We start from the raw sequence: 215,102 nt of genomic DNA, 5'->3' as shown, positions 1-215,102 counted from the left end.
AACGCAACTAAATGTTTTTGTTTCGGGGTGCAAATATAAAACCCTTTTCTTATCCCACAACACCTTTTTTACTTTTATTTTAATCTTTTTTGTAATACACTTTAAAACAGGTAGATAAAATATGCTTTTTCGATAATCTTAAATTAATCTACTATTAATAAAACTATACTACATGATAATATATACAGTTTTTAAAAATCTTAATCTAATAACTGCAGTAAAAACTATCGCTTTTGAGTTGTAATGACACCTACTCTATCAGTATATTATATGGAACATCCAGATTATTCAAATACATATTGGTGATTTGGTAAAGGAATTAGAGAAAGTCAACTTAAAGAAAGAAATCCCAGACTAAACCAAAACGAATAATAAAGTCTCTATATGGCTGGTTCGGTGCCGAGAAATAATCGTAACCTGTAAATGAAGAGTTGAAGTGTTCTGCCTTTAAGAAAATACGAGTTTGTCTTACTTTAGCATTAATAAAGAAATCTAATCTAGGAAAATTACCTAATTCAGTTTCATTTTGTGTATAAAATTCTGCCAACAAGGAATCATAACCATTCATATTATATTTTGAAAAGTAGTTTAACGTTACTCCTGTTTGTAACCTCATAGATCTTTTAAATACATAATTTGTATAATATAGCGTATTACGAGTAATGAATTCAGGAACATTAATAACTGCATCATCACCAACGACATTTTGATACATAATTGTATTGTCTAAAGCAAAATTACCAAATTTGAATTCCTTTTGAATCTTTAGCCTTAAGTATTGAAGTGGTTTACTATATTGTTTAGGCTTAATAATATTAACTTCATCTATAGTTTCCTCTAAATTAAAATAAGTATAATTATCAATATTTGATATATCAAGATATGCGTTAACAAACTTTTGAGATTGTATACTGAACTTTAATTGTTGTGTGTTTATATTTTTGAAATTATCAAAATTGTACCAATTATAATTAATATAATCACTTTGATATAATAAGTAATTATAATTCGCAAGTCTAGAATTAATTGATACACCACCTGATAGTGATATATCTTTATTTAGCTTAAGATTAATTGATCCATCTAGAAAACTTCCAACAAATGTGTCCGATAGATTTATACTACCTTTACCAGAAATATTAAAAACCTTATATGTCTTTGAATAGAATCCCTCTAAGCCAAAGAAGTTGGATTTAATTCTATTTGGTATACTCTGCTGATTTTGAAATAACACTACACTATTATAACCATAATTTAAATCGGTATAGTTTAAAGCTAATCCTATTTGTCCTAATAATTTATTCGAATAATTGACACCAAAGGACGTCTTAAAATTTTCTAATGTTACTTTATCTTTAATACTATTAGTAAAGGCATCACCAAAAAAATCAGTTGAATTCGATTGTTGGTCATATTGATAATACTTATCTTCGAATGAAATCTTATTGACTATTGCCAGTTTATTATTTGATGAATCCTTTTCAGTAGTTATTCTGTAAGAATGCTCAAAATAAAATCGCTTACCTTCTAATATATTCTCAGCATCTTCAAAATTTGGATCAAAAACAGACCTATCTAAAAATTCTTTATTCCCAGATGTGAAATTTTCTATATCTTCAGTTGTAATTCCACCGTTTTCCTGGTTTAATAAATCTTGCATTACAATATATCCCTTAGCACTATAACGTTTATCTTTTGTATGATAATTAGAACTGAAGCGAAAATTACCAGAACTCGTTAATGCATTTTGATACTTCCCTAATGAACGAAGTCCTTTATATGCTATAGAGAAATTAAATTGTTTAGATAAATTAACTGTAAAAAAAGCATCTAATAATTGTCCTTGATCAAATGCTGTTTTATAAGTTAAGCGCGTCCATGGTGTTGGAACTTCATAAAAATTAATATCCTCATGCTCCAAATAATTAAAATGACGCGCTCTTGCTCCAAATTGAGGAACGGATAGATTATCTGACGCATTAAAACTTAATGTATTATATGTTTGTCCAATATTAGCAAATGGCATTAAACCAAAATTGTCTTTTTGAAGATAATTAAATTTTAAATCTTTATTTAAGGATAAGGTTGTATCAACTGATATGGAATCTAATTCGCTATTAAATTGTTTATACATATCTATTGTAGCAATATTCTTAAACCCTTTTGAACGATTTGTCGGTAAAGAATCGTTTGATATAGATTGTTGTCTATTTGTTAGTGACTTGCTAGTAAGTTTTGCTTGAGCAAAGAGACTTATTGAAAAAGACAAAAAGATAAATATGAGAAAATATTTTATGTACATTTAAGACTATATGATTATCGAACAAAGAAAACTATAAAATATTGTTTATGTATATAAAATTACAATTTACTTAACATAAAAAAGACCAACAGTTAATAATGTTGGTCTTTTTTATTCTAATAACTGAATAAGCGTTTTACTTTATTCAATGATTATTTTATGAGATGTAGTATTAGTACCCTGAGTTATATTTGCAATATAAACACCTGAAGCTACTCCATTTAATTCTATAGTTGTATTAAATTGAACAGCATCATTAGCATAACTATTTTTAAATACTAGTCTTCCGCTAACATCATAAATATCTATTTTAACGTCGTTATTATTATCTATGTTAGAATCGAAACGAATATTAAACTCTCCATTATTAGGATTTGGCCATATCGCAAAATTATCTTGTTTAAACTCTGCATTATTTAAAACCAAATCCGCTCCTGTTAAAATTAAAGAGAATGGTTGTACTCCATTTATTAAAAATGGTTGCTTATGAGTTACTGTTAATGTAAAACTACCAGCAGAACCGGTACTTATATTGATTCTTTCAACATTATCAACAACGTTATCTCCTTTAGTCGCAGACTGAGTAACATTTGCACTGTTTAATTTCCATGGCATGTAGATATTAGTACCATCTGTAATTCTAATATCTAAATCGTTAACTAAAACAGGAGTTGCATCATTTACTATACCTGATCTATCGGTACCTGCTGGATCCGTCCAGCATATAGTAGCTATTATTGGGCTTGAACCTGTTGAGTTAAACGTATAAGAAAACGTACCACCACTATTTAAATTTTCTTCTGTAACTATAGCTGTACCATTGCTAGCACCAATAATTGCTTCTGCCATTTTTTTTATATTCAACAATCCCCATCCATAGATAGGATCTGGTCCAATATTAATAAAATCATCATCAGCAGTATGGCAAGCTAAACCTTTTAATGTAGCAGATTTCATAAAGCTAGAATTTAACTGATTATAATACTCTTGCATTAAAAGCAAACTACCAGCAACAGTAGGCGAAGACATAGACGTTCCCGAAAGCTGTCCGTAAGCACTATCATCAGCACTATAAGTTGAAAAAACCTGAGTACCATCTGCAGTAATATCTGGTTTAATTCTACCATCATCAGAAGGTCCTTGACTACTACCCGAATTAATGTTTATACTCACTAAATTTCCATTACCGTCAGTACTAATAATTGGGTTATTAGCATTAGCAACTATAAGATTGTTTTTACTGTTTTTTTCTCCAACCAGCTTATCATAACCATTAGCTGTTCCACCAGTATAACTTTCTAAACCATCATTACCTGCAGATACTACTTGTAAATAATACGGTGCACTAAAAGCAATTTGATCCCATAATCTTGCATTACCGTCATAAGTACCCATTGTAGATGCAGGCTGACCATCTACAGGAATACCGTAAGAATGGTTTGATATTAACAAACCATTAGATGTAATTTCATTAATTACTTCACCATTATCACCATTCCAATCATAAGAAACAATATCTGATTTTGGGCTCATACCTAAAGCACTTGGATTTACACCAGATGCACCAATAGTACCAGTAACGTGCGTCGCATGATTATTAATACCTAAAGATGAATTAATATCTGGTGCCACAATTCTAGATCCACCTCCAAAAACCCTAAATTCCGTATGAGTAGTTCTAGCTGAACCACCATCCCAAACACCAATATACATAGATTCACCAGTTAAATTTAATCCGAGGTCACCTCCTGGCTTTACAAAATTTGTTCTACTGGTTCTAGCACCACCTATATTGTCCGTAGATATATAAACAGCCTTATTATCAACAATTTTTCTAATTTGCATAACCTTATTACCATCTTTAATTATCCTTGGTATATTGTTGGCCTTAACAAATACATCTATAATACTGTCGTTAATTTTTTGTTGCTCTGCCGCGTACTGACTGATTTTAGTTAATTCACTTATATTAGTTTCTCTTAGAATTTTTTCAACTTCTAACTTATTCTGAGAATAAGTATTAAAAGATAATAAGCAAACAACTATAAAATAGATTTTCTTCATAATATAAATTTTTCTTTAATAGCAAGCATTTTTACATTTTTGAATAAATGCAACTAAAACAATCTTCTTTTTTTAGTAAAGGTAATAAAAAGTTAGGATAAATAAATAATAAAAAAATAGAGTTTACTCATAAAAACCAAGGACCATCATATATTAGATTTTAAAAGTATAGAACAAAAAAAACCTCACTTTATAAAAGTGAGGTTTTAAAAAATATTATAAGTGACTATTGCAACACTACCGTTATACTTTCACCAAATAAACTTTCATCTAATAAATCTAAACTAATAACATCTTCACAAATATCATAAGTTCCTGATCCAGAAATAACATAAGCTATATCTATAAGATATCCTTGACCTGCTGGTTCACCACCAGAAAGAACAGTAATATCATAAGTTACAGGATCAATAGAAAATCTTAATGGTCCAGGGAAATCACCAGGATTAACACAACCACCACAAACAATTCCTATTAATTCATCACCCCAACTAACGTCAAGATCATAAGTATTATCCATTCCTGCAACAGGTGTTGCGTTAACAGCATAACCTTCTTGACTGGCTCCATTAGGAACAAAAACAGAAGTACCTACATAACTAGATGATAAATTTAAAGCAAATTCTGGAGTTGAATAGTTGTACTCACTCACTTTTGCAGATCTTACACCATCATTATTTAGAGTTATAAAATAAGCTTTATAATCTGTTGAAGGATTCAAATTTCCAGATGTAATACTAGCAGCACCATTTACAGGTACAACTGCAGTACCATCATCAAATATTGTTTGAGAATCAGGTGCGTCAGCGTCTGCACTCAAAAACATATAGTAAATAGTATTAGTAAATTCTGAAGAAGAGATACTAATATCAGTTCTACAAGCCGACTCACTAGATACAACAAAGCTAACATCGTTAATTAAAGCTGTAGCCTCTTGAGGTGGTACATCATATGTAAAAGCATCATCAGTATTACAAGCTGTAGTGAACACTAATAGGATCACAGCAAGTATATTCAAATAACTTTTAGATAATTTTATATAATTCTTCATATTATTATTTTATAGTTTAGTTATTGTAAATCTAAAAGGACCAAAATTTTGGAAATCACCAGTACATGTAATACTCTTAGTATCATCACTATAAGAAGATGCAGAATATTCAAATACATTCCACTCAGCTAATAATGGGAAACCATCATCAAATATCACCTCTTTAGTACAAGTAATAAATGTTACAACTGTACCATCATTAAAATAAGTATTAAAACCAGGTGAATTATTAAACATAAGTTTAGTACCAGTTACATCACCAGCAACTAATGATGCCTCCATTTGGTAAGATTCACCAAAAGCACCTGCTAAAGTAAGTCCTTCATTTGTTCCAGATGTAAAAACATCATCAACAGAATATGTACCAACAAAATCATCAATAGCAATAGGACAATCATCTTCAATGATAGTAAAATCTGAAGTTATATTATAAATACCTTGACCTGCAATACCTAAAGGTGCAGCAGTATTTCCTTCTATCGAGAAAGTAATAATAATATCATCTGACGCAATTGAGTCATCTTCTGGTATTACAGTAATATAACCAACAAACTCACCTGCAGGAATATTAACAATACCATTAGCTGGCAATACAGTAAAACCACTTGGCACTGTAGCAGTATAAGTAAAGCTCACATCTACACCATCCGTATTCTTATTAGATGAATAAAGAATTGGCACTTGCATTGACGCCTCACCCTCAGACATGTTGTCAGCACTGTTTTCAAATTGTAACCAAGCACTATTTAGCCCTAAATCTGACGTTTCAATATCCTCACAAGAAGATAATAAAACAGTTATAAGTAATAAAAATAAATATTTCGTTTTCATAATTGTGTGTGTTTTAATATACAGGATTTTGAGTGATATCAGGATTTACAAATCTTTCATCTTGAGGAATAGGTAATGTAAATAGATAACTACTATTTTGAAGAGTACAAGCATCTGCATTAAGTATTGAACAATCGTTATTTTCTCTAACTAAATCAGTACCAGTTCTCTTTAAATCTAAAAATCTATGTCCTTCAAAAGCAAGCTCTCTATAACGTTCATCTAAGATACTAGACATTGCAACAACCACATTAGAGAAACTCTCTGGCGTGTATCCTGAGATTCTATTCATTCTTAATTCATTATAATCATCAGCAGCCAAAACAAGTTGTGTAGATCTTGCATAAGCTTCTGCTCTGATTAAATATTGCTCAGAAATACGGAATTCTTTAATATGATTTAAACCAACTGCCGCTACATTACCAGGATATTTATTAATCACTCTAGTTGTATTATCAATAAGATTTAATCGAATATCATTAGCATCATAAGAGTTAAATAATTTCTCTGAAGCTAACCAGTATGTAAGTGCAGAATTCGCATTGTAAATTTGACCAATAGCATCATCGCCAACAACTCTAGCTAATTTAAAAATGTTTTCTGCATCTTCATTATCCGTCCAAATTGAAGGAAAACTTGCTGTATCAGTCAAATTGTACTTATCTATCAATATAGTAGATTTAGCAATTGCTGTAGGAAAATCTTCGCGATATAATGCCATTCTAGCTTCTAAAGCTGTAATTGCATCCAAAGAAAGGAATGTATTATCATTAAAAGTAGCAGGAATTAAATCCTTTGCTAAAGTTAAATCATTTTCAATTCCTTGAAAAACTTCACCAACCGTGTTTCTTAGAGGCTTTTCTAAAACCACAACATAATCAAGATAAGGAACCGCTAAAGCATCATCATTTGTATAAGATGTACTAAAATAAGTTAATGATTTAAAATGAGCCCATGCTCTTATTGCATAAAGTTCACCTTTTAATCTATTAAATTCAGCTTCATCTTCAGCATCTACAGTAAAATTACCTGCAGCTTCTAAAATACGGTTAGCTTTATTAATTACTGAAAAGTAGCTATTATATAGCGACAATACAGTTGCATCAGAAGTCGTGATAGACCAAGTATGCACTTGCACCCCTTGTCCGTTATTAGATGAAGGTAATTGTAACTCATCAGTAAACCATGAGTTCCAAGAAATAGCACTGTTAGCAGGCATAAAAGCATACACCCCTATTACACCATCTCTAAAATCTGTTAAGCTTGTAATTGCATTACTTTCAGTTATTTCATCATCTGGACCAATATTGTAAGCATCCTCACAACTAGTAAAAAGAGATAGAGATAACATTAGTAAAACTAAACTTGAACCTAGTTTTTTACTAAAACCTAGTATGTTATTTTTTATTTTCATTTTCATTTATTTTAAAAGTTTAAATCTACACCAAACGTAATAGTTCTAGGCGTTGGATACTCATATCCTGCAATATTGTTATCATCTTCAGGATCAAAACCTCCGAAGTTCGTCCATGTGTAAAGGTTCTGACCTTGAACATATACTCTAATTCCTGAGAACAAATTGATATTTTCTAAAACTTCAGGATCTACAGTATAACCAATTGTAACATTAGTTAATCTCATATACGAAGCATCTTCAATATCAGCAGAACTAAATTCTCTATTATTTCCAAAACCAGCTATATCAGTAATCTGACCAGGTGTTCTCCATATATCTAACATTGCCGTAGATAAATTAAAGTTAGAAAAATTTGGATTTTCTTGGAAGAATGTTTGGTTATTATATCTGTAATAATCATTTACCCATGTAAATTGAGCAGAAACATTGAATCCTTTATAGTTAATTTGAGTTCCGAAACCACCAGTCCAAGTTGGTTCATAACTTCCCCATTTAGCTAATGCATTCTCATCACTAAATACGTCAGTTATATTACCATCACCATCTAAATACAATGCTTGTCCGTTAGCAGGATTAACTCCAGCCCAACCTACAGCATAATGAGATCCGAAAGCTAAACCTTCTCGAACAATAGATGTACCCAATTCATATTCATCAACTTGACCTAAATCAGTAATTTCATTTTTATTGTAATTGAAATTAAAATTTAAACTCCAAGAAAAATCTTTTTTCTGTAATACAGTACCTGTAATTTGTCCATCGACACCTTTATTTTGCATCTTACCAACATTAGAATCAATAGATGTAAAACCAGATGTACCAGAAAGACGTTGATCAATAAATAAATCCGAAATACTTTCAATATAGTAATCAAGACTACCTCTTAATCTATTCTTAAACAATCCATAATCAACACCAACGTTAAATTTCTCAGACTCTTCCCATTTCAATTGGTTATTCCCAATAGAAGCTACAGAAATACCTGCAATTCCGTTGTAAGAAGCCGTACCATAAGTACCCTCATCTTGAAAATCAGCAATACCTAACTGATTACCAGTAGTACCAATACTTGCTCTTAATTTAAGATTATCTATCCAATCTGCTGTTAAGAAATCTTCATTATGTAAAGCCCATCCAGCTGCAACTGCATAGAACGTACCCCATTTATTAGCTTCAGAAAATCTTGAAGATGCATCTCTACGTATTGTAAATTCAGCAAAATATTTACTATCGTAATTATATTTAGCATTAGCAAAAATACCTAAAAGACCTCTCTGTGTAACTCCACCACCAACTTCTGGAATAAAACCATTAGTATCTGTACCAGCAGTTATACCTGAAGCATAACCAAGTCTCTTTGGATCAATTCCAAATCCAGAAAAAGTACCACTCTTAGCATGATATTTATAATATTCAACGTGTGCCGCAACATCTACGTTATGAACATCACTAAAAACATTGCTATACATTAAACTTGTAAGTGCATTAATGTTAGCAATATAAGAATTCGTAAAACTATATCCACCTTGATCACCAGTAAAACCAGCATTTTGACCAAAATATGTATCAGGAGAAGCACCAGTTTCTGATTTTCTATCTCTATAATCAACACCAAGACTTACTCTTGCCGTTACATTCTTTACAATCTCTAAACTTGCGTTACCGCTAATGTTTAATTTTAAATCAGCACGCTTACTAACGTTAGTTTCTAAATTCTCTAAAGCATTACCTCCAATTAAAACACCTCCTGTATTATAAGAGCCATCTTCATTATAAGGTAAATCATAAGGATTTGATAAGTAAACAGCAGCAAAAGGGTTATTTAAGTTAATTCCATTTTCACTACTAATAAAGTTAGATTTAGAATAACCAATCGATGTACTAACACCAACTTTAAATCTATCAGAAACTTTGTGATCTAAATTTAATCTCGCAGTAAATCTCTGAAGATCTGATCTAAGACCAATACCTTCTTGATCATATATACCTACAGAAGTAAAAAATTGAGTTTTATCATTCCCTCCGGTAACAGAAAAATCATGAGTTTGTGTAATACCAGTTCTGAAAAATATATCACTCCAATCAGTATTAGGAGCAGTTGCGATATCCTCATCAGTCCATTTCCCTGGTGTTTGCCAGTTTTCAAAAATCATTTTCTCACTACCTGTCATCATCTCGAAACGTAGTTGTCCGATTTCAGATATACCATATTGTGTAGAATACTTTACTCTAGATTTTCCAGAAGTACCTCTTTTAGATGTAATTAAAATTACACCACTACTACCTCTAGATCCATAAATAGAAGTAGAAGCTGCATCTTTTAATACAGTAATATTCTCAAAATCATTTGCGTTTAATGTCGCAAAATCATTCGCAGTAATTGGCACACCATCTAAAATATATAAAGGATCTGAACCTCCATTAATTGAGTGTGTACCTCTAATTCTTACCTTAGCACTAGTACCAGGTTGTCCTGAACCAGAAGATATATGTAAACCTGGTGATTGACCTTTAAGAATTTGATCAAAAGAACCGATAGGCACTTGCTCAATATCTTTAGCTCCAACTGTAGAAACAGCACCAAGTACAGATTCTTTCTTCTGCTCACCGTATGCAACAATAACTACCTCATCAAGAGTGTTACCATCTTCCAATGCTACATTATAAGTGTTTGAAGCACCTATTTTAATTTCAGCAGGTGACATACCTACATAAGAAATTACTAAAACATCACCAACATTAACCTGAATGGAATATTTACCATCAAAATCTGTTTGTTGACCTTTAGAAGTTCCTTTTACAATTACACTAGCTCCCGGAAGAGGTAATTCATCCGAAGCGGTTGTAACTGTACCTGTGACAGTTTTTTTCTCTTGTGCAAAAGAAAACTGCATCACGAACGCCATAAAAAGCGTTAATAACCATGTTAATTTTAATTTCATAAAACAATTATTTGAGTTAGTCTATTTGCAAACATCTTAATTAAATATTAAATAACCAAGCGTTTTTGCCAAAAATATGTTAATGCTTTTGCGGATTTGTCAACAAACCGTTCAATTCATTTTATATAATGTTTTAGGCATGTAACTCATTATTAAGATGCAAAAACTGCAAAAGGGTTGCGTTAAAATTTTAACTTTGTTCAAAATTTAACATTTTGGCTCTAAAAATTCAGTTTTCTTCCTTCAATTTAGAATGTGGTACCGACGAAGCTGGCAGAGGTTGCCTAGCTGGCCCTGTTACAGCTGCGGCAGTTATTTTACCACTAAATTTTAAAAACATTTTTTTAAATGACTCTAAGCAACTTTCTGAGAAAAAGAGGTTTTTACTAAAACCCATTATAGAAGAAGAATGCATATCTTTTGGTGTACAACATATATTTGAATCTGAAATAGACACCATTAACATCTTAAACGCTTCCATAAAAGCCATGCATGGCTCAATTTCTCAATTAAACCCTATACCTAATTATATTATAGTAGATGGTAATCGGTTTAAGCCTTACCAATCAATACCGCACTCCACTATTGTAAAAGGAGATAGTAAATATTTAAGTATAGCGGCTGCTTCTGTATTAGCAAAGACGTATAGAGACGAATTCATGGAAATCATCCACGAAGAATTCCCAATGTACAATTGGAAACAAAACAAAGGCTACCCAACCAAAGAACACCGAGCAGCAATTAAAAAATACGGAATTACTAAATATCACAGAAAATCATTTAGATTATTGCCTGAGCAATACCAATTGGATATATAACTTTTTATATTTGTATTCTAAAATATTCAATTAATGAAGCGACTTGGTTTTTTTACAATTTTATTCACCCTTCTATCGGCTTGCCAAAAAGATTACAATAAAACCAAACAGCCTTATAAATTTATTCCACAGGAATCAAGTGCTATTATTCAGATAAATGAGTTGAATGATTTTATAAGTAGCATAGATAATAATGAAATTCTATCCAGCTTATATCAAAAAGAGTTAAAAAATGCATCTCAAGTCTTAAACCAACTTCATACTACTGAAGAAATCTACATCAGTTTTTCAGATTCTACTCAAACCGATTATTTAATTCTCACAGAAAACGATAGCACCTTATTTGTAATTGATGCTGTTCCTAATCATATTTCAGAAACTTTAAAGGATTCTAAAATTAACAAAACTCAAATTAACGATTATACCTTTTATCACACTGTTTTAGGAAACACTTTTTGCGGATCTAACAATCTAGAACTCTTAAAAAACTTAGATCCAGAAAATGAAAACGAAGAACTCAGTAAGTTAATTGAAACGACAGATAGAAAATCTGTAGCCTCTATTATTTTTAAGTCTAACACCACCAATTATTCAAAATTACTATTTACAAGTATTGGAAATAAAACCCACTCAAACTTTACGACTTTAGATTTAGACTACACCGATAAAGGTTTAAATTACAATGGTATTTTAACATCTAAAGATTCAAGTGCCAATTACCTTGACACTTTTAAAAACACAATTCCCCAGAAAATAAACACTCCTTCAATAGCTCCGCTAGGCACAAGTTCTCTAATTAGTATTACTTACGATGACTTTTCGGTATTTAGTAGAAATAGCGCTGTATTAGTAGACAGCACAGCAACAAGCAATAAAACATTTCTAAACTTAACTAACGAAATTGCTTTTATAGACAACGCTTTACTGCTTCATTCGTTAGACACAAATTTAATTTTAGAATCAATTGAAGATAAATCTCATGCAGAATCATTTAGAGACATTGATATTTATGAATTTAATACACCTGACTTTTTTGAGTCTAACCTAAAGCCTTTTATCAGTTTTAAAAATGCTCATTACTTTTCAATTTTTGAAGACTTCATTGTCTTCACATCATCTTTAGACGACTTAAAGTCAATCTTAACCAATGCATTAAACAATAATACTTTGGCAAATTCTGATGCTTTTCAAAGTATTAATGACGATTTAAGTGATGAAGCGTCATTGTTTATATTTAAAGATTCTAAAGGATTATCTCAAGTTTTAGGTAAAACCATGAATGGCTACAATGCCAATGCAGTCCAATTTGTAACAGAAGATAATTACACACACATTAATGGAGTCATTCAAAAATTTAAAAAGAGAGCAGCTTCTAATTCAGTAACAGAAACCTTTACATCTCCACTTGAAGCGATGATTTTAACCGCACCGCAAACAGTTAAAAACCATGTTTCAAAATCTCATGATGTTATAGTACAAGATGTCAACAATGTGGTTTATCTTATTTCTAGCTCAGGGAATATCCTATGGAAAAAAGAACTAAATGGTAAAATTTTGGGCCAAATAGAGCAGATAGACATGTATAAAAATGGCAGATTACAATTAGCATTTGCCACACCAAATAGATTATATGTTTTAGATAGAAATGGCAATGACGTATCCCCCTTTCCTTTAAAATTTAAAGATCCGATAACGCAACCGCTTTCAGTTTTTGATTACGATAAACGTAAAGATTACAGACTACTTGTTACTCAAGGCAATAATCTTATTATGTATAATGCTAAAGGAAAAACCGTTAGTGGTTTCAACTATAAAAACAAAGATTCTGATATAACTTCTCAACCCAAACATTTCAGAATTGGTACAAAGGATTATATCGTTTTTAGCGCTGGAGAACATCTTGAAGTTTTAAACCGACAAGGATCTAACCGAATAAACGTAAAAGACAAAATTCAATTTTCTAATAACAACATCTATTTATACCAAAATAAGTTTACAACGACCAATACACTTGGACAACTTATTCAAGTAGATACACAAGGAAAATTAAGCACTAAAAACCTGAATCTTTCAGACAAACATAAAATTACTACAACTAGTAAAACATTAGTCTCTTTAAACGAAAATAGATTAATTATTAAATCTAGAACCATAGATTTAGACTATGGAGACTATACAGAACCTAGAATTTTCTATCTGAATGACAAAATTTACGTAACCACCACAGATTTACAATCAAAGAAGGTATATCTATTTGATAGCCAAGCAAAATCCATCCCAAACTTTCCAGTTTTTGGCACCTCTAGTGCTACTTTAGAAAAACTAGATAATGACAAAGGATTAGAACTTATAACGCAGAGCGACGATAAAACAATTGTAGTTTACAAACTGCATTAAAAACGCATTACATTTAAACACTATTTTAACTTTAAATAGATCCTATGTTTTGTAGTATTGCATAATATAATTTAGACTTTAATTTCATCATGATTAAAAGACAAAAAGCTTCAATAAAGAGCTGTATAATTCACAAAGTTGGTAATAAATTTAATGGCACAAAAAATGCCTTTTCAGATGCTATTGTAGATTTTGATGAAGCCACATACAACCTAATGCTACCTTATCTTCTAAAGCCATTTGTAAGCGTTGCAGAAAGTTACCGTTTTCATCACCATAGTGACGTTGGACTCAATGAAATCAACACTTACAGTGATCAATTATTTAAAGAAGAAGCCGATTTTGTTGACCTTTCTAAACATATAGTTACTCACTTATTTGAACAAAGTAATTCTGCTCAAATTAAAACGGGAGATGTACTAATTTGTCATTTTGAAAATGTGCAATACGAAGACTATTTTACAGACGCTATTGGCATCTTTAAAATTGAAAATAAAACAGAGTTTTTTCAGACCTATTTAGAAGATAATAACTACGATATTTTAGTACAAAAAGGGATTCAAGCAAAAAAAGTTGATAAAGGCTGCTTAATCTTAAATACCTCTGATATGGAAGGTAAAATTGTGTTTAGTGTAGATAACAATACTTACGACACACAATATTGGATAAAAAGCTTCTTAAACATAAGATACCCAGACGATAGCAATCAGCATACTAAAAACTGTATTGAATTGTGTAGAGAGTTTTCTAAAGAAGTACTTCAACCCAATTTTGGAGGCCAAGAGCAAAGCAACTTTTTAGCTAAAACTGTCGACTTTTTTAAAGAAAATGAAATCGTAAATATTGACACCTTTAAGGAGGAAGTATTTGACGAAGAAGATAAAATTCAACTTTTTGAAGACTACAAAAAAAATTACGAAACCGACCATAAAGTCCTCATTAGAAACCAATTTGATGTTTCTGAAATTGCTTTAAAGAAACAGAAACAAAAGATTAAAACCGAAATTAAACTCGATACTAATATTCAAATAAAACTCGATGTGGATGCACCAGACGCTTCTGCAGAATATTTAGAACGCGGTTACGATGAAGAGAAAAAAATGCACTTTTATAAAGTGTTTTTTAATGACGAAACTTAATATTATTAACGGGTTAAAAACTCCAATAAAATAGGTTTCAGGAATCGTAAAGCGTATAAATAGCGAGTAATTTGATACATTAAATGCAAACAAAATGTTTAGACATCAAGGTAAGAGCAGAACATTAAAACACAATCTGCGCATTGCTACCATTTTGTCCTTTGTAGCTGGTATTGTAAACGTTACAGGTTTTTTAGCTTTTAGCCAATTAACAACTAATGTCACTGGTCATTTTGCTCTTTTTATAAGTGATGTTGCTAATTTTGAATTTTGGAAAGGCACTGTTTATTTTCTTTATATCTTTTCCTTTCTGTTTGGTTCATTTTTTTCAAGTTTTCTCATTGAAAAATTCAGGGAAAATAAAAAACTCAATGTATTTGTCTTCCCAACAATAATTGAATGTCTCATTTTAACATCAATTGCCATCTTAGGTAATACGGTTGAAATAAAACAGCCAGACTTCATTATTTGTGCTCTTTTATTTGCAATGGGACTTCAAAATTCTCTCGTTACAAAAATCTCAGATGCGGTGGTTAGAACTACGCATCTAACAGGATTGTTTACCGATTTAGGTATTGAATTATCACAACTATTCTTCCCTAAGCATCATCCAAACAGACAACACATAAAATCAACTATTAAACTGAGAGTTTTTATTATTTGTTTCTTCTTTCTTGGAGGATTAATTGGAGGGTTTCTTTATTCTAGAATTAACTTAAAATTAAACACGCTACTCTTAGGTGCGCTCATTCTAATAATAAGTCTGTTTTATGACGATATGAGATATAGCTTAATCCGATCTAAAAGAAAATATACACAGAGAAAAAAAAGCAAATAATCACTCCGTAAAAAGACAACTTGCTAAATCATTAGAACTAAAAATTAAGTATAGCTACTTCACAAATTGAGCCTCAAACAAAGCTGAAAAATGCTTTAAAATTATCTTTTTAACTTCAGCTTCATCAACCACATCTACACCAAGTTCATTATTTAAAGTCGTCACTGCTTTGCCACGAATACCACAAGGAATAATATGGTCAAAATAACCCAAATCTGCATTTACATTTAACGCAAAACCATGCATGGTTACCCAACGACTCGCTCGTACTCCCATAGCACAAATTTTACGCGCAAATGGAGTACCAACATCTAACCAAACACCTGTTTCACCAGGACTACGCTCTGTTTTTAAACCATATTCTGCTAAAGTGAGAATAATCACTTCTTCTAAAAAACGTAAATATTTATGTATGTCGGTAAAGAAATTATCTAAATCTAAAATAGGATAGCCAACAATTTGTCCAGGACCATGATAAGTAATATCACCACCTCTATTTATTTTATAAAATTTGGCTCCTTTCTCAACCAATTGTGTTTCCGAAAGCAATAGATTAGACAGATCTCCACTTTTACCTAAAGTGTAAACATGTGGATGCTCTACAAACAGAAAATGATTATCGGTTTCTAAACCTGCATCCTCTCTTCTATTCTTAATTTTAGTATCTAAAATAGCCTTGAAAAGTATCTCTTGGTAATCCCAAGTATCTTTAAAATCTTTACTCCCTAGATCTTGTAGTTGTATGGTTTTATTCATTTACAAACTCAACATTCACATCCAATAACTTTGGATTTTTAAGATATTCTATCCAATTTGTTTTATACGTTACTGTTTTTCTATCCTTAGAAAATTCAGCACCCTCAACAGAAACAGATTTAATCGTTTTAGGAAAAGTTAGTTTTACGGTATAAAAAGCATTTTCAAAATATTCAATAAACTCTTGATTACTTTCACTAGTTTCATCAAACAATTCTACGACTGCATCCTCTTCATCAGCTTCCGGAGCATCTATTTTAGTCACTCTAGAGAAACTATTTTCAGTAAGAATATAACCTGTTTTATTATCATCACTACCAAAGAAATTACCTAGTGGTGAGTTTTCTTTCATTGAACCAACTTGGTCTCCTTGCGAATTTAAACTTTGTGCTTTTTTTATTTTTTCATTAATGTTTTTTAAATCATCAATAGAATTGAAATTAAGCCCTATTCCCATATTCATAACACCCTCATCCTCGTTCATTTTCATATTCATAAACATGTCTTTCACAGCTTCCATAGCTAAGCGCTTTTCCTCAGGTAAAGCCGCAATACTATCCTTATAAGTCTCCATTATATCAGCAAAAACCATAGTAGTATCCATAACCTCTCCTCCTTTTTTCTTTTCAGAATCAGAGTCCTCTCCTCCCATAGCAGCCGTCATGGCTTTCATTGCTTCACCCATTTCATAAGTGACTAAAAACTGTCCAGAACCATTTTCATCAAAAACAATAGATTCAGTAACATTACAACTGGTAAAAGAACAAACGATTGCGAATAATAGAATAATTTTTTTCATATATAATGTGTTAATTAGGTAGGCAAAGATAAGAATTTATCGTTCAGGATTGTTCAATATAATCAATGCAGCGATAACACCTGGTACCCAACCACAAAGCCACAATAAAAAAGTAATGAGAATAGAGCCACAACCTTTATCTAAAACAGCTAAAGGAGGACAAATTATAGAAAGAATTACACGCCAGAAGTTCATATTTTGTTTAATAATTAAATAAATCTTTAAAATTGATTTGATCTATTTATAGGACGTGATTTGATATAAAATGTTACATTTTTTATGAATTCAACGCATTGAAATCAAAATAAAATTATGTAGTTTCGTTTTATGCGAATAAAAATTCTTTTCGTCTTTTTAGTTATTTCTTCGGTTTGTAAAGCTCAATATTCATTTTCAGGTTATACAAACCCAGAAGAAGGAAATAGAGCCGTATATCTTTCTATAGTCGAAGATTACCGAAAAATGACTGGTGTTTACTCTGAACAAATTATTGCAAAAACAAGTGCTGATGCTACAGGTTACTTTGAGTTTAAAGGCAATATGCTAGATACTGAAAACCGTATTTATCGCATTCATATTGATAGCTGCTCAGACATTCAACAAGATGTTAATCACTTTAATGGGTATTGTGCAGATAGTGAAGCACTTTTGTTTATCGCTAAAAATACAGATACATTAAAATTGCCTTTTTCTTTTGGAAACCAAGTGTTTTGCCGAGTAGAATCTAATAACCCTAAAGCTAATGCATTTGTAAAAATAGACTCATTAAAAAATGATATGCGTTTTGCATATGGTGAATTTAGAAGTGAAGCAAATCGCAAACTAAACAATAAAAAGTGGTTTAAAACCCTTCAATATTTTGGCGAAGCTTTAGATGAACCTTTAGCGGAACTTTATATCTATACTTATTTATCTGACAGAAGCAGTGATTTACATAGCTATTATGTTGAAGACCTAAAGAAAAATGACTACTACAATAATTTAAAAACACGTTTAGAAGGCAGCTATCCAAACGCTCCTTATACCAAACAATATGCTAACGAATTAAATGCGGATCGTTATATGTTGGCCGCATCAAATGGAGAAACAGCATCCAATTGGAATATTCTCCTCTATTCTATCTTAGGATTTTCAGTTTTACTGAATCTAGTTTTTCTTTATCAGTTCTGGATGAGAAACACTTCTAAAATTGAAGATTTAAAAGCTAAACTATCCAAACAAGAACAAGTTGTTTTAGAGCATTTACTCGAGGATAAAACCAATAAAGACATTGCAGAAGCTCTTTTTTTAAGTGTAAGCACAGTAAAATCTCACACAAATAACATTTACAAGAAGTTAAATGTGCAATCTAGAGACGACGCAAAATCTCTATTTATCAAATAGTTACAAAATTCAACCTAGGTACTAGTACCGATTTCCAACCTCCATTTTTAAAAATTTACATCTTAATACTTGATGTTTGCTTTCATATTAATCATTTAAAATATTTATTATGAAACGAACATTAAACATTGCAATCCTTTTAGTTTTAACTCTAAGTTTTTTTAGTGCAGCACCAACTGAATTTGGAAAATACGACACCAAAGTTGCTGTGATGAAATTTAAAACTGAAGTTATAGACTACGGAATCATTTCACAAAACTCCGAAGGCAAACGACTATTCACCTTTACCAATACTGGTGATGCTCCTTTATTAATCACTGATGTAAAAACGACTTGTGGCTGTACAGTTCCTAGTTATTCAAAAGCGCCAATTTTACCAGGAAGTATAGGAGAATTAGAAATTAAATACGACACCAAAAGATTAGGTGCTTTTACAAAAACGGTTACCGTTATGTCTAATGCCGAAGGTGGTAATAAAGTTTTGAAAATTAAAGGACATATTGTTGCTTCAAAATAACATAAGTTGTCATTCTAGAATCTTGTAAAAGGGATTTGAAATGACATCCTTTTTTCATCAATTAATCAATTCATCAAAATGAAAACGAACATTTTTATCATCATAATTACCATATTTTTTGCATCTCAAATCAATGCACAGCAACTCAATCAAGAAATTATAGAAGAAGGCGAAACACCTTTTTTACTCGGAAAAATCGATAAAAACGGTTTATTAAGTGAGAATTACAAATCTTGGTTTACTAAAAATCATGAAGACTATCAACCCAACAATAATCTTATAAATTCTATATCTTCAGAATTAAAAAATTATACAATAACACTATTTATGGGTACTTGGTGTGGAGACAGTAAACAAGAAGTACCAAAACTATATAAGGTTTTAGAAGCTTGCGAATTCCCAATGAATCAATTAACGGTTGTTGCGTTAAGCAGAAAACCTAACATGTACAAACAAAGCCCTCAACATGAAGAAGCCGGATTAAACATTCACAGAGTACCAACTGTTATCTTTTATAAAGATGGCAAAGAGGTGAACCGTATTGTTGAACATCCTATTGGTACTTTCGAAGAAGATATTCAGAATGTAATTACGAAAAATGATTACAAATCTAATTATCAAATTGTAACTGCTGCTGACAATATTCTAAAGAAAAAAGGAGCAAAAGGCTTAAAGCGCAAACAAAAAAAACTATTAAAAACGTTTAAAAATGAAGTTCCAAGCATGTATGGGTTAAATACATATGGTCGTATTTTATATGGAACTAACAGAATAGATGAGGCCATTGCCGTATTTACTTTGAATACTAAATTATTCCCAGAGCAACCAAGAACATTCATGAGTTTAGCCAATACACTTGGTATTTCGGGTTATAAAACGGAAGCCATAAAAGTACTAGAAGACGCTCTAAAAATACACTCCGACAATGAGGATTTAAAAGAAAATTTAGAGCTTATAAAATCAAACTAAAAAGGTGTTCTCTAATTTTTGTAAAAAGTGTAATTTTGCGTCTGCTTATTTAAAAAACAAATAAGCCAATAAAAATAAATAAGAATGCAACTTTCAGAACAAGAATTGGTAAGACGCCAAAAGTTAGAAAAGCTTAGAGCTTTAGGGATTAACCCTTATCCAGCGGATTTATTTCCCGTTAATCATACTTCTAAACAGATAAAATCTGACTTTGAAGAAGGTAAACAGGTGATTATTGCTGGTCGTTTAATGGCAATTAACATTCAAGGAAAAGCATCTTTTGCTCAATTGCAAGATAGCGAAGGTCGTATTCAAGTCTATTTTAATAGAGACGAAATATGTACAGGAGAAGACAAATCACTATACAATGATGTCTTCAAAAAATTACTCGATTTAGGTGATTTTGTTGGTATAGAAGGTACGCTTTTCACTACTCAGGTTGGAGAAAAGACCGTAATGGTAAAAGACTTTAAATTATTAAGTAAAGCTTTAAAGCCCTTACCAATACCTAAGCAAAAGGATGGTAAAACGTATGATGCGTTTACAGATCCAGAAATGCGTTACAGACAACGTTATGCAGATTTAGTTGTAAATCCACATGTAAAAGAAGTATTTGTAAAACGTACTAAACTTTTTAATGCGATGCGTCAGTTTTTTAATAATGCTGGTTATTTTGAAGTAGAAACACCTGTTTTACAACCTATTCCTGGTGGAGCTGCTGCACGTCCATTTACAACTCACCACAACAGTTTAGACATTCCATTGTATATGAGAATTGCTAACGAGTTATATTTAAAACGATTAATCGTTGGTGGTTTTGATGGTGTTTATGAGTTTTCTAAAAACTTCAGAAATGAAGGTATGGACAGAACCCACAATCCTGAATTTACAGCCATGGAAATCTATGTATCATACAAAGATTACAACTGGATGATGGATTTCTGTGAGAAATTATTAGAACACTGTGCTATTGCTGTAAACGGAACGTCTGAAGCAACATTTGGAGAACATAAAATAAACTTTAAAGCACCATATAAGCGTATTACCATGCGCGATTCTATTTTAGAATTCACAGGTTTTGATATTTATAATAAGTCTGAAGACGAAATAAGAGCTGCTGCAAAAGGCATGCATATTGAAGTCGATGACACCATGGGTAAAGGAAAGCTAATTGATGAGATTTTTGGTGAAAAATGTGAAGGGAATTATATTCAACCAACATTCATTACCGACTATCCAAAGGAAATGAGTCCGTTATGTAAAGAACATAGAGAAAACCCTGAATTAACAGAGCGTTTTGAACTCATGGTTTGTGGTAAAGAAGTTGCGAATGCATATTCAGAATTAAATGACCCAATTGACCAACGCGAGCGTTTTGAACACCAATTAAAATTAGCTCAAAAAGGGGATGACGAAGCAACCGAATTTATAGATCACGATTTTTTACGTGCTTTAGAATACGGCATGCCTCCAACATCTGGTATGGGCATTGGTATGGACCGCTTAATTATGTTTTTAACTAACAATCAAAGTATTCAAGAAGTATTATTCTTCCCTCAAATGCGACCAGAGAAGAAAAAGGTAGATCTTAGTGACAATGAAAAAGCGATTTTAGAAGTTCTTAAAGTTGAAAAACGAATGGATTTAACCGTTTTAAAATCGAAATCTGGTTTAAGTAACAAAGGCTGGGACAAAGGCATAAAAGGCTTGAGCAAACATGGATTGACTAAGGTTGAAAAAACTGATGACGGATTGTTTGTAGAGTTAGTTTAAGCACTACAACATATAATTAATTTAAACTAAGGAATTATCGAGAGATAGTTCCTTTTTTTATGCAAATCAAAATCCAAAAAAAGTAAAAACTAAATAATTGCTACATTTTTAGTATTTTCACAACTGCTATGTTTAAAGAAACACACCATTTATTATGAAAAAGTTATTTATCTTATGTTTAACTGTATTAACCGTTTTTTCTTGCTCTGATGACTCAGATGATCTTATCGCTGTTTGTGATAGTACCACTAACATATCCTCAAATACAATTACCAGTAATTCTGCCGTAATCACATGGAATGCCGTTGATGCTTCTGTAGAATACACAATAGAATATGGAATTTCAGGATTTGCATTAGGTAGCGGAACAACAATTTCTGAATCAGACACAGATGCTGAACTCACTAATTTAATGGCTAACACAACTTACGATGTCTATATTCAAACAAGCTGTGGACCCAATAATTTAAGTTTATATTCTAATGTGTATAGTTTTACAACTTCAGTACCAAATGTAGCTGCCGAGTTTAAAACCAACTTATCTGAGTTGAATTTGTTTTCAGGTAATTTGAATGAATTAATTATTACATCAAAAGCATTTGAGTACGACCTTAATACTAGATTGTTTTCAGACTATGCTCACAAACAACGTCTTATTGCCTTACCAGAAGGAACTAGTATGGCATATGACGGAGATGGATTACCTATATTTCCTGACAATACTGTCATTGCCAAAACCTTTTATTTTAACATTGATGACCGTGATTTATCTTTAGGAAAAACAATTATTGAAACCCGAGTTTTAATTAAACTCAATGGCCTATGGGAAACTGGTGATTACAAATGGAACAGCGAACAGACAGATGCTGTTTTAGATCTAGAAGGAAGTACATTGCCTGTAACATGGATTGACATCGAAGGCAACAGTAACTCTTCAACTTTTCAAATTCCTTCTAACACAGATTGTTTTACTTGCCATAGTAATAATGGTAATATTATACCAATAGGTCCTAAATTAAGATCTATGAATTTTGAAATTAATGGTGTTAATCAATTAGAGCAATTTATAGCCAATCAAACTTTAACAGGCTTATCAAATAGTGCTTCTGTAAGAAGTCTAGCGAATTGGCAAGACACATCTCTTCCATTAGAAACTAGAGTAAGAGCATATATGGATATTAACTGTGCGCATTGTCATATTCCTGGCGGATCGTGTGCTGATCAATCTACCTTAAATCTCGCACTCGAGACTCCTTTAGAAGAAAGTAACATCCCAGAACAAAGCGTATTAATTGATTATAGAGTTTCTTTTTATTTAGATGGAATAAGTATGCCTTATATTGGCACAACCATGAGACATGTAGAGGGATTAGACCTCATCCAAGAGTACATGAATACCTTTTAATAATCACGTTAAAAAAATACTAAATTCGGTTTTAAATTTATCAGATTATTACTATAATCCGTATTTTCAACAAAATTTAATAAAAACCGACTAATTTGAAACACGTACCCCTTAAACTACTCCTAGTAGTTTCCGCATTTCTAGCATTTTCTTGCTCTACTGCAAAAAAAGCTGGAAAATCAAAAGATGCCACAGCAATGGCCAAACCTCCAGCAAAAAAGCCTGGAAAAAATGATCCACAACCTTATAACAAAGTCATCACTAAAGATGCCAAAAGTGACGAAGGGTTATTTACAGTGCATACAGTAGATGACAAATTTTATTACGAAATACCAGATTCTCTTTTTAATAGAGAAATGCTTATGGTAACTCGTATAGCTAAAACTGCATCAGGTCTTGGATTTGGTGGAGGAAAATTAAGCGAACAAGTATTACGTTGGGAAAAGAAAGACAAAAAAGTATTGTTACGTATGGTATCGTACGAAGTTGTTGCCGCAGATTCTTTACCTGTACATGAAGCTGTAAAAAACTCTAACTTTGAACCTGTAATTGCTTCTTTTCCAATTAGAGCATTCAGTAAAGATTCTTCAAACACAGTTATTGATGTTACAGATTTGTTTGCAAAAGATGTTAAGCCATTAGGTTTTCCACAACGTGCAAGACAGCAATATAAAATTTCACGTTTAGATGCTCAGTTATCATATATTGAAACGATCAAGTCTTATCCAACAAATATTGAATCGCGTACTGTAAAAACGTATGCTTCAGGACAACCACCATCAAATTCTAATACAGGTGCCATATCTATTGAGATCAACAATTCTATGATTTTATTACCAGAAGTACCTATGAAGCGTCGTTATTTTGATGAGCGTGTAGGCTGGTTTACAAGTAATCAAACGGATTATGGTTTAGAAGAACAAAAAAGTAAATCATTAGAATTTTTAGACCGTTGGAGACTAGAAGTTAAGGATGAAGATATTGAGAAATTTAAGCGAGGTGAATTAGTAGTGCCTAAAAAGCAAATCGTTTATTACATAGATAGAGCTACACCTGAAAAATGGAGAAAATACCTTAAGCAAGGTATAGAAGATTGGCAAATAGCTTTTGAAGCTGCAGGCTTCAAAGATGCTATTATAGCTAAAGATCCACCAACAGTTGAAGAAGATCCAGAATGGAGCCCAGAAGATGCACGTTATTCAGTAGTACGTTATTTAGCATCTCCTATTCCTAATGCAAATGGTCCACACGTAAGTGACCCAAGAACAGGTGAAATTTTAGAAAGCGATATCAACTGGTACCATAATGTAATGTCATTGCTACGTGGATGGTTCTTTGTACAAACAGCAGCTATTAATCCAGATGCTCAAAGCCCACAGTTTAAAGATGAAGTTATGGGACGTTTAATTCGTTTTGTATCATCTCATGAAGTTGGTCACACATTAGGTTTACCTCACAACATGGGAAGTAGTGTTGCTTATCCTGTTGAGAAATTACGTGATGCAGAATTCACTAAAAAATATGGTACTGCTCCATCTATTATGGATTATGCACGTTTTAATTACATAGCACAACCAGGAGACGAAGGTGTTGCCTTAATGCCAGACATTGGAACTTACGATAAGTATGCTATTGCTTGGGGTTACAGACCTATTTTAGATAAAACTGCAGAAGAAGAAAAGCCAATTCTTAATCAATGGATTATGGAACATGCTGGTGATCCTATGTATCGTTTTGGACATCAACAAGCTGGTGATGTTGTAGATCCTAGTTCTCAAACTGAAGATTTAGGAGATGATGCTATGTTAGCTAGTGAATATGGTATTAAGAATTTAAAACGAATTGTACCAAACCTAATTGAATGGACCACTGAAGCTGGTGAAGGTTATGATGATTTAGAAGAAATGTATGGTCATGTAATTTCTCAATTTAACCGTTATATGGGACACGTTTCTAATAACATTGGTGGAGTTTACGAGTATTACAAAACTTCTGATCAAGAAGGTGCTGTTTATACAGCGGTTCCTAAAGCACACCAAAAAGAAGCTATGAAATTTATTCAAGAGAATTTATTTGATACTCCAGAATGGTTAATTGATAAAAACATTTTTGACCGTATCGAATTCGCTGGTTCTGTAGAGCGTGTAAGAGGTTTACAAGCGAGAACTCTTAATAACATTATGAGCTTAGGTAAAATGCAACGTTTAACGGAAGCATATACTTATGATAATAAAGCTTATGCGTTACCAGATATGATGAGCGATTTACGCAAAGGTATTTGGAGTGAACTACGTACTGGAAAGAAAATTGATACTTACAGACGTAATTTACAACGTGCACATATTGATAGACTAGAGTATTTAATGACAGCTAAAGATCAAAGCGGAAGATCTAGAAGTCCTTACGTTAAAATGACAGCTGTAAACACTAGCCAATCTGATATTAGAGCAGTTGTTAGAGCTGAGCTAAAAACGTTACGTAGCCAATTACGATCGGCTCGTGGTGCAGACACTATGAGTAGAATACATATTGCAGATGCTATTGAGCGTATTAATCTTATTTTAGATCCTAAGTAATCTAAATTTAATACCAAATATAAAGAAGGCTTCAATTCATTTTGAAGCCTTCTTTTTTATTTATTGGTTTATTTGATTTTATGATAAACGAATGAATCATTTCTCCTCATTTTCAATATAATAATGAATAGATTTATCATTGATATATACATCTTTTAAAACAGCATCTCCATTTTTAACAGCTACCAAAGCATACGTTTGATTATTTGTATCGTTTCTTCTACTGAATTTTCTATATATATCTTCTGCTGGTTTTGCCTTTGATTCTTCCATATAATAACGATCAAATGGTAAATTAAAATGCACTCTATTTGCATTGATATTATAGTAATCTACTTCAACTTCTATAAAATCAGTTCCCATTTTAAGATCTGTTTTACTCACGCTTTTCACCTTAGCAAACCCTAAACTATCTTTTTCAAGATAAAGTAACACTCTATCCCTATTTTGAATGGTAGAATCAAAGCTTTCAGCAGTAGTTAATTCATAACCTAACGTTACATACTTCCCTCTAAATGGATCATTAGGATCGATGGGTTGTGTTTTAAATTTGTAAACAGTTCCTGTTATTAAAACAGATTCTTTGTCATAAATCATTTTTGCTGGCACCAATAACTGAAGTAACGCAACAGCAATAAATATGATAAATATATGTATGGTTTTCATAAGTTTAATTTTAAAGGTTGTTGTTTTTTTCTTTCTGTTTTTTAAGCATAATATAATTTGCAGAGAAAAATCCAAGTCCTACGAGCACAAACAAAATTCCTCTTAGAACAAAACTCATATCTACATCGAAAAAGCGACATATAATAGTTGAAGAAATAATTAAAAGTCCATAATTAAGCACACTAAATCTTGAAGTGTCAGCTCCTATTTTAATAGCAAAAACACCTAAAATTAACAAGATAATATTTGTAAAAACGGTTGCTAGTTGTGCATTTTCACTACCTACTATAAACACAATTAAAAATATAATAAACACATATTGAAACATATTGAATTCCGATTGCCTTTTACCTATTTTAGTATATACCAACAGTGCCAAAGCAATTACCATTAGCACTAATGACATCATCATTTCTTGACTATTAAATACTATTAACTTTTGGTGAATTTCTTCCCAAACAACATTAAATGAAAGTATCAATAGTAAAATCACGGTTCCTAAAGAACCTAAAACAGTAAAACTATTACGTCTTAATTGTTGATTTTTAAAGATTGGTAATTTCCCCATATTATAGAAAAAACCAAATAACATGGCATACATTAAAAACCCTAATGACCAATTAGAATCAATAAAAGCCCCTAATACTACAATCAAACTTATGGTGTATAACCAATTTAAAATTCCGGTAGTATTCGCTTTAGGTCTATTTTTAAGCGCTGTAATATAAAACGGAATCGTACCTAAAATGAGTACAAAATATAGCCAAGGAGATGTATTTCCGTAACCAAAACTATAACCATATTCACAGGCATAATACGTAGAAAACCCAATAACTAACATAGCTACAGCTTTAGAATTAAGCACATAAATTAAAGGCAGACCTAGTACAATCCATGTCAATAAAAAACGACTTAAATCACCTGGTATATTATAAACCTGACTAACTAAAGCAATAGAAGCTCCTATAGCAAAAAAGAGAAAAGTTCCTGAAGATTCTTTCCATGCTTGACTTTTCTTTTTAAGAATAGCGTAACCTGCAACGCATTGCCCAAAAATTAAAGGCAAAAATGCAAACATCGTTTTTGTAGCCCTTGAAAAATCATCCCAATTATGAGCCAATATTAAAATAATACCTAAACCCACTAGTGCCGATCCTAATATCCCAAAAATGGTAAATAATGGATTAGATTTCTGAGTCTCTTTAGCATCATAATAAGCTAAAATCTGGTGCGCTACAGTATCAGAAATAACTTTATTTTCTAGCAATTCTGTTACATCATTATGCAGTTTTGATTTCATAATTAAAAAATTTAGTTCAACTAATAAGTATTTAAAACCTCGCAATACCATTACGGATTGCGAGGTTTTGGGTTACTAGCTAACCCTTCATCAAAACTAATCTTCGTCTTCTTCTAATATTAGTTCGTTATTAATATAAGCAACATCTCTTGTGTTTTTCTGCACTGCAATTGCAGAAAACAAACTTAAGGTAAAAGACATAGCATAGAATCCTTTTTCACTTAATTCTAAATCGGCATTCCAAAGCCCTATAGACAACAAAACAATGGCTGCTACAGAAGTGAACCAACTAATTCCATAATACATATCTGTGACCTGAATATTTTCAAGTTTATCTCTAACTGCTTTTTGCACAGAGATTACAGAGAACAATCCAAATAATAGAATGGTAAAATAATAGCCTTTTTCGTTGAGCTCCATAGTTGCATTCCAAAGTCCTACACAATAAGCAACCATACCTATAAGTAAAGCAGACCATGATGCACCAATAAATGCAGGAGTTGGCTTGTGGTTATATACCTTCTTTTCTTTCTTTCTTGATTTTACGTTTTCTTCGTCTTTTAAAGACACTGTGGTTTGATAATTCATAATTCTTTGTTTTAATGATTATGACGCAAATCTCGGACACAAGAGCTGGTTAAAAAAATCAGATTTTCAATAAAACTGACGATATAATTAATACCTAAAGCTTATAAATAACTATATTTAGTGATTATAATAAAAATATACTGACGAATTAATGATAGAAATAAAATCAATTATAAACACCTTAAGTACCGAAGACCATAATAAATTCGTCAATTACCTTCAGCAAAAGAATAAAAGAAAAGATACCAAAAACATTCAGTTGTTTAAATCGCTTGCCAATTCTAATGAAGATTCTAAAGTAATTTGCAAACGCTTATATGGAGTAGAAAAAAGCAACGCTTATCACGCACTTAGAAAACGGCTATTTCAGTCCTTGATAGATTTTACAGCCAATAAAAACCTTGAAGATGAGAACTCTTTAGACATGCAGATTGTTAAATACATTTTAGCATCTCGCACATTTTTACTTCAAAATAAATTTAGCATTGCTTACAAAATTTTAGACAAAGCAGAACGCTTGGCAGATGAGCACTTCCTGTTCCCTATTCTAAATGAAATTTACCATACCAAAATTCAATACGCTTCCAACCATTCAAAAATTGACCTAGATGCATTAATTTTAAAACAAAAAGAAAATCAGAAAAAACACCAATTAGAAGATCGACTTAATATAGTATACGCAAAATTAAAAGCGATGTTAAATGAAGTGAGCTACCAAGGAAACGTTATCGATTTTGAATCTGAGTTAGGACGCCTACTAAAAGCACATCATATTGAAATTAATTCGTCACTTTCATTTAAATCTTTATATCAGATTTTAGCTATCGCCAATATTTCTGCTTTAGTAACCAAAAAATACTACACCATTGAAAGCTTTGTAATGAATAGTTACGACCTTCTTAAACAGAAAAAAGAAACCGACAAACAACTCTTTTACCAAATTGAAATTGTCTACATCATTGCCAATACCCTTTTTAGAAACAAAAAATTTGAAGCTTCTCTACATTATATAAAGGAAATGGAGCAACTCATGTTGTTAAAGAAGAGTGCCTATCACAAAGCCTTTAAATTAAAGAAAACACTGGTTGAAGCACTAAACTTAAACTACAGCAATAACCAAGATAAAGCAATCACTTTAATAGAAAGTGTAATAGCAACAAAGCATAACGACTCAGAAACATTATTAGACCTGCGTTTATCTTGTTTTATGTTTTATTTTCAGAAAGAAAACTTTGTAAAAGCTAAATCAATTTCAGCAAAACTTCACCATACAGACCAGTGGTATATAGAAAAAGCAGGAATCGATTGGGTGATAAAAAAGAATGTTGCAGAACTGCTCTTATACATTGAACTTCAAGAAGACGAGTTATTCAATTCACGATTAAAAGGCTTTAGACGTCGCTATACCAAATACCTTAAAGACATTGGCCAAACCAGAATTCTCACCTTTCTAAAATTTGCAGAACTGTATTATTTAAAACCAGAACGAATGTCTAAAGAGGCTTTTAAAAACCAATTAGAAACCGCTTTTGAATGGGTTACAATTAGAGAAGAAGATATTTTTGTTATTAGCTTCTACGCTTGGCTAAAAAACAAGACAGAACACGGCAACCTTTACCAAACCACACTTCAACTCATTGAAAGCTAATGTTAAATTTCATGTTAAAAATAGATTTACTATTAAACGTTTTAAAACATCTCTTGTCTAAGATAGTATAATGTTAAAACAACAGACACATGAAAAAATTAGTAATTATCGCCCTAGCTCTTGTAACCTTAAATGGTTTTGCACAGAAAAAGGAACACAGAAAGATGGACAGAAATAATACTTCTGAATTAAGACAGGACATGAATCCTAATGACATAGCAGATTTAAAATCTAAAAAGTTAACACTTAAATTAGATCTTACAGATGCTCAACAAAAAAAGGTACATAAGTTAATTTTAGATCAGGCGGAAACTAGACAAGCAGCTAGAAAAGCAAACAAACCTGCAGATGGTGAAAAAAGAGAAAGACCATCTAAAGAGGACATGTTACAAAGACAAAACCTAAGATTAGACGCGCAAATTGAAATGAAGCGTGAAATGAAAACCATTTTAACGGCAGAACAATATGCTAAGTTTGAAAAAATGAAGCCTAGAGAACATAAAAAAAGAGGAAAACGTGGTGAAAACCAAGAAAGAAAACATAATAAAAGAGATTAATTTAATTTTTTTTACAATAAAAAGTATCGCTTAGTCGATACTTTTTTATTTTATTGAATAAAATTGTTACTTTAGTAACCAATAAATAATTAAATAGTCCATAATGAAAAAGGTAATTACGCTATGTTTGTTTGCATTTGCATTGTTTTTAGGTAGCCAATCTGTGGTTGCACAAAGCAGTAAATTAGAAATTCAGAAAGAAATAAACGCAGAAGCTTCTACAAAAACAGAAGCATTAAGAAAACAATTAAAGTTTGGAGATGATCAACGCGATGAAATCTATAACGCATTAAAAACTTATGGACAAGGCAAAGTTGCATTAGCAGCAAGTGCTACCACCAACAAAGAAGATGAGCTTAAACTTGAAAAGCAATTAGACGATAAAGTTAAAAGTGTTTTAACAGACGAACAATACGCACAATACAAATTAATTGTAGCAGAAAACTAAATAAAAAAAGCCTCGCAATTAGCGAGGCTTTTTTTTATTACAATGTTTTAGCAATCTGTTCTACAGCTGCAATAGTTTCATTTAAATCTTGATAGGTTAAAGCATCAGTAATAAACCAAGTCTCAAAAGCACTTGGGGCAATATAAATACCTTCATTTAACATACCATGAAAGAATTTCTTAAAGGTATCGTTATTTCCTTTCGCAGCAGATTCAAAATCCACAACTGCTTCTTCCGCAAAATGCACAGATATCATAGAACCTATTCTATTTATAGTATGTGTTACATTATTTTTAGCTAATGCATCGGTAATACCTTGATGAAGGTATTTAGTCTTCTCCTCTAGCCTATTCATTAAACCACTATCTGTATGCACTGCTTTTAGCATTGCTAAACCTGCAGCCATCGCTAAAGGATTTCCACTTAAAGTTCCGGCTTGATACACAGGACCCAATGGAGCTAAATAATTCATTATTTCATTTCTCGCAGCAAAGGCACCAACTGGCAATCCTCCTCCAACAACTTTACCAAAACAAACAATATCTGCATCTACTCCTTTAAGTTCTTGTACTCCACCTTTTGCCAGTCTAAAACCCGTCATCACCTCATCAAAAATCAGTAAGATATCGTTGGCATCACATATCGTTCTTAAACTTTCTAAAAAACCATCCACAGGAGGAATACAACCCATATTACCTGCAACTGGCTCAATAATAATGGCTGCAATTGCACCTTTATTAGCGTCAACCAATTCCTTTACATTAGCAATATCGTTATAGCGTGCCAACAAAGTATCCTTTGCAGTTCCTTCCGTAACTCCAGGACTGTTTGGTGTACCAAAAGTGATAGCTCCACTACCTGCTGCAATTAAAAACGAATCGCTATGACCATGATAACAACCAGCAAACTTTATTATTTTATCTCTTTTAGTAAATCCTCTTGCTAAACGGATAGCACTCATACAAGCTTCCGTTCCGCTATTTACAAAACGAATCTTATCAATATTTGGCACCATAGAAACTGCTAATTCTGCAATTTCTGTTTCAATAGCTGTTGGCATCCCAAAAGATGTGCCTTGCTTTGCCTTTTCAATAACAGCATCTACAACTGGAGGAAACGCATGACCTAATAACATTGGTCCCCAAGAATTAATATAATCTATAAATCGGTTACCATCTTCATCATACACATAAGCACCTTTTGCAGATTTAGCAAAAATAGGTGTGCCACCAACAGCACTGAAGGCTCTTACTGGTGAGTTTACACCTCCCGGAATTACAGCTTGCGCATCTTTAAACAATGCACTACTTCTTTGATATAACATAAATTAATTTGGAATAATAAGTTGCTGACCTATAGTTAAGCCATTTGATTTTAAATTGTTTTCAGCTTTAATTGCATCAACTGTTGTTTTGTATAATCTAGACAGTGAGTATAACGTATCTCCTTCTGCTACAATATGCTTTTTTGAAGTAGACTTCTTCCTACCTTCTATAATTGTAGTAGATTTTCTAACTGTATTTGTTGTGCCATTAATAACTTCTTCATCATACTTATACAGTTGGTAACGTTCAATTAAACTAATTAATTTTTGCGGATATTTTCTATCGGTTGCATAACCAGCTGCTCTTAACCCTTTTGCCCAACCTTTATAATCATTAGGTCTTAAATCAAATAAACTAGCATAACGACTTCTACCTGTTAAAAACTTTGAGTGATCTTCATAAGACATTTCAGCCTTATTATATTTTCTAAAACACTCTTGTGAGCGATCATCATCGTGGTAAATTTTAGCACCTTTCCAACCATGGCATTTTATCCCAAAATGATTATTAGCCTTAACCGCTAAGCGACCACGACCAACACCAGATTCTAACACACCTTGAGCAAGTGTAATACTTGCCGGTATTTTATGATGACGCATATTATTTTTAGCAATCTCAGCATATACATTAACATACTCCTCAACAGCATCTTGTGAACCGTTGGTTTTTACTACGGGTTTTTCACTAACATCCTGAGTCTTCTCTTCCGTTTTGTTAGTAACGACAACCTTTTTTTCGGTGTTTGTTCTTTCCGTTTTTGTCGTCCCTCGCTTTGTTACAATCCCTTTTTTAGGACCACAACTCCATGCAGACAATACTATTAAAACTATTATAAATCGAAATTTCATGTATCTATATCTGTTTATTTTTTTAAATATCAATTAGAGGCATTTTTTTTCGCTGCAGTATCTCATTGGCTCCTGCAATACCTTGTAAGCCTCCTGTATGAATTGCAAGTATTTTTGTGTCTTTAGGAAAAAACCCTTTATCTATTAAATCAAATATCCCAAAGAGCATCTTACCTGTGTAAATAGGATCTAATGGAATATTATAATCGGCTTTAAACCTATTAACAAACGCAATTAATTCTGGCTTTATTTTACCATAACCACCAAAATGATAATCTGTAATTAACTTCCAGTTTTCTTGATTTGCAAATTTACGAATATCTTGTTGTAAAAAATCACCTTTTAAAGCAGGAAAACCCAAAACTTCTTGAGACGCTTTAGAGGCATTTATCAAACCTGCAATAGTACCTCCGGTACCTACTGCACAGCAGATATAGTTGTAGTTTTCATCCTTTGGCTGTAAAATCTCTTCACAACCTTTAACCGCTAATGCATTAGTACCACCTTCGGGTAACAAATAAAAACCACCAAAATTCTGCCTTAAGCGATCTACAAAGTCAACCTCTGTTTTCTTCCTATAATCTTCCCTAGACACAAATTCTAAATGCATCCCATGCTCTTTAGCAAAACGCAAGGTTGGGTTTAAATCTTCTTTTAACCCAAGTTCTTCTCCCCTTATTACACCAATAGTATCTATACCATAAGCTTTTCCGGCATAAGCAACAGCTGCAATATGATTAGAATAAGCTCCTCCATACGTAAGTAAAGCGTTCGCATTTGTTGCTTTAGCCTCCTCTATATTATACTTTAACTTACGAAACTTATTTCCTGATATAAAAGGATGAATTAAATCTTCACGTTTAATGGTAATTAAAGTAGACTTATATTTTATGTCTTGATTAAGAATAGGATATTGATACAAACGCTTTTTTTTTACAAAAATAATCAACTCAATTTAATTGCTCTAACTATAAATTCTGTGAGAAAAAACAGTAAACCTGTAGATAATCGATGTTTTTAATCGTTTTATCGGTAAAAAATTATTTTTTTTCCAATATTTTCACTACACTTGACCCAATATTTAAAACAATTAGTCCAAATTAACCCATAGATTAAGCTAATTATCAATGTCTATTAATGATATTTTTAGTTAAAAAACCCTACTTATTATGAAGAATATTTTACGTTCTCTTTTATGTAATCGATTTAATTTTTTCGCAAAATTCAATACAAATTTATTTGTTTCATTACTATTTTTTGGATTTCTATTAAGCAGTAATAGCGTACACGCTCAATTACCTATATTTGATAGTTTCGAAGGAAATTTTGGCACCTGGAATGACGGAGGAGGTGACGCAGATCGTGTAAGTAGCACACTACTAAACGGTATTAGAAACATCCAACTTAGAGATAACTCTGGTGAAGATTCTTCTATTTATACAGATGATATCAACTTAGCTTCTTACTCTTCAGTAACCATTGATTTCTTGTTCTATGCTAATAGCATGGAAAATGGGGAAGACTTTTTTGTAGAGTTTGACAATGGTAGCGGTTATGTTGAAATAGGGAATTATGTAATCGGTGCTGGTTATAATAACAATGTAATTTACAATCCATCTATAACAATAGCATCTGCAGATTATGCTTTTAGCACCAGCTCAAGATTTAGAATTCGTTGTGACGCCAGTGGAAACTCAGATTATATTTATGTAGATGATATAAATATTACTGGAGTAGCCGGATTATATTGTATTCCTAATGGAACAAATTCATCTTATCATATAGATGATTTTTCTACATCTGGAGGTGTCACTAATATCACAAACGACAATACTGGCTATTCTACTAGTGGATATGGCAATTACATAAATTTATCAGTAAGTCAATATGCTGGCTCAAGTATAGACTTTTACGCCAACTTTATTGATGGCTCTTGGTTTTCTTCAGGATTTGGAGTTGGTGTATGGGTAGATTATAACAACGATGGAGACTTTAATGATGCTAACGAAACACAATTTAATAATGGCTATTACGATCCTATAAATGGCAGTTTTACAATTCCAACAGCAACACCACCTGGTGACTATAGAATGAGAATTGTAGCCGACTGGAACGACAGTACACCGTCTTCGTGTAATAGTTCGTTTATAGGAGAAGCAGAAGATTATATTTTAACCGTATTAAGTATACCACCATGTACAGAACCTTCTAATCAACCAACAAACCTAACATTTAGTAACATTGACAACTCTTCTTTAGATGGAAGTTTTACAGCTGCAACGAGCTCACCAGACAGCTATTTAGTTATCTATAGCACCAACAGTACTCCTCCAACGATTAGTGACGCAACGACCTATACCATTGGCTCAACTTTTTCTGATTATACGGTTGCTGATACAGATAACAACACCTCATTCAGTGTTTCTGGATTAGATCCTAACACTACGTATTACTTTTATATATATTCGTTTAATGAAAGTTGTAGCGGAGGACCAGATTACTTAGTTACAAACCCTTTAACGGGTGACGAAACTACTGATTGGTACTGTACACCAAGTGCTACTGACAGTTCAAGATACATAAATGACTTTTCTACGACTGGAGGGTTTAACAATATTTCCAATCTAAGCTCTGGATATTCATCTGGCGGCTATGGAAATTTCACAAGTTTATCCGTTAGCCAATATGCCAACTCAAGTATAAATTTCTCAGCAAACTTTAATGGCGGTACTTTTGGTTTGGGTATATGGGTAGATTTTAATAATGATGGTGATTTTTCAGATACAGGCGAGCAAGTCTATCTTAGTGGTTTTTACGGCGACCCAATTAGCTCATCATTTACAATACCAGCTGCAACTGCTGTGGGAAGTTATAGAATGAGAATTGTAGCAGATTGGGGAGACAGAACCCCAAGTCCATGTTCTATTAGTAGTTCTGGTGGTGAAGCAGAAGATTACACCTTAACTGTTACTGCACCTTGTTCTATTTCTTATGCCAATGGAACATCAGATTTAGGCTGTCCTTTTGTTCAGCTTGGAGGCTTAGGGCTTGGCAGTACAGCTCCACCACCTGTAGCCTGTTCTATTCCTGAGACTACAATTGAGGCCAATTATTTAGAATTAGGAGACACTTCTAGCTATAATGTAGAATCTATTCCGTACAATCCACCTTTCCAATTTAGTTGTTTAGAAAACGCGGTAAGTGTAAATCAAGATGATGTTTGGTCACCAGAAATCACATTACCTTTTAACTTTTGTTTTTATGGCAATACTTATTCTTCAATAGTTATTGGGTCTAATGGTGTTATCTCATTTGATGCTGATAGATTAGAAAATAGCCCTTCTGGATGGAGAACAACAAGAGATATCCCTAACACAAAAAATGCAGGTAATAGCGGTTCAGACTACTATTTTGGCCCATCTATTTATGGAGCTCATCATGACGTTGACCCAAGTGTTGGCGGTGAAATTGGATATCAGCTCATCAATTTAGATTCAGGCTGTCAAGCTTTAGTTGCTGCTTGGTCAGACGTACCTATGTTTTATGATAATTCTATTTTATACTCTGGTATGATTGTGTTCTATGAAAACACAAATATTATAGAGGTCTATATCAAAGATAAAAATATTGACGCAGCGGGTTCCCCAAATTTTGGAAGTGATCCGTGGAATGATGGAAACGCTGCAATTGGAATTCAAAAAGATTCTGGTTCTGCAACTGTAGCGCCTGGAAGAAACACACTAGACCCTAACTGGACGGCAACTAACGAAGCCTGGAGATTTGTACCAAGTGGGCCAGCTATTACAGAATTAAAATGGTACGAAGGTCCAATAGCTGATGGTATTGTAATTCCAGATCCTAATAATGATAATCAAATTACCGTGACTCCTTCAACTACTACAACCTATTTCGCTGAAGTAACTTACACATTATGTAATGGAGACGTCATCAAAGAAAGCAATAGTACAACAGTAACTGTAGATGGTCAAAAAACTTGGAACGGTTCGCAAAGTACAGCTTGGGAAAACGCAAATAACTGGACTCCTGTAGGTGTTCCTGTAGCTTCAGATTGTATTTTAATACCTGTTACCGGAAATGATCCTGTAATACAAGGCAGCACTGACGGTCTCGGTTATAATTTAGAAATTGAAGATGGAGCTGTTTTAACCCAACAATCTAACTCTACTTTAACCATAGAAGATGTTATAATTATTAAACCAACAGGTGATTTTGAAATCAACGATAGCGCTAGTGTTATCCAAATTAAAGACGTTGCTACCAACCAAAATACAGGTTCGGCTAGAGTACAACGCGAAGTTGCGGCATTAAACAATTTCGATTACGTGTATTGGTCAACTCCTGTAGAAACTTTTGATGTATCAAATGTTTCACCAAGTACACCATATTACAGCATTTTTGAATGGATACCTACTGTAGATAATGGTAGCGCTGGTAAACATGGAGAATGGACCTATGCTTCTGGCAATATGGCTCTAGGACAAGGTTATGCCATTAGAGATTTAGAAGGTACTCCTTTAACCGACAATGCTGAATTTGAAGGTAAACTTAACAACGGTCAAATTACACACTACATTACTAGAGGTACTTATAATGGTGGAAATTATGCTGGTATTGGTAACACATCTAATGCTGAAGATGATAACTGGAATTTAATGGGTAATCCATACCCTTCTGCTATTTCGTTAACAGCCTTTACTAGTGCAAATCCATATATTGATGGTACACTTTATTTCTGGAGACATACAGCAGCACCAAGTACAAGTGTAGATGACCCTTTTTATGAAGGTTTTCAATATAATTATTCTGAAAACGATTATCTAAGTGCCAATAGTTTAGGTTCTACACCTCCTGGCTTTAACGGTTATATTGCATCTGGCCAAGGCTTTTTTGTACAGCTTCTGCACTCTTCACCAAGACCAAGTGGTATTGTATTTAACAATGGTATGAGAGGCGTATATGCAAATGATGAGTTCTACAGAGGCACAAACGAAAACACAGTCACCGAAACTGTTGCCGAAGAAAAACACAGAATTTGGTTAGACCTAATTGATAGCAATGACAAAGCGTTATCTGTATTAGTGGGTTATGCTTCTGGCGCAACTGATGAAATTGATAGATTATTTGATGGATATTTATTAAACGATACCAACTACCAGTTTTATTCTATCTTAAATGATACAGAAAAGGAAAACAAACTTACCATTAACGGTAAAGCGTTACCTTTTGATGATGCAGATATTATTCCTTTAGGATACCAAGCACCTGCACAAGGCCAGTTTACTATTGCACTTAACACTGTAGATGGTTTATTTGCCTACTCTGATCAAAATATTTATTTAGAAGATACTGAACTTAATATTATACACGATTTAAAAGCAAACCCATACATTTTCACAACAGACTTGGGTGTGTTTAAAGAACGATTTTTACTAAGATTTACTTCAGAAACATTAAGTATTGCCGATCAAGAAATAATGACTAATGTAGATATTAGAGCGTTAAGCCAAACGATTGAAGCGACCTCTACACAAAGCTTTATTAAAACCTTTGAACTTTTTGATATCACAGGCCGTTTAATTCACAAAAAATTAAATGTAGAGAACATCAACTACAGCTACCCAACCAACAACTTAAGTAGTGGTACTTATGTGGTAACAGTATCTCTAGCCAATGGTGGCACACTATCTAAAAAAGTGATGGTAAAACAACCTTAAACATTCAAATAAATACTAAGACTTAGTCTTAAGCATAAAGCAAAAGTCCTAACAATAAAACGTTAGGACTTTTTGTTGTTTTACAACTCCATTTTAGGCTTATGTTTTTATATTAAACTTATAAGCCATTTAGTAGACTTCAAACAACTCTAAACACCAAAAAGCGGTGTTTATATTTCCTACAAAACAAGAACCTTCTAACATTACTTTTTCGTTAATAACCGATGAAATTTTTAATATAAAAAGTTGAAATTTTAGCAATTACCTTACCAATAACACAATTAAACACTACAAAAACCACACTTTTAACCAGCGTTTTTTGAGTTTTGTCGAGAATAAATTAAGAATCAATTAAAAAACCTAGAATAATTCTATTTTAACTCCTTAACAGTTGCTTAACAACAGGGTAACATTTACTCTAAGTTAACGTACTGAAAATGGCATAATTAATTAATAATTCAGATTACAAAAAAGGATGTCTAAGCGTATCCTAATATTATTTAACCCTACATTAAAAAATAGAATACATGCTTAAAAAAATACTCTTTGCTTTTGCAATAATATTTGGTACTTTAATTAACGCTCAAACAACACTTATTGATCCAGCAGGAGATGGTGGTTTTGAGAACGGTGCAGATTTCGCAGCTAATGGATGGACACTTGAAAATGGACCTACAGGTCTTCCACCCATATTGCCTTTCAATACATGGAGTAAGTGGGCGCTAAACACTGCAGCTGCCAGCCCAACAGGTGCGAGTGCTTATATCACTAACAATCTTAGTGCACCAATTCCTCCCTATTCTTATGGAGCTACGAGTCAAGATCCTAACAGCCCAAAGATTTATCGTGACGTAACATTTCCTGCACCAGAAAATGATATTACGTTAAATTTTGACTGGAAAGGAGTTGGTGATGGAGAAGATTATTTAAGAGTTTGGCTGGTACCAGGTGGTTCCGCTATAGGATATGGCTCCATTACAGCTACAGTGCCTGCAGGAAGCGTACAACTTGGTGTAGATTATAATTCGCAAGCAACTTGGACAAACACCACAATAACCATCCCAAGTACTTATGCTGGCACTACTGCACAACTCGTCTTTGAATGGAGAAATAACAATACATCAACTGGCACTACACCTGCAGCTATAGATAATATTAGCATTGTAACACAAACTATAATATCTTATTGCACACCGAGTTCTAGTGGTACATCGTATTGGATAGAGGATTTCTATACCAATGTAGGCGGAGCAGCTTTAGACATTTCTAATTTAGGTTCTGGTTTAGCTGCATCAGGTTACGAAGACAATACTGCAACAGAAATTGTAGAACAGTTCCCTGGTGGTGTAGTAGATTTTATAGCCGAGTTTCAAGGTGTCTTTTCAACTTATGGATTTAATATTTGGGTAGATTTTAACAACAACGGTGTATTTACAGATGCTGGAGAAAAAGTATATGCTTCTGGTGCTTACGTCACAAACGTTGATGCCGATTTTGTGGTACCACCTGCAACAACACCTGGTGATTACAGAATGCGTATAAGAGCAAATTACAACGCCATAGATCCAAATTCTTGTAGTGCAATAACTAATGGTGAAGCAGAAGATTATACACTAAGAGTAGCTAATACTACGTGTGTCAACGATCCTTCTGCCATTACGATTTCTACTATAGACTTTACAACTGCTACTATTGGCTGGACAGCTGCCTCACCAATACCAAGTATAGGTTATGAATATTTTGTAACAACAAACACTAATGTACCTCTTGCTAACCAAATAGCAACAGGCACTACTAATAATGTAACTACAACAGCCAACTTAACTGGTCTTGCAGACGGTACTACGTACTATGTTTGGGTAAGATCTATTTGTGATACAAGTTTTGGCGGTACTGGTAATTGGTTTGGTCCAGAATCCTTTTCAACATTGGTAAGTCCACCTACAACAACAGATGTTTCAATTTGTCCAGGAGACCTTGGTCCAAATTACCTAACAGCAACCTCTTCTGCATGTGCTGCTCCGGTTAATTTAGGCACACAATTAAATGGTGCTATGGACGCAGCCACAGACCCAGTTGCTGCGCAACCAGATTTACCAACATTAAGTGCTGGTTCTTCTGCAACTTGTGCATTTAAATCGCAAACATCTAATTACGATGCAATAGATTTTTCTGTAGATGTTACAGGTAGTTACACATTTGAAATGGATGCGCCCACACCAGATTTTGATGCTATGGCATACATAGTGGTTAATGATGGTACTTTTACACCAGGTTCTTGCGCCACTGGCACATGGATTTTAGGGGATGATGATTCTGGCCCTAGCTTAGAACCTCAACTTGTGGTTAACCTAACCGCAGGAATTAATTATACTTTAATTACCACAAAATGGAGTAGTTCTTTTGACACAACACATACAGGTTCTTATACATGGAATATTGCAGGTCCTGGGTCGTTACTGGGTCCTATAGTTGGCTCTATGGATTGGTACACTTCTGCATCAGGAGGCTCACCAATTTTCTCAGGTGTTGATTTTGATCCGGTAGGTGTTGCAGGTTCTGGATTACCAGACTCAAATACAACAGGGATTTACACCTATTGGGCTGCATGTGCCACATCACCAACAGTAAGAACACCAGCTAATTTTATTATCGGAAAAGTTTGGACTGGTGCTATTGACTCCGATTGGAACACAGCAGGAAACTGGTCACCATCAGGTATACCAGACGATACAGATTGTGTGGTAGTACCTAACGTAGCCAATGCACCTGTTATTAATACAGGTATAGATGGTTTAGGTAATAGACTTATTGTACAAAGTGGTGGCTTATTGGCACAAGCTTCTAACTCATCATTAACCATAACAGATGCGGTAACAGTAGAAGCTGGAGGAACCTACTCCATAGATGATAGCGCTAGCTTAGTGCAAATAAACGATGTGGCAAATACAGTTAATGGTACGTTTCAAATTGCTAGAACAGCAACCGTTAGAGAAAATGACTATGTATATTGGTCGTCTCCAGTAACAGCATTTAATATAGAAAATGTATCACCAGGTACACCCAATGGCTTTAAATATGAATGGTTACCAACTGTAGGCACACGTGCACCTGGACCTCCACCAGATAATAATCCTAATGATTATGGAGATTGGCAAGCTGCGAATACAGGCGTCATGTCACCTGGTAAAGGGTATGCTATAAAAGCACCTACAGGCCATGGAGCAACACCAGCACCACTAACCGCTGTGTTTTCTGGAACACCAAATAATGGTTCAATTGCACAAACCATTGGTAAAGGAGATTATACAGGAGCACCCTACAGTTATATACCATATGCTGCAACTAGCCTTAACGTAACTAGTGAGGATGATAATTGGAATTTTATAGGAAACCCATACCCTTCTGCTTTACACTTAGAAGATTTTTTATACCATCCGGCTCATAGTAGTTTTATTGATGGTACGGCGTACATATGGACACATAATACAGATATAGGTACCAATGGGCAATCTTTTTACGACGAGTTCACTTATAGCTACAGTAATGCAGATTACTTAGCGGTTAATGCTACTGGTAATTCTCTACCAACTCCTTACAAAGGTTTTGTGGCTTCTGGTCAAGGCTTTTTTGTATTAATGACAGACTTCTCAGCAAACACTACTGAAACTGTATATTTCGAAAATTATATGAGAAATGCAGGTAATAGAAATGATCAATTTTATAGAAGTGCAGATACATCTACAGTAGAAAACACTGAAGCAAATACAGAAGATAAACATAGAATTTGGTTAGATTTTATTAATCCTTCTGGTAACACTAATACTACTTTAATTGGTTATATTGATGGAGCCACTAATGAAAGAGACCGCTCGTTTGATGCCAAACACACTAGAGGAGCAGGTTTAAACCTGTATTCTATGATAGAGGATGATGCGTATCTTATTCAAGGAAGGCAAACTCCATTTGTAGATACAGACCGAGTACCTTTAGGTATTAACGTTACTGAAGCTGGCATGCAAACCATAGCTATTAATACGTTAGAAGGCTTATTTTCTAATACAGAACAGCACATATATATTGAAGATGCCACCACTGGTATTACACATAATTTGAATAGTGCACCTTATCTATTTACAAGTGAAATTGGTATAATAAACGATAGATTTATTTTAACCTATAGAGCAAGCACCTTAAGCGTAGACGATTTTGAACTAGATAATGGTATTAAAGTGTATGAAGAAAACGAAACTATAGTAGTCACCTCAACACGTGAAACTATTGCATCTATTGAAGTATATGATATGCTAGGACGCACATTATTTAATAAGCGTTCTATTAACTCAGATCGTTTTACCATTAATGACATTAGCCCTAACAATGCAACTTTAATAGTAAAAGTAAAATTGGTTAACGGACAGCAAAAAATAGCGAAAATGATATTCTAATTATCAGTTTTAAATACTTTTAAAAAGACCTTAATCTAAATCATTAAGGTCTTTTTTTATACATCAATGTATCACAAAACAAAGAAGACCTTTAAAACAGAAAAGTAGCTTTCAATATTTTCCACTACTAAACCTCTAATTATGAGACTAAATAGAATTATTTTAAAACCAAAACACCACAACCATATCCTCTGAAAAAGAGGGTAATACCAAATTTAACGTTATCATCATTCGGTTTTTTCAATATTTTATCAAAAATTTTAAATTAATCCTTGAAAAAACGTTAAAATCTATAATTTTTCTTACATTTAAGAATCAAAGCCCTCAAAATCTACATTTTACAAATAACCTCTACTAGAGCACAAACTGTGACATTTATGGTACAGTCTCATCCAAATACAGAGGTTATATGATTAAAATTTTACTTTATTTTTTACTCGCTTTTATGTGCGCTCCAGCTTCTGGGCAACAAACCAACACAAGCTCAAATAATTGTGTAGAGCATTTTACCATTATAGGCCAAAGTGTCCCAAAACCAAATGAACCCGTAAATGAAACTCTCATTTCTTGGGATTTCTCTCAAACACCTCATAAAGAACATCTAGAAGCGGCTATAGAAGTACAACCATTAAGCAGTTGCTGGAATGGCTTGGATGGGAAAATTAGAGGGCAAATCAAAATTTTTAAGATTTCGGATATTTCTAAAAATAGCATTGGAGACCTCACCATAACCTATAGAGACCTAAATGCTAAATGCTTTAAATGGCAAGCCGTCATTATAGATACCGAGACCAACTGCACCACTGAAACCGAATGGCAATTCATTAGTTTTTTGTAATTATTAATAGCGCATAATACTAAACACTATGAAAAAAACAATACTCATACTCACACTATTTATGGCTATTAATTGGTCATTTTCTCAAGGCACAGATATCTTAAGTGCTGAACAGTTTTGTTCTGGTAATTCACAATTAACTTTTAATAATGTGTATGGTGGTACAGACTTTACACCTGTTGGATGTTTAGGCTCTATACCTAATGCCAGTTATTTCTATATGGTTATTGATCAACCAGGAGATTTGTATTTTGATATCGACCAAGAAGATCTTTTTGGCAACCCTATCGATGTCGATTTTATTGCTTGGGGACCGTTTACCGATATTAATGATGCCAATACAAACATTAGTTATACAGATTGCGCTGCCTGCCCAAACAACACCACAGATCCAACATTTTACCCTTATGCCACAGATATTATAACGGACTGTAGTTTTGATATTGCTCCAACAGAATTAATGTCCATTTTAAATGCATTACCCGGACAAGTTTATGTAGTATTAATAACTAATTTTGATGGTGATGAAGGGATTATTAACTTTCAGCAAAGTGGAGGTGGTGGCACCACTTCCTGTTTATCCTTACCTGTATGTGGTAATGTATATATTGATGCAGGCGGAACTACTAATAATTATGCCGGTGATGAAACCACAACGATAACTCCTTATTTTGCAGGAGGAACGGTCACTGTAGATTTTACAGTTGTTGACATTCCGGATGCAGGAGATGTGTTAACCGTATATAACGGCCCTGATAATAGCTACCCTGTTTTGGGTACAGTATCAGGACTGCCTGCCATATTCACATCAAGTGTTGCAGGAAATCCTACAGGAGCTATAACTTTTGAATTTATAAGCGACAACGATAGCAATGTTGGTACAGGCTGGGAAGCCGATATCACTTGCGACCCTCCACCAGCACCACCATCTTGTGGTGAAACATTTTATGATAATGGTGGTGCAGGAGGCAACTATGTGGCAAACGAATCGCAAGTGGTAAACATTTTTCCAGATACTCCTGGCGATATTATAACCGTAACATTTACAGCATTTAATACCGAAAGCGGTAATGATGTATTAACTGTTTATGATGGTCCTAATACCACCTATCCTATAATTGGAACGTATTCTGGCTCTACTATTCCAGGCCCTTTTACGTCTACTGACTATTCTGGAGCACTTACATTTGTATTCACGAGCAACAATAGCATACAAAGCAGTGGATGGGCAGCTGACATCACCTGTTTCACACCACCAACGTGCGGTAATACATTTTATGATAGTGGAGGACCAAGTGGAGATTATATCTCTAATGAATTAGAAACCACCACATTTTTTCCTGATACTCCTGGCGATGTTGTAACAGCTACATTTACTGCGTTTTATACTGAATTTATAGATGATCTTTACGTTTATGATGGACCTGATGATAGTTATCCACTTATTGGTGTATTTTCAGGTACAACAATTCCGGGTCCTTTTACATCTACAGATGCTTCAGGTGCTTTAACCTTTGTGTTTGATAGCGATGGCTCTGTTGAATACAGTGGCTGGGAAGCTAATTTAACTTGTAGCACACCTGTTTGTGGCAGTACAGTTTACGACAGTGGTGGAGCAGGTGGAAATTACGCTGCAAACGAAACAACCACAACCACCTATTACCCAGACACTGCTGGTTACTTAGTTACAACTACCTTTACAGCATTTAATACCCAAAATGGCACTGATATCTTAACTATTTATGATGGTCCTGATGCCACCTATCCTTTATTGGGTGCGTTCTCGGGAACAACAATTCCTGGTGCTTTTACATCTTCCGATTTAACTACAGGTGCGCTTACCTTCGTCTTTACCAGTAATGGTTCGATTCAAAATAACGGTTGGTCCGCTGATATAACTTGCGTACCTCTGCCAGATTGTGGTAGTACATTTTATGATAGTGGTGGCTCAAGTGGAAATTACTCACCATCTGAATTAGAAACCACCACTTTTTTTCCAGATTTTCCGGGAGATATTGTAGTCGTGACCTTTACGGCTTTTAATATTGAAGATGGGTATGATGATCTATATGTCTATGATGGTCCTGATGACACCTATCCTTTAATTGGAATATTTACAGGTTCAGTAATTCCGGGTCCGTTTACATCTACCGATCCTTCAGGAGCCTTAACTTTTGTATTTGATAGTGATGGATCTTATCAATTAAGTGGTTGGGCTGCTGATATTACGTGCATATCATTATGTGACGACTATATAACTGCTACTACAGATGGCGAAAACTGTGGAGAAGGCACAATAGATTTAAACGCTACAGCAACATCGGGAGCAACAGATTTTTATTGGTACACAACAGCTTCAGGCGGAACACCAATAGCTACAACCTTAACAGGAGATTGGATAACACCTATTATTACAAGTACAACAACGTATTACGTCTCTGTATATAATGGCACTTGTGAATCTGATAGAATCCCTATTGTAGCTAACATACTTCCTGAACCAAGTGATGTAACCATAAGCATAACTCCAACACCTATTGGAGCAACCGGTTGCAATTTACAATATGCTGAATTAACGGCATCAGGTGGAGAATTTAGTAGCGCAATAACCCAGACAGTTTTAGAGCTAGATTTTGAAAGCGGACTAACAGATAACATATCAGGCACTTGGTCTACAATCAACAATTCAATTGGTGGTACGCCAGCCAATGCTGCTTGGACGATTAGACCTGATTCTTATTACGCATTTATTTATACATTCAATTCTAATGACACCTCAAATTTTATACTTTCAGATAGTGATGATCAAGGTTCAGGAGGCAACACAAACACTGAACTTACATCACCAGTGTATTCATTAGAATTTTTCACAAGTGCGTCCTTAAGTTATTATCACCATTACAATGATTTTGGCAGTACAGATAATGCACGAGTAGAAATATCAACCGATGGTGGAACAACATGGGAGACCGCAACCTCTTTAAGACAATACACCACTGATCAAGGTGATAGCGATGATTTTACTCAAGACACCATTGATTTATCTGCTTATTTGGGACAAACCACATTACAAATACGCTTTAAGTACACAGCGGCTTGGGATATATTTTGGGCAATAGATAATATTACTTTAGAAGGAGAAATGAATATACCTTCTAGTGACATAATATGGTCTCCAACAAATGGACTATTTACAGATGCTTCACTAACCACACCTTATAATGGAGATCCAGCAGCAACAGTATATGCTGCCCCAAATGGCACCCAAATTTATACCGCTACTGCAGAAGGCCTTAATGGATGTATTAAAACCGAAACAGTATCTATAACCCGAAACGGTAAAACGTGGAATGGGTCCCAAGACTCTAATTGGTATGTAGCCAATAATTGGACACCTTCAGGAGTTCCTACTATTGATGATTGCATTGAAATTCCAGATAATGCTTTGGTTCCTAATTATCCAATTACAGATAAATTTCAAACACCTCCACCAATTCCTCCACTACCAGCACAAGCGAGAAATGTTACCCTTTTAGATGGTGCCTATATAGAAATTGAAACCAACACCGAACTCATTATTCAGGAATGGTTAGATGTTCAAGGCTCTGCCATTTTCAACCTTAAGAGTAGTGCTAGTTTAATTCAAATTGAAGATACTGCAACTAATACCGGAAATATACATATGCAACGCTCACCAAACTTTGACGGCAGTGCTATTGCAGGATCAGAATATGTGTATTGGTCTTCTCCTGTAGATAACTTTCAAGTGAATGCTATTTCTCCAGGCTCAGCACAATTGTACTATTGGCAAGCTACAGTCGCAGGTAATGGTGTAGGAAACCATGGCAATTGGTACGGAGCTTCAGGCACAATGGAAGATGGAGCAGGTTATATTGTTAAAGGTTTAGCAGGCACACCAACCACCATACCTACAACAGCTTATGCTGTGCCAAATAATACGGCACTCTTTAGTGGTGTTCCTAAAAATGGTGTCCTTACAAGACAAATATTTCATGGAGGCTATAATGGTGGACCATATGCAGGAGTCGGAAATACAGCAACAAACGAAGATGACAATTGGAATTTAATTGGAAACCCTTACCCTTCAGCCATCTCAGCTAATGCATTTACAAACTTAAATACCAATATAAATGGAACCGTTTACTTATGGGATCATAACGGAGCAGCTGTTTCTGCAATAGACCCATTTTACGAAAACTATGTTTATAATTACGATGATAATGATTACATAGAGCACAATAATACAGGCTCAAATCCTCCAGGCATAAATGATTTATTTATTGCTTCTGGTCAAGCGTTCTTTGTTCTAATGAACAATAGTGCATCCTCTGGATCTAATGTTACATTCAACAATAGCATGAGACAAGCGATTCCTAACTATAATAACAATGTTTTCTCCAGAAATAGTGAGACTGAAGAAAGCCAAAATTATAACGAAAAACATAGAATATGGTTTGATTTATTATCTCCAAATAATGTCACCAACTCTATATTGGTAGGATATGTTCACAATGCAACTAACAGTTTTGACCGTTTATATGATGGTTACGACTTTAGCAGTGGAGACAATAGTGGTTTTTATTCTATTTTAGACAATGAAGGGTTATCCATACAGGGTAGAGCTTTACCATTTTCTGAAGAAGACACTGTACCTTTAGGAATCATTGCAAATGAAACAGGCAGCCACACCATAACCATAAATACTGTAGATGGTTTATTTTTAAACGAAACGCAAAACATCTATATTGAAGATACAGCACTTAACATTATACATGATATTCGTATTTCACCTTATCAATTTACAATTGGTGCAGGCGTCCATAATGATAGATTTATTTTAAGGTACACTAACAACAACCTTAGCATAAAAGATTTAGACACGATATCTGGCATCAAAGTATTTGAAGAAAACGATCAATTGGTAGTGACCTCTGAGCATGGCACCATTGCATCTATTGATGTTTATGACATTTTAGGGCGCACACTTTTTTATAATCACTCAATTAATTTAGATAGATATCAAATTTCAGAATTTAGTCCTAAAAACGCGACATTGCTATTAAGAATAAAGCTCGTTAACGGACAACAAAAAATAGCGAAAGTTATTTTCTAAAATAATTTAAAGTATTGAATTTAGGCCTTGATTTTAAATAATCGAGGTCTTTTTCGTTTGTATAAGCTTCGCGTTCAAAAGAAATATTTCTATAAGCCACATCCCAGTTTCTAAATTGTATTAATCGGAATAAAAATTCTAGCGTATAGATTATATAAAACGGAAGAATGAGCCATTCTAGTTGTTGCTTTAAATGAATTTTTTCATGATTAATGAGCGCTTTATTGGCTTTTAAAGTTTTTGTTTTTAAAACCATAAATGGAAAAATGGTAATTCCTAAATAGCCTTTTGGCACTATATATTTTGAAATCAATATCATAGTTTATTCGTTTCAAAAATCACACCAAATTACATTATCTTTGTTATACTATGAAAAAATACGTCCCAATAGAAGACGGTGACTTCTATCTTACACCAGAAGGTTATCGCTGTTTTACTGAGCAATACCATTTAAAACGTGGCTATTGCTGCGAAAGTGGTTGCAGACATTGCCCATACGGATTTAACACTGCAACTCTACTTAAGACCAATAAAAATACATTAAAGAAAAAGTAATGCATACAACCACAGCACACTCATTTAAAGCACAAATATTAGAAGGCATTCCCAATCCTTTACCAGAACAAAAACCTTTTGAAGCAAACATCAACCACGCCCCAAAACGCAAAACAATTCTATCTAAAGAAGAAGAAAAACTAGCTCTAAGAAATGCGTTACGCTATTTTGATAAGAAGGATCATAAAACCTTATTACCAGAATTTAAAAATGAATTAGACACCTATGGTCGTATCTACATGTATCGCTTAAGGCCAGATTATAAAATGTATGCGAGACCAATTAGCGAATATCCTGCAAAATCAACGCAAGCAGCAGCGATTATGCTAATGATTCAGAATAACTTGGATTATGCAGTTGCACAACACCCACACGAGCTCATTACCTATGGTGGTAATGGTGGAGTGTTTTCTAATTGGGCACAATACCGCTTAACAATGAAATATTTAGCGGAAATGAATGATGAGCAAACATTAGTCATGTATTCTGGTCATCCTATGGGTTTATTTCCTTCGCATAAAGAAGCACCTAGAGTTGTGGTTACAAATGGTATGATGATTCCTAACTACTCTAAACCCGATGATTGGGAAAAATTCAACGCCCTAGGAGTAACACAATACGGACAAATGACGGCTGGTAGCTATATGTATATTGGACCACAAGGTATTGTGCATGGTACAACTATAACGGTCCTTAATGGTTTTAGAAAAATAAAAAAAGAGCCTAAAGGCAATTTATTTGTAACCTCAGGATTAGGAGGTATGTCTGGCGCACAACCAAAAGCTGGAAACATTGCTGGTTGTATTACGGTGTGTGCAGAAGTAAATCCTAAAATCACTCAAGTAAGACTCGACCAAGGTTGGATAGATGAAAAAATTACCGATTTAGATCAATTGGTTAGTCGTGTTAATAAAGCTAAAGCCGAAAAAGAAACCATTTCTATCGCTTACCTAGGAAACATCGTTGAGGTTTGGGAAAAATTTGATGAAGCTAATATTCATATCGACTTAGGTAGTGACCAAACGTCATTACACAATCCATGGGCAGGTGGTTATTATCCGGTTGACATTTCATTTGAAGATGCCAACACCATGATGGCAAACCAACCTGATTTATTTAAGGAAAAAGTACAAGCAACCTTACGCAGACATACAGCTGCAATAAACAAACACACAGCAAAGGGTACGTATTTCTTTGATTATGGCAATGCCTTTTTACTAGAAGCCTCACGTGCTGGTGCAGATATTATGGCTGATAATGGTATTGATTTTAAATACCCTAGTTACGTTCAAGATATTATGGGACCTATGTGCTTTGATTATGGGTTTGGTCCATTTAGATGGGTTTGCGCATCTGGAAAACCTGAAGATTTAGCCAAAACCGATGATATAGCTTGCAAGGTTTTAGAGGATATAAAAAAGAATTCTCCTGAAGAAATTCAGCAACAAATGGCTGATAATATTCAGTGGATAAAAGGAGCACAAAACAACAAACTCGTTGTAGGCTCACAAGCCCGAATATTATATGCCGATGCAGAAGGTAGAATGAAAATTGCCGAAGCATTTAATAAAGCCATTGCAAATGGAGATATTGGAACAGTTATATTAGGCAGAGACCACCATGATGTATCTGGAACAGATTCTCCATATAGAGAAACTAGCAACATTTACGACGGCTCGCGTTTTACTGCCGATATGGCCATTCAAAACGTTATTGGAGATAGCTTTAGAGGAGCTACTTGGGTAAGCATACACAATGGTGGAGGTGTTGGCTGGGGAGAAGTCATTAATGGTGGATTTGGTATGGTTCTTGATGGTACTATAGAGGCATCTAACCGTCTAAAACAGATGCTATTTTGGGATGTTAATAACGGAATTTCAAGACGAAGTTGGGCAAGAAATGAAGGAGCTGTTTTTGCAATAAAACGTGCTATGGAAACAGAACCTAATTTAAAAGTAACTTTACCAAATTTTGTTGATGATGATTTATTAGAACATATATAATTTTAAAAAAAAGCGATATGAAAAATTCAATGAAACCACTTAAAGTATTACCAGCCTTAATTTTACTACTGGTATTAACATCTTGCAGCTCTGTAAGAGTTGCAACTGATTACGACAGAGAAGCGAATTTTGACAACTACAAAACTTTTGCATTTTTCAAACCCGGAATTGACAAAGCAGAAATTAACGATCTAGATAAAAGACGTATTCTTAGAGCTATTGAAGCCGAATTAATGGCCAATGGTTATACCAAATCTGAAAACCCAGATATGCTAGTTAGCATATTCACCAAATCTAATCAACGTGTTGATATTTACAACAACGCTTGGGGTAATGGTGCTTGGGGTTGGGGAGGCTATGGTGGTTGGGGCTGGAGATCTGGCTGGAACAACAACCAAGTAACAACAACTACAGAAGGCGTATTATATATTGATCTTATAGACGCACAAAAGAAAGAACTTATCTGGCAAGGCTCTGGAACTGGGAATCTTGAAACTAGAAATGTTGAAAAGAAAGAAGTACGTGTTAAAGAATTTGTATCACAAATGCTGATGCAATTTCCACCAGAAAAAAAATAAGCGAATAAAACATGTAATAAAGAGCATTGGGAAACCAATGCTTTTTTTGTTTAATTAAATCAGGCTTTTTAGGTTAAATTCAAAAAGGCTATCTTTGCCGCCTTTTAATTTTAAGAACTATGATGCTAGGCAAAAATACCATTAAAAAAATCACACAAAACCCTAAAAATGACATCCTTGCAGGTATAACTGTATCACTAGCAATGATTCCTGAGGTTGTAGCTTTTGCTTTTGTTGCACAAATAAGCCCTATTGTAGCCCTTTTTGGTGCTTTTATAATTGGTATTATTTCTGCCCTTTTTGGAGGTAGACCAGGTTTAATTTCTGGAGCTGCAGGTGCAGTTGCTGTAATTTTTGTTCACATGATACAAGAAGGACACGCTAAAGGTCTTTTGTTTGATACACCAGTAGAGAACATGGGTTATTTCTATTTACTAGCAGCCGTTGTTTTAATGGGAATTATTCAAATTCTAGCCGGTGTTTTTAAACTTGGAAAGTTTGTGCGTTTAATTCCACACCCTGTAATGATGGGATTTGTTAATGGATTAGCCATTGTTATTTTTATGGCGCAACTAGGTATGTTTAAAGAAAATACAAAGGATATTTTTGGACAAAACATGCGTAAAACCGAATCTAAAGAACTCGTATATAAAGTTAGTGATAATACGGTAAGAGACTTAATCTCTGACACTGAATTATTTTTAATACAAGGTGAAAATGTAATTAATAAAAACACCAACAAAGCTGTTTTTGTAATCGCAGACAACCAAGTTTATGATATTAATACAAAAAAAGTCGTTTTCAATTACAATGATAATGGCTTCTATTCTGTAACAGATAACGGAGTGGTTAAATCTATTATGCAAGGCAATAAGCTCTATATAATGATAGGTCTTGTACTATTAACTATGTTTATTATTTGGGGCTTACCTAAATTAACCAAAAAATTACCAGCTGCCTTAACCGCAATTTTAATTGTGACTTTAATCTCTATTTTTGGTGGACTACAATCTATAAATGTTGGAGATTTTATTAGAGATGGCGGAGGTGCTGGCTTAAATGGTTTTGATGAATTATCTAGTAAACTTAACCTCTTAGAACTCTGGAGTAACCTACCATTTAACTTAGATACTTTAAAATTTATAGCGCCTTATGCATTCTTAGCTGCATCTGTAGGATTAATTGAAACACTTATGACCATGAATCTCGTGGATGAATTAACAGATTCTAGAGGTAATGGCAATAGAGAGTGTATCGCTCAAGGTAGTGGAAACATGCTTAGTGGCATCTTTGGAGGAACTGGTGGTTGCGGAATGATTGGACAAACTGTAATTAACATTAATGCAGGCGGAAGAGGACGTTTGTCTGGTGTGATGATGGCGTTAACTTTGTTGACTTTTATCCTTTTTGCTGACAAATATATTGAGCAAGTGCCAATCGCTGCTTTAGTTGGTGTGATGTTTATGATGGTTATAGAAACTTTTGCATGGTCTAGTTTCCGAATTATGAAAAAAATACCAATGTCTGATGCTATTGTACTTATCATTGTTTCCATTGTAACTGTGGTCTTTGATTTAGCTATTGCGGTATTTGTTGGTGTTATTATTTCGGCATTATCTTTTGCATGGGAAAATGCGAAGAGAATTAGAGCCAGAAAACGTTTTAAAACAGATGGCACAAAAACTTACGAAATTTGGGGACCTTTATTCTTTGGAAGCATAACATCTTTTAACGAAAAATTTGATATTAAAAACGATCCAGACATAGTAGAGATAGATTTTGTTGAAGCGAGAATCTCAGATCATTCGGCTATTGAAGCTATTTTCATTTTAGTTGAAAAGTATCAAGCTATCGGAAAGACCATAAAATTAAAGCATTTAAGTGAAGACTGTAAAGTATTACTTTACAAAGCCAATCCTAAATTTAAGGATGTCATTATAGAGGCAATTGACGATCCTCGTTACCATTTAGCAGAGAATCCAGAAAAATTCACAAAACCATTATCTGAATATAATATATAATCAACCCTTTTAAACCAAATTACAGACTAAGGGTTAGATAGTTAACATAAAATAATATAATAAAAAATAAGCGCATTAAAATAATTGATATTCAACTATTTAGATTATATTTGCACCTTAATTTAATATATTTTAATATGAGTACTGGTACAGTAAAATTTTTTAATGACTCTAAAGGTTTTGGATTCATAACAGAAGAAGGAAACAACAAAGAGCATTTTGTACACATTTCTGGTTTAGTCGATGAGATTAGAGAAGGAGATAATGTAGAATTCGATTTAGCAGAAGGAAAAAAAGGATTAAATGCAGTAAATGTAAAAGTTATATAATTATATACCTTTCAATCTTTTTAAGAATAGAGCCTGTCTTTTTAGATAGGCTTTTTTTTTGTGCTTAATTTAGGCACAATTTTAAGATTTCACCTTCAATCCTTTTAACTTCTTTCACATTCCCATAATAGGATGCAAAAGTGAAGTTGAGCCAACCTATTATGATTAATAGAATTCAGTTCATATTTCAATACTTGGTATATTTACATAATTATTTCAAACGACTTTCGTTGTTTTATATGAGATAATCAAATTACTTTTCCCGATTAATTTTTAATACGAATTGATTTGTATTAAATTTACAAGCTAGTTAAAATTCTAAATTTGATCTCACAAAATTCCATAGCACAAGTATTTGAAACCGCTCGCGTAGAAGAAGTTATTGGCGATTTTGTGCAACTTAAAAAATCGGGAAGTAATTATAAGGGCTTAAGTCCGTTCAGTGAAGAGCGCTCTCCTAGCTTTATGGTATCACCTGTAAAACAAATTTGGAAAGATTTCTCTAGTGGCAAAGGCGGAAATGCAGTGACGTTTTTAATGGAACATGAGCATTTTACTTACCCAGAAGCTATAAAATATCTCGCCAAAAAGTACAACATAGAAATAGAGGAAACTGAACGTACTGATGAGGAAAAAGAACAAGCAGACACTAGAGAAAGCTTATACTTAGTTAGTGAATATGCCAACACTTATTTTCAAAAAGTATTACACAACACCAACCAAGGTAAAGCTATAGGCTTAAGCTATTTTAAAGAGCGTGGTTTTACAGAAGAAACCATAAAAAAATTTCAATTAGGTTATTCTTTAGACGAATGGCAAGCTTTTACGGATGATGCCTTAGGTAAAGGCTATAATATCAATTTCTTAGAGCAAACAGGTTTAACCATTGTTAAAGGAGAAAAACGTTTCGATAGATTTAAAGGCAGAGTCATGTTCCCTATACATAGTATGAGTGGAAGAATTCTTGGCTTTGGTGGGAGGATTTTGGTAACAGATAAAAAAGCGGCTAAATATTTAAACTCACCAGAAAGCGAAATCTATCATAAAAGCAAGGTGTTGTATGGCTTATTTCATGCTAAACAAAGTATTGCTAAAGAAGATAATTGTTATTTGGTAGAAGGCTATACAGATGTGATTCAGTTTCATCAAACCGGTATTACAAATGTGGTATCATCTTCTGGAACAGCTTTATCTGCAGATCAAATTCGATTAATTAATAGACTTACCAATAATATTACAGTGCTTTTTGATGGTGATGCAGCAGGAATAAGAGCTTCTATTAGAGGTATAGATTTAATTTTGGAACAGGGTGTAAACGTGAAAATTTGTACGTTTCCAGATGGAGAAGATCCTGATAGTTTTTCTAGGTCAAATACGTTAGAAGAACTTACTAAATATCTTAATGACAATGCTAAGGATTTTATTCAGTTTAAAGCCTCACTATTAGTAAAAGAAGCGAATAACGATCCTATTAAGAAAGCTGAAACCATTAGAGATATTGTAAATAGTATTGCTAAGATTCCAGATCAAATAAAACGCGAAATCTATATCCAAGAGTGTGCTTGTATTATGGATATTAGTGAAGAGGTGTTGTTTAGCACTTTAGCGCAGATTAATAAAAAAGAGAGTCAAGAGGAGAATAAAAATTATAAACAAGACCAAAAAGCATTTCAAGTTGTTAAAAACGAACCTCAGCCTAAGCAAAAAGTAGATGTTCAATTTGAATTAGAACGAAAGATTATTGAAATCCTAATGCTTTATGGAGATAGAGTTGAGCAGTTTGAAGATTTAATATTAACTGAAGACGAAACTTCTAAAGAATTAGTATTAGAACCAACCAAGCATGAAACACGAGTATTTGAAAAAGTATATTTAGATCTTCAAGAAGATGAAATGCAATTTTCAAACCCACAGTTTAAAGCCCTCTATTACTCTATTATTGATAAATTGAATCAAGATGAAGACTTTTCAACCAAAAATTTCATCAATCAATTAGACCAAGATTCTGCAAGCACAGTAACTACTATTTTAATGGAGGATGAACGCTACAATCTTCACGATTGGGAACGCAATCAAATTGTTCCAAAAGAAAAGAAAGATTCTGTTTCTCAATTAGTAAGTCAAACTATTTTAAGCTTACGCTGTCATTTAATTGACCAAAAAGTTGCGGAATATAAAAATGAGACTTTAAACGCAAATGCTGATACACGCACCATTATGGAAGATGTAAAAGATTACGTTGGTCTTAAAATGTTGTTATCTCGTAAATTAGGAAAAGTACTTAGCTAATTATGTTAAGTTATGATGCTTAGCTTGATGAATTAAATCTACAATATTAGTTACATTAAGCTTTTTAAACAATCTAGCTTTATAAGTGCTCACTGTTTTTTCGTTAATATCTAATTCTTGTGCAATTTCTTTATTTTTTCTACCTATAGAAAGTAGCTTTAAAACTTCAACTTCTCTAGTTGACAGCTTTTTAAACATACGACTTCTGCTCTTTCGTGTATCTTCATATCGAAAATGCTTATCCATTTTCTCACTAAGTGATGTTTCTCCTGTACTAATTTTTCGCACAGCAGCTTCAATTTCATCAACACTAGCAGTTTTATTTAAGTAACCCGAAGCTCCAGCTTTAAGCGTGCTAATAGCGTAAATTTCTTCAGGCTGATGACTAAACATCAAAACATTTACAGACTTGTTTTCTTTTTTAATAGCTCTAAGTGCCGTAATACCATTAAGCTCTGGTAAATCGATTTCTGATATAATAACATCAACATTGTGGTGACGTACAAATTCAAATATCTCAATTCCACTACCTAAACTGCCAATAACTTTAAAATCTGGCTTACTATTTAAGAATAATTCTAATCCAGTTCTAACGATAGGATGACTGTCAACAATCAAAATATTTATCATGACAATTGTATTTTTGGTTTTCGGTTAGGGTTAATAATTTACAATTAATAGCGTAATTAAATACAACGTAGAGAGTTATATACAAAAATAGTTAAAAATTAATAAATTAGCTGTTTTATTCTCTAAAATGCAATTATTATTTTAAATTATTAGGAATTTCACAAACTGGTATTGCAATCATTTTGTGCTTGTTTGATGTATTATAACGCATAAATATTTCAAACACCGTACGTTTTCTACCCTCAAAATCTTCGGCTGTTTTACCCTCATCTTTCATTTGCATAGCCCATTCTAATTCCGGATAGGATGCACCAATTTGATCTTCATCACTACGTGCATCACCAAACAATCCATCACTAGGAGCGGCTTTAAGAATAGACTCTGGTACATCAAGATATTTACCTATGTTATAAACTTCAGACTTCATTAAATCTGCTATAGGACTTAAATCTACTCCACCATCGCCATATTTTGTATAAAAACCGACACCAAAATCTTCTACCTTATTACCTGTACCTGCAACTAAAAGTCCTAAAAGACCTGCATGATAATATAAAGTAGTCATACGTAAACGTGCTCTAGTATTGGCTAAAGCCATATCTACTGTCGCTTGTTTACCTTCTAAACTTACCTCTGTTTTAAATTCTTCAAACACAGGCGTTAAATCTACAACGGTATCTTTCACATTAGGAAAACGCTTTTTTAACTGTGCAATATGCTCTTGTGCTCTAGTGACATGACTAGGCGCTTGGTGAATAGGCATTTCTATACATAAAAGATCCAAACCGGTTTTTGCACAAAGTGTTGAAGTTACAGCAGAATCTATTCCGCCAGAAATACCAATAACAAAACCATTGACACCAGCTTTTGTAGCGTAATCTTTTAACCAATTTACAATATAATCTACGACCTTTTCAGTTTGCATAATTTTTGAGTTTTTAAAACAAAGAAGTGTACCTTTGCACAACAAAAATAACAGAATCGAGTTAGGATTAAAAATGTTTTGCCAAATGCATATCAAATTTTACGTTTTATTAATAGTCGGATTTATGCTTCTGTCTTGTGATGAGGAGTCTAAAGTTGAAAAAGAAATTGCAAATATTGAAGCAGATTTTACCGTAGAACGTTTTGATAAAGCTTTCTCAGAAGCACAACCTAAAGATTTACCAAGGCTAAAGAGCGCTTATCCCTTTTTATTTTCTAAACATGTGCCAGATTCTATTTGGATTCAGAGAATTAATGATACAATGCAAAATGAATTGTTAGCAGAAGTTCAAAATAAATTCTCAGATTTCAGTGCACCAAAACAAGAGCTAAAAGGCCTATTTCAACATTTAAAGTACTACGATAAGACATTTACCACACCACGTGTAATTACGCTTACTAACGATGTAGCATATAGAGATAAAACGATTGTAAATGACTCCTTAGTTCTTATTGCCTTAGATAATTATTTAGGTGCAGAACATGAATTTTATCAAAATATCCCAATGTATATAACGGCTAATATGCAAAAAAGCCAAATAGTATCGGATGTAACAAATGGTTATGCTAAAAAATACATGTTTCAAACCAACAGAAAAACGTTGTTAGATGAAATGATTTATTTTGGAAAACTACTCTACTTTAAAGATCTAATGATTCCTTTTAAGTCTGATGCAGAAAAAATAGGATATACTGAAGCTCAATTAAAATGGGCAGAAGCAAATGAAAGCCCAATTTGGAGCTATTTCATTGAAAAAGAACACTTATACGACACAGATCCTAAATTGCCAAATCGTTTTATAGCAGATGCACCATTCTCTAAATTTTATTTAGAATTAGATAATGAATCTCCTGGACGTTTAGGTCAGTATTTAGGATGGCAAATTGTAAAAGCTTATGCTGAAACATCAGGCGAAGACATTATGACAATTATGCAAACCGAACCAGAAATTATATTTAGAAAATCGAAATTTAAACCAAAAAAATAATGTCTAAAGTTATAAAATCTAAAATCGTATTAAACGTAGAACTTGATGAAAACCGTGTGCCAGAAAAATTAAATTGGTCGGCACAAGATGGTAATGTTGACAATGAAGAAGCTAAAGCCATAATGTTATCAGTTTGGGACAGTAATGCTCAAGAAACCTTAAAAATAGACTTATGGACTAAAGATATGCCTGTTGATGAAATGAAGCTTTTTTTCCATCAAACTTTAGTGACCATGAGCGATACCTTTTTAAGAGCAACTCAAGATGAAAAAATGACAGCAACTATGAAAGATTTTTGTGATTATTTCGCTGAGAAACTAGAACTTAAACAGTAATTTTATTACGTGTCATTTAATATCAGAAAACAAAAAATCTCAGATTAATAATTAATCTGAGATTTTTTGTTTTATAACTATAAGGTGTTTATTAGAAAATGTGATTATAAATCACTTGCCTCTGTTTCATTTACCTTTTTATAGTAAGGCTTCATATTATAACTCTCTGAAGCTACTTTTGTAAAATCGGTTTTGTTTAATCTTTTGTGTTCTACAAATTTAGGTGGATCATATACCGTCCAAACTGTAAGCTCATTTAATCGACCTGCTTTGGTTTTCATGTCAATTTCAATCTTCCTAATCATTCTATCAACAGTTTCTTGATCTCCTAATTTCTGTATCTTTTGTGAACTTTGGCCATTATTAATTTTATACTCAACCCAATAAGTACTAACAATTCTATTTGCTCTAGCAGCATCTACTACTCTAGTTGATCTTTTAGGTTTTGTGGTTGTTTCTGATTTTGTATTAAATAATGATAAGCTACTCTTTTTAGGTGCTTTAGCTTTAACAGGCGCTCTTTTCTCCACTTTAGCTACAGTAGGTTTAGGTTCTGCTTTTTTACCAGCTACTGCTAAATCTGTCTTTTTAATATTACTTTCTTCACCAAATATCTCATTATTTAATGGAGGCACATTTTCCGCTATAATTTCAGCTTCTTCCTCCACTTCTATTCCAGAGGTTTCTATTGATGTTTCAATACTAGCTACAACTTCTTTCTTTGGTGCTGTCTTTTTACCAAAAAGGTCCGAGCTATCAGCAACCAAAATATCTTGTTTAGGTAAATTAAAAGACTCGTTTCTTAATAAGGTAATAACAATCAACTTATCACTTAGCAATGCTTCAACAATATATCGACCAACAGGAATGTCAGCAATTGGAATTACGGCTTCAGTATCTCTTACCTTTATTACACGCTCAAAGTCATCATTAAAGATCACCACTTCGTAAACCGTGCGTTCACATTTAAAAATTAGGCTATCGCCAGCTTCATTAAGGTTGTGTTCAAGCTCATTTGCTCTAACATTAACATTTTGAAATAATGTAGATTTTTGACCATAAGTAATGGTCGTCAAAAGTAAGAATACAATTGTGTGTAGTAGTCTTGTCATAAGTAGGTTTTTTTGTTTTGGGGAAACAATTTTTTCACAAGGAAAAAGCAAATATGTACAATTCCTTGTTAAAATCAAAGATATAAGTATATATTTCTACTATTTTATAATTTAGATAGACAACCTATTTCCATGGTTAACATGCATTAGCACTCGATATAAAACAAAAAACACAGTACAAAAAGACGTTTCTTTTTGTAGAATTTCATAATTAAATTCAAGATCGCTTTTTATACAAAATTTCAAAAATAAAATACAGATTACTAGAGGTTTGCAACTTTAGCATGTGTAGAATAATACGGTGTTGTATTAAATAAATCTGACGTTAATGAATAGAAAAAATTAGGATTAGTCATCTGATGCTCCATGAATTCTGTGGTGTTATAAACCTCCCAAACCGTTAATTCATTTAATTTACCAGATACGCTGTTTAATTCTTGTTTATGCCTTAAAATCAATCTTCCTACAGCTTCTTCATCCATCAATTTCATGGTTTTGCAAGATCCGCTTTCATTATTAACCTTGGTTACTACCCAATAAAATTTTTGATTTTTCTTAGTTTGCTGTTTTGCATTAGAACCTGTTAAAATGAATACAATACTTTTATTAGGCACTGTTTTTATGACATTTAAAGATTCATCTAACATCATACCTTTTCCTTCTGCTATAGTATGGTTTTTATCTGACATCTCAGAATTAGCTTCATCAGTATGAATGTCGTAACGCATCAATCCCATAATTATAACTTTATCAGCCAATTTAACTTCGACAACAAATTTACCCTCTGGTATGTGTTCTAATGAGATTTGAGCTTTAAAACCATCTATGAGAACAATCTTTTCAAAATCTTCATTAAAAATTTCAGCATGAAGAATCTTAGTGTCAGAACCTAACAATAAACTATCCTTAGTCTGGTTTAAACTATGCTTTAATTCTTTAGCTTTTGGATTGTTATTTTTTATTAATGTAAAATTCTGACCATAATTAATTAAAGTCGCGAATAGGATAAGTAGAGTGCATATGTTCTTCGTCATAATAGTCACTTTTAGATTAGAGGGAATTACAAAAACAACATACTTAATGCAGCTAGTTTTACTTGTAATTGGGACTAAGTTATAACCTTACAACAGAACTATTATAGATTTAAGATATGTTGCATTTTTTATAGACTATACACCCTCATGCACGACATACGGCAAAAAAACAGGATTTAATTATACGTAAATTAGCATATATTATCTTGTAATTATTTAAAATCAACCTAGTTAAAAAATAATATTTGGAATCATTTTTACATCTATTCTATGATGAATTTTAAATATTATTAAGATAAAAAAGAAGGCGAAATTGCACATTAAGAGTGTCAACCTCTAAAACTAAATTAGATTAATAATACAAGCTTTTACATAAGCTTATTTTAGACAAGTAGTTACCTGTAAAAAATCTTAAACTGTTTTTGCTGATCTATTAGAAGGCATAGTAAACTACTATAATTACGAATGCAGATACAATTATGAGTTATAATTTATATTAAATAGAATATGAAGTCGATGAATAATAAGGTACAACATTAAAGGCCTTAGATTCCGAAGATTTAAAATATGAAGGATTTTTAAACTGATTGCGCATAAATTGAGAAGTATTATAGACCTCATATACAACCAATTTATTGTTCATAGCGATTGCTGTGTTTAATTCTGCTTTATTCTTGGCGATAAGTCTAGAGACCTCTTCTTTATTTTTAAAACCCATCGATTTGGTAGATCCTGAACCTGTAATACTCTCATGTACAACCCAAAATCCAGTTCTTTTTTTAGTTAACTTTTTTACTGAAGTATTATTATCGGAATTTTGATCTTTACTGGCTTCAGCAACGATTATGGATTTTTCAGAAATTTCCGTAGCTTCATTTTTCACTAAATACATAACAATCCATTTGCGCTTTAATCTGGCTTGTATAATAAATTTACCTGCTGGTAAAGTGTCAAGATCGATTACAGATTCATTACCATTTACACTAATGCTTTTCGAATAGTTATCATTAAATATATCAACCTGGTAAATAATTTTATCGCTTTCTAAATATAAACTATCACGATTTTTATTGAGACTTTGTTCTAATTCTCTAGCCTGGAAATTAATGTTTTTTTGAAAAGTTATTTGCTGGCCTTGCATCAAAAAGGAAGAAATCAATAATATTAATGAGGGAAAACTTTTGTTCATTACGTTTGTTGTGGATTAATTAAGTTTTAAAAGAATTATTTAATTATAATGTCTCAATATTTAGACACCTTCAATCCTAATGAGTCACAATTATATCGATGTTAAATTGAAGATTTTTCATAAAATTACAGAGCCATAAGTATTAGTTCTTTTTTAATATTTAAATTAGCATATGCGAAAAATACTATTTGGAGTCATTATTACATTAGTTGTCTTATTCACGTTTAAATATTGTGAAGACAAACAAGAAGATAAAATTGTACTAAAAGAAAGTACAGCTTTAATTCAAGAGCAGATTAAAAATGTTGGTAAGCTAGTGGTTACTGAAGGCCATTTTAGTGAGGTATTTACCTATAAAAACTCAAAAGGAATTTTTGGAGATTATTTGTCTGCCGAGAAAAAAGCCATTGTAGTGGTCAATGCAGATGTCACAGTAGCTTACGATTTAAGTAAAATTGAATACAAAATTGATGAAGCTACAAAAACACTTCAAATCATTAGTATTCCTAAAGAAGAAATTAAGATTAGTCCTGAATTTGAATATTACGATATGCAAGCAGATTTCCTAAATCAATTCGAAGCCAAGGATTACAACGATATAAAGGATACTGTAAAAAAATCTTTAGCAAAAAAAATTGAAGCGTCCGATTTAAAATCTAACGCACAAAATCGATTAATTAGCGAGCTTTCAAAATTCTTTATACTTACCAATTCATTAGGTTGGACATTACAATATAATGAAAGTACAGTTCAAGATTTAAATGAACTTCAGAACTTAGAAGACATTCTAAATTAAGGTTATCCCAACTTGCGTTGTAAACTTCCTATACCTCCACCATTAATAGCATCAATACCGTTTGATTTCAATAGACTTGTTGCACTACCAGAACGCATACCACTTGCACAGTAAGCTATAATAGGCTTATTCAGTTTTTTAATCTCATTAATTCTATTTCCTAATTCCTGAACAGGAATATGTTTAGCATTTTTAATATGACCACCTTGATATTCACTTTTTGTTCTCACATCTAATATCACAGCACCTTTTTCAATATATTCTGCAACATTATCAGTCGATTTTCCAAATAAAGCATTAAATATTCCCATAGTATTTATTTTTTGTCAAAATTCCGAAAAGCAATTAGAACCAAACGTAACCAAAGTTACACTATAAATCTGTTCAACTAAAAAATCTTCTTATTTTAGTGCTCAACAGAACTATGAAAACAGAAACAAGACAACAAGAAATAATAAGAGTAGCAGCTAAACTCTTCAAAGAAAAAGGCTATAGTGCAGTAACTATGCGCGATTTAGCCAAAGCTATGGGAATAAAAGCCGCAAGCCTTTACAATCATATTAACTCTAAGCAAGATATTTTAAATACAATCATTATATCTTTAGCTGAAGAGTTTACAGAAGGCATGAAACAAATTAGCACATCTAATGACACTTGTATAGAAAAACTTAAAAAAATCATTCAATTACACGTTAATATATCTAGTAAAAACAGCTACGGAATGGCATCCTTAAATAATGATTGGATGCATCTAGAAACCCAAAGAACTTACTATAAAAAACTACGAAGCGATTACGAAAATGATTTTAAAACCATACTAGAAGATGGTATAAAAGCTGGCGAAATAGTAAATGCAAAACCAGATGTGATGATGTTTTCTATTTTAACCACCTTGCGCTCACTCTACATCTGGATTCCTAAAAAAGAAGATCTTAGCCTAGAAGAATTAACAAATACCCTAAGCCAAATCTTGATAAAAGGTATTAACAAATAATTTAGATTTTATTTTATAACTTTGTCAAACAAACTAACAAGTGTTAGTTTACTCGTTAAGTATTCTATATGGCAGATTTTTACAATATAAAGATTGCAAACATTTATAAGGAAACAGAAGATACATCAGTTATCACTTTTGCTATTCCAAAAGAATTACATGAATCATTTAAATTCAGACAAGGGCAACACCTTACACTCAAGGCAGATATAAACGGAGAAGATGTACGTCGTTCATATTCCTTGTGTTCAAATCCAGCAGATAATGTATGGCAAGTTGCAGTGAAGCAAATTCCTGGCGGTAAGTTTTCTACCTTTATAAATGAAAAATTAAAAACAGGAGACGAATTAGAAATTATGGCACCAAGCGGAACTTTTGGTGTTCCTGTAAAACCAGAAACTTCTAAAAATTATCTCTTTTTTGCTGCCGGAAGTGGTATTACACCTGTACTCTCCATGATTAAAGCCCACTTAGGGCAAGAGCCAAATGCCACTTGCAAACTGTTTTATGTAAATAAGACAGCAAAATCTATTATCTTTAAAGAAGAACTAGAACAGCTTAGAAATAAATATTTCGGAAGACTAGAAATCTATTATTTCTTAACAAAAGAACGAAGAGATATCGAATTGTTTAATGGACGATTCGACGATGAAAAAATGAAGGTTCTAATAAAGACTTTTATTGATATTCCAGATACAAGTGAAGTCTTTCTTTGTGGACCTGAAAAAATGGTAAATTACGTTAGCGAGTATCTTATTAATGCAGGCTTACCAAAAGAATTAGTGCACTTTGAATTATTCGTAACCGGACTTTCAGAAGAAGATATAAAACGAGCAGAGCGACTGGCACAGCAAAATGTAGAAGGCATTGAAGTCACTATAGTTGATGGAGGAAAAGAATTCTTATTCACCATGACTAAAGAATACGATAACATCTTAGATGCTGCTTTAGGCGCAGGTGCTGATTTACCATTTGCTTGCAAAGGTGGTGTTTGCAGTACTTGTAAATGTAGAGTTATTGAAGGTGCTGTTGAGATGAAAATTAATTATGCGCTAGACGATAAAGAAGTTGCACAACAACTGGTGCTAAGTTGTCAAGCAGTACCAACAACAGAGAAAGTTGTGGTAGACTTTGATGTTTAAAAAAGACTTGTTATTCCTGCCAATTCAGGAATTTGAAAAATATATTGAAAAAGAAAAATTAAGTTCAACATGCTAAAGGCCAAAAGCCAATAGCGAATAGCTATTATGATGAGTGAAGAACAAATTAAAAATTTAGAAGCACAATTTGAAGCACGAATTGCTCGTGACGAAAAGATTGAACCTAAAGATTGGATGCCAGAAAAATATCGTAAAACACATATTAGGCAAATGTCGCAACATGCACATTCAGAAATTGTAGGCATGCTTCCTGAAGGCAATTGGATTACAAGAGCACCTTCGTTAAGACGAAAAGTAGCCTTATTAGCTAAAGTTCAAGATGAAGCTGGTCATGGATTATACCTGTATTCAGCCACTGAAACTTTAGGGATTTCTCGTGAAGAGATGTACGAGCAACTGCATACTGGTAAAGCAAAATATTCTTCAATATTTAATTACCCAACAATAACTTGGGCAGATATGGGAGCGATTGGCTGGCTAGTAGATGGCGCAGCAATTATTAATCAAGTACCTCTCTGTAATACATCTTATGGCCCTTACGCAAGAGCCATGATTCGTGTATGTAAAGAAGAAAGTTTCCATCAGAGACAAGGTTTCGAGATAATGATGAAACTAGCAAATGGCACACCAGAACAGAAAGATATGGCACAAGATGCTTTAAATCGTTGGTGGTGGCCAAGTCTTATGATGTTAGGCCCAACTGATGCAGAGTCTATTCACACAGAACAATCCATGAAATGGAAATTAAAACGTAAATCGAATGATGATTTACGTCAGCAATTTATAGATCAAACCGTGCCTCAAGCTGAGTTAATCGGACTCACAATTCCTGATCCAGATTTAAAATGGAACGACGAAAAAGGGTGTTACGATTTTGGAGAAATTGATTGGGATGAGTTTTGGCAAGTCGTAAAAGGCCACGGACCAATGAACAAAGAACGAATGAAAGCAAGAGTTGGTGCATGGGAAGAAGGAGAATGGGTTCGTGATGCTGCAATGGCATATGCAGAAAAGAAACAAGCAAGAAAACAAAAACAAGCAATTTAAATTTCATCGTCAGTTCGAATGATTTTCTGTCAGATTGAAAGCAGTCGAAATCAAAGAAAATAATATCGAGAATAAGATGAAACAATACATATAAATTATGTCTGATAAAAAAAACTGGCCACTTTGGGAAGTCTTCGTAAGAAGTAAAAACGGATTAGAACATCGTCACTGCGGAAGTTTACACGCAGCAGATGAAGATATGGCTTTAGAAAACGCACGCGATGTATACACACGAAGAAGTGAAGGTGTAAGCATTTGGGTTGTAAAATCTAAAAACATTACAGCATCAAATCCAGAAAATAATGGAGAGATGTTTGAGCCTGCTCACGATAAAGTATATCGTCACCCAACATTTTACGATTTACCAGACGAGGTGAAGCATATGTAATTGAAGCTATGCTCTAATTACAATTCCCACGAAAGTGGGAAACTTAAAAACGTTTAATTAATAGATACCCACTTTCGTGGGCACTGAAGATGAAAAACGAAAACTTATATAATTACATTCTAGGTATCGCAGACAATAGTCTAATTCTCGGTCAAAGACTAGGAGAATTAACAGGTCATGGTCCTAGTTTAGAAACAGATATTGCTTGTACAAATATCTCATTAGATTTATTCGGACAAGTAAGAAGCTATTTTCAGTATGCAACAAAAATTGCTGGTGATGATAGAACAGAAGATGATATCGCCATGCTTCGTAAAGAGCGCGAGTATAAAAACGTTTTGTTGGTAGAACAGCCAAATACAAATTTCGCCTATACTATGGCGCGTCAGTTTTTATTCGATGTTTACCATTTAGCATTTCTTGCGGAATTACAAAAAAGTACAGATTTAACATTATCTGCAATTGCGAATAAATGTATAAAAGAAGTGAGTTATCACGAACGTTTTTCATCAGATTGGATAAAGCGTTTAGGTGATGGTACAGAAGAAAGTAAAGCAAAAATGCAAGAAGCTATTGATGGTTTATGGACGTATACCGATGAGTTATTTCATCAAACCGAAGCAGATAAAGCTATGGTTGCAGAAGGAATAGGTGTTGATGTTACAAAACTGAAAGACGCTTATTATGCCAGAGTAAGTGAGATTTTAGAAGAATCAACCCTTGAAACACCTGAATCAAAATGGTTTCAAAAAGGAGGGAAAGAAGGGATTCACACCGAACATTTAGGGTATTTATTAGCAGAGCTTCAATACATGCAACGTGCTTACCCTAATATGGAATGGTAACAAGTTCTTGCGAAGGCAAATAAACCTTTAGGTTCAGCGAAGCTAATCTTAAAATTAAAACAAAATGTCACTTCGAGTGATTCCGATTTTTCATCGGAATCGTATCGAGAAGAAATAAAACAAGATTCCCGTTTTCACGAGAAATGAACATGATAACAGAAGAACAAAACATAGACGAAATCTTAATTCCAATTCTGGAAAAAGTTTTCGATCCCGAAATTCCAGTATTATCCATAATGGATATGGGAGTGGTACGTTCTGCGTTTATAAAAAATAATATCGTTAAAGTCGAAATCACACCAACCTACAGTGGTTGTCCTGCAATGGATGTCATTGGTGATGATATAAAATTAGCATTAAAACAAGCCGGATACGAGTCTAAAATAGAATTGATTTTACATCCTGCATGGACAACCGATTGGATTACACCAAGAGGTAGAAAAGCATTAGAAGATTACGGAATTGCAGCACCTTTAGATGCAGAAACAGATAAAGATGTATTGCTTAATGGAAAGCGAATCGTAAAATGTACTAATTGTGGTTCAACAAACACAAGATTAGTAAGTCAGTTTGGTTCCACAGCTTGTAAAGCACAATTTCAGTGCGACGATTGCCAAGAACCATTTGATTATTTCAAGTGCTTAAAATAGAAACCTGATGTCAGTTCGAGTGAAATTGCTTTTTTGCAATTTCGTATCGAGAACAAATAAAAGTTTTGTCATTCCTGCGAAGGCAGGAATCCACAATAAAAGAAAAACAGATGAGTAAAAGTATACTTTTAAAAATAGAAAATAAAATAGCATACATCACGCTAAACAGACCAGAGGTATTTAATAGTTTCAATCGCGAAATGGCATTTTTACTACATGACACTTTGGATGCCTGCGAAACAAATAAAGAAGTAAGAGCCATTGTGCTTACAGGAAACGGAAAAGCATTTTGCGCTGGTCAAGATTTAAAAGAAGTTACAAATCCAGATTTAAACCCTGGATTCAAAAAAATACTAGAAGAACATTACAATCCAATAATTACGCGAATTCGTTCCATTAAAAAACCAATTATTGGTGCTATTAATGGAGTCGCAGCTGGTGCAGGTGCAAATATTGCTTTGGCTTGCGATGTTGTTGTTGCTCACGAAAAAGTAAGCTTCATTCAAGCATTTAGTTTAATCGGTTTAGTTCCAGATAGTGCTGGGACTTTCTTTTTACCAAGACTAATAGGTTTTCAAAAAGCATTAGCATTAGCGATGTTAGGTGATAAAATTGGGGCTAAAGAAGCTGAAAAAATGGGAATGATTTACAAATGTGTTCCAACTGAAGAATTTGACAAAACGATTAATAAACTAGCTTTAAAACTAGCAAATATGCCAACTAAAGCATTAGGTATGATTAAAGAATTATTTAATAAATCTATGACTAACGATTTAGAATCGCAATTAGCTTTAGAATCTAAATTACAAATAGAAGCAGCACAAAGTAATGATTATGCAGAAGGTGTTGCTGCGTTTATAGAAAAACGTCAACCAAATTTCAAAGGGAACTAGATTAACGTCAGTTCGAGTGAAATTGCTTTTTGCAATTTTGTATCGAGAACAAATATGAATAAACAAACTCTCATAGAAGTTCACAACCGAATAAAACCTTTTATTCACAATACACCTGTACTAACATCTCAGTTGTTAAATGAAAAAGCAGGTTGTAACTTGTTTTTTAAATGTGAGAACTTTCAAAAAATGGGAGCATTTAAAATGCGAGGAGCTGCAAATGCCATTTTATCACTTTCAGAAGAAGAAAGACAACGAGGTGTGGTGACACATTCGTCAGGTAATTTTGCGCAAGCCGTTTCATTAGCAGCTCAGAAATTAGGAGTTAAAGCTTATATTGTAATGCCAGAGAATGCACCTCAAGTTAAAAAAGATGGTGTTAGGACTTATGAAGGAGAAATCATAGAATGTGAATCGACACCCCAAGCAAGAGAAGCAACTGCCAATAGCATAAAAGAAGAAAAAGGAGCAACATTTTTACATCCATCAAATCAAGATGAGGTAATTTATGGAAACAGTACAGCAGCAATTGAGCTGTTAGAAGAACAACCAAATTTGGATGTAATTTTAACACCAGTTGGAGGAGGAGGATTAATTGCAGGCACAGCGCTGGCAGCACACTACTTTTCAAACAACTGTAAAGTTATTGGAGGAGAACCTATGGAAGCAGATGATGCCTATCGCTCATTAATTTCAGGTAAAATAGAAACTAACGAGAGTTTTCATACCGTTGCTGATGGATTAAGAACGCATTTAGGTGATCGTAATTTTCCGATTATCCAAAAATATGTGGATAAGATTATTCGTGTTGAAGAAGATGAAATTATAAATGCAATGCAATTAATTTGGGAACGCATGAAGATTGTTATTGAGCCGTCATGTGCCGTTCCTTTTGCAGCGGTGTTAAATAATAAAGAAGAATTTAAAAATAAGAACGTCGGCATCATTTTATCTGGCGGTAATGTAGATGTGAAAAATCTACCTTTTTAGAATTATCCTGCAAGGTTTTAAAAACCTTGTAGGTATAAAAAATAAAGTTTAATTAAAAGTCACCCACTTTCGTGGGAACAAGGATGAACATAGGAATCATAGGAGGAGGAACCATGGGAAGTGGCATCGCACAAGTTGCTGCAACTTCTGGTTGTAAAGTAAAGTTATACGATACTAATCAAGCTGCATTAGATAAAGCTAAAGCAAGTCTTGAAAAAATATTATTACGTTTAATTGAAAAAGGAAGAATTGATACATCTGAAAAAGATAGAATTCAAGCAAACATCTCTTACGTAAACAACCTAAAAGATTTAGCAGATTCAAATCTTACTATTGAAGCTATTATTGAAAACCTTGACATCAAGAAAAAAGTGTTTTCAGAATTAGAAAGCTATGTCGCTGATGATTGTATTATTGCATCAAACACATCAAGTTTATCAATAGCATCAATCGCTGCATCACTTAATAAACCAGAACGTTGTGTAGGAATTCACTTTTTTAATCCGGCACCTTTAATGAAATTGGTTGAGGTTATTCCAGCCATTCAAACATCAAATGAGGTTCTTGAAAAAGCGATACAAACCATTAAAGATTGGAAGAAAATTGTAGCAGTCGCTAAAGACACACCAGGATTTATAGTAAACAGAGTGGCAAGACCATTTTACGGTGAAGCACTAAGAATTTATGAAGAAGGATTAGCAGATTTTGCAACCATAGATCATAGCTTAAAGTCTTTAGGTGATTTCAGAATGGGACCATTTGAATTGATGGATTTCATAGGAAACGATGTCAATTACACAGTAACCGAAACTGTTTTTACAGCATTCTATTTCGATCCAAGATATAAGCCATCATTAACCCAAAAACGATTTTCAGAAGCAGGTTATTTAGGACGAAAATCAGGAAAAGGTTATTATAATTACGATGAGAACGGGAAAATAATTAGCACTAACCACACTAATTCAAGAACTTTTGAAACTTACGAGGAGGAAATGGAGCTTAAAAATCAAATTTTCGATCGTGTATTAGTAATGCTCATCAACGAAGCAGCAGATGCCTTATTTTTAAACATTGCATCAGCTGAGGATATAGACAACGCCATGACTAAAGGTGTCAATTATCCAAATGGATTATTGGCTTGGGCAGATGAAAAAGGAATTGATTGGTGCGTTTCAAAATTAGATGATTTATATAATGAGTATCATGAAGACAGATACCGTTGTAGTCCGTTGTTACGTAAAATGAATAGAGAAGACAAAACGTTTTTTAATTAGAGTGTCATTCAGAGCGAAGCGAAGAGTCTCATAGTGAGATTGCCACGTCCTTCGTCCTCGCAATGACAAAACAGAATATGAAAGGAGAAAAAATTCCACATAAAATGCTATCCCAAGACGCCTACAGCACTTGGCTAGGAATAGAAATTCTAGAATGCGAAATCGGACGCTGTAAAGTCGGAATGACCATTAGAAAGGAAATGCTAAACAGCATGAACAAAGCACATGGCGGAATTAGTTATTCCTTGGCAGATACTGCTTTCGGATTTGCAGCAAATACCCATGGTAAATATGCCGTGTCTATTGAAACTAGTATTAACCATATTGAAGCATTAAATGAAGGTGATTATATTACGGCTGAATCGGTAATAGAATCTGTAAAAAATAGATTAGGTTTTAATATTATTGAAGTCAAACGAGGAGAAGAATTAGTCGCGCTTTTTAAAGGTGTGGTTTACAGAACGCAAAAAGATTGGCAATAAAACAGTAAATACATTAAATTATGAAATGGAAAGGTAGACGTCAAAGTGGTAATCTAGAAGACCAACGTGGTATGAGCAGCAAAGGAAAAGTGGTTGCAGGTGGTGGTGTTATTGCCGTAGTTGTAATTCTTTTACAATTATTTGGAGGTGAAACCGGACAACAAATAGCACCAATTATAGAGCAAGTAGCCAATAGTCAAACGACTCAACAAGTTGAGCAACGTGAATTAACCAGCCAAGAACAAGAAATGGGAGATTTTATGGCAACTGTTTTGGCCGATACCGAAGATGTATGGAACCAAATATTTAGAGACTACAATTTAGGGGATTATAAAGAACCAAAAATGGTATTATTCACAGATGCGGTTTCTACAGCTTGCGGAAGTGCAACCTCAGCTTCTGGACCTTTTTACTGTCCAGGAGATCAAAAATTGTATATGGATTTGGCCTTTTTTGATGAATTACAAACACGTTTCGGAGCTAAAGGTGGTGATTTTGCAATAGCTTATGTCACAGCGCACGAAGTTGGTCATCATATTCAAACCATTCTTGGAACCTCTAATAAAGTAAGACAATTACAACAACAAGGTGGTCAAGTTCAAGCCAATAAATTATCGGTAGCACAAGAATTACAAGCCGATTTTTATGCAGGAGTTTGGGCACATCACAATAAAAAATATTTACAAGCAGGAGATATCGAAGAAGCCATGAGCGCTGCCAATGCGGTTGGTGATGATGCGATTCAGAAAAGAACTAGAGGAAGTGTAAATTCAGATAGTTTTACCCATGGTACATCGCAACAACGAATAGAGTGGTTTATGAAAGGCTACAATACAGGAGATATTAGAAACGGAGATACATTCACTGCACTTATAAATTAATCTATTCCTGCGAGGTTTTAAAAACATTGTAGGTATGAGCAAAAAGTAACGCCAAATAATAATAATAATTTGAAATAAGAAGTTTCAATTTTCGACTTCAATTTCAATTTCAATTTCAAACATGGAAGCATACATAATAGACGGAATAAGAACACCAATAGGAAATTACAAAGGCACATTATCTGCTGTTCGTACAGACGATTTAGGAGCATTAGTAATTTCAGAAGTTGTAAAAAGAAACCCAAGCATCCCAAAAGAAGCTTACGACGATGTTATTATGGGTTGCGCCAACCAAGCAGGAGAAGACAACCGTAACGTTGCGAGGATGTCATCACTATTAGCAGGCTTGCCATTCACAGTTCCGGGAGAAACAGTAAACCGTTTATGTAGTTCGGGATTATCGGCAATCATTCACGCAAATCGTGCTATAAAAGCAGGAGATGGTGATGTATTCATTTCTGGAGGCGTTGAGAACATGACACGCGGACCATACGTAATGGCAAAACCATCATCGGCATTTGGAGGCGATTCAAAACTATACGATTCTACTTTTGGATGGCGTTTTATCAATCCTAAAATGCAGAAATTATACGGAACTGATGGCATGGGAATGACTGCAGAAAACCTAGTAGAGAAATATAATATTTCAAGAGAAGACCAAGATAAGTTTGCACTTTGGAGCCAGCAGAAAGCAGCCAAAGCACAAGAAAACGGTCGACTTGCAAAAGAAATTGTAACTGTTGAAATTCCACAACGTAAAAAAGACCCAATCCTTTTTTCTAAAGACGAATTTGTAAAACCAACAACTTCTTTAGAAATCTTAGGAAAACTAAGACCAGCCTTTAAAAAAGAAGGTGGAAGTGTAACTGCAGGAAATTCATCAGGATTAAACGATGGTGCAGCAGCAACTATTATCGCGTCAGCAGAGGCTGTGCAACAATACAATCTAAAACCATTAGCACGAATTGTAAGTTCGGCAGTCGTTGGTGTAGAGCCAAGAATCATGGGAATTGGTCCTGTGCAAGCTTCAAATAAAGCATTGGCAAAAGCAGGTTTAACCATGGATGATATGGACATTATAGAACTTAACGAAGCCTTTGCAGCGCAAGCTTTGGCTTGTATTCGTGCTTGGGGATTAGCTGATAACGATCCAAGAATAAACCCAAATGGAGGCGCAATTGCTATTGGTCATCCGCTTGGTGTTACTGGAGCAAGAGTTGCTTATTCTGCTGCGTTAGAGTTGAAGGAACAGAATAAAAAATACGCGTTAATTACTATGTGTATTGGTGTTGGTCAAGGTTATACAGCAATTATTGAAAATGTGAATTTATAATATAGTTTGGGAGTTACCACAAGGGTCGCGCTTATTAACTAAGGTTAGTGATTAATTAAAGTTTTGTCATTCCTGCGCAGGCAGGAATCCACTATAAAGTAAAAATAATGAATAAAATAGAGCATTACGTTCAAGGAAACTGGACAACAGGTAAAGAAGAAGGAACACCAATTCTAGATGCTGTAACAGGTGAGGCATTCACTAGCGTTGCAATTGAAGGTTTAGATATTCCAGAAATTCTAAACTACGGAAGAACAAAAGGAGGAGAAGTTCTTCGTAAAATGACTTTCCAAGAACGTGGAAATATGCTTAAAAGTTTAGCCTTATATCTTACTAAAAGGAAAAATGCATTTTACGAATTAAGTTATAGAACAGGAGCTACTAAAGTAGATAGTTGGATCGATATCGAAGGTGGATTTGGAAACTTATTCGCGAATGCTTCCTTGCGTAAACTGTTTCCAAATCAACCGTATCACGTAGAAGGTGACGCTATCGATTTATCTCGTGGCGGACGCTTTATGGCGCATCATATTATGGTTCCTAAAAAAGGAGTGGCTGTGCATATTAACGCTTTTAATTTTCCAGTTTGGGGAATGTTAGAAAAATGTGCAGTAAACTGGATGGCTGGAGTTCCTGCTGTGGTGTTACCTGCACCTTCGTCATCGTATTTAGCCGAGGCTGTTGCTAAAGAAATAATCGCTTCCGGTATTTTACCAGAAGGCGCATTACAAATTATAAATGGAACCGTAAAAACCATTTTAGATACTGTTGAGTCTCAAGATGTAGTCACTTTTACTGGTTCAGCAAAAGTAGGACGCTTATTAAAAGCGCATCCACAATTAATACAAGAATCTGTACCTTTCACTATGGAAGCCGATTCTTTAAACGCATCTATCTTAGGAGAAGATGCAGTTCCTGGAACACCAGAATTCGACTTATTCATCAAAGAAGTCCGAAAAGAAATGACAGTGAAAGCTGGACAAAAATGTACTGCGATACGTAGAATTATTGTTCCAGAAAATTTAGTAGAAGATGTACAATCCGCATTGTCAAAAGCACTAGATAAAGTGACCATTGGAGACCCAAGATTGAAAGAAGTTAGAATGGGTTCTTTAGTCAGTCATCAACAAGTACAAGCGGTTCGTGATTCGGTCAACGATTTGTCTAAAGAAGCACAAATTGTATATGGTAATTTAGATGAAATAAATACTATTGGTGCAGATGCCAAAAAAGGGGCTTTTATCAGTCCGATTTTATTACGAGCAGATCATCCGTTTCAAAATAAAGTGATTCACGAACGCGAAGCTTTCGGACCAGTAAGTACTATAATGCCTTATAAAAACTTAGACGAAGCGATTACTTTAGCGCAAATGGGTAAAGGGTCGTTAGTGTCATCTATTGCCACAAACGATGATAAAATTGCTAAAGACTATGTGATAAATGCTGCATCGCATCACGGAAGAATATTAGTTCTAAATAGAGAAAGTGCCAAGCAAAGTACTGGTCATGGTTCGCCATTACCATACTTAGTACATGGAGGTCCAGGTCGTGCAGGAGGTGGAGAAGAAATGGGAGGAATGCGTGGAATAAAACATTATTTACAACGTACAGCAATCCAAGGTTCGCCAACAACAATTACAGAAATTACTGGTATTTACCAGCAAAATGCAAAATATAAGGAAGCAGAACAGCATCCGTTTAAATACCATTGGGAAGACATCCAACCAGGAATGTCTTTAAAAACACACAAGCGTACGTTAACAGATACTGATATCCAGAATTTTGCCAATTTAACTTGGGATCACTTCTATGCACATACCGATATTACATCTTTAGACGGAAGTATTTTCGAAAAAAGAACCGCACATGGTTATTTTATTATTTCAGCAGCAGCAGGATTATTCGTGTATCCAAATAAAGGACCAGTTGCAGCAAATTATGGATTGGATAGCATTCGATTTTTAAGACCATTATATCATAACGATACCATTTATGTGCGTTTAACGTGTAAAGAAAAAGTAGATAGAGATGTTGCTTCCGCAGAACACCCTAGCGGAATTGTAAAATGGCATGTGGAGGTATTTGATGCTAATTTTGAAAACCGACCAGAAAGTAAGAAAACCGAAAAAGATAGTCCGTTAGTAGCTGTAGCAACCATTTTAACAATGGTGGAAAAAAAGCAAGAAACTTTGGTGGAAATGACGGAAGATAAAATCAATGCATGTCTTTCTGCATTACAAGAAGATATGAAACCTGAATGGGGAATTATGACGGCACAGCACATGATTGAGCATTTAGAATATACGTATAAAATCGCATCCGGAGAAATTCAAGGTTTTGAAATCGCAACACCTTCAACCATTTTAGATAAAGTGCATAATAGTTTATGGAACTATGATAAGTTCCCTAAGAACTCACAATTTCCTCAATTGGAAAAAGACACTTTAGAACCTCTAAAGCATCCGGATTTAGCAACAGCTATTGAAAAGTTTAAAGCGCAACGTGAAAAGTATATAGAATTTTTTAAAGAAAATCCAGAAGCTAAACTAAAGAATTTAGTTTTCGGAGAATTGAATAAATACGAATCGTATTTACTAGAAAGAAAACATTTGAATCATCATTTTGAACAATTTGGATTAATATAATTATGTCAGAAAAGCAACCATACGTAACAATAGATATACAAAACGAAGTAGGATACATCGAGTTTTTCCATCCTGCACACAATTCCTTACCCGGAGATGTTTTAGCAAAACTAGCGCAAACCATTACAGACGCTGGAACTAATGACGCCATTAAAGTGGTCGTTCTTAAAAGTGGCGGAGACAGAACCTTTTGCGCAGGAGCAAGCTTTGAAGAGTTAATAAACATTAACGATGCAGCAACAGGGAAAGTATTCTTTTCAGGATTTGCAAACGTAATTAATGCAATGCGTAAATGTCCGAAATTTATTATCGGCCGCATTCAAGGGAAAACCGTTGGTGGTGGCGTTGGACTAGCTGCTGCAACCGATTACTGTATGGCATCCAAATTCGCAGCTATTAAGTTAAGCGAATTAAATATTGGTATTGGACCCTTTGTAGTTGGGCCAGCAATAGAGCGTAAAATGGGATTAAGCGCCATGTCGCAAATTGCTATAGACGCCAACACATTTTATCCTGCAGAATGGGCAAAACAAAAAGGCTTATTTACCCAAGTTTATGAAAACACAGAAGAACTAGATGGAGCTGTAAAAACAACAGCAGAGCATTTATGTACTTACAATATAGAAGCCATGTTAGAAATGAAAAAAGTATTCTGGCAAGGAACAGACCATTGGGATGCCTTATTAGCAGAACGCGCTGCAACAAGTGGTAAGTTGGTGTTAAGCGATTTTACAAAAGAGAAATTAAAGACTTATAAATAATCTGTCCTGCAAGGTTTTAGGCACCTTGTAGATGTAATTCAAATTGATAAAAATATGGCAATTTATTCTTTCAAAAATTACACACCTGTCGTACACGAATCAAGTTTCGTGCATCCATTAGCAGCAGTAACAGGAAACGTCATCATTGGCAAAAACTGTTACATTGGTCCAGGAGCAGCAATACGTGGCGATTGGGGACAAATCATTTTAGAAGATGGTGTAAACGTCCAAGAAAACTGTACTGTACACATGTTTCCTGGTAAGTCTATCACGCTTAAAGAAAGTGCACACGTTGGTCATGGAGCTATTATTCATGGCGCAAATCTTGGTAAGAATTGCTTAATTGGAATGAACACCGTAATCATGGATGATGCCGAAATTGGCGACGAGTGTATAATCGGAGCCATGTCTTTCGTAAAAGCCGAAACTAAAATTCCATACAGAAGTTTAGTGGTTGGTAATCCTGCTAAAATAATCAGAGGTATCACGGACGAAATGATTGCTTGGAAAACTAAAGGTACACAGTTGTATCAGCAATTGCCTGCAGATTGTCATGAATCTTTAAAGGAAGTAGAGCCACTTCGTGAAGTGCCTGAGAATATGAAAATGCAGGATGATATTTATAAAACACTTCGAGAAACATTCAAAAAGTAAACTGATGTCACTTCGAGTGATTCCGATTTTTTATAGGAATTGTATCGAGAAGTCCTATTTTCAATCCTTAATATTAAATATCTGTCAGGTTTTCAAAACCTTACAGGTCTACAACACCCTACTCAAATCAATCTCATTCGTTTCTTTACTTGTCGATAGCGCAATCAAACTTTGTACATTTCCTAGATAAGGAAGTAGCGTCAATTTTGAAATGATAAAGGTTTCATAAGCCTCAATATCTTCAACGACGAGTTTCAATAAATAGTCAAAGTTTCCGCTGACTCTGTGGCATTCTACAACTTCCGGGAAGTTATTAATTTCCTTTACAAACTTTTCCAAATAACTTCGGGTATGCCCTTGCAAGGTAATACCTATAAAAACAGTCAGTTTTAAGCCGATTTTCTTATTGTTTAAAACAGCCACATATTTTTCAATATAACCTTCCTTTTCTAATTTTTTAATGCGTTCAAATATTGGTGAAGTGCTCATGCCGAGTTCTTCAGCAATACTTTTGGTCGTCCGATTGCTATTCTTTTGAAGTATAGCTAGTAGTTGTGTGTCTATTTTATCGAGAGTGTGTGGCATGAGAAAATTAGTTGTTTTAAAGCAGTAAATTTAAGGATTAAAAGTTAAATAATCTGCAGTATTCATTAATTAAAGAATGACATCCTTTTCAATAGTAAATTAAAAGATTTTAACAATTGTGTAATTCGATATACATTATCTTTAATTCTTATAATCCTAAACTATACTAGCTTGATTACTTTTGAATTAAAGATGCCCAAAATGGGTGAAAGCATAACTGAAGGTACTATTATCAATTGGTTAATAGCTGAAGGCGATGCATTTGAAGAAGGAGATATTATTCTTGAAGTTGCCACAGATAAAGTAGATAACGAAGTACCTGCACCTGCATCTGGAACATTAGTAAAAACCATGTTTCAAGCTAAAGATGTGGTTCCTGTAGGAGAAGTTCTAGCGATTTTAGACCTTTCAAAAGAAGTGAAGAAATCCAAAACACTAAATGAATCTAAAGCTGTCCCTTCGAGCGCAGTCGAGAACAAGGCTAAGACTAAAAGACCAAAGCCAGTTCAGCAGCCTACCAATTCGAATTCAACTTCATTTTCGGCAAATAATACTAACACTTTCTTTTCGCCATTAATTATAAACATAGCCAAAGAACATCATATTAGCTTTGAAGAATTAGCACGAATACCTACAACAGGAAATGAAGGCAGATTACGCAAAAGTGACGTCTTTCAGTATATAGAAGACGGACAACCTTATAAATTTGCACAAGCTGTAACGCAAGACCCAACGGCTTATAGAATTCCGCAATTAAATTTCGATAAAGGCAAAGGGAAAGTCATCGAAATGGATCGCATGCGCCAAATGATTGCAGATCACATGGTGTACTCAAAACATACATCACCTCACGTTACTGCTTATGTAGAGGCAGATATGACAAATATGGTCAACTGGCGTAATGCTAACAAAGTTGCCTTTCAAGAAAAACATGGAGAGCGTTTAACATTCACACCTTTATTTGTAGAAGCCGTAGCCAAAGCCGTTAAAGATTTTCCAAACATTAATGCTTCTGTCGATGGTAATAACATTATTGTAAAAGAAGACATTAATATTGGTATGGCAACCGCATTACCAAGCGGTAATTTAATAGTTCCTGTAGTAAAAAATGCAGATACTAAAAATTTAAAAGAGATCGCGAGTAACGTAAACGAATTAGCAGGAAAGGCTAGAGAAAACAAACTAGCAGGAGACGATATAAAAGGCAGCACTTTTACCATTTCTAATGTAGGAACCTTTGGAAGCGTTATGGGAACACCAATAATCAATCAGCCAGAAGTTGCCATTTTAGCATTGGGAATAATTAAGAAAAGACCAGAAGTCATCGCCACTGAAAAAGGAGATGAAATAGCTATTCGTAGCATGATGTATTTATCATTATCATTCGACCACAGAGTCGTAGATGGTTTTTTAGGCGGAAGCTTTGTACGACGCGTAGCCGATTATTTTGAACAATTTGATAGTAATAGAGAAATATAAATTCAGAATTGTCCCCTTGAGGGGACTTTAGGGGTGTTTTAAACACTCTAAAAAAACATACATATATGAAATCTAACATTTCAATCACTAAAGTAGAAACATCAAAAGTTGATGCCTTAGACTTCAATAATATTCCATTAGGCACCACATTCACCGATCACATGTTTATTTGCGACTACGAAAACGGAGAATGGGTTACCCCAAGAATTATTCCTATGGGATTAATTCCAACGCATCCAGCAGCAATGGCTCTACATTACGGACAAGCTATTTTTGAAGGGATGAAAGCCTATAAAGACACCGAAGGTACACCCATGTTATTTAGACCAGAAGAAAATGCTAAGCGTTTAAACAAAAGTGCGGATCGTATGGGAATGCCTCATATACCTGAAGATTTATTTGTAGAAGGACTCAAAGAATTAGTGGGTTTAGAGCACAATTGGATTCCGCCGACCGATGGAAGCGCTCTTTATTTAAGACCATTCATGTATGCCGATGAGCCCTTTATTGGTATGCGTGCAGCAACACATTACAAGTTTATAATAATGGCGTCACCAGCAGGTCCATTTTTTAGTAAACGCATCAAATTATGGGCAGAAAAGCAATTCATTAGAGCAGCACAAGGTGGAACTGGTGAAGCTAAAGCAGCTGGAAATTATGCAGCAGCCATTCGTCCAACAGAATTAGCAAAAGCCAAAGGTTACGACCAAGTATTATGGTTAGATGCCGCAGAACATAAGTATATTCAAGAAGTTGGCACCATGAATATTTTCTTCAAAATTAATGGGGAATTTATCACACCAGAACTCGACGGTTCTGTGTTGCATGGCATCACAAGAGCCAGTGTTATAGAGATGTTGCGTGCTATGAATTTTACGGTAACAGAACGAAAAATTACTATCGATGAAATTAAAACAGCATCAGAAAACGGGACTTTAGAAGAAGCCTTCGGAACAGGAACAGCCGTTGGTATAGCATACATTCAAGAAATCGGATTAGAAGGCGAAACTATTCATGTTTCTGATGAAAGTCCAATTGGATTAGAGGTCAATGACACCTTGAATGCTATTAAAACGGGTAAGTTAGACGACCAATTTAACTGGATGACTAAAGTAAATAAGGAATTGGTTTAGATGAAAAAAGAAACACTAAAAAAAGGATTTTCAAAACTCTGCACAGCAAAAGCAATGGCAGAATTATACGAAGCTAATTTTAAACAAGTTTCAAAATACGTACATGCAACATCTCGTGGACACGAAGCTATTCAGATTGCTTTAGGTTTACAATTATTACCTCAAGATTATGCATTTCCATATTACAGAGACGATGCCATGTTATTATCTTTTGGTTTAAAGCCTTACGATTTAATGTTGCAATTGTTGGCTAAAAAAGACGATCCATTTTCAGGCGGAAGAACTTACTATTCGCATCCTAGTTTAAAGGATGACGATAAACCTAAAATTCCACACCAATCTTCTGCAACAGGAATGCAAACCATTCCAGCAACAGGAGTTGCTATGGGAATGCAGTATAAAGAATTACAAGGTTTAGACGATAAAACACTTAAAGATTTGCCATTGGTGGTGTGTTCTTTAGGAGACGCATCGGTAACCGAAGGTGAAATAGCCGAAGCTTTTCAAATGGCAGCATTAAAGCAAATGCCAATCTTATATTTAGTGCAAGATAACGGTTGGGATATTAGTGCCAATGCAGCAGAAACAAGAGCGCAAAATGCTTTTGAATATGCACAAGGCTTTAAAGGTTTAGACGCTATCTCAATAGATGGAGCAAACTTTACGGAAAGCTACGAAGCATTAGAAAAAGTCATAGAAACTATTCGTGCAGAGCGTAGACCATTTTTAGTACACGCAAAAGTACCATTATTAAATCACCATACTTCAGGAGTAAGAATGGAATGGTATCGTGATGATTTAGAAGAAGCACGCTCTCGTGATCCTTATCCAGTTTTAAAACAACAATTACTAGATGCAGGATTTTCAGAACAAGACGTTTTAGAGCTAGAAAATTCCGCGAAAGCGAAAGTGCAGTCCGATTTTGAAAGAGCGTTATTGGCTGAAGACCCAAAACCGGAAGATTTATTTACCAACGATTTTGTATCCACCCCAATTACTGAGGAAAAAGGAACACGTTCACCAGAAGGTTCTGAGAAAGTCGTGATGGTAGATTGCGCTTTATTCGCAGTAGAAGAGCTGATGAAAAAGCACAAAGAATGTTTACTCTATGGGCAAGATGTAGGTGGAAGACTTGGTGGTGTTTTTAGAGAAGCAGCAACATTAGCGCAAAAATTTGGAGACGATCGTGTGTTTAATACACCAATTCAAGAAGCTTTTATTGTCGGTTCTACCGTTGGTATGAGTGCCGTTGGATTAAAGCCCATTGTTGAGGTTCAGTTTGCAGATTATATTTGGCCTGGCTTAAATCAGTTATTTACAGAAGTCAGTAGAAGTTGTTATTTATCTAATGGAAAATGGCCGGTTTCTATGATTTTGCGTGTACCAATTGGTGCTTATGGAAGTGGTGGACCTTATCATTCATCTTCAGTAGAATCTGTAATTACTAATATTCGTGGTATTAAAATAGCCTATCCAAGTAATGGAGCAGATTTAAAAGGTTTAATGAAAGCGGCTTACTACGATCCTAATCCGGTTGTCATTTTAGAACACAAAGGTTTATATTGGTCTAAAGTACCAGGAACGCAGGGTGCAACATCTGTTGAGCCGAGCGAAGATTATGTATTGCCTTTTGGTAAAGCTTGGGTTTTACAAGAAATCTGGAAACAAGAAAATGTAGAAACCTTAACTATTGTGACTTATGGAATGGGAGTACATTGGGCAATGAATGCATCGGAAGAATTAGGGATGCAAGATCAGATAGAAGTGATTGATTTACGTACGTTGTTTCCTTTAGATGAAGCCACGATTATGACATCGGTTAAGAAAACAGGAAAGTGTTTGGTTGTGACAGAAGAACCTTCAAACAATAGTTTTGCACGTGCATTAGCTGGAAAAATTCAAGAAGAATGCTTTAAATATTTAGACGCACCAGTGATGACTATTGGTAGTGAGAATATGCCTGCAATTCCTTTGAATTCAACTTTAGAGCAAACCATGATTCCTTCAACTGAAAAAATAAAAGCTAAAATTGAAGCTTTATTAAATTACTAATTTAAAATACAAAAAGCCTAAATCTAAAATTTAGACTTAGGCTTTTCTAACACTCAAAAATTGATTGATTGATTGATTGATTTAATCCATATCAAATCGTAATCCAACAGATATGTTATTTTGGTCTACCACTTGATTTTTAAACAATGGATTCAGATCGTATTTAACATATAGGGCCACATTTCCTAAAGCCACATAACCGCTTAATCCATAAATAAATTCACTAACTTCTAATTGGTCGCGTTGCTTATCTTTTTCACGCTCTCCATCTTCTTTGTATTTTATTTTTTGCATGTTTCCAATATTTAAACCTGCATATCCACCTAAACCGACTTTTAATTTTTTGAATGTTGAATACCTAAAGTAATCTTCCTTTTCAATCTTTTTAGAAGGTCCAAATTCTAGATGCATAGGAATAACTAGGTTTGTTGTTCTAAATTTTATTTTATCGGCATCTAAGGGATATTCTTGCAATGAAATATTCCCATCTGTATTAACTAAGTAGTTGTTATCTTTAATCTTTAACTTATTCCATTGCATAGAGAAACCGTATTTTAATCTCCAAAAGTTCGTATTTTCAAAGATTCGAGTTTTCCATGCGTAACCTAATTCAATAAACCCAGAGCCTCCCAATTTGTATGGAGAATCTTCTAAATCCTGACCGTCGGTTAATGTATTATTAAACCCGAAAGCAAAGACGATATCTTCTGTTGTTCTTCTATCATACTTTCTTGGCTTATCATCTGCCCTATCTCCAACGTAAATAAAGCTCTCACTTGTACTCTCATCACCACCAATTCTAAGAATCAATCGATTTCCTTCGTCAACTCTTTTATATTGGTATGCATCATATCCGTTTCTCTGTAAAAGTGCTATTTTTTGGTCTATTATTTCACGACGATTTTCTATGTTAAGTGCCGCAGTTTTAGCCGCTTCTTTTTTAAGATTTTCAGCTTCTTCTGCTGTAATTTCTTTACTATCTAAACGTTTATTAATTTTAGAAATCTTTAATTTCAAAATAGACTTCTCTTGTTCTTCAATTTTAGTTCTATCCTCCTCTAAGTCACTAATTTTGTCATTCATTTTAGCAACTTTAATTGAATCTAATTCTTTGGTCTGTCCTTGTATTGTGGCAAATGATAGAATTAATATCAAGAACACTAATAATCTAGTAATTGTATTCATAACTGTTCGTTTTTTGATTTATTGATGTTTATTTAATTTGATTCTGAATTTAACGCTCTTCGACTTCGCTCAGCGAGGCATTAGTTATTGCGATTAACAACTGCTGTTTTAACAGTTTTATAACTTTCTTTTAAAGCTTCAAATACTTTTCCTCTGTAGGATTGCCCCATTTCATCTTCCACAGTTTCTAATAGCATTTTTGCATTAACTGTTTTGGTAGTTTCTATATTTATTCTCTCTTTGAAAAGCTCTTTACTAGCCACTTTTAATAAAGAATCTATTTCTTTATCACTTACACCTGACTGTTCATTTTTTGATTCTTGAATTGCAACTGCTAAAGTTTCATTTATTAACGCATCTTCAATTATTGTTGCTTGGTTATTGATTTCTTTATTATTAATTAAATTTTCAACGTCTTTTAAATCATTTTGTTCCGCAAGTCTTATAAGCTTCTTAGTTTTTCTTTCAGTGTTTTTTTTATAATTAATGATCTCTGATTTATTAATTATAGGTAAAGTTTCTTTTTTATCTTCTAATTGATCCTCTACCCTATCCTCTTGAATAACTAAATTAATAGATTTTTCATCTTCTATTTTTTTATTATTTAACTGTCCCTCTATTACATTTTCTTCAACCATTTGAGGCAACACATTTTCTGACTCGTCAGTATTAAAAAACTGAAACGATACTGCCACCATTATCAGCAAACCTGCTGCAATACTCAACCACCAATACATTGGTTTTTTATATTTTTTTTCATCTTCATCTAATCGATCAACTAATTTAGACCAGCCTTCTGATGATGGAGATAAGATTCGCTTTTCGAGCTTATCTTTTATATTTTCTTCAAATTTAATTGGAGCCATAACTGTTGTTATTTAATTCTTTAATTTTCTTCTGAAGCATTTGTCGCGCTTTAAATAATTGCGATTTTGATGTGCCTTCAGAAATTTTTAATAGTTTAGCAATCTCTTGATGCTTATACCCTTCTATAGCATACATCACAAATACCATTCGATAACCTTCTGGCAAACTATCTATGACTTGTTGTATTTCTGCTACTTCTATATTTGAATTTATATTGTTAGAAGAATCATGTTCTAGATAATCATCTTCTACAGCAAATTCAATGTTCTTTTGTTGCCTTAAATAAGAAATAGCTTCACGTACCATTATTCGTCTTATCCATCCTTCAAAACTGCCTTCATTTTTAAATGATTTTAAATATTTAAATACTTTAAAAAAACCATTCAACATTACCTCTTCTGCTTGGTGAACATCTTTAATATAGTACCTGCAAACGCTTAGCATTTTTGGCGCATGTAGCTCATATAAAACATGTTGTGCTTCACGATTTTGTTTCGCAGCGCGTTGTATGAGTGTCGTTTCGTTTTTATGAAGTTGAATAACTTTCATGTTTAGTTTTAAGTTCTAAATACGCTTAGATTGCTTTCTATTTATAAAGACGCTAATTTGTGAACAAAGGTTGCTTCAAAAATTAAAATTATTTAATAAAAATCACAAACTACTTATTTACAAGCTATTATGAATAAAAAAAAATATTATAATTTAATTAAAAAATAATCTTCAGTAAAAAACTATTTAAATATAGTTTTAATAATTTGCTCTAATAATTAATACTATTAATTTTACAATAAAACAAATATGAAACATTTGCCTTTTCTAGTTTTAATTGGGATTACACTTCTATTACTTAGTTGTAATGATGATGACCAATCAAATACCATAATCACTATATCGGATAATGTTGAAGTATACAACGGAGATCTTATTGAAAATGGATATGTTTTAGCTGTTAAAAACGGCAGTAATACATCTTATTTATTAAATAAAGAAGGTTTTAAAGTATATGAATGGACATTTGAAGATAATCTAGGTAATGATTTAGAAATTCTTCCGAACGGTAAGTTACTTGGAATTTTTAAATCTGATAGTCCAGAAATATCTTTTGGTGGTTACGGAGGCATATTAAAAATCTTAAATCCTGATGGAAGTACTGAATGGGAATATAGCTATGCATCTGAGAATAAAATTGCTCACCATGATTTAGAATTGCTACCAAATGGTAATGTGTTATTTATTGCTTGGGAAAGAATTACTAGCAATGAGGCAGCTCTAGCTGGTGTGGATACAATAACAACTGATATTTTTCCAGAAGTTCTGGTTGAAGTTAACCCAAGCACAAATCAAATAGTATGGGAGTGGCATAGCTTTGACCATATTATACAAGACAAATTCAACACGTTGCCTAACTATGGTAATGTAAGTGACAATCCTCAACTCATAGATTTTAATTACGACATTGTTGATAATGGAGATATTATGCACGCTAATGGCATTGACTATGATACAGACAAGGACGTAATTTATTTGAGTGTAAATTATTATCATGAAGTTTGGGTGATAGATCACAGCACAACGACAACCCAAGCAGCTACAAATTCTGGTGGAAATTACAATAAAGGTGGTAACCTACTTTATCGATTCGGTAATCCCGAAGCTTATAAAAACACTCAAGGACAACGTTTGTTTTACAATAACCACTTCCCAAATCTACTAGAAGATAATAAACCTGGAGCAGGAAACATTTTAGTCTATGGAAATGGTAATAACGTGAGTCAATCAACGGTTTTTGAACTAGATCTGCCAGAGAGCTTTTCACTACTACCAAATACAAATAATGAACCAACGATAATTTGGAATTTTACAAATCCAGACTTTTATTTTGGTCGAGTTTCTGGAGCTGTACGTTTACAAAATGGAAATACCTTGATAGCCGAAGGTGATTATGGTTTTTGGGAGGTGACACCAAATAATGATATTGTTTGGAAATATAATGGTGGAGGTGACATTTTTTGGAGATGTTACGACTACTTACCCACCGATGAAAACATTCTTAATTTAGACTTATTTTAACCTCTATTTTTTTCTATCAATAACATAATCCACCATTAATATTAATGAAGATTTATAAGGTGATTCGGGATATTTATTTAATAAATTAAGAGCTTCCTCTTGAAATATTTTCATTTTAGAAACCGCATAATCTAATCCTCCATTATTTTTAACGAAAGTGATAACTTCTTTTACACGTTTCTTATCTTTATTGTGGTTCTTAACTGAATTAATCAGCCACGATTTTTCTTTTTTAGTACAATTATTTAATACATATATTAAAGGCAACGTCATTTTTTGTTCTTTAATATCTATACCTGTGGGTTTGCCTATCGCTTCTTGACCATAATCGAATAGATCATCCTTAATTTGAAATGCCATACCAATCAATTCTCCAAACTTTCTCATCGATTCTACTTCTTGAGAATTAGGCTTTACAGAAGCAGCACCTAAACTACAACAAGCAGCAATTAACGTCGCTGTTTTTTGTCTTATAATTTCATAATAAATATCTTCTGTAATATCGAGTTGTCTAGCTTTTTCAATTTGAAGCAACTCCCCTTCACTCATTTCTCTTACAGCAACCGAGATAATTTTTAATAAATCAAAATCATTATTATCTATAGAAAGTAAAAGCCCTTTAGATAATAAGAAGTCACCAATTAAGACCGCTATTTTATTTTTCCAAAGTGCATTGATAGAGAAAAAGCCACGTCTTCGATTACTATCATCAACTACATCATCATGAACCAAGGTTGCCGTATGGATCAACTCTATAACACATGCACCTCTATAGGTACGTTCGCTTACCTCACCATTATTCATCATTTTAGCGACTAAAAACACAAACATTGGGCGCATCTGTTTGCCTTTTCTATTTACTATATAATGTGTAATACGATTTAGCAACGCAACCTTACTAGCCATAGAGAGTTGAAACTTTTGTTCAAAAAGATCCATCTCGTAAGCAATAGGTTGTTTTATTTGTTCGGTAATCTTCATTTATGACATAAAAATGTAAAATTACAAATTCTATTAGCTATATATTCTTAAAATAGAATTATAATATTTTAACTTTTTCAGCTCGCAAATATTTGTAACTTTATGCAATTAATCATAAAAACACAAACACATGAAAAAAATTACTTTATTATTTACATTAATGTTTGGCTCTGCTCTAATGTTTGGACAAGTTGTATTGTCTGAAGATTTTGAAAGTGGCTTAACATTACCTACTGGTTGGACAAATAACGATATTGCTGCAGGAGGAGAAATATGGACTTTTGCTACTGGAGGCGATGCTGTAGGGTATACTTCACCTAATACTATTTATTATGATGACGCTTTTTTAGTTGGAAATTACGCAATACTTGACAGTGATGGTTATGGTGGTGCTATTGCTGAAGATGCAGCATTAGAGAGTCCTGCTTTTGACGTTTCTGGAGCTACTAATGTTATACTTTCTTTTAATCATTTTTTTACTGCAGGTTATGGCGGTGAAGGCTATGTAGAAGTTTATAATGGTACTACATGGGTACAAGTTGCCTATTATACAGGTGCTGAACAAGCAGATTCATCTTTTGGTTTAGAAGAAATAGATGTTTCTACAGAATTAAGTAGTGTTGCTAATGCTCAAGTTAGATTTAGATGGGTAGGAGACTACTCTTGGGGATGGGCTGTTGACAATATAGTAGTTTCTGCACCTACTTGTGTAGACCCTGCCATAACTTTTGATGATTTCTCTCAAACTACTGTTGACATTTCAATGAATGCTTCTGGTGATTATGATATAGAATGGGGAGTTTATCCATACATTCAAGGTACTGGTGGATCTACAACTACTGTTACTGCTGGAGATACTTATCAACTTACTAGTTTAATGTCTGGTGTTTCTTATAGCATCTTTGTTAGAAAAAACTGTGGTGGTGGTGATTACTCTAACTACATAGAAGTAACAGCTGGAACAAGCCCCTCTAACTTAAGCACTTATCCTTACAGTGAAGATTTGGAGGCTGACGCAAACCAAGCATTATTATTAAATTTTGGTCTTAGTTTTGCAGGCACTGGAACTTGGAGCTATACAGTAGATGATCTTCTTGACGGAGATACCACAAATGATTATGCATATGATGGATTAGCTTCAATGTTTTCAAATAATACAAGTACAGCAGAAGACGCTGATGCATGGGTATATGTTGGCCCTTTTAATTTAGCTTCAGATAGCGAATATACTTTTTCGTTTTTTCAACGAGTATTAGCTGCTGCTGGTCTTTCTAGACCTAATAAAGATCTTGAAATAGCAGTTTCTTCAACTAATGATGGATTAGGAAATACAATTTTATTAACTCTAGATGATTTAGTAAATATCGATTATGTAGAACGTTCTGTTACTTTTACTCCTGCAACTACTGGTCAATTTTATTTTGGTATTCATGATAAATCTAGTTTCCTTGCAACAGCTACCGCAGGAAATGCGCTTTTCGTTGATGGTTTCAGTGTAACAAGCGAAGCTCTAAGTATTGCTGAATTTGAATCTAATCGTTTTACACATTTCTACAATAAGAATGCACAAACACTTGACTTAGAATCTTCAAATATGGAGATGACAAGTGTAGAAATTTATTCTTTATTAGGTCAACGTGTAATATCTAATTCTTTATCTAATACAATTGAATCTATTGATGTTTCTGATTTAAACACTGGTGTTTATTTAGCAAAAATAAATATTGATGGAAATTCTAAAACGATAAAGTTTATTAAGAACTAATCAGTATTAATTAAACAAAAAAAAGCGGCAATTGCCGCTTTTTTTTATGTCTGAATCAAAAATATCTATGTTAAATATTAGCTTTTGTTAGCCAACTGACCACAAGCAGCATCTATATCTTTACCTCTACTTCGTCTTACTGTAACGGTAATATTATTAGCTTCTAAAACAGATACGTACATATCTATAGCTTTTGCATGGGCTTGCTGAAATTCACCATCGTCAATTGGGTTGTATTCTATAAGATTCACTTTACTTGGTGCGAATTTGCAAAACTCAACTAAAGCTTCAGCGTCTTTTCTTTTATCGTTTATGCCATCCCAAACAACATACTCATAAGTAATTCTATTTTTTGTAGCTGCATACCAGTATTGTAACGCTTCTCTTAAATCAGTTAGTGGAAATGTGGCATTAAATGGCATTATGGAAGTTCTAATTTCATCTATAGCAGAATGTAACGACACAGCCAACTTAAACTTTACGTTATCATCTGCCATTTTCTTAATCATTTTTGGCACTCCAGATGTACTCACTACAATACGCTTTGGAGACATCCCTAAACCTTCAGGTGAGGTTATCTTATCAATAGCCTTAAGAACGTTATTATAGTTCATTAAAGGCTCTCCCATACCCATAAACACAATATTGCTTAATGGTCTGTTATGATATAATCTGCTTTCGTTATCTATAGCTACAACTTGATCGTAAATCTCATCTGGATTTAGATTTCGCATGCGTTTTAGTCTTGACGTTGCACAAAATCTACAATCGAGACTACAACCTACTTGTGATGACACACATGCTGTTGTCCTAGTAGCAGTTGGAATAAGCACTGATTCTACAATTAAATCATCATGTAATCTCACTGCATTCTTTATAGTGCCATCAGAGCTGCGTTGCATCTGATCTACTTTGATATGATTAATGACAAAATTATCTTCTAGCATCTGTCTAGTTTCTAAAGATACATTTGTCATATCCTCAAAACTATATGCTGATTTTTGCCATAACCATTCGTAAACCTGATTACCTCTAAAGGCTTTATCTCCATGTTTAACAAAGAATTCTCTTAGCTGTTCTTTAGTTAAGGCGCGTATATCTTTCTTTTTGGTTTCCATCTTTTGCAAATGTACTTAAAATCTAGTGTATGCTTTAAAAAGTAAAAGCCTCAATGAAGAGGCTTTTTAATTATAATCTTGTATTCTTAATTAGATGATGAGCATAGCATCACCATAAGAATAGAATTTATACTTTTCTTTTACAGCTTCTTCGTATGCTTTTTTCATAAAATCATGACCTGCAAATGCAGATGTCATCATTAATAAAGTTGATTTTGGTGTATGAAAATTAGTAATCATGCAATTTGCAATACTAAATTCGTAAGGAGGAAAGATGAATTTATTTGTCCAACCATCAAACTCATTTAACCTACCATTTGAAGACACAGAACTCTCAATAGTACGCATTGATGTTGTACCAACAGCACACACACGTTTTTTCTTTTCAATTCCTTCATTTACGATATCTGCAGCAGCTTTTGTAATAATGATTTCTTCACTATCCATTTTGTGCTTAGATAAATCTTCTACCTCAACAGGATTAAAAGTACCTAAACCAACATGCAATGTTACTTCTGCTGTTTTCACACCTTTAATTTCTAAACGTTTTAATAAATGTTTAGAAAAGTGTAAACCTGCAGTTGGCGCTGCTACTGCTCCTTCATTTTTTGCATAAATAGTTTGGTAGCGTTCCTCATCTTCTGGCTCTACTTCTCTATTAATGTATTTTGGCAATGGTGTCTCTCCAAGTTCAGTTAACTTAGTTCTAAAATCTGCGTAAGATCCATCATACAAGAAACGTAATGTTCTCCCTCTTGATGTTGTATTATCTATAACCTCAGCAACTAATGTTTCGTCATCACCAAAATATAACTTATTACCTATTCTAATTTTTCTAGCTGGATCTACCAAAACATCCCAAAGGCGTTGTTCTTGGTTTAATTCGCGTAATAAAAAAACTTCAATACGTGCACCTGTTTTTTCTTTGTTACCATATAAACGTGCAGGAAACACTTTAGTGTCATTCATAATCATCACATCTCCTTCATCAAAATAATCGATGATATCCTTGAATTGTTTATGTTCAATAGTTTGTTTTGCCCTATTAAGAACCATTAACCTAGATTCATCTCTGTGTTCTGCAGGATGCTCGGCAAGTAATTCGTCTGGAAGGTCAAAACTAAAGTGTGATAATTTCATGTGTTTGTTTTATTTTTAAGAAGTTGCAAATATACAATCTCAAGATAGGCGTTGTCAAGTAAATAGGCGTTTATTTTAATATTGCAAGTGTTTTAAGTAAAAATCACTACTATACATGTTAGATTAACGCTAACATACTATATTCTACAATACCTTATTTATGCTGAAACCTATAGTTTTAAAATCTTCCCAAAACTGAGGATAAGATTTACTTACCACATCTGCATTGTTAATTATAATTGGCACTTTTAAAGCTAATGGAGCAAAAGCCATTGCCATTCTATGGTCGTTATACGTTGAAATAGAAACGTTATCATTAATTCCTTTTGCAGACTTTAAATGTAAAGACGCTTCAGTGATCGCTACATCTCCTCCTAATTTTTCAATTTCAGTTTTAAGTGCAACTAAACGATCTGTTTCTTTAATTTTAAGTGTATGCAATCCGGTCATATAACACTCTAAACCTAACCCAAATGCCGTTACAGCTATTGTTTGTGCAATATCTGGCGCATTACTCAAGTTTAACTCCACACTACTTTTATCACTTATAGTTGAAGTTTTTTGAAGTATAATCGAATGCTCTAAAAAGGTCGTTGTAACACCAAAATTTTTATAAATTGAAGCCAAAACCGAATCACCTTGTAGGCTATTTTTGTTGTATGAGTTAATTGTTATTTCCGAGCCTAGATCACTTAAAGCGATAACACTATAAAAATAGGATGCAGAAGACCAATCAGACTCAACTGTTAATTTTTGAGGTTTAATCTCAACTGCATTAGGTTTTACTGTAATGGTGTTATTAATAAAACTGGTTTCAACACCAATACTATTTAGCAATGTTAGAGTCATTTTAATATATGGAACGGATGTAATTTTCCCTTCTAATATGAGCTCTAATCCGTTTTCTAATTGTGACGCAATAAGTAATAATGCAGAAATATATTGACTACTTACATGTGCTTCTAATGAGACCTTACTTTTTTTGAGATGTCTTCCTTTTATTTTTAAAGGCGGAAAACCATCATTTTCTAAATAAGTGATATCTGCTCCCAAAGCTGTTAAAGCATCGACCAAAATTTTTATCGGTCGTTCTTTCATGCGTGAAGAACCTGTAATTATAACTTCTCTATTATTTTGAATGGAAAAATAAGCCGTTAAAAATCGCATTGCTGTACCAGCATGATGAATATCGATAAGTTCTTCTTGAGAATTTAAAGCTTGTTGCATCAACGCAGAATCGTCTGAATTAGATACGTTCTCAATTTGAATCTGAGGATATAATGCCTGTAATAACAATAAACGATTAGATTCACTCTTAGATCCTGTAATCTGAATATTTTGATGACTTGTAAGCTTTGATTTTTTAATACTGATGTCCATATTTGGAATCTCTAAAATAAGATTGAAGTTACAAAACTACTTCAATTTCTCGTTATTGTGATGTCTGTTGTGATCTCGTTTGGCTTTTTTATCCATTTTTTTATCAAATGCTTCCTGTAAGTCTATACCTGTTTGGTTAGCCAAACATAATACCACAAACATTACATCCGAGAGTTCTTCACCTAGATCTTTATCCTTATCGCTTTCTTTTTCACTCTGTTCTCCATAACGTCTAGCAATAATGCGAGCAACTTCACCAACTTCTTCAGTTAGTTGTGCCATATTGGTTAGCTCATTAAAGTAGCGCACTCCGTGTGCATTAATCCAATCGTCAACTTCTTTTTGTGCGTTTTTTATGTTCATGTTTAGCTTTTAGTTAGTATTATTTGTTCGGTTTGTTTCTCTACAATTTTGCTATAAAAAGCTTTAAAGTCTTTATAATCTTTAGGTAAAATAAGAGGATTAACAATATCTAGTTGGGTTTTTAATTGTAAATAATTTCCGTTTTGTTGCGCTAGATAACTAAACTTAACTTCAGAATTTTTAAATTGAATTGCTTCAGATGCTGGTAAATATTCTACCACAAAACCTTCAGGTATTAATATATTTATTATATACTTTTCTGAATTAGGAACAATAAAATCAATAGGATATTGACGCTCTTCTAATTTAAACGGATTTTCTTTAGTACTTAAAAACAATAGTGGTGTAAAATAAAGCTTATCACCTATTTCATCAATACCATCAGTGAGTTCGTATTCATAATTCACTTTTATTGGCTTAGCACCATCCTTAAAATTCTCAACATTTAATTCACTAATTTCTATATCACCTTTATCTTTTTCTAAGGATTTAATATGATCTTCTACCTTCATATTTGCATATTTTTCTCTGTAGAAGTATGCAATATAATTTGATAAATTTTTAGCTACTTTTCCTGTAATTGTGAAATCGTCGTTAATTTTAACATTAAGCATTGTAGCCTCTGAGGATTGTTTACTTGGCTTTAAATTAATCCATCGTGATATATTTTTATCCTCGATTAACCTTCCTTTCCAATTAAGTACACGCAAAGGCAAAACGTTATTAGTACTAAACTGCTCAGTAGCATCTATTAATAAATACTCATCATTTTGTTGCACACTACATATTACATAATTAAAACCTTCGCGAGAAGGAAATAATGGGATTCCATTGTTTCTTGTACTTAACACTACAGGATTAGCGTTTACACCTTGAGAGCGTAACATAGACACCACCATTAAATTAATATCAGCATCATTGCCCTCTCCATTTTTATATGCAGAACGCACACCATTCTCAGCATACTTGCCATAGTGCCCATTCCACTTTACTTTAGATTTAACAAAACTCTCAACTATTAGTGCTTTTTCAAAATCATCTTCAACACCTGCTAATATAGCTTCCAAATCAGTTTTATAAACATTAAACTTACCTAATTGTCCTCCAAAATCTTCATTATCGTAAACTGTTTTTGAAACCTCTTCCCATGTTGACGAAAATGATTTTTCTACAAGCTTCATATTATTTAAATATGCCGAAAGCTCCATCGCCAATTTACTTCTATAATTATTAATATTCCCAGCAAAAGCCTCACTACGAAGAGCTGGAATATCTACCTCATTTACAGAAAAAACATCAATCTTATAACTAAATGGTATCGTAGTATTTTTATAAGATGTTTCTATTTTAGGCAAATAACTAGCTTGTAAATTAAACTGTTTATTATAAACATAATATTCAGGTGTTTCAACTCTAATATCTAGCTTATTAAGAGGAATACTAAACTGAAAAATGATATCGTCTATGCTGATTCTTGGGGAGGTGATTGTATACTTATATTCAATAATGGTACCTTCCTTAACATTAGGCATAGTAAATGAACTTATTTTTAAAAACTCATTATAATTTTCTTCAAACTTTCCATCATTTTTTAATTTCTCTTTTTTAATTTTATCTTGTTCAAGATTATATGAAAATCCTTTTAAACCTAAAAGAGTTTCTTTTTGTGAATTACTTCTTAATAAACGAATTTTTTTAGTTGCCCAATCAAAACCATCCTTATTATATATTTTTATTCGTTCATGCACTTCTCTATTTTGAATAAAGCCTTGATTTTCTGCATAATTAAAAACAATCCTCTCGTTTCTATATAATATTGCAGCCGAAGCCGATGAATCTTTATAATGGTACTTTTCTTCCAATTCTGCTTTTGATACTTTTCCAAAGTCATAATTCTGACTACTCAAAAAATTAAAACTTAAAACGATGGTGATTATAAATAGTGTTTTTTTCATGCGTGAAATGGATTGATTAATTTATTAGTTTTAGAGAAATAGAATGATCTATTAAGCTTTGGTTAAGACCACTTTGCTTTTATCGTTTTTTACAATTTCTTTTCTAAAATCTCTAAACGCTTTATAGTCCTCTTTATCGTAATTGCCTTTTAGCAATGTATAGGTTCTTGTATATTTCAATTTATTATCACCTAAATTTTCTAACTTAAAACTATAGGCACCAAATTTGGTATCTAATTCTTTAGACTCTGTCATAGCTTCAATTTTTAATCCTTCTGGAATTTGAATAATAAATTCATCAATATTTTTATACGAACGATCTATCTTAAACTCTAATTTCCTTACAGCATATCGTGTAGGAATCTTAGTGACCTTATTAAACATATTAGGCTGAAATATCAATCTACTTCCACTTTTAGAAGCATAATTTGTAGAGGATAATTTTACATTTTCTTGATGAACAATATTTTCTTTATCATTCACTATACTTATATCATCTAGATTAATATTATTTATATTATCCCAATATTCTTTATAGTAAAGTTGCTGATCTCTTTGGGTTTTATTTCCAATACCATCATGTAGGCCGTACTGATAACCTGTGGTTGTAATACCAACATCTGCACTAAAACCACCCGAAACATCCATAAAAATAGTTGCCGTTGTCTTTTTCACACTGTCATCAACACTATATATTTTTGTACGCACAATTTCACCTCCTTCTGGTTTTACCAATAATACATTTCTATCATCTGTAAAGCCTGCTGAAAAACCAAAAGGGTTGGTTTGACTAGTACACTCTAAAAATATATTTTCATCACCATTTGGCACACATAGTATAGCATGATTTCCTTGAGCTGAAGAAAATTCACTATCAATATCTCTAAGTCCCAACCCACCATAAACTAAGGTATAATAAGATTTTACTCCTACAGCTTCTAACAATGCCTTTGTATAATTTGTTAATCCTTTACAATCCGCATATCCAAGTTTATCTACATCGTTCGCTAACATTGGTTTCCAACCACCAATACCAACCTGTATACTTATGTAGCGCGTTTTATCTTGCATATATTTATATACAATTTTAGCTCGTTCTATTTGGTCTTCTACGCCAACTGTAAGACTTTTAACGTGGTCTATTGTTGTTTGAGGTATATCATCTGTACCTGTAAGTAATCTATCGTACATCCATTTTCCGAAATCATTCCAATTATTATTTACACCTTCAACTCCTATCATCTCAAAATTTCTAAGTGCTACTTTAAAAAGTGGTACTAAACTATTTAATTCTGGTGTATAAGCTTCATATTTTATACCTTCAATATTTTCAGCTACAAAATGATGTTCAGAGATTTCTTTGATATTATAACTTTCAAAATTCTCGTTTTTAGTTTTTAAATCAATTCCTGCTGAGTTTATAATTTCATATTCGGCATGCTGAATACTCACATAATAATCATCTATAGGTTGCCAATTCGGAAAGAATGCGGTATTCCTAAAAATAATCTCAGCACTATACTCTACAGTGTAAGGGTATTTTAATGGAATATAATCGAGATATTTTACACGATTATCTTCGTATATAGAAATTTGACTCACAGCACTTTCGTCTGTAAAATCTTTTTTCTTTACTTTTTTTATTTCTTCACCAGAAGCATTATAAATAATAGCTTCTATTTTCCCAATATCTGTATTATCATCATAAAATGCAACAGCATTTATATGTCTATTTCCATATTTATTATATACTGTGGTTACTCGTCTAGTCGTTAACTTTATCTTATCACTATCTAATATCTCTATTTGTTTATGCTCAAATCGAACGACAGCATTTGCTTTAGTTTTTAATTCTTGAGGAACAAAATATGAACTATATAGTTCTTCTGATTGAGAAAAACTACAAATTGAAATAAAAAACAAAAAAGTAGACAGGTAAATTTTAGAATAAGACATTGATGAATATCATTTGTTTAAGCATACAATATAAAAAGTAAATCTTTTTATACAAACGTTTTAAGTCATATATTTCTGACTATTTCTAAATACTCAATTATCGTATTGATTTTTTAACTTTCTAATACTAACACTTTCATTTTCTAACACAAAACAAAATTGCTAAAACCACAAAACAAGGCACTCCTATATATTTTAATTCACTCAAGAGCACATTAATTCCCCATTCTGAAAAGAACTCATTTATACCAATCGGAGAAACTTTTATTGGCCTTAACGAAAAGAAATATCTAGAATTATCAAAAGGAATAAAGAAACCGACTCCTTCACCACCTGTTGTCATGGCATCTAAAATAGCATGCGATACTGTTGAAATAAAAATAACAATTGCAAAAAGTAGTTTTCTAACTTTACCAAATAAAAGCGACAAAAACATACTCCAAATAAATGCAAATAGAATAGAATGAGTAAAACCTCTATGACCTAAAGGATGTAAATAATCAATCCCAAATTTAAATGCCAACACATCTAAATCTGGTAAGACTGTAGAGCTAATTGCTAGTATTAAAAGTATTCTGTTCGATTTGGAATCTAAAAGTTTAGACGTTGTATAAGCAACTAATCCATGACCGAAGATAGAAGCCATTATTCTCTGTTCTTAGAATCAATAATAATAGTGACTGGTCCATCATTAACCAATTGCACTTTCATGTCTGCACCAAATTTTCCTGTTTGTATTGTTTTACCTAATGTATCTTGAAGCGACTCTATAAAGTTTTCATATAAAGGAATAGCAATATCTGGTTTAGCTGCTTTAATATAACTTGGACGATTTCCTTTTTTTGTACTTGCATGAAGCGTAAATTGACTTACCAATATCACATCTCCAGTAGAGGCTTTCAATGAGGTATTCATCACTCCATTTTCATCCGGAAAAATGCGAAGATTTATAATTTTATTACACAGCCAACTGATATCATCTTGAGTGTCTTCATCTACAATTCCTAATAATACCAATAACCCATTACCAATTTGAGCAACACTATTACCATCAATAGTAACATTTGCCTCAGTTACCCTTTGTATTACAACTTTCATTCATTATCATAATTATCAGTTCTATAATGTTCATCCTCCCCTTCTAAAATCTGAACATAACTTTTATATCTTGAATAAGACACCTCATTGACCTCTAAAGCATCCTTAACAGCACACTTTGGTTCGTTTAAATGAATACAATTATTGAACTTACAGTCTTGTTTTAATGCAAAAAACTCAGGAAAATAATCACCCACCTCTTCTTTTTCCATATCAACAACTCCAAAACCTTTAATACCTGGTGTATCAATGATTTTTGCATCAAAGCTTAAATCAAACATCTCTGCAAAAGTTGTGGTATGTTGCCCTTGGCTATGCTGCGTAGAAATCGCTTTTGTTTTTAAATCCAAAGAAGGCTCTATAGCATTGACTAAAGTAGATTTACCAACACCAGAATGACCAGCAAACATGCTCACCTTTCCTATCATTAAGTCTTTTACTTTATCTATATTTTTTCCTGTGGTTGCCGAAATGCCAATACATTCATAACCAATAGCACGATAAACACTCGCTAAATATTTCACTTCTAACATCGTCTCTTCATCATAAGAATCCACCTTATTAAATAACAAAACGGCTTTAATCCCATAAGCTTCTGAAGTCACTAAAAAACGATCTATAAATGTGGTGAATGTTGGAGGATTATCAATAGTAACCAGTAAAAATACTTGGTCAATATTTGAAGCAATAATATGTGTTTGCTTTGAGAGATTTACCGATTTACGAACGATATAATTTTTACGCTCTTCAATGCGATGAATAACACCTGTTTCGGTATTATTTTTTGTTTCTAGCTCAAACTCTACTATATCACCAACAGCAATTGGGTTGGTACTCTTAATGCCTTGCAACCTAAAACGGCCTTTAATTCTACATTCATAGAATTTACCGTTCAAAGTTTTTACCGTGTACCAACTGCCTGTAGATTTATATACTGTTCCTGTCATTACTACAAAGATGGTCATTATTGTTTAATGGAACAAAAAAGCAGAACAATAACAACTACTTTTTTAACCTTTTACAGCTTTAATAGGTTCTAATCGTTTGCCATCTGTAACAATATTCACAACATAAATACCTGTTGAAAATTGAGATAAGTCAATAGTCACTTTTTTTCCCAATTTTTGATGTGATGAGTTCTGAATTATTCTTCCAGACATATTTGCTATTGAAATTTTTACTTCGGCATAATCTTCTACTAATTTTAATTGAAAAATGCCGTTTGAAGATGGATTTGGGAAGAGTTTGTTTTTTTCTAAATTAGTTTCCCAATATCTTTCATAAGTTATACAAATTCCACAACCTGTTGTCCAACAGCGATGACCACTATAAGCAATAACTACAGCTTCATTTAAAGTATCTTCTTTAAGCTTAATCTCAATTTCCTCTGTATCAGTTAAAACAAACTCTTGAGGCTTATAACCTAAATATGAAACCGACAAAGTATCCCCTTTTATAGCTTCAATTTTAAATTCTCCTTTGCTGTTAGTTGCAATGCCGTGAGTAGAGTTTTTAATTATTACACTGGCTGATTCCAAAGGTATAGAATCATTGGTAACAGTGCCTGAAACAGAAATCTGAGCCATTGTTACTAGTGTAAAACTTAGAGTAACAAATAATAAAGTCATTTTTTTCATGAGTAATTGGTTTTGGTTAATACACCAAACCTATTATGAAACCTAACTTTTCACAACCTAGAATGAGTAAAAGCTGTAGTTCAGTTAGTAAACAGTACCAACAAAAAAGGCTCGCAAATTGCGAGCCTTTATATAAAATACTAATTTTCAATTAACCATTAATAATCTTCTCTTGACGATTAATCGATTCTTGATGAACAGCTTTAAACATACGTAATATAAACTCTTCACTTAAACCTCTTTCTTCACCTTCTAATACCATTTTACCCAAAATCTCATTCCAACGTTTGCTTTGCAAAACAGCAACATTCTTTTGCTTCTTAAGTCCTCCTATTCCATCAGCAACTTTCATTCGTTTGCCTAATAAATCTAGAATTTGATTATCTACAACATCAATCTGAGCTCTTAAATTATTCAATTCAGAATTATAAGCTGCCTCAGAGTCTGTTTCTTTTCTGATTTTTAAATCGGTCATGATCTGCACTAGAGCACTTGGTGTAACTTGCTGTGCAGCATCACTCCATGCATTCTCTGGATCAAAATGTGTTTCAATCATTAGACCATCAAAATTAAGATCTAATGCTGTTTGAGACACATCAAAAATCATATCTCTATTACCTGTAATATGCGAAGGATCGTTAATTAAAGGTAAATCAGGAAACTTATTCTGAAACTCAATAGCTATTTGCCATTCTGGTATATTTCTATATTTAGATTTCTCATATGTAGAGAATCCTCTGTGAATTGCGCCTAAATTTTTAATACCTGCAGAATATAATCTTTCAATACCTCCTAACCATAGAGATAAATCTGGGTTTACAGGATTCTTAACCAACACAATCTTATCAGTACCTTCTAAAGCATCTGCAATTTCTTGCATTATAAACGGGCTAACAGTAGAACGTGCACCAATCCATAATAAATCTACATCATTTTCTAAAGCTAGCTTTACATGCGCAGCATTTGCAACTTCAGTACAAGTTTTCATACCTGTTTCTGCCTTTACTTTCTTTAGCCACTTTAAACCTAATGCACCAACACCTTCAAAATTTCCTGGTCGTGTTCTTGGTTTCCAGATACCTGCTCTAAAATAATTTACATCAGTATCTTTTAGCTCATGCGCTATTCGTAATACTTGCTCTTCTGTTTCTGCACTACATGGTCCTGCTATTACTAGTGGATGATCTAGATTCATATCATCCAACCATGTTCTCATTTCTTTTTTGTTTTCCATTTTAATATTAATCTAATTACTATTGTATTCCGTTTAAAATATCTTTTATTCTATTTGTCGTTTCCATTTCGTTAAAAACAGCTTCAAAATTATCGTCTTCCATCAAATTTTTAAAGTGCTTTAGATTATTGATGTATTCATCTAAAGTTTCTATGACATTGGTTTTATTCTGTTCAAAAATTGGTGTCCACATGGCTGGCGAACTTTTTGCTAAACGTACTGTACTTCTAAACCCACTGCCTGCCATATCAAAAATATCGCGTTCATTTCTTTCTTTATCAATAACCGTTTTACCTAACATAAAAGCACTGATGTGCGACAAATGAGACACGTAAGCGATATGTTTATCGTGTGCTTTAGGATTCATGTAGCGAATACGCATTCCTAAATCTGAAAATAGTTTTAAAGCTTTTTCTTGAAGCTTAAATGCCGTTTCTTCAACTTCGCAAATGATATTTGTCTTGTTTTTATACAAACCATTAATTGCCGCTTTAGGACCAGAATGCTCTGTACCTGCAATAGGATGTGCAGCTAAATAATTTCGTCGTTTTGGATGATTTTTTACCGTTAAACAAATGTGTTCTTTGGTAGAACCTGCATCAAAAACAATAGCATTATCAGATATCTCATCTAACACTTTAGGCAAAACGTTTACCGTTGCATCTACAGGAATTGCTATAATGACCAGATCTGCTTTTTCTAAATCTTCAAAATTTGCTTTTTGATCAATAATCTTAAGATTAATAGCCTCATCTAAATGCGCTTCCCTTTTATCTATACCAAATACGTTACTTTTTGGATATAATTTTTTAATATCTAAAGCGAAACTTCCTCCAATTAATCCTACTCCTATTATAAAAATATTGTTCATACACACTAAACTCTTGCTATTGCTTCTTTAATAATTGTGGCATCTGCACATAATGAAAAACGCACATAGCCCTCTCCGTTACTTCCAAAAACGGTTCCTGGTGTTATAAAAATGGAATGTTCTTTTAAAACCATATCTGTAAATTCTTCAGATTTTATATGAGGCGGTAATTTTGCCCAAACAAATAAACCTGTAGCATCTTTATCATAAGTACAATTAAGATTATCTGCTAATTGCCATATTAAATCTCTCCGAGTTTGATACACACTATTTAAGCTTTGAAACCACATATCTGAACATTTTAAAGCCTCTATAGCTCCTTTTTGAATGCCATAAAACATACCAGAATCCATATTACTTTTAACACGTAACACTGCGCTTACAAAATCATAATTACCCACTAACATACCTACTCTCCAGCCTGCCATATTAAAAGTTTTACTCAATGAATTTAACTCTAAACAGACATGCTTTGCATCTTTATATCTAAAAATGCTAATTGGTTTTTCGTTAAGTATAAAACTGTAAGGATTGTCATTTACAATTAAAATATTGTGTCGTTTACCAAAAGCAATAATCTTATCATAAAACTTATTATCAGCATTCCTACCAGTTGGCATATGCGGATAATTAATCCACATAATTTTTACTCGTCTTAAATCCAAACGTTCTAAAGCCTTAAAATCTGGCTGCCAATTGTTTTTTTCCTTTAAGTCGTAATAAATAGGTTTTGCTTCCAATAATTTAGTAACAGAAGCATATGTTGGGTAACCTGGGTTTGGTATTAAAACTTTATCGCCTTTATTTAAAAAAGCCATAGAAATGTGCATAATACCTTCCTTACTCCCCATTAATGGTAAGACTTCAGTTTGAGAACTTAAATCTACAGTATAATGTCTCTTGTAGAAATTTGAAATTTCTTCGCGTAATTCTGGCAGACCTTGGTAACTTTGATATTGGTGTGCTTTTTCATCTACTAAACTATCTTGCAGTGCCATAGAAGCCTTAAAAGGTGGCTCTAAATCTGGACTACCAATTCCTAAATTAATGATAGGCTTTCCTTGTGCTTTTAACAGCGCAACTTCCCTCAACTTTTTAGAAAAGTAGTATTCTTCAACATTTTGTAAACGTTTTGCAACTTCTATCATCGTCTTGCATTTTTATATTCGCCTAATATTTTAAAGTTTTCTGCCATTAAACTCATTATAGATTTTGCTTTTTCAAAATCTTTATAAGCATCAAAAGTGACATCCACGAAGAAAGCATACTTCCAAGGTGTTTCAATTTTTGGCAACGATTGTATTTTAGTAAGGTTTAATTTACAATCACTCAACACATTTAATACAGTTGCTAAACTGCCTCGCTTGTGATCTAATTCAAACTTTAAAGAGACTTTATTAATGGCCTCAATATTTTTTTCATCATTGTTTCGCTTTACAATTACAAAACGTGTCTCGTTATGCTTTATCGTTTGAATACTTTCTGCTAAAAGATTTAAATTATATAATTCTGACGCATTCTTACTTGCAATTGCAGCTACTCCCTTAATATTTTGCTCAGAGATCTGTTTAGCAACATCTGCAGTATCCTTTGCTTCTACTAATTTTATATGTGGATAAGCTTTAAAAAACAGCTTGCATTGTAACAATGCCATTGGGTGCGAATGCACTTCTTTAATATCTAAAATAGTTTGATTCTCTAGAGCCATTAAACAATGTTCAATTTCTAAATAATGCTCACCAACAATACTTAAATTATGACTATCAATAAGGGCATAATTAGGAATAATTGAACCTGCTATAGAATTTTCTAAAGCCATAACAACCTCATCGGTTTGCTTTTCTAATAATGAATTTACAACATCATCAAAAGACATACATTCTAATACCTCAGAATCTGTATTAAAATAATTCTGAACCACTAAATGATGAAATGATCCCTTAATTCCTTGTATGGCAATTGGCTTTTTCAATTTTTATAATCTTAATTTTTTGAACAAAAAAAAGTCTCAATTAAATTGAGACTTTATAATTTTATATTTAAATAATACATATTCAGTCTCGTTCCTTTAGCTAAAAAAGAAATAAAACCAGTTATAATATGCTTTAGATATGTTCATATTTTATTTTCCACCACTGTGAAAATCTATAATTATATCGCTAATGTAATTATTATTTTTACAAATCAAAATTGTAACCAAGCTTTTTTAAAGAATAACTGAAAGTTTTAAAGAATCGATAATAATTGCAATTCAATATTCGGAATTACCTATTTTTGATTAAAATTCTGACTTAATTTCTTTCTATATGTCTATTGAAGTTCAAAACATTACAAAACTCTACAAAAACCAAAAGGCTCTAAACGATGTTTCCTTTAAGGTAAAGGATGCTGAGATTGTTGGTTTTTTAGGTCCAAATGGGGCTGGAAAATCAACTATGATGAAAATCTTAACTACTTATATTGAAGCCTCTGAAGGATCCGCAAATGTGAATGGTTTCGATGTTACTACAGATAAAAAAAGCGTACAAAGTAGTGTTGGATACTTGCCAGAACACAATCCGCTGTATACAGATTTGTATGTAAAGGAATATTTAAATTTTAATGCCAACGTTTATAACACTCCAAAATCTAGAATTGAAGAAGTTATAGAACTAACAGGTTTAAAACCAGAAGCACATAAAAAAATAAGTCAGCTATCTAAAGGTTACAGACAACGTGTTGGTTTAGCAAATGCCTTATTACATAATCCTGAGGTATTAATTTTAGACGAACCAACAACAGGTTTAGACCCTAATCAATTAGTAGATATTAGAAATCTAATAAAAACCATTGGTAAAGAAAAAACAGTATTTCTTTCTACACATATAATGCAAGAGGTTGAAGCCATGTGTGATCGTGTCATTATAATTAATAAGGGTGAAATTGTTGCAGACAAATACTTAAAAGATTTAAGAGCTGGCCAAGAACAAATTGTGATTGTAGAATTTGACTATAGAGTTGAAGATGCTTTTCTTTTAAAACTACCAAAGGTTGCTACTGTTAAAAACACGCATAGTTTTGTTTATGAAATTACTTTTTCTACTAAAGAAGATATGCGTTCTCATGTTTTTGATTTTGCTCATGATAATGATTTAAAAATTCTACAATTAAATCAGAAAAACGCGAGTTTAGAGAGTTTATTTAGAGACTTAACCAGTAATTAATTATTTTTATATATTAGCTAAAATTGGTTAACCAATTTTGTTGTTTCTTTAAAAGCATGATAAATATCAGCTTTAAAAGCACTTACCCATTTTAACTTTGCGTCATAATTTTATTAACTTTAAGGACTAAAGACGCACTATTTATATATAAACAATAATGTCTCTTTTCAACATAACACATATCGAATGAGTAAAGGAATTTATGTAGCGACCATAGAACCTAACAGTGGTAAATCTGTTGTGGTTTTAGGCCTTATGCGAATGCTTTTAGGTAAAACAGCTAAAGTCGGTTACTTCAGACCTATTATAGAAAACACCAAAAATGGTGAATTAGATAACCACATTAATACGGTCTTATCACATTTTGAATTAGACATAAATTATAAAAACACCTATGCTTTTACCCGAAGCGAAGTACTAGATTTATACAACAAAGGAAAATCTGGTAGTGTTATAGATCAAATTATAAAAAAATACAAATATCTAGAAGAGCGTTTTGATATTATCCTTGTGGAGGGAACAGATTTTTCTAATGAAAACACCAATTTAGATTTAGATATTAATATCCTTATTTCTAAAAACCTTGGACTTCCTGTAATTATAGTAGCCAATGGATTTAAAAAACCTATAGACCACATTATAGATAACACACAATTAGCGTACGATACATTTAAAGCAGAAGTTAAAGTACTTTCTATAATTACAAATAAAGTAAACCCATCTGATACAGACATTTTAAAACTGCGTTTAAAAGAGCGTATTAAACAAAGTACTAATGTATCTGTAATACCGGTTATAAAAAGTTTATCGTCTCCCACAATTAAGGAAATTACCAAAGCCTTAAAAGGGACAATTCTCTTTGGAGAAGACATGATTAATAATGAATCTGAAAACTTTAGTGTTGGCGCCATGCAATTGCGCAATTATTTAACACACTTAAAGGAAAACGCTTTAGTTATTACACCTGGAGATAGAGCAGACATTATATTAGGCGCATTACAAGCTAATATCTCTAAAAACTATCCAAAAATTTCTGGAATTGTACTTACAGGTGGTTTAGTGCCAGAGGAACCAATTTTAAAACTAATTGAAGGTTTATCAAGTATATTACCAATTATTAGTGTTGCAGAAGGAACGTATACAGTAACCAATGCTATTGGCAAGATTAAATCTAAAATTTATGCCGAAAACACTGAAAAAATTGAATCCTCAATAGCTACGTTTGAAAAACATGTTGATACAGACAAACTTTCTAACGACTTAATCACTTTTAAGTCTGAAGGTTTTACACCAAGAATGTTTCAATATAATCTGTTACAACAAGCCTTAAAAAACAAAAAACATATTGTTCTACCTGAAGGTTATGACGAACGTGTTCTTAGAGCTTCGGCGAGATTAATAGATGCCCAAGTTGTAGATTTAACTCTTATTGGAGATAAAGACAAAATATTGGAGCGCATTAAAAAACTAGATATTGCTTTAGACACAGCAAAAGTAAATATTGTTTCCCCACAAGAATCAGAGCATTTTGACGATTACGTTAATACGTTCTACGAATTAAGGAAACATAAAAATGTTAACTTGGATATGGCAAAAGATACCATGTCTGATGTGTCTTATTTTGCTACAATGATGATTTATAAAGGTCATGCAGATGGTATGGTTTCTGGAGCTGTGCATACCACAGCGCATACACTCCGTCCTGCATTACAATTTATAAAAACAAAACCTGGAGTTAATATTGTATCCTCCGTATTTTTTATGTGTTTGGAAGACCGAATATCCATATTTGGAGATTGTGCAATAAACCCTAATCCTAATGCCGAAGAGCTTGCAGAAATCGCCATTTCATCTGCTAAAACAGCTCAAGATTTTGGTATTGAACCTAAAGTTGCGATGTTATCTTATTCTTCTGGAGCATCCGGAAAAGGTGAAGAAGTAGACAAAGTGAGAAAAGCAACAGAAATCGCAAAACATAAAGCTCCTCATTTAAAAATTGAAGGCCCAATACAATACGATGCGGCTGTAGATATGCGTATCGGAAAAAGTAAATTACCAGATTCTGAAGTGGCTGGTCAAGCGAGTGTATTAATTTTCCCAGATTTAAATACCGGAAATAACACGTATAAAGCGGTACAAAGAGAAACAGGTGCTTTAGCTATTGGCCCAATGTTACAAGGATTAAATAAACCAGTTAATGACTTAAGTAGAGGTTGTACCACAGACGATATTTATAGTACCGTAATTATAACTGCCATCCAAGCCCAAGAATTTTAAGCCCATGCAACAAATATTAGTATTAAACTCAGGAAGTTCTTCGTTAAAATTTCAATTATTCTTAATGCCTAATGAAACCGTTTTATGTTCTGGCTTAATTGAACGTATTGGTTCAGAAGACGCTAAATTTAAATATGAAACAAAAACGGGTTCTATTGAAGTTGTCACTCCTATTCTTAATCATAATGCAGCATTAGAACTATTATCAAAACAATTACTAGATAAGGAAACAGGAATTATAAAATCTGCTGAGGATATAGATATCGTTGCACATAGAGTTGTACATGGCGGAAAACACTTTAGTAAAACTGCTGAAATAACAAAAGAAGTAAAAGATAAAATAGAAGCCTTATCTTCATTGGCTCCATTGCACAATCCGGCTAATTTAGAAGGAATTAAAGTTGCTGAGTCTATTTTTAAAAACGCAAAACAAGTAGCAGTTTTTGATACCGCTTTTCATCAAACAATACCAGAACATGCCTATAAATATGCAATTCCAAACGAATTTTCGGACAAACATAATATAAGATTATATGGATTCCATGGCACTAGTCACAAATATGTTAGTGAAAAGGCCATTGAATTTATAGGTAAAAAAGAATCTAATATTATTACCATTCATTTAGGGAATGGCTGTAGTATGTCTGCAGTAAAAAATGGAAAAAGCATTGACCATTCTTTAGGATTCTCACCTATTAATGGATTAATAATGGGAACCCGATCTGGTGACATAGACCAATCCATAATTTTTTACTTAGCAGAAAAATTAAAAATGAGTTTAGATGAGATAAACACACTACTTCTAAAAAAGAGCGGTATGTTAGGACTCACAGGCTATAGTGACTTAAGAGATATTGAAGAGAAAGCTCTAGAAGGTGATAAAGCATGTGAACTTGCACTTAAAATGAATACCTATCGTATTAAAAAATACATTGGTAGTTATGCAGCTATTCTAAATGGTTTAGACGCTATTGTTTTCACTGCTGGTATCGGTGAAAACTCTAACTATATGAGAGAATTAATTTGTAATGACTTAGACTTTTTAGGCATAAAATTAGACTTAGACAAAAATAATGAGCATCTAAAAACAATTAGATCTATTAACTCTAAGGATTCTAAAGTTAAAATTCTAGTGATACCAACTAATGAAGAATTAGAGATTGCAAAACAATCGTTTAATTTACTCAAAAAGTAATTGACCGTCGTAAAATCGCTCCACCTCTACAATTGCTGGTTGGTTAACTGAAATTAAATCACCTGTTCCTCGCAGTTCTCCTGTGAGAGATTGTTGTGGATTTACAACCATATCGTTACTGCTACGCTGAAAAACAGTAACATTTTGAGCGATTAGATTTTCTCCTTCAAAGCGTCCTGCACCAGAGTAAAAACCAACAAATAAAGTTTCTACAACTCCATCTATGTAGTAAAATGAAAGATTATTAGAGACTACTTTAAAATTTTCAGAATTTAAAGTCAGTCTAAAATCTCCAATTGTATAGTCATTATTCTCATTAAAATCTTCAGAATATAGTGTAAGTGTTTCGTAATTTAAAATTCCGTCTGATGCAATTTCAAATTGAGTGGAAGTTCTTATTTCTGTAAGATTTGGTGCTTCTACATATACCTTTGTTATGCCATAATCTCTCACATAATTACAAGAATTATTATCGGTTAACACTAACTGATCTCCAATTACTTCTGCCTTAACATCGTTTATTAAATTTTCACCTGTTTCAATAGTTACTTTATAAACTGATGCTTCTTTAATAATTAACTCTATATCTCTATTTACTAAAATACTTTCAAAATCTGAAACTGAAATTTCTTGTTGCATTAGACTTCCCGAAGCCTGAAAACAATCATAAGCATCTTCACTATTGCAAGCAAAGAAAGAAAGTGCTAATAAATATATTATTTTTCTCATTTTATGATTTCAGATTAATGTTTCCTCTTATGTCTTAGGTATTTTAATACAATATCATTTCAGTAATATTGAGTATAACCATTTAAAGTCTAACTCCTACTCCAAACTCAACAGCCTCTGCTTTGGCTGCATGAGATTTTAGTGTTACTGCACCAAATATTTTTTTTCCAAAATAACGTTTTAAACCTATTCTTAAATAGGTTTGTCCTTCAAAATCGTAAGGATAATACACATAATAACCAAATTGGGTTTCAACAGATAATTTATTTACAAACAATTCATGCCCAACAAATAACCCAACACGTCTGTAATCTTCATCTCCACTGACCTCTAATTCTGGGTAAGACACAGATTGATAATATATCAGTTCTTTCAAAAATTTTGAGAAAAATACATCTGCACCAAACTGAATGGCACTAAAATGACTTAAACGCTTATCTGCATAACCAGAGAAAACATAAAATGGAAATTGTTTACTTCCAATTACATCACTTTGATTAATACCAGATCTAAAGGCAAAATTAAATTTTATGTTTTCTGTGAATTTTTCATCATTAAGATTATCAATAAATTCACGATTTTCCTCGTCTAGATTGTAAATGACACCAACATTAAAAGCAATTGTATTTACACTTGTATTTGGAGCTTTTACATTTGCGTTAGAATAATGAATTAAGGAAAAGCCTGTTTGCAAACCAAAACGATTAAACATTTGCTCTTTTTTGTAATTAATCATTAAATAGGTAGAACTTAAAATATCTGATCCAAATGCTACATTCTTCGGATTTTCAATTTTATCATAAGGATTAGTATTATACACTAAACCTTGGCCAATACGCAACATTAAATTCCGATTGAGAAAATAAAAATTATAATGGGCATACAACCCATAAGCATCACCTAGCTTGTCATTTTTAAAATCTTGATAAATAAAGGATGCACCGTAATCTGGATAATTAAAACGTTGCTCCCAAGCTTTATTCCCATAAGTTTTCTTATTTATACTAAAAATAAAACCTTCTGGATGTCCTGTAATTAAATGAAGAATATCATTATTATGAACAGCTATATTTCCTCCAAAATAATTGAGATCAAAATACGTGCTATGCTTTTCATCTTGTCCATAGAGAGCAACAGACATTATTATTAAAACGGAGCATAAACGATTTCGCATTGATAATTATTGAGGCACAAAAATAATCAATAATTACAATTAGCAGCTTAAGTAGGCTACAAGACTTTTATACAAAAATAGCAGCAATTAAAGATACAACCGTCAGCGCTAAAAGCTGTAAAGCAAATCTAAAATCTGATTTATACTTATTTATCAATTTCATGATTAAGGGCTTAATTAATATGTGCAAATATCTAATTAAAAGAAGGTACTATTGTTAATTAAACCCTAACAAACAGTTACCATTATGTATAAATCATATCACGGTATCTGAATCACAGTAGATATTACACAATGGCTTTTACTACAGCTTTAGGTGATTCTTTTCTTGTACCATCAAAACCATCTATTCCACTTACAGTAGTGTATTTTAGAACAAATTTCTTTCCTGGGTTTAATCTTTTATAAGCTGATTGACACATTAATGTTGCTTCATGAAAACCACAAAGAATCAATTTAAGTTTTCCTTCGTAAGCATTAACATCTCCAATGGCGTAAATTCCAGGAATGTTAGTTTGATAATCTAATGTATCTACTTTTATCGCATTCTTTTCTATCTCAAGTCCCCAATTTCCTATTGGACCTAATTTTGGAGATAATCCAAAAAGAGGAATAAAAGCATCCGCTTCTATTATTTGGGTTTCACCATCTTTAGTAACGGCAACTCCTTCTATATGATTTTTACCATGCAAGGCTGTAATTTCTGCTGGTGTTATAATATTTATTTTACCAATTAACTTTAACTCTTGTGCTCGCTCTACAGAATCTAACGCTCCTCTAAACTCGTTTCTTCTATGTACTAAAGTTACTTCTGAAGCGACATCTGCTAGGAAAATACTCCAATCTAAAGCAGAATCTCCACCTCCTGCAATTACCACTTTTTTATCGCGATACACTTCTGGATCTTTTATAAAGTAGGCCAACCCATTATCTTCGTATTTATCAATATGCTCTAATTGAGGTTTTCTAGGCTCAAAACTACCTAAACCACCAGCAATAGCAATAATTGGAGCATGGTGTTTTGTCCCCTTATTGGTTGTAACAATAAAACTATCATCTTCTAACTTCTCTATTGTTTCTGCTCGCTCACCTAAAGTAAAACCAGGCTCAAATTGTTTGCCTTGTTCTAATAAATTAGAGGTTAAATCTCCTGCTAATATTTCTGGAAATCCTGGAATATCATAAATTGGTTTTTTAGGATATAATTCGGAACATTGACCTCCAGGTTGAGGCAAAGCATCAATTAAATGACACTTTAATTTTAGCAATCCAGCTTCAAATACTGTAAATAAACCTGTTGGTCCTGCTCCTATAATTAGTATATCTGTTTTAATCATAATCTATATTTTTTCGACTAAACCTTTAGTGAATTCGTTTAATTTTTCGACTTTCTGTTCAAAATCTCCCTTTATTGTTTTTCTGTATATATTGAGGTTTTTTACTAAATCATCAATATTTTCTGGTATGACATCTTCAAAAAATTGACGTAAACGTTTAGCTGTAGTTGGTGATTTTCCGTTAGTAGAAATAGCCACTTTTACATTACCCTTCGTTACAATACCTCCCATATAAAAATCACAATATGGTGGATTATCTGCTACATTAACTAATTTGCTTTGTAAACGACAATCCTCATATATTTTGATATTTACTTCAGGTATATCTGTTGTGGCAATAACCACATGATGATCTTTTAAATAAGAATTTTTATAACTATCCTCAATACGTTTTACGTTGCCTGTGTTCGCTATATTTATCGTTCCTGATCGATACATTGGCGAAACCATAGTTACATTTGCGTCTGGACTAGACTTTAAAAGAAAGGTTAACTTTTCTTCTGCAACATAACCACCTCCAACAATTAAAATATTGAGATTTTTAGCTTTTAGAAAAATGGGATACAAATTATTCCTTTCCATGGTTAAGCAATTAATTTTTGATTATTATACTGCGCTAAATCTGCTCTAGAATAAATATTACTTAGATCTACACGCTGATTAACCACTTCGCCTATGATGATTATGGCAGGATTAGAGAGTTGTTTTTCTTCAACAATAGATTCAATATTAGACATTTTACCTATACCAACTTTCTCGTTTGGTCTAGTACCATTTTGAATAATTGCAATTGCTGTTTCGCCTTTGCCTTCATTAGAAAAAATTTGAACAATTTCTGAAAGCTTACTCATTCCCATTAAAATAACGACAGTTGCAGTAGATTTAGCTGCAAGTGCAATATCACCAGAAATTTTATGTGATTTTGTGGTGCCTGTAATTACCCAAAAACTTTCTGAAGCATTACGTTTGGTTAATGGAATGCCTTGATATGCTGGTACTGCTGCAGAAGAAGAAATACCAGGAACTATTGCTACTTCAATAGCATATTCTTTAGCGTATTCTAGTTCTTCTGCACCACGACCAAATATAAATGGATCACCACCTTTTAGTCTCACTACATGACCACATCGAAGCGCTCTCTCAACAATTAAATCGTTAATTTGATTTTGCTGATAAGCATAACATCCTTTTCGTTTTCCTACAAAAATCAATTCTGTTTTAGGCGACGCATATTCTAATAAATCTTTATTTACAAGAGCATCATATAAAATAACATCTGCTGATGCTAATGCTTTAATTGCCTTCACAGTAATTAAATCTACATCTCCAGGACCTGCTCCTACAATCGTTAATTTTGGTGTCATAACTTTAGATTTTTACTTCAACTTGTTTCTCTCTAAAAGCTCTAACGCTTTTTAAAAATTGTTCTGCAGCATTTATATAATTCCTAGCAAATTGTTCTGTAGGTGGAAACACTTTTATTTGATAAATAATTTCTGAAAAAGTAGCACTTAAGTCTACTTTTTTTGTTGCAACAAACAACTCATCAAACTGACTTATAATGCCGGCTTGTGTATTTGTATTTATGTTTTCTGAAAGTAAAATTGCTTTAGCCGAGTTTACCATTGAACGGTAGGCTTCGTAAATAGCACTAGAGTATACTTTATTATCAAAAGCTTCTTTTGCCTCTGCAATTTTCTCATCACTTTCTAAGAAAAGCGTTGCAATTAAATCAATAACAACACCTGCACATTCACCAATTCCAATTGCTTTTACATACTGTTTCTCTGTTCCCCAATCTATAAAATCTTCTTGCGTAAGATTTTCAATATTTGATAAATCGGTGAGTAATTGGTAAAAATACTTTTCCCCTTTTTCTTTATAATAATCCACAAAGACTTTTCCATTTGCATGCTCTTCAAAATCATTTAAGATTCTTCGTAATGCTTCTGGTCCTCTTCTACTCGGAACTTTTACAACTTTATCTGCAAAATAGGCATTTCCATTACCTAAATTTCCACCGCCTAAAAGCACTTGCAATGCAGGAGCCACTAATTTATCTTTAGTTCTAATGGACATACCTTGAAAACCAATATTTGCCATATTATGTTGTCCACAAGCATTCATACAACCACTTATCTTAATGACTAAATCTGTATTTTCTAAATATTGAGGATACTCAGCTTTAATAACGCGTTCTAATTCTTCTGCAATACCTGTACTACTAGAAATACCCAAATTACAAGTGTCAGTTCCTGGACACGCTGTAATATCTACAGCTTTATTATAACCAGCTTCTACAAAACCTAATTTTGCTAATTCAGTATAGAAAAAAGGAAGTAAATCTTCTTTTACAAAAGGAATTAATATATTTTGTCTTAAACTCAATCTAATTTCTCCTGCTGCATATTGCTCAACCAAATCTGCTAATAAACGTGCTTTATCCGTATAAAAATCTCCTAATAAAACTTTAATACCAATAGCAACATACCCTTCTTGTTTTTGAGGAACGACATTGGTAGATTTCCATAAATTATATGCCTCAATATCTTTAACTTCTACTTCTGGTGCTGTTACATTAACTGGTGTTGATGCTGTATAACTACTATCGTCAATTGTAACCGTTTTAAATTCTATAGCATTTTGCTCTTCTTCAACCAATTGCTTAAAAGCATCAAGTCCTATATCTTTTAATAAGAATTTAAGTCGTGCTTTGGCTCTACTTTTTCGTTCACCATAACGATCAAAAACTCTTAAAACCCCTTCCATTAATGGGATAATTTTATCTGATGGTAAAAACTCATAAAACAAATCTGCATGTCTTGGTTGAGAACCTAATCCACCAGCTAACATCACTTTAAAACCTTTAACTCCATTTTCAATTTTAGCAATAAAACCGAGATCGTGCATGTAGGACAAACCAGTGTCTTTATCTGAAGCAGAAAATGAGACCTTAAACTTTCTACCCATTTCTTGACAAACAGAATTCCTCAAAAAGAATTTAAAAATAGCATCGGCATAAGGAGATACATCAAATGGCTCGTCAATATCAATACCAGCAGTCTCACTAGCTGTAACATTCCTTACTGTGTTTCCGCATGCTTCTCTAATAGTAACATCATCACGCTCTAATTCTGCCCAAAGCTCTGGAGTTCTATTAATATCTACATAATGAATTTGAATGTCTTGACGCGTTGTAATGTGTAATCGACTTCTAGAATATTTGTCTGACACTTCAGAAATTCGACGCAATTGATGACTCAAAACCTTACCGTAAGGCAGTTTTATTCTAATCATTTGCACACCTTCTTGGCGTTGACCATAAATACCTCTTGCTAAACGTAAACTTCTAAATTTTTCTTCATCAATTTTTCCATTTTGAAAAAGTTCAATTTTATTCGCTAACTCAATAATATCCTTTTGTACTATAGGGTTCTCTAATTCTGTTCTGAAACTTTGCATCTGTTCTATTTATTGAAAATGTATACCACATTCTCTATTGAGAAGTGCCTTTATAGGATCGAAATAATAGCTGTTTTTTGCTAATTGATTGTCTTCTATATATTGATCTAAATCAGTATCGCTCCAATAGTAAAACGGACTCACTTTAAGAATTCCATCTTTACTATAACTTAAAATATCTTTCTTATTTCTATATTCTGTTTGTCTTACTCTAATATTAGTAAACCATATATCTGGATTTTGCTCTTTTAAGGCGCGCCTAAAAGGCTCAAGTTTAACAGCTTCTGAAAAAACTGCATGATTATCATCTTCTAAACTTGGTACTCCAATAGTAGAATCTATCTCTTCTTTAGTATATAAACTTTGATACTTTATAATATTAAGATTATACTTGTCTATTAAATTAGAAGCATGCTCGTAAGTGCTTGGCTGATTATATAATGTATCACACCAAACCACTCTTATATCCTTATCGAGTTGCGACATTGTACTTAATAAAACTGAAGAATATACTCCAAAGCTCGTAGTCACAATTCTATTATCTGATAACTGTAAAGCCCATTCTGCAATTTCATTAGGGGTTTTATTCCTTAATTTTTTGTTCCAAATATCTATATCTATGTTAATCATTTTCCCCATTTTATATTATTCCAAGCGCGTTCATGAAAGAAATAAAGCACCATTTTAGAGATTAATTCTATTCCACCAATTGAAAAAGCTAAAGCTAAAGTCCCTGTAATTAGATAAGAAATAATAACCGTTGCTAAAGTTCCAACAACTCTCCAACTAATGGTTTTAATTAGACTTCTTTTAATATTTTCTTGTGGTTCTACAGAAACTTGTGTTTCCTTTTCAATACTTAATTCTGCTTGTACTACGCTTCTCATATTATGCTATTAATTTACTAATCCTTTTACCCTATCGATTTACTAGAGTAATGCAAACATATAAATTAATTCTAGTTTAGAACGTAATTATTTAAAAAAAATAAGAATAAAAAAATGAGAATCTGCTAATTAGATAAATCAGCCAAGCTTGTATTACGGAATATTTGCAAAGTATTATCTCTAACTTTTAGCATTAATTTATTAACGGCACATGCGTTTTCGTCTGGACAATCTTCACATTTTTCATAGAAATTTAAACTTACGCAAGGCACCATTGCAATTGGCCCTTCTAATAATCTCATAACAGTAGTCATGGAAATATCTTTTGGCTCCTTTAGTAAATAGTAACCTCCACCTTTACCTTTTTTAGACCCCAAAACACCATTCTTTTTTAAGGTCAATAAAATGCTTTCTAAAAATTTTTGAGATATATTTTCAGATTTAGAAATAACGGAAATTTGCACAGGTACACGTTGGTCTTGCTTGGCTAAAAATACTAAAGCCTTTATTCCGTATTTTGTCTTATTTGAAAGCATAATGTAAATCTAGGTATTTTTTTCAAAAGTATACATTAAACTCACCTTAAGTAATATTGCTACATTGTTTTGTCGATATTCGTAAATAGCAGTAATACATTGAAAGTGAATAAAATCATAAAAAAAATGAAATAAACATTCTTTCCATTTAATTTTTCTACTTTTGTAACTTCAAAATTGAGAGGAAAAATTTGATCTGATTGCAACCTCTGAAGCTAAATTTATTTTAGCCGAAACAAAAAATGCTAAAGCAGTAAGTTTTGTACTTCTCTAGCGACCAAGCAATCTGAATTTTTCCGTATAATAACGATAACCTAAAATAAGGATTTATGCCATATTTATTTACTTCAGAGAGCGTTTCTGAAGGCCATCCAGACAAAGTTGCAGATCAAATTAGTGATGCATTAATTGATAATTTTTTAGCTTTTGATCCAGAATCTAAAGTGGCTTGCGAAACTTTAGTTACCACGGGACAGGTTGTTCTAGCTGGTGAAGTAAAATCGAACACCTATTTAGATGTACAGAAAATTGCAAGAGATACCATAAACAAAATAGGCTATACTAAAAGTGCTTATATGTTTGACGGTAATTCTTGTGGTGTATTTTCTGCCATTCACGAACAATCGGAAGACATAAACAGAGGTGTAGACAGAGCAACTAAAGAAGAACAAGGTGCTGGTGACCAAGGTATGATGTTTGGCTATGCCACTAATGAAACCGATAACTATATGCCTTTGGCTTTAGATTTATCGCACAGAATATTAAAAGAATTAGCAGAATTACGTCGCGAAAATAAAGACATTACCTATTTAAGACCAGATTCTAAAAGTCAGGTTACTATTGAATATAGTGATGATAACACACCTCAGCGTATTGAAGCCATTGTAGTATCTACGCAGCATGATGATTTTGATGCTGAAGAAAAGATGTTAGCTAAAATTAGAAAAGATATCGTTGAAATCTTAATTCCTAGAGTTATAGCTAAATTGCCAGAACATATTCAATTGCTATTTAATGACGATATAAAATATCACATCAACCCAACTGGGAAGTTTGTAATAGGTGGACCTCATGGAGATACAGGTTTAACAGGTCGTAAGATTATTGTTGACACATATGGTGGAAAAGGAGCACATGGTGGTGGAGCATTTTCTGGAAAAGACCCAAGTAAAGTAGATAGAAGTGCAGCATATGCAACAAGACATATTGCAAAAAACTTAGTTGCTGCTGGTTTGTGTGACGAAGTATTAGTGCAAGTTTCTTACGCTATTGGAGTTGTAGAACCGATGGCTATTTTTATTGACACTTACGGTACTTGTCCTTTTAATTTAACTGATGGTGAAATTGCAAAAACAGTTGAAAAACTATTTGATATGCGACCTGCAGCCATTGAAGACCGCTTAAAATTACGTCAGCCAATGTATAGCGAAACTGCAGCTTATGGTCACATGGGAAGAGAACATGAGGTAGTGTCAAAAACATTTGAGCAGCCTAATGGAGAACCTATTACTTTAGATGTAGAGTTATTTACTTGGGAAAAATTAGATTATATAGATAAAGTGAAAACTGCCTTTAATATTTAGTACAAATTATACTCAAAACAGTATACAAAAAACACCCTAACTATATTTTAGTTAGGGTGTTTTTATTTTGATTGTAATAATGATGATTTATCTCTTTACATAAGTAACAAAGGAGAATGCATATGCGTGTTTCTCATCAGCATCATGAGTAGTTCTACTCACTTCTTTCCACCTTGTCTCATCAATTACAGGAAAAAATGTATCCGCATTTTCAAAACTAGCATGAACTCTAGTTATTTCTAGTTTATCCACTAAAGGCATAGCCTGTTTATAAATTTCACCTCCTCCTATAATAAAAGGTTGTTTATCTTTTCTGGCTGCGTCTATAGCATCATCCAAAGAATTAACGACAATAACTCCACTCGGAGCGCTGTAATCTTTTTGTCTTGTAATAACTATATGAGTTCTATTAGGCAAAGGTTTCGGAAAACTTTCAAATGTTTTTCGTCCCATAATAATATGATGACCATTGGTTAAAGACTTAAATCGTTTAAGGTCGTCACTTAAATGCCATATTAAGTCATTATCCTTACCTATAGCATTATTTTCACCCTCTGCTACAATGATAGTTAACTCAGAAGATTTTTTTTTTTCAGAAGTCACCGTATTTTCTTTTACTTCGGTGTAGGCTTGAGTCTGTGCTATTTTAGATTCTTCTTTAAGAAAGTTCTGCTTTAATTTTGCTATTCGTTCTTGTTGTAAGTTTACCAATTTATCTAACTGCTGTTTTTCCCAATCCTTACCCATAAATTTATTGGTAATAAAAACATTAACAAAATGATAGATAAATAACAATAACCAAGCTAATATGGCATATACAAACCAATTAACGCCTGCAATCGTAAAATTTTTACCAATACCTAAAACGGTGTTAGCTAAAATTAAAAATACAGCACCAATTAAAAATATCACAAAATGTATAAACAAACGCTTCTTTTGTCTTATGCGTTTTTGAGCGTTTTCTATGAGCTCTAACTGATCCTTATCTATAGTCGAAACTTGTTTTTTCTTACCAAACATAATCGTAATTTAATAAGATAAAGATACTTGTTTTTTCACTAAATTGTTAATGCGATTTAAAGAGTTTAACAGATAGCTACTATCGAAAACGATTTAACTGATAATCAGCATTCAAGCATTTTATTGTAGCGTTATCAATCCACTAAAATAAGCGTTTATATATTACATTCTCAAGTAAAAAATAATTGCAATATTAAGAAAATGATAATTCTTTAGTGTTTAGGCCTTTAATAGATATTAATTGCATTTTTCTTTTATACTTTTGTAATCATAATTAATTAATTATAGTATTATGGCAATTAAAAAGCAGTATTTAAAAAGTAAGCCAGTATGTAAGGTAACATTTTCTGTACCTGCAAAAGAGGCAAAAAGTGTAGCAGTAGTTGGAAGCTTTAACGAGTGGAATACGAAAGCAACAGAATTGAAAAAACAGAAAAATGGTACTTTTAAAGGTACATTAGATTTAGCAAAAGATACATCTTACGAGTTTAGATATGTTGTAGATGGTACTTACGTTAATGATGAACAAGCAGATGCTTTTGCTTATAGCGAATTTGCTTCAGCAGAAAACTGTGTGATTAATTTATAATTCACATCATATATTTATACTAAAAGTGTTTTCAGAAATGAAAGCACTTTTTTGTTTTAATTTAGTAGACGTACTGTGATTAAAGCACTAAAATAAGTAGAAACAGGTTTTCCATTCATGGTTCCAGCTGCTTTAAATTTTGGCATCCGTTTTATCAGCTGAATTACATCAACAGCAATAGCTTTATGATGTGCCTTTACATTAATTTGCTCTGTTTTTCCTTTTTTATTAATAGTGAACTCTACATGAAACTTAGTGGTTAGATCCGTAGGAAAGACTTTATCTGCTAATTCATAATTAAAACTCACTTTGATATAATCCATAATTTTATCTGAAGTGCATTTCTTTGTTTCTTCAAAGCTTAGCTCTTGTTTACAACCTCTGTACACAGGATAAGTTGCATCTTGTTTTTCTTGCGCACCTAAAATTAAGCTACAAAAAAAGACCATGATAAAGACAAACAGTTTCATAAGGTAAATTTAAACGGCTACTTTACCTTTAATATGTGGATGTGGATTATAATCAACTAAAGTAAAATCTTCAAATTTAAAATCGAAAATATCTTTTACCTCTGGATTGAGAATCATCTTTGGCAATGGTCTAATCTCTCTAGATAATTGAAGTTCTAACTGCTCCTTATGATTATTATAAATATGAGCATCTCCAAACGTGTGAATAAAATCACCAGCTTCATAGCCACAAACTTGAGCCATCATCATTGTAAATAAAGCGTAAGAACCTATATTAAATGGTACACCTAAAAAGATATCTGCACTGCGTTGGTAGAGCTGACATGATAATTTGCCGTCAGCAACATAAAACTGAAAAAAGGCATGGCACGGAGGCAAAGCTGCTTTCCCATTAGCCACATTCTCTGAAAATGATTTAGACGTATCTGGTAAAACTGAAGGGTTCCAAGCAGAAACTAGCATTCTACGACTATTAGGATTACTCTTTAAAGTTGTTATTACTTCTTTAATTTGATCAATTTCTTCACTCGCCCAATTTCTCCATTGATGTCCGTAAACGGGTCCAAGGTCACCATTTTCATCAGCCCATTCATTCCAAATTCTTACTCCATTTTCTGTAAGATACTTGGTGTTTGTATCTCCTTTTAAAAACCAAAGTAGCTCATAAATAATAGATTTTAGATGTAACTTTTTGGTGGTTACCATGGGAAAACCTTCACTTAAATCGAAACGCATTTGGTAACCAAAAACACTTTTTGTGCCTGTACCTGTTCTATCTCCTTTGTCGTTTCCTTCTGCTAAAACATGCTTTACTAGGTCGTGATATTGTTTCATACTTATTTCCCACCAAAGTGGAAATGTCTTTAAATTAAACTGAAATCTTGAGGAATGAAATGCTAAAATAAGATTAGCAGAACTTATAGCGAAAATAAAAAAAAGCTCCAAATCATTAGACTTGAAGCTTTGTATAATATTAAAAGTTATTAACTAACTCTAACCAATTATCATTCCTGCAATGGTTGCAGAAACTAATGAAGCAAGTGTTCCACCAATTAAAGCTTTCATACCAAACTTAGATAACTGTGTACGTTGTCCTGGTGCTAAAGATCCTATTCCACCAATTTGAATACCTATAGACGCGAAATTTGCAAACCCACAAAGCATATAAGTAGCCATAATAATAGACTTCTCATAAGTAAGGTGTGTTGCGTTTGCTGCATTTTTTAAGTCGGCTAACTGAATATAACCTATAAACTCACTTGCTGCTAATTTAATTCCTAATAACTGACCCATTAACGCCATATCTTCAGATGCCACACCAATTAACCACATTAAAGGTGCAAAAACATATCCTAAAATAAATTCTAAGGATAAACTTTTATATGGAGTATTATTAGCAATAACTTCATTAAGTGATGTAAAATGCCAATCGATATTTAAAGCTTCAATACTAAAACCATTAAAGCCTGCAACACCTCCTAAAATACCATTTATCATAGCTATGAAAGCGACAAACACCAATAGCATTGCACCAACATTAACTGCTAGTTTTAAACCTTCAGTAGTTCCATTTGCTATAGATTCTAAGATATTAGAACCAATTTTGTCTTGTGAAACTGCAACCTCTGTATTAATATCTTCAGTTTGTGGAAATAGTATTTTTGAAATCACAATAGCTCCGGGTGCAGCCATTACGGAAGCTGCTAGTAAATGTTTAGCATAAAACAATTGTAATGCCTCATCTTCACCTCCTAAGAAACCAATGTAAGCTGCTAAAACAGCTCCTGCAACAGTTGCCATTCCACCAATCATAACTAGTAGAATTTCAGACTTATTCATTTTTTCTAAATAAGCCTTAATAAGTAAAGGTGCTTCTGTCTGACCTAAGAAAATATTACCTGCAACACTTAAGCTTTCAGCTCCTGAAATACCTAGTACTTTAGATAGTAACCAACCCATGCCTTTTACAACTTTCTGAATCAATCCAAGATAAAATAATACAGATGTTAATGCAGAGAAAAAGATAATTGTTGGTAATACTTGAAACGCAAATATGAAACCAAAAGAAGTAACATCTAACATGCCTCCAAATAAGAATTCGCTACCAGCTTGTGTAAAACCAAGTATCGCGATAAAACCTTGCCCTATAAACTCGAAAGCCGATTTTACAAAATCTACTTTTAAAACTCCTACTGCTATAATGAGTTGAAATAATAATCCTATTCCAACGGTTTTCCAATTAATGGCTTTTCTGTTACTACTAAATAAAAAAGCAATAAAGATTAAAGTCACCATACCTAAAACACCTCTCCATAAACTAGTTATAGAAAAGCCTTGATTAGGTATAATTTGGGCTATAGTTGTTTCGGCTGGTGCAACGGATTCTTCTTTTTTAGCGATCAAATTAAAACGCATCTCATTTCCTGAGAATACTAAAGTAGAATCAGTAAGTTCCGTTATTTTATATCTCTTAATTGAGTTTAAAGAATCGTTATGGTAAAGTACCAACAAGTTATTTTGGTACATATAATCTCCTTCAAGATTATTTTTAGAATTTGATAAAAAGTTGAATTCTCCCTCTTTAAATTCTAAAGTATTAAAAACACTTTCAGGAGTTGTCGATTCCCACGTTTTTTCAAGTTCTTGTGCTGTAATTGATGAAAGTCCAATAAAGATAGCAAGAAAAGCCTTGAAAAACTGATTCATAAAATGTGGTGTTAGTTAGCGTTTAGAAATTTCGTCTCTTAATTTTGCAGCTGTTTCATAATCTTCATTATTAACGGCTTCATCTAAGAGCTTATTAAGTTCTTCGAGAGATGTGTTTTTATAACCTTCTTGTTCACTTGTTGCAGCTTCTATTTCTTCTACAATAAGGTCGTCTACAAGAATACTATCTTCCTCTTCATCATCCTTTTTTGGGTTGACTTTAAGATAAATTCCGGCTTTGTCTAAAATGTTTTTGTAAGTAAAAATTGGAGCTTGAAAACGTAAAGCCAAAGCAATAGCATCGCTTGTTCTAGCATCAATGATTTCTTCTATCTTATCGCGTTCGCAAATTAAACTAGAATAAAAGACTCCATCTACCAACTTATGAATAATGACTTGCTTAACAACAATATCGAAACGATCTGCGAAGTTTTTAAATAAATCGTGAGTTAGAGGACGAGGAGGACGAATTTCCTTTTCTAAAGCAATAGCAATTGATTGTGCTTCAAACGCACCAATGACTATTGGCAGTTTTCTGTCTCCATCAACCTCATTAAGTATTAAAGCGTAGGCACCATTCTGGGTTTGACTATAAGAAATGCCTTTGATATTTAAACGAACTAAACTCATAATTTATAAAACACAAAGAACTGTTTAAATTTGGACTTTACCAACTGCAATTTACAGATTTGGCTAATTTCCCTTATACTTTCGATAAAACGCAAGCAAACCAGAAAATTTCAAAATTTAAACAGTCCTTATTAATACCTTATCTATTTTATTACTGATTTGGTATTGAGGATTACAAGGTAATAAAATTATGCGTTTGCAGCTTTAAAAGCTTTTAATTTTTCTATTAATTTAGGCACAACTTCAAATGCATCACCTACAACTCCGTAATCAGCAGCCTTAAAGAAAGGTGCTTCAGGATCTGTGTTAATAACCACTTTTACCTTAGAAGAATTAATACCTGCTAAATGCTGAATGGCTCCAGAGATTCCAATTGCAATGTACAAGTTTGACGCCACAGGTTTTCCTGTTTGCCCAACGTGTTCACTATGTGGTCTCCAACCTAAATCAGACACTGGTTTAGAACATGCCGTAGCTGCTCCTAAAACCTCTGCTAATTCTTCAACCATTCCCCAATTCTCTGGTCCTTTAAGACCTCTTCCTCCAGAAACAACAATTTCTGCATCTGCAATACTTACTTTATCAGTTGCTTTATCAACGGACTCTACGCTCACTCCAGAATCTAGTATAGAAGGTGAGAATTCTTCAACAGAAGCACTACCTCCAGATTCTACCAATCCGAATGAATTATTAGATAAACCTACCACTTTTACATCTGTAGTGATTTCTGTATTTGTGAATGCTTTATTAGTGAAAGTTGTACGTTTTACTGTAAATGGAGATACACTAGATGGTGCTTCAACTACATTAGATACATAACCTGCATCTAAACCTACAGCTAACAATGGTGCTAAATATTTACTATCTGCACTAGAGCTTACTACAACTACTTTTGCATCTTCGCTTTTTGCAGCATTTGCAATAATAGCTGCATATTTCTTGGCGTTAAATGCTTTTAAACTTTCATCTTTTACTAAAAGTACTTTAGTTGCACCATAGTTTCCAAGTGTATCTGCATTATCTGCATTAACAGCAACTGCAGTAACTGAAGTTCCCATTTGGTCTGCAATAGCTTTAGCATAAGATACAACTTCTAAAGCTGTTTTTTTTAATTTTCCGTTTTCGGATTCTGTATATACTAGAATTGACATAATCTTAAGTTTTGTCATTCCTGCCTGAGCAGAAATCTATTTTGTTATAATTTATTTATGGATTAGCTAGCGCTAAATATTCGATGTCTTACTGACGTAAAAATGACAGATTAAATCACTTTAGCTTCGTTATGAAGTAAGTTCACTAATTCGTCTATATTATCTGCATCAACCAATTTAACTGCACCTTTTGGAGCTGGTTTTTCAAAACTTACCGCTTTTGTTTCTGCGCTTACATCAACTGGCTCAACAACATTTAAAGGTTTTTTACGTGCCATCATAATTCCTCTCATGTTTGGTATACGCAAATCGCTTTCCTCTACTAACCCTTTTTGTCCTCCAATGACTAAAGGCAAAGATGTGCTTACTGTTTCTTTACCACCATCGATTTCTCTAACGGCTTTTGCATTAGTTCCATCCACTTCTAAACTAATACAATTGGTAACAAAGTTAGCATCAATTAAACTTGCCAACATACCTGGAACCATTGATCCATTATAATCAATAGACTCTCTACCAGCAATCACTAAATCGTATCCACCATCTTTAACCACTTTCGCTAATTGCTTTGCAACTGCAAAACCATCTGTAGCTTCTGTGTTAACTCTAATGGCTGAATCTGCACCAATAGCTAAAGCTTTTCTTAAGGTTGGCTCAGTTTCTGGTCCTCCAACATTAATAACATCTACACTTGCTCCTTGTTTTTCTTTAAACCACATGGCACGCGTTAGACCAAATTCGTCATTAGGATTGATTACAAACTGAACACCATTAGTGTCAAATTTTGTATCTCCATCTGTAAAATTAATCTTTGAGGTTGTATCAGGTACATGACTAATACATACTAATATTTTCATATAAAAATGATTTATTTTAAACGTCTTTTTTTATTGATGACGAAGATAAATATAAATTTCGAAATTTTACTATGCACGCATAACAAAATTTCCAAAATGACAGTTTTAATCGATTAAACTATCAATTTTTCAAAAATTTAAAGATTTTTTGCTGATTATTTAAGTTTGAAATACGAATGAAGTATAAACCAACAGATAAATCTGAAATATTAAGACTATTTTCTTCGAAGTTTTTTACTTGGGTTATATGTTGTCCTGAAGTATTATAGATGTCAACACTTACCGATTGATTATTCAAGTTTGAAATTTGCAAATATGGATTCCCTTCAATTTCAAACGGCTTCATAACTTGAAGAGTTTCGTCTACAACAGATAAATTAGCTCTCGAAAACTCTACTACATGTTCTCCGAAAACCATATTAGGTCTGTTAAAACGAAATGATTGATTTTCGGAATCTATAGTAACTGAAATATTTCCTATACCATAGTCATTAGGTGAACAAGCTATATTCAAAATCGCAAATACGGCTGCTTCAATTTCATGACAAGGTTGAGAAAACTCAGTTTCAGTAGCTGTTACAGATGTGGACTCCCACAATTGTAAATTATAATCCGTCTGATTATATTCATTAGGGTTCCCTCCACTTAAACCAATTGAGAATGTATTACTACAAGGAGTTAAGTTTTCAGTTTCCATAAGTAACAATTGAGTTACAGCATTATAATTAAACTTAACCCTAAAGACAAAATCATCTGGCACATCAATAAGCGAACAATTACCATAACACCCATCTGCATCTGACGTCACTCTATATTTAGTAAGTTCAAAAGTATTATCATCTAGCGCCAAAATTAAATCAGGATTTACATTTGAATTAAATGGCAAACTAATACCGCTGATATTAGCTCCAGAATACTCTAAAATAGTAGTTGGCACATTGGTAACAATATCTTCAATCAAAGATCTAGTATCATAAGTTACATTGTAGTATTTCTCTAAAGCTTCTGATGAATTTGGAAACGATTGATAGAAATCATAAACGGTATAGTTAGCAAAAATCGCTGACACATATGCATCCGGAAACACTAAAGTAACTGTACCATCAGCATTGGACGTAATTGCAGGAATATTTTCAGAACTCTCAATTCTAAACGTATCTGTTTGCAAACCACAAAGCACTGCTTGCTGTGCAATTAAAACATTAGATATTAACACAAATAAACCGATTATAATGTGATTTTTTGCTTGCATAGACACTAAATATTTTACAAAGTTCTTCAAGTTACAAATAATTTATTTTTTCACTTAAGATTTAATGTCATTATATAGTCAATAATTATTATTTTTGTTTTTCGTTTAAAAATAAGACAATGAAGACAATTCAATTTAGAGAAGCTATTTGTGAAGCCATGAGCGAAGAAATGCGCAGAGATGAAAGTATTTATCTTATGGGTGAAGAAGTAGCAGAATATAATGGTGCCTACAAAGCATCTAAAGGCATGTTAGATGAATTTGGTGCTAAACGTGTTATAGACACACCTATTGCAGAGCTTGGTTTTGCTGGTATTGCAATTGGATCTACAATGACGGGCAATCGTCCAATTGTAGAATACATGACGTTTAACTTCTCTCTAGTTGGTATTGACCAGATTATAAATAATGCTGCAAAAATCAGACAAATGTCTGGTGGACAGTTTAAATGTCCTATTGTATTTAGAGGCCCAACAGCTTCTGCTGGTCAGTTAGGAGCAACACATTCGCAAGCTTTTGAAAATTGGTTTGCTAATACTCCAGGATTAAAGGTAATTGTACCTTCAAATCCTTACGATGCAAAAGGTTTATTAAAAGCTGCCATAAGAGATGACGATCCGGTTATTTTTATGGAAAGCGAACAAATGTATGGTGATAAAGGAGAAGTACCAGAAGGAGAATACACTGTACCAATTGGAGTTGCTGAAATTAAGCGTGAAGGCACCGATGTTACTATTGTATCATTTGGTAAAATTATAAAAGAAGCATACAAAGCAGCAGATGAATTAGCAAAAGAAGGCATCTCTTGTGAAATTATAGATTTACGTACGGTTCGTCCAATGGATAGAGACGCTATTTTAAAATCTGTAAAGAAAACTAACCGATTAGTTGTTTTAGAAGAAGCATGGCCTTTTGGAAATGTTTCAACTGAAATCACTTATTTAGTACAATCTGAAGCTTTTGATTATTTAGACGCTCCTATTGTAAAAATAAATACTGCAGATACACCTGCACCATATTCACCTGTTTTATTAGCAGAATGGTTACCTAATAGTGACGATGTTGTTAAAGCTGTGAAAAAAGTAATGTATAAATAAATAGCAGTTTACTGCGTTTAGAAAACTTCATTAATAACCTTCTAAATAAAGTTTAGCATGGTTGTTGATGAAGTTTGTTTTTTAATATGAAATTAAAACTATTTACATTTTTATTAGTTCTAGGGTTTTTATCTACATGGGCACAAACTAAAGTTAGTGGTTATGTTTTTGATGAAAATAATACACCTATTCCTTTCGCCAATGTCTTATTTAAAGGCTCTACCATTGGAACAATTACTAATGAAGACGGAAAATTCTATTTAGAATCTGATGACGTTTGGAACACATTAATTGTGTCCTTTGTTGGTTTTGAAATGTTAGAGATACCACTAACCAAACGTGTTAACTACGATTTAAAATTTATATTGAAAGAAGAGACATCTACTTTAGATGAAGTACTTATTGTTACCGGAAAACAATCTAAAAAAGCATCCGAAAATCCCGCTATTAGAATTCTTAAAAAGATTTGGGAACGTAAACGGCAAAATGGCTTAAGCCAATTTAAGCAATACGAATACGACCAATACGAGAAAGTAGAATTTGACCTCAACACCATTGATAGTGCTCTAATAAAGAGTAAACTTTTTAAAGGTATGGAATTTGTTTTTGAAGAAGTAGACACATCCAATGTCACTGGAAAAACATACTTGCCTATTTTTTTAAATGAATCCGTTAAAAAAATATCTGGTGATAATTTAATTAATAAAGAACGAGAAGATTTATTAGGTAATAAGAACTCTGGGTTTAGTAATAATCAAATCATTATCGATTTTATAGACGATTTATATTCTGAATATAATGTTTACAATAATTACTTAAAGTTTTTCGATAAAAGTTTTGTTAGCCCATTAAGTAGAACGGGAATACAAACCTACAATTATGTTTTATCGGACAGTGCATTTATTGACAACAAATGGTGTTACAACATCATATATTATCCTAGACGAAAAAATGAATTAACCTTTAAAGGCGATTTTTGGGTTAATGATTCCACTTTTGCTATTAAGGAAATTAATCTTCAAGCTTCAAAGAGTGCTAATATAAACTGGGTTAAAGAGATTTATATAGAACAAGAGTTTGAAGTACTTAACGATTCTCTTTTTCTTATTAAACGCGATTATTTTTTATCAGACTTCGCTTTCAACAAAAAAGAAGTCTCAAGAGGTGTTTATGGAAAGCGGACAACAATTTATGACAACTATAAATTTGACCAACCTAAAGATTCTAAGTTCTATGATAAAGTGGTATATAATTATGATGCCGATGTCTATAATAGAGAAGATGATTTTTGGGAAACCAACAGACTTGAAGCCTTAAACAAAGATGAAAAAGGCGTATATAAAATGTTAGATACGCTTAAAACGGTTAAAAAATTTAAGCGTTTGTATAATGTAGGAAGCATTCTTGCATCAGGATATATTGAAATTCCGAGTATCAATTTCGATTATGGACCTATATTTTCAACCTTTGGATATAATGAAGTTGAAGGCGTAAGACTACGAACTGGAGGTAGAACTTACTTTGGCCCAAATGATTTATGGAGATTAGAAGGTTTTTTAGCTTACGGCTTTAAAGATGATAAATTCAAATACGGCATTTCTGGTAAATGGCTATTAAATAAACGAACACGACTCACTCTTTTTGGTGGTAATAGACGTGATGTAGAACAAATTGGAGCAAGTTTAACTAGCTCTACCGATGTATTAGGCCGTAGTTTGGCATCTTCTGCTGTTATTGGCACAAGTACAAATGATAAGTTAACCAATATTAATTTAACTAATCTAGGAGCCTCTATTGAGCCTTTTAGAAATTTAGAGATTCGAATAGATGGTAGCTTTCGCACGTTAAGTTCTGCGTCACCAACTTTTAGTTTAGATTATTTAGATCCTGAATCATCAACCGGTATTTCTTCAGAAATTAAACAATTTGAATCTAGATTATCACTCGCCTACTTCCCTAAACGTCAAATGACAGGATTTGGAGTAGAACGAAAAAATAAAAATGACAATTTTGCAACATTATTTGCACAAATAAGTCGTGGAGATCGCGATTGGTTTAGTAGTGATTTTGATTATACCAAACTGCAATTTTCTTATATACAACCATGGCAAGTTGGTGGTTTTGGAAGATTAGTTACATCCGTAGAATTAGGTAAAACTTTTGGTGAAGTACCTCTTGGTTTACTAAGTATTGTTCCTGGTAATCAAAGTTATTTCTCAATTTACAATACGTTTCCACAGTTAGATTTTTACGAGTTTGTAACAGATACTTATAGCTCTGTGCATATTGAACACAATTTTAATGGTCGTGTTTTCTCTAGGATTCCTTTCTTAAAAAAATACAATCTTAGAGCCATTTTAGGCTTAAGAGGTGTTTGGGGAGAATTATCTGAAGAAAACAAAGTACTAAGTGAAACGGGAATGAACCCAGTTGAATTCCCATTAGTAGCTCCAGATACTCGTATGTACTACGAATATAGTGTTGGTGTTGCTAATATTTTTAAAGTCTTACGTCTAGACTTTAACTTTAGAGGAAACTATTTAGACCGTCCAAACGCTAGACCTTTTGGAGTTACTGGTAGTTTTGGATTTTATTTTTAGCCAAAAGCGCTTTACTTAATTATAAAATCATTTCATTTACTTATCCGAATATTATTCAAACAAGTCAGAAGACAAGTAGCGATCACCACGGTCGCAAATAATGCAAACCACAATTCCGCTTTCTAATTCTTTTACTAATTTTAAAGCAGCAGCTGCAGCTCCTCCGCTACTCATACCTGCTAAAATACCTTCTTCTTTAGCTAATCTGCGTGTCATTTCCATAGCTTCTTCTTTACTGACTTCAATAGTTTGATCAACTTTAGAAGCATCAAATATTTTAGGTAAATATTCTAATGGCCATTTTCTAATGCCTGGTATTTTTGATCCATCTGTGGGTTGTACTCCAACAATTTTTATAGCCGAGCTTTGTTCTTTCAAAAATGTAGAGGTTCCCATTATGGTTCCTGTAGTTCCCATTGAAGATACAAAATGCGTAATAGTACCTTCGGTATCTCTCCAAATTTCTGGACCTGTAGTTTTGTAATGAGCTTTCCAATTATCGTCATTTGCAAATTGATTAAATGAAAAATAACCTTCATTTTCAACCTTGTTTATGGCATAGTCTCTCGCTCCTTCTATACCATCAGGATGCAATGTAACTGTTGCACCATAAGCACGCATAGTTTGTACACGTTCCTTGGTTGCTGTATCAGGCATTACAAGTTCTATATTCAATTTATATATACTTGCTATCATTGCTAATGCAATTCCTGTGTTACCACTTGTTGCCTCAATTAATTTCGATGATTGATCAATTTTTTTAGAATCTAGAGCACTTTTAATCATATTATAAGCCGCTCTATCTTTAACACTTCCACCAGGATTATTTCCTTCAAGTTTAAAATACAAACTCACTTTAGGATTCGTATTCAATGCTATTGATTTCACAATAGGTGTATTTCCAATTTGATCTATTAAAGTCTCATTCATATTACTTTTTATTTTTCGAAAAAATTTCAACTTGATGATTATGCGTTACAATAGAGTTTGCTGGAACAGATTCCGTTAACCATGTATTACCACCAATCACACTATTTTCTCCAATAATGGTATTACCTCCTAAAATAGTTGCATTAGCATAAATAGTAACATTTTGCTCAATTGTAGGATGGCGCTTTGTATTTTGATGTTGTTTTTTAACCGTTAATGCACCTAAAGTTACACCTTGGTACACTTTAACACGATCATGTATTTCTGTTGTTTCACCAATAACAACACCTGTGCCATGATCTATAAAAAATGAAGCACCAATTGTAGCACCAGGATGAATATCTATACCTGTAATTCGATGTGCATATTCTGTCATTAATCTAGGTATAAGCGGCAAGTTCAATTTAAAAAAAACTCTCGCCATCCTATATATAGAAATTGCAAAGAAACCAGGATACGCTAAATAGATTTCTTCAATAGATTGTGCTGCTGGATCATTATTATAAATGGCTTCAGCATCTTTTTTTAAACTAGCATATAAATCTGGAATATTAGATTTAAAATCATCCCAACGTTTACATGGCATATTTTTAATTTGCGGACAGGCCATGTTGCGTATCGTTACAAATAGCGTTTCAAGTTCTTGTAAAGCTTGTTCAGCATCTGTGTCACAATCGTAAAAAGCTTTATATAGCAATTTTGTGAAACGTTGTGATTCTTCCTTTAAAGTCATTGAAACTTTAATTGTTTGTTTATGTTGATTTATGACTTTGATTAAGTTCGAATTCATACTTAAATAACGATTTTAAATGTCGTGTAATTCTAATGCACATTACAGATTAAACGAAATTAGTGAAACAATTTGAAGAAGGAAAGTTCACCATTGTTTATTAGAGGTTTCATGTTATAAAAACTCTAATTTTATATTCATAAGTTGATTTAACTTATTCACTTTATAAACTATTTCTGTAAAAATGAATCTCTAAATCAATATCATGATTATTTTTAAAAAAAATCAGTAAGCCACTATATGCTTAAACTCAAACATAATTAATTGCTTAACTCGCACAATATATTATCTTTGCTATGCTTAAATATTTAACAGAGAATATAATAACGGTTCTAAGTAAAATAGAACACCCAAATACAATTTAAAACATGTCAGAATCAGAAGAATTAACTTTCGACGTATTAATTGAAATACCTAAAGGAAGTCGTAATAAATATGAATACGATTTCACATTACACAAAATAAGATTTGACCGTATGCTTTTTTCATCTATGATGTATCCAGGTGATTATGGTTTTATTCCAGAAACTTTAGCTTTAGATAGTGATCCTTTAGATGTTTTAGTTTTAGGACATCAGCCTACATATCCAATGGTTGTTATGGAAGTAAGACCAATTGGTGTTTTCCATATGACAGATGAAAAAGGACCAGATGAAAAAATTATCTGTGTACCAGTTTCAGACCCTATTTGGAGTAACAACAAAGATATCAGCGACTTAAATCCGCATAGATTAAAGGAAATCGAACATTTTTTCAGAGTATATAAAGATTTAGAGAAAAAGAAAGTTGATGTTGGTGGATGGGGAGATGCTGAAGAAGCTATTAAAATCTACCATGAATGTGTACAACGTTATGATGAAAGTGAGCACAAAAAGAAACGTACATTTACGATTTAATATCCACATTTAGGAATCCAAAGTTTTTTAACTTAAAACTAATAAAAAAGCAATATCAATTAATTGATATTGCTTTTTTCGTAAAAATATGATTCATTTTACTACTTTTGCCCAGCTAAAAACTAATCAAATTAAATAATATAATATGGAGTCAATGATGATTTATATGCCAATAGCTTTGGCACTTTTAGGATTAATTTACATGCTTATTAAGCAATCTTGGGTAATGAAACAAGATGCTGGAGATGGTAAAATGAAAGAAATTTCAGATCACATATACGAAGGAGCATTAGCATTCTTAAATGCTGAATATAAATTACTTGCCATCTTTGTAGTAATTGTTGCTGCGTTATTAACTGTAGTTTCATTTATTGTACCTACAACGCACTGGTTAATTGTAATCGCTTTTATTTTTGGAGCTGTATTTTCTGCATTCGCTGGAAACATAGGAATGAAAATCGCAACTAAAACAAATGTTAGAACAACACAAGCTGCAAGAACAAGTTTACCAAATGCACTTAAAATCTCTTTTGGAGGTGGAACAGTAATGGGTCTTGGTGTAGCTGGTTTAGCTGTTTTAGGTTTAACTGTATTCTTCATTGTTTTTTTCCATGTTTTTATGGATGGTGCTTGGACCAATACAATGGACATGACGATTGTTTTAGAAACATTGGCTGGATTCTCACTTGGTGCTGAATCAATCGCGCTATTCGCTAGAGTTGGTGGTGGTATTTACACTAAAGCTGCTGATGTAGGTGCTGATTTAGTTGGTAAAGTTGAAGCTGGAATTCCAGAAGATGATCCTCGTAATCCTGCTACTATTGCAGATAACGTAGGTGATAATGTTGGTGATGTTGCTGGTATGGGAGCCGATTTATTTGGGTCTTATGTTGCGACAGTATTAGCTGCTATGGTTTTAGGTAACTATGTGATTAAAGATATGGGAGGCTCTATTTCTGATGCTTTTGGAGGTATTGGACCAATCCTTCTACCAATGGCAATTGCTGGTGTAGGAATTATTATTTCTATTATCGGTACAATGTTAGTAAAAATTAAGAGTAACGATGCCAAAGAAGCTCAGGTTATGGGAGCTTTAAATATTGGTAACTGGACTTCAATTATATTAGTTGCTGCTGCATGTTTTGGATTAGTAACTTGGATGTTACCAGAAACCATGCAAATGAATTTCTTTGGAGAAGGTTTACAAGAAATCTCTTCTATGCGTGTATTTTATGCAACTTTAGTTGGTTTATTTGTAGGAGCTGTTATTTCTTCAGTAACGGAATACTATACAGGTTTAGGTAAAAAACCAATTTTAAATATTGTACAACAATCAAGTACTGGAGCAGGTACCAACATTATCGCTGGTTTAGCTACTGGTATGATTTCTACATTCCCTTCTGTTTTATTATTTGCTGGAGCTATTTGGGCATCTTATGCTTTTGCAGGATTTTATGGAGTTGCATTAGCTGCATCTGCAATGATGGCTACAACAGCTATGCAATTAGCAATTGATGCTTTTGGACCAATATCTGACAACGCAGGTGGTATTGCCGAAATGAGTGAACAAGAACCTATCGTTAGAGAGCGTACAGATATATTAGATTCAGTTGGTAATACAACGGCTGCAACAGGAAAAGGTTTCGCAATCGCTTCTGCTGCATTAACATCTTTAGCCTTATTTGCTGCCTATGTAACGTTTACAGGAATTGACGGAATTAATATATTTAAAGCACCTGTTTTAGCCATGTTATTTGTAGGTGGTATGGTACCAGTAGTATTTTCTGCTTTAGCAATGAATGCTGTGGGTAAAGCTGCTATGGAAATGGTAGAAGAAGTGCGTCGTCAGTTTAGAGAAATTCCAGGCATTATGGAAGGAACAGGCCAACCAGAATACGATAAGTGTGTGGCTATTTCTACAGAAGCTTCTTTAAAAGAAATGATGTTACCAGGATTATTAACTATTGGTTTCCCATTAGCAATCGCCTTTATTCCTATGATTTTTGGAATGGATCCTTTAGCTATTGCAGAAATGTTAGGTGGTTATATGGCTGGTGTTACCGTGTCTGGTGTACTTTGGGCCATCTTCCAAAACAATGCAGGTGGCGCTTGGGATAATGCTAAAAAATCTTTTGAAGCTGGTGTAGAGATTAACGGAGAAATGACTTTTAAAGGTTCTGAAGCTCATAAGGCTGCTGTAACTGGTGATACTGTTGGTGATCCATTTAAAGATACATCTGGACCTTCAATGAACATCTTAATTAAATTAACATGTTTAATCGGTTTAGTAATTGCTCCTATTTTAGGAGGTCATGCTGATGAAACTGGCTTAGCAAATATTGATGAAGACGTCTCTATTGAAATGACTGTTGATTCTGAAATTACAACAAAAGCAACAGTCGATTATTCTATTATAAAAGATGGCGAAAAAGTATCAAAAACTATAACTTTTGAAGGCACTAGAGCTCAAGTAGAAGGTTCGCTAAAAACTTTTGAAGCATCATTGACTAACGAAGCTGGTGAAATTGAAAAAGTGATTGAAAAAATAGATATTACTAAGGTCTAAAAACTCTAGTACTAGATTTACAAAAACCCTCATAAATAATTTTTATGAGGGTTTTTTCTTTGATAAATCCACTTATCCTTCAGGTAAGAATTTTGTAAACTCAGTTATTATATTCAAAAAATGTCTATATTTTATTAGATGAACAAACCTTAATTGAATCAGCACATTATGAAAAATATCTAAAATATTTTAATGCTTCTATTTTCTTTAATGACCATAACATCTTGTCAAAAAGACGATGGTAATTCTAGAGGCGAACAACAAGAAATTATTTCTGATGAATTTTCTGAATATAATGGAAATACTGATTTCAATCTTCAAGAATGTTTTGGTATGTCTAACACCAACAATAACGTAATTTATAACTCAACATCTCTTCGATCCGTTGGTGAGTATATAGATATTAACTTTAGTGGCACATATGAGGATTTTAATGGAAATTCACATTCTATAACTGGTATTGTACATGTTTTTGGAGATAATTAAAACCTTATTATTTAGATAAAAAAAAGCCTCATATTCTCTATTAGAATGTGAGGCTTTTTATAATTATAATGGTTGACTACAATGTATAAGTCAATCTAAATGTAACAAATCGAGGTAAAATAAAAGTCTCAGAACTATAAACTGAAATATTACTTGATCCATTATTAACATTAGAATCTATATTCAATAAGTTTGTTGCTCTTAATTGATATTCCCACTTTGCATCCTTATCTTTTCTGTAAGCTAAACTTGCATTCCAAGTTTGATAAGAATCCGTAGGTCCAACATTACTACTTTGACTTGTATAAGAATAATCTGTTTTAAAGGTTAATGCATCCCATATATAAGCATCAAATTCTACAGAAGGTGCATTGGTCACAAACTTAGTATCATTAGAGCCTTGATTGGTATTTGATACTCTATATTGATATTTTAAACTAACGTTTGGTGCTTCCCTAAAATTAGTACGTAGCTCTGGAGTATAACTTTGAGAAAAAGTTTCATTTACGGATCGTGTATCTTGAACAAATTGATTGTTTTTACTGTAATTATAGTTAACACCAAGACTAGCTCTCAGCTTACCAAAAGTACGTTGTATACGTCCAAAAGCCGTTACACTTTCGTCTGCAAAATTAGAGTTAAAGTAAGAACTCGTTCTAATAACATTATCAAAATTAGTTAATGATCTAATCTGATCAATATTTTTGTTGTAATTAAGAATGGCAAAAACATTAGTGTAATTAAACAGATTGAAGCTAAAGTAACGTAAGCTCAAATTATGCGATAACGAATTTTGTAATTCTGGTTCTCCATATTGTATGCTATTATAATTATTTAAAACTAATCCTTCTGCTAAACTAGTAACATCCGTAAATGAATTTTGCATATTATATCTAAACGTTAAACTCTCACTCTTTTTAAATTGAATTTGAGTTTCAAAATCTGGTAATACTCTGAAAAAATTATCTTCATAAACCTCACCAAATTGGGTGTTTTTATTGCCATAAGCATGTACTGAAAACCCAGGTGTGATTGTAAACTTACCAGCTTTTAGTCTGTAATGAAAACCAACATAAATATCACTAAAATTATATTCTGTATCGTTTTCATTAAGCAATACCTCACCTTCACCATTAGTTAAATTGGCTGTAGGATCAAAAAACGAACCGTCATCTAAAAACTGAAAAATGTTAGAGTTAAATTTTTGAGTACTCAAAATAGTACCTAGTGTAAGGTTAATATTACTTTTAGAATTTAAAATATTGTAGTAATCTAATTTAGCATCAAGTTGATTTGATTTAATACGACGATCTTGATTTAAATTATAATTATTTTGGGTTAAATCTAAACCTAAACTACTGGCTGTGCTATCAAAAGTATCTTCATCTTTTAATCCTATTACATTGTAGAAAGGATCCTCATCTTTTATTAAATGTTGTGCTTCAAAAGCAAAGATATTGTTCTCATTTAGCGTATAGTAATAGTTTACATTTTGATTAATACTAAATGGCTTCGCTTTATCTAACTGATTGGTACTTCCAACTACAGAAGAGAATTGATTATTAGCTTCAGAATCATCCGAAATACGTCCTAAAACATCATAATTTAATTGATTATTCGCGTTTGGCTTATAACTCGCACTTAATTTTGCTAAACCTTGATTAGTAGCCTCTCTACCTGTTTGTTCTATAGTTTCGTCTTGAGGGACGCTTGCAGATTCATCGATAGTTGTTGTAGTTGGATCATCTTCAACCTCAATATAATCATAAGAACTTGCTGTTCTAGTTTGTAATCTATTGGCATTATAAATTACAAATCCACTAAGATCTAAAGCTTTATTAGGAGCATAACTAAAGTTAAGTGCACCTAATTTAGATTCAATTTTTTGAGCATCACCTAGGTTAGTTAATCCTCTTAATCCATTATCCCCTAGATTAAGACTTGTACCACTACTAGAACTTGGTCTTCTAAAACCACCTCCAAAATTTCTAATATCACGACCAGTCAATGCAACCTCACCAATATTATTTATATCTCCAATTACGTTAATGCTGTATTTAGGACTGTAATAAAATAATTTTGGTTGCACTAAATACAACTCGTCATTTGGTGATGGTGCAAAACCTCCACCAGCAGTAACGTCTCCAAACCAAAAGTTTTCCTTTCCTTCTTTTAATTTAATATTAATGGCGACATTATCTTGATTATTCTGAACACCACTTAACTGACCTACCTCGGCATAATTCCTTAACACTTGTATTTTATCTACTGCATTAGAAGGAATATTTTTAGTTGCTAATTTTGAATCTCCATCAAAGAAATCCTTGCCATTTACCATTAACTTATTTACAACCTTACCTTCTACTTCAATTTTTCCATCGGCATTTATTTCTACTCCAGGTAACTTTTTTAGTACATCTTCTAATTTTCGTTCTGTTCCACTTTTAAAAGAGTCTGCATTATAAATTAGTGTATCTCCTTTAACAGTTACTGGCATTTCATAAGTTAACTCAACAGCATCAAGCATATTATCCGCAAGCATACTGAAATCCTTGGTAATATCAACGTCTTTAGTCTCAACAGTTTCATCAACCGACTTTAATCCGATATAACTCACTTGGATACTATATTTCCCATTCTTTCCTAATGCAATAACATATTTTCCTTTAGCGTTAGTTATCGCATAAGATTCTAATGTATTGGTATCTTTATTAATAGCTATAATATTAGCCATTTCTAAAGGTGCACCGATACTATCCTTTACAATGCCTTGCATTTTAATTTGAGCAAAAGAACTCATTGCTGCTAAAGCAAATAGCAGTGTTAAAATTTTTTTCATATAAATACTTTCTTTGGTTGGTAAAATAAAATGTGGTTAGATTTTGCGTTCTATAGAAGCTAATGGGTTTTATGCTTAGTTTCTACCGCGTCCTCCGCCTCTGCCGTTACGACCTCCGTACATTTCGCGCATTTCTTCCATCTTTTTAGTCGTAATTTCTGTGTATTCTGCTTGAGTAACCTCTTCTCCTTTTTTAGGCTTATCAATACTTTCCTTTTCCGTTGGGTTTAATACAATTTTTGTACAAAGTATAGTAGTACGATCTGCATTAACCTCTAAAATTAAACCTGGTAAACCCCAATAATTATCTGGACCTTGGTTTACCGGAATTTGAGGAGTATACCAAGCCACAACATCTATGGTTTTTGGTGCTTTAGACTCATTAGAATTAGTAGAATCCTTACCTTTTTCTCCTTCTTTTTTTTGATCTCTTCCTCTTGGACCTCTAAAACTCTGAAAATCAATTCCGGTTCGCTCTATTGTTGCAGTAGCCTGGAAACAAGTATACTGACCAATTTTTTTAGTTTCAGTACCCATCTTCCATTCAATATTTTTTAATTCGTCCTTAACTAAAAATTGTTTTCCAAAAAATTCTTGATCCTGAATCATTTCTTTGGTTTGAACGTTTTTATATTTTGGTCCACCAGTTAAACTAGATCCAAAACCTCTTCTGCCTCCACTACCAGGAGCTTCCAATTTTTCTTCTTCTTTATAAATAGATTCAGATTTATTGAAGGTAAGCGTATATTCCTTTTCTAAGAAACTCTTCATACGCTCCATTATTTGCTTTTTTCGTTCCGCGCTCATGTCTTGCCCTCCAAATTGATCTAAATCCATTGTAGTTTTAGACATGTAATAAGCTTTTCCTTGAAAATCTTGAGCAAACAAACTAGAACCTGCAAAAAACACAGTTAATAGTAATGTAATCTTAAGTGATAATTTCTTCATTTTTAATATTCTAGTTTAATTCAATAACGAATTTGGTTAATCTCTCTGCAATAAGACTTCAAAAATGAAGAAAAGTTAAGTTTAGGTTTGTTAAACTTGTGTTAAGAGATTTAACCGCGTCTCCGTCCGCTTCTATTATCTCTAAACTCTATCATTTTCTTGCTGATGATTTGTTGATATTCTTGCTTTGATACTATTTTCCCCTTTTCAGGTGCTTTAATCTCAACTTGCTCTTTAGGGTTGATAATAATCTTAGAACATAGCATAGTTGTATTGCCAGCACTCACCTCTAAAATCAATCCAGGAAGTCCCCAATATTCTAAAGGACCATGACCTACCGGAATTTGTGGAGTATACCAAGCCTCAACAATTGTCATAGCAATATCGTCTTTTGTACTATCATCTGCGGTCTCATTTAGTCTGTTCCAAGAAAAATTATACCATGTAAGCTCATTAGTAGGTATTGAAGCAGTAGCTTTAAAACAGGTATAATTCCCTATTTCTTTCGTTTCTTTTCCCATGACCCATACAATAGGTTGTAAGCTGTCTTTTACTAAAAAATTCTTTCCGTAGAACTCTTGGTTTTGGACCTGAGAATTTGTTTTTACGTTTTTATACTGATGACCAGGTGTAAAGTTTTTTCCCCAAGAATCCGTTGCTCCAGACATAGCATCTAATTGATCTTCTTCTTCAAAAAACGATTCTTCTTTATTAAAAGTTAGAACATAATTTTTTTGCAATCGATTTTTTAATCGAGCTTCGACTTCCTTTTTCTGACCTTCATTTAACCTCGCTCCCCAAGTTCCTAAATCCATCTTAGCTTTTGAAAAATAATAAGCTTTACCTTGAAAATCTTGAACACTTTTATTTTTCTTTGGTGTAAAACCACTAGATAAAAGTATCACAAGAAAGATTACACTGAACTTTAGTAAAATTGATTTCATAATAAACTGAGTTAAATTATTTGTTTAACAAATATATTGATATGTTAAACAAATTATTTCGATTTACCACAAAATTAACAGTACATCTATCAAATTTAAAATCAACTAACCTTTTGACTATAAACAAATAAGATCATTATCCTCCAATACTTATAAAAATACCTTCACCACTTTTACTACCTTTTCTAGGAGCATACCTCTCCATCATTTCTTTACTTTTTTTATCCATTATATCATTATACTCTTTTTGAGTAACCTCTTTACCTTTCTCTGGTACTTCAATGTCAACTTTTTCCTCTGGGTTAATTACAATTCTACTACAAATAATAGTGAGTTTTCCATCATGTATTTCTAAAATTAGACCAGGAAGCCCTTGGTATTTTGCTGGTCCATTACTCACCGGAATCTGAGGTGTATACCAAGCCGTAATAGTACGTTCTATCATTTCGGGTTCCTCTTCCTCTTCATTCTCTTCATCTACATTTGAATTGCTCTTAAAGTCGAACTTATTTTTAGGCACCTCCTTGGTATAAGTCGCTTTAAAACACATGTACTCACCAATATGTTTCGTATCAGATTCTAATTTCCATACTATGGGCGAAATAGAATCTTTAATAAGGAATTTTTTTCCCATCGTTTCCTTTTGATCAACATAATTTTTGTCTTTTATATTTTTATAAAACACATCAGATTCACTATTCCCAAAAGACATCTGAAAACCACCACCAACTTGTGGCTTATCTAATTCCGCTTCTTGCTGATATAGAGATGAAGACTTATCAAAAGTTAATGTATAGGTTTTTTGGAATTGCTTCTTCATCATTTCCATCATTTGCTTCTGCATAGCATCATTCATTTTGGTGCTATCCATTTTAATATCAAAATCGCGATGTGTTTTGTAAGTCGCCACTCCTTGAAAATCTTGTGCGTTAACAGTAGATAGGACTACCATAAACGCAATAATCATAATTCTTATTATTGTTGTCATCTTATTGATTTTTAATTATTGTTTGTGTAATAATTAACACCTAAGTCTTTAAGTTTCTGAATTCGACTTAATAAAAAGGTTTTATCATCTGTATTGCTTTCAATTTTAAAAGACACTGATTTCTTATTGTCTTCTGTATATCCAATAGCTTTACAAACCAATTTAAAAGAGACGTTCTTAAACTCTTTTGAGTCTTCAAATATGTCTTCCAATTCTTTAATGTTTAATTCAGACTCTAGTTCTTTTAATGAATTGACTGTAATAACAAAGTCGAGACTGTTATAGTCCATTTTTGTATTTTCTTGATTGTTTTTAGTTACATCATTTGTTTGACTAAATCCACTAATAGTTATTAAGACTATTAAAAAAGTAAGTACATTTTTCATTTTAATATGGTTTTATAATTAATACCTTACAAATATCAGAACACTATTCAGTCTTTTAAGTTAACGAGTGTTAACGTCTGTTAACAGAGCGTTGATTATAAATTTTTACGTTATACATTTGAAATATGAATGACAATAGATACAAATGGATATTATATACTATCGTAGCTGTAATTATAGCTACCATTGGTATACAATTCTATTGGAACTACAAAAACTATCAAACCAATAAGCAGCAGCTGATAAACGACGTGCAAATAAGCTTAGATAAAGCGGTTGATGATTATTATGCAGCTTTAGCAGAGCGTACCACTATTGGTGTTATTCTTGAAGGCGACCAACAAAAAAATGCTTTCGAAGAAGGTGGTGAGCTGGAAAATTTTTTTAAAACCATTGATGAATCTAAAAATGAGTTTACAAACCTTGATTCATTAGACAAAAATACTATTGAAGGCATAACTGTGTTTAGAGGATTTAAAGCAGATTCAATGTCAAATGCATATGATAAAAAACATAACCCCTTATCAGCAGAGCAATTCAAATTAAAAATAGATAGTCTAAAAAATAACAATAAAGATGTCAATTTAAAAAACGCCGAATTTCTCACCTCTAAAGTGATGATTTCGATAAAAAATGACACACTCGATGTTAAGGCTGTGGAAGAATTAATAGCTAAAGAGTTAGAACGCAAAAGCATTAATGTCGACTTTTATTTAGATTATAAAGACATCGAACGTGACGTTGATTTTTTTAGGGTAAACGGATCCTTACCAGAATTTGACCCTAACCATATGTCTGATGATTATTTGCAAACAGACACAAAATCTAGATTCCTTCCAAAAAGTACCTTTTTAACCATTTTATTTACCAATACAACAAAAGCTATTTTATATCGCATGATCGGAGGCATCTTAATTTCAACCCTCTTAGTTTTAGCCATAATAAGTTGTCTATTCTATCTGTTAAAAATCATTAAACACCAAAAGCAACTCGCCGAAGTTAAAAATGACCTTATCAGTAATATTACTCACGAGTTTAAAACCCCAATTGCCACCATTAGTGCAGCATTAGAAAGTATTAGCAATTTTAATGCTATTGACGATAAAGCCAAAACTAAAAAATACCTCAACATGTCTTCGGAGCAATTAGGAAAGTTGAATGTTATGGTCGAGAAGCTATTAGAAACCGCAACCTTAGATAGTGACAGTTTAGAACTGAACAAAGAAAAATTTGAACTTATCACATTACTTGAAGCCTTAATTAATAGATATAAAATGCAATTTCCAGATAAAACATTCAATAACAATATGCAGCTTGAAAGTATGGTTATTAATGCTGATATTTTTCATATAGAAAACGCATTAAATAATGTGTTAGATAATGCTGTAAAATATGGTGGAGATATTATAACCATTGACTTATTGACTAAGAACAATAATTTTGACATTCTAATTTCAGACAACGGAAGCAGCTTAACTAAGGCAAATAAAGACCAGATTTTCGAACAATTCTATCGCGTTCCAAAAGGGAATACACATGATGTAAAAGGTTTTGGCATTGGCTTATACTACACCAAAACCATTATTGAAAAGCATAATGGCTCAATCAACTTAGAACTAAATAAAAATTCAACAACCTTTAAAATCACACTTCCAAATGGCTAATAAAATTAAACTCTTATTGGCTGAAGATGAAGCCGCTTTAGGACAAATTATCAAAGAAAGTTTAGAAACTAGAGATTTTGAAGTTACACTTTGTGAAAATGGTGAAGTCGCATTAAAGAAATACGAATCAGAATCTCCTGAAATTTTAGTATTGGATGTTATGATGCCAAAGAAAGATGGTTTTACACTAGCCAAAGAAATTAGAGCAATTGATGAAACTATTCCTATTATATTTTTAACAGCAAAATCGCAAACAGCAGATGTGGTTGAAGGTTTTTCTATTGGAGGTAACGATTACCTTAAAAAACCATTTAGCATGGAAGAACTCATTGTTAGAGTTCATAATTTGGTGGATAGGACGAAGACTCAAAAAGCATCAGAAACGATAATGATCGGTGCATTTAGTTTCGATTTCCCTAAGCAACAATTAAAGTATAAAAATGAAGACGGTACACCACTAACTCATAGAGAAGCACATTTATTATTTCACCTCATAAAAAACAAAAACCAAGTTTTAGATCGCTCTTTAATTTTGAATAAACTTTGGGGAACAGATGATTTTTTCTCTGCTAGAAGTATGGATGTATTTATTACCAAACTTCGCAAAAAACTAAAAAAAGATGATAGCATTCAAATTATAAATGTGCGTGGGTTTGGGTACAAACTGACGGATTAAAAATCTGTCATCAATTTAAATACCCGCTAAATTTCACTCTCGCTTTACACAGTTACAGCAAAACCTACCGATTCTTTCTGAAAAAACTGATCTTATTTTCGTATTTTTCAAGCTTATTCTCACACAAACATGCAAAAGGTAGTCTTATTATTTGTTTTATTTTTTAGTTGCTTCTGCTTTACTCAAGTGAAAACAGAACAACAAATCAAAGCGACTTTAACAGACTCTTTAAAAATAAAAGCGAAAGCCCTTTATGGCATTGATAATTTTGACACATTATATTATGCTACTGAAAACAATTCATTTTTCAAAAAAACAAAGGATACCATAATTACTTATTCTAATTTCCAACTGGGAGAAATAACTTCTGCAAATACATTTAATCCGTTAAAAATTAATCTTTTTTATAAAGATTTTAATACCGTTGTGATTTTAGATAATCGTTTGGCTGAGATTTCAAAAATCGACTTTAATACTACACAACCTTATAAAAATGTGTCCTTTGTATCTTCTGGTTATGATAATACCATTTGGATCTTTAACGCAGATTTTCAATACCTAGAATTGTACGATTACAAAACAAAAAAACTAAAACTTAAAACGGTTCCTGTTCAATCTGAAGTATTAGATTTAAAGAGCGACTATAATTATTGTTATTTACTGACCCAAAATTATCTGTTTGTATATAGTTATTTTGGAAGTTTAATTCATAAAATAAAAAATATAGGTTACGAAAGTTTAGCATTTAACGAAGCACATTTAGTATTAAAAAAAGAGACATCATTATTTATCTTAGAAAAAAATGATACTAAAATTCAACCTATTCAACTTCCAAAAATGTTAATAAAACAGTTTTTGGTAACCAACGAAACGGTGTATATTTACGACGAAAATTTACTACGTTATTACCAATTAAAAATAGAATAGATTATGCATGTTGCTGTTGCTGGAAATATAGGAGCTGGAAAAACTACACTCACAAAATTACTTGCTAAACACTTTAAATGGGAAGCACAATTAGAAGATGTGGTTGACAATCCGTATTTAGATGATTTTTACAATCAGATGGAACGCTGGAGCTTTAATCTACAAGTCTATTTCTTAAACAGTAGATTTCGCCAAGTCAACCAAATCCACGACAGCGGAAAAGATATCATTCAAGACAGAACCATTTACGAAGATGCACATATTTTTGCACCTAACCTTCACGCCATGGGCTTAATGACCAATCGTGATTTTGAGAACTATTCGTCGTTATTTGAGCTTATGGAGTCTTTTGTAAAAGGTCCAGACTTATTAATTTATTTACGTAGTTCTATTCCTAATTTAGTCGCTCAAATTCATAAAAGAGGTCGTGATTATGAAAACACCATTAGTATCGATTATTTAAGCCGATTAAACGAACGTTACGAAGCTTGGATCTCTAAATACGATAAGGGTAACTTATTAATTATTGATGTAGATAATCTTGATTTTGTGGCTAATCCTGAAGATTTAGGTGATATTATTAATAGAATTGATGCTGAGATTAATGGCTTATTTTAAGTGATTATTTTAGTTTATTTTTTAAATGCTATAGTACTCACATTTGTATCTTGGACTATTGGATTACTGATTAACAATGCTATAAAACAGAGAACATTTTACAAAAACCTTTCTCACTTCTCCTTTATTAAAAATGATTTTACAAACAAGATTCTTGGCTTAAGCATCTTTGGCTGGATCATTAAAAATAGTTTCTTTAAGGTATTTAATCAAAAATTAAAGTTTAAAAAAGGAATGTCTCGCAAAGACTTGGAGTCTATTAGAAGCGAAATGGTTTATGCGGAAATAGGCCACCTAATTGGTTTTCTATTTATTCTTGTGTTCATTTTTATAAAAATAGGAAATGGCCAATACACATATGCACTGTTGCTGTTGGGTTTTAATATTATTTTCAATCTCTATCCTACGTTATTGCAGCAGTATAACAAAAAACGTGTAGATAACATTCTTAAGCGATGAATCCACTTTTTCTGGCATGCTCAATGGCTTGCTGACTATTTTCTACCAATAACATTGGTGTAGTTTTGTAACTATCTACAATACCTTTTACTCGCAGCATTTTCTTCTTATGTTTTACACTACGCAAGTAAATTGCTAAAATTCTATTTGGAAATTCTTCAGCAATCTCGATATAAATATCAGGATCGTGTTCTCCACTATCACCAATTAAAATAAAAGGCAAATGAGGATATGTTTTTAAAAGATTCATAATTTCCTTTTGCTTTTGAGGCTTTTCATCTTGTGGTTTTTTACGAAGTAGATTACTAAGACTTCGCAAGAGAATGGGACCTTTAGGAAAATTATTTTGTCTTAAAAAAAGCTCTAGATAACGGTAAAGATTCCAAGGACTATGACTCACATAAAAAATAGGATTAGCATTATTACCAGAAACACCACGATGTAGTTTGTGATAAAAATCGGCAGAACCCTCTAAAGGAATTCTATTTTTGGCATGCTTAAAAATGGAATTATAAATTACTTTCCATTTTAAGATAGAAACAACTCCCGTGTGTAATATAGTATCATCAATATCACTTGCAACACAAAAATCTGCTTTATTAGATGGGATTAAAAGCTCCCCCGGAAATCTATTTTTATTCTGTATAGTACGTTTAATATTGACGTCATTATAAGATAATTCAAAAGGCAACCAACCTTCCTCATTAGTTAGATCTCTTAAATTCCCAATAATATCTTCAGCAATAAAATAACCATTCTCGTCAGTTGTAACTTTTAGAATTTTATTGTTTGGTAATTTTACATCTAAACCTACATGTTTTATTTCGTCGGTTTCAAAACGTTTCCATGTATTTACAATAAGATGCCAAATATGCTGATCTTCTAAATCAATAGACTCATCTTCTAGAGCTCTACCTCTAGCGTAAAAATGTGAATCCGTCCCATAACTCTGAAACGTAATAATTTGTAATGGATCTTTTTTAAACCAGCTCAATTATCTTAACTTTTTATATTTTTCAAGATACTAAAATCACTTTACAACAAAAGCAATAGCACGATTAATTCGTTAGGCTAATGTTAAATATTTACCAATTTTGTAATATTCCTAGTATTTTGGTCAGATCAAGAAACCAACCCAACCTAAACCCACACACAACGCATGCAAAAATTAACATTTCTACTCCTATTAAGCTTATCCTTTAGTTTAGTTAATGCACAAAATAGCGTAAAAGAAAATCTTACACCAATACCCAACTACAGAGCGGCAGCTAAATTTTCTCCAACAAATTTAGGAAAGCTAGTGCACTCAACGTCTGTAAATCCACATTGGTTAAAAAACGGAAATCGGTTTTGGTACCAATATAAAACAACTGAGGGTTCTAAATACTATATTGTAGATGCAGACAAACGCAGTAAAAAAGTGCTTTTTGACAATGAAAAAATGGCAAAATGGCTTACTGAAATTACAAAAGATCCTTATGATGCTAAACATTTACCAAAATTCAACTTTGAGTTTGTAAAAAATGATACAGCAATACGTTTCTATGTGACGTCTACTGAAAAAGTGGACGAAGCAAAAGATGATGACGATGAAGATGAAGATATTGAAGACGGCAAAGACACCGACTCTACCAAAACAAAGAAAAAAGGCAATTCTAAAAAGGCTAAAAAAGTCAACAAAGTATATCATTTTGAATACCGACTTGGAAGTAATGGCTTAACCGTATTAGATAATAAAAAGAAGAAAAAAGAAGAATGGAAAAAATGGGCAAACATTGCGCCAGACAGTTCTGTAGTGTTATTTTCTAAACATTACAATTTGTATTGGATGGATAAAGAAAATTTCCTTAAAGCGGTTAAGAACGAAAAAGATTCTACAATAGTTGAAAACAAATGGACTACTGATGGAGAAGAAAATTATGATTTTGGAGGAAGTAGCCGTGGTGAAAACAATGAAACCAAATTAAAGAATAAAGACAAACGTAAATATGTTCGTGGTATTTGGTCTCACGACTCTAAAAAGTTTGTATTCCAAAGAACGGATTCTAGACATATCAACGATTTGTGGGTTATTAATACAACATCTAACAAACGTCCTACTTTAGAAACTTACAAATACCACATGCCTGGTGAAGATGAGTATTATAAAACAGAACTCCATGTCTTCGATATACCTTCAAAAAGTAATATAAAAGTCCAATTAGATACTGTTAAACAACAGAGTATTCAAGTGTATCGTGCGCCAAGATTAAAATCGAATTACGATGATGATTTTTCACCTTCATTACTTTTATCTAAAAAAGGTAAAATCTATTATAGCACAATTAGTAGAGATCGTAAAAAACTAGATATCTGTGTGGCTGATATTAATACCGGAGAAACAAAAGTTTTAATTGAAGAACGCTTCAACACCTATATAGAGTCACGTCCGTTAGTATTACTAAATAACGAAACTGAAATGCTACATTGGGCAGAACGTTCGGGTTGGGCACACTATTATTTGTATGATACTGAAGGAAACTTAAAAAATGAAGTGACCTCAGGCTCTTATCATGTAGAGCGCGCTATAGGAGTTGATGATAAAAGTAGAACTCTTTATTTTACAGCTCATGGTATTCCACAAGACCAAGATCCGTATTACGAACACCTTTATAAAATTAATTTAAATGGCTCTGGATTACAAGCCTTAAATGCTGGTGATTACAACACAAATACTAGCATGGCGGACTCAAATGCTTATTTTGTAAATAATTATTCTAGAGTGAATACCGTACCTAAATCAGAACTAAGATCTCATACCGGAAAACTTATTATGAGTTTAGAAGAAGCCGATCTATCACAATTAATGGCTACAGGTTATCAATTTCCAGAAACGTTTAAAATGAAAGCAGATGATGGTATTACAGACATTTACGGAGTAATGTATAAGCCTTACGATTTTGATGAGACTAAAAAATACCCTTTACTAGAATATGTATATCCTGGACCACAAACCGAAGCTGTAAACAAATCGTTTTCTGTAAGAATGGATCGTTTAGACCGTATGGCACAAGTTGGATTTATTGTAGTCACTATGGGAAATCGTGGTGGACATCCAGACCGTTCTAAATGGTACCACAATTATGGTTATGGTAATCTTAGAGATTATGGTTTAGCTGATAAAAGACATGTTGCAGAACAACTTGCCGACAAGCATGATTTCATTGACATTAATAAAGTTGGAATTTATGGTCATTCTGGTGGTGGCTTTATGTCTACAGCAGCCATGTTAGTCTACCCAGATTTCTTTAAAGCTGCAGTCTCTTCTGCCGGAAACCATGACAATAACATCTATAACAGTTGGTGGAGTGAAACGCATCATGGTGTGCAAGAAGAAATGGATGATGATGGTAATGTGAAATACAAATACTTAATTGACAATAACCAATCTTTAGCAAAAAATCTAAAAGGAAACTTAATGTTGATTACTGGAGATGTTGATAACAATGTACATCCTGGTGGCACTATTAGAATGGCAAACGAGTTAATAAAAGCAAACAAGCGTTTCGATTTTATGCTTATGCCAGGTCAACGTCATAGTTTTGGAAACATGACTGAGTATTCTTTTTGGTTACGTGCCGATCACTTTAGTAAACATTTACTAGGAGTAGAAGCAACAGAAATCGACATTACAGAAATGAATAGAGATCAACCTAAAACAAAATCTTAGTACACAACTATAACTAAGATAAAAATAAAACCACGTTCCTTAGCGTGGTTTTTTTTGTTTATATAGAAACGCTAACGTTAGAACTTATTACTATTTAAAAATTTTGATAACATTTCTTTTCTTTAATTTTGCAATATGATAAAAGCCTTACAATTACGCATTAATTTACACCAAGAAAGACAACCCGATGGTTTGCTTAATAAAGCTGCCTATGATTTGGGAATGAAAACTTCTGAAATTTCGGGAATGAAAATTCTTAGAAAATCGATTGATGCACGTAAGCGAAATATCATGTTCAACTATAAAGTAGAAATTTACATTAATGAACCTGTACCAGAAACTTCAGATTATCATTTTGATTATAAAGATGTTTCTAACGCAAAACCCATTCATATTATAGGTTTTGGCCCAGCAGGTATGTATGCAGCATTGCGTTGTATAGAACTTGGTTTTAAGCCTATTGTTTTAGAACGCGGTAAAAATGTACAAGACCGTCGACGTGATTTAAAAGCCATTAACCAAGATCATTTTGTAAACGAAGATTCTAATTACTGTTTTGGTGAAGGTGGTGCTGGTACGTATTCTGATGGTAAATTGTACACCAGAAGTTTAAAACGTGGAGATGTTAGAAGAATCTTTGAAAACTTAGTATATCACGGAGCAACAGATCAAATTTTAGTTGATGCACATCCACATATTGGAACTAATAAATTACCTAAAGTTGTTCAAAATATAAGAGAGAATATCATCAAGTTTGGTGGCGAAGTTCATTTTGAAACGCGTGTGACTGATTTCACGATTAAGAACAATAAAATTGTGGCGATTCAACTTCAAAATGAAAAAGAAATTGACGTAGAAAAAGTCATTTTAGCAACTGGTCATTCCGCAAGAGATATTTTCTATTTGTTAAATGATAAGAAGATAAAGTTAGAAGCAAAATCATTTGCCATGGGAGTGCGTGTAGAGCATCCGCAAGACATCATTGATGGCATTCAGTACCATTGTAAAGGTGAGCAACGCGACGAGTTACTCCCAGCAGCTTCATATAGTTTAGTACAACAAGTTAATGACAGAGGTGTGTATTCATTTTGTATGTGTCCTGGTGGATTTATAGTTCCTGCAGCCACAGCCAATGGTGAAGTTGTTGTAAACGGCATGTCACCTTCCAAACGAAATAATAAATTTGCCAATTCAGGTATTGTCACAGAAATTAATGCTGATAAAGATCTTTACAAATACGAACATTTCGGCCCTTTAAAAGCCTTAGAATATCAAAAAGACTTGGAACGTTTAGCCTTTACTGCTGGAGGACGTAGACAATCTGCTCCTGCTCAAAGACTGACGGATTTTGTAGAAGGAAAATTATCTTCAAGTTTAAATGAAACCTCTTATCAGCCTGGTTTAAAATCAGCACCATTGCATTCTTTATTACCAAAAATAATTGGTGGCTCACTACGTAAAGGCTTTAAAGCTTTTGGTGAAAAGATGAAAGGCTATTACACAGCAGAAGCTAACGTTATTGGTGTAGAATCTAGAACCTCATCGCCTGTTAGTATTCCAAGAACTGAAACTTTAGAACACCCTGAGATTACCAACTTATTTCCATGTGGTGAAGGAGGCGGTTACGCAGGTGGCATTGTATCTGCTGCGATGGATGGAGAGCGTTGTGCGGAAGCTGCTTGTGTTTAAAGTAAGACTAAACGAGTATTCTAATCAAGTTGATTTCAACAATACTTAATGCAATAGTTGTATAACTAACTTTATTCAAAATTTTAGTACTATTAAAACAGTCTATATTCCTGTTTCTAACAGCAACGCAATCTTGATTCTATTTCAAGATATTATTCCTATTTTTGCATCTTAAATTGAAACACAAATGAACGCATATATATTTCCAGGTCAAGGTGCTCAATTCTCAGGAATGGGATTAGACCTTTACGAAAATTCACCTTTAGCACAAGAACTTTTTGAAAAAGCCAATAATATTTTAGGCTTTCATATTACAGACATTATGTTTGAAGGTTCTGCTGAAGATTTAAAAGAAACAAAAGTAACGCAACCTGCTATCTTTTTACATTCTGTAATTTTAGCAAAAACTTTAGGTGATACTTTTAAACCAGATATGGTAGCTGGTCACTCTCTCGGAGAATTCTCTGCCTTAGTTGCAGCAGGAGCTTTAACTTTTGAAGATGGACTTAGACTAGTATCACAACGTGCACAAGCGATGCAAAAAGCTTGTGAATTACAACCTAGTACCATGGCTGCTGTTTTAGGCTTAGAAGATGACATCGTTGAAAAAATTTGCGCTACTACTGAAGGTGTAGTCGTTGCTGCAAATTACAATTGCCCAGGACAGTTAGTGATATCGGGAGAAGTAGATGCTATTAATAGAGCTTGTGAAGCATTAAAAGATGCTGGTGCAAGACGTGCTTTAGTTTTACCTGTTGGTGGAGCTTTTCATTCTCCATTAATGGAACCAGCTCGCGAAGAATTAGCTGCAGCTATTGAAAACACAACATTTAGCAAACCTAATTGCCCAATATATCAAAACGTAACAGCTTCTGCTATTACAGATGAAAACGAAATAAAAGCAAATTTAATTTCTCAATTAACCGCTCCTGTTCGTTGGACACAATCTGTGCAACAAATGATAGCTGATGGTGCTTCTCATTTTACAGAAGTTGGTCCTGGAAAAGTTCTTCAAGGCTTGGTAAAAAAAATAAACAGAGAAGCAGAGACAACTTCTGCTACATTTGAAACTAACGTCTAAACCTTGGTATTTTGAATAGAAACCTATTTATTACGCTTCTTATTATATTTAATATCGCTATTGACCAAATATCTAAAGTTATAGTACGTAATACTTTAACTTTTAGAGAAGAAGTTAACGTTATTGGTGACTATTTTCAATTAATTTGGGTTGAAAACAAAGGTGCCTTTTTAGGTATGGGTAGTGACATGGATCCTACTTTAAGATTAATTTTCTTACTGATATTACCAACTCTTGTTTTAGGTTATGTTATATACTACATTATAAAAACTAAAGAGTTAGATAGACTAAGCCTTATTGCCTTTTGCTGTATTGCAGGAGGAGGTATAGCCAATGTCTTTGACCGCATTGCTTTTGGTCAAGTCACTGACTTTTTCTTTATTAACTTAGGTGGTGTGTTTAAAACAGGAATCTTTAATATTGCTGATCTTTCTGTAACCATAGGAATGGTAATGTTACTATTCAGTGGTATTTTTAACAGCAAGAAAAAAGAAGAAATTTCTGCTTAACGAGCCAATTGGCAATCGTCACAATCTTTCACTTCACCATAATATGTTTCACGATATTTATGAAGCGTTTTGTAAGGAATACTTAAAAATTGTTTTTTAATATAGGTAACATCTGTTAGTAATACACCCATTTTTTTTGTGAAGCGACCTTCGGTTTTGGTCTCTCTTTTAATACTTATCAATTTCATATTGTTCAATTATCATTCAATGCAAAGCAACGAAGATAGATGACCAACTCCAAGGAAACGATGTTAAAACAGGGTTAACACCTTTTGATATTATCATATTGAAAATCAGACATTAAAACAATTAGCATATTCGCAGTAGCTTTAACTCCGAATTACATATACGATAATTGAATTATTGGTAAAAATGAGCTATTTCTTATAAATTACTCCATTTTTCATTACAAAAACAACGTTTTCCATGGTAGAAATGGTTGTTATGGGATTATCATTTACAGCAATAATATCTGCGGTATAACCTGATTTTATTTGTCCAATTTCATTTTCCATTTTTAATAACATGGCATTTGTAATTGTGGCACTTTGAATGGTTTCCATTGCAGGCATTCCTGCTTCAACCATATAACCAAATTCCTTTCCATTATCTCCATGATAAAAAACAGCCGCATCAGTACCAAACGCAATACCTACACCTGCTTTATAAGCTCTACCAAACATGCCTTGGATTTTAGGTCCAATGTCTAATGCTTTTGGTACAATAATATCTGGATAATAACCAGAAATCTTTGCCTTGTCTGAAACAAACTTACCAGCAGTTATGGTTGGTACTAAATAAACATCGTGTTTTTTCATTAATTCCATGGTCTCTGCACTCATTAACGTACCATGCTCTATTGTTTTTACACCTCCTAAAATGGCACGTTGCATGCCTTCATCTCCATGTGCATGTGCAGCCACATGAAAACCATAATCTTTTGCTGTTTCACAAATAGCTTTAATTTCTTCGACAGTAAATTGTGGATTTTGGCCACTTTTAGCCATACTCAAAACACCTCCTGTTGCTGTGATTTTAATTAAATCAGCTCCATTTTTATAACGTTGTCTAACTGCTTTTTTAGCATCCTCTACTCCATTAACAACGCCTTCCTTTGGACCAGGATTGCCCATAATACTTCTTTTATAACCATTGGTAGGATCTGCATGACCACCTGTTGTTGCTAAAGCTTTTTCAGCTGTAAAAATTCTTGGCCCTACAATTTTACCAGCGTTTATAGCGTTTTTTAAAGATACATTTACGCCAGAACCTCCCAAGTCTCTAACTGTTGTAAATCCACTCATTAATGTAACTTTAGCGTAGTTTACAGAGTTAAAGGCAACATCTGCATCATTTAAAGTATACTCTTCTAAATAAGATTTAGGATTGGTTTCTCCTTCAATATGCACATGCATATCTATTAAACCTGGCATTACAGTTTTAGATTTTAAATCAACTGCAGTATCTTCAGAGTTAGTTGGATCTACATAGCCATTTTCAACTGAAATAATCTTATCTCCTGAAATAACTATTGTTTTTTCATTAAGTATTTTCCCAGATTTAGTATCTATTATTTTTCCGCAATGCAAATACGTATTTTGCGCTGTTAGTGACAAAGCACATAGTAGTACTAAAATTCTGAGTAATGATTTCATCTCTATTTGGTTTATTTATTTCTAATTTTCTGTTCCCATTTCCAGGCAGAATCCATTGCATCGTCTAAGGTGAGTTGTGTTTTCCAACCCAACACATTATTAGCTTTAGAAGTTTCTGCATATGCAGCAGTAATATCACCTTCTCGTCTATCTACAATTTTATAGTTTAAAGTTTTACCAGAGACACGTTCAAAAGATTGAATTGCTTCTAAAACAGTACTTCCTGTTCCTGTTCCAAGATTAAAAAACTCATAATTAGAGTCGTTTTTACTTTCTATTAAACGCTGTAAAGCCACTACATGTGCTTTTGCCAAATCAACTACATGAATATAATCTCTTACACAAGTACCATCTGACGTTGGGTAATCTCCGCCAAACACAGAAAGTTGCTCTCGCATTCCTATACCTGTCTGAGTAATAAAAGGCACTAAATTTTGTGGCACTCCAATTGGCAATTCACCAATTTCAGCTGAAGGATGCGATCCAACAGGATTAAAATAACGTAAAGCAATAGCATTTATATCTCCATTAACCTTACAAGTGTCTCTTATTATTTCTTCACCAATTTGTTTGGTGTTACCATATGGAGATTCTGCAGGTTTAACTGTTGCATTTTCTGTAATTGGTAATTCATCCGCTTGTCCATAAACCGTACAAGATGAGCTAAAAATAAAATTCTTTTTGCTTAATCCACTTAATCCCTGAAGCATATAAATCAAGGTAGTGATATTATTTTCATAATACATTAAGGGTTCGGCTACACTTTCTCCAACCGCTTTACTAGCTGCAAAATGAATCACACCTACAATGTCATTATGGCGTTTAAAAAAATCTTGAACATCTGGTTTTACCTTTAAGTCTAGCTTTTCAAAATGTGGCTTTTTATTTGTAATGGCTGTGATACCATCTAAAACTTCAATTGAAGAATTAGACAAATTATCTATAATTACAACTTCAAAACCTTTATTTTGTAATTCTACTACGGTATGTGACCCAATAAAACCTAGACCTCCTGTAACTAATATTTTCATTTTAAGAATTGCTATTTATAAAATTAAGTACTGTGCTAGTAATAAATTCAATTTGTTCATCATCTAGCTCAGTATGCATAGGAAGCGAAATAACAGATTTCACTAACGCATTGGTTACTGTAAAATCGGCTTCGTTATAACGCTCATCTAAATACGCTTTTTGTCTATGTAAAGGAATTGGATAATAGACACCACAAGGAATATTTTTTTCTTGTAAATGCGACACTAAAGCATCTCTATCTACACCTTTTAAGTTCAAAGTATATTGATGAAACACATGGCAATCACAAGTATCACAAATACCATTACACTCATCTCTACCAGAAGGAATAGTAATGTTTGGGTGATTTTTAAATGCAGCATTATAGCGTCTTGCAGCATCGCGTCTAGCGGCATTATAAGTATCTAAATGTGGTAATTTTGCATCTAACACTGCTGCTTGAATAGAATCTAATCTCGAATTTACTCCAACAACATCATGATGATAACGCTCGTACATACCATGATTTACAATACCTCTAATCTTGTGTGCTAAATCATCATCATTAGTAAAAATAGCTCCACCATCTCCATAACAACCTAGATTTTTAGAAGGAAAAAATGATGTTGAAGCTACGTGACCAATAGCACCTGTTTTGGTTTTAGAACCATCACGATGTGTATAATCGGCTCCAATACCTTGTGCATTATCTTCTATAACATATAAATTATGTGCTTTAGCTAAATCCATTATAGCATCCATATCTGCTGGCAAACCAAATAAATGCACTGGCACAATCGCCTTTGTTTTAGGTGTTATCGCTTTTTTAATCGCTTCCACATCTATATTAAATGTTACAGGATCTACATCAACTAAAACAGGCGTTAATTGCAATAATGCAATAACCTCTACAGTTGCCGCAAATGTAAAATCTGCTGTAATTACCTCATCGCCTGGTTTTAAACCTAAACCCATCATTGCGATTTGCAATGCATCTGTACCATTTGCACAAGGTATAACGTGCTTAACTCCTAGGTAGTTTTCAAGATTTTTCTGAAACTGATGTACTTTAGGACCATTGATGTACGCTGCACTTTCCATTACCTCTGCTATTGAAGGATCTACAACGTCTTTTATTTTTGCGTATTGACTCTGAAGGTCAACCATTTGTATTTTTTTCATTCTGAAGACTACATTTTTAGGATATAAATAAAAAAGCAAAAAGCTCTAAGCGAAAATACGAAATTGTAAGCGCTATGGCAACGCAATTAAATGAAAGAAATGTATTTTAGCACAAATCTTTGTTTTTTGAAAGGACTCTATTCTATAGGAATTTATATTGCCAGTTTTGTTTTAAAAGCCCTAGGCTTATTCAATTCTAAATTGAAACAAGGAATTGTTGGCAGAAAAAACACCTTTTCTATACTCAAAAAGGCTATTAATCCGCAAGATAAAACCCTATGGTTTCATTGTGCGTCTCTTGGTGAGTATGAGCAAGGGCTGCCTGTTTTTGAAGCTTTAAAAGCAAAACACCCTAACCATAAAGTTGTCTTATCTTTCTTTTCACCTTCAGGATATGAGGTAAGAAAAAATGCAAAAATTGCAGATGTGGTGGTTTATCTTCCATTAGACACTAATACCAATGCTAAACGATTCCTAGATCTTGTGCATCCAGATTATATTCTCTTAGTGAAATATGAAATTTGGCCCAATTTTTTACATGAAATAAAAAAACGTGGATTAAACGCTATTTTAATTTCAGCTGTTTTTAGAAAAGATCAGGCATTTTTTAAATGGTATGGCAGTTATATGACATCTGCTTTATTTGGATTCAATCATATTTTCACACAAGACGAAAACTCAAAATTACTACTAAAAAACATTCATTATAATTCCGTTTCCGTTTCTGGAGACACACGTTTTGATCGGGTTTCAAATCAATTAAAAGTTGATAACACCGTTTCATTCATTGAAACCTTTAAAGCAAATCAATTGTGTATGGTCTTCGGAAGTACCTGGCCAGATGATGATAAGTTATATCTCGATTTTATCAATAACTCTAAAAATTCTAACGTAAAATTTGTCATTGCTCCTCATAATATAAAACCTAGTTATATTTCATCCTTAAAATCGCAATTGAAAGTAAAAACGACTTGTTTTTCGGAATTAAACCAGAATGAAAATTTAGCTGATTACAATGTCTTTATCTTAGATACTATTGGTTATTTGAGTAAAGTATATAGTTATGCTGATATTGCTTATGTTGGAGGAGGAGCTGGCTCAACAGGTTTGCATAACATACTAGAACCGGCCGTATTTGGAATTCCTATTCTAATTGGTCAGAATTACAACAAATTTCCAGAAGCTAAAATGCTAATAGATTTGGGAGGTGTTACAACTTTAGCGAGTTCTACTGCATTTAACTCAACTTTAAATGCATTGATTACAGATAATGTATTAAGAAAAAAGCAAGGTGAGATTACTAAATCCTTTATAGATTCAAATACTGGTGCTGTTCTTAAAATTATGGATTATTTAGAATCTTAATTTAATGATCTCAATTAAGATTCTATAGTTCTAAACGTTAAATTAATTCTTTGTGTTTTTACTTTTTTAGTTGGTGGTAAACGATGTAACCAATTGGTTTGCGTTGCTCCTTTCATCACAAGTAAACTTCCTTTTTCTAAATGAACAAAAACACTCTGCTTTGTGTGCTTATGCTTAAACGAAAATTTACGTTCAGCTCCAAAACTTAATGAAGCAATAGCGCCATTCTTTTTTAAATCCTTTTCACCATCACTATGCCAAGCCATGCCTTCTTCTCCACTATGGTATAAATTGAGCAAGCATGAATTAAATGTTTCTCCCGTTTTCTGTTCTACCATTTCTTTAAGTTCTAAAAGCTCTTTAATCCATGGTAAAGCAGATTTTGTAGTTTTAGAATAAGTATAATCAAAGGGCTTGTCACCATACCAAGCTACTTTTCGCTTTGTGATAATTAACTTTCCAAAAATAATGGCTTTATCGTTTTCCCAATGAATATGTTGAAGTAGTTTCTCATAGTAATCTTGTGCTTTCGCTAAAGACATTATTGAACCATAATAATTAACTTCACCATCAAACGGTAAAAGATTAGCATTTGTAGATGTATTAAATAAGTCCATTTTTTTAATCAAATAAATTCAAACTAACCTTACTATTTTTTTATTAGCCTCAATACTTGAGTCACTGAATCACTTTTAAGCTTTAAAAAATAAATTCCAGAACTTAATGATACCAAATTAACCGTGTTATCAGATTGTAATTTTACAGGCATCGTATTTCCTAAAATATCTATGAGTTCAAGTGAGTTTAATACAACATCAGATTCTATTTGAATAGTTTCTACAAACGGATTCGGATGCACTTTAATATTGGCCATTTCAAATTCTGAAACAGATAAAAAACATTGTGGATTACTACCAACAACTGACGTAAATACGCCATTATCGATAGACCAATCTCTCCATTCTCCTCCACTACCTGTTTCCCAATCAGATAAATCGAAATAATTGACTCCACTTTCCGTTCCTGGTACTTTATACACTTTTATAGCTTCATTATTTCTATCCCAAGTTAAAGGCACTCCCGAAATACAAGTTTCAGGATTAAAATCAGCAGTACAATTGGCTTGTAAGAAATAAGCGAACTCATCATAAGCCGGATATTCACCGTAAACATATGCTTTACCGTTTGGCTCCACACAAACTGCTGTGTATTCATTGCATGCTATGCCAAAGGACCTTGTAGAATTATCTGTTGCAATTCTGGCTAAAAATACACTATGCCTTGCTCTACGATCTGGATCATCGTAATGCGAATCTGTTATCACATTATTTAAATAGGGAATATTCAAAAAATCATTATACCCTAAAGTCATTCTTGAATGATAAGGATTACTTAAAGCCTCTGCATTAGTTACTGTGCCGTTTTGAGCCGAAAAATATGAACCTCCCAAAATTGCTAATCCTGCGCTAGTACCTCCAATAACACCTTGTTTTGTATTTACAAAATTGTTTAATGCATCTTCCATAGCATTATCCTTAAAGTAACTAACATAATTATACTGATCTCCACCAGCAAACCAAATCGCTTCAGCATCTGCTACTTTTTGAAGTACGTAAGGGTCTAATGCTCCGGTTTCATTATGAATAACAAAAGTGGTTACAGAATTAATATTTACACCTAATTGCGAATAAAAATAATCGTTATAACCATCACTTCCAGATGCTCTGAGTACTACAATATCTCCACCATCTGCTTTGTTTAAAAACCAAATCATGGCATCCTCTTGCTCCGTTGATCCTCCCATTAAACAAACTCCAGGTTGATGGTTAGTTGTTATATTAGTTGAACTTCCTGTATGATATTCTGTATAATTCTGAGCAAAACAAATTTGTAAGCTTAGTAAACAGAAAAACGTAATTTTCTTCATATTTTTTTGAATGTTACAATTTTGAATTCACCAATCTGTACAATAAAACAGCCGTTATTTTGGCTTGCATAGCAACAGTATTCAAATTACCTGATTCATTAATGGTATGATCTCCACCTCCTCCTGTTAGACCTAAACCATCAATTGCCATATCTACATACTCTGAGGTAAATGAAATATCTGCCGCACCAGCATTTCTAGGGTTTACGGCTGTTACAGATCCAAATCCTAAATCTTCACTTACAGTATTAAAATAGCCTAACAATTTTGTATTTCCTTCGGTTAAAGACAAAGGTGGATAGCCTCCTGGGGAAAAATGTAATTCCGCTTTGGTATTAGGAAAATTTTCTGACACAATTTTAACCATAGTTTCCTTCGCTTTTTTTAATTGCTCTAAAGATACAGCTCTCAAATCTCCTCTAACTATAGTGGCTTGTGATACAACATTAGTCTTTCCAAATGCAGAACCACCAGTTCCGTTATCATCTGGATTTAAAGTAGTGCCTCCAATAATAAACCCAGGATTAAAAGTTAAATCTTTTTCTTTTGACAGCTGAATATAGAATTCATTTAAAATTCTGGATGTTTCATAAATAGCACCTGCACCAACTGTTTCAGTAAATATTTGTGATGAATGCGCAGGATTTCCAGAGACTTTTAGTTTCCAATCTGTAGATCCTCTTCTTGAAACCACTACTGTTTTTGGATTATTATCACCATTTTCAAAACCTAAGGCAATGTCTGCTCGTTTTGCAGCATCAATTAAATCCTTCTTTGATAATTCTAAAGGCTTACCACTTTTTTCCTCATCACCAGTCATAATAATTTCTATAGACATATCGTCTAAAAGTCCTGCTTCGCTTAACGCTTGCATGGCTAAAATAATAATCACGTCTCCACCTTTCATGTCTGCAACTCCAGGGCCTTTCATTATAGAATCATTTTGCATGGTGTATTCTTGCAACGGACTATCTAATTCAAAAACCGTATCTAAATGACCTATCATTAAAAATTTCGGACCCTTTTTACCTTTTCTTGTAGCTATTAAATGTCCAGCTCTTCCATAAGCGTCACCATTTGTCAATTCTGTTTTAAAACCGAGTTTATCAAGTTCTTTTTGAAAAAGGGATCCTACTTTTTGCACACCTTCAAAATTCATAGTACCACTATTAATATTAACCGCTTTTTTAAGTAGGCTAATTGCGCTTTCGTTAAATTTATCTACAGCGCTTATAATTTTTCGTTCATTTCTATTGTTTTGCGAAAAGCTTAAAATTGAAAAGCAAATGGTGATTAAAAAAAATAAATTCTTAAAATTCGATTCTAGATTCATAAGGCTAAGCTATTGTAAATGCATGACTTGATTAATATAAATTTAAAAGTAATGGAAAATAGAAAAAAAATCATCTAAAAAAGTCCAAATCACTAATCTAAACGTATATAGCAGACATGTACGAGGAATAAATCAAAAAAAAATGTTAAAATTATATTGAAATTACTATTTTCGTACATTAACTATAATTAACACTAAAACTATTAAAATGAAAAAAGTTGTATTAAGTTTAGCACTTGTTGCTGTATTAGGATTGTCATTTACATCTTGTAGAGAAACTGCAGATAAAGCTGGAGATGCTTTAGAAAACGCAGCTGATGCTACAGGTGACGCATTAGAAGATGCTGGTGATGCTGTTGAAGATGCAGTTGATAATGCTGGTGATGCTTTAGAAGAAGCTGGTGACGCTGTTGAAAACGCTGCTGGTGATGCAGTAGATGCTGCTGGTAATGCAGTAGATGACGCTAAGGATGCTGCTGGAAACGCAGTAGACAGTGCTAAAGATGCTGCAGGTAATGCAGTTGATAGCGCAAAAGATGCTGCTAAAAATGCAGTAGATGGAGCAAAAGAAGCAGGTAAAACTGCTGTAGATGATGCTAAAAAAGCAGGAAGTGATGCAGTAAATAAAGCTGCTGACAAAGTTAAAGGTATGTAATATCTTACTTTTATAAAAGTATTAAAGTCTGATGAAAATCAGGCTTTTTTTTATGCTTTAATTTTAGAATTTAGTTTGTGTAGACCCACTTAATTTAAGTTCACTTGGCACAACAATAGTTTTAGACCTAAGGGATTCGTCCTTAATATTATCTATTAACAGCATGGTAGACATTTCACCTATTTTATGTGCTTTCTGATGAATAATTGAAATTTTAGGACTCGATAGTAATTGTGTGTGCTCATAGCCAAAACCTACAACAGATAAATCTTTAGGTATAACCTTTCCTAATTTTTTAGCCATATTAATAGCAACAATACCTGTTACGTGATCTATAGAAAGAATAGCATCAATGGATGTATTACTTTTTAAGTAATTGTAAATTTTATTCTCCACATCCTCATCTTTAGCGTTATCTAGTTTTAATATTACAGGTTTTAAATTATGATCTTCTAAGGCTTTTGAATACCCTTCTATTCTTAATTTACCAACACTTAATTCTTCGATATTACTTACCAACAGAATATTTTTACGCTTTTCTTTTAAAATCAAATACTCAGTTGCTTCATAAACACATTGAAAATCATCTACAATCACTTTATTACATTCAATATCACTAACCACACGATCAAACATTAAAACAGGTAGTTTACTTTTTATGATTGCGTTAATATGATCGGTTTCTTTTTTAACTTGACTCTCTCTAGCCACAGCCATAATAAAACCATCAACACTTCCATTAGACAACAATTCTAAACTTCGTTTTTCCTTATGTAAGGTTTCATTAGACAAACAAACAATTATATCATAGTCACTATCTGTTGCAGCCATTTCAATACCATGTAATACCTCAGCAAAAAAAGGATTTGTAACCGTTGGAAGAATTACTCCTATCGTTTTAGACTTATTTGTTTTGAGCTGTTGGGCAATTCTATTTGGCTTGTAGTTTAGTTTAGTCGCCAATTCCTTAACACGGATTCTCGTATTTTCACTAATTTCATGACTATCGTTTAAAGCCTTTGAAACCGTAGAAACAGAGATATTTAATAAGGCCGCTAATTCTTTAAGTGTTGTCATTTTTATAATATTAAATTTAAAGTAAAAAAGAGCGTAAAATATACGCTCTTTAATTGTATTAAGAAATTATATAAACTAATTTTTGATTAGTTTAATAGTTTTTGTACCAACATTGGTTGTTATTTTTGCTAAATATATACCATCTTTTAACTGTGATGCATTGATTGCAATATCCGTTGTATTTGGCTTTAAACTTACCACTTGCTTTCCTAAAATATCTACTACCACAACCTTTTTCACTTGGTTATTTGCTTGAATATTCCATGTGTTTAATGTTGGATTAGGAAACACTTTAAACTTAGCCGTTTCAAAATTACGAGTACTTAATGTTTGCTGAGGCGCATTCCAAACAAAATTTATAGTTTTATTACCATCAACCTTGATATATCTGTTGGTGAATGTCCCGTCTGTTGATGTTTGAGCATCTCCAGGAGCAAAAGTTTCTTGATCAACCCATCCATCTACAGTAAATTTAAACTGATACGCATATTCCTCTAATGTTAATGTTTTTTCCCAAATTCCATTACCCATATCAGTCATTTCATTTCCACAAGATCCACACCAAGCACCAAAACCTTGATCATTAAAGTTTTCACCATTAACGTATACTGTTCCTAATGTACCTGAATACGCACTCATATCTACAGACATAGTAATAACAAAAGGTCCATCAGTACCGTCATTTGATTCTGCACATTGACTAAACATAGCTGTTGGCAACACCATATCAGAACCCGCTACAACTAAGCGTCTGTTTGTGTTACCATAATTTGTAATTGTACAGACATCCCCTTGAGTAAAAGTATCCTGTCCTGCCCAATTATCATAAGTAAATTTATACTCATACTCACCATCCATTATTGGTAATGTAGCTTCCCATATTGTACCTGTTGTGTTGGTCAATGGATTGGCATCTCCACTCCATCCATTTATACTTCCACTGACATAAGCCTGTGTAAAAGTTTCACCAGCCATATCAACACTAAATGTGATATTACTTTGTGCAACAGAAATAATGCTAATTAATAGCATTGAAATTAAAAAAGTAATTTTTTTCATAATTATTGTTTTATTTAGTTAATCTTATAAAGATATTGAATGATTTCTAAATAAAAAAAAAGAGCGTAGTTGATACGCTCTTTTAAATTGCTATTAATGAATATAAAAATTAGTTTTTAACTAATTTAAGCGTTTTAGAGCCTTTAGTAGATAAAATCTTAACTAAATAAATTCCATTTACTAATTCTGTAGCATCAATTGCAACTTCTGTTGCATTTGCTTTTAATAAAAGAACTTGCTTGCCTAATATATCATATACTCCAACAGAAGTAATATTTTGATTGTTTGTTTTTACATTCCAAATTGAATTTGTAGGATTAGGATATACCTTAAATTCTGATAATTCAGTATCAATAATTCCTAATGAAGTTCCAAAAGATACATTATCAAAATAATATATTTTTTCACCTGCTGTAGCTCCCTCAGTTCCAAAATTAAAGAAAATAGATGCCTTATTGTAAACCCAACCGTTAGCTAAACCAACACTTAGTGACTCCGTTCCTGTTGCTTGATTGTTAAAATCAAATTCTAATGTTTCCCAGCCCATTGAAACACTAGTCATAGCCTCTGTTTCGCAAGTATGCGTTACGTCATTTGCGTCTTCAACTTTTAAACGAACTGGAATGTTTGCATCTGGAGACCATACACTCACGTACATTTTAGAGGCCGTTCCTGAAAACGGAAGATTTGTAGCAAACCCTGTAGCCGTTCCAATAGTAGTTCCTGCCCATGTTGCAGCTCCTGTGGTTTTAACTGTTTGAATTACCATATTACCAGAGTCTGTTGGATCTACAATTAAAGTAGATGCATTTCCTCCAAAATCTGTTACTGCATAGTTTGTAGTTGCTCCTTCAAAATCTACTGGATGATCTATTTGATCCAATCCACCTGTTACATCTATTTGCTCTACATCATCAAAAAGAAATGTGGAAGTCGCAGTACCATCTCCTAAATTACCAAAATCAAACATAAATACTAAAGTATTAAAGTTAGCAGGTTGACCTGTAAAATCCCAAGTTAAGGTTTCCCAAGCTCCAGAAACTGTTGTTAATTGATCTACTTCAGTTTCTCCAGTTCCTTCTAATTTTAATTTAACAGTTGTACCAATTGGCGCTGTAGTAAATACTTTCATAGAAATACCTCCAAGTGTAGAGAAATCAAGGTTATTTCCTAAAGTTACTTTACTTCCTCCCCAAATTTGTCCACCATCTCTTATTATCTGTGCTACATTGGCGCTTGTGTTGGGTGCTACCGATTGTGGATTAGCAATCACTGATGCTGCTCCACCATCAAAGTCAACAAAATCTGTTGTGTTTGGTTCTGTTTCAAAATCGAATGGTAATGCTAAAGCAGAACCAGCTCCTCCATCATTATATAGAGTAACATCATCAAAGTAGTACGTGAAATTTGCTGTTCCGTCTCCCATAGTTCCTAAATCAAAAATCACTACAATTTTATCATAAGTGTTAGCAGGTATACCTGAGTAATCAAATACTAAAGTCTCCCATGTATTTGTAGTTGTCATGGTGACTTCTTTTTCATAACTGATTCCTGCGTCTCCAGAGTTTTCTACTTTCATTAAAACCTTAGTTCCAGCTTTAATTGAATAAGCTTTCATAGAAAACGTATTATTCGCTGTAAAATCCATAGCAGAACTTAATGCAATTGAACTTCCTCCCCAAACTTGTCCAGCATTTTTTATCATTTGACCAACACTAGCAGAATTGTTATCTCCATTACTTTGTGGATTAGCGATTGTGGTAACTTCACCGCCATCAAAATCTACCCAAGTGGTAGCAGTTTCAAAATCTAAAGGTAAAGACCCTGCAGATCCTGTTCCACCTCCATTATCATATAATGTAATATCATCAAAATAATAAGTAAAATCTGCTGTACCATCTCCCATTGTACCTAAATCAAATATTATAACAATTTTGTCATAAGTATTTGCTGGTATGGCTGAATAATCAAAAACTAAAGTCTCCCATGCATTTGTTGTTGCCATAGTGACTTCTTTTTCATAATTAATTCCAGCATCTGTAGAGTTTTCCACCTTCATTAATACTTTAGTTCCTGCTTTTATTGAATAAGCTTTCATAGAAAACGTATTATTCGCTGTAAAATCCATAGTAGAACTCATTACTAAGGCACTACCTCCCCAAACTTGACCAACACTTTTTACCATTTGACCAACATTTGCAGAACCGTTATCTCCATTACTTTGTGGATTTGCAATGGTAGTAACAGCACCACCATCAAAATCTATCCATGTAGTGGCTGATTCAAAATCGAGTGGTAATGTTTGTGAATACCCAAATGACATTGCCATAAGGATTAGAAATAATGTAATTTTTTTCATCGTTTTATAGTTTAGTTAATATTTATTAAAAAATTGCAGTATTTATAAAAATCACAATTCAATACTGCTGTTCTGATAAATATACCGTCAATAAATTGATATATTTACAAATAGTACAATACCTAAACCATACAACAGTTGATTTTTTTAATTTAAAACGACATTATTCAATTAGCCCATAAAAATAAAGGGATTACAAGACATTTAAAATTACTGTTACCCTATAAAAATCTACTAAATAACGAAATGTTGTGGTAATGTATAGGTCGTGTTTTGACAGAATTAAAGACGCATAACTAACTGTTAGATTTATAGTTACCAATTTTGACGCCTTTTAATATATAATGAAGTGGAGGCGCTTTAAAAACATCTCAGATTTTTACTTAAATTGATTAGAGTAATTTAAAATTTGAGCGTTTCATTTTTATCCCAAATTCCCCAAGAAGCACCAACATCGCCTTCCGGACCAACCTTCCAAGATTCATCAAAAGATGAAAAGTAGAACATATCTATATCTTCCTCTTTAGACCATTGTTGGGAATTGATAAAATACTTTATAGCATTTTCTTCTGAAGGAAAAGCACCATATAGATTAGAACCTTTATTTGGCCAACCTGTTTCTGTAATAATTACTTTTTTTCCTTGACCTGCTTTTAAGGCTCTATTATACATATCTTTCATATATAATAAAGCATAATCTTGGTCGCAGCCTTCCCAAAACGGATAACAATTTGCTAAAACAACATCACAGGCTTCCGTGATATTAGGACGGTCAGCAAACTCGTAGTACGCATCTACATACCCAACCGGAACATTTTTAATTGATTGTTTTACATTATAAATATGCTGAATCAATTCTTCTTCTGTTAAATCACCACGATACATCACTTCGTTACCTACAGCGGCAATATCTACATAGCCTTGATTTGCTAATTCTATGAGTCCAGCAATTTCACTTTTATTAATTTCCTTATCATCACCTAACCATGCACCAACTAATGTTTTTAAGCCATACTCTTTAGCTATTTTTGGAATTAGCTCATTACCTTCCGTACAAGAGAATGAACGAATCCATTTTGTATAAGGTTTTATGATTTCGATTCGTCTTCTTATTTGAGCTTCGCAAAGTTCATCACCAGGTTCTTGCCCATCCATATAAGGACTAAAACAAAGTCCATGAGTACCTCGAGATAAATATTCTTTATATAAAGTTTTTAACTCATTTATATCTTTATGAGCGCATTCTGTAGACCCTAACGCAAAAAATTTCTCTTCTCTAATAGACATAATTCAGTGTTTTCTTGTGATACCTTAACTATTCTACAGGTTTACGACTATCTAATTCTGCCCTAATTTCATTAGAGCGTTCTTCTGTTAAATCATAGTTACGCATTATATACATGGCAGCAAGAGTTCCTAATATTGGAAATCCGGTAAAAAATAATCTTAGTCCAGTAATAGCGCCTTCGGTTTGCACGTCTATAGCAGAATCAAACCCAATAATTGACAAAATTGCTCCACTTAATCCACCTGCAATTCCGAAACCAAATTTTACCATCCACCAGTAAATCGCACCAAAAACACCTTCGCGTCGTTTCCCTGTTTTTAATTCATCTAAATCGATTACATCTGCCGTCATAGACATCATAAGAGTAAACAAGCCACCTATTCCAAAAGAAAAGAAAGGCAATGCGAATAAAAACATATAAGGTTTTCCAGGAATAAATAAGAACCACAACATAATATAACCTATCACTGAAATACCTTGTGATACCATAAATGCTTTTTTCTTTCCTAGAACTTTCGACATTTTAGCGACTATAGGAATTACAAGAAATGTAGTCACTAGAGCACCAACACTCCCAAATAACGTTGGCCAAATACCTGCAGCTGCAGCATCGCCATTAAAAAGATAATAGACGATAATAAAAAATGTGAAACTCGCAACCGTATTAAAAGCATTAAAAACAAAAAATGTAGCAAAACAAAGTTTTTTAAATGGCACTGATTTGAATGCCTCCACAAAATTATTTCCAATTTCTTTTAAACTACCACCAATATTCTTCAAGGTTAATGGTGAATAATCTTCATTAACTGTGGATTTACTTTTTATAAATATGGCTGGTACCATAGCGCAAATTGCAAATATAATTCCGACCCAAATGGCCAATTCTCGTACTGCAACATCAGCAGTAGGATACCATTCTGGATCGTACATAATAACCCAAAACCAAGGTGCAATTACCCAAGCCCATTGACCAATCCATTGTGCGACTGCCATGATGCTTGTACGCTCATGAAAATCATCACTCATTTCATAACCCATTGCTACGTACGGCACGCTAAAAATCGTTAAGCCTAAATAAAACACAAACGACCACAATAAGAAATACCAAAAGTTATAGTCTAGTGAATTTTCTCTAAAGAGCTGCCACATAATTACAAAGGCAACACCCATTAATACGGCTCCGATAAAAACATATTGTCTACGTCTTCCCCAACGCGATTTAGTATTATCTGAGATATAACCCATAATTGGGTCTGTAATGGCATCAAAAAGTCTTGGAACGAGAGAAATAACGCCCCACATCCAACCTGGAAAACCTAAATCTTTAACCAATACCACAATAAAAATACCAATAACAGCCGGAAACATTTGATTAGCGAGCATACCCAATCCAAATGCAACTTTTTGACCTAACGGAACTTTATTGGCTAATGTGGACATATTATTTAGTTTTAGTTGGAATTAAAATCGTTTGAATAGCTTGTTGATTAATCTTTACTTTTACCGTTTCTTCACCAAGCATTAACGTAAAGTCTTTAGACATTTTACCTTCGTTGAATAATACAACAGCAATTGAACCATCTGGATTTTTAGCTGCAGTCACCATTAAATCGGCATCGGCATTTTCTACACCAATAACTTCTGCTCCTGGTCTTATGTATTTACTAAAATGAGCCATAGTGTAATACAATGGTGTGAAGTACACCTCATCAGCTACTGGGTCTACAATGACTGGTGCAACACACCAATTTTCGAACCAATTTGGACCACCTTGTTTATCTAAAACCATGTTCCAATCTACCCAACCATCTACCCAATTGTTAAGGCAACCAATGATATCTCTGGCATAACGATTTACTGGTGCATATTTTGGGTGTAAGTGTTTGTCTTCTGGCGAAGCCCAATCCCAACCCCAATCTGTAGCTTCTTTTTTCCAATACCATGCATCATCTTCCCATTTCGGGATTTCAGAATCTACACAACCTTCAGTTTCAATAAGATATTTGTTTGGTGCTTTATTATGTGCATATTGCAATGCTTCTGGTAAGTAATCAAATGTACTTTCGTACCAATGAATTGCTGTACCTGCAAAATACTTTGAAGATGCTTCATCCTTAAACATTGCATCCACCCACTCATTTAAGCCTGCTCTATTTTGGTCATAACCTAGAATATTCACTTTGCCAAAACCGTCCGCTTCTAACTTAGGACCTAAATGGTTTTGCACAAAATCAGTTTCCTCTTCTGGTGAAAAGTGCATACTTTCCCAATTATTTCCATTTCCGTGTGGTTCATTAACAGGCGTCAGTCCCCAAATATCAATCCCTTCGGCTTTATAAGCTTCTAAATATTTTGAAAAATATAATGCGAATACATCGTAGTATTTAGGTAACAATTTTCCTCCAACATAGGCTTTGTTATCTTTCATCCATGGTGGTGAAGACCAAGGTGAAGAAATAATTTTAAATCCATCTTGAGAAATAGCCTGAGCATCTTTTATCATAGGAATTAAATCATCACGGTCCTCTTCAATATTGAAGCTTTTCAATTCCATATCATCTGCCTCTGGTGCGTAAGTATAATTATTTAATGAAAAATCACAAGACGCAATATGAGTCCTTGTTAATGAATAACGTGCACCATCTTCAGCAAAATAAGCTTGAAGAATAGTATCGCGATTCCTTTTACTCAACTTGTTTAATAAATAAGCTGAAGATTCCGTAAACGAACCACCAAAACCTGTTATAGTTTGAAATTTTTGCTCTGGTAATAATTTTATAACCGCTGAAGAATCTACTTTAGAAAACTCGGTAATTCTAGTGAGTTTATTCCCGCTTTCTGAAGTTTCATAAACCTCAACATTTAAGTTTTTACTTTCTTTTTTTTCAGAATTACAACTCATTACAGTAAAAATTAAGAGTGCTAATATGCTATATCTTATCGTTTTCATGTGTTTTTTAATTAGTTGTTTTATTTACATTAGTATAAATGTCTTTAACAACATCATATACTTTTTTCTTATTTCTATCAATATCTACAATACCCCAAAACTCTTCATTTGGGCTACCATCAAAAGGGACACCTGTACTATTTGGTGCAGTTCCACCTGTATCTTGGACGTTATTGTTTCCGGCTTTCCACCAACCATCTGTAAATTGAAATAACGTGACTCCAGAACAAATATCTTGACCTTTAAAAGTTGCCTTTAAAATAATATCTGTAGCATCCGCTTGCGCTAATTCATTTACACCTTGTGCATAGCCATCTTTAGCAATTTGCATGTAGCTGTCAGCTCCCGTTTCTGATAAATACATTGGTTTATCACTGACTTCTTTCCACTCTTTAAAAATAGTTTCTGGTCTAACTGAACGGTACACGTTCATTCCCCAAACATCAATATTCGGACTCATAGAACGCGCTAATTCTTTTGGCAAATCGCCATGTGCTGTAGTGACAGGGTGAGCAGGGTCGTCTTTATGAATTAATGCTGCAGCATCATTCATTGCAGTGTACCAGTTTTTTATATCACCATCAAACCATTCTGGATGATAGTTATATTCGTTACCTAATTCCCACATTAAAATAGCATTATGGTTTTTGTATTTATTGACATAATCAACAAATGAACCTGAAACAATATCATTTTTACCACCTTGATTGTAACCAAAGCCAATAATTACTTTTAAGCCTGCTTTATTTATCTCATCTAAAACTTGTTCTTCTTCAATTGGCGAATACACTCTAATGGTATTAATTCCGGCCTCGACCATGAGTTTTAAATCTTGTATCAAAGTCCCAAAATCTCTTTTAGTAGACGCTCCTTTTGGAACTGGATGATAGCAGATACCTTTAATTAAATAAGATTCATCATTTACCATTAATTGTCTCCCAGAAACAGATACAACATCACTTACTTGTACTTCAGGATTAACTGAAGCAGTAGCTTTTTCAGATTCATTTTTACACGATAAAAAAACAATAAAACTTATGGCTATGACTACTATTTTTCTCATTATTAATCTCTTGGATAATCTGTGTTTGGCACTAATACATCTTTCATTAATTCTTCTAAATTCCCATTATAAGTTTTAGTAATTGGTTTTCCATCTCTGGTTAAACCATTAAATGTGCCATCATCTACTAAATTCCATAATGGATATTTGGCTTCACTTTTTAAGTTAATTAAACCAAAATGATTTTCGGAACCTAGTTCATGCTCTGCGTCTTTCCATTGTTCATCAAACGCTTCAAAATAAAAAACTGAGATATTTTTTTCGTTCGTCCAATTACGAATATGTTTATAATACAATCCTTGTTTATATTCGTCTGTAGCTCTAGAGCCATTTTTACCATAATGACCTCCAGAAATTGATGCCCAACCAGTCTCACCAATGTGAATAGGTTTATCAACACCAATACTTTTCATGTAATTTGAAACTGAATCATATTGCATTTTGGTAAAATCTAATGCACGCACCATGGCTGCATCAATTTTTTCTTTATCAGTTAAGCTTTCTTCACTTTCAGGAACTTTCCAGAATTCTGGATTATAATGTGAATTGTGATAAGCATACGTATGCATAGAAACATAATCTACAGCATTCGCTAACTTCTCTAAATCTTCTGTATGATAACTTGCATCGCCACCTCCCCAAGACACATAATCGTCTGAGCTAGTAATCCATAAATCTTGAGGTAACTCTCCTTTTTGTTTTAACTCTTGAAGATGATTCACCCATTTTAAAACTATCCATGGTTGTACATAATAAGATGTTGCCCATCTTACCATTGCCTCATTTCCTACGGCAAGAATTTTAACGATGTCTGGATATTGTTTTGCTAATGCAACTGCGGTTTTAACTTCAACCGGATTTCGTTCACTTTCTTGATTATGGTCTGGTTCTCCGTTTTCCCAATTGAATGCGCTTTTACAATCAATCCAAATACCGAGCATTACATACATCTCAAATTCAGAATCTTCAACTTTTAATTCATCTATTGCTTTTAAAAGATTTGCCGCTTGGTCAAAGTGCACATTATAGGTTCTCAGCACTTTTACACCCATTGCGCTTAAGATTTTCATATCTTCCTTAAGCTCTGGAATTGTTGGTTGAATATTTCTATCCTTTTGTCTATAACCACCGTAAGAAATCGCTAAATAATCTGGATTTCCTAATATCTCTTTTGCATTCACAACTTGTTCTTCTTTAACCGGTTCTTCCTTACTCTCTTTTTTTGCATCATTACATGAAAACATAAAAAGTATTACAAAAACAAAAACCGATAATTTTAAACTCTTATTCATGCTTAGTGTTTTTAACTACTTTTTTACAGATACAATAATTTGATTTACTTCACCAGTACGATTGAAAATTTTATCGCTTGTAGTTTCATCAAGTTTTAAATCATCAAACTTAGAAGTTGAACCATCGTTATAAATCACTTCAACTCTATTATTGTCTTCCAATTTATAGATAACAGGAACTTGGCAATATGTAAAACAAAGTGACCCTTTTTCTAGTGAAATTGTTTTCAACTCCTTATCGATAGCTGTGTATTTGAATGTTTTTGCTTCGCTTAAAAACTCTTCAGTTCTTAACAATCTTGGATTAAAAAACAGTTTTCCGTCCTCTACAAAAACACCTAATTCTCCAAAACGACATAATACATCTTCTTTAACCTGACCAGTCATACCTGGTTGCTGCGCCCCTTTTCCACCTGGTGTATGAGAATATGGATCTGTTGGAAAAGCACCATATAATTCTGGTGACTTATGGGCACCAATGCCTTCATTAATTTCGTAATAATGCTCTAATAATCTACCTATAGTTTCTTCGCTTTCATTATTTGCTACTGCCAATAAACAGTTTTCTTGAGTTGCTAATAATAACTTAGACACCATATGCCAATAAATAGACCCTAAACCTTCGTAACCGTAGAATGTACCTGAACGACCTGTGAAAGATTTATGGTCAAACATCTCTTCAAAAATGTCTAATAATAACGTTTTATCAGATGCAATTAAGTCATCATATTTCCCTTCTGGCAATTGGCTAAGAGCCGTTTTTAAGCTGTCTGCATTATTAAAATTACCGTTAAAATGATATGCTCCTAAAACATCTTTCTCTATAATTTGAGTATTATTATCAGCAATCAATTGCTTTAATAACTTTGATTTTTCAACAGATGCAGATGGGATATTATTTTTATCTACAAAGCGTGATAATTGCTTATTTGGATATAAAATATAGCTGTATTGGTCGTCTCTAAAAAGTGCACTAGCTTTTAAAGCATCTAGTAAACTTAAAGCTTCTTTTGGCTTTAAATAACCTGAACTTAAAACAGCAACCTGACCTTCTAACATTTCTGGTAAGTATGAAATGGATACTTCTGTATCATTTTCTACCGTCATTAAGTTATAAGCATGATATAAATTATCTGCTCTTTTGTTCGCTTTAATTGTATGATCTAAATACTGCTTTAATACCGTGAAGAATTCTAATAACCCTTCTTTTGAAATAGATTCTTTATCACTAGAAAATCCTGTTTCATAAATTTTTAATCTATAATCGCTACCAGCCGTACCCAATCCATCTAAAATGGTCTTTCTTTCTTTGTCGGATACTTTTCCTGATAAGACTTTTACATTGTCATTTAATGTTGACACTACACCATCAAAAAACGCTTTTAATTCCACTGAAAGATTATATTCCTTCTCTGAAGAATCTTGCACAATCCCTTCAAAGAAATTAATAAATCGTCTTAGGTAATATAAAGTTACCATAGACACACCATTACCAACTAATGCGTTATTGGCATCATTCCATTCTGGTCGTTGTGTGTTTAACCAAATTCCGCCTTCTGGAATAAAATTAGATACTTTGGCTAAAACGGTTGCTAATAATTTTTCTATTAAGTTGACCTTATGAATGAAATAGTTTTCATCTCTCAATAAAGCACCATCTGCACCTAATCTTTCTTTTACTGTGTTAATTTTTTCATCTAAAGCATGGTCAAAATCTATAGTATCCTTAGGATTTTTTAAAGTGTCTTGATAGCTTTTAATTTTATATGGTACGTTAGCATATACAAACACATCTTGAGTAAAACTACCTGCTAATTTAGCAGGATAATGCTTCTCTATAAACTCTAAAAACTTTAATAGGTAGATAATTTGATGATCTCCCCAATAACCAATATAAGACCATGGATCATCTGGCTCAATGGCTTCCCAGTCAAATCCATCTTTTGTTACTCTGTAAGGATTGTAACCTTCAAAAGTAGTTGCATTAAAAAACTTATGAATCATCCCTTCCATAAAGGCAGGATAAGAATGCGCTAGTGTTTCCCAGTTTTGGAAAATATCTCTCCAGTTACCTTCGTAATCTAAAATTTTAGAACCATCTATTTCACTGCGTGTATTAATAGAAAATTTGTTCCAAGGTCTACTTGGATCTCCATGTCTTCTACTAAATTTTAATGGTAAATATTCGTAGCATAGTCTTTTAAAATTGCTGTCATCATCTTGATCAGCAAGATCTTTAATATAATCTACATTGAAGATTTTAGGTAAACTATTTAAAATTTCTTCTTTACTCTTTGACACCTTTTTATTGGCCTTAGATATGTACTTTACAAAATCTTCTTTTTCAATTTTATAATCGTCATCAAAGATGCCACCTCTCATAATATTGAAAAGTGTATTTGCAAAATGTCTTGTGTTTCTTAATTTATCATCACCAAGCTGAATTCCGTCTGAAGCACCAACTAATTCTAGAAGATTTTTAGTACCAGCATCTATATCTTTCTGTACAAGCTCTTCGAGGTTAGTGTTCCCTTTAATTTTTTCTGAAATATTATTAATTTCACTTATTGTTTGGTTGACTTCTGCCACAAACATCCAACTGCGCTCTCCATTTGGTTCTAAGCTTAAATCCTTAACAATAAAGTAAGCCCCTTTTTCTGCTCGGATATCTTTTTCTTCAGTAATCGTTTTACCATTTCTGAAAGCATCTAACTGTAAAGATGAAATTAAATGCGTAGGATTATCTAATCCTGAAGACCATACCGTATTTGCTTTTAAAGCTTCACTTGGCTCAGCTTTATCTACAATTATGGCACTCAAAGCAAATATTCCTATTCCAGAATCTGATTCTAATTCACACTTTTTATACGCATCAATTAAGTTACTTGTTGCATTTTGAAAATCTGAAGCCAAACCATATGGTAGAATATTTTGAATACCATCTAAAATAGTAACATCAACTTTTTCATTTGTATCATTAATAATATCAGCTTTTCTCACAAAACCAAATTGGTCACTAGAGTTCCATTGGTATCGATAAGTAAGACCTAAGTCTTCGTTGATTTCTTCAAAAACAACTTTATTACCGTAACTGTTTTTGTAAAGGTTTCGTTTAGTCGCATAAACTCCTTGATAGCGATTAGAAAACGGCTCCCATAAAAACGTCTTGCCGTTTTTATGAACCTGAATAATCGTTTTACTACCAGTTGTTTCTAATGATTCAGTGATTTTATCATCTGTATAATAAGGAAACAATGCATTATTTGCATTTTTTCTACCTGCAGTTAACGCTCCATTACTAGATATAAATAACCAATGGTTAGAATTACTAACAAGACTCATAAAAAATGGTCTCATTTTATCACTATTTGAGATTTTATAATAGTCTTCATTATAAAGTGATACAAGTTCTCCTTTGACATCTAACTGGTCATTTGAAGCTTTTTTATTTCCTATATAAATGGGATTCTTTGTCATTGGTGTCGTACTATTTCTAATAATAAATTTCTAAAAAATAAAGCTTAGCGCTTTACAAAATGAATTCTTTTGTTTTTATATCCAATCTAATTGGCCTTTAATAAAATTTTTAAAAGGTCGAACTAATAGCTCGACCTTAAAAAATAACTAAATCAAATATTTATAATTTTTATTGGTATACTCTTACATAGTCAATTTCCATTGAATCTTCTGTAAACCCAGGATCAATTGTCCCTCCTAAGGTACCTCCCATTGCAATATTCAAAATCACAAAGAAGTCTTTATCATAAAAAGGTAAATCTGAGTTGTTTGCCAATGTGTAATATGCTGTGCCATCTACAAATATTCTCACTGATTCTTCTGTCCATTCTAATGAATACACATGGAATTCTGATGTTGCACCAGTTATAGTTGTAATTTCACCATAACTAGCGTTGTTATTTGTTCCTGCATCAAACCAATGGCAAGTTCCTAAAATATCGTCTTTATTACTACCTGTTTGTTCCATTACATCAATTTCACCACAAGCTGGCCATCCAACATCAGGGAAGTTTGCACCTAACATCCAAATAGCAGGCCAAGTCCCTTGAGCTGCAGGTAATTTTGCTCTCACTTCTACTCTACCGTATGTAAATTCTTGTAAGCCTTGAGTTTTTAATCTAGCAGAAGTATATCCACTACCATCGGCTTTCGCTGTTATTTTAAGAAAACCATCTTCTACTATTACATTATCTGCAGCATCAGTATAGGTTTGAGCTTCACCATTTCCCCAGCCACCTGCACCTAAATCGTAGGTCCAGTTTGCTGCGTCTGGTGCGCCATTTATATCAAATTCATCTGACCAAGCTAAGGTTGGAAAGGCATCTACATCAAATGGGTCTTGAGTTTGATATTTAGCATACCAAGCATAACCACCTCCTTCTTGAATAAATCTAACATGTAATTCTGTATCACTTATTGAAATAATATCATATTCAACAGATCCTGCGTACCAGCCCATAAAACCACCATCAGAAATCTCAAAACTCGTTTGTCTGTATGGTTGTTCTGCATAAGTTCCTTCTAACGCTGCCATTGATGATGACGGGAAGAAAGATACATTTTTAACACCATACATGCTTGGAATTACACTTTCATCTTGACAAGTATCACCGGCTACACCAAGAATATCTGCATAAGTCCCTGGTACAAATGCAGGTCCTTCTGTTTGCTCAAAAGTTATTCCATTTTCTGTTTTTGTAAATACAAACTTATCACTATACATACATGATTTTTCTTCATCAAATGGCTGAATAGCATTCCACCAAGCCTCATAAGCAAATTCACCATTCCCATAATCTTCATCTACAGGTCCTAAACCTACATGTAAAGGAACATTAGCTGCCCAATACCAAGTTTTGCTGTCGCCTACATTGGTACCACTTAAGAAACTTTCTGCTTCTGGATCTGTAAACGAACTATAAACTTCAATTTCTAATAATGTACTGGTCATTATTCCACCTGTTCCAATGGCATTAACGACTACGGTATATGAATTTACTCCTACATCAGTATATCGATGAGTAATTTCACCACTAGGTGCTATATCACTTTTTTCATCTCCAAAGTCGAATCTATAGCTTATTTCGTTATCTGCAGTTGAAACAAAATTCACGAATCCACTTCCATCACCATAAGGATTATCTGCATCTTGCCCTACAATCTCTGCTGTTATAGTTATGTTTGTTGGTGTAACTATATCACCAAATTCGTAGTTATCTTCTTCACAGCTCACTATTAAAGTAAGTGAAAGTAAAAGAAACATTGTATATTTTAAATTTCTCATGTTTTTCATCTTTTTCTTTTTTAAATTTTCACCAATTTATATTGCCAGAATACACCTGCTCCTGCTTCAACCATTACGTTAATTGTATTATTATCTATAATAGTAATGTCATAAACTATTGAGGTTGGTGCATCTGCCGGACTAGCTATTTCACCAGTATTCACTGCTTTTGCTAAACCAATGTAAGCTCCAACACCATTTATTGTAAGTGTTCCTGCATCTAAATCGAGATCATAAGTTGCATTTGCTGAACCATCATGAGGTGCAACAGGCACGCCACATGCATCTCCTCCACCTTGCCAAGCTTCTATCCAAGTTTCAGAACCTAATACATTAGAAAAAGAACCATCCGATCCAAAAACATACTGATCATCATAATAACATGCTCTATCTCCAACACAAACTGCATCACAATTCCACCAAGAAATATCTCCAGGCGTTGGCCCTACTCCAAGTGAACCTGCTTCTGCGGATAATTGCCATGATCCGGCAAGTGGTGCAGGTGCTGCTCCCTCTTTTGTAAAATTAAATTGCCAAAATACTCCTGAACCCGCTTCAATATATACAGACATTTCTGTATCAAAGTTTGAAAGCGTAACGTTATAAGTTACCGATGATGGTGCGTCTGCTGGATTTGATAGTTCACCAGTATTAGTTGCCTTTGGAACACCTAAATAAGCTCCAACACCGTTTAATGTAATTGTTGCTGCTCCTTCATCATATACAAAAGTTGCTGCTCCAGAACCATCATGAGGTGCTACAGGCGTCCCACAAGTATCTCCACCACCTTGCCAACCTTCTACCCAAGTATCAGCACCTAAAACATTGCTAAATGAGCCATCAGCATTAAAAATGTATTGATCATCATAATAACATGCTCTCTCAATTACACAGTCTGAGTCGCAATTCCACCATCCAATATCACCTACAGCAGGCCCTACTCCTAATGATCCTGCAGTTGAAGACAACTTCCAAGTACCAACTACTCCTGTTGGAGTACCTGAAGGTGCTTTCCAGAAATATAAATTATCGACAAATATTGTACCTTCTGCTGGGTTACCATCTAACTTAAATTGAATAATATCACTTAAATCTACCAACGGGTTTTGATCCGTAAAAAATGATAAAGGAATATCGAACGACGTCCATTGTTGTGCTGTTAAATCCAAATCATATGCTGTTTCATTTGGACCCGTACTAATTGGTGATATTTTAGCATCGTTTTCATCTGCTGTCCAGACATCAACATGTAAATACTCCATTTGCGAAGCATCAATTGGTGTGCCTGAAAAATCTATGCCTTGGTAATTTAAATTTGTGTACTGCAACATTTCATCTCCTCCTAAATTGAATAAGTTGAAAGTTGTGGATTGTCCCCAATTTGGATAAAAATCAACTCCTGTGATATCTGTATAAGTACCACTGAATATTGAAATAACATCCGTATCTGATCTTGAAGGCTGTGTTGGTGCAGAACTTAATGGCTGCACTATTTCTGTCACTTCAAAATCTACTTCTGTATAAGTTGTAGTTTCTATAGCTGCTCCCATTGCAGTAACTGTTATAGTATACAGGCCAGCATTTTCGTAAGTGTATGAAGTCACTTCTCCTATATTGGTTTGAAGAACTTCTGAACCATCTCCAAAATCAACTTCATAAAACATAGCGTAATCTGCCGTTGCTGTTACATTTACCTGTTTAGATATAGCTGCATCATTTTCAATCGTCACCATTAAATTCTCTGGCGGATTAAACGATACCACCAACTCTTGAGTGATTTCAGTTTCTAAACCTGTTAAGCCAAAGGCTACAACTTTTACGCTATAAGTTCCCTCATCATAAATATGAGTTGTATTTTGGCCTTGAGCTACACTTGCAGCCTCTATAGTACCGTCACCGTAAAAGACTTTAAACGCTGTTGCTCCATCAGCGGTTGGCGTTATAGTAACTAAGCCCGTATTATCTTGCGTTACTGTAAATGTTGCTAATACATTAGTGGGAGCAGCTGCCGAATTTAAAAAATCCGTATTATCATCATCTGTAACACAGCTATTAATTAGAAGTGCTATAAGACATAAACTAAATATATATTTTACTGTTTTCATAGTATTCTTGTTTTTTAATAATCAGGATTTTGTTCCCAGTTATTTCCTGCTAATTCAATCTCTATTCTAGGTATAGGAAATAGAACATTCTTATTAGAGAAATTTGGTATAGAATTAGTTCTACCTGTTCTAACTTGGTCAAAAAAGCGATGACCTTCACCTGCCAATTCTAACCTTCTTTCTTTGTATATATCTTGAGTTAAATTAGTACCTGAAGTTTGTATTTCATCCAATCCAGCTCTAACTCTTACCAAATTAACATAATCCTTTGCTTTTGAATCATTGAGCCCACTTCTATTATACGCCTCCGCTGCCATCAATAAAACATCAGAATATCTTATTGCTCTATAATTATTACTATGAGTAAGATTTACATCTCCAGAATTTGCTTCAGCATAAGGAATATATTTTTTATTGTAATAACCTGTATAGTCAAGTTCATTACCTAAACTGAATGTTACACTTGGATTTTCAGCAATAAAAGATTCCATACTTAATATAGTAGCATCACGTCTTTCATCATCTGCTGAATATAAATTATACAATTCTTGTGTTGGTGGATTAAAACTAAAACCAGAAGTAAAAGGAGCAAAATCACCACCTGTAAATCGTGGTCCCATAAACCCAACAGCTATGTTTCCTTCAACACATTGAAAACAATCAAAACTACCACCTTCACCACCGAAATATTGTACTTCGAACACTGATTCTGAGTTATTTTCGTTTGAATTTAAAAAGATAGTTGAAAAATCGTCTACCAATTGATATTGACCAGAATTAATCACAAGGTCTAAAGTAGTGGCTGCTAATTCAAATTTCTCTTGGTATAAATATATTTTACCTAATAATGATAGCGCAGTACCCTTGGTTACTCTACCATTTTGATTTTGCTGCCATGGTAAGTCATCTATTGTTGATTGTAAATCTGCTTCAAGTTTTGCATACACCTCTGCTTTAGGCGTTCTAGGAATTGATTGTGATTCTTCTATTGTAATTCTTCCATTGGTATATAATGGTACGTCACCAAAAAACTTCACCAATTCAAAATAATAATATGATCTTAACACTAGGTTTTCCGCAAGCAATTGCTCTTTTCCTTCAAAATCAATTTTATCTTGAAATTCTACAATATAATTTGCACGACTAATCCCTGCATACATAAACTGAAATACACTTCGTAATGCACCATTATCTGGTGTATGCGTCATGTCATCAATTTGTTGCCAATCTAAAACGTCTGTTGGTGTTTCACCTCCACATAAACTGTTATCTGAAGCTATTTCTCCCAATATATTATTGAGGTACGTTGTTGACAATAAATCATACACACCTACTAGTGCATCTTCGTAATCCGACTTAGAATTAAAATAATTCTCACTATTTTCTTGTCCTTCCGGTAGCGTATCTATATAATCTTCACACGCAAAGCATGTTAAGATTAAGAATAAAGCTGTTATTTTTTTTATAGTCATTTGTCTTAAATTAAAATGAAACATTAATTCCTGTTGTAAACGTTCTTGTCTGTGGATACTGGCCGTAGTCAACTCCTGCACCTAATGGGCTAGAATTGGACACATCTGGATTGTAGCCTTTATATTTAGTAAAAGTATAAAGGTTATTTATTGCAACATAAATTCTGATTTTGTCTAAGTTTAAATTATCCAATACCGATTTAGGAAGTGAATATCCTACTTGAACGTTTTGAATCCTTAAATAAGAACCATCTTCAACATAAAAAGACGAAAATAGAAAATTATTTGAAGCTGTATTTGAAGCTCTAGGTACAGAATTTGAAGTACCCTCACCTGTCCAACGATCTAAATAAAGGTCTGGCTTATTACTGTAAGTAAGGAATCTTTCATAACTACGTGCTATATCGTTACCAATAGAAGCATACAAAGAAGTTCCGAAATCAAGAGACTTGTAGTTTATATTTAAATTAAAACCCATTGTAACATCAGGAATTGGATTACCAATAACTGTTTGGTCATCGCTACTCCCATATTCTACAACTCCATCTCCATCAACATCTACGTATCTTATATCCCCTGGACTTGCACCTGTTTGATAAGCCGTATCTTCGCTATTAATAGTTCCGTCGTTATTTGTATCTGTATTTAACGCATCAATTTCTGCTTGATTTTGATAAATACCATCCATCTTAAGACCATAGAAAACGCCTATAGGCAATCCTGTTTGGAATCGAGATGTTGTTTGACTTAAACCAAAAAGTCCACCTGATATAAATCCGGCCGCATTATTAACCTGAAGCGCTTTATTTTTAATTGTTGTTAACGTATAACCTGCACTAAAACCAAAATTATCATTAAAGTCATGCTTGTAATTGATACTTAAATCAATTCCTTTATTTTCAATAGTACCAGCATTAACAAATGGAGCAGAACTACCTCCAGCAGTTGATCCTAAAAGACCTGATACTTCTGGCACTAACAATAAATCCTCTGTAGTTTTCTTATAATAGTCAACAGTCAAATTTAACTTACTATTAAACAGCCCTATATCTATCCCTATATTTGTCTGCTTATTCGTTTCCCATTTTAAATCAGGATTAGCTAATGCACCAACGGCATTACCAAATGACAATAAATCATTGAAAGGATAAGTTGCTTCACCAGTAGTTCCTTGTAAAAGACCTAACCATCTGTAATCACCTATTTTATCATTTCCTGTTATCCCCCAACTTCCTCTAACTTTAAGTTTATTAATAAAATCTACCTTAAAGAATTCTTCATTAGATGCTAACCAACCAACAGAAACTGAAGGAAAATTACCTACTCTATTATTCGGTCCAAATTTTGTTGAAGCATCACGTCTTACCATTGCAGACAATATATATTTGCCCTCATAATCATACTGAACTCTTCCGAAAAAAGAATACCATCTGTTTTCATTTCTACCATCTGCAGACGTCACTAAACTAGAGGTTACTTCATCATCCACAACCTGAATAATAGAATTTGAATTTCCTAAATACGCATTATCCCATGAATCTGGCCCACTATTTAAAGGTCCAGAACCAAAAAAGCCTTTATACACCTCACTTCTTATGGAAGTACCTACTAAAAAATTAAAATTATGTTTATCATTAAATGACCTGCTGTATTCAATAAAATTTTCCCAAGTATAATCGAAAGAATGCTGAGAATTTTCAGCAACTGTGCCATAAAGATCTCTCTGTCCATCATCATTTCTATCAACATCAAAAGCTCCAGAATTATTAGTCTCTAACTGAACATTATTTACAACTTTACCTAAACCGTAGTATTGAAGCGGATAATATTCTCTTCCTCCATAATCTGAGTAATTAAAATTAAATCGAGTTGTAGCTTTTAAATCTTCGATAACATCGTAAACTAATTCAATTTTACCTGTAAAACGATCTGCCCTACCTTCATTGTATGTGTTATTTATAAGCGCTAGTGGGTTTATAATTTCGTTACCCTGCTCTTGACCAATGTATGCATATCCATTAGAGATATTTGAAGGTGTAGAATCATCATAAACAGAAGTTAAAGGAGAAGCATTCAACGCATAGTACAATGCAGACCCTCGACCTCCTTCTGCTATAGATTTATTTCTAATATTTGTGTATAATAAAAAGGTATTTAGTTTTAATTTTTTTGAAATGTCTACACCTAAGTTATTCTTGATAGTCCAACGTTGATAATTAGACTTATCACTTTCAATTATACCATCTTGAGCAAAATAACTTGCACTAAAACCATACGTAGTAGATTCTGACCCTCCATTAACACTGAAATTATGATTAAACATTGGAGCTTGTGAGAATAATTCTTCTTGCCAATCGGTGTTAGTACTTAAATTTTGCAAATTTGGATAAGGCAAAGCATTACCATCAGCGGCTTCCGTTTCATTCACATATGCAGCGTATTCATAGTTATTAAGCATATCGATTTGATTATCTGCTTCCTGAATGGTATAGTATGAATTGTATGAAAATTTTGTTTTTCTATTTTTCTTTCCAGATTTAGTGGTAATAAGAATAACACCATTTGCTCCTTGTACTCCATATATAGCAGAACTAGCATCCTTGATAATGTCCATTTTTTCAATATCATTAGGATCTATAATACTAAGATCACTTCCGATATTAACACCATCTACAATTACTAAAGGAGAGTTATCTCCATTTGTAGTTATACCTCTAATTCTAATATTGAGAGAAGCTCCTGGCGAACTAGAATTTGCATTTACTTGAACTCCTGCCGCACTACCTTTTAATGCTTCTTCAATTCTCGTCGGATTAGTTTCAACAATACTTTCTGCATCCATGCTAGAATATGCACCTGTAACTAATTCTTTTCTCTGCGTACCATAACCAATTACAACGACCTCACTTAAAGACTCTGAGTCTTCAACTAAAGCAATATTCAATGGGTCACTGTTTAAAATCGTAATCTCTTGCTTAACAAAACCAATATATGAAACAACTACTACAGAATTTAATGGTACGTCTTTTAAAGTAAAGTTTCCATCAAAATCTGTTGATGCTCCTTTTGAAGTATTCTTAAGGATTACATTAACACCTGGTAAAGGTTGTCCTGAAGATGCTTCAGTTACCGTTCCAGTTAGATCTACATTTTGCCCAAATGCCGTCATTGTTAAAATGAGTGCAAATAGCGTGAAAAGTTTTATTTTCATAGTTTATTTAATTAGATAATGTAATATTAGAAAATAAAAATTGAGAATTCTTAAAATAGGGCTATACATAAAACATACAACGTAAAATAAAACACCAAAAATTACCAATAAAGCATTCAACACCCCTTTATTTTATGATATTCTCCGAATTAACTTTTACTTAACAAAACTCATGTAAACAGTTAAAACGATGCTAAATACATGTTTTGTATAGGTATTGTATAGGTAAATAAGACAAGTGTATAGGTGCTATAATTCAATAATGTAGTTAGAGAGACTTTGTTCGTGTTCTAACCCAAGTTTTTTACGCAAACGATAGCGCTTAACCTCAACACTTTTATGAGAAATATTTAGAAGAGGAGCTATTTCTTTGGAAGACAGATTCAACCTTAAATAAGCACACAATCTTAAATCATTAGGAGTAATAGATGGATGAAGTGTCTTTATTCTTTTCATAAAATCTTTATCGACATTATTAAAGGCCTCTTCAAACAATTCCCAATCGTTTGTATTGTTTATGCTTGAGTTGATGAGCTTAACTACTTTATTAACTTCATTGAGCGATTTACTTTTAGTTAGCTCACTCTTAATATTACTTAACAATTCATTACGCTTTACTAAATTCATAGTTGCCATACCAAGCTCCCTATTCTTATTCTCAATGTCTAATTGTAAGTTTTTGTTTTTAAACTGTATTAACTGGCGCTGATTTTCTGACTGCTCTAGCGCCAATTGTCTTTCCTTTTTTTCAATGAGCTTTTTTTGCTGTTTTTTATAATGCTTTTTATTGAAATAATACAGCACATAAATAAAGAGTAATGCTAAAACAAAATAAGAAATTATGGCCAATGGCTTAAGATACCATGGTTTTTCAATCGAAAAAGTATACGACAATATATTATTTGATACAACTCCTCCTGTTATTGCTCTTGCCTCAAAAGTATAATCTCCATGAGGCAAATTTTTAAAAAACACTTCTGAACTTGTAGACCAATCACTCCAATTATCATAAATACCAGTTAACTTATATTGATATTTAGACGTTGAAAGCTTATCGTAATTAGTTACACTGTACTTAAACTTTATATTATTAGTTTTATTTTTAAAGACGCTAGGATTCATTAAATCTAATGGTACAAGTTCATTAGGATGAGAACCATTACCAACACTGATTAGATGTATATCTAAAGCTCTATTCTTAAGTTTATTTAAATCCATTATTAAATACCCTTCTGTAGTTCCAATTAGATAGACGTTATTCCCCAACTCTAATATATTTTCAAATCCAGATTTGCTTTTACGTACTTCACCAGAAATAGCAATAGTATTAATTTTTGGCTCACTTGATAATTTCCCAGGCTCTATATATATAATGTCATTATTAGAAAATCCCCATAATTTATTATCCTCTCTATCGTTAATTAGCTTACCAGAAACGTAATTTTTACCACTAAACAACTTACTTAAAACGGTATCAGCTATGAATGTTTGATTTTTTACATCATATGAAAAAAAGCCATCTTTTGAACTGTATAAGATTTTATCATCATAACTTATAATACTAGATTTTACGCCTTCATTGATTGACAACTTCTTAAAATCAACGACCTTATTAAAATCATCATCAATCTTAATTTTATATACTCCTTTATGCTCATGGCTCACTAGTAATTCATGTGACCCAAGAAATTCAAAATATCGAGAAGAAATATCAAAGCCCTCAATTTTATTTCTATAACTCCATGTATTAGCTTTTTTTTCTAAAATATTTAACCCTTTATAATTACCCTGGATTAAAAGGTTTGGAAAACCTTCAATTTCTTTAACAACCCAAGTTCCCAAAACATTAGAAATTTCTTTAGCATTACCCTTATTAATTAAAAATGTTCCTTTATCATGGCCACAAAACAATGCGCCTTTTACTACAGACAAGCTCCAAACCTGGCCTTTAGTCCCTTCTATAAATCTAAATTTGTCTTTAGAACTTATGTTTTTATAAAACAAGCCTTGATTAGTTCCTAAATAAAGATGATCCTCTACATGAGCAGCAACATATACCGTACCTAAAACCCCTTGTTTATCAGTATACACGCTATATGGAGAATTCAGATTAATCACATTTATGCCATTATCTAAACCTAGCCACACATTATCATAACTGTCTTCCTTAATTGACAAAACAGTATTATTGCTCAACCCAAAAGATTGGTTAATTTTCAATAACTCTTTACCATTTTTATCTACATGAAATATTCCATTAGCGATTGTACCTAAAACAAAACTTTCATCTTTTAATCTAACACTACTATAAATACTTAAATTGGAAAATGGGATATCAGAATCTTGATACCAAGGCAATATTTCACCATTAATAAAATTAAAAAAACCATTCTCTTTGGTCAGTAATAACAACCCTGAATCTATTACAAACATATTCACCAATTCTTTATTAGCAATAGCTTCTGGTGAAATCACTAAGGTTTGCAAACCATTTTCAATCTTAAAAACACCTTTATTTGTAATTTGAAAATAAATGGTTTCACCTACCTTAAACATTTTATTAATCCTAGAGTCAGAATTTATAATATCAAAACTATCTTCTTCTATATTATAAATGTAAATTCTATCAAACGACTGAAACAAAACGTAACCTTCAATATCAATAATACCCCAAAAATCCTCATCTTCCTTTATTGAAAATTTTTGATTATTAATTAGGGAGGTATACATTAACTTGCCTTGGTTATTTTTAGTCCAATAACCAAAATCCATATATCCACCTGAATAAATTTTATCACCAACAACCCTTACCGACCTTAAAATGCCATCGTTTGGAGAATTATAAAGAGCCCAAGACGCACCATTATATTCTAGTAAACCTTTATTATTGGCAACATATATAAAATTGTTTTCAGCTTGAGTTATTGCCCAATTCTGATCTTCAGCACCATAATCTTGAGAAGTAAATATTTGGATAGGTGGAATCTCTTGTGCATAAAAATTCACACTAAGAAGTAGTGTTGTAAGTAAAAAACAAAGATTAATATTAAGTTTATAGAAAACTGGCATAAAACAAATATTGTATAATGCTGTTAAGGTAGTAAATTTATTAATAAGCCATGTTTATTAGGCTTAACATCTTCAATGTTTTAAACATGTATAGTTCTAAGTTACAGAAAAACAACCAAGTTTTCATTAAAAAACAATAGTTCTTGGAGTTAAAAAGAATCTAACCTGATAATTTTCAATATATTCGACCAAATAACAATTATAAACTTTATTTGATGAAAAAAGCATACCTATTACTTTGTACATGTCTTTTCTTACTGACATTAAACGCACAAAAAGAATTATCTCCGGATTATAGTTTTAATGTTAGTGAACCTTATCAAGTTTATGATGCTGCAAAAAAATTCTATTTCAGTAAAAACAAACAAGTCTTAACTGTTAAACCTTGGAAAAAATATTTAGTCATTCAAAAATTTGATGTAGAAGGATTAGGTATTATTTCAGAAAAAAAATACGAAGATCTCCCTGATAATTATGTTGTAGAAGGAATGATTGAACTGCAAGACAAGTATTACTTTTTTTACTCATCGTGGTCTGGAAAAAAAACAAAGCATGAACGTTTATATTACAGAGAAATCAACTTTGAAACTGGTGAGTTTATAGGGGAACCTATTAAATTAATTGATATTTCAGGAAAATTAGCCGGATCACCAATGGCTACATATACTACTGGCGTTAATTTTGGTGCAATGGGAATGTTTGGCGGCTTTGGAGTTACAGACAAATTTGACTTTATTACTTCTTATGATGAATCTAAACTTATGGTACAATACAGAAAAAAACCAGAGGTAAAAAGAGACACTAAAAGTTATGATATAATAGGTGTTAACGTATATGATTTTACTTTAAATCCTGTTTGGTCTAATGAATATAAAATGCCATATACTGAAAGACGAATGAATTTACTCGATTTCGCAGTAGACTCTGAAGGCCATGGCTATATGCTTTCTAAAGTATTTCATGACGATAGTAATAAAGACAAAAAGAAAAAGAAAGACAAAGATGCTAATTACCACATGGAGTTATTTAGACTTTTAGATGGCTCGGATAATATAGAAATTACCAAAATAGTTTTAGATGATAAATTTATTAATGGAATTTCATTATTTGAATCTTCAGATGATTTTATGATTTGTGCAGGTTTTTACACTAATGGTTTAAATAATAGATTAGCAAACTCTGATGGATTATTCACATTTAAAATTGATAAAAATGGTGAATTAGTAGAGAAAAAGTCTCACGAGATCCCTGTAGAAGTTCTAAACCAATATGTTAGTGATAGAACTAAAAAGAAGAACAACAAAAAAGACGAAAAAGACAAAGCAGAGTTTATTAATTTACAACTTAGAGATTTAGTTATATATAATGACGGTAGCCTTGTACTAATCGGAGAACAAACCTTTGTGGTACAACATCGCACATCTAGTGGGCGTATTTATTACACTTTCCATAATAATGACATGTTAATTTCTAAAATAGATCCAAACGGTGATTTAGCTTGGATGAAAAAATTACCAAAAAGACAATCTGGAGCACCTAAGATGGGACAAGTTTATGACACAAGTAAGACTTACCAAGGAGGCATGTCTTACTCCTATTTTTATACAAACGGAAACCACTATTTAGTTTATTTAGATAATGTAAAAAACATAGACTTACCTTTAAACAAAATCCCAGCTAAACATAGCGATGGCCATGGTGGCTACTTAACTGCTTATAAAATTAATGATACTACAGGTGACGTTGAAAAAGATAACATTTTTGATACCAGAAACGTCACTAAAAAACTTGAAGTTCATCAATTCAGCAACAATAGAGTTATTAAAACGGCCGAAAATGAATTTGTAATAGAGTTCTACAAAAAGAAAAAAGAAGACGTTTTAATTAAAGTGAAAATAAACCAATAACGTAATGCAATAAAGTTAATTATAATTTAAATTGCTAACTATTAAAGTTTAAATAGCACAATTACAATTAATTATTTTCAATATATTTGACAAATCAATAACTATAAATCTTATTATGAAAAACACATTATCACTAGCGTTTATTCTATTAGTTTCAACTTTAGTTTACGCACAAAAAATGAAAGTAGCAGAAGGCAATTTTGATTTCATTGAGAGCAATCAAGCCATTAACGTAGAGTTTGATTACAGCAATATGCAAATCAACAAGGACAACCTTACTAATGACGAATACGTTAAAGAACGTAGTGAAGATTTAGAATCTAAAGGAAAAGGAAAAGGTAAGACTTGGGCAAAAAAATGGTTGGCTAGTAGAGAACTAATATATGCTCCAAAATTTTTAGAGCTTATGAATAGAGATTTAGCCGAAAAGAAAGGCATGTCTTTTGAAGAAGGGCTTACAGATGCAAAATACACACTTATAGTAGAAACTGTTTGGATATATCCAGGTTATAATGTTGGCGTTATGAGACAACCAGCAAAAGTAACTACACTATTAAAATTTGTTGAAACAGCTAATAGAGATAATGTACTATTAGAAATCACTAGTAAACATGCACCAGGAGCTCAATTTGGCGGTACGTTTAGTAATGAAGATCGTATTGGTGAAGGTTATGCTAAAACAGGCAAAACTTTATCTAAATTGATTATGAAAAAAGCATTCTAATATCAATTAGAACTTAAGTATAAAAGTGAGTAATTAGTGATCTAATTACTCACTTTTTGTTTTTCCATATCTATAATATGAGCAACAGTCCTAACAAGTCTATGGTGATTTTTCACAAAAGGATTAGTCTCATCCCATACATAACCTGCTAATACAGCACATATTTGTTTCTTAATTTCAGGATTTTCTGGCCTATGAAAGAATAATGTTTGTAAATTCCCTGTATACCATTCTTTTACGTACGTAGAAAAAACATTAACTCCACGTTTTATGTAGTCAGAATATTCTACCTCCCAATCTACAGTTTCATTACGCAAAGATTTAGTAATCAATTTCGCTGCCATTAATGCAGATTCAGTAGCAAAAGTAACACCTGAAGAAAACACAGGATCTAAAAACTCTGCACTATTACCCGTTAGCACGTATCCTTTTCCATAAAGTTGCTTCACAGACTTAGAATAATTAGTGATTTCTACAGGTTTAAATAAAAAGTCTACATCTTCAAATCGCTCTCTATAATAGGAAGACAATTTCAACATTTCAGCTAATTTCTCTGAAGAAGAACCTTCAAAAGACTCTATAAATTCAGTAGGCCCAACAAAACCAATACTAGTTACTCCATTAGAAAACGGAATCACCCAAAACCACAATCTTGTATCAAGGACATCAAAAGTAATCCTAGTTCCTTCCCAACCTTCTGGTCGTTTTATATCCTTAACATGTGCAAATATCGAAGACTGATTCAGCAGTTCTGAAGGCTTTTCTAAATCTAAAAGTCGAGGTAAAACTCTACCATAACCACTAGAATCAACAATAAATTTAGCATTTACTTTGTAGATTTCACCATCCTTCTTTTTTATAGAAGTTACAGAACTTCCGTCGTCATTAAAATGTACATCAATCACTTCTTCTTCAAAAGCAATGTCCACATCTCTTTTAAGAAGCTCATCGGTCAGAGTTTTATCAAAATCAGCTCGTGGCACTTGCCATGTCCAATTCCAACCTTCGGTATGTTTTTTACTAAAATCAAAATTACAAACCTCATCTCCTCTTAAAAAGCGCGCACCATCCTTAACTTCAAATTCTTTCTTTTTCAAGCAATCTAATAAGCCTACTTCTTCAAAATGATCCATACACCTTGGCAGCAAACTTTCACCAATAACAAATCTTGGAAAATTGTTTTTTTCAACAACTTTAATTTTTAACCCATTATTATGTAAATAAGAAGCCGCTACACAGCCAGAAGGCCCAGCACCAATTATTAAAACATCAACATTTATATTACTCATTATTTTAAACCTAAAGATTCATTTATTATTTTAAATTTGCACATAAGCACAGCTACAACTTGTGAGTTGTAAAAAATATTCATTAAAGATATTGAAAAAATATAGATGGTAAAACTTAAAGGGGAATTAAGAATTGAAGATTTTTATAAAGTAATATTTGAATCTCATTCTATTCAAATGGATGATACTGTTTTAGAGACTGTTGAAAAAAGCTTTAACTTTTTAAAAGAGTTTTCAGAAAATAAAGTTATTTACGGTGTCAATACAGGTTTTGGCCCAATGGCACAGTACAAAATTAAAGATTCTGAAAGAATACAATTACAATACAATTTAATCCGTAGCCACGCATCTGGCACAGGTAACCACATACAACCAAAGTATGTAAAAGCCGCAATGCTAGCAAGATTAAACACCTTATCATTAGGTAACTCTGGAGTGCACATATCGGTTATAAATTTAATGACCGAATTGATTAATAGAGATATCACTCCGTTAATATATGAACACGGAGGAGTTGGCGCAAGCGGAGATTTAGTACAATTAGCACATTTAGCATTAGTACTAATTGGTGAAGGAGAAGTCTTTTACAAAGGAGAACGTAAAGCAACAAAAGACGTTTTTAAAACGGAAGGTTTAGAACCAATTTCAATAGAATTGCGAGAAGGACTAGCTTTAATGAATGGTACTTCTGTAATGACAGGTATAGGCATTGTAAATACAGTTTATACCAGACGATTACTAAATTGGATGATTTCTTGCTCTGCCGCAATTAATGAAATTGTAAAAGCCTACGATGATCATTTATCTTACGAGTTAAATCATTCAAAAAGACATATAGGACAGCACAAAATCGCAGAAGACATGCGTGCTCACCTAAAAGATAGTGACTTAACTAGAAAGAGAGAGCATCACTTATACGAGAAAAACAGTGATAATGTTTCTGTTTTTGAAGATAAGGTACAAGAGTACTATTCATTACGTTGCGTTCCTCAAATATTAGGACCTGTTTTAGACACTTTAAATAGTGTTGAAAGCATCTTAATAGAAGAAGTGAATTCTGCTAACGACAATCCTATTGTAAATGTTGAGAAACAACATGTTTATCATGGTGGAAACTTTCATGGAGATTATGTTTCTTTAGAAATGGATAAGTTAAAAATAGTAGTTACAAAAATGAGTATGCTTGCAGAGCGACAATTAAACTACCTACTTAATCCAAGCCTCAACAACATATTACCTGCATTTGTAAATCTTGGAAAATTAGGACTTAATTTTGGTATGCAAGGTGTTCAATTTACAGCGACATCTACAACAGCCGAAAATCAAATGTTATCTAACCCTATGTACGTTCATAGCATCCCAAACAACAACGACAATCAAGATATTGTGAGTATGGGAACAAACGCTGCATTAATCACCAAAAAGGTTATTGAAAACGCTTTTGAAGTTTTAGCGATAGAAATGATTACTATTATTCAAGCTATTGAATACTTAAAAGCACAAGACCAGGTATCTTCAAAAACGAAGAAAATGTATGATGAAATAAGAAAATTAGTTCCTATATTTACGGAAGACGTTGTTATGTATCCTTATGTAAATGAAGTTAAAGCTTACATAATGAAAAATGAGTCAGTATAAGAGCTAGTGTAGAGTAACGTCTTTTGCTAAAAATATAATTATTCCTTAGAATAGTTATATTGAATTTTATATGTGATAAATGGTAAAAAATATATAAACACATGAAAACTAAACACTTATTTCTACTTGTATTTTTACAAACTATTTTTTCAATTAATGCACAAGAATTAGCATTGGTTAGGGACAATGATTTATTTGGCTACATCAACACTTCTGGAGAATATGTCATTAAGCCTCAGTTTCAAAAAGCATCAAGTTTTTCCGAAAAATATGCAGCAGTTCTTCAAGGAGATAAATGGGGACTTATTGACACCTCTGGAGAATGGGTACTTCAACCTGAATATGACAAAGTAAAAGATTTTAATTCTGGTTTTGTTTTAGTTCTTAAAAATGACCAATGGAATTATATAGATGCTTCAGGCGAAATATTAAAAACGCCTGTACATGAAAAATACTATGATTTTAATGATGGAGTTGCATTTTATAGAAGCAATAAAAAATATGGCCTTTTAGGAACCGATGGCAAACTTATATTAGAACCTACTTACGATGTTATTAAACCATTTAATAATGGCTATGCAAGAGTGAGAAATGGGGATAATTGGGGGATGATAAACAAAAAGGGAGACGTTTTTATTCCACTAGAATACCTAGAGATAGGAGATTACAACAGTAAAGGTGTTGGAGCTAGAAAGGGTGATTCTTTCGGAGTTATAACCAATAATGAATTTAACATTATTAGCGGAGCTGATAAAATTTGGGACTTTACAGATGATTCTGATCTAACTTATGCACGTAGTAATAAAAAAGTAGGATTTGTTAATAATAAAGGAGAATGGATAATTCAACCAACTTTTAAAAAGGTTAGAGCCTTTAAAAATGGCTTAGCACCAGTTACTAATGATAAACTTTGGGGATACATAAATGAAAAAGGAGAAAAAGTAATTGATTTTATCTACAGAGATGCTGAAACATTTTCAGAAAGTGGTTTAGCTCCTGTAAAAGAAAAGAAACTTTGGGGTTTTATAGACAAATCAGGTAAAACGGTTATAGCTGCAGAATATGTAATTACTGCTGGAGGTCTATCTATTTTTAGCAAAAATTCTATAAAAGGATTTCACAATGGATTAGCGCGTGTAAAAAAAGGCAAAGAATGGGGTTTTTTAGACACCAATGGAAATCCTTTAGGAGGCAAATGGTATCAAAACGTTGAGCTATTTGTAAACACCGCTCTATAATTAGCATAATATAAATGAACGAAAAAGAACAAGTAACCAAGTGCGCTTTAGTAACAGGAGGTTCTAGAGGCATTGGCAAAGCAATCTGTATACAATTAGCAAAAGATTCTGATTATCATATTTTAATTAATTACCAAAGCAATAAACAGGCAGCTTTAGACACTTTAGAAGCTGTAAAAGAAGCTGGTGGAACTGGCGAAATACTTCAGTTTAATGTGGTTAATAATGAAGAGGTAAAATCTACTTTAGATAATTGGTTAGAGCATAATAAAAACGCTATCATTGAAGTCATCGTTAATAACGCAGGCATTACAAAAGATGGATTGTTTATGTGGATGACTCAAGACGATTGGAACAATGTAATAAATACAAGTCTCAATGGTTTCTTTAACGTCACAAATCACTTAATTCAAAAATTACTCGTTCAAAAATACGGACGAATAATTAATATGGTTTCGCTCTCCGGCTTAAAAGGTACAGCAGGTCAAACTAACTATTCAGCCGCAAAAGGCGCTGTAATTGGCGCAACTAAAGCTTTAGCCCAAGAAATTGCTAAACGTAATATTACTGTAAATGCAGTTGCTCCTGGATTTATAAAAACAGACATGACTGGTGATTTAGATGAAAAAGAATTAAAGAAAATGGTGCCTGCAAATCGTTTTGGAAACCCAGAAGAAGTAGCTCATTTAGTGTCTTTTCTAGCCTCTAAAAAATCCTCTTACATAACAGGAGAAGTTATTAATATTAATGGAGGGCTTTACTCTTAAATAAAGTTGAAAATGGGAAGAGTTGTAATAACTGGAATGGGTATCTATTCTTGTATTGGTAAAAATTTAGATGAAGTAAAGGACTCTTTATATAATGGTAAGTCTGGAATTGTTATTGACGAAGAAAGAATCCCTTTTGGATATCGCTCTCCTTTAACAGGCATGGTTGAAGAGCCTAACTTAAAATCACAACTTACTAGAAGACAAAGAATAAGTTTAGGGGAAGAAGGAACTTACGCTTATGTAGCTACTGTTGAAGCTTTAAAAAATGCTAAAATCACTCAAGATTTTTTAGATGCAAATGAAGTAGGCATCTTGTATGGTAATGATAGTACTGCAAAAGCGGTTATCAACTCTATAGACACAATTAGGGAGAAAAAAGACTCAGCGTTAGTTGGTTCAGGTGCGATATTTCAAGCTATGAATTCTACAGTAACCATGAATCTTTCAACGATATTCAAATTAAAAGGAGTCAACTTTACTATAAGTGCTGCTTGTGCAAGTGGGTCTCATGCTATTGGCATGGCATACCAACTTATTAAGAGCGGATTACAAGATTGTATTATTTGTGGAGGAGCTCAAGAAATTAATAAGTTCGCAATGGGTAGTTTTGATGGTTTAGGCGTGTTTGCTATGAACACAGATCAGCCAGAAAAAGCTTCGCGTCCTTTCGATAAAAACAGAGATGGTTTAGTGCCAAGTGGTGGTGGAGCAACTTTAGTCGTTGAGAGTTACGAATCTGCTGTTAAAAGAGGAGCACCTATTTTAGCCGAAATTATTGGATATGGCTTTTCTTCTAATGGAGATCACATATCTACACCAAACGTTGATGGACCATCAAGAGCTATGCTAAAAGCTATTAAACAAGCAAATATAGAAAGTAGCACTATTGATTATGTAAATGCTCATGCAACCTCAACACCTGTTGGAGATGCTAATGAAGCTAAAGCAATTTACAATGTATTTGGCGAAAACGGACCTTATGTAAGTTCTACAAAGTCTATGACTGGCCATGAATGTTGGATGGCTGGTGCAAGTGAAGTTATTTACTCTATGTTAATGATGCAAAATGATTTTATTGCACCAAATATTAATTTAGACCAACCAGATGAAGATGCGACTAAATTAAATTTAGTAAGTAAAACACTAGATAAAAAAATTGATGTATTTTTGTCGAATTCTTTTGGATTTGGAGGAACAAATTCAGCATTAATAATCAAAAAAATATAGAATAAAGATGGATAAAGAAGTTATTATTGAAAAAATAAACAACTTTCTTATAGATGAATTTGAAGTTGAATCTGAAGACATTTCTCCTGAAGCTAACCTAAAAGACACTCTTGATCTTGATAGTTTAGATTTTGTTGATCTTGTTGTCTCTGTTGAATCTAATTTTGGGATTAAATTAGTAGGAGAAGATTTTGTAGATATTGTATTGCTTGAAGATTTCTATAACCTTATTGAAAATAAACTTAAATAATTTTACTTAAATATTTATGGCTGCTGAATGGAAAGGAAAGTCCAGAGGTACAGTTTTAGGTTATAAAATATTTATATTTTGTATCAAAAAACTAGGGTTACCCTCAGCCTATTTTGTATTATATTTTGTAGCCGCATATTTCTGTTTTTTCGCAAAAGACAGCACCACATCGGCTTACTACTATTTCCGCAAAAGACTACAATACTCTAGATTTAAAAGCATTATTAGTATCTATAAAAGTTATTTTGTCTTTGGACAAACTATTATAGACAAGATAGCCATTTCTTCAGGCTTAAAATCTAAATTCACATATGATTATGATGGTGTTGACCAAATTAAAGAAGTCCTAAAACAAAAAAAAGGTGGCATATTAATCAGCGCACATTTAGGTAATTTTGAAATTGCCGAACACTTTTTTGGAGAGTTAGAAGAAAGAGATTTTATAAGTTTATTAACCACTGATGTTGAACATACAGCGATAAAAAACTATCTTGATACTGTTGTAAAAAAGTCTAATATTAAAATCATTTTAATTAAAGAAGACCTTTCTCATATCTTTGAGATTAACGCAGCGCTAACAAGAAATGAAATTGTTTGCATTACTGGTGACAGATATATTAAAGATTCAAAATATTTAACTCACGAGCTACTAGGCAAAGAAGCAAAGTTTCCTGCTGGACCATTTTTAATTGGTTCTAGACTGCAAGTACCTGTTTTATTTGTTTATGTTCTAAAAGAATCTAGAAAGCACTATCACCTCTATGCAAGGACATCTACAACAAAGGGCAGAGATGCCAACGCATTACTAAAAGATTATACACAAAGCTTAGAATGGATGCTTAAAAAATATCCTTTGCAATGGTTTAATTACTTTGACTTTTGGAATGCAAATAAAAAATAAGATGAAAAACATTCTAGTGATACATTATTCTCAATCTGGTCAACTTACAGAAATAATGAATAATATAGCAAGACCTCTAAGCGCTAATAAGGACGTAAATGTTGTTCATTATGAAATAAAAATGGAGACACCATTTCCTTTTCCTTGGAAAAAGAATACTTTTTTTAATGTGTTCCCTGAATCTTTTCTTCAAATTCCATCTAAAATACAATCGATACCAGAACATATTTTAAATCAAAAATATGATTTAGTGCTTTTTGGTTATCCAGTATGGTACTTAAGCCCTTCAATACCTACAACGTCTTTTTTAAAATCACCTGATGCTAAAAAACTGTTAGCCAACACACCTGTAATTACCGTTATTGGCTGCAGGAATATGTGGATAATGGCTCAAGAAAAAGTAAAGCACTTACTCAAAGACTGTAATGCAAAACTAGTTGGTAATATTGCTTTAGTTGATAGACACATAAATCACATTAGTGTAATCACCATTGTGCAATGGATGTTTACTGGTAAAAAAGAACGCTTTTTAGGTATTTTCCCTAAACCTGGAGTATCTCAAAAAGATATAGACGAATCTTCAAAATTTGGTAATATTATATTAGATCATATTTCTAATAACAACCTAGAAACTATTCAAAATAACCTCCTAAAAGAAAAGGCCGTTGTTATTAAATCTTTTCTCGTTTTAGCGGATCAACGTGCTAATGTTTTATTTGATAAATGGGCTAAACTTATCTATTCTAAAGGCGATGCAAATAGTGAAAAGCGAACCGTTTGGCTAAAAATGTTTAACTATTATTTATTATTTGCCATTTGGATTATTGCTCCGTTGGTTTTTATTCTATTTTTGTTGACTTATATACCTTTGTACGGAAAAATAAAAAGGGATAAAAAGTATTATTCATCAGTAGAAATTAAATAGAAGGGGCAACAATGAAGGACGTTTATATAACTAGAATATCAAAAATTTTACCTAATGATCCCATTAGTAATGATGAAATGGAAAACGTTTTAGGTCAAATTAATGATAAACCTTCTAAGGCAAGACGAATTGTATTAAGAAACAATGGTATAAAACAACGTTATTATGCTATTAATAAGAATGGAGAGTTTACACATTCTAACGCCAAATTAACGCAAGAGGCCATTTCAAAATTATTTGATCAATCGTTTACAGAAAACGACATGGAACTTCTATGCTGTGGTACATCTACACCAGATCAATTATTACCGTCTCATGCCGCCATGGTACATGGACTATTAGCCAATAAAAATTTAGAAATAAATTCAGCTTCAGGCATTTGTTGTGCAGGTATGAGTTCTTTAAAATTTGGTTATCTATCTATTAAAGCTGGGAATTCTAACAATGCTGTTTGTACAGGTTCTGAAAGGGTTTCTACCAGATTATTAGCAAATAAATTTGAAGAAGAATCAGAGTTACTTTCAAAATTAGAAAAACTACCTATAATAGCATTTAAAAAAGATTTTTTACGCTGGATGCTATCTGATGGTGCTGGTGCAATGCTATTAGAAGACAAAAAAAATGAAATAGGCATTTCTTTAAAAATTGATTGGATGGAAGCCTATTCTTTTGCTCATGAATTAGAAACCTGTATGTACTCTGGTGGAGAAAAGCTTGAAGACGGATCTATAAAATCTTGGACAGAATATAGCTCTAAAGAATGGTTAGAAGACTCTATCTTTTCTATAAAGCAAGATGTTAAGATTTTAGAAGAACACGTTATTAATAAAGGTGTAGAAAGTATGGAAATGGTCTTTAAAAAACATTCTAAAGACTCTTCGGATATCGATTATTTCTTACCTCATATATCGTCTCAATATTTTGCCGAAAAATTAAAAAACCGAATCAAAGAAAAAGGATTAAAAGTTCCAGAAAGTAGCTGGTTTACTAATTTAAGTAAAGTTGGTAATGTTGGGTCTGCTTCTATCTATTTAATGCTTGAAGAATTGATGGCCTCTGGACGATTAAAAAAAGGAGATAAAATAATGTTATCTGTACCAGAAAGTGGTAGATTTTCATACGCATACGCTCATTTAACCGTTTGTTAATATGAATTTATTAGATACACCAATTACAACTATTGAAAATTTAATACCGCAAAAATCACCTTTTGTAATGGTAGATGCGCTATTAGGTTTTTCCGACACACAAATAGTATCTTCGTTTAAAATTTCTGAAAGCAATATTTTCTTTAAAAACCATACCTTATCTGAGTCTGGAATAATAGAAAACATGGCACAAACTGTGGCGCTTCATACGGGATACGACTACTATTTAAAAGGACAACCTGCTCCAACAGGTTATATCGGTTCAATAAAAGAAGTTCACATTTTATCACTTCCTGCTTTAGATGAAATTATAAATACAGAAGCACATATTTTACAAGAATTTATGGGAGTTACTTTAGTAGAAATAACTGTTTTTAATTCTAAGAAAGAGAAGATTGCTACAAGTACAATGAAAACTGTTATTGCCAAATAATGATGGACCTTAACAAAATTGATATATCAAACTTTTTACCGCATCGTCCTCCATTTTTATTGTTAGACAAAATTCTAATTCTCACTGATGAAGAGGTGTCTGCATCATTTAAAATAGAGGAAGATAATCTCTTTGTTGAAAATAATTATTTTAACGAAATGGGCTTGGTTGAAAATGCGGCACAAACGTGTTCATCAATTGTAGGTAAAAGTTATTTTGACGATGATGATACAGAAGGTAAAGGAGCTAAATTAATTGGTTTTATTAGTGCCATTAAAAAAATAACAGCATTTTCTTGTCCTAAGGTTGGAAGTACCATAATATCTAATGCAAAATTAACCTCGAGGTTTGACACAGAAAGTTATAGCGTATGCTCTTTAGAGTGTCATATTTTTGAATCTACTAACCTATTGTTATCTTGTGAGCTTAATTTGGTTATCAAAGATTTAAAATAGTTTAATGCTGCGAGCATTCTAAAAAAAAGTTGATACCCTAAAGCAATGCTTTAAAGGCACTCACATTGCTATTTAAACAATACGAATAAACATGAAAAAGAATGATGTTCCTCAAGATGATGGTGGTTTAGAAAAAGACAACATTAAAGAATTGTGTTACGCAGTTGATGAGAAAGGAGAATATACCACAATAAAAAGCACTGGTTGGGATCCTAAAACAATTGCTTTAGATAATGCACTTCAAGAAATTAATGAGCGCATTAATAATGCAAAAGAAAGGGTTTTAAATGGCGAAACTAGTCCTATTGAATATTATATGGAATGCCATAAAATGGATATTGGTATCTTAGCGAGTTATGTAGGTAAGTTTCAATGGCAAGTAAAAAATCATTTTAAAGTAAAAAAATTCAATAAACTTTCTGAAAAAACATTAGCAAAATATGCCAGTGTTTTTGATATTTCGATAGACCAATTAAAGGATATTAATTATGGAAATTAATTTTACTCACCACCAAACGGCTCATTGCGAAAATGGAGTTGTTTCTAATTTAATGAAGCATAATGGCTTTAAAGTGAGTGAGCCAATGGTTTTTGGAATAGGATCTGGTTTATTATTTTGTCATATTCCTTTTTTAAAAGTAAACCACGCTCCTGCAGTAACTTATAGAGTAATGCCTGGTCAAATTTTTAAACGTTTTGCTAAACGTACAGGTATAAAAATTAAAAAAGAAAAATTTAAAAGTCCAAAGCAAGCTAAGGATCGATTAGATGAAAACTTAAAAAAAGACAATCCTGTTGGCTTACAAGTTGGTGTTTATAACTTAACCTATTTTCCTGATGAATATCGTTTTCATTTTAATGCTCATAACTTAATTGTTTATGGCAAAGAAAACGACAACTATTTAATTAGTGATCCAGTAATGGAAACAGTGACAACTCTTACATCTAAAGAGTTAGAAAAAGTTCGTTTTGCCAAAGGTGCTTTTGCTCCAAATGGACACATGTATTATCCTATAGATTTCCCAAAAGAACTAGATATTAATACAGCCATTGTTAAAGGTATAAAAAACACTTGCAGAGACATGCTTGCACCTGTCCCAATTGTTGGGATTAAAGGCATAAGGTATACTGCCAAACTTATACGTAAATGGCCAAAAAGCAAAGGCGTTAAGGTTGCCAATCACTACTTAGGTCAAATTGTAAGAATGCAAGAGGAAATAGGCACAGGTGGAGGAGGTTTTAGGTATATTTACGCAGCATTTTTACAAGAATCTAGTAAAATACTTAATAATAATTCCTTAGCGGAATTATCTAAAGAAATGACCGAAATTGGTGATTTATGGAGAGATTTCGCATTAGAAGCCTCTCGAATTTATAAAAACAGAAGTGCAAAAACGGATGCTTATAATAAAGTGGCCTCTCAATTAGAAATCATTGCAGACAAAGAAGAAATCTTCTTTAAAAAATTAAAAAAAGCCATTTAATAATTTCACATGATAGAAATCAATCAATTATCTAAAAAGTATAAAGGTGCAGATTTTTTTTCTGTGACTGATTTAGATTTAAGTATTTCTAAAAAGGAAATTTTTGGATTATTAGGACCTAATGGAGCAGGAAAAACAACAGTAATATCCTTATTGTGCTCTTTAATAAAACCCACTTCTGGTTCATTTACCATTGATGGACTTACTTACAAGAAAAACAAAAACCAATTAAAGCAACTTATTGGTATTGTACCTCAAGAATATGCTTTATACCCAACTTTAACCGCTTTTGAAAACCTTCAGTATTTTGGAAGCATGTATGGTTTAAAAGGTACCGAATTAAAAGCAAAAATTAATGCCGCTTTAGAAACGTTAGGATTATCTCAATTTTCACATAAAAAAATAGACACTTTTTCTGGTGGAATGAAACGTAGAATTAATTTAATAGCAAGTATCCTCCATGATCCAAAAGTGTTGTTTTTAGACGAACCAAGTGTTGGTGTTGATGTGCAATCTAAAAATGTAATTATAAATTATTTAAAAGAACTCAATAAAAAAGGAACTACCATAATTTACACTTCTCATCATTTAAATGAAGCCGAATCTTTTTGCACCAAAGTAGCCATTATAGATCATGGAAAAATTGTAACACAAGGCAGTCCAAAAGACTTAATAAATAACCAACCAAATGCTAATAATCTTGAAGATGTATTTTTGGCATTAACAGGAAGCGCTCTAAGAGATCATGCATAAATTACTAGCATCAGCACATAAAGAGTTTTTATTACTCACTAGAGATATTGGTGGTATTGCCATATTATTTATAATGCCTTTAGTATTAATTGTTACTATTACTTTAATCCAAGACAGTACTTTTAAAACGGTATCTGAAACTAAAATACCAATCCTTTTAGTCGATAACGATAATGGCTCTGTTTCTGCAACTATCAAAAAAGGATTAGATGAGTCTAACGTATTTGAAGTTATTTCAATTGAAAAAGAAGACCAAGCCAAAACCCTTGTTTTTAAAGGAAAAAATCAATTAGCGATAATAATCCCTAAAGATTTGTCTTCGGATTTAGAGCAAAAAATCAACCAAAATGTTGAAGATATATTGAGTAAATTTGGCTTAGACGAAGAAGAAACCACGCAAAAAGAAAGTTTTAGTGCTAAAGAAGTTAAATTGTACTTTGATCCAGCGACTCAAATCTCATTTAAAAGCTCAGTAAAAAATGAGATTGATAAAATGATCTCAAAAATTGAAACACAATCCATTTATAATGCGTTTCAAAAACAAATAACTGACGATCCATCTGAAGCTATTTTTGAAACAGAAAATTTTATAAGCTTTACAGAAATATTACCTAAAAAAGATGATGAATTTATAATACCAAATTCTGTTCAGCACAACGTACCTGCTTGGACACTATTTGCTATATTTTTCATTATAGTACCATTATCTATAAACATTGTAAAAGAAAAGAGCCAAGGCACTTTTGTAAGATTGAGAACAAATCCCGTATCCTATCTAACTGTACTTGGAGGAAAAACGGTAATCTATTTAGCTGTTTGTTTAATTCAGTTTGTAATGATGTTGCTAATTGGTGTATATTTATTTCCAGCCATAGGTTTACCAACATTAAATGTTACTGGTAAATTACCGCTTTTATTTATTGTTGCATTTTTTGCAGGTTTAGCTGCTATAGGTTTAGGGTTATTACTTGGTACTTTAGCAAAAACACAAGAACAGTCTGCACCGTTTGGAGCTACTTTTGTTGTAATCTTAGCCGCTTTAGGAGGTGTTTGGGTACCTGTGTTTATTATGCCACAATTTATGCAAACACTATCTAACATCTCACCAATGAATTGGGGACTAAACGCCTTTTATGATGTTTTTTTAAGAAATTCTAGTCTATTAGAGATTGTACCAGAGATAACATTGCTATTTTTGTTTTTTATCATCACAACTTTAATTGCCGTTGTTTATAATGAAAAGAAAAATGCAGTCTAAGCAAAAAAAAGAAATTAGTTTTATTAGCAAGGTAAGAGTTCGGTTTGTAGAAACGGATCCCTTAGGTATTGTTTGGCATGGAAACTATATTCAATATTTTGAAGATGGTAGAGAAGCTTTCGGCAGACATCATAACATAGCCTATTTAAATCAAAAAGACTTTGGCTATGCTACTCCCATTGTAAAATCATCTAGTGAACACAAATTACCTTTACGTTATGGTGATGTGGCTACTATAAAAACTATTTATGTAGATAGTCGTGCCGCTAAAATGATTTTCAGGTATGAAATTTACAATCAAGATGATCTACTTGTTTGCACTGGTGAAACTGTACAAGTTTTTGTCGACCAAATTGGTCAAGGTGACTTATCGTTAGCAATTCCTGAGTTTTTTAAAAAGTGGAAACAAAAAGTTGGACTTATTGATGAGTAAAGTTTACCTATCATATAATAATATAGTGTCGTCACTTGGTTTTGATAGTAAAACTGTGGTGAATAATATTCACAACGAAGTTTCCGGATTACAATTAGTTGAAGACAAAAGCAAATTTTCTCAGCCTATCATTTCTTCTATCATAGACGAAAAAACACTAAGTGATAGCTTTGCTAAGTTAAAGGCAGAAGGCAATTTTACAAGATTAGAGCAAATGATGCTAACATCGTTAAATAGCGTTATTGAAGCCTCTAAAATCCCTTTAACTAAACGTGTTGGTTTAATTGTTTCTACCACAAAAGGAAATATTGATGTTTTAGATAAAAACAGTGAATTCCCAAAAGAAAGAGCTTATTTAGATGTATTAGGCCAAGTAATAAAAGATTTTTTTAAATTTCAAAACGACGCCATCGTTGTTTCTAACGCCTGTGTTTCAGGTGTTTTAGCTTTAGCTGTTGCAAAACGTTATATTAAATCGGGTGTTTATGACCATGTGTTTATTGTGAGCGGAGATATGGTAACTAAATTTATTTTATCTGGTTTTAATTCATTTCAAGCACTTAGTAGCGAGCGTTGTAAACCTTACTGTAAAAACCGAACAGGAATTAATATTGGTGAAGTAGCCGCAAGTGTTTTTGTTACAAATGATAAATTAAATTTAGCAGAAGAAGCCGTAACCATTTTAGGAGAAGGCTCATGTAATGATGCTAATCATATTTCAGGACCTTCTAGAACTGGAGAAGGTTTGTTTAGAAGTATAAAATCAGCCATAAAAGAAGCTAACATAACTAATGAGCGTATTGATTACATTTCTGCTCACGGAACCGCAACACCTTTCAATGATGAAATGGAAGCCATCGCCTTCAATAGATTAGGTTTAGGTGAGGTTCCTCTAAACAGTTTAAAAGGCTATTTTGGACATACTTTAGGCGCTTCAGGTTTACTAGAAACCATTATTGGCATGCATTCACTAAATAATAATACCCTTTATACCTCTTTAGGGTTTGAAGAATTAGGTGTCTCTCAGCCCATAAATGTAATAACGCAAACAACAACTAAAAAAATGGATATTTTCCTTAAAACAGCTTCTGGTTTTGGAGGCAGTAATTTAGCGGCAATATTTAAAAAAGTAAATAACGAATAAAAATATATTATGGAAAATACGTCATTGAGAGCTATTGATGCAATTCAAGAAGCACAAAAAATTGCTTTTGCACCCTTTGTGTTTCAAGCAACAGTTTCATTGAGAAAACTTGGTGTTTTTAGTTTAATTTTTGATAGAAGAAAAAAAGGCGGTATTACCATAGAAGAGCTTTCAAAAGAACTTTCAATAAGTGTTTATGGACTTGGTGTTTTATTAGAAATAGCTGAAAGTTCTGAAATTGTTAGTAAAGACGATTCAGGAAATTTTGAATTAACAACCACAGGTTACTTTTTAAATTATAACGAAACTGTAAACGTTAATATTAACTTTACAAATGAAGTGTGCTATAAAGGATTATTCCATTTAAATGACGCCATCAAAACAGGAAAACCAGAGGGTTTAAAAGAACTTGGTAATTGGGATACCGTTTATGAAGGCTTATCTCAATTGACGCCTGAGGTTAAAAAATCTTGGTTTGAATTCGATCACCATTATTCGGATGCTATATTTAATGATGCTTTAGAAATAGTGTTTAGAACTAATCCTAAAACCATATTTGATATTGGTGGCAATACAGGAAAATTTGCCATAAGCTCTTGTAAATACAACGAAGACGTATCCATTAAAATAATTGATTTACCTGGTCAATTAAATGTTGCTCTTAACAATGTAAAAAATGAAGGCTTTGAAAAGAGGGTTTCTGGTTATGAAATAGATTGGTTAAAAGATAATCCATCAATTCCAACAGGTGCAGATACTATTTGGATGTGTCAATTTTTAGATTGTTTTTCTGAAGAGGAAATTCTGAAGATATTATCTACCTGTGTTAAGTCTATGGACGACAATACCGAATTGTTAATTATGGAAACCTTTACAGACAGACAAAGATTTGACAATGCTAAATTTGTATTAGAAGCAACCTCTCTGTATTTCACAGTAATGGCAAATGGAAACAGCAAAATGTATCCTGCAGAAGTGTTTTTAAAATTAATTGACAAGGCAGGTCTTGTTCTCGAAGAAGATATTAATGTTGGTGAATACCACACCATATTAGTTTGTAAAAAAAAGTAACAATTAATGAATTCTGACTATTATATAAGCTCTTTTTGCAGCATTAAAAACAATACGATTTCCTTAAATGGGTCTAAAGTTTATAGTGATGAGAATATTGAATTTTCAGAATTTATAAAAGCAGCTTATAAATCTCTTAACACCAACTATCCTAAGTTTTTTAAAATGGATGCTTTAAGCAAACTCGCTTTTTTAGCTGCTGATGTTTTACTAAAAAACGAGAACTTAAACAGTGAAGAGGAAAATGACATTGCCATTGTGTTTTCTAACAAAGCATCAAGCTTAGACACAGACAGAAAGCATCAAAAATCAATTGACAATGAGGAAGATTACTTTCCTAGTCCAGCCGTTTTTGTATATACATTGCCAAATATTTGCATCGGAGAAATTAGTATTAAGTACAAGCTGTTTTCTGAAAATAGTTTTTTTATATTTGAAAACTTTAATGCGCAACATTTATTGGACTATTCCAGTAGTTTGTTAGCAACGGGAAAAACAGATAAAGTGCTTTGTGGCTGGGTAGAATTAGATGGTGATCAGTATGATGCTTATTTATATTTGGTAACTAAAACAGGAACAACAACACACAATAAAAAGAATATAATAAAATTTTATAATACATAATATGGAAACTTTAAAACAAGAGCTAAAAGAAAATATTGTAGAACAATTGAACTTAGAAGATATAGCTGTAGAAGATATTAATGACAATGATATATTATTTGGAGATGGCTTAGGTTTAGATTCTATCGATGCATTAGAATTAATTGTAATGCTAGATAAAAATTATGGTATAAAACTATCAGACCCAAAAGAAGGTCGTGCTATTTTTGAGTCTATTGAAGTATTAGCAAAATATATCTCTGAACACAGAACAAAATAAGAAAGTCTGTTAAACTAAGAATTTCTAAAACTGTTTAATAAAAGACAGTCACAAATTCATAGAAACTATAAAACGGTTATGAATTATTAACCATTTTATAAAGCATTAAAATTCTATATTATAAGGAATAATCAAATATGAGTAAAGGTGTCGCTATTACAGGAATGGGAATTATTTCTGCTATTGGAAACAATGTAGAAGAAAATTACGCATCACTTGTAACAGGGAACACAGGAATTTCAAAAATTTCTAAAATTGAAACCAATCATAAGGATAGCATTATGGTTGGAGAAATTGGATTCACCAATCAAGAATTAGAGCAACAACTAGGGCTTTCTTCAGAAAACAATTACTCTCGTACAGCATTTTTAGGTGTAATAGCAGCTAAAGAAGCCATCAAAAATGCTGGGATTTCCGATATAAACAATTACAAAACAGGCTTAATTTCTGCCACTAGTGTTGGTGGAATGGATAGAACCGAAGCTCATTATTACGACTATGCAGTAGATAAATCTACTCAAAAGTATATTGAAGGCCACCATGCTGGAGATTCTACTCAAAAAATAGCTGAACAATTAGGTATAAAACAAAGTTTAGTAACTACCATAAGTACGGCTTGCTCTTCTGCTGCCAATGCTATAATGCTTGGCGCCAGATTAATTAAATCCGGACAGCTAGATAGAGTTATTGTTGGCGGAGCAGATTGCTTATCAAAATTTACAATTAACGGTTTTAAAACTTTAATGATTTTATCGGACACTTACAATTCACCGTTTGATGAACATAGAAAAGGGTTGAATTTAGGTGAAGCTGCTGCTTATTTAGTTTTAGAATCTGATAAAGTTGTGCTATCCGAAAACAAACCTGTTTTAGCTTATGTAAAAGGTTATGGAAATGCCAATGATGCTTACCATCAAACAGCATCTTCCGAAAATGGAGACGGAGCAACTTTAGCAATGCAACAAGCATTAAAAGTAGCCGAATTATCTCCAAAAGACATTAGTTACATTAATGCTCATGGTACAGCTACCGGAAATAATGATTTATCTGAAGGTAGAGCAATATTAAGAGTATTTGAAAACGATATACCAGACTTTAGTTCAACCAAAGCTTTTACAGGACACACACTTGCTGCTGCCGGAGCTATTGAAGCCGTTTATTCAGTATTAGCGCTTCAAAATAATGTGATTTATCCTAATTTGAATTTTAAAACTCAAATGAAGGAATTTAATATAACTCCACAATTAGAATTTAAAGAAAAAGAACAGCATACTATTATGTCTAATTCTTTTGGTTTTGGTGGCAATTGTTCAACCATTATTTTTTCAAAAAAACAATGAAAACGGTTTATATAAATAGTGTTTGTTCTATTTCATCACAAAAAACATTTGATAATTCAGAGTTTTTAGACGAAATCATCTATCATGAAGACAATTTAATTCCGGTTGTAAATCCTAATTACAAGGATTACATATCTCCATCTGAATCTAGGAGAATGGCAAAAGGTGTTAAAATGGGAGTTGCAGCATCTAAAATAGCTTTAAAAGATGCTAATTTAGATACCGTAGATGCCATTATTACTGGTACAGGAATGGGTTGCCTTAGAGATTCTGAAAAATTTTTAGGTGCACTAATTGATAATGATGAGCAGTTTTTAACACCAACATCTTTTATACAATCTACGCATAATACGGTTGGAGGGCAAATCGCTTTAAACCTACAATGTAAAGGCTACAATTTTACTTATGTACATTCTAGTATTTCATTTGAATCAACAGTATTGGATGCCAAATTAATGTTAGAAAACAATGAAGCCAATACCATATTAATTGGTGGTGTTGATGAAATTGGAGATTATACAGCTAAGTTACACCAAATAATCAATCATATAAAGGCAGAAAAAACATCAACTTCAGAATTATTAAATTCTAAAACAGAAGGTGCCGTTTTTAGTGAAGGTGCAAATTTCTTTGTATTATCTAATGAAAAGCAAACCTCGAGTTATGCCGAAATTATTGCTATTAGCACATACAATACTTTAGGTAATTCAAAAATATCTGACCTTGCTAAATCATTTTTAGATGAAAACAATTTAGATATTGATGCTATTGATATGGTTGTCTTAGGAAATAATGGAGATGTTACTTTTGATGGTTTTTATAATGAATTAAGCTCAGGTCTATTTAAAAATACCCAACAAGTTTATTATAAACATTTGTGTGGAGAATTTATGACAGCATCATCATTTGGAGTTTGGTTAGCTTCTAAAATTCTTAAAACTCAGAAACTTCCAGAAATTGTAAAACTTAACAATTTAAAAGATTCAAATTTTAAAACTATCTTACTTTACAATCAATATCGTGGAGAGAATCATAGTTTTACCTTACTACGGAAATGCTAAATTTTAAAACAGTAAATATAATTACAGTAATTGCTTCACTTGCATTTTTTATAACGAGCTACTTCTATAACCTATCGTTATGGTTTTTTATAATAATACTTATTCTTTGGTTTTTAATCACAGTTGCTGGATCATTTTTTATTAAATGGAACTACCATTTTAAATCACTACATTCTAACAAAACAATTAAAGAAAATGCAGTTGCTATCACATTTGATGACGGTCCACATCCAGAATTTACTCCTAAAGTATTAGCGCTTTTAAAAACCTACAATTTCAAAGCAACGTTTTTTTGTATTGGTAAAAATATTGAGGCCAACCCAAATGTATTTAAATCTATCATAGATCAAGGTCACACAGTTGGTAACCACACTTATTCCCATACCAATAGTTTCGGTTTTCTTAAAACTAATGAGGTCATTGAAGAATTGCAAAACACAAATACAGTAGTAAAAAACAGCATGGGTTTAACCATGAAATTATACAGACCTGCTTTTGGTGTCACAAATCCACGTATAAAAAAAGCAATAAAAGTAACCCAATTACAATCCATTGGCTGGAGTAAAAGGTCCTTAGACACCACTTTTAGAACACCCGAAAACATCTTTAATCGTACCACCAAAAACCTTTCTAAAGGCGATGTAATTTTGCTTCACGATACAAGTTTAAAATCGATTGTAGTATTGGAACGGTTATTGTTATTTTTACAACTCCATAATATGGAGTCTGTTACCATAGACTCTCTATTCAATATAGAACCTTATGCGTAAAATCGTTTACATCTTATTTTTTATGGTTGCTGCTGTAAATGCTCAAACCAAAATGAGCAGTTCAGAATCAGCCACTTTAAAAGCAAAAGTAAAAGCACACGCGACCACTATAAACACTTTAGTCAGTGACTTTACACAATACAAACATTTAGACTTTTTATCTAATGATATTGTCACCTCTGGTAAACTCGCCTTTAAATCTCCAAACACCGTTAAATGGGCATATACAACCCCTTTTAAATATTCGGTATTGTTTAAAAACGATAAACTTTTTATTAATGATGAAGGAAAAAAAAGCGATGTTGATTTAGGCTCTAATAAAATGTTTAAACAACTAAATTCATTAATTATTAATAGTGTTAAAGGAGATATGTTTGATGATAATGAATTTGACATTCTCTATTTCAAACAAGAATTGAATAGTGAAGTTCATTTTAGTCCTAAAGACAAGGAGTTTTCAAAATACATAAAGGCTTTTCATATTGTATTTAATGATGAAGGTCATGTTGTAGAATTGAAAATGATAGAACCTTCTGAAGATTA

180 protein-coding genes (1 of these 180 only partly in view) are annotated in these 215,102 nt (G+C 32.9%); 92 read left to right on the top strand and 88 right to left on the bottom strand.

The window, feature by feature from the left end:
* Positions 1-334: 334 nt before the first annotated feature.
* The 6 genes from DFQ10_RS13705 to DFQ10_RS13680 form a co-directional block, all read right to left on the bottom strand.
* Entirely contained in the window at positions 335-2,269 is a 1,935-nt protein-coding gene (locus tag DFQ10_RS13705; protein WP_245940717.1) for a putative porin, read from the bottom strand.
* A 174-nt stretch (positions 2,270-2,443) separates the two neighbouring features.
* Positions 2,444-4,366 carry a S8 family serine peptidase gene (locus DFQ10_RS13700; protein WP_115817996.1) on the bottom strand — a complete coding sequence of 641 codons (1,923 nt, stop codon included), beginning with the start codon at positions 4,364-4,366 and terminating at the stop codon, positions 2,444-2,446.
* A gap of 226 nt (positions 4,367-4,592) precedes the next feature.
* Entirely contained in the window at positions 4,593-5,417 is an 825-nt protein-coding gene (locus DFQ10_RS13695) for a hypothetical protein (RefSeq protein WP_115817995.1), read from the bottom strand.
* Positions 5,418-5,426: 9 nt separating this feature from the next.
* Positions 5,427-6,248, bottom strand: a complete 822-nt coding sequence (locus DFQ10_RS13690) for a hypothetical protein (protein WP_115817994.1) — start codon at positions 6,246-6,248, stop codon at positions 5,427-5,429.
* Positions 6,249-6,261: 13 nt separating this feature from the next.
* Positions 6,262-7,662: a RagB/SusD family nutrient uptake outer membrane protein gene (locus DFQ10_RS13685; RefSeq protein WP_181897639.1), complete on the bottom strand. Its 1,401-nt coding sequence runs from the start codon at positions 7,660-7,662 to the stop codon at positions 6,262-6,264.
* An 11-nt stretch (positions 7,663-7,673) separates the two neighbouring features.
* Positions 7,674-10,607, bottom strand: a complete 2,934-nt coding sequence (locus DFQ10_RS13680; protein WP_115817992.1) for a SusC/RagA family TonB-linked outer membrane protein — start codon at positions 10,605-10,607, stop codon at positions 7,674-7,676.
* Positions 10,608-10,822: 215 nt separating this feature from the next.
* Here DFQ10_RS13680 and DFQ10_RS13675 point away from each other — a divergent pair, with 215 nt between their 5' ends.
* The 4 genes from DFQ10_RS13675 (at position 10,823) to DFQ10_RS13660 (ending at position 15,799) form a co-directional block, all read left to right on the top strand.
* Positions 10,823-11,425, top strand: a complete 603-nt coding sequence (locus DFQ10_RS13675) for a ribonuclease HII (protein ID WP_115817991.1) — start codon at positions 10,823-10,825, stop codon at positions 11,423-11,425.
* A gap of 33 nt (positions 11,426-11,458) precedes the next feature.
* Positions 11,459-13,822, top strand: a complete 2,364-nt coding sequence (locus DFQ10_RS13670) for a ribonuclease HII (protein ID WP_115817990.1) — start codon at positions 11,459-11,461, stop codon at positions 13,820-13,822.
* A gap of 89 nt (positions 13,823-13,911) precedes the next feature.
* On the top strand, positions 13,912-14,961 hold the full coding sequence (locus tag DFQ10_RS13665) for a nucleoid-associated protein (protein WP_115817989.1): 1,050 nt from the start codon (positions 13,912-13,914) through the stop codon (positions 14,959-14,961).
* A gap of 94 nt (positions 14,962-15,055) precedes the next feature.
* A complete protein-coding gene (locus tag DFQ10_RS13660) occupies positions 15,056-15,799 on the top strand; it encodes a YoaK family protein (protein ID WP_115817988.1) in 744 nt (247 codons plus the stop codon).
* A gap of 54 nt (positions 15,800-15,853) precedes the next feature.
* Here the strand turns inward: DFQ10_RS13660 and lipB are convergent, their stop codons facing one another.
* From lipB to DFQ10_RS13645, 3 genes are read right to left on the bottom strand one after another with little or no spacing between them, the layout of a single operon-like run.
* The gene (lipB, locus tag DFQ10_RS13655) at positions 15,854-16,555 is read right to left on the bottom strand and encodes a lipoyl(octanoyl) transferase LipB (RefSeq protein ID WP_115817987.1); all 702 of its coding nucleotides are present in this window, start codon (positions 16,553-16,555) and stop codon (positions 15,854-15,856) included.
* Complete coding sequence (locus DFQ10_RS13650; RefSeq protein WP_115817986.1) at positions 16,548-17,354, bottom strand: hypothetical protein; 807 nt, start codon at positions 17,352-17,354, stop codon at positions 16,548-16,550. The genes lipB and DFQ10_RS13650 overlap by 8 nt, the downstream gene beginning before the upstream one ends.
* A gap of 36 nt (positions 17,355-17,390) precedes the next feature.
* Complete coding sequence (locus tag DFQ10_RS13645) at positions 17,391-17,549, bottom strand: YqaE/Pmp3 family membrane protein (protein WP_115817985.1); 159 nt, start codon at positions 17,547-17,549, stop codon at positions 17,391-17,393.
* A 132-nt stretch (positions 17,550-17,681) separates the two neighbouring features.
* On the opposite strand from DFQ10_RS13645, the gene DFQ10_RS13640 reads away from it, so the two are divergent.
* The 6 genes from DFQ10_RS13640 (at position 17,682) to DFQ10_RS13615 (ending at position 25,977) form a co-directional block, all read left to right on the top strand.
* A complete protein-coding gene (locus tag DFQ10_RS13640) occupies positions 17,682-18,737 on the top strand; it encodes a response regulator transcription factor (RefSeq protein ID WP_115817984.1) in 1,056 nt (351 codons plus the stop codon).
* 109 nt (positions 18,738-18,846) lie between these two features.
* Positions 18,847-19,254 carry a DUF1573 domain-containing protein gene (locus tag DFQ10_RS13635; RefSeq protein ID WP_115817983.1) on the top strand — a complete coding sequence of 136 codons (408 nt, stop codon included), beginning with the start codon at positions 18,847-18,849 and terminating at the stop codon, positions 19,252-19,254.
* 78 nt (positions 19,255-19,332) lie between these two features.
* Entirely contained in the window at positions 19,333-20,223 is an 891-nt protein-coding gene (locus DFQ10_RS13630) for a thioredoxin family protein (protein ID WP_115817982.1), read from the top strand.
* An 84-nt stretch (positions 20,224-20,307) separates the two neighbouring features.
* Positions 20,308-21,996, top strand: coding sequence for a lysine--tRNA ligase (gene lysS / locus DFQ10_RS13625; RefSeq protein WP_115817981.1), 1,689 nt, complete (start codon positions 20,308-20,310; stop codon positions 21,994-21,996).
* Positions 21,997-22,150: 154 nt separating this feature from the next.
* Positions 22,151-23,401, top strand: coding sequence for a fibronectin type III domain-containing protein (locus tag DFQ10_RS13620; RefSeq protein ID WP_245940716.1), 1,251 nt, complete (start codon positions 22,151-22,153; stop codon positions 23,399-23,401).
* 95 nt (positions 23,402-23,496) lie between these two features.
* Entirely contained in the window at positions 23,497-25,977 is a 2,481-nt protein-coding gene (locus DFQ10_RS13615) for a zinc-dependent metalloprotease (RefSeq protein ID WP_245940715.1), read from the top strand.
* Between the two features lie 96 nt (positions 25,978-26,073).
* Here the strand turns inward: DFQ10_RS13615 and DFQ10_RS13610 are convergent, their stop codons facing one another.
* The 3 genes from DFQ10_RS13610 to yiaA all read right to left on the bottom strand — a co-directional run bounded on the left by DFQ10_RS13610 (position 26,074) and on the right by yiaA (position 28,531).
* Positions 26,074-26,643, bottom strand: coding sequence for a GDYXXLXY domain-containing protein (locus DFQ10_RS13610; protein ID WP_115817980.1), 570 nt, complete (start codon positions 26,641-26,643; stop codon positions 26,074-26,076).
* A gap of 10 nt (positions 26,644-26,653) precedes the next feature.
* Complete coding sequence (locus tag DFQ10_RS13605; RefSeq protein WP_181897638.1) at positions 26,654-27,943, bottom strand: DUF2157 domain-containing protein; 1,290 nt, start codon at positions 27,941-27,943, stop codon at positions 26,654-26,656.
* Between the two features lie 96 nt (positions 27,944-28,039).
* Positions 28,040-28,531, bottom strand: coding sequence for an inner membrane protein YiaA (gene yiaA / locus DFQ10_RS13600; RefSeq protein ID WP_115817978.1), 492 nt, complete (start codon positions 28,529-28,531; stop codon positions 28,040-28,042).
* Positions 28,532-28,682: 151 nt separating this feature from the next.
* Here yiaA and DFQ10_RS13595 point away from each other — a divergent pair, with 151 nt between their 5' ends.
* The 3 genes from DFQ10_RS13595 to DFQ10_RS13585 all read left to right on the top strand — a co-directional run bounded on the left by DFQ10_RS13595 (position 28,683) and on the right by DFQ10_RS13585 (position 31,184).
* On the top strand, positions 28,683-30,179 hold the full coding sequence (locus DFQ10_RS13595) for a hypothetical protein (RefSeq protein ID WP_115817977.1): 1,497 nt from the start codon (positions 28,683-28,685) through the stop codon (positions 30,177-30,179).
* Positions 30,180-30,268: 89 nt separating this feature from the next.
* A complete protein-coding gene (locus tag DFQ10_RS13590) occupies positions 30,269-30,736 on the top strand; it encodes a hypothetical protein (protein WP_147299225.1) in 468 nt (155 codons plus the stop codon).
* Positions 30,737-30,839: 103 nt separating this feature from the next.
* Complete coding sequence (locus tag DFQ10_RS13585) at positions 30,840-31,184, top strand: hypothetical protein (protein ID WP_115817975.1); 345 nt, start codon at positions 30,840-30,842, stop codon at positions 31,182-31,184.
* Positions 31,185-31,221: 37 nt separating this feature from the next.
* Here DFQ10_RS13585 and hemL read toward each other — a convergent pair whose 3' ends face one another.
* The 3 genes from hemL to DFQ10_RS13570 are packed head-to-tail and all read right to left on the bottom strand — an operon-like array spanning position 31,222 to position 34,306.
* The gene (hemL, locus tag DFQ10_RS13580) at positions 31,222-32,508 is read right to left on the bottom strand and encodes a glutamate-1-semialdehyde 2,1-aminomutase (protein ID WP_115817974.1); all 1,287 of its coding nucleotides are present in this window, start codon (positions 32,506-32,508) and stop codon (positions 31,222-31,224) included.
* Between the two features lie 3 nt (positions 32,509-32,511).
* A complete protein-coding gene (locus DFQ10_RS13575; protein WP_115817973.1) occupies positions 32,512-33,357 on the bottom strand; it encodes a glucosaminidase domain-containing protein in 846 nt (281 codons plus the stop codon).
* Positions 33,358-33,379: 22 nt separating this feature from the next.
* Entirely contained in the window at positions 33,380-34,306 is a 927-nt protein-coding gene (locus DFQ10_RS13570) for a 1-aminocyclopropane-1-carboxylate deaminase/D-cysteine desulfhydrase (protein ID WP_394347249.1), read from the bottom strand.
* 220 nt (positions 34,307-34,526) lie between these two features.
* On the opposite strand from DFQ10_RS13570, the gene DFQ10_RS13565 reads away from it, so the two are divergent.
* From DFQ10_RS13565 to DFQ10_RS13550, 4 genes are all read left to right on the top strand, one after another.
* On the top strand, positions 34,527-39,092 hold the full coding sequence (locus DFQ10_RS13565) for a GEVED domain-containing protein (RefSeq protein WP_115817972.1): 4,566 nt from the start codon (positions 34,527-34,529) through the stop codon (positions 39,090-39,092).
* A gap of 527 nt (positions 39,093-39,619) precedes the next feature.
* Complete coding sequence (locus tag DFQ10_RS13560) at positions 39,620-43,540, top strand: GEVED domain-containing protein (RefSeq protein ID WP_115817971.1); 3,921 nt, start codon at positions 39,620-39,622, stop codon at positions 43,538-43,540.
* Between the two features lie 409 nt (positions 43,541-43,949).
* A complete protein-coding gene (locus tag DFQ10_RS13555) occupies positions 43,950-44,378 on the top strand; it encodes a hypothetical protein (RefSeq protein ID WP_147299224.1) in 429 nt (142 codons plus the stop codon).
* A 28-nt stretch (positions 44,379-44,406) separates the two neighbouring features.
* Positions 44,407-49,512, top strand: coding sequence for a CUB domain-containing protein (locus DFQ10_RS13550; RefSeq protein ID WP_115817969.1), 5,106 nt, complete (start codon positions 44,407-44,409; stop codon positions 49,510-49,512).
* Here the strand turns inward: DFQ10_RS13550 and DFQ10_RS13545 are convergent.
* Complete coding sequence (locus DFQ10_RS13545; protein ID WP_115817968.1) at positions 49,502-49,831, bottom strand: hypothetical protein; 330 nt, start codon at positions 49,829-49,831, stop codon at positions 49,502-49,504. The two genes, DFQ10_RS13550 and DFQ10_RS13545, sit on opposite strands and share 11 nt — an antisense overlap.
* 50 nt (positions 49,832-49,881) lie before the next feature.
* Here DFQ10_RS13545 and DFQ10_RS13540 point away from each other — a divergent pair, with 50 nt between their 5' ends.
* The 6 genes from DFQ10_RS13540 (at position 49,882) to dnaG (ending at position 57,287) form a co-directional block, all read left to right on the top strand.
* Positions 49,882-50,067, top strand: coding sequence for a DUF5522 domain-containing protein (locus tag DFQ10_RS13540; protein WP_115817967.1), 186 nt, complete (start codon positions 49,882-49,884; stop codon positions 50,065-50,067).
* Positions 50,067-52,070 (top strand): urocanate hydratase, encoded by a 2,004-nt coding sequence (locus tag DFQ10_RS13535; RefSeq protein ID WP_115817966.1) that lies wholly within the window; start codon positions 50,067-50,069, stop codon positions 52,068-52,070. Before DFQ10_RS13540 ends, DFQ10_RS13535 begins: the two co-directional genes overlap by 1 nt.
* A 29-nt stretch (positions 52,071-52,099) precedes the next feature.
* Positions 52,100-52,648, top strand: coding sequence for a DUF4136 domain-containing protein (locus DFQ10_RS13530; protein WP_115818011.1), 549 nt, complete (start codon positions 52,100-52,102; stop codon positions 52,646-52,648).
* A gap of 119 nt (positions 52,649-52,767) precedes the next feature.
* Complete coding sequence (locus DFQ10_RS13525; protein WP_245940711.1) at positions 52,768-54,669, top strand: SulP family inorganic anion transporter; 1,902 nt, start codon at positions 52,768-52,770, stop codon at positions 54,667-54,669.
* A 137-nt stretch (positions 54,670-54,806) separates the two neighbouring features.
* Positions 54,807-54,998 (top strand): cold-shock protein, encoded by a 192-nt coding sequence (locus DFQ10_RS13520; RefSeq protein ID WP_020895249.1) that lies wholly within the window; start codon positions 54,807-54,809, stop codon positions 54,996-54,998.
* A 324-nt stretch (positions 54,999-55,322) separates the two neighbouring features.
* Positions 55,323-57,287: a DNA primase gene (dnaG, locus tag DFQ10_RS13515; protein WP_115817965.1), complete on the top strand. Its 1,965-nt coding sequence runs from the start codon at positions 55,323-55,325 to the stop codon at positions 57,285-57,287.
* On the opposite strand, the gene DFQ10_RS13510 is transcribed toward dnaG, so the two are convergent.
* Both DFQ10_RS13510 and nadE read right to left on the bottom strand, forming a co-directional pair.
* Positions 57,288-57,917 (bottom strand): response regulator, encoded by a 630-nt coding sequence (locus tag DFQ10_RS13510; protein WP_115817964.1) that lies wholly within the window; start codon positions 57,915-57,917, stop codon positions 57,288-57,290. It abuts the gene before it with no gap.
* 136 nt (positions 57,918-58,053) lie between these two features.
* Positions 58,054-58,842: an NAD(+) synthase gene (gene nadE, locus DFQ10_RS13505; RefSeq protein WP_115817963.1), complete on the bottom strand. Its 789-nt coding sequence runs from the start codon at positions 58,840-58,842 to the stop codon at positions 58,054-58,056.
* 85 nt (positions 58,843-58,927) lie between these two features.
* Here nadE and gldB point away from each other — a divergent pair, with 85 nt between their 5' ends.
* Positions 58,928-59,890 carry a gliding motility lipoprotein GldB gene (gene gldB / locus DFQ10_RS13500; protein WP_245940710.1) on the top strand — a complete coding sequence of 321 codons (963 nt, stop codon included), beginning with the start codon at positions 58,928-58,930 and terminating at the stop codon, positions 59,888-59,890.
* Positions 59,890-60,225, top strand: coding sequence for a gliding motility protein GldC (gene gldC / locus DFQ10_RS13495; protein ID WP_115817962.1), 336 nt, complete (start codon positions 59,890-59,892; stop codon positions 60,223-60,225). Before gldB ends, gldC begins: the two co-directional genes overlap by 1 nt.
* Before the next feature lie 104 nt (positions 60,226-60,329).
* Here the strand turns inward: gldC and DFQ10_RS13490 are convergent, their stop codons facing one another.
* The 3 genes from DFQ10_RS13490 to DFQ10_RS13480 form a co-directional block, all read right to left on the bottom strand.
* A complete protein-coding gene (locus tag DFQ10_RS13490; protein ID WP_147299223.1) occupies positions 60,330-61,337 on the bottom strand; it encodes a hypothetical protein in 1,008 nt (335 codons plus the stop codon).
* Between the two features lie 263 nt (positions 61,338-61,600).
* Positions 61,601-62,371, bottom strand: a complete 771-nt coding sequence (locus DFQ10_RS13485) for a hypothetical protein (protein ID WP_115817960.1) — start codon at positions 62,369-62,371, stop codon at positions 61,601-61,603.
* A gap of 496 nt (positions 62,372-62,867) precedes the next feature.
* Positions 62,868-63,560 carry a hypothetical protein gene (locus tag DFQ10_RS13480; RefSeq protein ID WP_147299222.1) on the bottom strand — a complete coding sequence of 231 codons (693 nt, stop codon included), beginning with the start codon at positions 63,558-63,560 and terminating at the stop codon, positions 62,868-62,870.
* A gap of 172 nt (positions 63,561-63,732) precedes the next feature.
* Between DFQ10_RS13480 and DFQ10_RS13475 the strand changes: the two genes are divergently transcribed.
* Complete coding sequence (locus DFQ10_RS13475; RefSeq protein ID WP_115817958.1) at positions 63,733-64,356, top strand: DUF4230 domain-containing protein; 624 nt, start codon at positions 63,733-63,735, stop codon at positions 64,354-64,356.
* A 2-nt stretch (positions 64,357-64,358) separates the two neighbouring features.
* On the opposite strand, the gene DFQ10_RS13470 is transcribed toward DFQ10_RS13475, so the two are convergent.
* The gene (locus DFQ10_RS13470) at positions 64,359-64,667 is read right to left on the bottom strand and encodes a rhodanese-like domain-containing protein (RefSeq protein WP_115817957.1); all 309 of its coding nucleotides are present in this window, start codon (positions 64,665-64,667) and stop codon (positions 64,359-64,361) included.
* Between the two features lie 113 nt (positions 64,668-64,780).
* Here DFQ10_RS13470 and DFQ10_RS13465 point away from each other — a divergent pair, with 113 nt between their 5' ends.
* The 15 genes from DFQ10_RS13465 (at position 64,781) to DFQ10_RS13395 (ending at position 79,353) form a co-directional block, all read left to right on the top strand.
* Positions 64,781-65,350: a TetR/AcrR family transcriptional regulator gene (locus tag DFQ10_RS13465; RefSeq protein ID WP_115817956.1), complete on the top strand. Its 570-nt coding sequence runs from the start codon at positions 64,781-64,783 to the stop codon at positions 65,348-65,350.
* A gap of 68 nt (positions 65,351-65,418) precedes the next feature.
* Positions 65,419-66,492, top strand: a complete 1,074-nt coding sequence (locus DFQ10_RS13460; RefSeq protein ID WP_115817955.1) for an FAD-binding oxidoreductase — start codon at positions 65,419-65,421, stop codon at positions 66,490-66,492.
* 108 nt (positions 66,493-66,600) lie between these two features.
* Positions 66,601-67,557 (top strand): 1,2-phenylacetyl-CoA epoxidase subunit PaaA, encoded by a 957-nt coding sequence (gene paaA, locus DFQ10_RS13455; RefSeq protein WP_115817954.1) that lies wholly within the window; start codon positions 66,601-66,603, stop codon positions 67,555-67,557.
* A gap of 97 nt (positions 67,558-67,654) precedes the next feature.
* Positions 67,655-67,945: a 1,2-phenylacetyl-CoA epoxidase subunit PaaB gene (gene paaB, locus DFQ10_RS13450; protein ID WP_115817953.1), complete on the top strand. Its 291-nt coding sequence runs from the start codon at positions 67,655-67,657 to the stop codon at positions 67,943-67,945.
* Positions 67,946-68,034: 89 nt separating this feature from the next.
* Entirely contained in the window at positions 68,035-68,790 is a 756-nt protein-coding gene (paaC, locus tag DFQ10_RS13445) for a 1,2-phenylacetyl-CoA epoxidase subunit PaaC (RefSeq protein ID WP_115817952.1), read from the top strand.
* Between the two features lie 149 nt (positions 68,791-68,939).
* Entirely contained in the window at positions 68,940-69,440 is a 501-nt protein-coding gene (paaD, locus tag DFQ10_RS13440; protein ID WP_115817951.1) for a 1,2-phenylacetyl-CoA epoxidase subunit PaaD, read from the top strand.
* A gap of 110 nt (positions 69,441-69,550) precedes the next feature.
* On the top strand, positions 69,551-70,333 hold the full coding sequence (locus DFQ10_RS13435; RefSeq protein ID WP_115817950.1) for an enoyl-CoA hydratase-related protein: 783 nt from the start codon (positions 69,551-69,553) through the stop codon (positions 70,331-70,333).
* Positions 70,334-70,387: 54 nt separating this feature from the next.
* Complete coding sequence (locus DFQ10_RS13430; protein ID WP_115817949.1) at positions 70,388-71,323, top strand: pyridoxal-phosphate dependent enzyme; 936 nt, start codon at positions 70,388-70,390, stop codon at positions 71,321-71,323.
* Positions 71,324-71,406: 83 nt separating this feature from the next.
* Positions 71,407-72,597: a 3-hydroxyacyl-CoA dehydrogenase NAD-binding domain-containing protein gene (locus DFQ10_RS13425; protein WP_115817948.1), complete on the top strand. Its 1,191-nt coding sequence runs from the start codon at positions 71,407-71,409 to the stop codon at positions 72,595-72,597.
* A 77-nt stretch (positions 72,598-72,674) separates the two neighbouring features.
* A complete protein-coding gene (locus tag DFQ10_RS13420; protein ID WP_115817947.1) occupies positions 72,675-73,079 on the top strand; it encodes a PaaI family thioesterase in 405 nt (134 codons plus the stop codon).
* 20 nt (positions 73,080-73,099) lie between these two features.
* Positions 73,100-73,960, top strand: coding sequence for a KPN_02809 family neutral zinc metallopeptidase (ypfJ, locus tag DFQ10_RS13415; RefSeq protein ID WP_115817946.1), 861 nt, complete (start codon positions 73,100-73,102; stop codon positions 73,958-73,960).
* 121 nt (positions 73,961-74,081) lie between these two features.
* Positions 74,082-75,293 carry a 3-oxoadipyl-CoA thiolase gene (gene pcaF / locus DFQ10_RS13410; protein ID WP_115817945.1) on the top strand — a complete coding sequence of 404 codons (1,212 nt, stop codon included), beginning with the start codon at positions 74,082-74,084 and terminating at the stop codon, positions 75,291-75,293.
* A gap of 107 nt (positions 75,294-75,400) precedes the next feature.
* Positions 75,401-77,938, top strand: coding sequence for a phenylacetic acid degradation bifunctional protein PaaZ (gene paaZ / locus DFQ10_RS13405; protein WP_115817944.1), 2,538 nt, complete (start codon positions 75,401-75,403; stop codon positions 77,936-77,938).
* Positions 77,939-77,940: 2 nt separating this feature from the next.
* Positions 77,941-78,699, top strand: a complete 759-nt coding sequence (locus DFQ10_RS13400) for an enoyl-CoA hydratase/isomerase family protein (protein WP_115817943.1) — start codon at positions 77,941-77,943, stop codon at positions 78,697-78,699.
* A 54-nt stretch (positions 78,700-78,753) separates the two neighbouring features.
* Positions 78,754-79,353 carry an acyltransferase gene (locus tag DFQ10_RS13395; protein ID WP_115817942.1) on the top strand — a complete coding sequence of 200 codons (600 nt, stop codon included), beginning with the start codon at positions 78,754-78,756 and terminating at the stop codon, positions 79,351-79,353.
* Between the two features lie 108 nt (positions 79,354-79,461).
* On the opposite strand, the gene DFQ10_RS13390 is transcribed toward DFQ10_RS13395, so the two are convergent.
* Positions 79,462-79,938 (bottom strand): Lrp/AsnC family transcriptional regulator, encoded by a 477-nt coding sequence (locus tag DFQ10_RS13390; protein ID WP_092470430.1) that lies wholly within the window; start codon positions 79,936-79,938, stop codon positions 79,462-79,464.
* A gap of 201 nt (positions 79,939-80,139) precedes the next feature.
* On the opposite strand from DFQ10_RS13390, the gene DFQ10_RS13385 reads away from it, so the two are divergent.
* From DFQ10_RS13385 to DFQ10_RS13375, 3 genes are all read left to right on the top strand, one after another.
* Entirely contained in the window at positions 80,140-81,417 is a 1,278-nt protein-coding gene (locus DFQ10_RS13385) for a dihydrolipoamide acetyltransferase family protein (RefSeq protein ID WP_245940709.1), read from the top strand.
* A 65-nt stretch (positions 81,418-81,482) separates the two neighbouring features.
* Entirely contained in the window at positions 81,483-82,550 is a 1,068-nt protein-coding gene (locus DFQ10_RS13380; protein ID WP_115817940.1) for a branched-chain amino acid aminotransferase, read from the top strand.
* Positions 82,551-84,602 (top strand): alpha-ketoacid dehydrogenase subunit alpha/beta, encoded by a 2,052-nt coding sequence (locus DFQ10_RS13375; RefSeq protein ID WP_115817939.1) that lies wholly within the window; start codon positions 82,551-82,553, stop codon positions 84,600-84,602. It begins immediately after the preceding gene.
* Positions 84,603-84,683: 81 nt separating this feature from the next.
* On the opposite strand, the gene DFQ10_RS13370 is transcribed toward DFQ10_RS13375, so the two are convergent.
* The 3 genes from DFQ10_RS13370 to DFQ10_RS13360 form a co-directional block, all read right to left on the bottom strand.
* Positions 84,684-85,787 (bottom strand): coiled-coil domain-containing protein, encoded by a 1,104-nt coding sequence (locus tag DFQ10_RS13370; RefSeq protein WP_115817938.1) that lies wholly within the window; start codon positions 85,785-85,787, stop codon positions 84,684-84,686.
* 80 nt (positions 85,788-85,867) lie between these two features.
* Complete coding sequence (locus DFQ10_RS13365; RefSeq protein ID WP_115817937.1) at positions 85,868-86,653, bottom strand: hypothetical protein; 786 nt, start codon at positions 86,651-86,653, stop codon at positions 85,868-85,870.
* On the bottom strand, positions 86,640-87,203 hold the full coding sequence (locus DFQ10_RS13360) for an RNA polymerase sigma factor (protein WP_115817936.1): 564 nt from the start codon (positions 87,201-87,203) through the stop codon (positions 86,640-86,642). The genes DFQ10_RS13365 and DFQ10_RS13360 overlap by 14 nt, the downstream gene beginning before the upstream one ends.
* Before the next feature lie 249 nt (positions 87,204-87,452).
* Here DFQ10_RS13360 and DFQ10_RS13355 point away from each other — a divergent pair, with 249 nt between their 5' ends.
* The gene (locus tag DFQ10_RS13355) at positions 87,453-88,724 is read left to right on the top strand and encodes an aryl-sulfate sulfotransferase (protein WP_115817935.1); all 1,272 of its coding nucleotides are present in this window, start codon (positions 87,453-87,455) and stop codon (positions 88,722-88,724) included.
* Positions 88,725-88,727: 3 nt separating this feature from the next.
* On the opposite strand, the gene DFQ10_RS13350 is transcribed toward DFQ10_RS13355, so the two are convergent.
* Positions 88,728-89,705, bottom strand: a complete 978-nt coding sequence (locus DFQ10_RS13350) for a polyprenyl synthetase family protein (RefSeq protein ID WP_115817934.1) — start codon at positions 89,703-89,705, stop codon at positions 88,728-88,730.
* Between the two features lie 130 nt (positions 89,706-89,835).
* Between DFQ10_RS13350 and DFQ10_RS13345 the strand changes: the two genes are divergently transcribed.
* Complete coding sequence (locus DFQ10_RS13345) at positions 89,836-91,470, top strand: T9SS type A sorting domain-containing protein (protein WP_115817933.1); 1,635 nt, start codon at positions 89,836-89,838, stop codon at positions 91,468-91,470.
* Positions 91,471-91,547: 77 nt separating this feature from the next.
* Here DFQ10_RS13345 and rlmN read toward each other — a convergent pair whose 3' ends face one another.
* The 14 genes from rlmN to DFQ10_RS13275 form a co-directional block, all read right to left on the bottom strand.
* Positions 91,548-92,588: a 23S rRNA (adenine(2503)-C(2))-methyltransferase RlmN gene (gene rlmN, locus DFQ10_RS13340; RefSeq protein WP_115817932.1), complete on the bottom strand. Its 1,041-nt coding sequence runs from the start codon at positions 92,586-92,588 to the stop codon at positions 91,548-91,550.
* Positions 92,589-92,678: 90 nt separating this feature from the next.
* Positions 92,679-93,728, bottom strand: a complete 1,050-nt coding sequence (queA, locus tag DFQ10_RS13335) for a tRNA preQ1(34) S-adenosylmethionine ribosyltransferase-isomerase QueA (protein WP_115817931.1) — start codon at positions 93,726-93,728, stop codon at positions 92,679-92,681.
* Between the two features lie 144 nt (positions 93,729-93,872).
* Entirely contained in the window at positions 93,873-95,108 is a 1,236-nt protein-coding gene (locus tag DFQ10_RS13330; protein ID WP_115817930.1) for a 3-phosphoshikimate 1-carboxyvinyltransferase, read from the bottom strand.
* 36 nt (positions 95,109-95,144) lie between these two features.
* Positions 95,145-95,471 carry a nucleotide pyrophosphohydrolase gene (locus tag DFQ10_RS13325; protein ID WP_115817929.1) on the bottom strand — a complete coding sequence of 109 codons (327 nt, stop codon included), beginning with the start codon at positions 95,469-95,471 and terminating at the stop codon, positions 95,145-95,147.
* 2 nt (positions 95,472-95,473) lie between these two features.
* Positions 95,474-97,426 (bottom strand): transglutaminase domain-containing protein, encoded by a 1,953-nt coding sequence (locus DFQ10_RS13320; RefSeq protein WP_115817928.1) that lies wholly within the window; start codon positions 97,424-97,426, stop codon positions 95,474-95,476.
* Positions 97,427-97,477: 51 nt separating this feature from the next.
* Positions 97,478-99,382 (bottom strand): DUF3857 domain-containing protein, encoded by a 1,905-nt coding sequence (locus DFQ10_RS13315; RefSeq protein ID WP_115817927.1) that lies wholly within the window; start codon positions 99,380-99,382, stop codon positions 97,478-97,480.
* Positions 99,383-99,518: 136 nt separating this feature from the next.
* Positions 99,519-100,028 (bottom strand): metal-dependent hydrolase, encoded by a 510-nt coding sequence (locus DFQ10_RS13310; RefSeq protein WP_115817926.1) that lies wholly within the window; start codon positions 100,026-100,028, stop codon positions 99,519-99,521.
* Positions 100,028-100,480 (bottom strand): D-aminoacyl-tRNA deacylase, encoded by a 453-nt coding sequence (gene dtd / locus DFQ10_RS13305; protein WP_115817925.1) that lies wholly within the window; start codon positions 100,478-100,480, stop codon positions 100,028-100,030. The genes DFQ10_RS13310 and dtd overlap by 1 nt, the downstream gene beginning before the upstream one ends.
* A complete protein-coding gene (rsgA, locus tag DFQ10_RS13300; protein WP_115818008.1) occupies positions 100,477-101,427 on the bottom strand; it encodes a ribosome small subunit-dependent GTPase A in 951 nt (316 codons plus the stop codon). The genes dtd and rsgA overlap by 4 nt, the downstream gene beginning before the upstream one ends.
* 63 nt (positions 101,428-101,490) lie before the next feature.
* Entirely contained in the window at positions 101,491-102,117 is a 627-nt protein-coding gene (locus tag DFQ10_RS13295; RefSeq protein WP_115817924.1) for a carboxypeptidase-like regulatory domain-containing protein, read from the bottom strand.
* A 151-nt stretch (positions 102,118-102,268) separates the two neighbouring features.
* Positions 102,269-103,351 (bottom strand): bifunctional 3-deoxy-7-phosphoheptulonate synthase/chorismate mutase type II, encoded by a 1,083-nt coding sequence (locus DFQ10_RS13290; protein ID WP_115817923.1) that lies wholly within the window; start codon positions 103,349-103,351, stop codon positions 102,269-102,271.
* Positions 103,352-103,370: 19 nt separating this feature from the next.
* Positions 103,371-104,222 carry a prephenate dehydrogenase gene (locus DFQ10_RS13285; protein ID WP_115817922.1) on the bottom strand — a complete coding sequence of 284 codons (852 nt, stop codon included), beginning with the start codon at positions 104,220-104,222 and terminating at the stop codon, positions 103,371-103,373.
* Between the two features lie 5 nt (positions 104,223-104,227).
* Positions 104,228-105,370: a pyridoxal phosphate-dependent aminotransferase gene (locus DFQ10_RS13280; protein ID WP_115817921.1), complete on the bottom strand. Its 1,143-nt coding sequence runs from the start codon at positions 105,368-105,370 to the stop codon at positions 104,228-104,230.
* A complete protein-coding gene (locus DFQ10_RS13275; protein WP_115817920.1) occupies positions 105,367-106,194 on the bottom strand; it encodes a prephenate dehydratase in 828 nt (275 codons plus the stop codon). The genes DFQ10_RS13280 and DFQ10_RS13275 overlap by 4 nt, the downstream gene beginning before the upstream one ends.
* Positions 106,195-106,528: 334 nt before the next feature.
* Here DFQ10_RS13275 and gldA point away from each other — a divergent pair, with 334 nt between their 5' ends.
* The 3 genes from gldA (at position 106,529) to DFQ10_RS13260 (ending at position 110,897) form a co-directional block, all read left to right on the top strand.
* Positions 106,529-107,425, top strand: coding sequence for a gliding motility-associated ABC transporter ATP-binding subunit GldA (gldA, locus tag DFQ10_RS13270; protein WP_115817919.1), 897 nt, complete (start codon positions 106,529-106,531; stop codon positions 107,423-107,425).
* A gap of 186 nt (positions 107,426-107,611) precedes the next feature.
* On the top strand, positions 107,612-109,702 hold the full coding sequence (gene pta, locus DFQ10_RS13265; RefSeq protein WP_115817918.1) for a phosphate acetyltransferase: 2,091 nt from the start codon (positions 107,612-107,614) through the stop codon (positions 109,700-109,702).
* Positions 109,703-109,706: 4 nt separating this feature from the next.
* Positions 109,707-110,897: an acetate/propionate family kinase gene (locus DFQ10_RS13260; protein ID WP_115817917.1), complete on the top strand. Its 1,191-nt coding sequence runs from the start codon at positions 109,707-109,709 to the stop codon at positions 110,895-110,897.
* On the opposite strand, the gene DFQ10_RS13255 is transcribed toward DFQ10_RS13260, so the two are convergent.
* The 9 genes from DFQ10_RS13255 to DFQ10_RS13215 form a co-directional block, all read right to left on the bottom strand.
* Positions 110,883-111,626: a head GIN domain-containing protein gene (locus DFQ10_RS13255; protein WP_115817916.1), complete on the bottom strand. Its 744-nt coding sequence runs from the start codon at positions 111,624-111,626 to the stop codon at positions 110,883-110,885. The two genes, DFQ10_RS13260 and DFQ10_RS13255, sit on opposite strands and share 15 nt — an antisense overlap.
* 82 nt (positions 111,627-111,708) lie before the next feature.
* A complete protein-coding gene (locus DFQ10_RS13250; RefSeq protein ID WP_245940708.1) occupies positions 111,709-112,767 on the bottom strand; it encodes an acyloxyacyl hydrolase in 1,059 nt (352 codons plus the stop codon).
* A 320-nt stretch (positions 112,768-113,087) separates the two neighbouring features.
* Complete coding sequence (locus DFQ10_RS13245; protein ID WP_115817914.1) at positions 113,088-114,137, bottom strand: NAD(P)/FAD-dependent oxidoreductase; 1,050 nt, start codon at positions 114,135-114,137, stop codon at positions 113,088-113,090.
* Between the two features lie 3 nt (positions 114,138-114,140).
* Complete coding sequence (locus tag DFQ10_RS13240; RefSeq protein ID WP_115817913.1) at positions 114,141-114,719, bottom strand: precorrin-2 dehydrogenase/sirohydrochlorin ferrochelatase family protein; 579 nt, start codon at positions 114,717-114,719, stop codon at positions 114,141-114,143.
* Positions 114,720-114,721: 2 nt separating this feature from the next.
* Positions 114,722-115,501 carry a uroporphyrinogen-III C-methyltransferase gene (gene cobA, locus DFQ10_RS13235; RefSeq protein WP_115817912.1) on the bottom strand — a complete coding sequence of 260 codons (780 nt, stop codon included), beginning with the start codon at positions 115,499-115,501 and terminating at the stop codon, positions 114,722-114,724.
* Between the two features lie 4 nt (positions 115,502-115,505).
* Positions 115,506-117,599, bottom strand: coding sequence for a HEPN domain-containing protein (locus tag DFQ10_RS13230; protein ID WP_115817911.1), 2,094 nt, complete (start codon positions 117,597-117,599; stop codon positions 115,506-115,508).
* 9 nt (positions 117,600-117,608) lie between these two features.
* Entirely contained in the window at positions 117,609-118,229 is a 621-nt protein-coding gene (locus DFQ10_RS13225; protein ID WP_115818007.1) for a phosphoadenosine phosphosulfate reductase domain-containing protein, read from the bottom strand.
* Positions 118,226-118,486: a DUF2061 domain-containing protein gene (locus DFQ10_RS13220; protein ID WP_115817910.1), complete on the bottom strand. Its 261-nt coding sequence runs from the start codon at positions 118,484-118,486 to the stop codon at positions 118,226-118,228. The genes DFQ10_RS13225 and DFQ10_RS13220 overlap by 4 nt, the downstream gene beginning before the upstream one ends.
* A gap of 125 nt (positions 118,487-118,611) precedes the next feature.
* Positions 118,612-119,022: an RrF2 family transcriptional regulator gene (locus DFQ10_RS13215; RefSeq protein WP_115817909.1), complete on the bottom strand. Its 411-nt coding sequence runs from the start codon at positions 119,020-119,022 to the stop codon at positions 118,612-118,614.
* A gap of 329 nt (positions 119,023-119,351) precedes the next feature.
* On the opposite strand from DFQ10_RS13215, the gene metK reads away from it, so the two are divergent.
* On the top strand, positions 119,352-120,605 hold the full coding sequence (gene metK, locus DFQ10_RS13210) for a methionine adenosyltransferase (protein WP_115817908.1): 1,254 nt from the start codon (positions 119,352-119,354) through the stop codon (positions 120,603-120,605).
* A gap of 87 nt (positions 120,606-120,692) precedes the next feature.
* Here metK and DFQ10_RS13205 read toward each other — a convergent pair whose 3' ends face one another.
* On the bottom strand, positions 120,693-121,625 hold the full coding sequence (locus tag DFQ10_RS13205) for a dihydrofolate reductase (RefSeq protein WP_115817907.1): 933 nt from the start codon (positions 121,623-121,625) through the stop codon (positions 120,693-120,695).
* Between the two features lie 292 nt (positions 121,626-121,917).
* Between DFQ10_RS13205 and DFQ10_RS13200 the strand changes: the two genes are divergently transcribed.
* Complete coding sequence (locus tag DFQ10_RS13200; protein WP_115817906.1) at positions 121,918-122,214, top strand: isoamylase early set domain-containing protein; 297 nt, start codon at positions 121,918-121,920, stop codon at positions 122,212-122,214.
* A gap of 56 nt (positions 122,215-122,270) precedes the next feature.
* On the opposite strand, the gene DFQ10_RS13195 is transcribed toward DFQ10_RS13200, so the two are convergent.
* The 7 genes from DFQ10_RS13195 to DFQ10_RS13165 all read right to left on the bottom strand — a co-directional run bounded on the left by DFQ10_RS13195 (position 122,271) and on the right by DFQ10_RS13165 (position 129,280).
* Positions 122,271-122,684 carry an energy transducer TonB gene (locus DFQ10_RS13195; protein WP_147299221.1) on the bottom strand — a complete coding sequence of 138 codons (414 nt, stop codon included), beginning with the start codon at positions 122,682-122,684 and terminating at the stop codon, positions 122,271-122,273.
* Positions 122,685-122,693: 9 nt separating this feature from the next.
* Entirely contained in the window at positions 122,694-123,518 is an 825-nt protein-coding gene (locus DFQ10_RS13190) for a thymidylate synthase (RefSeq protein ID WP_115817904.1), read from the bottom strand.
* A gap of 159 nt (positions 123,519-123,677) precedes the next feature.
* Positions 123,678-125,390 carry a NupC/NupG family nucleoside CNT transporter gene (locus DFQ10_RS13185; RefSeq protein WP_115817903.1) on the bottom strand — a complete coding sequence of 571 codons (1,713 nt, stop codon included), beginning with the start codon at positions 125,388-125,390 and terminating at the stop codon, positions 123,678-123,680.
* Positions 125,391-125,405: 15 nt separating this feature from the next.
* Positions 125,406-126,020: a bifunctional nuclease family protein gene (locus DFQ10_RS13180; protein WP_115817902.1), complete on the bottom strand. Its 615-nt coding sequence runs from the start codon at positions 126,018-126,020 to the stop codon at positions 125,406-125,408.
* Between the two features lie 188 nt (positions 126,021-126,208).
* The gene (locus DFQ10_RS13175) at positions 126,209-127,171 is read right to left on the bottom strand and encodes an electron transfer flavoprotein subunit alpha/FixB family protein (protein WP_115817901.1); all 963 of its coding nucleotides are present in this window, start codon (positions 127,169-127,171) and stop codon (positions 126,209-126,211) included.
* 110 nt (positions 127,172-127,281) lie between these two features.
* Positions 127,282-128,028, bottom strand: coding sequence for an electron transfer flavoprotein subunit beta/FixA family protein (locus tag DFQ10_RS13170; RefSeq protein ID WP_115817900.1), 747 nt, complete (start codon positions 128,026-128,028; stop codon positions 127,282-127,284).
* A 121-nt stretch (positions 128,029-128,149) separates the two neighbouring features.
* Positions 128,150-129,280 (bottom strand): T9SS type A sorting domain-containing protein, encoded by a 1,131-nt coding sequence (locus DFQ10_RS13165; RefSeq protein ID WP_115817899.1) that lies wholly within the window; start codon positions 129,278-129,280, stop codon positions 128,150-128,152.
* Between the two features lie 119 nt (positions 129,281-129,399).
* Between DFQ10_RS13165 and DFQ10_RS13160 the strand changes: the two genes are divergently transcribed.
* Together DFQ10_RS13160 and DFQ10_RS13155 are read left to right on the top strand one after the other, a co-directional pair.
* Positions 129,400-130,377 carry a pyruvate dehydrogenase complex E1 component subunit beta gene (locus DFQ10_RS13160; protein WP_115817898.1) on the top strand — a complete coding sequence of 326 codons (978 nt, stop codon included), beginning with the start codon at positions 129,400-129,402 and terminating at the stop codon, positions 130,375-130,377.
* A gap of 86 nt (positions 130,378-130,463) precedes the next feature.
* Positions 130,464-132,977, top strand: coding sequence for a DUF5686 and carboxypeptidase-like regulatory domain-containing protein (locus tag DFQ10_RS13155; RefSeq protein WP_115817897.1), 2,514 nt, complete (start codon positions 130,464-130,466; stop codon positions 132,975-132,977).
* A 51-nt stretch (positions 132,978-133,028) separates the two neighbouring features.
* Here DFQ10_RS13155 and cysM read toward each other — a convergent pair whose 3' ends face one another.
* Both cysM and epsC read right to left on the bottom strand, forming a co-directional pair.
* Positions 133,029-133,907: a cysteine synthase CysM gene (gene cysM, locus DFQ10_RS13150; RefSeq protein ID WP_115818006.1), complete on the bottom strand. Its 879-nt coding sequence runs from the start codon at positions 133,905-133,907 to the stop codon at positions 133,029-133,031.
* Between the two features lies 1 nt (position 133,908).
* Complete coding sequence (epsC, locus tag DFQ10_RS13145; protein WP_115817896.1) at positions 133,909-134,697, bottom strand: serine O-acetyltransferase EpsC; 789 nt, start codon at positions 134,695-134,697, stop codon at positions 133,909-133,911.
* A gap of 368 nt (positions 134,698-135,065) precedes the next feature.
* Here epsC and DFQ10_RS13140 point away from each other — a divergent pair, with 368 nt between their 5' ends.
* From DFQ10_RS13140 to DFQ10_RS13130, 3 genes are all read left to right on the top strand, one after another.
* Positions 135,066-135,593 carry an inorganic diphosphatase gene (locus tag DFQ10_RS13140; protein WP_115817895.1) on the top strand — a complete coding sequence of 176 codons (528 nt, stop codon included), beginning with the start codon at positions 135,066-135,068 and terminating at the stop codon, positions 135,591-135,593.
* A 145-nt stretch (positions 135,594-135,738) separates the two neighbouring features.
* Positions 135,739-138,159, top strand: coding sequence for a sodium-translocating pyrophosphatase (locus DFQ10_RS13135; protein ID WP_115817894.1), 2,421 nt, complete (start codon positions 135,739-135,741; stop codon positions 138,157-138,159).
* A gap of 192 nt (positions 138,160-138,351) precedes the next feature.
* Entirely contained in the window at positions 138,352-138,645 is a 294-nt protein-coding gene (locus DFQ10_RS13130) for a hypothetical protein (protein ID WP_147299219.1), read from the top strand.
* A gap of 76 nt (positions 138,646-138,721) precedes the next feature.
* On the opposite strand, the gene DFQ10_RS13125 is transcribed toward DFQ10_RS13130, so the two are convergent.
* From DFQ10_RS13125 to DFQ10_RS13105, 5 genes are all read right to left on the bottom strand, one after another.
* Positions 138,722-141,484 carry a TonB-dependent receptor gene (locus tag DFQ10_RS13125; RefSeq protein WP_115817892.1) on the bottom strand — a complete coding sequence of 921 codons (2,763 nt, stop codon included), beginning with the start codon at positions 141,482-141,484 and terminating at the stop codon, positions 138,722-138,724.
* Positions 141,485-141,559: 75 nt separating this feature from the next.
* The gene (locus DFQ10_RS13120; RefSeq protein WP_115817891.1) at positions 141,560-142,432 is read right to left on the bottom strand and encodes a GLPGLI family protein; all 873 of its coding nucleotides are present in this window, start codon (positions 142,430-142,432) and stop codon (positions 141,560-141,562) included.
* Between the two features lie 110 nt (positions 142,433-142,542).
* Positions 142,543-143,376 (bottom strand): GLPGLI family protein, encoded by an 834-nt coding sequence (locus DFQ10_RS13115; RefSeq protein WP_115817890.1) that lies wholly within the window; start codon positions 143,374-143,376, stop codon positions 142,543-142,545.
* Between the two features lie 136 nt (positions 143,377-143,512).
* The gene (locus DFQ10_RS13110) at positions 143,513-144,364 is read right to left on the bottom strand and encodes a GLPGLI family protein (protein ID WP_115817889.1); all 852 of its coding nucleotides are present in this window, start codon (positions 144,362-144,364) and stop codon (positions 143,513-143,515) included.
* Positions 144,365-144,375: 11 nt separating this feature from the next.
* Positions 144,376-144,750 (bottom strand): hypothetical protein, encoded by a 375-nt coding sequence (locus DFQ10_RS13105; protein WP_115817888.1) that lies wholly within the window; start codon positions 144,748-144,750, stop codon positions 144,376-144,378.
* 125 nt (positions 144,751-144,875) lie between these two features.
* Here DFQ10_RS13105 and DFQ10_RS13100 point away from each other — a divergent pair, with 125 nt between their 5' ends.
* From DFQ10_RS13100 to DFQ10_RS18795, 5 genes are all read left to right on the top strand, one after another.
* Complete coding sequence (locus tag DFQ10_RS13100; RefSeq protein WP_115817887.1) at positions 144,876-146,414, top strand: sensor histidine kinase; 1,539 nt, start codon at positions 144,876-144,878, stop codon at positions 146,412-146,414.
* Positions 146,407-147,090: a response regulator transcription factor gene (locus DFQ10_RS13095; protein ID WP_115817886.1), complete on the top strand. Its 684-nt coding sequence runs from the start codon at positions 146,407-146,409 to the stop codon at positions 147,088-147,090. The genes DFQ10_RS13100 and DFQ10_RS13095 overlap by 8 nt, the downstream gene beginning before the upstream one ends.
* 186 nt (positions 147,091-147,276) lie before the next feature.
* On the top strand, positions 147,277-148,017 hold the full coding sequence (locus DFQ10_RS13090; RefSeq protein ID WP_245940707.1) for a hypothetical protein: 741 nt from the start codon (positions 147,277-147,279) through the stop codon (positions 148,015-148,017).
* A gap of 3 nt (positions 148,018-148,020) precedes the next feature.
* The gene (locus tag DFQ10_RS13085) at positions 148,021-148,635 is read left to right on the top strand and encodes a deoxynucleoside kinase (protein WP_115817884.1); all 615 of its coding nucleotides are present in this window, start codon (positions 148,021-148,023) and stop codon (positions 148,633-148,635) included.
* The gene (locus tag DFQ10_RS18795) at positions 148,636-149,094 is read left to right on the top strand and encodes a glycosyl-4,4'-diaponeurosporenoate acyltransferase CrtO family protein (RefSeq protein WP_115817883.1); all 459 of its coding nucleotides are present in this window, start codon (positions 148,636-148,638) and stop codon (positions 149,092-149,094) included.
* On the opposite strand, the gene DFQ10_RS13075 is transcribed toward DFQ10_RS18795, so the two are convergent.
* A complete protein-coding gene (locus tag DFQ10_RS13075; protein WP_115817882.1) occupies positions 149,084-150,088 on the bottom strand; it encodes an App1 family protein in 1,005 nt (334 codons plus the stop codon). The genes DFQ10_RS18795 and DFQ10_RS13075 overlap by 11 nt on opposite strands.
* 165 nt (positions 150,089-150,253) lie before the next feature.
* On the opposite strand from DFQ10_RS13075, the gene DFQ10_RS13070 reads away from it, so the two are divergent.
* From DFQ10_RS13070 to lspA, 4 genes are all read left to right on the top strand, one after another.
* Complete coding sequence (locus DFQ10_RS13070) at positions 150,254-152,803, top strand: S9 family peptidase (protein WP_115817881.1); 2,550 nt, start codon at positions 150,254-150,256, stop codon at positions 152,801-152,803.
* Positions 152,804-152,938: 135 nt separating this feature from the next.
* Positions 152,939-154,492, top strand: a complete 1,554-nt coding sequence (locus DFQ10_RS13065) for an NAD(P)/FAD-dependent oxidoreductase (protein WP_115817880.1) — start codon at positions 152,939-152,941, stop codon at positions 154,490-154,492.
* A gap of 187 nt (positions 154,493-154,679) precedes the next feature.
* Positions 154,680-155,573 carry an ACP S-malonyltransferase gene (gene fabD, locus DFQ10_RS13060; protein WP_115817879.1) on the top strand — a complete coding sequence of 298 codons (894 nt, stop codon included), beginning with the start codon at positions 154,680-154,682 and terminating at the stop codon, positions 155,571-155,573.
* Positions 155,574-155,584: 11 nt separating this feature from the next.
* Entirely contained in the window at positions 155,585-156,082 is a 498-nt protein-coding gene (lspA, locus tag DFQ10_RS13055; RefSeq protein WP_115817878.1) for a signal peptidase II, read from the top strand.
* Here lspA and DFQ10_RS13050 read toward each other — a convergent pair.
* The 4 genes from DFQ10_RS13050 to DFQ10_RS13035 all read right to left on the bottom strand — a co-directional run bounded on the left by DFQ10_RS13050 (position 156,079) and on the right by DFQ10_RS13035 (position 159,930).
* A complete protein-coding gene (locus DFQ10_RS13050; RefSeq protein ID WP_115817877.1) occupies positions 156,079-156,270 on the bottom strand; it encodes a hypothetical protein in 192 nt (63 codons plus the stop codon). The genes lspA and DFQ10_RS13050 overlap by 4 nt on opposite strands.
* A 189-nt stretch (positions 156,271-156,459) precedes the next feature.
* Positions 156,460-157,737, bottom strand: a complete 1,278-nt coding sequence (locus DFQ10_RS13045; protein ID WP_115817876.1) for a metal-dependent hydrolase family protein — start codon at positions 157,735-157,737, stop codon at positions 156,460-156,462.
* 11 nt (positions 157,738-157,748) lie between these two features.
* On the bottom strand, positions 157,749-158,768 hold the full coding sequence (gene galE / locus DFQ10_RS13040; protein WP_115817875.1) for a UDP-glucose 4-epimerase GalE: 1,020 nt from the start codon (positions 158,766-158,768) through the stop codon (positions 157,749-157,751).
* Position 158,769: 1 nt separating this feature from the next.
* The gene (locus DFQ10_RS13035) at positions 158,770-159,930 is read right to left on the bottom strand and encodes a DegT/DnrJ/EryC1/StrS family aminotransferase (protein WP_115817874.1); all 1,161 of its coding nucleotides are present in this window, start codon (positions 159,928-159,930) and stop codon (positions 158,770-158,772) included.
* Positions 159,931-160,056: 126 nt separating this feature from the next.
* Between DFQ10_RS13035 and DFQ10_RS13030 the strand changes: the two genes are divergently transcribed.
* On the top strand, positions 160,057-161,295 hold the full coding sequence (locus DFQ10_RS13030; RefSeq protein WP_181897637.1) for a 3-deoxy-D-manno-octulosonic acid transferase: 1,239 nt from the start codon (positions 160,057-160,059) through the stop codon (positions 161,293-161,295).
* A gap of 14 nt (positions 161,296-161,309) precedes the next feature.
* On the opposite strand, the gene DFQ10_RS13025 is transcribed toward DFQ10_RS13030, so the two are convergent.
* From DFQ10_RS13025 to DFQ10_RS13015, 3 genes are read right to left on the bottom strand one after another with little or no spacing between them, the layout of a single operon-like run.
* Positions 161,310-161,912: an alpha-ketoglutarate-dependent dioxygenase AlkB family protein gene (locus DFQ10_RS13025; protein ID WP_115817873.1), complete on the bottom strand. Its 603-nt coding sequence runs from the start codon at positions 161,910-161,912 to the stop codon at positions 161,310-161,312.
* A gap of 32 nt (positions 161,913-161,944) precedes the next feature.
* A complete protein-coding gene (locus DFQ10_RS13020) occupies positions 161,945-163,222 on the bottom strand; it encodes a T9SS type A sorting domain-containing protein (RefSeq protein WP_115817872.1) in 1,278 nt (425 codons plus the stop codon).
* 13 nt (positions 163,223-163,235) lie between these two features.
* Entirely contained in the window at positions 163,236-164,555 is a 1,320-nt protein-coding gene (locus DFQ10_RS13015; protein ID WP_115817871.1) for a M20/M25/M40 family metallo-hydrolase, read from the bottom strand.
* 208 nt (positions 164,556-164,763) lie between these two features.
* On the opposite strand from DFQ10_RS13015, the gene DFQ10_RS13010 reads away from it, so the two are divergent.
* Positions 164,764-165,210 (top strand): hypothetical protein, encoded by a 447-nt coding sequence (locus DFQ10_RS13010; RefSeq protein ID WP_115817870.1) that lies wholly within the window; start codon positions 164,764-164,766, stop codon positions 165,208-165,210.
* Between the two features lie 63 nt (positions 165,211-165,273).
* Here the strand turns inward: DFQ10_RS13010 and DFQ10_RS13005 are convergent, their stop codons facing one another.
* From DFQ10_RS13005 to DFQ10_RS12940, 14 genes are all read right to left on the bottom strand, one after another.
* Complete coding sequence (locus tag DFQ10_RS13005; RefSeq protein WP_115817869.1) at positions 165,274-166,287, bottom strand: LacI family DNA-binding transcriptional regulator; 1,014 nt, start codon at positions 166,285-166,287, stop codon at positions 165,274-165,276.
* A 75-nt stretch (positions 166,288-166,362) separates the two neighbouring features.
* Positions 166,363-167,346: a T9SS type A sorting domain-containing protein gene (locus tag DFQ10_RS13000; protein WP_115817868.1), complete on the bottom strand. Its 984-nt coding sequence runs from the start codon at positions 167,344-167,346 to the stop codon at positions 166,363-166,365.
* Between the two features lie 109 nt (positions 167,347-167,455).
* On the bottom strand, positions 167,456-169,705 hold the full coding sequence (locus tag DFQ10_RS12995; protein WP_115817867.1) for a T9SS type A sorting domain-containing protein: 2,250 nt from the start codon (positions 169,703-169,705) through the stop codon (positions 167,456-167,458).
* 402 nt (positions 169,706-170,107) lie between these two features.
* A complete protein-coding gene (locus DFQ10_RS12990) occupies positions 170,108-170,992 on the bottom strand; it encodes a glycoside hydrolase family 17 protein (RefSeq protein WP_115817866.1) in 885 nt (294 codons plus the stop codon).
* 28 nt (positions 170,993-171,020) lie between these two features.
* Positions 171,021-172,433: an MFS transporter gene (locus DFQ10_RS12985; protein ID WP_115817865.1), complete on the bottom strand. Its 1,413-nt coding sequence runs from the start codon at positions 172,431-172,433 to the stop codon at positions 171,021-171,023.
* A 1-nt stretch (position 172,434) separates the two neighbouring features.
* Positions 172,435-173,943, bottom strand: a complete 1,509-nt coding sequence (locus tag DFQ10_RS12980; protein ID WP_115817864.1) for a glycoside hydrolase family 30 protein — start codon at positions 173,941-173,943, stop codon at positions 172,435-172,437.
* A gap of 7 nt (positions 173,944-173,950) precedes the next feature.
* Complete coding sequence (locus DFQ10_RS12975; RefSeq protein ID WP_115817863.1) at positions 173,951-175,006, bottom strand: glycoside hydrolase family 2 TIM barrel-domain containing protein; 1,056 nt, start codon at positions 175,004-175,006, stop codon at positions 173,951-173,953.
* Between the two features lie 2 nt (positions 175,007-175,008).
* Positions 175,009-176,298: a glycosyl hydrolase family 17 protein gene (locus DFQ10_RS12970; protein ID WP_115817862.1), complete on the bottom strand. Its 1,290-nt coding sequence runs from the start codon at positions 176,296-176,298 to the stop codon at positions 175,009-175,011.
* A gap of 15 nt (positions 176,299-176,313) precedes the next feature.
* Complete coding sequence (locus tag DFQ10_RS12965; RefSeq protein WP_115817861.1) at positions 176,314-179,775, bottom strand: hypothetical protein; 3,462 nt, start codon at positions 179,773-179,775, stop codon at positions 176,314-176,316.
* Between the two features lie 169 nt (positions 179,776-179,944).
* Complete coding sequence (locus DFQ10_RS12960; RefSeq protein WP_115818004.1) at positions 179,945-181,600, bottom strand: family 16 glycosylhydrolase; 1,656 nt, start codon at positions 181,598-181,600, stop codon at positions 179,945-179,947.
* Positions 181,601-181,620: 20 nt separating this feature from the next.
* The gene (locus DFQ10_RS12955) at positions 181,621-183,705 is read right to left on the bottom strand and encodes a PKD domain-containing protein (RefSeq protein WP_115817860.1); all 2,085 of its coding nucleotides are present in this window, start codon (positions 183,703-183,705) and stop codon (positions 181,621-181,623) included.
* A 14-nt stretch (positions 183,706-183,719) separates the two neighbouring features.
* Positions 183,720-185,177: a RagB/SusD family nutrient uptake outer membrane protein gene (locus tag DFQ10_RS12950; RefSeq protein ID WP_115818003.1), complete on the bottom strand. Its 1,458-nt coding sequence runs from the start codon at positions 185,175-185,177 to the stop codon at positions 183,720-183,722.
* A 10-nt stretch (positions 185,178-185,187) separates the two neighbouring features.
* A complete protein-coding gene (locus DFQ10_RS12945; RefSeq protein WP_115817859.1) occupies positions 185,188-188,388 on the bottom strand; it encodes a SusC/RagA family TonB-linked outer membrane protein in 3,201 nt (1,066 codons plus the stop codon).
* Positions 188,389-188,637: 249 nt separating this feature from the next.
* A complete protein-coding gene (locus DFQ10_RS12940) occupies positions 188,638-191,457 on the bottom strand; it encodes a triple tyrosine motif-containing protein (protein ID WP_115817858.1) in 2,820 nt (939 codons plus the stop codon).
* A 215-nt stretch (positions 191,458-191,672) separates the two neighbouring features.
* On the opposite strand from DFQ10_RS12940, the gene DFQ10_RS12935 reads away from it, so the two are divergent.
* Both DFQ10_RS12935 and DFQ10_RS12930 read left to right on the top strand, forming a co-directional pair.
* Positions 191,673-193,364 carry a hypothetical protein gene (locus tag DFQ10_RS12935; protein WP_115817857.1) on the top strand — a complete coding sequence of 564 codons (1,692 nt, stop codon included), beginning with the start codon at positions 191,673-191,675 and terminating at the stop codon, positions 193,362-193,364.
* Between the two features lie 115 nt (positions 193,365-193,479).
* Complete coding sequence (locus DFQ10_RS12930) at positions 193,480-194,088, top strand: hypothetical protein (RefSeq protein ID WP_115817856.1); 609 nt, start codon at positions 193,480-193,482, stop codon at positions 194,086-194,088.
* A gap of 41 nt (positions 194,089-194,129) precedes the next feature.
* Here DFQ10_RS12930 and DFQ10_RS12925 read toward each other — a convergent pair whose 3' ends face one another.
* Positions 194,130-195,377, bottom strand: a complete 1,248-nt coding sequence (locus tag DFQ10_RS12925; protein ID WP_115817855.1) for an NAD(P)/FAD-dependent oxidoreductase — start codon at positions 195,375-195,377, stop codon at positions 194,130-194,132.
* A gap of 105 nt (positions 195,378-195,482) precedes the next feature.
* Between DFQ10_RS12925 and DFQ10_RS12920 the strand changes: the two genes are divergently transcribed.
* The 23 genes from DFQ10_RS12920 to DFQ10_RS12810 form a co-directional block, all read left to right on the top strand.
* Complete coding sequence (locus DFQ10_RS12920; RefSeq protein WP_115817854.1) at positions 195,483-197,015, top strand: HAL/PAL/TAL family ammonia-lyase; 1,533 nt, start codon at positions 195,483-195,485, stop codon at positions 197,013-197,015.
* A gap of 101 nt (positions 197,016-197,116) precedes the next feature.
* Positions 197,117-198,253, top strand: coding sequence for a WG repeat-containing protein (locus DFQ10_RS12915; RefSeq protein WP_115817853.1), 1,137 nt, complete (start codon positions 197,117-197,119; stop codon positions 198,251-198,253).
* Between the two features lie 14 nt (positions 198,254-198,267).
* Positions 198,268-199,020 carry a 3-oxoacyl-ACP reductase FabG gene (gene fabG, locus DFQ10_RS12910; protein ID WP_115817852.1) on the top strand — a complete coding sequence of 251 codons (753 nt, stop codon included), beginning with the start codon at positions 198,268-198,270 and terminating at the stop codon, positions 199,018-199,020.
* A 12-nt stretch (positions 199,021-199,032) separates the two neighbouring features.
* Positions 199,033-200,250 carry a beta-ketoacyl-[acyl-carrier-protein] synthase family protein gene (locus DFQ10_RS12905; RefSeq protein ID WP_115817851.1) on the top strand — a complete coding sequence of 406 codons (1,218 nt, stop codon included), beginning with the start codon at positions 199,033-199,035 and terminating at the stop codon, positions 200,248-200,250.
* A 7-nt stretch (positions 200,251-200,257) separates the two neighbouring features.
* On the top strand, positions 200,258-200,500 hold the full coding sequence (locus DFQ10_RS12900) for a phosphopantetheine-binding protein (protein ID WP_115817850.1): 243 nt from the start codon (positions 200,258-200,260) through the stop codon (positions 200,498-200,500).
* 16 nt (positions 200,501-200,516) lie between these two features.
* Complete coding sequence (locus DFQ10_RS12895) at positions 200,517-201,401, top strand: LpxL/LpxP family acyltransferase (protein WP_115817849.1); 885 nt, start codon at positions 200,517-200,519, stop codon at positions 201,399-201,401.
* A 1-nt stretch (position 201,402) separates the two neighbouring features.
* On the top strand, positions 201,403-202,326 hold the full coding sequence (locus DFQ10_RS12890; protein WP_115818002.1) for an NADPH-dependent FMN reductase family protein: 924 nt from the start codon (positions 201,403-201,405) through the stop codon (positions 202,324-202,326).
* An 11-nt stretch (positions 202,327-202,337) separates the two neighbouring features.
* A complete protein-coding gene (locus DFQ10_RS12885; protein WP_115817848.1) occupies positions 202,338-203,474 on the top strand; it encodes a beta-ketoacyl-ACP synthase III in 1,137 nt (378 codons plus the stop codon).
* 1 nt (position 203,475) lies between these two features.
* A complete protein-coding gene (locus DFQ10_RS12880; protein WP_115817847.1) occupies positions 203,476-203,907 on the top strand; it encodes a hypothetical protein in 432 nt (143 codons plus the stop codon).
* A complete protein-coding gene (locus tag DFQ10_RS12875) occupies positions 203,907-204,362 on the top strand; it encodes an ABC transporter permease (protein WP_317124893.1) in 456 nt (151 codons plus the stop codon). Before DFQ10_RS12880 ends, DFQ10_RS12875 begins: the two co-directional genes overlap by 1 nt.
* 91 nt (positions 204,363-204,453) lie before the next feature.
* Complete coding sequence (locus DFQ10_RS12870; RefSeq protein WP_115817845.1) at positions 204,454-204,861, top strand: hypothetical protein; 408 nt, start codon at positions 204,454-204,456, stop codon at positions 204,859-204,861.
* Positions 204,851-205,846 (top strand): BtrH N-terminal domain-containing protein, encoded by a 996-nt coding sequence (locus DFQ10_RS12865; protein ID WP_115817844.1) that lies wholly within the window; start codon positions 204,851-204,853, stop codon positions 205,844-205,846. The genes DFQ10_RS12870 and DFQ10_RS12865 overlap by 11 nt, the downstream gene beginning before the upstream one ends.
* A gap of 9 nt (positions 205,847-205,855) precedes the next feature.
* A complete protein-coding gene (locus DFQ10_RS12860; RefSeq protein ID WP_115817843.1) occupies positions 205,856-206,599 on the top strand; it encodes an ABC transporter ATP-binding protein in 744 nt (247 codons plus the stop codon).
* Positions 206,592-207,857, top strand: coding sequence for an ABC transporter permease (locus DFQ10_RS12855; RefSeq protein WP_115817842.1), 1,266 nt, complete (start codon positions 206,592-206,594; stop codon positions 207,855-207,857). The genes DFQ10_RS12860 and DFQ10_RS12855 overlap by 8 nt, the downstream gene beginning before the upstream one ends.
* Positions 207,835-208,290 (top strand): acyl-CoA thioesterase, encoded by a 456-nt coding sequence (locus DFQ10_RS12850; RefSeq protein ID WP_115817841.1) that lies wholly within the window; start codon positions 207,835-207,837, stop codon positions 208,288-208,290. Before DFQ10_RS12855 ends, DFQ10_RS12850 begins: the two co-directional genes overlap by 23 nt.
* Positions 208,283-209,434 carry a beta-ketoacyl-[acyl-carrier-protein] synthase family protein gene (locus DFQ10_RS12845; protein WP_115817840.1) on the top strand — a complete coding sequence of 384 codons (1,152 nt, stop codon included), beginning with the start codon at positions 208,283-208,285 and terminating at the stop codon, positions 209,432-209,434. Before DFQ10_RS12850 ends, DFQ10_RS12845 begins: the two co-directional genes overlap by 8 nt.
* Positions 209,435-209,443: 9 nt before the next feature.
* The gene (locus tag DFQ10_RS12840; protein ID WP_115817839.1) at positions 209,444-210,505 is read left to right on the top strand and encodes a methyltransferase; all 1,062 of its coding nucleotides are present in this window, start codon (positions 209,444-209,446) and stop codon (positions 210,503-210,505) included.
* Between the two features lie 6 nt (positions 210,506-210,511).
* Complete coding sequence (locus DFQ10_RS12835) at positions 210,512-211,129, top strand: 3-oxoacyl-ACP synthase (protein WP_115817838.1); 618 nt, start codon at positions 210,512-210,514, stop codon at positions 211,127-211,129.
* 1 nt (position 211,130) lies between these two features.
* Positions 211,131-211,388, top strand: a complete 258-nt coding sequence (locus tag DFQ10_RS12830) for a phosphopantetheine-binding protein (RefSeq protein WP_115817837.1) — start codon at positions 211,131-211,133, stop codon at positions 211,386-211,388.
* 137 nt (positions 211,389-211,525) lie between these two features.
* Positions 211,526-212,728 (top strand): beta-ketoacyl-[acyl-carrier-protein] synthase family protein, encoded by a 1,203-nt coding sequence (locus DFQ10_RS12825; protein WP_115817836.1) that lies wholly within the window; start codon positions 211,526-211,528, stop codon positions 212,726-212,728.
* A complete protein-coding gene (locus DFQ10_RS12820) occupies positions 212,725-213,789 on the top strand; it encodes a beta-ketoacyl synthase N-terminal-like domain-containing protein (RefSeq protein WP_115818001.1) in 1,065 nt (354 codons plus the stop codon). The genes DFQ10_RS12825 and DFQ10_RS12820 overlap by 4 nt, the downstream gene beginning before the upstream one ends.
* A complete protein-coding gene (locus DFQ10_RS12815; RefSeq protein WP_115817835.1) occupies positions 213,783-214,559 on the top strand; it encodes a polysaccharide deacetylase family protein in 777 nt (258 codons plus the stop codon). Before DFQ10_RS12820 ends, DFQ10_RS12815 begins: the two co-directional genes overlap by 7 nt.
* Positions 214,552-215,102, top strand: the 5' portion of a protein-coding gene (locus tag DFQ10_RS12810) for a LolA family protein (protein ID WP_115817834.1). It continues 67 nt past the right edge of the window; 551 of the gene's 618 nt are visible here — the first part of the coding sequence; its start codon is at positions 214,552-214,554; its stop codon lies beyond the right edge, outside the window. Before DFQ10_RS12815 ends, DFQ10_RS12810 begins: the two co-directional genes overlap by 8 nt.

Source organism: Winogradskyella eximia (assembly GCF_003386165.1).
GTDB classification, from domain to species: domain Bacteria; phylum Bacteroidota; class Bacteroidia; order Flavobacteriales; family Flavobacteriaceae; genus Winogradskyella; species Winogradskyella eximia.
This window is presented reverse-complemented; position numbering and strand designations above follow the sequence as displayed.

Bases quoted from the DNA above. Each gene is read 5' to 3' on its own strand.
- DFQ10_RS13700 (WP_115817996.1), bottom strand. From the start codon at position 4,366: ATGAAGAAAATCTATTTTATAGTTGTTTGCTTATTATCTTTTAATACT.
- DFQ10_RS13695 (WP_115817995.1), bottom strand. From the start codon at position 5,417: ATGAAGAATTATATAAAATTATCTAAAAGTTATTTGAATATACTTGCT.
- DFQ10_RS13690 (WP_115817994.1), bottom strand. From the start codon at position 6,248: ATGAAAACGAAATATTTATTTTTATTACTTATAACTGTTTTATTATCT.
- DFQ10_RS13685 (WP_181897639.1), bottom strand. From the start codon at position 7,662: ATGAAAATAAAAAATAACATACTAGGTTTTAGTAAAAAACTAGGTTCA.
- DFQ10_RS13680 (WP_115817992.1), bottom strand. From the start codon at position 10,607: ATGAAATTAAAATTAACATGGTTATTAACGCTTTTTATGGCGTTCGTG.
- DFQ10_RS13670 (WP_115817990.1), top strand. From the start codon at position 11,459: ATGAAGCGACTTGGTTTTTTTACAATTTTATTCACCCTTCTATCGGCT.
- DFQ10_RS13665 (WP_115817989.1), top strand. From the start codon at position 13,912: ATGATTAAAAGACAAAAAGCTTCAATAAAGAGCTGTATAATTCACAAA.
- DFQ10_RS13660 (WP_115817988.1), top strand. From the start codon at position 15,056: ATGTTTAGACATCAAGGTAAGAGCAGAACATTAAAACACAATCTGCGC.
- lipB (WP_115817987.1), bottom strand. From the start codon at position 16,555: ATGAATAAAACCATACAACTACAAGATCTAGGGAGTAAAGATTTTAAA.
- DFQ10_RS13650 (WP_115817986.1), bottom strand. From the start codon at position 17,354: ATGAAAAAAATTATTCTATTATTCGCAATCGTTTGTTCTTTTACCAGT.
- DFQ10_RS13645 (WP_115817985.1), bottom strand. From the start codon at position 17,549: ATGAACTTCTGGCGTGTAATTCTTTCTATAATTTGTCCTCCTTTAGCT.
- DFQ10_RS13640 (WP_115817984.1), top strand. From the start codon at position 17,682: ATGCGAATAAAAATTCTTTTCGTCTTTTTAGTTATTTCTTCGGTTTGT.
- DFQ10_RS13635 (WP_115817983.1), top strand. From the start codon at position 18,847: ATGAAACGAACATTAAACATTGCAATCCTTTTAGTTTTAACTCTAAGT.
- DFQ10_RS13630 (WP_115817982.1), top strand. From the start codon at position 19,333: ATGAAAACGAACATTTTTATCATCATAATTACCATATTTTTTGCATCT.
- lysS (WP_115817981.1), top strand. From the start codon at position 20,308: ATGCAACTTTCAGAACAAGAATTGGTAAGACGCCAAAAGTTAGAAAAG.
- DFQ10_RS13620 (WP_245940716.1), top strand. From the start codon at position 22,151: ATGAAAAAGTTATTTATCTTATGTTTAACTGTATTAACCGTTTTTTCT.
- DFQ10_RS13610 (WP_115817980.1), bottom strand. From the start codon at position 26,643: ATGAAAACCATACATATATTTATCATATTTATTGCTGTTGCGTTACTT.
- DFQ10_RS13605 (WP_181897638.1), bottom strand. From the start codon at position 27,943: ATGAAATCAAAACTGCATAATGATGTAACAGAATTGCTAGAAAATAAA.
- yiaA (WP_115817978.1), bottom strand. From the start codon at position 28,531: ATGAATTATCAAACCACAGTGTCTTTAAAAGACGAAGAAAACGTAAAA.
- DFQ10_RS13595 (WP_115817977.1), top strand. From the start codon at position 28,683: ATGATAGAAATAAAATCAATTATAAACACCTTAAGTACCGAAGACCAT.
- DFQ10_RS13590 (WP_147299225.1), top strand. From the start codon at position 30,269: ATGAAAAAATTAGTAATTATCGCCCTAGCTCTTGTAACCTTAAATGGT.
- DFQ10_RS13585 (WP_115817975.1), top strand. From the start codon at position 30,840: ATGAAAAAGGTAATTACGCTATGTTTGTTTGCATTTGCATTGTTTTTA.
- hemL (WP_115817974.1), bottom strand. From the start codon at position 32,508: ATGTTATATCAAAGAAGTAGTGCATTGTTTAAAGATGCGCAAGCTGTA.
- DFQ10_RS13575 (WP_115817973.1), bottom strand. From the start codon at position 33,357: ATGAAATTTCGATTTATAATAGTTTTAATAGTATTGTCTGCATGGAGT.
- DFQ10_RS13565 (WP_115817972.1), top strand. From the start codon at position 34,527: ATGAAGAATATTTTACGTTCTCTTTTATGTAATCGATTTAATTTTTTC.
- DFQ10_RS13560 (WP_115817971.1), top strand. From the start codon at position 39,620: ATGCTTAAAAAAATACTCTTTGCTTTTGCAATAATATTTGGTACTTTA.
- DFQ10_RS13555 (WP_147299224.1), top strand. From the start codon at position 43,950: ATGATTAAAATTTTACTTTATTTTTTACTCGCTTTTATGTGCGCTCCA.
- DFQ10_RS13550 (WP_115817969.1), top strand. From the start codon at position 44,407: ATGAAAAAAACAATACTCATACTCACACTATTTATGGCTATTAATTGG.
- DFQ10_RS13545 (WP_115817968.1), bottom strand. From the start codon at position 49,831: ATGATATTGATTTCAAAATATATAGTGCCAAAAGGCTATTTAGGAATT.
- DFQ10_RS13540 (WP_115817967.1), top strand. From the start codon at position 49,882: ATGAAAAAATACGTCCCAATAGAAGACGGTGACTTCTATCTTACACCA.
- DFQ10_RS13535 (WP_115817966.1), top strand. From the start codon at position 50,067: ATGCATACAACCACAGCACACTCATTTAAAGCACAAATATTAGAAGGC.
- DFQ10_RS13530 (WP_115818011.1), top strand. From the start codon at position 52,100: ATGAAACCACTTAAAGTATTACCAGCCTTAATTTTACTACTGGTATTA.
- DFQ10_RS13525 (WP_245940711.1), top strand. From the start codon at position 52,768: ATGATGCTAGGCAAAAATACCATTAAAAAAATCACACAAAACCCTAAA.
- DFQ10_RS13520 (WP_020895249.1), top strand. From the start codon at position 54,807: ATGAGTACTGGTACAGTAAAATTTTTTAATGACTCTAAAGGTTTTGGA.
- DFQ10_RS13510 (WP_115817964.1), bottom strand. From the start codon at position 57,917: ATGATAAATATTTTGATTGTTGACAGTCATCCTATCGTTAGAACTGGA.
- nadE (WP_115817963.1), bottom strand. From the start codon at position 58,842: ATGCAAACTGAAAAGGTCGTAGATTATATTGTAAATTGGTTAAAAGAT.
- gldB (WP_245940710.1), top strand. From the start codon at position 58,928: ATGCATATCAAATTTTACGTTTTATTAATAGTCGGATTTATGCTTCTG.
- gldC (WP_115817962.1), top strand. From the start codon at position 59,890: ATGTCTAAAGTTATAAAATCTAAAATCGTATTAAACGTAGAACTTGAT.
- DFQ10_RS13490 (WP_147299223.1), bottom strand. From the start codon at position 61,337: ATGACAAGACTACTACACACAATTGTATTCTTACTTTTGACGACCATT.
- DFQ10_RS13485 (WP_115817960.1), bottom strand. From the start codon at position 62,371: ATGACGAAGAACATATGCACTCTACTTATCCTATTCGCGACTTTAATT.
- DFQ10_RS13480 (WP_147299222.1), bottom strand. From the start codon at position 63,560: ATGAACAAAAGTTTTCCCTCATTAATATTATTGATTTCTTCCTTTTTG.
- DFQ10_RS13475 (WP_115817958.1), top strand. From the start codon at position 63,733: ATGCGAAAAATACTATTTGGAGTCATTATTACATTAGTTGTCTTATTC.
- DFQ10_RS13470 (WP_115817957.1), bottom strand. From the start codon at position 64,667: ATGGGAATATTTAATGCTTTATTTGGAAAATCGACTGATAATGTTGCA.
- DFQ10_RS13465 (WP_115817956.1), top strand. From the start codon at position 64,781: ATGAAAACAGAAACAAGACAACAAGAAATAATAAGAGTAGCAGCTAAA.
- DFQ10_RS13460 (WP_115817955.1), top strand. From the start codon at position 65,419: ATGGCAGATTTTTACAATATAAAGATTGCAAACATTTATAAGGAAACA.
- paaA (WP_115817954.1), top strand. From the start codon at position 66,601: ATGAGTGAAGAACAAATTAAAAATTTAGAAGCACAATTTGAAGCACGA.
- paaB (WP_115817953.1), top strand. From the start codon at position 67,655: ATGTCTGATAAAAAAAACTGGCCACTTTGGGAAGTCTTCGTAAGAAGT.
- paaC (WP_115817952.1), top strand. From the start codon at position 68,035: ATGAAAAACGAAAACTTATATAATTACATTCTAGGTATCGCAGACAAT.
- paaD (WP_115817951.1), top strand. From the start codon at position 68,940: ATGATAACAGAAGAACAAAACATAGACGAAATCTTAATTCCAATTCTG.
- DFQ10_RS13435 (WP_115817950.1), top strand. From the start codon at position 69,551: ATGAGTAAAAGTATACTTTTAAAAATAGAAAATAAAATAGCATACATC.
- DFQ10_RS13430 (WP_115817949.1), top strand. From the start codon at position 70,388: ATGAATAAACAAACTCTCATAGAAGTTCACAACCGAATAAAACCTTTT.
- DFQ10_RS13425 (WP_115817948.1), top strand. From the start codon at position 71,407: ATGAACATAGGAATCATAGGAGGAGGAACCATGGGAAGTGGCATCGCA.
- DFQ10_RS13420 (WP_115817947.1), top strand. From the start codon at position 72,675: ATGAAAGGAGAAAAAATTCCACATAAAATGCTATCCCAAGACGCCTAC.
- ypfJ (WP_115817946.1), top strand. From the start codon at position 73,100: ATGAAATGGAAAGGTAGACGTCAAAGTGGTAATCTAGAAGACCAACGT.
- pcaF (WP_115817945.1), top strand. From the start codon at position 74,082: ATGGAAGCATACATAATAGACGGAATAAGAACACCAATAGGAAATTAC.
- paaZ (WP_115817944.1), top strand. From the start codon at position 75,401: ATGAATAAAATAGAGCATTACGTTCAAGGAAACTGGACAACAGGTAAA.
- DFQ10_RS13400 (WP_115817943.1), top strand. From the start codon at position 77,941: ATGTCAGAAAAGCAACCATACGTAACAATAGATATACAAAACGAAGTA.
- DFQ10_RS13395 (WP_115817942.1), top strand. From the start codon at position 78,754: ATGGCAATTTATTCTTTCAAAAATTACACACCTGTCGTACACGAATCA.
- DFQ10_RS13390 (WP_092470430.1), bottom strand. From the start codon at position 79,938: ATGCCACACACTCTCGATAAAATAGACACACAACTACTAGCTATACTT.
- DFQ10_RS13385 (WP_245940709.1), top strand. From the start codon at position 80,140: ATGGGTGAAAGCATAACTGAAGGTACTATTATCAATTGGTTAATAGCT.
- DFQ10_RS13380 (WP_115817940.1), top strand. From the start codon at position 81,483: ATGAAATCTAACATTTCAATCACTAAAGTAGAAACATCAAAAGTTGAT.
- DFQ10_RS13375 (WP_115817939.1), top strand. From the start codon at position 82,551: ATGAAAAAAGAAACACTAAAAAAAGGATTTTCAAAACTCTGCACAGCA.
- DFQ10_RS13370 (WP_115817938.1), bottom strand. From the start codon at position 85,787: ATGAATACAATTACTAGATTATTAGTGTTCTTGATATTAATTCTATCA.
- DFQ10_RS13365 (WP_115817937.1), bottom strand. From the start codon at position 86,653: ATGGCTCCAATTAAATTTGAAGAAAATATAAAAGATAAGCTCGAAAAG.
- DFQ10_RS13360 (WP_115817936.1), bottom strand. From the start codon at position 87,203: ATGAAAGTTATTCAACTTCATAAAAACGAAACGACACTCATACAACGC.
- DFQ10_RS13355 (WP_115817935.1), top strand. From the start codon at position 87,453: ATGAAACATTTGCCTTTTCTAGTTTTAATTGGGATTACACTTCTATTA.
- DFQ10_RS13350 (WP_115817934.1), bottom strand. From the start codon at position 89,705: ATGAAGATTACCGAACAAATAAAACAACCTATTGCTTACGAGATGGAT.
- DFQ10_RS13345 (WP_115817933.1), top strand. From the start codon at position 89,836: ATGAAAAAAATTACTTTATTATTTACATTAATGTTTGGCTCTGCTCTA.
- rlmN (WP_115817932.1), bottom strand. From the start codon at position 92,588: ATGGAAACCAAAAAGAAAGATATACGCGCCTTAACTAAAGAACAGCTA.
- queA (WP_115817931.1), bottom strand. From the start codon at position 93,728: ATGAAATTATCACACTTTAGTTTTGACCTTCCAGACGAATTACTTGCC.
- DFQ10_RS13330 (WP_115817930.1), bottom strand. From the start codon at position 95,108: ATGGACATCAGTATTAAAAAATCAAAGCTTACAAGTCATCAAAATATT.
- DFQ10_RS13325 (WP_115817929.1), bottom strand. From the start codon at position 95,471: ATGAACATAAAAAACGCACAAAAAGAAGTTGACGATTGGATTAATGCA.
- DFQ10_RS13320 (WP_115817928.1), bottom strand. From the start codon at position 97,426: ATGAAAAAAACACTATTTATAATCACCATCGTTTTAAGTTTTAATTTT.
- DFQ10_RS13315 (WP_115817927.1), bottom strand. From the start codon at position 99,382: ATGTCTTATTCTAAAATTTACCTGTCTACTTTTTTGTTTTTTATTTCA.
- DFQ10_RS13310 (WP_115817926.1), bottom strand. From the start codon at position 100,028: ATGGCTTCTATCTTCGGTCATGGATTAGTTGCTTATACAACGTCTAAA.
- dtd (WP_115817925.1), bottom strand. From the start codon at position 100,480: ATGAAAGTTGTAATACAAAGGGTAACTGAGGCAAATGTTACTATTGAT.
- rsgA (WP_115818008.1), bottom strand. From the start codon at position 101,427: ATGACAGGAACAGTATATAAATCTACAGGCAGTTGGTACACGGTAAAA.
- DFQ10_RS13295 (WP_115817924.1), bottom strand. From the start codon at position 102,117: ATGAAAAAAATGACTTTATTATTTGTTACTCTAAGTTTTACACTAGTA.
- DFQ10_RS13290 (WP_115817923.1), bottom strand. From the start codon at position 103,351: ATGGAAAACAAAAAAGAAATGAGAACATGGTTGGATGATATGAATCTA.
- DFQ10_RS13285 (WP_115817922.1), bottom strand. From the start codon at position 104,222: ATGAACAATATTTTTATAATAGGAGTAGGATTAATTGGAGGAAGTTTC.
- DFQ10_RS13280 (WP_115817921.1), bottom strand. From the start codon at position 105,370: ATGATAGAAGTTGCAAAACGTTTACAAAATGTTGAAGAATACTACTTT.
- gldA (WP_115817919.1), top strand. From the start codon at position 106,529: ATGTCTATTGAAGTTCAAAACATTACAAAACTCTACAAAAACCAAAAG.
- pta (WP_115817918.1), top strand. From the start codon at position 107,612: ATGAGTAAAGGAATTTATGTAGCGACCATAGAACCTAACAGTGGTAAA.
- DFQ10_RS13260 (WP_115817917.1), top strand. From the start codon at position 109,707: ATGCAACAAATATTAGTATTAAACTCAGGAAGTTCTTCGTTAAAATTT.
- DFQ10_RS13255 (WP_115817916.1), bottom strand. From the start codon at position 111,626: ATGAGAAAAATAATATATTTATTAGCACTTTCTTTCTTTGCTTGCAAT.
- DFQ10_RS13250 (WP_245940708.1), bottom strand. From the start codon at position 112,767: ATGTCTGTTGCTCTCTATGGACAAGATGAAAAGCATAGCACGTATTTT.
- DFQ10_RS13245 (WP_115817914.1), bottom strand. From the start codon at position 114,137: ATGATTAAAACAGATATACTAATTATAGGAGCAGGACCAACAGGTTTA.
- DFQ10_RS13240 (WP_115817913.1), bottom strand. From the start codon at position 114,719: ATGGAAAGGAATAATTTGTATCCCATTTTTCTAAAAGCTAAAAATCTC.
- cobA (WP_115817912.1), bottom strand. From the start codon at position 115,501: ATGACACCAAAATTAACGATTGTAGGAGCAGGTCCTGGAGATGTAGAT.
- DFQ10_RS13230 (WP_115817911.1), bottom strand. From the start codon at position 117,599: ATGCAAAGTTTCAGAACAGAATTAGAGAACCCTATAGTACAAAAGGAT.
- DFQ10_RS13225 (WP_115818007.1), bottom strand. From the start codon at position 118,229: ATGATTAACATAGATATAGATATTTGGAACAAAAAATTAAGGAATAAA.
- DFQ10_RS13220 (WP_115817910.1), bottom strand. From the start codon at position 118,486: ATGAGAAGCGTAGTACAAGCAGAATTAAGTATTGAAAAGGAAACACAA.
- DFQ10_RS13215 (WP_115817909.1), bottom strand. From the start codon at position 119,022: ATGCTTTCAAATAAGACAAAATACGGAATAAAGGCTTTAGTATTTTTA.
- metK (WP_115817908.1), top strand. From the start codon at position 119,352: ATGCCATATTTATTTACTTCAGAGAGCGTTTCTGAAGGCCATCCAGAC.
- DFQ10_RS13205 (WP_115817907.1), bottom strand. From the start codon at position 121,625: ATGTTTGGTAAGAAAAAACAAGTTTCGACTATAGATAAGGATCAGTTA.
- DFQ10_RS13200 (WP_115817906.1), top strand. From the start codon at position 121,918: ATGGCAATTAAAAAGCAGTATTTAAAAAGTAAGCCAGTATGTAAGGTA.
- DFQ10_RS13195 (WP_147299221.1), bottom strand. From the start codon at position 122,684: ATGAAACTGTTTGTCTTTATCATGGTCTTTTTTTGTAGCTTAATTTTA.
- DFQ10_RS13190 (WP_115817904.1), bottom strand. From the start codon at position 123,518: ATGAAACAATATCACGACCTAGTAAAGCATGTTTTAGCAGAAGGAAAC.
- DFQ10_RS13185 (WP_115817903.1), bottom strand. From the start codon at position 125,390: ATGAATCAGTTTTTCAAGGCTTTTCTTGCTATCTTTATTGGACTTTCA.
- DFQ10_RS13180 (WP_115817902.1), bottom strand. From the start codon at position 126,020: ATGAGTTTAGTTCGTTTAAATATCAAAGGCATTTCTTATAGTCAAACC.
- DFQ10_RS13175 (WP_115817901.1), bottom strand. From the start codon at position 127,171: ATGTCAATTCTAGTATATACAGAATCCGAAAACGGAAAATTAAAAAAA.
- DFQ10_RS13170 (WP_115817900.1), bottom strand. From the start codon at position 128,028: ATGAAAATATTAGTATGTATTAGTCATGTACCTGATACAACCTCAAAG.
- DFQ10_RS13165 (WP_115817899.1), bottom strand. From the start codon at position 129,280: ATGCAAGCAAAAAATCACATTATAATCGGTTTATTTGTGTTAATATCT.
- DFQ10_RS13160 (WP_115817898.1), top strand. From the start codon at position 129,400: ATGAAGACAATTCAATTTAGAGAAGCTATTTGTGAAGCCATGAGCGAA.
- DFQ10_RS13155 (WP_115817897.1), top strand. From the start codon at position 130,464: ATGAAATTAAAACTATTTACATTTTTATTAGTTCTAGGGTTTTTATCT.
- cysM (WP_115818006.1), bottom strand. From the start codon at position 133,907: ATGAATGAGACTTTAATAGATCAAATTGGAAATACACCTATTGTGAAA.
- epsC (WP_115817896.1), bottom strand. From the start codon at position 134,697: ATGAATTCGAACTTAATCAAAGTCATAAATCAACATAAACAAACAATT.
- DFQ10_RS13140 (WP_115817895.1), top strand. From the start codon at position 135,066: ATGTCAGAATCAGAAGAATTAACTTTCGACGTATTAATTGAAATACCT.
- DFQ10_RS13135 (WP_115817894.1), top strand. From the start codon at position 135,739: ATGGAGTCAATGATGATTTATATGCCAATAGCTTTGGCACTTTTAGGA.
- DFQ10_RS13130 (WP_147299219.1), top strand. From the start codon at position 138,352: ATGCTTCTATTTTCTTTAATGACCATAACATCTTGTCAAAAAGACGAT.
- DFQ10_RS13125 (WP_115817892.1), bottom strand. From the start codon at position 141,484: ATGAAAAAAATTTTAACACTGCTATTTGCTTTAGCAGCAATGAGTTCT.
- DFQ10_RS13120 (WP_115817891.1), bottom strand. From the start codon at position 142,432: ATGAAGAAATTATCACTTAAGATTACATTACTATTAACTGTGTTTTTT.
- DFQ10_RS13115 (WP_115817890.1), bottom strand. From the start codon at position 143,376: ATGAAATCAATTTTACTAAAGTTCAGTGTAATCTTTCTTGTGATACTT.
- DFQ10_RS13110 (WP_115817889.1), bottom strand. From the start codon at position 144,364: ATGACAACAATAATAAGAATTATGATTATTGCGTTTATGGTAGTCCTA.
- DFQ10_RS13105 (WP_115817888.1), bottom strand. From the start codon at position 144,750: ATGAAAAATGTACTTACTTTTTTAATAGTCTTAATAACTATTAGTGGA.
- DFQ10_RS13100 (WP_115817887.1), top strand. From the start codon at position 144,876: ATGAATGACAATAGATACAAATGGATATTATATACTATCGTAGCTGTA.
- DFQ10_RS13095 (WP_115817886.1), top strand. From the start codon at position 146,407: ATGGCTAATAAAATTAAACTCTTATTGGCTGAAGATGAAGCCGCTTTA.
- DFQ10_RS13085 (WP_115817884.1), top strand. From the start codon at position 148,021: ATGCATGTTGCTGTTGCTGGAAATATAGGAGCTGGAAAAACTACACTC.
- DFQ10_RS13070 (WP_115817881.1), top strand. From the start codon at position 150,254: ATGCAAAAATTAACATTTCTACTCCTATTAAGCTTATCCTTTAGTTTA.
- DFQ10_RS13065 (WP_115817880.1), top strand. From the start codon at position 152,939: ATGATAAAAGCCTTACAATTACGCATTAATTTACACCAAGAAAGACAA.
- fabD (WP_115817879.1), top strand. From the start codon at position 154,680: ATGAACGCATATATATTTCCAGGTCAAGGTGCTCAATTCTCAGGAATG.
- DFQ10_RS13050 (WP_115817877.1), bottom strand. From the start codon at position 156,270: ATGAAATTGATAAGTATTAAAAGAGAGACCAAAACCGAAGGTCGCTTC.
- DFQ10_RS13045 (WP_115817876.1), bottom strand. From the start codon at position 157,737: ATGAAATCATTACTCAGAATTTTAGTACTACTATGTGCTTTGTCACTA.
- galE (WP_115817875.1), bottom strand. From the start codon at position 158,768: ATGAAAATATTAGTTACAGGAGGTCTAGGTTTTATTGGGTCACATACC.
- DFQ10_RS13035 (WP_115817874.1), bottom strand. From the start codon at position 159,930: ATGAAAAAAATACAAATGGTTGACCTTCAGAGTCAATACGCAAAAATA.
- DFQ10_RS13025 (WP_115817873.1), bottom strand. From the start codon at position 161,912: ATGGACTTATTTAATACATCTACAAATGCTAATCTTTTACCGTTTGAT.
- DFQ10_RS13020 (WP_115817872.1), bottom strand. From the start codon at position 163,222: ATGAAGAAAATTACGTTTTTCTGTTTACTAAGCTTACAAATTTGTTTT.
- DFQ10_RS13015 (WP_115817871.1), bottom strand. From the start codon at position 164,555: ATGAATCTAGAATCGAATTTTAAGAATTTATTTTTTTTAATCACCATT.
- DFQ10_RS13010 (WP_115817870.1), top strand. From the start codon at position 164,764: ATGAAAAAAGTTGTATTAAGTTTAGCACTTGTTGCTGTATTAGGATTG.
- DFQ10_RS13005 (WP_115817869.1), bottom strand. From the start codon at position 166,287: ATGACAACACTTAAAGAATTAGCGGCCTTATTAAATATCTCTGTTTCT.
- DFQ10_RS13000 (WP_115817868.1), bottom strand. From the start codon at position 167,346: ATGAAAAAAATTACTTTTTTAATTTCAATGCTATTAATTAGCATTATT.
- DFQ10_RS12995 (WP_115817867.1), bottom strand. From the start codon at position 169,705: ATGAAAAAAATTACATTATTTCTAATCCTTATGGCAATGTCATTTGGG.
- DFQ10_RS12990 (WP_115817866.1), bottom strand. From the start codon at position 170,992: ATGTCTATTAGAGAAGAGAAATTTTTTGCGTTAGGGTCTACAGAATGC.
- DFQ10_RS12985 (WP_115817865.1), bottom strand. From the start codon at position 172,433: ATGTCCACATTAGCCAATAAAGTTCCGTTAGGTCAAAAAGTTGCATTT.
- DFQ10_RS12980 (WP_115817864.1), bottom strand. From the start codon at position 173,943: ATGAAAACGATAAGATATAGCATATTAGCACTCTTAATTTTTACTGTA.
- DFQ10_RS12975 (WP_115817863.1), bottom strand. From the start codon at position 175,006: ATGAGAAAAATAGTAGTCATAGCCATAAGTTTTATTGTTTTTTTATCG.
- DFQ10_RS12970 (WP_115817862.1), bottom strand. From the start codon at position 176,298: ATGAATAAGAGTTTAAAATTATCGGTTTTTGTTTTTGTAATACTTTTT.
- DFQ10_RS12965 (WP_115817861.1), bottom strand. From the start codon at position 179,775: ATGACAAAGAATCCCATTTATATAGGAAATAAAAAAGCTTCAAATGAC.
- DFQ10_RS12960 (WP_115818004.1), bottom strand. From the start codon at position 181,600: ATGAGAAATTTAAAATATACAATGTTTCTTTTACTTTCACTTACTTTA.
- DFQ10_RS12955 (WP_115817860.1), bottom strand. From the start codon at position 183,705: ATGAAAACAGTAAAATATATATTTAGTTTATGTCTTATAGCACTTCTA.
- DFQ10_RS12950 (WP_115818003.1), bottom strand. From the start codon at position 185,177: ATGACTATAAAAAAAATAACAGCTTTATTCTTAATCTTAACATGCTTT.
- DFQ10_RS12945 (WP_115817859.1), bottom strand. From the start codon at position 188,388: ATGAAAATAAAACTTTTCACGCTATTTGCACTCATTTTAACAATGACG.
- DFQ10_RS12940 (WP_115817858.1), bottom strand. From the start codon at position 191,457: ATGCCAGTTTTCTATAAACTTAATATTAATCTTTGTTTTTTACTTACA.
- DFQ10_RS12935 (WP_115817857.1), top strand. From the start codon at position 191,673: ATGAAAAAAGCATACCTATTACTTTGTACATGTCTTTTCTTACTGACA.
- DFQ10_RS12930 (WP_115817856.1), top strand. From the start codon at position 193,480: ATGAAAAACACATTATCACTAGCGTTTATTCTATTAGTTTCAACTTTA.
- DFQ10_RS12925 (WP_115817855.1), bottom strand. From the start codon at position 195,377: ATGAGTAATATAAATGTTGATGTTTTAATAATTGGTGCTGGGCCTTCT.
- DFQ10_RS12920 (WP_115817854.1), top strand. From the start codon at position 195,483: ATGGTAAAACTTAAAGGGGAATTAAGAATTGAAGATTTTTATAAAGTA.
- DFQ10_RS12915 (WP_115817853.1), top strand. From the start codon at position 197,117: ATGAAAACTAAACACTTATTTCTACTTGTATTTTTACAAACTATTTTT.
- fabG (WP_115817852.1), top strand. From the start codon at position 198,268: ATGAACGAAAAAGAACAAGTAACCAAGTGCGCTTTAGTAACAGGAGGT.
- DFQ10_RS12905 (WP_115817851.1), top strand. From the start codon at position 199,033: ATGGGAAGAGTTGTAATAACTGGAATGGGTATCTATTCTTGTATTGGT.
- DFQ10_RS12900 (WP_115817850.1), top strand. From the start codon at position 200,258: ATGGATAAAGAAGTTATTATTGAAAAAATAAACAACTTTCTTATAGAT.
- DFQ10_RS12895 (WP_115817849.1), top strand. From the start codon at position 200,517: ATGGCTGCTGAATGGAAAGGAAAGTCCAGAGGTACAGTTTTAGGTTAT.
- DFQ10_RS12890 (WP_115818002.1), top strand. From the start codon at position 201,403: ATGAAAAACATTCTAGTGATACATTATTCTCAATCTGGTCAACTTACA.
- DFQ10_RS12885 (WP_115817848.1), top strand. From the start codon at position 202,338: ATGAAGGACGTTTATATAACTAGAATATCAAAAATTTTACCTAATGAT.
- DFQ10_RS12880 (WP_115817847.1), top strand. From the start codon at position 203,476: ATGAATTTATTAGATACACCAATTACAACTATTGAAAATTTAATACCG.
- DFQ10_RS12875 (WP_317124893.1), top strand. From the start codon at position 203,907: ATGATGGACCTTAACAAAATTGATATATCAAACTTTTTACCGCATCGT.
- DFQ10_RS12870 (WP_115817845.1), top strand. From the start codon at position 204,454: ATGAAAAAGAATGATGTTCCTCAAGATGATGGTGGTTTAGAAAAAGAC.
- DFQ10_RS12865 (WP_115817844.1), top strand. From the start codon at position 204,851: ATGGAAATTAATTTTACTCACCACCAAACGGCTCATTGCGAAAATGGA.
- DFQ10_RS12860 (WP_115817843.1), top strand. From the start codon at position 205,856: ATGATAGAAATCAATCAATTATCTAAAAAGTATAAAGGTGCAGATTTT.
- DFQ10_RS12855 (WP_115817842.1), top strand. From the start codon at position 206,592: ATGCATAAATTACTAGCATCAGCACATAAAGAGTTTTTATTACTCACT.
- DFQ10_RS12850 (WP_115817841.1), top strand. From the start codon at position 207,835: ATGAAAAGAAAAATGCAGTCTAAGCAAAAAAAAGAAATTAGTTTTATT.
- DFQ10_RS12845 (WP_115817840.1), top strand. From the start codon at position 208,283: ATGAGTAAAGTTTACCTATCATATAATAATATAGTGTCGTCACTTGGT.
- DFQ10_RS12840 (WP_115817839.1), top strand. From the start codon at position 209,444: ATGGAAAATACGTCATTGAGAGCTATTGATGCAATTCAAGAAGCACAA.
- DFQ10_RS12835 (WP_115817838.1), top strand. From the start codon at position 210,512: ATGAATTCTGACTATTATATAAGCTCTTTTTGCAGCATTAAAAACAAT.
- DFQ10_RS12830 (WP_115817837.1), top strand. From the start codon at position 211,131: ATGGAAACTTTAAAACAAGAGCTAAAAGAAAATATTGTAGAACAATTG.
- DFQ10_RS12825 (WP_115817836.1), top strand. From the start codon at position 211,526: ATGAGTAAAGGTGTCGCTATTACAGGAATGGGAATTATTTCTGCTATT.
- DFQ10_RS12820 (WP_115818001.1), top strand. From the start codon at position 212,725: ATGAAAACGGTTTATATAAATAGTGTTTGTTCTATTTCATCACAAAAA.
- DFQ10_RS12815 (WP_115817835.1), top strand. From the start codon at position 213,783: ATGCTAAATTTTAAAACAGTAAATATAATTACAGTAATTGCTTCACTT.